The organism is Ruegeria sp. AF3, from assembly GCF_056536285.1.
In genome coordinates this window covers 340,558-566,123 of record NZ_JBQFJM010000001.1, presented here as the reverse complement: position 1 = coordinate 566,123, position 225,566 = coordinate 340,558, and the positions used below count along the sequence as shown (strand labels likewise).

Here is a 225,566-nt window from a genome sequence, read left to right as displayed (position 1 = left end):
GGGTGGTGGATTTCACATTCCACTCGATCATTTTCAGCCCCAGCGCACCGGCTACCTGTCTGGCCAACTCGGTCTTGCCGGTACCGGGTTCGCCCTTCACTAACAGGGGGCGCTCAAGCGTGACAGCAGCGTTCACGGCAATGGTCAGATCGTCGGTGGCGACATATTCGGCTGTACCTTGGAAACGTGCGGTCATGGGCCTCTCGTGCGTATATTGCGTTGGACGGGCAGGTTGTGGTTTCCGGGTTACAGAGCGGCAAGGTTTTTTACAACCCGCGTCCCTGCGTCGCCCGGCGGGAATTGTGCTGCAACTCCAAGCCCTTTTGCTTGATTCCGATGTAGACCTTTGCCGGACGTTGTACCTCTCGCCCCAAAAAAGCCTGTCAAATTTCATAGAAATACAAGGTTTTGTTGATGTTTGTCTCATAGTTAGACAAATCCGCGGGGGTGCACTGTTGCGCAACGTTTGTGTAGTGACATTCCACCGCCCGTCGGCTAAACGCTGCGCAGAAGGGAGAGCCAAATGTCAGCTGAAACAGCCTCGAACGACGTTACTGGCCATACCGAGGGAGCAAATATGAAGCAGGAAGTTTTTCTGCCGGAAGATTACCGTCCGGCCGAAGATGAGCCTTTCATGAATGATCGTCAGCTTGAGTATTTTCGTCGCAAGCTGCTGGATTGGAAGACAGAGTTACTGGCTGGTAGCCGCGACACTATCGAAGGGCTGCAAGACAACACCCGTAACATTCCGGACGTCGCGGACCGCGCCAGTGAAGAAACTGACCGTGCGCTGGAACTGCGGACCCGTGATCGTCAGCGAAAACTGGTCGCAAAGATCGACTCGGCCCTGCGCCGGATTGATGATGGCGAATACGGGTATTGCGAAATGACGGGCGATCCGATCTCGTTAAAGCGTCTGGACGCACGACCGATTGCAACCATGACACTTGAAGCACAAGAGCGCCATGAGCGTCGCGAAAAGGTCCACCGCGACGATTAATCGCCGGGTATGTGTAAGAAATCCAAACGCCGGGGCCTGTGGCTCCGGCGTTTTTGCGCTATGCGGATGCCATGAAGATAGATGGATTGAAATTCTGTGTCATTGGCGGTGGAATCGGCGGCCTGGCCTCGGCTCTGGCACTGAAACACCGTGGGGCGCATGTCACGCTTCTGGAGCAAGCCCCGGCCCTGACCGAAGTCGGTGCTGGTTTGCAGATCAGCGAGAACGGGATGCGCGTTCTTCATGCACTTGGCGTCACAGGTCTTTCCGTCGGGCAGAAGTCCCATGGAACTGTCTTGCGCGATTACCGAAAAGGGCGCGTGGTCTGTCACCTGCCGGGCCCTGCAGCTGGTCCGACTTATTACTACCACCGTGCCGACCTTCTGAACCTTCTTCATGATGCGGCTTGTGACGCAGGCGTGAATATCCGCTTGGGCGCCAGAGTTTCGCATGTGCAAAAGCATCCCAACGAGGCTGAGGTGATCTTGGCGTCAGGCGAGCGAATTCGCGCCGAGTGCGCCATTGCGGCCGATGGCGGTCGCAGCATGCTCCGCCCGGCTCTGAACGGGGCAGAGGTGCCGGAGTTCACGCATCAGGTGGCCTGGCGCGCCACCATCCCCTGGCAGCCCGGTCATGACCCGGTTTCCGCATCCCTGACGATGGGGCCTGGGCGGCATGTGGTAACCTATCCGTTGCGTGACGAAAGCATGATGAACATTGTCGCGGTTGAAGAGCGTTCGGACTGGCGGGAAGAAGGATGGCGTCAGACGGGCGACCCTGAAGAGTTGCGCAAGCGCTTTGCAGATTTCGGTGGCCCCGTGTGCGACATTCTGTCGAAAGTCACGGATGTGCATCTGTGGGCATTGTTTCTGCGGCCTGTCGCCCAAAGCTGGCAGAATGGTCGGTTGGCTCTGGTGGGGGACGCGGCCCATCCGACGTTGCCATTCATGGCACAAGGGGCATGTCTGGCGCTCGAGGACGCTTGGGTTCTGGCGCGCGCGTTTGACGAACGATCGGGTATCACCAACGCACTGGCGGCCTATGAAACAACCCGCAAACCAAGGGCGCAGCGCGTTGTCGCGGCGGCTGGGTCAAATGCGCGGAACTTTCATCTGCGCGGTCCAGCCCGTATGGCTGCGCAATGTGTGCTGAGGGTCGTCGGTGCCCGGTTGTCACAACGCTATGAATGGATCTACAGTCACGACGTCACGGCTGCCTAGGGCCTCAAAGATCCAGGTCAATCCAGACGGGAACGTGATCGGATGGCTTTTCGTGCCCCCTAACAGCCGCATCAATCTGGCAATCCCGCATGAGGTCGGCCGCTTGTGGCGTCAGCAGGAAATGATCAATTCGAATTCCGTCATTCCGGTTCCACGCGCCAGCCTGATAATCCCAGAAAGAATAGTGATCGGGGCCCTGCGTTGTGGCGCGAAAGGCCTCGGTAAAGCCAAGGTTCAGGATCTTTCGAAAGGCGGCCCGGCTTTCCGGGCGGAACAACGCGTCTTCCCGCCAGGCATCGGGGCGTTTGGCATCCTCGGCCTGTGGGATGATGTTATAGTCTCCGGCCATCAGGGCAGGCTCCTCTGATTTCATCAGGGCCTGGGCGCGGTCGTAAAGCCGTTCCATCCAGGCCAGCTTGTAATCGTATTTCGGTCCGGGTGCCGGATTCCCGTTGGGCAGATACAGCCCACAGAGCCGCAGGGCCTTTTTGCCTACGACGGTGGCCTCGATCCAGCGCGCCTGTTCATCATTGTCATCGCCGGGAAGGCCGCGAGATACATCCTCCAGCGGAAGCTTCGACAGGATCGCGACACCATTAAAGCTTTTTTGCCCATGTGTTTCCACGTTGTACCCGCGATCTTCAAACATCTCGCGGGGGAAGTTCTCGTCGACGGATTTGATTTCCTGAAGAAGAACAACGTCGGGTTGGGCGTCGTCCAGCCAGCGGGGCAGCGCCTCGGTTCGTGCCTTGATGCCATTGATGTTGAACGTGGCGATTTTCATGCGCGATCCTCCGAAACCTTGTGGCAACCTATCGCTCAGAACGGGCCCAGCGGCAAGTCGGAGATCGGATTAGCGAGGCTCTGCCTCGCGCTCCGGGATATTTTTAGCCAGATGAAGAAACGAACCCTTAACCATTTTTTCGATACTAGAAGGGGCGTTACAGGCGGGGACGCCGATGACCGCGCCAGGTGAAGCTCTCTGGTCGTTTTGGTCAGAGAGCGGATCCCTGCTTCATCTGGCTGAAAATATCCTGGGGGTGTGGGGGCAAAGCCCCCGCCGGTTACATCGAAAACGACGTGCCGCAGCCACAGGAAGAGGTGGCGTTGGGGTTGTCGATCACAAACCTTGCACCAATAAGCTCCTGAGTGAAATCGATCACCGCGTTTTCAAGAAAGGGCAGAGAGACCGGGTCGACGATGACTTTCTGCCCCTTGCCTTCAAGGATGAGGTCATCGGTGTTTGGCGTGTCCAGAGCGATTTCATATTGAAAACCGGAACATCCACCACCCTCCACTGCGACACGCAGGGCTTGCCCCTGTTCCGCGGCGCCGATCTCGGCGAGGCGGTCAAAGGCGCGTTCGGTGACTGATGGGGGCAGATTCATGCCGGTCTCCAAAGGTTTAATTCCCAAGCGTCCTACAATATATGAAACAAAAAGACAGGCGACAAGGACAAGGCCTTTGGACAGAGCGGGATTTGCTTCGGACCCAGACCGCGCAAGGGGGCGGCTGGTGCCAGAGGAAGAAAGCAGCTTCCGGTCATGCTTTCAGCGTGATCGCGACCGGATCATTCACGCCAGTGCGTTTCGGCGGCTCAAACACAAGACGCAAGTCTTTGTCGAGCATGAAGGTGACAGTTATCGAACACGGCTGACCCATTCCATCGAAGTTGCTCAGGTCGCGCGAACCATTTCAGGGGCGTTGGGCCTGAATCCTGAACTCACCGAGGCTGTAGCCCTGGCGCACGACCTGGGTCATACACCCTTTGGTCATACGGGTGAAGACGCCCTCCACGCGCTGATGGTGCCTTACGGGGGGTTTGATCACAATGCCCAGGCCATTCGGATCGTAACGAAGCTGGAGCGGCATTATGCCGGGTTTGACGGATGCAACCTGACCTGGGAATGTCTGGAGGGTATCGCCAAGCATAACGGTCCGGTTGTTGGCGATCTGCCGTGGGCGCTGGCTGAATGCAACCAGGGCTTTGATCTTGAACTTCATACCCATGCAAGTGCCGAGGCGCAGGTGGCGGCTTTGTCTGATGACATTGCTTACAACAATCACGACCTTCTGGATGGGTTGCGCGCGGGGTTGTTTGAAGATGATGATCTGCGTCACCTTCCGATCGTGGGGGGATGCTACGCGGATGTGGATGCTAAATACCCCGGTCTTGATCCGTATCGACGACGTCATGAAGCACTGCGGCGGGTATTTGGGGTCATGGTGGCAGATGTCATCACAACGTCACGAGACTTGATTGTAGCCTCGGGCGCGCAATCGGTCGAAGAGATTCGCCATCTTGGGCATCCTGTCATCCAATTCTCGACCGGGACTTGGGCGGATCTGAAACAAATCAGGGCGTTCCTGTTCACCCGGATGTATCGCGCACCCAGCGTCATGAAGGTACGGGCCAAGGTTGCAACGGTTGTCGAAGACCTGTTCCCGATCTACCTGAACGACCCGAAACAGATGCCCGCACGTTGGCACGAGGATATTGAAGCTGCGGCGGATGAGACAGCTTTGGCCCGGATCGTATCGGACTACATCGCAGGTATGACCGACCGTTTTGCCTTGCAGGATCACGCGCGGCTGACTGGCTGACTGGGCCGAAATGACACGGGTAATGGTCCATGTTTGCGACCTTTTTTGTGGGTTGATTGGTGCCTTGCGCAGGCGGGAAGCGATGATCAGAAGCCGTACGACAGACAGCCCGCAGGGTATTTGAAATCTCTGACAGTGGAAATCCGGGCGAGATTGGCAGACATTGGGCGCAAACCAAGTCCAAACATTAGGCGTCCATTGACCTTGCCGTGATGCGTGGTAAACCGCCGGGCAAGCAAAAGGACATCCGAAATGAACCTGTTTTCCGAGATCCGCGGCCTTGTACTGGACGCGCTGGCGCAGATGCAGTCCGAAGGCGCGTTGCCCGAGGGGCTGAGTTTTGACAACGTGGCGGTCGAACCGCCGCGCGACGCGGCGCATGGCGACATGGCGACAAACGCGGCGATGGTGCTGGCAAAACCGGCCAGGATGAAACCGCGTGACATTGCCGAGGTATTGGCAGGGAAGCTGGCGGCGGATGACCGGATCACCAGCGCCGACGTGGCGGGTCCCGGTTTTCTCAATTTGCGGTTGGCGCCGTCGGTCTGGCAAGGTGTGCTGGCGGCTGTGCTGGAGAAGGGCACCGATTATGGCCGCTCGACTATGGGTCATGGGCAGAAAATCAACGTGGAATATGTTTCGGCCAACCCAACCGGTCCGCTGCACGTGGGTCATACCCGGGGTGCGGTATTCGGTGACGCTCTGGCAAGCCTGCTGGCCTATTCGGGCCATGACGTGACCCGCGAGTATTACATCAACGACGGCGGTGCGCAGGTGGATGTGCTGGCGCGCTCGGCTTACGAACGCTATCGCGAGGCCAATGGTCTGAGCCCCGAGATTGCCGAAGGTCTTTATCCCGGCGACTACCTGATCCCAATTGGGGAAGCGTTGAAAGAGAAATACGGCGACAGCCTGATCGACAAGCCGGAAAGTGCCTGGCTGGAAGAGGTACGTGAGTTCTCGACCGACGCGATGATGGATCTGATCCGCGCTGACCTGAAAGCGCTGGGCGTCGAGATGGATGTGTTCTTCTCGGAAAAATCGCTCTATGGCACCGGTCGGATCGAGGCCGCATTGCAATCGCTGACTGACAAGGGTCTGATTTACGAAGGCGTGCTCGAGCCGCCGAAGGGGAAAAAGCCCGAAGATTGGGAGCCACGCGAACAGACGCTGTTCAAATCGACCGAACATGGCGATGATGTGGATCGCCCTGTCAAGAAATCAGATGGCAGCTGGACCTATTTTGCCCCGGATATTGCCTATCACTATGACAAGGTGTCCCGTGGTTTTGACGCGCTGATCGACGTGTTTGGCGCGGACCATGGCGGCTATGTCAAGCGGATGAAGGCGGCTGTTTCGGCACTGTCCGACGGTGAGGTGCCGCTAGATATCAAGCTGACGCAGCTGGTGAAGCTGTGGAAGAATGGCGAGCCGTTCAAGATGTCCAAACGGGCCGGGAACTTTGTCACCCTGCGCGATGTGGTCGATCAGGTTGGTCCTGATGTGACCCGGTTCGTGATGCTGACCCGCAAGAACGACGCGCCGTTGGACTTCGATTTCGACAAGGTGCTGGAACAGAGCCGCGAGAACCCGGTGTTCTATGTGCAATATGCCCATGCCCGCGTCATGAGCGTTCTGCGTCGCGCTGCTGAGGCTGGAATTGCGACCGATGACGCGGTGCTTGCCGGGGCCGATTTAAGCAAGAACGATCACGCTTCGGAACTGACCGTCGCCAAGAAACTGGCCGAATGGCCACGTCTTGTTGAGATTGCCGCGCGCACCAACGAGCCGCACCGCGTTGCTTTCTATCTGTATGAACTTGCAGGGGATTTCCACGCGCTTTGGAATAAGGGCAATGACGAAACCCAGTTGCGCTTTATCCAGGATGGCGATGTTGCCACAAGCCAGTCAAAAATCGCTTTGGCCCGGGCCGTTTCTGTTGTGATTTCAGCGGGCCTGGGTATTCTTGGCGTTACTCCGGCGCAGGAGATGCGGTAACAAATATCGCCCGAACCGCCGGTACGAGGTAGGCAAGAAATGACCCGCGGGCCTTATTTTCAGGCGTGAAACGGGCAGTGAGGCGGACATGGCGAGTTACGATTACTCGGGGCATCAAAGCCCCGGGCAGTTTCATTACCCGAATCAAGCGCATTCTGAAGATGTGTATGATTTTCCCGAAGACATGCAGGAAGATGACCCGCCGCGTGGCTCGTTTGGCCTGGGCAGGGCGGTGAATATCCTGGGGGCCGTTGCATCCTTGGCGCTGGTCGCCGGTGTCGGGGTCTGGGGCTATCAACTGATCATGCGCGATGTCAGTGGCGTGCCGGTTGTCCGCGCCGCCGAAGGGCCGATGCGTGTGCAACCGGAAAATCCGGGTGGAACACCCGCCGATCATCAGGGCTATGCCGTGAATGCCGTCGCCGCCGAAGGCAGTGCCGCGGCACCGGCTGACCGGTTGATCCTTGCGCCGCGCCCGGTGTCCCTTACGGAAGAAGACCTGCCCGCCGGAGAACTGAAGCCGACCCCTGCGCTGCATGTGGTCGAAGAACCGATCACCACGCAGGAAGCCGCGCGCCTGCGCCAGAACGCAGTAGATGCACTGGTTGCGGAATTGGCGGGTGCGGCAGCAGAAACGCGGCAAGAATTCGAAGACGGTGTGCAACTGGCATCGCTGACCACCCCCGACGAAGAACCCGCCATTGACCCGGCAGATTTTGCTGCGGCCTTGCCAGACCCAAGTTTCGCCGAGTTGCCGGGTGTGCGCCGATCGTTGCGCCCTGTGACGCGTCCGGCACGGTCGACCCGCAGTCAGGTCGCACCCAGCGAGAATTCCGAAGACGCCATTAATGCAGCAGTGAAAGCTGCGGTTGGGGTGGATGTTGATCCGGATACACTGGCCAAGGGGACCCGGCTGGCGCAGCTTGGGGCTTATGACAGCACGCAAGTGGCACAGGCCGAGTGGGACCGTTTGAATGGTCAGTTTGGTGAGTATATGTCGGGAAAACAGCGCGTTATTCAGAAAACCTCAAGCGGTGGGCGGACCTTCTACCGCCTGCGTGTTCTGGGGTTTGAAGATCTGAGCGACTCGCGCCAGTTCTGCGCCGCTCTGGTCGCGCAAGGCGCTGACTGTATCCCGGTGGCCGTGAGGTGAAGTTCGGAGCAGCGATCACAGATGCTGAAGGACTGCGCCTGACGCAGGAGGAAAGAGATCTGTTTCGCCAGATGAACCCGTTTGGGTTCATTCTGTTCGCCCGCAATATTGAAAGCGCCGATCAGGTGCGCGCCTTGTGTGATGATTTCCGAGAGGCTGTTGGGCGCAACTGCCCCATTACCATTGATCAGGAAGGTGGGCGCGTACAGCGTTTGCGCGCACCCTTGGCCCGCGAATGGCTGCCCCCGCTGGATCATGTGACCAGGGCGGGTGACCAAGCGGAACGCGCCATGTACCTCAGGTACCGCCTGATTGCGGATGAGCTGTTTGGTCTGGGCATCGACAGCAATTGTGCCCCTATGGTCGATGTGGTGCGGCCCGAGACACACGCGTTTCTGAAAAACCGCTGTTATGCCTTTGATCCTGAGCAGATTTCCAGGATCGGCAGGGCTGTGTCGCAGGGCCTTCTTGATGGGGGCGTTCTTCCGGTTCTCAAGCACATTCCCGGCCATGGCCGTGCCACTCTGGACAGTCACCATGACCTGCCGCATGTTGATTTGCCGCTGGAAGAGTTGGAATACAGCGATTTCGCGCCGTTCCGTGCCTTGAACGACCTGCCGATGGGGATGACCGCGCATCTGGTCTTTGATCAGATAGATCCCCGGCCGGCCACCATTTCCGCGGCCATGATGGGTCTGATCCGAGACAATATCGGCTTTGGCGGCCTGATCATGACCGACGATATCTCGATGAAGGCGCTCAGCGGGGCGTTGACGGACCTCTCCCGCCAATCTTTGCAGGCGGGCTGCGATGTAGTCCTGCATTGCAATGGCAGTTTTTCTGAACGTTCCGCTGTAATGGAAACTGCCGGAGAAATGTCGGATGTGGCACAAGCCCGCGCAGAACGGGCGCTGGCGATGCGCAAACGCCCGCGGGAACTTGACATCCAAGCCGCCGAAGCGGAACTATCTGCCCTAATGGGCGGGCAGGTATATGAACGATAATCTTTTTAGCGAAGACCCTGTCTCGGTCGCGGATCGTCTTGCGGCCGAAGCGCTGATTGTTGATGTCGACGGGTTCGAAGGCCCGTTGGACGTTCTGCTGACCCTATCACGCACGCAAAAAGTGGACCTGCGCAAGATCTCGGTTCTTGCGCTGGCGCAGCAATATCTGGCCTTTGTTGAAAAGGCGCGTGCGCTGCGCATTGAACTGGCCGCCGATTATCTGGTCATGGCGGCGTGGCTCGCCTTTCTCAAGTCCCGTCTGTTGCTTCCGCCAGATCCGGATGACGATGGGCCATCGGGTGAAGAACTGGCCGCGCATCTGGCGTTTCAACTTGAACGCCTGCAGGCGATGCGCGACGTTGCTGCGCGGCTGATGGCCCGCGACCAGCTGGGGCGTGATTTTTTCAAACGCGGGCAAGGCGAGGACGTCACCCGCATCCGCACCGTAACCTATTCCGCCACGCTGCTGGATCTGATGCAGGGATATGCCCGTATTCGCACCCGTGACGAGTTCCGCCCCTTTGTGATGGACCGCGACTCGGTGTTCACGATGGAGCAGGCACTGGAGCGGATGCGCCCGCTGATCGGTTTTGCGGGGACGTGGACCGATATGGAAACCTATCTGCCCGATGGTTGGGATACTGACCCGGTGCGCCGCAGGTCGGCGACGGCTGCGACCTTTGCGGCCTCGCTGGAACTGGTGAAAGAAGGACATATGGAGATCAGGCAGAGCGAGACATTCGCGCCGATCCATTTGCGCAAGAGGACCCAGACACGTGACTGACGCCCCAGAAGAAACCGGCACCCTGTTCGAGGCGCCACCATTGGCGGAACAGGAGCGTATGGTCGAGGCCGTTTTGTTTGCCAGCGCCGATCCGGTGACGATTGCCGACCTTGAGGCGCGGATGCCGCATGGAAGCGACGCCGCACAAGCCGTTGAGTTGCTTCAGAGACGTTACGAAGGGCGCGGCGTGCGCGTGGTGCGTGTTGGAGAGGCATGGGCGATCCGTACGGCCCCTGATCTGGGCTTTCTGATGCAAAAGGAAACGGTTGAAACTCGTAAACTCAGCCGGGCCGCGATCGAGACATTGGCCATCGTTGCCTATCACCAACCCTGCACCCGCGCCGAGATTGAGGAAATTCGCGGTGTGTCAGTCTCTCGCGGGACGATTGACCAGTTGCTTGAGATGGAGTGGATCAGGCTGGGCCGTCGTCGCATGACACCGGGTCGTCCGGTGACATTTGTGGTGACGTCCGAATTTCTGGATCATTTTGGTCTGGAGAACGCCCGCGACCTGCCGGGGCTCAAGGAACTAAGGGCTGCGGGTCTGTTGGAAAACCGGCCTCCACCGGGGGCTATCCCCTTGGGCGAGGGGTGCGAGGACGAAGTGGACGAGGACCAGTCGGAACTGTTTGATGAGTAAAAAATCCGGACAGGTCACTACAGGTCAGACGCAGAACCTACGACAGGCAACGCGGGTTATCTAGCACAAGCACCGTTGCAAGAAATTCTGAGGATTAGCCAACCGCTTTGAAGTGCTTGGACAGTTTCAGGCCTTGCCCCTGATAGTTCGATGCAATCCCGGCACCATATAGCTGCGTGGGCATCTCGGCCATTTTCTCATAGACAAGGCGCCCGACCACCTGTCCGTGCTCCAGGACGAAAGGCGCTTCGTGGCATCGCACCTCAAGCACACCACGTGACCCGGCACCGCCCGCTGCGGCATGGCCAAAGCCGGGATCGAAGAACCCGGCATAATGCACCCGGAATTCACCAACCATCGCCAGATAAGGTGCCATTTCGGCGGCACACATCGGCGGGATATGGACCGCCTCGCGGCTGACAAGGATGTAGAATGCACCGGGGTCAAGTATGATGCGACCGTCCTCGGTGCGTACTTCCTCCCAATAGTCCTGGGGGTCGTATTCGCCAATTCGGTCCAGATCGATTACCCCGGTATGGGGCTTGGCGCGATAGCCGACCAAATCGGTATCGGGCAGTTGCAGATCGACCGAAAAGCCAAGACCGTCCTGAATCACAGCAGGGCCGTCTACCAACGGCGATTCGGCGTGCAGGGCGGTCAGTTCGGCGTCAGACAAGACGGCCTGACCCTGACGGAAACGAATCTGGTTCAGACGCATACCGGGCCGGACCAGAACCGAAAACGAACGTGGACAGATCTCGGCATACAGCGGGCCCTTATAGCCCGCAGGAACGCGATCGAATTCTGTGCCACCATCGGTAATGGTACGGGTCAGAAGGTCAAGCCGCCCGGTCGAGCTTTTGGCATTGGCGACGGCGGTTATGTCGCGGGGCAGGGCAAGTGATTCCATCAGGGGCACCAGATAGACGCAGCCCTTTTCCAGAACAGCGCCGTCCGAGATGTCGATGCGGTGCATTTCGAACTCGGCCAACCGATCCGTAACGGTCCGTCCTTCGCCCGCGAGGAACGAGGCGCGTACCCGGTAGGCCACTGTTCCCAAACGCAAATCAAGGCTGGCTGGTTGAATTTGCGCTGGCAGGACATCGGGGTTGGCGGCAATCTCTCCGCGCGCGATCATTGCTTCGATTTGCTGGTTCGCGCAAACACCTGTCATCTCGATCCCCTCGTGTGCCAGAGCGGGATCTGGCCTTTGTGCCATAAACGTCGGTGTGATTTGGTCGGGCTAGCAGGACTCGAACCTGCGACCTTCCGTCCCCCAGACGGACGCGCTACCAGGCTGCGCCATAGCCCGACGTTGGGCCGTTCATAAAGATTTTCCCGGCAGGGGCAAGAGGAAAACACTGCCTTTTTTCCTAACCCGTCGCCTGTGTTTCAACACGATCCAGCCAGCGGCGCAGGTCTTTTGCAATTGGTGCAATCCGGCGCAGTAGTTCGTCGTCAAACTCGGCGCGCTTCCACGCCAGCGACGCGATCCCACCCATCAGGGGCGCAGTGTTCAGGTCTGGCTGTGGTTCTTGTTCTGACGCAGTCGCGGGAAGTGCGTCGGCCTGCACGCCTTCGTTCACCGGCTGCTCGGCCGGTTCGTCCAGATCCATAAGGATTTGTTCGGTGGCGGCAGCGGGTTTCGGTTCGAACGGCACCACTTTGCCCTGAACGGGTTCAATCAGGGCAGGGCCCGGTTCGTCTAGAGGCGGAGACAGTGCTGCGACATGTGCGACGCCTTGCTCGCGCAGGATGCGCTGCACACCTTTGATTGTGATCCCGTCCTCGTGAAGCAGTTTCTTGATGCCGCCCAGAAGACGCATGTCATTGGGGCGGTAATACCGACGCCCGCCCGCGCGTTTGACCGGTTTGACCTGAGTGAAGCGGCTTTCCCAGAAACGCAAAACATGGGCCTGAACACCAAGCCAATCCGCTACTTCACTGATCGTGCGAAACGCGTCGCGGGATTTGCTCATATCCGCGTGACCCTGGGGTTACTTGCGATTCCCGACGGCGACGCGATCTTTCATAAGATGCGACGGGCGAAAGGTCAGTACGCGGCGGGGCTGTATCGGAACCTCTTCGCCGGTTTTGGGGTTGCGTCCGACTCGCGCGGTCTTGTCGCGAACACTGAACGTACCGAAGGACGAGATCTTCACCTGCTCGCCACGCACCAGAGCGTCGGACATGTGGTTCAGAACGCTTTCGACCAGCTGCGCACTTTCGTTGCGCGAAAGCCCAACTTCGCGAAAGACGGCCTCGCTCAGATCCATTCGAGTCAGTGTATTGTCGCCCATGTCATTTCCCCTGTTGCTGTCAAAGCATATGGGTATGGCAAATTCGCTGTCAATATCAATGAATTGCAAGCAGCTGTGTAAGCTGGATTGCGCCGGTTACCAGCGCAGAACCACCGCGCCCCAGGCCAGACCGCCGCCAATTGCTTCGGTCACGATCAAGTCGCCGGGTTTGATCTGCCCGCGTTGTTTACCAACCGACAGTGCCAATGGGATGGATGCAGCCGAGGTGTTGCCGTGATCCTGAACGGTCACAACCACGTTTTCCATCGGCAGGCCCATCTTTTTGGCCGTGCCCTGAATGATGCGAATATTGGCCTGATGAGGAACAATCCAGTCGACGTCAGCACTGCTCAGCCCCGCGCGGCTCAGGGCTGTTTCAGCCGTTTTGGTAAGCTTTTCAACGGCATGTCGGAAAACCTGATTGCCCTGCATACGCAGATGCCCGGTGGATTGGGTCGAAACACCCCCATCGACATAAAGCAGGTCCTTGTAGCGCCCGTCCGAGTTCAGATCGGTTGCGAGTATGCCGCGATCCGCAGCGGTGCCTTCGCCATCCTGCGCTTCGAGTACCAAAGCGCCGGCACCATCCCCGAACAGAACACAGGTCGAGCGGTCGGTCCAGTCCATAATCCGGGAAAAGGTTTCGGCACCAATGACCAGCACGCGTTTGGCCTGACCGGACAAGATCAACGCATTTGCGTTGCTGAGAGCGAAAACGAATCCCGCGCAGACGGCCTGTACGTCGAAAGCAAACCCCTTGGTCATACCCAGCCGGGCCTGAACCATGGTCGCGGCAGAAGGAAAGGTCAGGTCCGCGGTCGAGGTCGCCACGACGATCGCGTCAATATCATCCGATGTCAGGCCCGCATCGGCCAGGGCAGCCTCGGCAGCTTTGGTGGCCAGGTCCGACGTCGTTTCGTCATCGGCAGCAAAATGGCGGCGTTCGATCCCCGACCGGGTTCTGATCCACTCATCCGTTGTGTCCAGCGTTTTCTCAAACTCGGAATTTGGAACAATACGTTCCGGCAAATAATGCCCGACACCTACTACAACTGAACGGCCTGCCATTTTTGGGGTACTGCCTTTTTTGTTATTTATCGGTCTGCGGCGCAGCTTGCGCGGCATCTTGTGCAAGCTGGGCCGTGGATGCAACCCGCGCAGCTAATTTTTCGGCAAAGCCGGACCGTGCCAGAGTAAAGGCCAGTTTGATCGCTGCCGACACTCCGGTCGCATCTGCCCCGCCATGGGATTTAATAACAGTCCCGTTCAGACCCAGAAACACGCCACCATTCACACGCCGCGGATCAATGCGCTTTTTCAGGCGCTGTAGTGACGTAATGGCCAGGACCGAAGCCAATCGCGACAACGGAGAGTATTTGAACGCCTCACGCAGAAGATCTCCGATCAGCCTGGCTGTGCCTTCGCCCGTTTTGATCGCAACATTGCCCGTAAACCCATCTGTAACAATGACATCTGCCTTGTCGCCGGGAATGTCGCTGCCTTCGACAAAGCCAACAAACTCGAAATTCGCCTGTTCGGCGTATTCCGAAATCATGGCATGCGCTTCTTTCAGTTCGGCCCGGCCCTTATGCTCTTCGGTGCCAACGTTCAGCAACCCGATCCGGGGGCGGTTCAGGGCCATGCCGTTGCGCGCATAAGAAGCGCCCATCAGGGCGAATTGCAGCAAATCCTTGGCGTCTGCGCGCACATCGGCGCCCACGTCCAGCATTACATTGAACCCCTGCGGGTTGCGCGAAGGCCACAGGATCGCGATTGCGGGGCGGTTCACGCCCGGCAATTTGCGCAGACGCATCATCGAAAGGGCCATAAGGGCACCGGTGTTCCCGCAGGACACCGCGCCATGGGCTTCACCCTGACGAACCGCTTCCAGCGCGGACCACATTGAGGTCTGCTTGCCGTTGCGCACGACCTGGCTGGGCTTGTCTTCCATCGTGACAACGTCGGGGCAATCACGAAAAACGACGCGCCCTTCAAGGACACGTCGTTTGGCAACCAGCTTGCGCAATACCTGTTCGGGCCCGTGCAGCAGGAACCCGATATTCGGGTTCTTGCCAGCCGATTTTGCCAGACCTGCAACGACGACAGCGGGACCTGCGTCCCCTCCCATTGCGTCAACCGAGATGGTGATCCGTCCGGCGTGCGTGGGCTGATCGTTCATGCCTTGGCCTGCGCTCAATCAGGCTTAGGCTGCGTCTTCGTCCAGATCGATTTCGTCGGCCTGTGCGACGACTTCGCGATCGTCATAGTGGCCGCAAGAGGCACAAACGTGGTGCGGGCGTTTCAGCTCGCCGCAGTTCGGGCATTCGTTCGGGTTTGCAGCAACCAGAGCGTCGTGTGCGCGGCGGTTGTTGCGACGCGACTTGGAAACTTTGTTCTGTTGGACGGCCATGGTCTCAACCTTTGTCTGACTGGGGGCCGCAGATTCGCTGCCGACCCGGGTTTCGTAGTTCGTTTATCGTGGTTTGACGCGCGTTTAGGCGACGGGCCCCGCAATGTCCAACCCAAAATCCGATGAGCGCGCGAAAATACTGCGATTCTCGGCATGTTCAAGCGATTTTTCTGACCGCCTGCTATGACAGGAAATCTGGCACCTGTCACTCGTCTTTTTTTAGCACATCGCGCAGTCCTGCCAATCGTGCAAAGGGTTTGGCATCGTCATCCGTCATCGCCTGTTTGCCCGGTTCTGTGTAGGCAGCTTGGCCCAGTTCCGCGCCGTCTTTACGCGGATATTGTGGCAGAGCCAGAGACAGGGCCTCGACCATGACAAGGGCCGGATCAATTTCAGGCCCCAAAGGTTCAGATTCGTCATCTTCCTGGATTTCGAACTCTGGATCATCTGGGTCTGCCCAATCCGCAAGAAAAGTCCGGTGCACTGGTATGTCGATCCTTGTCGTCACCGGTTCTAGCGTCACTACGCAAGGTTGGATGACAGTTGCACCGAGTTTCCCGTTTAGAACCCAGTCCCGTTTGCCCTGCGCCCTCAGTTCTCCCGAAAAGCTGAGTTTGCGCAGCCCCAGCAGCCCAAGGTCCTGCCTGATCTGCTCGAGCGCGGTGGTTGCGGGGCGCAGATCGAACGGTGTCGGGGCGTTCTGCGGCAGGTCAGACACCCGAAATGATGTCGTCTTGCTCATTCGTGAGCCTTTCTATGTGTTGAACCGTAGCAGCGGTTTATGTAATCGGATAGAAGCCGAAGAAGGCCAAGGCAAGAGGGTGCAGATGTTGAAGGTAGTGAACGGGTTGAAACCAGCTGCGAAATCGCTTGTGTTTGTTGCCTGTCTGGCTGCGACCGGGGCTTGTACGGCTATCTTCAAGAATCACGGCTATGTGCCACCGGCCGAAGAACTGGCGGAAATCAAAGTAGGCGTAGACACGCGGGACAGTGTGCAAGAGGCTATCGGCGCGCCGGGCGCATCCGGCGTGGTTCGGGATTCGGGCTATTACTATGTCCGCTCTCGCGTGCGTCACTACGGTCCGAAACGGCCCGAGGTGGTATCCCGCGAACTGGTTGCCATCAGTTTTGATCAGCGCGGTGTCGTCAGAAACATCGAACGCTTTGGTCTTGAAGACGGGAATGTGATTGCTCTGGAGCGCCGCGTTACCGATTCCAACGTTCAGGACAAAGGCTTCCTGCGTCAGCTGCTAGGCAATATCGGCAACTTCAACCCGGCGAACATTCCGGGCGCCAACTAATTTGCGCCTAAACCTTGCGGTGGTCACAGGGCAGTCACATGTCTTGTGCTAATGGTGTCGTACCGACGCCTGAGGGTCGGCAACCGTGGAGGGCGCGACCGTGGCAACGGCAGTTTTGTTAAGCAAGGGGCGCTATCGCGCCAGACTGGCGCAGTCGCCCGAGGATATCAGAACAGCTCAGGCATTGCGGACCTTGGCTTTTGGCACAGAGCAACCGGACTGCGACGAGTTTGATGCACGCTGTAGCCATATCCTGGTCGAGGATATGCGCTCGGCAGAACGGCTGGTCTGTTGCTTTCGGATGCTGACCATGGATAGTGGCGGCGAGATCGGGCGAAGTTATTCGGCGCAGTTCTATGACCTGACCTCGCTCGAAGGCTTCAAAGGTCGGATGGTCGAAATGGGACGATTCTGTATCCATCCTGATCACAGCGACCCCGACATCCTGCGTGTCGCCTGGGGTGCAATGACGGCCTACGTTGATCGGAACAACGTCGAGATGCTGTTTGGATGTTCCTCTTTTGCCGGTACCGAAACAGAGCAGTATCTGGATGCGTTTGCGATGCTAAAACATCGCCATCTGGGCCCGAAACGTTGGTTGCCGCGCGTGAAGGCTCCGGATGTGTTTCGTTTTGCCGCGCGTTTGCGGCGCAGACCGGATTCTAAAAAGGCAATGCTGCGGATGCCGCCTTTGTTGCGGACCTATCTGATGATGGGCGGTTGGGTCAGCGATCATGCGGTGGTGGATCGCGACATGAACACGCTGCACGTTTTCACAGGGGTGGAAATCGGTGCGATCCCCCCGGCGCGCAAACGTCTGTTGCGGGCGGTGGCCGGGTAGATTGAGTATTTTTGAAAAGGTGAAGACGGGGCGTTGACGCAATGTGTCAGCCGGTTTAGCTGGCGGACATGGCGAGAATTCCTTTGTTGCAGATGTCCGGCATTTCCCTGACTTTCGGGGGTGACCCGGTGTTTTCCGAACTGGATCTGGTGGTTCAACCCGGTGATCGTGTTGCGCTGGTGGGGCGAAACGGGTCCGGAAAGTCCACGTTGATGAAAGTGATGGCCGGTCTGGTCGAGGCGGATCGGGGCGAGATTGTCGTGCCGCCCGGGAAATCCGTTGGCTATATGGAGCAAGATCCGACGATGGAAGGCTTTGCCACGTTGGGAGATTACGCATCCTGCGGGTTGGAGCCGGGAGAACTTTACAAAGTTGAACGGGCCGGTGAAGGGTTGAAGTTCGATCCTTCACGCGCGGTTGAGACCGCTTCGGGCGGAGAGCGGCGGCGGGCGGCACTGGCCAAGCTGATGGCCGAAGCACCGGATCTGATGTTGCTGGACGAGCCGACCAACCATCTGGATATCGAAGCCATCGCGTGGCTGGAACGCGAACTTGGCGCGAGCCGAGCGGCCTTTGTGCTGATCTCGCATGACCGAGCCTTTTTGAGGGCTCTGACGCGGGCAACGTTTTGGATTGACCGGGGGGCTGTTCGGCGACAGGAGCAGGGTTTTGAAGCCTTTGAGGCCTGGCGGGACAAGGTCTGGGAGGAAGAGGACCAGCAACGCCACAAGCTGAATCGCCTGATCAAATCTGAAGCGAAATGGGCGGTTGAGGGCATTAGTGCCCGACGCAAACGCAACCAAGGCCGGGTGCGGGCCTTGCAGGCGTTGAGAACTGAAAAGGCGGGGCAGATCAAACGTCAGGGTTCGGCTGCAATGGCGCTGGAGGCAGGGCCAAAATCGGGCCGCAAGGTCATTGAGGCCAAGGCGCTGGCCAAAGGATTTGGCGACAAGCAGATCGTTCGGAACTTTGATCTGCTGGTACAGCGCGGTGACCGGGTGGCCTTTGTCGGGCCGAACGGTGTTGGAAAAACAACGTTGCTGAAGATGCTGCTGGGGCAGGTGGAGCCGGACGCGGGCTCGGTATCTCAGGGGACGAACCTTGAAATCGCGGTATTCGATCAGAACCGCGCCCAACTAGACCCTGAGATGAGCCTGTGGGACAGTCTGACCGGCGATCCGGCTATGCGGGTGTCGGGCAAGGCCGATCAGGTGATGGTGGGCGGGCAGCCCAAACATGTTGTAGGGTATCTCAAGGAATTTCTATTTGACGAACGGCAGGCCCGAGCAGCCGTCAAGTCCCTGTCCGGTGGGGAAAAAGCCCGATTGCTTCTGGCCAAGCTGATGGCGAAACCCTCGAACCTATTGGTGCTGGACGAACCGACCAACGATCTGGATGTCGAGACGCTGGACCTGCTGCAAGAGCTTTTGGACGATTACGACGGCACCGTTCTGCTGGTTAGCCATGACCGGGATTTTCTGGACCGCGTGGCGACAACCACCATCGCGATGGAGGGTAACGGACAGGCGACAGTTTATGCTGGCGGTTGGTCGGATTACATCGCACAGCGCGGTGATGTGATCGAAAAAAGTGTAGAAAAAGCAAAGCTTTCAAAGCCAAAGGTCAAGCAAGAAGAAAAGCCGAAATCCGGCTTGTCCTTCTCGGAGAAGCACCGGCTGGAGAAACTGCCTGCCGAGATCGCGCGCCTAGAGGCCGAGATTGCCAAGCTGGAAGAGTTGATGTCCGATCCCGAGCTGTTCACGCGTGAGCCGGTGAAGTTCCAAAAAGCGACCGAGGCGTTGGTTGAGCGGCAGGAGAAACTCTCGGCCGCTGAAGAGGAATGGCTGACGCTCGAAGAGAAAGCTGAAAGCGTTTAGAGGGCCAGACGTCTTGCTGGATTACCTGCCACGGTTTCTCTGGCGGGGACATCTTTGGTGACGACGCTGCCTGCGCCGATTGTGGCGTAGTCGCCTATGGTTATGCCGGGCAACAGGATCGCTCCGCCGCCAACCCAAACCTGCCTGCCGATGGTGACGGGCAGGCCGATTTCCAGCCCTTGTGCCCGATCAGCAGGGTCCTTGGCATGATGGGCGCAGTAAATCTGGATATTAGGGCCGAACATCGTGTCGTCGCCAACCCGAACGAGGGCCGTGTCCAGAACCACGCATCCGGCATTGAAAAAAACCCGGCTGCCCAGATGGGTGTTCATTCCATAGGCGCAATGAAAAGGGGCTTCGAGAAAACAGTCCTCGCCGACATGGCCCAGCAGCGCGTGCAGTTCCGGGGCCATCGCGCCGCGTGTGTCGGGCGGACAGGTGTTGTGAGCGTGTACAGCCCGTCGTGCTCGCGCGCGCAGATCGTCCAACTCAGGATCGAGACAGCAATACCACTGCCCGGACTGCATTTTCTGGCGCTCCGACATGGAGCTGTCTTACCGCATCCGCAGAGCGCCGTCGATGCGGATGACCTCGCCGTTCAGGTAGCCCATTTCAACGATGAAACCGGCCAGTCGCCCGTATTCCTTGGGGTCACCCAGGCGGGCCGGGTTCGGGACGTCTGCGGCCAGTTGTTGTTGCACGTCTTCAGGAAGGCCCGCCAGCATCGGGGTCATAAAGATACCCGGCGCAATGGTCATGACGCGAATCCCGGTTGAGGCCAGGTCGCGGGCCATCGGCAGGGTCATGCCAACCACGCCGCCTTTAGAAGCTGCATATGCCGCCTGTCCCTTTTGGCCGTCGAATGCAGCAATAGATGCAGTGTTGATGATCACACCGCGCGCCCCGTCTGGTTCGGGTTCGTTCTTTGCCATCTCGGCCGCAGCCAGCCTTGAGACGTTAAATGTGCCGACAAGATTGATGTCGATCGTGCGCTGGAACGCGTCCAGCGGGTGTGGGCCATCCTTGCCGACCGTCTTGATTCCATAAGCGATACCGGCGCAGTTCACAGTCGCGGTAATCTTGCCCATCCTGTCCATACCGTGGCGCACGGCAGCTGCGACCGAGGATTCATCTGTTACATCCGTCGGCGCAAAATACCCGCCGATTTCGGAGGCGACTTGAGCGCCACGGTCCGCGTCACGGTCTAGAATAGTAACTTGTGCGCCCTGCGCGGCAAAGTGACGGGCGGTGGCTTCGCCCAGACCGGATGCGCCGCCGGTGACAAGAGCGGCTGTGGTGGACAGGTGCATCGGAACTCCTCCCTAGGATATGAACAACTGTTCAATAACTGCTTTGCAGGGGCTGTGTCCATATCTTTGAGCCCGAACGCCCAAAGGGGCGGCGCGGAATAGCCGCTGCCGGGTCAATACGCATCTTTAAGGCATCTTAATCCGCGCTTCACGAAAACGCGCCTGTTCGTGAACGAAGTAATCACAGCCATTGCGTGTTTTTTCGTCAGGAGGTTCCGATATGGTAAATAGTAAGAAACTAACACTGGGCGCTGTTCTGGCCGCGCCTGTCTTTGGGGTTGTGGTTGCCGGCAATGCTTTTGCAGCGCCGGAAACCTGTAATTGGCAAACGGCTCGAAGTCTTGCGAATGCAGGCGACTATGCCGGGCTTTGCGAATGTGTTCAGGTGACCCCAAGCTTTCTGGACAGACTTCAGAAGAGACCGGATTTCGAGACAACGTTGAGCATTACCGGGGCGCAATGTCCGGGTCTGGCCGCTTTGCTGACAGACTTGCCAACGGCGAGCCTGTCCGGTCTGGCCGAGAATCGAGGTGAAAGCCGCGGTTCAGAACCCGGCGGGGCAGGGTTTGCGAATGCAGCTGGTCCTGACGGCCCCGGTGGTGGAGGAGAACCTGACAACGGCGGCGAAGAACCCGGCGGCGGTGGCGGAGAACCCGGTGCTGGCGGTGGAGAGCCCGGCGGTGGCGATGGAGAACCCGGCGGTGGCGGTGGGGAACCCGGCGATGGCGGTGGAGAACCCGGTGCTGGCGGTGGAGAGCCCGGCGGTGGCAAAGGCAATGCCGGCGGCGGCAAAGGTGGCGATAGGGGTAACAATGGCAGCGGCAACGGCGGCGAGGGCAGCAGTCCGGGTCGCGGAAACAACGCCAATGACGACGAGGGCGAAAGCGACCGGCCCGGTCGCGGAAAGGGACGTCAGTAGTCTCGTCCACCCCAATATAGATACGGCCACCCAATCGGGTGGCCGTTTTCTGTTTTGCTTTCCAAGGTGAAAGGGGCGTCAGCCCAGTTGCACCAATGCGTGGCGTTTCTTGCCTGCACTCAGCTTGATCGGAGACGTCAATGCGCCCGCGTCGATCATCAAACCCGCATCCGTCAGCGGAGCGTCGTCCAGTTTGGCCCCGTTTTCGGCAATCAGGCGCTTGGCCTCTTTGCCGGATTTGGCCAGGCCTGACTTGACAATGATCTGCACGATGGACATGCCGTCGCCCAGTTCATCCGCGCTGAGGGTCAGGGTGGGCAGATCGTCTCCAACCCCACCTTTTTCGAACACTTCACGGGCCGTGGCCTCGGCCGTTGCCGCAGCTTGCGCCCCGTGCAGAAGGGCTGTCACCTCATTGGCGAGGCGGATTTTGGCCTCATTGATCTCGGACCCGGCAAGCGCACCAAGACGGTCACATTCATCCACGGGCAATTCGGTATAGAGCTTCAGGAACCGCCCGACATCCGCATCGGTGGTGTTGCGCCAGAACTGCCAGAATTCATAGGGCGAGCGCATCTCGGCGTTCAGCCAGACCGCGCCATCCTGCGATTTGCCCATCTTCTTGCCGTCGCTGGTGGTCAGCAGGGGTGAGGTCAGGCCGTAGATTTCGTGATCCAGCACCCGGCGAGTCAGGTCGATACCGTTGACGATGTTGCCCCACTGGTCGCTACCGCCCATTTGCAGAACACAGCCATAGCGGCGGTTCAGCTCCAGAAAGTCATAGGCTTGCAGGATCATGTAGTTGAACTCGAGAAACGACAGCGACTGTTCGCGATCCAGCCGGGATTTCACCGATTCAAAGCTGAGCATCCGGTTGACCGAGAAATGCCGCCCGATGTCGCGCAGGAAATCGAGGTAGTTCAGATCATCCAGCCATTCGGCATTGTTCAACATCAGCGCTTTGTTTTCGGCGTCAGTGTCGTAATCGATATAGGCCGCGAACACCTTTTTGATGCCTGCGATGTTTTCGTCGATCTGTTCGGGACCCAGCAGGGGGCGCTCATCCGCGCGGAACGAGGGGTCGCCCACCTTGGTGGTGCCGCCGCCCATAAGGGTTATCGGCTGATGACCGGTCTTCTGGAACCAGCGCAGCATCATGATCTGGATCAGACTGCCCACATGTAACGACTTGGCCGTTGCATCAAAGCCGATATAAGCTGGCTTGCACCCACTGATCAGCGCGTCGTCAAGGCCCTGATAATCGGTGCAGTCGGCGAGGAAGCCGCGCTCGATCATCGTGGCGATGAAATCCGATTTGGGGTGGTAGGTCATATCGTGCCCTCGGGGTTTGTGTTGCGGGGCACTGTATAGGCGGCGCTGCGGATGAGGAAAAGCCACCTTTTCACTCTAAAACCGCGTGCCGTGATATGCGCGCGCAACTTGATGGCCGGGGTGTTGATCATGAAACGCGACGTCGGAAAAAAACCGACGCCCCCAATCAGAAGGCTTGCCAAGGCGGCATAACAAAAGCACCTTGACCAAGCTGCAACCCAGAGGTGAAGTCCAGAACCCCGGGCACGGCGGAAACATTGCCAGATCAGGAGGCAGGCGTGGGCCAAACCATCAAGAAACACGGAATGGTTCGGGCATTGGGCGCAATGTCCGGTACGTCGCTGGACGGGGTGGACGCTGCGGTGGTGGAAACCGACGGGCATTCCATCGCTGGATTCGGGAAAAGCGGCTATCGCGCCTATACCGATGCCGAACGCGAAATTCTGCGGGCGGCTTTGGGGCAATGGCACGGTCCACAGGTCGACGCGGCGGCTGAGATGGTGACCTTTGCCCATGCCGAAGCGCTGTCCGAGTTCGAAGATGTAGACCTGATTGGCTTTCACGGCCAGACTTTGGCGCATGAACCGCGCGGGCGCGGGACATTGCAGGTGGGCGATGGTCTTGGGTTGGCGCAGGCGCTGGGGCGCCCGGTGGTCTGGGACTTCCGAAGCGATGACGTGGCTATGGGGGGCGAGGGCGCTCCGTTAGCACCGTTTTTTCACTTTGCCTGCGCCAAGTGGTTTGGCGCGGACCGCCCCTTGTGCTTTTTGAACCTGGGTGGTGTTGGCAACCTGACCTATGTGGACCCAAGCTTTGATGGTCCCGAGGCGCCAGGGGCGCTGCTTGCCTTTGATACGGGGCCGGCGAACGCGCCGGTCGATGACCTCATGCAAGCCCGGTTGGGGCAGCCGATGGACCGGGATGGTGCGGTTGCGCGCAATGGCACCGTCGAAATGGGTGCGTTGGAGCTGTTTCTGGCTGAGCCTTTCTTCGCACGTATGCCGCCCAAGTCGCTAGACCGGAACGATTTCTCTGAGATGATCGAACTAGTGAAAGAACTGGGTGACGCTGACGCGGTGGCAACCCTGACCGGGATGTGCGCAGCGGGTGTGGTGCAGGGGATGGAACATTGTCCGCAGCCGCCGTCTTGCGTGCTGGTTACAGGCGGTGGACGGCGCAATCCGGTGTTGATGGAGATGCTGCGCGTATCCCTCGACTGTCCGGTCGAACCGGTCGAGGCGGTGGGGCTGGACGGCGACATGCTCGAGGCGCAGGCCTTTGCCTATCTGGCTGTGCGCGTGGCGCGGGGATTGCCAACCTCGTGCCCCGGAACAACCGGGGTGAAAGCGCTGGTGGGTGGCGGCATGGTCAGTTCAGTGAACGTTCAACCGGTGGGTTGAGGCTGCATACAGGTATCGGCTAACGTGTTATCGACACACAGGCTTGCCACTGCGACGGGCTGTGTCGAAGTGAAAATGCCCTTTGTGATACCGGTCAGCGTCAGGACCAAGAACGGTTCCGAACAGGCCACAGGCTCCGCTGTGCAACTCTTGCAACACGACGCTTTGATCGGTGTCGCTCCACCCGTCCTGAACGGTGATCTGCGTTCCGTCCTGCAACACGAAGGTCGAGATATCGATGGCCCGACCCCGCGCATGTTCGGAAATGCGCGCATAGGGCTGGTTGTTCTGCGTCTTGCAGGCATAGTGGCCAACAACCCGCATACCCTTGAGCCCACCCCCCAGATCGGCAAAGGCGGGTTTGGCGACGTTTTCGATCCACGTTTTCAGCGTGACGGCTGTCTGACAGTCCATCAGTGAGAACTGGCTGAGCGCAATGTCCGAAATTCTGTAAATCCGGACCGGGTTGGCGATGCCGCAACCCAGCGCTTTTCCAGCCAAAGACGTGCGGGTTTCGCCCAAGATGGTCCAGTCACCACAGACCGCCCCGCGGTCACGCATACGCTGACGACCCACTTCAAACTGGCGAAACTTGCAAGGGCGCAGCGCTGGGCGTTTCGAGGTCAGCACCGCAGGTTCGACAGTCCCGGCAGGTTCGATATGTTCGGTCGTGACTTCCTCCTGCAGATCGGGCAGTGCCAGTTCGGATGAAAGGCGGGATTCTGCACAGGCGGGCTCAGCGTTTGCAAGACAGGTACTTGCGAACAGAAGCAGAAGGACCAGAAAGATGCGTTTCACAATCACCCGATGCTCCGATACCTGCGGTTGCGTTGACAGAATGATAAATGGGTAACTTTCTGTAAACTCACCTTTTCAGAGCATCCCCAGATCAGCTTATCCCCGAGGGATATCAAACCCAGGTTCTGCCAGTTGGAACCCATCGAATTGAAATCCGGGAGAAACTGTACAGCTGACCAGCGTGTAATCACCGGTGCTGCGCGCGGCCTGCCAATGGCCGTTGGGAACAATCAGTTGTGGTGCGCCCCGAGACAAATCGGGCGACAGCACATGGTCAACCGCCGGACCCTTGTCTGTTGCACTCAAGGACAGGATCAGTGGCGCGCCCGCGTGGTAGAGCCAGATCTCGGTCGCGTCGACCCGGTGCCAGTGGCTGCTTTCCCCCGCTTGCAGCAGGAAGTAGATGCAGGTGCCGGTCGGGCGGCCCTTGTTCTCGGCACGCCAGGTTTCCGCGTACCAGCCGCCCTCGGGGTGAGGTTGCAGGTTCAGGCGATCGATGATCTCTTGTGCTGTCATGTGGCCCCCGTGTGTTTGGCGCAATTATGCACGGCAAGGTGTGATCCGCTATGGTATTCGTGCGCACGGGGAATATGTATGCCGCATGACACTGACCATTCCATTCGATAACTCATATACCCGCCTGCCGGACGCGTTCTTTGCGCGACAGAAACCGGCGCCTGTACGCGCGCCCAAGTTGATTGCCTTCAATGATGATCTGGCGCGGCTGTTGCAGGTCCATCCGGGTGATGTGCAAGAGATGGCGGAAGTCTTTGCAGGTAATCGCATCCCCGATGGTGCGGACCCCATCGCGCAGCTTTACTCCGGGCATCAGTTTGGCCAGTACAACCCGCAGCTTGGGGACGGGCGTGCGGTGCTGTTGGGCGAAACTGTCGGAACGGATGGCGTGCGGCGGGATGTTCAGCTGAAAGGCTCGGGCCCGACGCCGTTTTCTCGTCGAGGCGACGGCAGGGCTTGGCTGGGTCCGGTTCTGCGCGAATACGTGGTGTCCGAGGCGATGCACGCGCTGGGCATTCCCACAACACGCGCACTGGCGGCGGTAGAGACCGGTGAAACCGTGTTCCGGGAGGGTCCGATGCCCGGTGCGGTGCTAACCCGGGTTGCAACCAGCCATCTACGGGTAGGCACCTTTCAGGTCTTTGCAGCGCGGGGGCAGTTGGACAATCTGCGGCGCCTGACAGACTACGCAATCGCGCGCCACTATCCCGGGGCCGAAGGGCCAATGGACCTGTTGCGGGCCGTTCGGGATGCGCAGGCCCACCTGATCGCTCAGTGGATGAGCGTGGGTTTCATCCATGGGGTCATGAACACCGACAATTGCTCGATTACAGGTGAGACCATCGATTATGGCCCCTGTGCCTTCATGGATGTTTATCACCCCAATACGGTCTACAGTTCGATAGATCGGATGGGCCGTTATGCCTATGCCAACCAGCCAGATATTGCCGTCTGGAATCTGGCGCAGCTGGCAACCTCTCTGATTCAGCAGATGGACAACAAGGACGCCGCTGTTGAGCAGGCGACCGAGATCGTGCATGCCATGCCGGACCTGCTGCAACAGAACTGGTTGACCCGGTTCCGGGCAAAGATCGGGCTGACGACCGCTGAAGAAGGCGATCAGGCGCTGATCACCGATTTGCTAAAACGTATGGCCGAGGGGCAGGCTGATTTCACCAACACCTTCCGTGCGCTGGGCAAAGATACCGTGCGCGATCAGTTTGTCGATCCACAGGCCTTTGACAGTTGGGCAGAAGGCTGGCGTGCGCGTTTGGCGCATGAGGCGTCACCGCATGAAGTGATGACCGCGGCGAACCCGGCCTTTATCCCGCGCAATCACCGCGTCGAGCAGATGATTCGATCAGCGGTGGCGGGGGATTACCAACCGTTCCATCGGTTGATTACAATCCTAACGCGGCCATACGACGATCAGGCAGAAGCGGCGGATCTCAAACGGCCCCCGACCGATAACGAAGTTGTGCACGCCACGTTTTGCGGAACATGACGGTCAAACATCTCTGGAAATCCCTCGCTGCGGAACGTTTCGCTGGGAGGGGCGAACGGATTTGCCCGTTCCAGATCGGTGTCGGATGCGCTGAAACTGCTGTATCTCCGTCCTGCCGCACCTGGATGATATGAGGGGAAACCCGTCTGTTTCCGGCCACGCCACGTGCCGGGTTTTTAGGCGATATATTGTGCCGAGGCGACTTCCCCGGTTGCCGTTGTTGAGAAGTGAAACTGAAGGGTTGCGTCCGGCGACAGGCGTGGCACTTTGGGTCAAGCCCACTGGTCAGGTCTATATGCAGTCATCTTCCACCCTTCGCATCGCCAGCTATAACATTCAGAAATGCCTCGGGCTGGATCTCCGGCGCCAGCCGCAGCGCATTTTGCAGGTCATCGAACATATGCAGGCCAATATCGTTGTGTTGCAGGAGGCCGACAAACGTCTGCCGCCGCGGCCGGCGGCCCTGCCGCATTTCATGCTGGATGAAGCCGGTTGGCAGATCGTCGATCTGGGTGGTGCCGGCAGTCTGGGCTGGCATGGCAATGCAGTGATCTGGCGTGGCGAGGGCCTTTCGGTCCGGCGGACCGGACATCACGAATTACCCGGGCTTGAACCGCGCGGCGCGGTCCGTGTTGAATTTGATACCCATATCGGGCCGTTGCGGGTGATGGGAATGCATCTGGGGCTGTTGCCTGCATCGCGACGTCAGCAGATCTCGCATATCAGGCGGTTTGATAAAGAGCTGGAGCAGATGCCGACTGTCTGGGCGGGGGATTTCAACGAATGGTCCCGACAGCCTGTTCTGGATCACCTGGCACCGGAAATGCGTTTTCTGCCCCCCAAGCCGAGTTTTCCCGCCGCGCAGCCGCTGGGCGCGCTGGATCGGATCGCGCTGGGCGTGGGCGTCAGGGCCACTGCGCATGGTGTCCATGACGCGCGCCCGGCACATATCGCTTCGGATCATCTGCCGGTTTGGGCTGATTTGGCGTGCGTGGCTTAAGTTCACCGGAAAAGAAGAAATCCCTGTGGCGCAAATCGCACAGACATACTAAGACAGACACCCGAGCAATTCTGAGGGGCATCATGTCGGAAACGATTATTGGACGTTGTGAGGCCAAGGGTCTGCGCATGACCGGTCAAAGAAGGATCATCGCGCAGGTATTGGAACAAAGCGACGACCATCCGGATGTCGAAGAACTGTACGCGCGTGCTTCTGCCATCGACACAGGCATCTCGATTGCGACGGTGTATCGTACGGTCAAACTGTTCGAAGAAGCCGGAATTCTGGAACGTCTGGAGTTCGGCGATGGGCGGGCCCGTTACGAGGATGCCGAGCGTGATCACCACGATCACCTGATCGACATGCAGTCGGGGGAGGTAATCGAATTTGTCGACCCCGAGATCGAAGCCCTGCAGGAAAAGATCGCCGCCAAGCTTGGGTACAAGCTGAAAGGGCATCGGCTGGAACTGTATGGCGTGCCGCTCAAGCAGAAGTGATCCATCACAAATCACGAACGGCCCCAACACGTTAATTCATTGAATGTGTCGGGAATTGGCTTGCCAGATGCCGCTGGTTGCGGTTCATGTGCCCGCATACTGCACCCCAAGTACCCTTTTCCTACGGACGCGCGCATGAATAACGTAAACGGCATCCTTTTGCTGATCGGCTCGATGGCGGCCTTTTCTCTTGAGGATATGTTCATCAAGTTCCTGTCGGGCGCTGTGCCGACAGGTCAGATCATGGTGTGTCTGGGTGTGTTCTGCGGGCTTGTCTTTGCGGTGATGTCGGTGGTCACCCGCAAACGCATCTTCGATCCCGTGGCGTGGAAACTGCTGCCGATGGTACGTGCAGGGACAGAAGGATTCGGTGCCGTAACCTTTGTCACCGCGTTGTCGCTGATTGATCTGTCCACTGTCGCCGCCGTGTTTCAGGCCATGCCGCTTGCCGTGACCATGGGCGCGGCCCTGTTTCTGGGAGAGCAGGTCGGCTGGCGCCGCTGGAGCGCCATTGGTGTCGGCTTTATCGGTGTTCTGATGATCATTCGCCCCGGATTGGAAGGGTTTCAGCCAGACTCGCTGTTTGTCGTCCTGACCGTGTTTGCGATTGCGGCGCGTGATCTGATAACGCGCAAGCTGGATGCTCGGGTGGCCTCATCCGTTGTGGCGATGCAGGCGTATATCGCAGTGGCGCTGGCCGGGCTGCTGTTGATGGTCATTTCCGGAACACCCTTTGTGCCGGTGCAAAGCGGCCAGGCAGGGCCATATCTGGGCGCGATCGGTTTCGGCGTTTTGGGGTATTACGGCATCGTAACGGCCATGCGGGTTGGCGAGGCTTCGGCCATGATGCCATTCCGTTACACGCGTCTGGTGTTTTCGATCCTTGCCGGAATGTTGATGTTCGGTGAACGCCCTGACGCGCTGACAATGGCTGGGGCGAGCCTCATCATCGGATCTGGCCTGTATACCTTTATCCGCGAGCGACGTCTGGCGCGCAATCTGGTTCCGGCCTGATCCTGTTGGCGCAAACAGCAAACTGTTAGCCCTAAAGGTCGGTAAATATGCGTGTTAGCGATAACGGAACCGGTTTACTTTTGGCCGGTTGCTGCTATGACGCGTGCAACCGACTGCAGCCATAGGGACAGACCTCATGAGCACCATTATTGACATCCACGCGCGCGAAATTCTGGACAGCCGGGGCAACCCGACGGTCGAGGTCGACGTGATTCTGGAAGACGGCACCATGGGCCGCGCCGCCGTACCGTCCGGTGCGTCCACCGGCGCGCATGAAGCCGTAGAAAAACGCGACGGCGACAAATCCCGCTATATGGGCAAAGGGGTTCTGGAAGCCGTGGCCGCCGTGAATGGTGAAATCGCCGAGGAACTGGTGGGCTTTGACGCGACAGAACAAGTGGCCATCGACCAGGCGATGATCGAACTGGACGGAACCAATAACAAAGGCCGTCTGGGCGCCAACGCCATTCTGGGTGTGTCGCTGGCCACCGCAAAGGCAGCAGCCGATTTCACGACGCAGCCCCTTTATCGTTACGTCGGTGGTACCTCAGCTCGCGTGCTGCCGGTACCGATGATGAACATCATCAATGGCGGCGAACACGCCGACAACCCGATCGACATTCAGGAGTTCATGATCATGCCAACCTCGGCCGCGAATATTCGCGAGGCCGTGCGAATGGGGTCCGAAGTGTTCCATACGCTGAAGAAAGAACTGTCTTCCGCGGGGCTCGCCACGGGCGTGGGCGATGAGGGCGGTTTTGCCCCCAACATCGCCAGCACCCGCGAGGCGCTGGACTTCATCCTGAAATCCATCGAAAAGGCGGGCTACAAACCCGGCGAAGAAATCCACCTGGCCTTGGATTGCGCGGCGACCGAGTATTTCAAGGATGGTAAATACGTTCTGGCGGGCGAGGGGATCACCCTGACATCCGAAGAAAACGCAGCCTATCTGGCGGCTCTGGTCAATGACTATCCGATCATCTCGATCGAAGACGGCATGTCCGAGGATGATTGGGACGGCTGGAAAGCCCTGACCGACGCCATCGGCGACAAGGTGCAGCTGGTGGGCGACGACCTGTTCGTGACCAATCCGGCGCGCTTGGCCGAAGGGATCAAGCGCGGCTGCGCGAACTCGATGCTGGTTAAGGTGAACCAGATCGGATCGCTGACCGAAACCCTGCGCGCCGTCGATATGGCGCACCGTGCGCGTTATACCAACGTGATGTCGCACCGTTCGGGCGAGACCGAGGATGCCACTATTGCCGATCTGGCGGTGGCGACCAATTGCGGTCAGATCAAAACCGGCTCGCTGGCGCGGTCGGATCGGTTGGCCAAATACAACCAGTTGATCCGCATTGAGGAATCGCTGGGCGAGGTTGCGGAATACGCAGGCGCGTCGATCCTTCGCAAATAACGCGCTTGGTGCTAGGCTGGCCCCTGGTTTTATTCCGGGGGTCGCATTGTGCTGAACATCATCGAACCGGAAACGCCGGACCAGATTGAAGCGGTTCGGCGTTTGTGTTGGGATTACAGGGATTTCCTGCTGGCACTGGATGAAAGAACCGCCCAGATTGTGCAGGCTTTCTACCCAAGCGAAAAATACGCCCGCGTGATGGACAACATCGACGCGGAACACACACCGCCGACCGGTGGGATCAAACTGGCATTGCTGCATGGGGAACCGGTCGGCTGCGGTATGTTTCACACGTACGAACCCGGTGTAGCTGAAATCAAACGTGTATTTGTAACTGACGCAGCAAGGGGGACCGGAGCAGGCCGTGCCATCATGCTTTCGCTGATCGAAATGTGCCGAGATATTGGGTTCGACTATATTCGAATGGACACCGGCAAACCCCTGGAAGCGGCGACTCGGTTATACCTGTCTTTAGGCTTTCACCTGCGCGACGCCTATTACGAAACTCCTGAAATCGCACCCGGCCACCTGCTTTTTTTTGAGATGCCGCTATTTGAGAATGGCACCCTCAGGCCAGAGAAAAGTTAAATTTTTCAGGGACATGTTCGTTTGCGGTTGAGGTGTTTGACAATAAAAATGTAGCTTATCTATTCTTATGTGTGAACTTGTTACTTATCACGTCCACACTGAATGCCGTAGTTTGTCTTCATTGCAGAAAGGAGACTACGATGTCTGTATCCAAATTCCTTCTGATAATCGCCACAACGTCCATCACAGTATTGTCCGCCTGCGCGGGTCCGGGAACGTATCCGATAACCGGAGAAGAGGTTTCGTCGAATGACCCGGTTCAGGACATGAATCCGGCAAATATCTTCCGCGGCGAGTCGCGCTAAAGTACCTTGCTCATCAGCATATACCTGTCACGTTGTCTGAACCCGGTGCGCAGATATAGCTTTTGGGCAGTTTCATTGTTTCGGTCGACTTCCAGATGAAGAGCCATCAGGCCTGCCCCGGCAAGAGCTTTGGGCAGGTCCAAAAGAACCTCGGTGGCAATGCCGCGGCCCCGAACGGCGGGGCGTATGTAGATCTCGTCCACGAAACCGTCCATGCCGCCAAACTCGACTGACCAGCCAAAGGTCAGGATGATATATCCCAAAGGCGCGCGCCCGGGCCCAATCAGATAGACACAGCCATGAGGGATACCATCCAGCATGGGGGCGAGGGCATTGCGTGTCTTGTCGGCGTCCTGTGTCAGCCCGGCCTCGGTATGAAAGGCGGTGACCAGCGTCATCAGGCGATCCAGATCGTCGGGACGCGCTAGGCGGAGGGCAGCGCTCATAATCTGGCCAGCCTTTCTGTCAGCAAGGTGAAAAAGCCGTCGGCGTCGATTTCCCCCATGAACAACGCATTTGGTGCGCGGTTGGTGACACCCCACCAATCCGCAACGGTCATGCCCAAGGTCAGGTCGGACCCTGTTTCAATCTCGACATTCACGCGGCGGCCCGAAAACAGCGCGGGGCGGATCAGATAGGCGGTGACGCAAGGGTCGTGCAGGGGAGCGCCCGCGCTGCCGTATTTCTCTTTGTCGAAGCGTTCAAAGAAATCCGTCATCTCGGCCACGGCATGCCCAACCTTGCTGTCCAATGCGCGGAACGCGTCGTTTCGCGGTTTGGTCACCAGCGCTTTGTGCGTGATATCCAATGGCATGACAACAATCGGTATTCCGGATTTAAAAACGATATCAGCAGCTTCTGGGTCGACATAGATGTTGAATTCAGCAGTGGGGGTGATGTTGCCGACTTCGAAATACGCCCCACCCATCAAGACGATTTCCTGCACGTGGTCGATGATATCGGGGGCCTTGCGAAACGCAGTCGCGACGTTTGTCAGCGGACCCAGTGGACAAAGGGTCACGGTCCCCGGCTCTTCAGCACGCAGGGTGTCGATGATGAAATCCACAGCGTGACCTTTGGCCAGGGGCATCTGCGGATCCGGCAGGACCGGGCCATCCAGCCCGGTTTTTCCATGCACATGTTCTGCGGTGACAAGCGGACGGTTCAGCGGTTTGTCGCAGCCCGCATAAACCGGCACATCCGTACGTCCGGCCAATTCACAAACGATTCGGGCGTTCTTGGCTGTAAGGGCGAGCGGGACGTTACCCGCGACGGCCGTAATACCCATAACCTCGATCTCGTCCGGGCTGGCCAGCGCCAGCAGGATGGCGACGGCGTCGTCCTGTCCGGGATCGGTGTCGATGATGATCTTGCGAGGGGGCATAGGCGTCTCCGGGGGTCGTGAAGGTGGGACACTCGCAAGTGTCGGATCGCTTGTCTACCCGTTTCTGGTCGCGGCCAGTGTATCCACCGGCGGGAGTTTGCCATTCGCGCGATGCTCTTCCGTTTTAACCTCGTCCCACAGCGCATCCATCTCGGCCAGATCGCTTTGCGAGGGGGTCTTGCCCCGTTCGGCCAGCCGGGCTTCGACCTTTTCAAAGCGACGGGTGAACTTGGCATTGGTGCGACGCAGGGCGGCTTCGGGTTCGATGCCAAGATGACGACCCAGATTGACCATCACGAACAGCAGATCGCCGAATTCGTCTTCCAGCGCGTCAGCATCCATTTTGTCACGCGCCTCTTCCAGTTCGGCGGCTTCTTCGGTGATCTTGGCCAGAACATGGCTGGCGTCAGGCCAGTCGAACCCCACCCGAGCGGCACGTTTTTGGAGCTTATGCGCGCGCAGCAGTGCGGGCAGGTTTGCGGCCACACCGTCCAGCGCACCTTTCTGTTCCTTGCCCGCCCGCTCGGCGGCTTTGATGGCCTCCCAATCTTTGATTTGCTGGTTAGCCGACTTGTCGCGGGATTCATCGCCAAACACATGCGGATGGCGGCTGACCATCTTGTCTGACATGGTGCGTACGACGTCCTGAAAGGTGAAATGTCCTGCTTCTTCTGCCATTTGGGCGTGAAACACGGATTGAAACAGTAAATCCCCCAGTTCGCCCTTAAGCTCGTCAAAGGCTTCGCGTTCGATGGCGTCAGCGACCTCATAGGCCTCTTCGATCGTATAGGGGGCGATGGTCGCGAAATCCTGTTCGATATCCCACGGGCAGCCGGATTGCGGATCGCGCAGGCGGCGCATGATTTCCAGCAGCCGTTCGATACCTGCATCGCTGTCATGGATCAGAGGATTTTCAGCCATTGCGAACCCTTTCATTCCGGTGTCAGATGCATCCATTCCGCAGTCCCGATCAGGAGTCCACCCCAGATGCCCGTCGTCAACCGAATTGCCGATTTCTCTGCCGACATGACCAGATGGCGCCAGTATCTGCATACCATCCCAGAGTTGGAATTCGAATGCCATGAAACTGCGGCCTTTGTGGCGGAACGTCTGCGTGAGTTCGGGGTCGATGAGTTGCATGAGGGGCTCGCAAAGACCGGGATGGTCGCGATCATAAACGGGCAGGGCGACGGGCCGACGATTGGCCTGCGCGCCGATATGGATGCGTTGCCAATTACCGAAGAAACAGGCGTTGACTACGCCTCTCAGAACCCCGGAAAGATGCATGCCTGCGGTCATGACGGGCATACCACGATGTTACTGGGCGCGGCCCGTTATCTGGCCGAGACGCGAAATTTCAGCGGTCGCGTGGCGCTGATCTTTCAACCCGCCGAGGAAGATGGCGGTGGTGCTGGCGTGATGGTCGAAGAAGGCATCATGGACCGGTTCGACATCTCGCAGGTCTACGCGCTGCACAACGCGCCGGGATTTGCCGAAGGGACATTCTATACCACGCCGGGGCCGATCATGGCGGCTGTCGATACGTTCGAAGTGCATATTCAGGGTGTCGGCGGCCACGGTGCGATGCCGCATGAAACCCGTGATCCGGTTATGGCGGCCTGTGGGATTGCGCAGGCCATTCAGACCATTGTCAGTCGCAACCACTATGCGCTGGATGATCTTGTCGTTTCGGTCACGCAAATTCACACAGGCACGGTCAACAACGTGATCCCGGATACGGCCTATATCAACGGCACCGTTCGAACATTCGATCCGAACGTGCAGCAGATGGTGATGCGACGCATGGCCGAGATTGTCGAGGGGCAGGCCAAATCCTATGGGGTCGAGGCGCGTTTGGAATACAATGTCGATTACCCTGCCACCATCAATGATGCCGAAAAGGCGGGTTTTGCGACCGAAGTGGCGCGAGAAATATCCGGAGATGACCGGGTCACCGGCAATACCGGGCGCGAGATGGGGGCCGAGGATTTTTCGTACATGCTGCAAAAGCGCCCCGGTGCTTATCTGTTCCTCGGGCAGGGTGAAGGCGCGGGGCTGCATCATCCGAAATACAACTTTAACGACGAAATCGCACCGGTGGGCGCGTCGTTTTTCGCGCGGATCGTGGAAAAAGCGCAGCCGTTGAGCTGATAAAGGTTCGGGAAAGGGACTACGGAAGACATGGCACTGGAAGACGCAAGAAACCAAGTGGATGAGGCATTCACCAATCCGGACCTCAAGGGGTTGTCTTATGAAAATACGTTCGGCGGCGCGACGTCTTTTCTTCGGCGGCTTTACACCAAGAACCTGAAGGGTGTGGACATCGCCGTAACCGGCGTGCCGTTTGATCAGGCGGTTACGAACCGGCCCGGCACGCGCCTTGGCCCTAGGGCGATCCGAGAGGCCAGTGCGCTTCAGTCGCCTGATGCGCCCTATGGCTGGCCCTTTGATGCGCTGAGTGAACTGGCGATCGTGGACTATGGCGATATGGCTTATGATTATGCCAATATACCGGCCTTTCCCGACACGCTGACCGACCACATCCGGACCATTCTGACCGCTGACGTAGCGTCGGTCGCGTTGGGTGGCGACCACTATATCAGCTTTCCGATCCTCAAGGCTTATGCCGAGAAATTCGGGCCAATGTCCCTGCTGCAATTCGATGCGCATACCGACACATGGGTCGATGACGATATGTCCCGCGTGGATCACGGGACAATGTTCTACAAGGCTGTAAAGTCGGGCATTGTCGATCCGAAACGCTCGGTCCAGGTGGGTATTCGCACGACGAATGAGGATACGCTGGGCGTGAACATCATCGATGCGCGTGAGGTTTATGAATCGGGGCCTGCTGCAGTGGCGCAAAAGATCAAAGACATTCTTGGTGACAGCCCCGTTTACCTCAGCTTCGACATTGACGGTCTTGACCCGGCCTTTGCCCCTGGTACGGGCACGCCGGTCTGGGGTGGGTTAAGCTCGATTCAGGCACAGATCATCCTGCGCGACATTGCCGGGATCAATATCAAGGGCGGGGACGTGGTCGAAGTATCGCCGCCCTTTGACACCTCAGGTGCGACAGCGATTGCTGGGGCCCATGTGGCGACTCAGATCATTTGCCTGTTGGGGTGGAACAAGCTGGAAAAAGCAGAAGGGTAAACCCGCATGGGTTCACGTTAACCAACAGTTAGCCATGCTTAAGGTATGTGCTGGATCACAAGACGAACAGGGGCGGGACTATTACGCGCATGACCGAATTCAACCAACCAATTAGCGGGAATGATCTGGCTCGGTTTTCCGGGCCGAACACATTCATGCGCCTGCCGCAGGCCTCCTCGCTTGAGGGGCTGGATGTGGCGGTGCTGGGGGTGCCGATGGATATCGGCACGTCGTGGCGGTCGGGCACGCGCTTTGGCCCCAAGCAAATCCGCGGCGAAAGCGCGATGATCCGGCCCTATAACATGGCCACCAGAGCGGCCCCGTTCGACAGTTTGCAGATAGCCGATATTGGGGATCTGGCGATCAACACCTTCTCGCTGGCAGACAGCCTCAGGATCATCAAGGAAAGCTATGACGCCATATTGGCGAAAGGCGTGATCCCGGTGGCCATGGGGGGCGATCATTCGATCACCCTGCCGATCCTGCGAGCCATCAAGGCAAAACACGGGCCCGTGGCACTGGTGCATGTGGACGCCCATGCCGATGTGAATGACGAGATGTTCGGTGAGCGTGAAACCCACGGTACCGTCTTCCGCCGCGCCTATGAAGAGGGGCTGATTGTTCCCGACAAGACGTTCCAGATCGGCATTCGGGGCTCGGGTTATGCCGCCTCGGACTTCACCGAAGCCAAGGACTGGGGCTTCCGCCAGTTCCCGGCCTGGGAGCTGTGGCAGCAGAACCTGACCCAAATCGGATCGCAGGTTCGCAAGATCATCGGGGACCACCCGGTTTACATCTCGTATGACATCGACAGCCTTGATCCCGCGTTTGCTCCGGGCACCGGCACGCCGGAAATCGCAGGTCTGACGACACCGCAAGCGCTGCAACTGATCCATGCCCTGCATGGGGTAAACGTGGTGGGATGTGATCTGGTCGAGGTTTCACCCCCTTATGATCCATCGGGCAACACTGCACTGACAGCGGCCAACCTGATCTACGAGATGCTGTGTATCCTGCCGGGTGTGACGTCGCGGTAAGACGCGGTGGAATGTCTTGCCGCCGGTTTTGTTCCGCTTAGGGTTCACCAAAAAGGATAGAACGGGATGAAAAAGGTGGCTTTGGGGGCAGTGATTGCGCTTGTGGTTGGGGCGGGCGGCTATGTCCGCCTGGCACCGTCCGACCCTACGCGGTGGCACGTCGCTTTTGTTGCAACCGAAAATCAGGATTTGCCCGGTGGTGTGGTGCGCGTTGTCGAAACCGGCTCCGACGGGTTGCAGCGTCTTGACGAGATTGCCCAAGCCACGTCGCGCACCACGGTTTTGGCAGGTTCGGTCAGTGAGGGTATGATCACCTATATCACCCGCACGAAATGGATCGGCTTTCCCGACTACACCACGGTTCAGCAGGATGGTGACACCCTGCGCATTCATGGGCGCCTGCGATTTGGCCGCAAGGATTTCGGGGTTAACAGAGCGCGAGTCGATGGGTGGTTGACTGCACTTCAATAGATTGAAATCAAGGGGAAAGTTCCTAAATTGGACGTATGAATGACTATGAGCAAAAGTTCCATAATGCATTGGCTGAAATTGAGCAGGCCGGTGTTAAGCAGCACATAAGAATTGATTCTGATCTTGAACGATTGAAAGCACTTGGCTTTGAACCAAGACCCTTTCTGTATTGGGCATCGCCATTAACCAATGTTGCTGTGTTTGTCTTGCTGACCTTGATAATTGCTTCGGTTCAGGCCGGGGTAACTGTCATACTTGGTGAGAACTTTTGCCTTCCCAATATATTTGGCTTTGCAGCGTTGGCCGCCGTACCACTTACTTTGCTAACAGTCGCACTCAGACTGTTCCAACGCAGGGCATACAATTTGAGCTAGTGGGAAGACTTGTAGCGCTCAGAGAGCGTTGTCACCATCTGGCGGTGTATCCAAATTTGGCCAGTCCGAGTGTAACCCAGACGACAAACACCCCTCCTGAACCTCACGCCACATGGGAACGTTCAGGGACATCTGGCATTGCGCCGTGAACATGCGTCCGTCGACCTGAAGGCAGATCATCTCACCCAGTTCGATGCGAGACCCGGATGTGTCAGTGCAATAGCAATCCCGCGTCTTGCCATCAGGGCCGATGTAATCGGCGAATGCAGGCGTCGTTGTCAGCAGCAGAGTAATTAAAACCCGTTTCATGGCCGCAAGCTTAGCATGACGTTGCCCTTGACCAAAGCCCCCGGATGAGAGACACCGCCGGGATGATCCCCGAAGAACGTCTTGAACAGATCACCCAGCGTTTCCAGTACCTCGAGGCAGCCATGGCCGATGGCGCGTCGGGTGGTGACATAGCGGCGCTGGCCAAAGAATATTCCGACCTCAAGCCTGTCGTCGATCAGATCATGGCCTGGCGACAGCTGGTGGGAGATCTGGCCGAGGCGCAGGCGATGCTGACTGACCCGGACATGAAAGAGCTTGCCGAGGAGGAGATCCCCGAGTTGCAGGCCCGCATCCCCAAGGCGGAAAACGCGCTCCAACTGGCATTGTTGCCAAAGGACGCGGCGGATGCCCGTCCGGCGATGCTGGAAATCCGCCCCGGCACCGGCGGGGACGAGGCCGCTTTGTTCGCAAGCGACCTGTTGCGCATGTATCAGCGTTACGCCGAGGCGCGTGGCTGGAAATTCGAGATTATCGAAGAACAGGCCTCGGATCTGGGCGGCATCAAGGAAGTGGTCGCCCATATCAAAGGCGACAATGTCTTTGCGCGCCTGAAGTACGAATCCGGCGTCCATCGGGTGCAACGCGTGCCCGAAACCGAAAGCGGCGGGCGCATTCACACCTCGGCGGCGACTGTGGCGGTTCTGCCCGAGGCCGAGGATGTAGACATCCAGATCGACGCCAATGATATCCGAATCGATACGATGCGAAGCTCGGGCGCGGGCGGACAGCACGTGAACACGACCGACTCGGCGGTGCGGATCACGCATCTTCCGACGGGATTGGTGGTGACGAGTTCCGAGAAGTCCCAGCATCGCAACCGCGAGATCGCCATGCAGGTTCTGAAGACGCGCTTATATGATCTGGAACGGCAGCGGATTGACAGCGAACGGTCGGCAGATCGCGCCAGTCAGGTGGGCTCGGGGGATCGCTCGGAACGCATTCGTACTTATAACTTCCCGCAGGGGCGCATGACCGACCATCGGATCAACCTGACGCTATATAAGCTGGATCAGGTGATGCAGGGCGATCTGGACGAGGTGATTGATGCGCTGACGGCAGACGATCAGGCCCGGCTGATGGCCGAGATGGCACAATGACGGGTCTGCAAACAGCGGCACAGGCCATGGTAGCAGCGACAGCGCGCCTGCGTGCGGCCGGTGTGGACGATCCGGCGCGCGACGCGCGTCTGTTGCTGGCCCACGCTGCACGGATTGAAGCCAGCCGGGTGACACTGATTGCCCCGGAAGAATTGCAGCCCGAAATCGCCGAGCGTTATGACCAGCTGATCTCCTTGCGTGCCGTTCGGGTTCCGGTATCGCATCTGTTGGGTGAGCGGGAGTTTTACGGCCGCAGGTTTCGCGTCAGCCGGGATGTCCTTGATCCGCGCCCGGAAACAGAAACCCTGATCGAAGCGGCGTTGAGCGAACCATTTGATCATGTCCTCGACCTGGGGCTGGGCTCGGGGTGTATCCTGATAACCCTTCTGGCCGAACGCAGCAGTTCCACGGGCGTGGGTGTCGATCTGAGCGAAGCCGCCTGCCTGCAAGCCAGTGCCAATGCGGTTCAGCATCAGGTAGAGGCGCGGATTGAGATTCTTCGATCAAACTGGTTTGAAGACATTAATGGTCAATTCGACCTGATTGTTTCCAACCCTCCATATATCTCAGTGTCTGAGATGGAAGAGCTGTCGCCCGAAGTGCGCGAGCATGAGCCGCGCATGGCTCTGACGGATGAGGGGGACGGGTTGGGAGCGTATCGTCGGATCGCGGCTGCGACCCCGGATTTTCTGTTGCCGGGCGGGCGAATTCTTGTCGAAATCGGTCCGACGCAGGCGGCAAAAGTATCAGCCCTGTTCGACGCTGCCGGGTTGGTGGATGTTCGGATCATCCCTGATCTGGACGGTCGCGACCGCGTTGTCGGCGCAAGAATGCCGGGTTGAGTGGCGGGTTTGCGGCAAAAAACGCCAACCCGAACAAAAAAGCTTGTGAAAACCCGAGATTCCTCTTGTCTGCGCCGTCAGGACATGTTTACTCAGGATTAGTCGGCGAGGTTGACGCTGTTGCAGCGCACCCCTGACGCCAAGCCCAAAAAGTCGACTTCCCGTCACGGCAAACGCCTTAGAGCAGTGCAAAACACGGGTTGAGCGACAGCGCATTGATAAGGCTGACGTAAGTAAGATGAGATCTTCCAAACCCCGTTCGCGGGCCAAGAATAACCGCAATCGTCCTTCTGGCGGCAACGTGGTAAACCGGGTTTTTGACAGCTCGGGTCCCGAAGGCAAGGTTCGTGGCACGCCGCAGCAGATTATTGACAAGTACAACCAGTTGGCACGTGACGCTCAGCTGTCGAATGACCGCGTGGCGGCAGAAAACTTCCAGCAACACGCAGAACATTATCTGCGGATGCTGAGCGAGGCGCAGCGCGAAATGGATGCGCGCCGTGAAGAGCAGGAGCGCCAGAACCGCGAACGCCAGGCTGAGCGCGATCGTGAACGTGCCGAACGTCAGGAACGCGAAGCGACCCGTCAGGCTGATCCGGCCGAAGCACCGCAGCCTGATTTGATGGACCTGTCTCAGCAAGTTTCAGAGCCCGATAGCGGCTTGGTAGAAACACCGGAAAACAAAGAAACCCCGGTAGCTGAGGCACCGGAAGAGGCACCGCTCAAAGAAAAACCCGCGCGTAAACCGCGCACGCGGAAGCCCAAAGCTGCACCCGAGGCAAAAGAGGAAGCACCCGCCAACACCGGGGATGCTCCAGAGGCGGCTGAGTAAAGCTGACGCCCAATGAACCAAGCCCCGAGGTCAAACTCGGGGCTTTTTTGTTTGATCAGGTTTTCTTAACTTCGCGCGCCAAAGCGCAGAACGCTTCAAGCGGGATTTGTTCGGCACGGTCCGTGGGCTTGATACCAGCAGCCAGCAGACGGTCTTCGATATCCGGGGCAATGCCTTTGAGTGAGGCGCGCAGCATCTTGCGGCGTTGGTTGAAGGCGGCGGCCACGATACGTGACAGGGTGGCGGCATCGGCGGGAAAGCGTGGTTCGGGCAGGGCGGTCAGGTGGACCACGGCGCTTGAAACCTTGGGCGGCGGGGTGAAGGCCCCGGGGGGAAGCGACATGGCGATACGTGCCTCTGCCCGCCATTGAGCGAGGATGGCAAGGCGTCCATAAGCTTTGCTGCCAGGTTGGGCGACGATACGCTCGGCCACTTCGCGTTGGAACATCAGCGTCAGGCTCTGCCAGAATGGGGGCCATTCGGGCGGTGTCAGCCAACGCACCAGCAGCTCGGTGCCGACATTGTAGGGCAGGTTGGCTGCGACGCGGATTGGCGGTGACAGGTATTCAAGCGGGTTTATTTCCAGGGCGTCGCCGTTGATCACCTCAAGCCGACCCGGATACGCGGCCGCGATGTCGTTCAGGGCGGCAATGCACCGGGTGTCTTTTTCAACGGCCACGACCTTGCGCGCGCCTTCGGACAGCAGGCCCCGCGTCAACCCACCGGGACCGGGGCCGATTTCAAGCACATCGCATTCTGACAAATCGCCAGCCTGTCGGGCGATCTTAGCGGTCAGGTTCAGATCCAGCAGAAAGTTCTGCCCCAGCGATTTGCGCGCTGAAAGCTGGTGGGTTGCGATGACCTCGCGCAGAGGGGGAAGCGTGTCTATAGCGCTCATGATCGGAATACCTTGGCGCCTGTGAAAGGGGCTGCGCCCGAGATTTTTGTGCCTCCGGCGGGGATATTTTCAGCCAGGTGAAGGATCAAGAGCTTTTTACCATGCGCCGGGCAAGTTTCAGGGCTTCGATCAGGCTGGAGGGGTTGGCGATGCCTTTCCCCGCGATGTCCAGTGCTGTTCCGTGGTCGGGTGAGGTGCGGATGAAAGGCAAGCCAAGGGTAACATTCACGCCCCGGTCGAAATCCAGCGTCTTGATCGGGATCAGAGCCTGATCATGATACATGGCGATGGCGGCGTCATAGCGGGTGCGGGCAGCGGCGTGAAACAGAGTATCCGCAGGATGGGGGCCGGTGATGGTTGCGCCCTCTGGGTTCAGATCAGCCAGCATCGGAGCAATCCAGTCGAGTTCCTCTGTGCCCATCTTACCGCCTTCACCTGCATGTGGGTTCAGACCTGCAACTGCGATGCGGGGATGTGTGAGCCCGAACTGATCACGCAAACCGCGTACAGTGATTTCAATCGTCTCGCGCAGAAGATCAGGGGTAAGTGCCGCGGGAACCTGTGACAATGGAATGTGAATTGTCGCGGGAACGACGCGCAACCTCTCGCTGGCCAGCATCATGACAACCCGACGGGTTCCGGAAAGGGCTGCCAGAAACTCGGTATGGCCAGGAAAGGTGAAGCCTGCGCCGTCGATCAGGGCTTTCTTGTTGATCGGTGCAGTGCAAAGCACTGCGGCCTCACCGGTCTGTACCAGTTCGGCGCCGGTTTCGATGGCATCAACCACCGACGGCGCGTTGGCCGGGTTTGGCTGGCCGAATACGTTAGGGGCGGGAAAGTCCATCTGAAGAACGGGCAGGGCCCGATCACAGATTTCAGCGACCTGACTGGGATGTTCGATTTTGGCAACCGGAGTGCCTGCGGGCAGGTGGCTGGCGTCCCCGATATAGAAAAACGGGCAGGCATCGCGCAGTTCAGCCCACGCCTTGGCCGCGATTTCCGGGCCGATACCGGCCGGTTCGCCGCAGCTGAGCGCGACGGGGCGTGTCATTCCTGAGTAATGACAGCGTCAGCCCGCAGCTGTTCCACCAGACTGGCCGCAAAGGCCTGAAGACGTTGCTGCGCCAGCGCATTGGCGACATCGCCCCGAGAGGTGTCTTCGCCCAGATCCCGCGTGCGGTTGCACAGCATCAGGAACACAAGCGTCTGACCATTGTTGCGAGTCAGATTCGCCGATGCTTCGTTCCGGTCCAGCTTGGCCAATTCCACGGCAATATCACCGGGCACCTCGGAAGGCGCGGCTTCGACCCGGTCCAGAACTTCGGCGGGCTGATCCTTGGCAATGCCATAGAGATCATCACAAGTGTCGATTTCTTCTTTCAGCTTCGCGGCCCGCGAAAGGGTTTCGGCGCTGCGCCCGCCTGGCAGGTAATAGGCGGCATAATCCAACTTTGAAATGCGCGGAGCGCCGGTTGCGACTTCGCGCAAGCCACGCATCTGAAACAGGGCAACAGCGTTCGGCAAGGTGATCGGGTCGGTAATCTCACCGGTCTGAAGCCCCAGGATGACAGGTTGAAGCGCCGGGGGCAGGTTCGAGATATTCAACCAGTCCAGACGTCCACCCTGACCCCGTGTTGCGGCTGCGGAATACTGAGCCGCGGCGGCAGAAAAAGCGTCTTGCCCTTCCAGCCGCGAGATTTCTTCGGCCAACAGCTCGGTCTGGGCAACCGTTTGCGGGTTTACCGGGATGATGATTTCGGACAGCAGGACCTGCAATCCGCCACCGCCCGTCTGGCCCAGAGCGCGATCGATCTCATCCTCGGTCGGGCGGGCCTGCGACAGATAGCGCGAACTGATATAGTCGCGCCATGCCAGTTGATCGGCGACATAATCCCGGACCGTTTCCGGGTCGACGCCCGCGTCGCCGAGAAGTTTTAGGAATTGTTCGGATGACAATTGTCCGCGCGAGGCGAATTCGTCGATGCCCAGTTGAACGGCCTCGGGCGTCGCTTGCACGCCGGCATCACGCATGACCTGCCTGCGCAGTTTTTCATCAATCAAGGCATCCCTGACGTCAGCTTCGCTACCACCGGGCAGGCCCAGAACATTCAGGAATTGCAAGCGCTGTTCAAGCTCATACCAGGTGACAATGTCCTGATTGACGCGGATCGCGGGTGAGAACAGGCTTTGCGCGCCGCCCTGAAGAGGCGCGATTGCAAAAACTGCGGCAACTAGTGCCGGTGTGACCGGCTTAAGCCAACCGGAACGGAGAAACCTGGAGAAACCTGATATCAACTGCATGTTCTCTTGTATGTCTTGCCACCGCCTTCAAGGGCGTACCCTGTCAGAGAAAGGGTAAAGCCGAATTCTGTCGAAGGCTCAATAGTGGATGTTGAAGTAAAGCGCCGACTTACGGACATGTTAACCTGAACACATTCGTTCTGGTAGGTCACGCCCAGACCCAGCCGGATCGGTTCCGACTCGGCCAGATCGTAGCGCGCCAGGGCATTTGTCAGCCAGTTCTGATCGACCTGGTAACGCCCGAGCAGCAGAATTTCCGAGATTTCTTCGGTGATGTTTTCCGCCGGGTCCGGTTCCTGCCAGATATAGCTGCCAGACAGGCCGGCATATTCGGATGCCCAAGCGCCGCGCAGCTCGGCTTTGACAAAGCTGAAATCCCCGTCGATCAGACCACGCCCGGCAAGTGACCAGCCATTGGCCGTGCTGATCTGCCCGGCCACCAGCAAATCCGACGATGTGCCCTGCAATCCCGATGTCAGTGTGAAGTTTGGATCGGCGTCGGCCCGAAACACTTGGCCCACAGTCGCCTGGGCCTGCCAGCCACCCGCGCCATACCGGGCCCAGTTCAGGCCAACCACACCAGTGGCACTGTTCTCGCGCTGATCTTCAGCAGGGAACCGCGAGAGGGACAGAAGGTTGCCCTGATCGAATTCCTGAAAAGTGCTTTCATCATTCGGAACATCGGTGTCCGATACATGTGTCCATCCGAACTGCGCAATCGGTTCGAGGAACTGAACAGCCCCCGATTCCTCGCGCCGGGTCATCGGATAACGGAGTGTCAAAGCCGCGCGCGGCGTAGATCGGGTCACGTTGTCGGGATAATTGCTGTCGTGGCGAATGTTGAAAGTGTCAACCGACGCCCCCAGCGTGGTATCGACCCGCAATCCCGATGAGAAAGTCCAGCTGCGTAGCCATTCGGCATCGAAGGTGGCCCGTGCCATGTCGCGACCAACAACATCTGTGTCGCTGGTACGTTCATGCGCATGACCGATGAAAGCCAGCCGAACCTCGCCCCCCAGCGTGCTGGGAAAATAGCGTTTTTCATAGTTGAGGTCGAAGACGCGGGACGGGATTTCGTCCTGATTTTCGCTGTCCCGTAGTGTTTTGTAGTAGATCAGGCCGGTTTTGAACGCACTATCGCGCTTGATCCGCTCCAGTGCGATTTCGCTGCGCAAGCGGTCCAGATCCGGCAAGCCGTAATCGGCCAGATAGGCATCGTCGGATGTAGTTTCCAGATTGAAGGTCAGACGGAAATCGTTCTTCAGATTGAACCAGCCGGTGGCAAACAGGTAGCCGCGATCCTGATCGGGTTGCACATCATCCCGTGTATAAGCGCCTTCCACCTGAATGCGTCCGTTCACAAAGGCCTGACGATAGCGGTATCCCAGAGTTGTCGTCTTGGCTGAGATGTAAGGCGTAAGTGTCAGGTCCTTGTGATCGCCAAGTTTGAAGAAATACGGAACCTGAACGCCAGTGCCCAATTGCGAGGTGCTGCGGATCGAAGGAACCAGAAAGCCGGTTGCCCTCTCTAGCGTTGGGTCGGGCAAGCGCAAATAGGGAAAGTAGAATACCGGATAATCCAGGACCCGAAGCTGCGCGCCTTCAAAATATAGTTGCCGTTCCAGTTGATCATGCGTGACTTTGCGCGCCCTGATCTGCCACAGAGGCGGCCTGCCGTCGGTGCAGACATGACAGGATGTGGCTGAAACCTTGCTGAATTGTGTATAACGTCCTGCGGCCCGTTTCGCCTGAACCGAGGCGATCTGTACCTGCTGTTCAAACACCATGCGTGCACCGATCAGCAGTCCGTTCTGAATTCCGCTGTCCAGTTGCCCTGAATCCGCCAGCAGCGTGGTCTGACCACCCTGATCGATACGAATGGGGCCTTCCAGTATCAGCTCGCCAGTCTCGCGGTCATACGTGATACGATGGGCGGACAACTTGGTGTCGCCCTGAAAGGCTTCGACATTGCCTTCAGCCACAAGTTTGCGCTCAGGCGTGATGAATACCTTGTCGGCCACCAGCAAGGCGGGCTCTTGCTGCGCTTGTGTGCCCTGTGGTTGTGGCTGGCCTTGGGATGTCTGTGCTGCAGTTCCCGCCGGGACGGACAAAGCCAGTGCACTTGTAAGCAATACAGGAACGATATGCCGCATCAGCCGTCCTCCGCATGCAGTAGCAGACCAAGAGACAGCAGAATTGCGGCAAAGGGCGGTGCCCAGGCAGCGATATAGATGGGCAATTGTCCGTTTTCCCCGAGGATTTGCGCGAAATTGCGCACGAAATAGATGGCAAATCCAAGCAGAACGGCTGTCAGGACGGCGATCCCTGTGCCGCCGAACCGAACGTGGCGCATGGTAAACGCGGCCCCGATCAGAACCATCGAGATCAGAAAGAAAGGCCGGGCCAGCTGTACCTGCAGCCAAACCTCATATTGTTTGGTCGAAAATCCCGCCTCGCGCAGGTCGCTGATCAACTGGGGCAGGTCATAAACAGAAACCGAATCCTGTTGCCCAAACGTATCCATGATCCGCTGTCGGGTCAGCGAGGTCGGCAGCTCCAGACGCTCGTGCACAACTGAATTAGATTCGGGGTTTTGCCCATCCTGCAAGGCCCAGGTTTTTGCCTGATACAGAACCCAGTTCCCGTCTTCCAACTCGGCCCGGTTTGCAACGATCTGCTGGGTCGGTTTGCCATCCCGCCCAAAGGTGATGACGGTTACACCGTCCAGCCGCAGCTTGTCTTGGTTCGACGTTGACCGGGCGTGGATAACGGCCTGTCCGTTTTCGGCGGACTGGCGCAGCCACAGGCCCTCGCTGCTGATCGAAAGGGCCGAACTGCCGTTGTTTCGGTATGAATCCGACAGGCGGCGGAACTCTTCGGATGTGGCCGCTGCGATGGGGTTCAACAATGCAACGGCCAGCGCGCCGATGATCAGCGACAACAAGACAGGGGCGACCAAAGCGCGGATGCCCGAGCGGCCAGTTGCACGGGTCACCACAAGTTCTGATGTGCGTGCCAGCCCGACGAACAAGGCGATGGTGGACAGGATAACCAGCAGAGGCAGCATTTCGCTGATCGCGGCTGGTGTATTCAGCAGCGTAAGGTGCAGCAACTGGGCAAATGACAGGTCGAAATCGTCAAAGCGGCGAATCTGTTCGATCAGATCGATGAGAATCATCAGGGTCAGGAAAATACCTCCGATGACCATGAAGCTTTGCAGGAACCGGCGAGCGAAATAACGGTCCAGGATCATAGGCACGACCCCGCAGTGCCTGTAGTGCGAGGGTTCGGGCCGATATCGCGCCTGCGCAATGCTGTGCGCGACGGCGTATGCCTGCCCTCTCGTACCACGTCTTTCTCCCCCGAACCTGCCGGTCATTTTTTCGGGACCTTAATGCAATTGAAAGGCGGGGAAAACTGCTATCTGGTCAACGCGTGCCCTGCGGGCTAGGTCTTGGGGAACAGAATTCGAGGAGTGTACAATGAGCAGTCTGATACCGATGCGTTTTCAGGAGTTTGACCTGGAGGCTATGGCGCAGGCCGGAGGGCGCGTCGCCATCATCATTCCGGATGACGGTAAGATGGGCCCGGCAGCCCGCAAGGCGAACCGTCTGACAAAGGGCGGGTTGGCGCGGCTTGTTGAAAGCGAGAGTTTCAGAAAGTCCAAGACAGGTGATGTCATCTCGATGGCATGGCCCACAGGGATGGCGGCTGAGGCGCTGGATGTTCTGGTTCTGCCACGTCGCCCCGAGGCCGCCGAAGCCCGCAAGGCAGGTGCGGCGCTGGCTAAGCTGGCAGGCGGCAAGGAAATGCTGGTGATGGTGGGCAATCAGGCGCGGGCCGAGGATCTGGCACTGGGGATTGTTCTGCGCAGCTATGAATTCGACGCGCATAAAACCAAGGAAAGCCAGAAGGCCGGTACAGTGACAATCAGCCACGCAAAGCCTGCAGAGATCGAGGCAGATTTTGCACCTCTCTATGCAATTGCTGATGGCGTTCGGATGACGCGCGATCTGACCAATGAACCGGCAAATGTTTTGACCACTACCGAATTCGCGGACCGTCTGGTTGAGATGCAGGAGCTGGGTCTTGAGGTCGAAGTGCTGGACGAAGACAAGCTGGCCGAGTTGGGAATGCGCACATTGCTAAGCGTCGGGCAGGGCTCGGACAGCCCTTCGAAAGTGGTGGTGATGCAGTGGAATGGCGGGGCCAAGGACGACGCGCCTCTGGCTTTGGTCGGAAAAGGCGTAGTGTTCGACACGGGTGGTATCTCGCTCAAACCAGCTGCTGGCATGGAAGAGATGACCATGGACATGGGCGGAGCCGGAGTTGTTGCGGGCGCCATGCGCGCGCTGGCCAAGCGCAAGGCAAAAGCCAATGTCGTGGGGCTGGTTGGTCTGGTCGAAAATATGCCCTCGGGTAACGCCACCCGTCCGGGTGATGTGGTCAGGTCTATGAAAGGTGATACGGTCGAGATTATCAACACCGACGCCGAGGGCCGCCTGGTTCTGTGTGACGTGATGTGGTACGCGCAGGAACGGTTCAAGCCGGTCGGCATGATCGATCTGGCAACTTTGACCGGTGCGATCATTATCGGGTTGGGCCATGAGAATGCTGGTGTCTTTTCGAACAATGACACATTCTGCGATGCCTTCCTGAAATCAGCCAAGACCGAGGATGAAGGCGCCTGGCGGATGCCATTGGGCGATGCCTATGACAAGTTGCTGAAATCGCGCATTGCCGACATGAAAAACGTGGGCGGTCGTCCCGCGGGTTCAGTCACCGCCGCGCAATTCCTGCAGCGTTTCGTGAAAGAGGAAACGCCGTGGATTCACCTGGATATCGCGGGGGTCGCCTCGGTTGCCGACGAGACATCTTATGCGCCCAAAGGCGCCACCGGCTGGGGTGTGCGCGCACTGAGCCGGTTTGTGCAGGACAATTTCGAGTAAGCATATGGGCGCTGTCTATTTCTACCACCTGACCCGCCAGCCGCTGGAGCACACCTTGCCTGCGCTGCTGGACAAGGCGCAGCAAGCCGGGTGGCGGATAGCCGTGCGGGGTACTGACCCTGCACGGATGGATTGGTTGGACGAAAAACTGTGGCTGGGACCCGAGGACGGGTTCGTGCCCCATGGTCGCGCAGGCGGTCCGCATGACGCGGACCAGCCGATCCTGCTGACCACCAGCGCCGTGGCGGGAAATGGCGCGACCTGCATCATGGCCGTGGATGGAGCGCCGGTCGAGGTGGAAGAAGTCGCCGCGCTGGAACGGGTTTGTATCCTGTTCGATGGCAATGACGACATGGCTGTACAACACGCGCGCGGGCAGTGGAAAGCGCTGACGGATGCCGGATGTTCCGCACAGTACTGGTCGGAGGAGTCCGGGCGGTGGGAAAAAAAGGCCGAAGCCTGACCGGCCCGCAATTTTCAGGAGATACGACGATGCAGAAGAAGCCTTTGGGCCGTACCGGAATTATGGTGAGTGATCTGTGCCTTGGCACGATGACATTTGGCTCTCAAACATCTGAAACGGATGCGCACCGGCAGATGGATATGGCGCTGGACGCGGGGATCAACTTTGTCGACGCGGCCGAAATGTACCCGGTGAACCCTGTCGCGAAGGAAACGATCGGGCGCACCGAAGAGATTTTGGGAAACTGGAATGCCGCTAATCCTACCCGCCGGGGTGATTATGTTCTGGCGACCAAGCATTCCGGCGCGGGGCTGTCCTTTGTCCGTGATGGTGCGCCGATCACCGCCCGCACCATACCCGAAGCGATTGAGGGGTCTTTGCGACGATTGCAGACCGGGTACATCGACCTCTACCAGTTCCACTGGCCCAATCGGGGCAGCTATATGTTTCGGCAGAATTGGGATTATGCGCCGTCTGGCGAATACACAGACGAAGTGCTGAGCAACATGCAGGAATGCCTTGAGGCACTGCAGGCTCAGGTGGACAAGGGCAATATCCGTGCCTTTGGCCTGTCGAATGAAAGTGCTTGGGGAACCGCGCAATGGCTGCGGCTGGCCGACCAGATGGGGGCGCCGCGCGTGGCATCGGTGCAGAACGAGTATTCATTGCTGTGCCGCCATTTTGACACCGACCTGGGTGAGTTGAGTGTGCATGAAGATGTTGGGCTGATGGCGTTTTCCCCTTTGGCAGCAGGCTTTCTGACCGGAAAGTACCAAAATGACTGCGTTCCCGACGGATCGCGTATGTCCTTTGTGCCTGAGATGGGAGGCCGGAAATCCGGTCGTGTTTTCGAGGCGGTTGCAGCTTATCTGGACATCGCCGCACGGCATGGTCTGGATCCGGTGCATATGGCGCTGGCGTGGTGCCGGACGCGCCCTTTCATGATGTCGGCTATCTTCGGAGCCACGACCGTCGCGCAGCTGGATCATATTCTGGCGGGCGTGGATCTTGAATTATCCAAGGATGTGTTGGCCGAGATCAGCAGGGCACATCGGGCGCACCCGATGCCGTTTTAGGGGCTCTGCCCCCGTCGCCTTTGGCGACGCCCCCGGGATATTTTTGGCCAGATGAAGAAGGATCCGGTCAGTGATGGGTGGGATGCGCGCGTTCGTGTCTCAGGTCGCGGGCCGATTGACCGTGGGCGGTGCGGAAAGCGCGGGCAAAGCTGGATTGCGATGCAAAGCCGGTGGCGAGCGCCACATCCATCAGTGGCATGTCGGTGTCGGTGACCAGACGGCGGGCCTCGGCCAGGCGCAGCTGCAGATAGTGGTCCTGCGGCGTCGTGTTCAGGCGCAGTCGGAACTGTTGTTGCAGCGTCCGTGGGCTGGTGCCCAGGCGGTCTGCGATAAAGGCCAGCGGCAGAGGATCATCCAGTGACGCCTGCATCATCGAGTTGGCCTTGGCGGTCAGTGCTGTGTGGCGATGGGGTGCGCCTGTGCGGCTTTGCGGTTTTCCAGGGTCCGGAGCACCATCGTAAAGGAACAAGCCCGCAACGCGCGCGGCGAAACTTGCGCCATGACGGGCGGCGATGATGTGCAGCATCATCTCGACAGCCGGAATTGCGCCACCCGAAGTCAGTCGATTGCCCGAAACGGCGAAGCGGTCGGTGCGCACATCAACTTCGGGAAACCGCGTGGCGAAATTTTCTAGGTCTTCCCAGTGGGTTGTTGCCAGATGGCCATCCAGTAGCCCGGCCTCGGCCAGGAGCCACGGGCCGCCATCAATGCCTGCCATCGTTGCGCCTGTGCCCGCGATGCGCCGCAGACCAGCCAGCAGGCTGGGGGTGGCGTGTCGGGCCAGTTGGAACCCGGCGACCACGATCATCAGGTCGCAGGATTGCAACCGGGCCAGTGGAATACCAGGCACTTGCAACGCGCTAGTCAGCACCGCGGGTTCTGGCGATGCGGTCACATAGTCCCAGTCAAAGGCCGGGCGGTCCGCCAGACGGTTCGCGGCCCGCATCGGGTCCACCGCAGAGGCAAAGCTGAGCGTGTTGCATTCGTCCAGCACAAGCACCGCGGTTTTCAGGGCGCGGTGTTCCGGTTGCAGTATGTTTTTTGCGGATTTCATCAAGTTTGATTCGCATATTGCCAAGTGGTTTTCCCAAAGCTGCGCCAGAGTCGGGTCAGAACGCAAATCGGAATCCGGGGAAAAGCCTGGGGAAAACCCAAGGCAGAACCGGGTATAACTTGGGGAAAACACCATGCCTCTGGAAATGAACCGCGAAGTCTTTATTACCTGTGCCGTAACCGGCTCGGGCGGGACGCAGGACCGCAGCCCGCATGTGCCGCGGTCACCACAGCAGATCGCCGACAGCGCAATCGCTGCCGCCAAGGCCGGTGCGGCAGTGGTACACTGCCACGTGCGCGACCCCGAGACCGGTGTGCCAAGCCGCCGATTGGATCTGTATCGCGAGGTGACAGACCGCATCCGCGACGCTGATGTGGACGTCGTATTGAATCTGACGGCCGGCATGGGCGGCGACATCGTGTTCGGCGGTGTTGAAAACCCGTTTCCCGTGGCCGCGGGCACGGACATGGTCGGAGCATCCGAACGTGTGGCGCATATTGCCGAATGTTTGCCCGAGATATGCACCCTAGACTGCGGCACAATGAACTTTGCCGAGGCTGATTATGTTATGACGAATACGCCTGGTGCATTGCGCGCCATGGGCAAAATGATGACCGACCTGGGTGTCAAACCCGAGATCGAAGCCTTTGACACTGGCCACCTGTGGTTTGCAAAGCAACTGGTGAAGGAAGGGGTTCTGGCACCAAACGCTTTGGTCCAGCTGTGCATGGGGGTACCGTGGGGCGCGCCGGATGATCTGAATACCTTTATGGCGATGGTGAACAACGTGCCGGATGACTGGACCTTCAGCGCGTTTTCACTGGGACGGAACGAGATGCCGTTTGTCGCGGCTTCGGTTCTGGCGGGCGGCAATGTGCGCGTTGGGCTTGAGGACAACCTGTGGCTGGATAAGGGCGTAATGGCCGAGAACTGGCAACTGGTGGAACGTGCAGGATCCATCATCGAGAATATGGGCGCGCGTGTGATCGGCCCTGACGAAGTCCGTGCGAAGCTGGGGCTGACCAAGCAGGCACCTGTTGCAAAATAATGGACACGCGGGTTTTTGGGGGCCAGCCCCCAAGCCCCCGGAGTATTTTTAAAAAGATGAAACATGCGCAGCCAGTAGGTGGGGAATCATGAAAACGGCGGCAATTATTGGTGGTGGAGTTATCGGCGGCGGATGGGCTGCGCGGTTCCTGCTCAATGGCTGGGATGTGCGGGTGTTTGACCCTGATCCCGAGGCGGAACGCAAGATTGGCGAGGTGTTGGACAACGCAAGACGGTCCTTGCCGGGGCTGAGTGACGTTCCGTTGCCAGCCGAGGGTGCGCTGAGCTTTCACAGCGACATGGCCGAAGCGGTTAAGGGTGCGCGTTGGATACAGGAGAGCGTACCGGAGCGTCTGGATCTGAAACTGAAGGTTTACAAAGGCTTGCAGGAGGCTTGCGATCCGGGCGCGATCATTGGATCCTCGACCAGCGGGTTCAAGCCGTCCGAACTTCAGGACGGAGCGCTGCGCCCCGAGCAGATCGTGGTGACGCACCCCTTCAACCCGGTTTACCTGCTGCCTTTGATCGAGCTTGTACCAACGGACAAGAACCCGCCCGAGATGATCGAACAGGCCCAGGACCTGTTGAAATCGCTTGGGTTCTTCCCGTTGCATGTCCGGAAAGAGATCGATGCGCATATCGCCGACCGGTTCCTGGAAGCTGTCTGGCGCGAGGCGCTTTGGCTGGTCAAGGATGGCATCGCGACAACCGAAGAAATTGACGAGGCCATCCGTATGGGTTTCGGCATCCGCTGGGCGCAGATGGGTCTGTTCGAAACCTACCGCGTGGCCGGGGGCGAGGCGGGGATGCGGCATTTCATGGCGCAGTTCGGGCCTGCCTTGAAATGGCCTTGGACCAAGTTGATGGATGTTCCCGAGTTCACTGACGAACTGGTCGATTTGATCGCCAATCAATCTGACGCACAATCCGGGATGCATTCGATCCGAGAGCTGGAGCGCATTCGCGATAACAACCTTGTCGGTATGATGCGGGCCCTCAAGGCGCAGAATTACGGCGCGGGTGCGGTGCTGAACCAACATGATGCACGGTTGAAACCCGGAGCGCTGCCGACGCTGGATCAAGCGGATCTGAGCCAGCCCATCCTGACCCTGTCGCGGGCTGTTCCTCTGGACTGGACGGATTACAACGGCCACATGAACGAAGCGAAATATCTGGAGGCCTTTGCCGCTGCCACTGATCGGTTCATGGAAATCATCGGATGCGATGCGGATTACATCGCCTCGGGTGGCAGCTATTTCACGGCGGAGAACCACATTCGTTATGTAGATGAAGCTCATGCTGGTGCAAAAATCGACGTGCGCACGCAGATGCTGTTGGGGCAAGGCAAGAAACTGCACGTGTTCCACAGCATGTACGAGGGCGACAAGCTGCTGGCCACGGGCGAAAGTTTTCTGCTGCATGTCAGTCTGGAAACCCGTCGCCCCAGCCCGCCATCTGCTGAAATTGAGGCAGCTATGACGCGGGTTGCCGAGGCTCAGGCCGGGTTGCCTTACCCCGAAGGCGCAGGCGCGGCGATCAGGAAGCCTTCATGACGCGCCGGGTTCTGGTGACGGCTGGCGCGTCAGGCGTCGGCCGGGCCATGGCCGAGGCGTTTGATGCGGTTGGCTATGACGTCCGAGTTACTGATATCGATCAGGCGGCGTTGGATACTTTGCCCGATCATTGGACCGGGCACCGAGCCGATGTTGCGGACGAGGCTGACATGCGCGCGGTATTTAACGCCATTAGGTCGACGGGCGGGTTGGATGTGCTCTGCGCCAATGCCGGTATTGCCGGCCCGACAAATGCTATTGAGGATATTGATCTGGACGCGTGGCGTGCTTGTGTCGCGGTCAATCTGGACGGTGCTTTTCTGGCGGCAAAACATGCAGCGCCGCTGATGAAATCGGCGCGGGCGGGCAGTATCATTCTGACCTCGTCGACAGCCGGGCAGTATGGCTACCCGTTCCGTGCGCCCTATGCGTCGGCAAAATGGGCCGTCATTGGGTTGATGAAGACGCTGGCCATGGAGTTGGGGCCCTATGGCATTCGTGCCAATGCCATTTGTCCGGGCGCTGTTGAAGGCCCTCGGATGGAAGGCGTCCTGACCCGTGAAGCCGCAGCCAAGGGCATGACCCGTGACGAGGTCTATCAGGGCTATGCCTCTGGCACCTCAATGGGGCGCTTCGTCGAAGCGCAGGATGTCGCCAATATGGCAGTATTCCTTGCCTCGGATGCGGCACGTCTGGTTTCAGGTCAGGTGATCGCGGTGGATGGTCACACGGTCAACCCGGACCCGAAACTGTAACTCAGCCCTGGTTTGGACCACGGATCTGGCGGATGGTCTGACGGACCGCCTGCCAGTCCTGGGCCTCTTGCCGATTCCCGGCAGCTTCGCAGTCGCGCATTTTTTTCGCGGCTTCGGCCTCGGCTTGGTCTCCATGGGCGGCAAAAAGTGCACGTGCGTATTGAGCGGTTTGAATTGCGTCCATTCCTGTGCTCCTCCGTCTGTGTTCGGAATGCCTTATGGTTCGCGCCATAGTAAAATAGCACAGGTTGAGCGCTGCTGCATCACCCGTCGCGGGAAACCGCCGTTCTGAGGCAACGCAGGTGGTTTGGAAAATCCCGGGCGGCCACTTCGGCCTCACGTACCAGCGTGTCGAAATGGCGTGAGAATGTCTCGATCCGATCCCGGTCGCGGAAGGCCATATAATGACTTCCTGCGTAGAATACACAGAGTAGCGGGCCGAAAATCGTTACCGGTGCCGAATAAAGCCGTTTTGCGTCAAACAGATAGATGCGCATCCGCGGATAGAGCTGTTCGCACAGCGCCAACAGGTGATCGATCTGTTCCAGCCGAACCTCTGGGCTGAGATCTTGATAATACCCGGTGCCGTTTGCAAAGCTTTCGATTTCGAATAACGGCATGGCGATCTCATAGTCCGACTGGGCGCTGCGCATCCAAGTCAGACGATCCGCCGACGCGCCGATGGCTTGATCAGCGGTCCGGCCCAGATGCGGGGCGTATTCCCATTCCAGTATCGCACGCGTCTTGAGCATGTCGGGCAAGGTGGCCGGGACATAGCGGATTTTGTACCCGGCGGCCTCCTGATGCCACTCGAAGATACGTTCATCGACAAGGGCGCGGGGGGCCTCGGTAAGGGTCAGCGAGCTTGCCAGAAGCTCGGCCGCGCTTTCCGGCCTGTCGGAAAGGCTCAGCAACCAGTCGGCCGATACACCAAGCGCCGCTGCGCATCCGCCAACAATATGTGCGTTGGGCAACCGAGCGCCATGATCTGTCAGCAATTGGGAAACGGTCGAGCGGTCAACGCCAATATAGCGCGCAAGGGCACTTTGGCTGACATGGCGCTCTTCCATCGCGCGGGCTAGGCGGAGACGAAACTGGGAGGCGCGGTCGCGCTTGTCGATATTTTCCTGCATGTCGTGATTTTTATCACAGTTGTTGAATTTTGTTAATCATATTCAGAATTTCCAATACTGGGGTCCGGGTGTAACGCTTTTGAGTAAGAAAAAGGAACGGGGTTCGGAATGGAAACGCGGCGAAGATCAGTCGTGAAAGCAATCGTTTGGAATGCGATGGGGTTGGCGATCATGACAATGGTGGGCTTGTTGGCAACAGGCTCGGCCGCTGTAGGAGGGGCGCTGGCGTTGGTGAACACGGCCATCGGCCTGACGATGTACGTGATTTACGAAAGAATCTGGGCGAACATTTCGTGGGGACGAAATGGCTGATCCCACTGCACCCAAATCACCCGAATGGGGCACGTTATTCCTGATTGTCTTGTGTTATGCGGCATGGCTTGCCGGTTTGTTTTGGTTGGCGCTTGCATCCTTGTGGTTGGCAGTCCCGGCTCTGGGTGTCGTTGCGGCTCTGCATTCGTCACTGACGCATGAAGCCCTGCATGGGCACCCCTTTCGTGCCAAATGGCTGAACGAGACGTTGATGGCACTGCCGTTGACATTGGCCATTCCGTATAGCCGCTTTCGGGACCTGCATCTGGCGCATCATCAGGATGCCACCCTGACGGACCCTTATGACGACCCGGAATCGAATTATCTGGATCCGCATATCTGGTCGGGATTGCCGCGGCTGGCGAAGATGATCCTGAGCCTGAACAACACGCTGTTGGGGCGGATGGTGCTGGGTCCTGCTCTTGGTCAGGTTCTGTTTATGCGGGACGAATGGCGTGGATTTATGCGCGGGGACAGGGCGATCCTGCTAGGATGGGCTTTGCATTTGCCCGGTGCGGCGGCGGTGCTGTGGGTGGTTGCGCAATCGGCCATGCCGGTCTGGGCCTATCTGATCGCAGCCTATCTGGGGTTGTCGCTTTTGAAGATCCGAACGTTTCTTGAACATCGTGCACATGAAAAATCCCGCGCCCGCACGGTAATCATCGAAGATCGCGGACCTTTGGCTTTTCTGTTTCTAAACAATAATCTGCACGTCGTTCATCATATGAATCCGGCCGCTCCTTGGTATCGCCTGCCATCGTTGTACCGGGACGGAAAGGACAGGTACTTGGCTTGCAATGAGGCTTATGTTTACCGGTCCTATGCACAGATCTTCCGGCAGTATTTCGTTCGCGCAAAAGACCCTGTGCCACATCCTCTCTGGCCAAAGCCTTGATTTAACGACACAACGGGTGGCATGAGTCTCTGGATTCCTGTCACCATAGCCGCCGCCAGTTTTCAGACTGTGCGTTTCATGCTGCAAAAGTCCCTGGCCAGCGTGAAGCTGTCTGCTGCAGGTGCAACTTTTGCGCGGTTTGCCTATTCTATGCCGTTGGCCGTTATCGGGCTATGTGTTGCGTTGCAGATAACTGGGGCGAGCATGCCTCGGCTCAGCAGTTTGTTCTGGCTTTACGCGGTCATCGGCGGGACAGCGCAAATCCTTGCTACGATCTGCGTGGTAGCGCTGTTCAAACAACGCAATTTCGCCGTTGGGATTACCTTCAAGAAAACCGAAGTGATCCAGACCGCGATTGTTGGCTTTTTGATCCTGGGGGACAGTGTATCGCGCGGCGCATTGTTTGCGATCCTGTTGGGGTTGATGGCTGTGCTTTTGTTGTCAAAAACACCCGGAGGGGACGGACCCTGGTGGCGCCATCTGACCAATCGGGCTTCGCAATTGGGGCTTGGATCAGGTGTTTTGTTTGCGTTTTCCGCCGTCAGCTATCGTGGGGCTTCACTGCAACTGGGCGATATCGATGCGTGGTTCCGGGCGCTGGTAACACTGGCAGCGGTGGTGACATTCCAGTTTACCAGCATGGGGATATGGCTGCTGTGGCGCGACCGCGCAGAACTGCGTGCAGTCTGGCAGACGCGGAATACCGGAGTGTTCGTCGGCCTGACCAGCCTCGGTGGCTCGTTTTGCTGGTTCTGGGCCTTCACCTTGCAGAATGCGGCTTACGTCAAAGCTCTGGGGCAGGTAGAGCTGATCTTTAGCCTCATGGCTTCGATCCTATTCTTCCGAGAAACGATCACCCGGCGCGAGATCGCCGGGATGATGTTGCTTGGGTTCTCGATTTTAGCGCTTGTGCTGACAATCTAGCTGGCGCGACGTTCGTCAAAGCTAAGCGCGATGAAGCTGGGCAGGTGATCTCCCATGCCCACGACGGTCTGGCCGGTGCCTTCCTTGCGCCCACGACTGTGCCCCTTCGGCTCGCGATATTTTTTACCTTCTTTCATGCTTTCGGGGGCCTTGGCCTTTTTCTCGGGCTTCGGCTGTTCGGGCTTGGGCTCTTCCTGAACTGGGTTGTCTATGCGCGGGATGTCTTTCTGGATCAGCTTCTCGATCGCATCCAGCGCCTTTTCATCGCGTCCCGAACAGATTGTGATGGCTTTACCTTCACGGCCGGCGCGGCCGGTGCGGCCAATGCGGTGGACATAGTCCTCGGGGTGGCCGGGGACGTCGAAATTGAACACATGGCTGACGGCTGGCACATCCAGGCCGCGTGCCGCCACGTCTGAGGCGACCAGCAGGCGCAAGGACCCGTCACGGAATCCATCCAATGTTTTCATCCGCTGCGACTGGTCCAGATCGCCATGGATGGCGGCGGCGTCGTAACCGTATTTCTTCAGCGACTTGGCGCAGATATCCACATCTGTCTTGCGGTTGCAGAAGATGATCGCGTTGGTGCATTTGTCACCTTCGGCATCGATCAGCGCGCGCAGAAGGCCGCGCTTGTTGCTGGCCTCGCGGTCACGGCGCCCACCTTTGAACATGACGACGCTCTGTTCGATGGTTTCGGATGCGGTGGCCTGGCGGGCCACTTCGATCCGGGCAGGGGCCGACAGGAACGTATCGGTGATCCGCTCGATCTCGGATGCCATTGTCGCTGAGAAGAACAAGGTCTGCCGGGTGAATGGTGTCAGTGAGAAGATGCGCTCGATATCGGGGATGAACCCCATATCCAGCATCCGGTCCGCCTCATCCACCACCATGATCTGAACACCGGTCAGCAACAGTTTGCCGCGCTCGAAATGATCCAGAAGACGGCCCGGCGTGGCGATCAGAACGTCGACGCCCCGGTCGATCAGGGCATCCTGTTCCTTGAAGCTGACGCCGCCGATCAACAGTGCTTTGGTCAGTTTCAGGTGCTTGGTGTATGTGTCGAAGTTCTCCGCTACCTGCGCTGCCAGCTCACGCGTGGGGCATAAAACCAACGAACGTGGCATACGTGCACGTGCGCGACCGCGGGCCAACAGTGTGATCATCGGCAGAACAAAGCTGGCGGTTTTGCCAGTACCAGTCTGGGCAATGCCCAAAACATCGCGCCCTTCCAATGCGGGTGGAATCGCACCTGCCTGGATCGGAGTTGGGGTTTCGTATCCGGCTTCCTCAATGGCTTTGAGGACCTTCGGGTTCAGGTTCAGTTCGTTAAATTTTGTCATGTAAGTCCGGTTTAATGCGGACACTTGACCTGGCCCGCGCGTATAAGATGTGCCGGGCCCGGATGGCCATGCCCGTGATGCGGCATATCGGCTTGGACGCGGACATAACAAATACGTGGGTCGGGGTCAAATGAAGACCGCAGCATCTTGGTTCGATTGAAACAGGTTCGAGTTTTGCGCAACAATTCAGCAGCTTCCGGGAAAGTGTTTCGCCAGTTTCCCGCCCAGATTCAATGCGCGGTGGCGGATCAGCCCATTCTGCTCCAGCCGGGCGCGGACTTCTGGGTCAGCGCCGCTCATCTCGTTGAAGAACGCGCGCAGCCCATCCTCGCCGTGTTCGCTTTCAATCCAGCTGAGCAATTCATTCTTGTTCAGCCCGCCCATCTCGCGCGGGGCATTCGGAGCCATACCAGCCTGATACGAGCCGCGATCCATGCGGAACGGATAGTGTGCGATCCAGTGATCCCAGTCCGGCGCGTGGCGGTGGCATAGATCGACCTGTGCAAGCTCGTAATTGCACGGCCGCAATTTCCCGTTCTGAAACAGGTTGTGGATACGAAAACTCAGACGTTTCAATCCCGTGCGCACAAACAACTTGCCCTGTACATGGCTGAGGAACCCGCCAAGGACGAAAGCCCCATAGTTGGGATAAAGCATCTCAATCAACTCTGTACGGGCCGGGCTTTGTGGCACATGAGCCTTGTACAGGTCTTCACCGCCTGCCAGCGCCTCGATTGGGCGGACACGGGCGGCGTGAACCTTGTCCGGGATATCGCGCAACACATCCGAGATTGGGGTCGGCGACCACAGAAACTCGTCAACATCGATATGGGCCAGCCAATCTAGGTGCGTGTCGCGATAGGTGTATGTCGCGTTGACCGATTGGCGAACCTGGTGCTTTTCCGGTCGCGTGCGTTTTAGCTTTTGCCAATAGGCGTCATCGCAAACCTGTACGCAAACACCGGGATGTGCCTTCAGCGCCTCGAACGTGCGCTGGTTCGGCTCATCCAGATAGATATAGATGGTCTCGGCGCCCAGATCGAGGTGATGGGCCACGAACCGAAGGACATCTTCGGTCGGGCCCCTGACCATCGACACGACACCCCATGTGGTCATGTGCGCTGCGCGCGCACTTCGCGCATGCGTTTCAGGCGCCGAAAGATACCGCCGGGATCTCTGTTGAGCTCGGTCATCAAGTGATCGACCAGCGGCGCGATGGTGGTATCACATAGGGCCTTGGTCCAGACCGGAGCAATCAGATTGACATCCAGTCCGCCACTTCCAAGGGAAAACGCTTTCATCTGATAGGGCAGCGGGACACTTCTCAAATTCTGGTGTTGAAACGGTGTTTCCGGGGTCAGCCCCGAAAAGCGCCTTTCGAACTCATATAGCTTCATCATGCCGAACAACATGCGCAAAGCGTGACCAACCTCGCGCTGAGTTGCAGTTTGACCGTGGTCCGCAAAGGTCTGAACCGACGAGACCAGCCATCGCAAATCAAGCGTGGACAGAAGGTGGTCCGACTGTTCGTCCCAAAGGCGACAAAACAGAAGCGGGGCGTGACGCGGGAAGGACCGCTTTCGCAGGTTCGAGATCAACTGGGCATTCAGGAAGGCAAGTTCCGAGTTTCCGACAAATTCCCGCGCAATCTGAGCACGCTTGCGATCCCAACTTGTACTGGGCTTCGGCGGGGGCACAGTCGCACTTTCGGGCAATGTTCGACCGGCCAGTTCAATAAGGTCAATGTCAAGGTCAGGCAAAGAGGTGGTGCCGAACTGAAACGGGCTGCGCCGGTTTTCATACCTGTCCAGCATGTCTGGAAGACCGCCGGGGAAAGTCAGTTCATCCTTGTTCATGCGCGCAGAATTGCACAGGCTGACTCGGCTGTGCAATCAGTCAGTTGGATCACACCATCATCTCTTTGGTGGCGGTCAGATTCAGGGCGGGATAGTCCCGAACCACCCGGTCGATGTCCCATTGCAGCCGGGTCAGATAGACAATGTCGCCGTCATGGTCGTGCGCGATGTGCTGCTTGTTTGCATTCACAAACTTTTCGACCTCGGCCTTGTCACCGCTGACCCAGCGGGCCGAGGTGAACTGAGACGCCTCGAAACGCACAGGCAAGCCGTATTCCATCTCGATCCGGCTGGCGAGCACCTCGAATTGCAGCGCGCCGACGACACCCACGATAAAGCCTGACCCAATTGAAGGTTTGAACACCTTTGCCGCGCCTTCTTCGGCAAACTGCATCAGGGCCTTTTCCAGATGCTTGGCCTTCATCGGGTCACCCGCACGGACGCCTTGCAGCAGTTCCGGTGCGAAAGAGGGGATGCCGGTGACGCGCAGCGCCTCACCCTCGGTCAGCGTGTCACCGATGCGCAGCTGGCCGTGGTTGGGAATGCCGATGATATCTCCGGCCCAGGCCTCTTCAGCCAGTTCCCGGTCAGAGGCCAGAAACAGCACTGGGTTTGAAATCGCCATCGGTTTCTTCGACCGCACATGGGTCAGTTTCATGCCGCGTTTGAAATGGCCTGATGCCATGCGGACAAATGCCACCCGGTCGCGATGCTTGGGGTCCATATTGGCCTGCACTTTGAAAACAAAGCCCGCGACCTTTTTTTCATCCGGCGAGATCTGGCGGGGTTCGGCTGATTGCACCTGCGGTTGTGGGCCATATGCGCCGATGCCTTCCATCAGTTCCTTGACGCCGAACGAGTTGATGGCCGAGCCGAACCAGATCGGGGTCATATGCCCTTCAAGCACCGCCTGTGGGTTCAGCGCGGGCAGCAACTCGCGCGCCATCTCAACCTCTTCCAGCAGCTTATCCAGCAGATGCGCAGGAACATGTTCCGACAGTTTCGGGTCATCAAGCCCGTTAATTTCAATGCTCTCAGCCACCTTGTTACGGTCGGCGCGGTCCATCAGCTCCAGCCGGTCACGCAGCATGTCGTAACAGCCGATAAAATCGCGACCCACGCCAATCGGCCACGCGGCGGGGGAGACGTCGATGGCCAGCATCTCCTGAATTTCGTCGATGATCTCGAACGTATCGCGGCTTTCTCGGTCCATCTTGTTACAAAATGTCAGGATCGGCAGATCGCGCAGGCGGCAGACCTCGAACAATTTTTGCGTCTGGCTTTCGACACCCTTCGCGCCGTCGATCACCATCACGGCCGCATCCACGGCCGTCAGTGTGCGGTAGGTATCTTCCGAGAAATCGCTGTGGCCGGGCGTGTCCACCAGATTGAACCGGAAGTTCCCGTAATCGAAGGACATTGCCGAGGCCGAGACCGAGATGCCGCGATCCTTCTCCATCTGCATGAAGTCCGAGCGTGTCCGCCGTGCCTCGCCCTTGGCGCGCACCTGACCAGCCATCTGAATGGCTCCCCCGTAAAGCAGGAACTTTTCCGTCAGCGTCGTCTTGCCCGCATCCGGGTGCGAGATGATGGCGAATGTCCGGCGACGGGCAATCTCGGGCGGCAGGGTAGGTTGGTTCGAGGTATCAAGCATGACCGCGCGTATAGGCGGGGAATCCTGCCGAAGCAAGACAAAGGGGCTGGTTCGAATCATAGGCTTGTGGCAATAAGAACATATAGTGAACAAATTGTGGAGAAGACCAATGGATTTGAAAGAGATTGCCAACGAGTTGGTGGCCGGCTGCCGCGAGGACCGCGCCAAGGAAAATCTTGAGAAATTGTATGCGTCAGACGCAGTTTCTGTTGAAGCGGTCGATTACTCAGGCATGGGGCGCGAAATACAGGGGCGTGATGCGATCCGAGGCAAACATGAATGGTGGGAAGGCGCCCACGAGGTTTCGGGCGCTTCGGTCAGCGATCCGTTTGTACACGGCGAAGACCGTTTTGCGGTGATTTTCGAAGTGCAGGGCAAGGTAAAGGAAACCGGCGAAGCCTTCGATATGCGTGAAGTGGGTGTCTATCACGTCGCAGATGGCAAGATCGTGCGGGAAGAGTTCTTCTACTGATCCCAAGCCATTTCTGGTCTTCCCTGTCTGGCCGATGCTAGACATGCGGCAATGACTGACAGGGAGGATCCGATGGATCTTGGTATAAAAGGAAAGCGCGCGCTGGTCTGTGCCAGTAGCAAAGGGCTGGGTTTGGGCTGTGCCGAGGCTTTGGCTGAGGCTGGCGTAAATCTTGTGATGAATGCGCGTGGTTCGGACGCTTTGGAGAGCGAGGCGGCACGCCTCAGGTCAGAGCATGGCGTCGAGGTACAAACAGTCGCTTGTGACGTGACGACTGCGGAAGGGCAGGCGAAGGTGATCGAAGCGGCGCAGGGCGTTGATATTCTTGTGACAAATGCCGGTGGACCGCCGCCGGGGTTATGGGCGGATTGGGAGCGTGATGATTTCATCAAGGCGCTGGATGCCAATATGTTGACCCCCATTGCGTTCATGAAAGCGCTGCTTCCCGGAATGATGGACAAAGGTTGGGGGCGGGTGGTGAACGTCACCTCACAATCCGTGCGCGCGCCAATTGCGGTGCTGGGGCTTTCGAATGCAGCCCGCACGGGTTTGACCGGATATGTCGCAGGAACTTCACGCCAGGTTGCACCGCATGGCGTGACCATCAACAACCTGCTGCCCGGCATTCACGCTACGGATCGTGCGGATGCGCTGGACAGCGGCGTGGCTTCCCAGCAAGGCATCTCGATCGAAGACGCACGCGCAAACCGTTCGGCAACCATTCCCGCGCGACGCTATGGAACACGGCAGGAATTCGGGGCTGCCTGCGCGTTCCTGTGCTCTCATCATGCGGGGTTCATCGTTGGTCAGAACATTCTACTGGATGGTGGCGCAACCAATTTGACGATGTGACCATGGCACAAGGGTTTTCGTTGAAAGATCAGATGTTCAACGCTGAGAAAGTAAATTATCTCAGCGGTTTGTTTTCCGATTCTCATGCAGAATTTGATGCCCCGGCATTCCGATCTGCGGTCATGTCGCGATTGCTGGAGTTAGAGCTGAAGGATCGGATCATCTGGATCGCCACATGCCTGCAACAGGCGGTACCCGGTGATTTGCCTGCTGTTGCCCCGACGATCCTGCGTGCCTTGCCTGCACCTTTGGACCCGACGAAGACGGATGACGACTTTGGCGATTTCATCTTTGCGCCGGTCGGTGAGTGGGTGGCGACCATAGGACTTGAGCATACCGATCTGGCATTGGACGTGATGGAGGAACTGACACAGAGGTTTTCCATGGAATGGGCAATCCGACCGTTCCTTAACCACGACCCGGACCGGGTATTGCGGCGGATGCAGGACTGGTGCTCTCATGACAGTTACCATGTGCGCAGGTTGGTCAGCGAAGGCACGCGCCCCCGATTGCCATGGGGGCAGGCGGTTGGATTGGGTTTGCAGGACCCGCTGCCGTTGCTGGACAATTTGCACATAGATGCGACGCGATATGTCACCCGGTCCGTATCCAATCACCTGAATGACATCACCAAGAAAGACCCGGATCTGGTATTGGATCGTCTGAAGGCGTGGCGCAACCAGGGTCATCAGACTCAGGACGAACTGGACTGGATGACGTCACACACCCTGCGCGGGCTTGTGAAAGCGGGGCATCCCGAAGCAATGAAGATGTTAGGCTATGACCCGGACGCGGACATCGAGGTCGCGGTCAACCTTAATTCGGAAGCTCAGATTGGTGACGCTCTGGCCTTTTCCGTCGCTTTGAAAGGGGTCGGAGAGCTGCCAGTTCTGGTTGACTATATCATTCATTTTCAAAGACCTGGCGGGAAAATCTCAGCCAAGGTGCACAAGTTGAAGCAGGCGGCTTTGAAGAACGGGAAACTGACGCTGGAAAAACGCCACAAGTTGAAGGGTGATGCAACAACGTTCAAGTTGGTTCCCGGCGCGCACCGGCTGGAGGTTCAGGTAAATGGCAAAATTCGTGCAGGCGTGGACTTCGACCTGCTTGGGTAAAACCGCGCGGGACCGCTCACGCTTTCGTCAAAAACGCCTTCCCCGGATTGCGAACCCCCGGCGGCTGCATTAGCTCGTACATGACCATTTGCGAGGGAAAAGCGCGATGAAACATGAATCGGTGCAGAACTATTATGGTGAAGTCCTGCAAAGCAGTGCTGACTTGCAGACCAATGCGTGCTGCACGCCTGACGACATGCCCGACCATGTCAAAAAGATCCTTTCAAAGATTCATGACGACGTTCTGACTCGCTACTATGGCTGCGGTCTGATTGCCCCACTTGACCTTGAAGGCACGTCGATCCTAGATCTGGGGTGTGGGGCCGGGCGGGATGTATATGCCTTGTCCGTCATGGTCGGTAAGACGGGCCGGGTAGTGGGTGTCGACATGACGCCCGAACAACTGGACGTCGCCCGCGCGCATCAGGATTATCACGCCGAGGCATTTGGATATGCCCGCAGCAATGTGGAATTCCATCACGGCTATATCGAGAAACTGGATGAGCTTGATCTGGAACCCGGATCGTTCGATATCATCGTCTCGAACTGTGTCATCAACCTGGCCACAGATAAGAATGCGGTTCTGCGCGGCGCACACAGGTTGTTGAAAGAGGGCGGCGAGATGTATTTCTCGGATGTCTATGCCGACCGCCGTATTCCGCAGGCGATGGCCGAAGACGAAGTTCTTTATGGCGAGTGCCTGTCCGGCGCGCTTTATTGGAATGATTTCCTGTCAATGGCTCGAACGGCCGGTTTCGGCGACCCGCGCCGCGTGACACATCGTCCGCTGACGATCGAAAATCCCGTACTGGAAGAGCGTGTTGCGCCGTTGAAGTTCCTGTCCGCGACATACCGTCTGTTCAAACTACCTGCATTGGAACCGGCTTGTGAAGATTATGGGCAAGCCGTGATCTATAAGGGAACCGTGCCAAACGCACCGCATGAATTTGGTCTGGATGACCACCACGTTTTAGAAGCCGGCAAAGTGTTTCCGGTTTGCGGCAATACCTGGATGATGCTGAAAGATACGCGATTTGCCCGTCATTTTGACTTTATCGGCGATTTTTCGACCCATTATGGCATTTTCAAAGGCTGTGGTGGCGAAAGCCCGTTTGAAGCCATGGGTGCATCTGTCGCTTCTGGCGGGTGTTGCTGATCCCTTGCACCTGAGGGGCGGGGTTGCTATCCCCGCTCAAGCCCGATGGATTTGATCGGGAAAGGTAACGGGGTCCATCGGTGACAGGTAACGCAATTCCACCGCGTCTGGAAATTCGCAACATTATCCGTCGGTTTGAAGGCCGGGTTGTTGTGGATGATGTTTCACTGACCGTTCAGGCAGGCAAGGTGACCTGTCTGCTGGGGCCGTCGGGCTGCGGGAAATCCACCACGTTGCGCATGATCGCCGGGGTCGAAATGCAGGACTCGGGTGAGATTTATGTTGATGGCAAGCTGATCTGCGACACCGTCTTCCGGGTGCCTCCGGAACGGCGCGAGATCGGTCTGATGTTTCAAGACTTTGCGCTGTTCCCGCATCTGAGTGTGGCTAAAAATGTGGCCTTTGGTCTGAAGGGCAGCAAGGACGAAAAACGCGCCCGGGTCGAGGAGTTGTTGCAGAAGGTCGACCTGATGCGATTCATCGATGGTTTTCCGCATCAACTATCGGGTGGCGAGCAACAACGCGTGGCGTTGGCGCGTGCCCTGGCGCCGCGCCCGCGCATCATGCTGATGGACGAGCCCTTTTCGGGCCTCGATAACCGTTTACGTGATGGTATCCGTGACGAAACGCTGGCCATTCTCAAGGAAGAAGATGCCGCTGTACTGCTGGTCACGCACGAGCCGGAAGAAGCGATGCGCATGGCCGACGAGATCGCCCTGATGCGGCGTGGCAAGATCGTGCAACAGGGCGCGCCCTATAACGTCTATACGCGTCCCGCGGATAAGGCGGCGGTGGCATTTTTCAGTGATGTCAACGTTTTGCGGGCGCAAGTGAATGGCGCATTGGCGGATACGCCCTTTGGTCAGTTCCTGGCACCGGGCATTCCGAATGGTACGGATGTCGAGATCGTCTTTCGCCCTCAGCACATCAAGCTGGACTTTGACCGCAACGGCAAGGGGCCATTGCCGACACCAACAGACGGTGTTGCGGCCCGTGGTGTCGTCGAACGCGCGCGATTTCTGGGAAATGAAAGCCTGGTAGAGTTTCGCATGGACTATGATGGCTCGATCCTCAGGGCTACGGTTCCAAACGTGTTTGTGCCCAGTCCGGGCCGGGTGATGTGGCTGACCATCCGCCGCGACAAGTGCTTCGTTTTCCCCGAAACAAGGCGCTGATCCATCGATTTCCACCCGAGTGGTGCGCGAAAACCTCAGATTGCGGGGCCGCGTCGCTTGCCGCAACGCAGGCCCGGGTCTATCAAGAGCCAAACGCGGGGGTAAATCGGGCACATGCGAATTCTTCTGACCAATGACGACGGGATCAATGCCCCGGGCTTGATCACGCTTGAGGCGATTGCAGCTGAACTGGCCGGACCGGATGGAGAGGTCTGGGTGGTCGCACCCGCGTTTGAACAGTCCGGGGTCGGACATTGCATCAGCTATACCCACCCGATGATGGTCGCCAAGCTGGGCGAGCGGCGCTTTGCAGCCGAAGGTTCACCTGCGGATTGTGTTTTGGCAGGGCTTCACGACGTTATGTTGGATACCCCTCCCGATCTTGTTCTATCGGGCGTGAACAGGGGCAATAACTCGGCTGAAAACACGTTGTATTCCGGTACGATCGGCGGCGCGATGGAAGCGGCATTGCAGGGCGTCCCAGCGATTGCCCTGTCGCAATATTTTGGCCCCCGCAACCTGGGCCTTGACGACCCGTTTGAGGCAGCCGCCCGGTATGGTGCAGATCTGGTGCGCCGGATTCTGGACGCAACTCCGGCAGAACAAGATGATTACCGGCTGTTCTACAACGTGAATTTCCCACCGGTTCCGGCAGACGATGTTCTGGGCACGCGGATTGCGGCGCAGGGGTTTCGGCGCGACACGCGTTTTTCGGTCGAACCGCACAGTTCGCCTTCGGGGCGACGGTTCCTGTGGATCAAGGGTGGCTATCAACACAATCCGACCGCACCCGGAACGGATGCGGCCGTCAATCTGGAAGGCTATATCTCGGTCACGCCGATGCGCGCTGACCTGACTGCGCATGACATGCTGGAGGCATTGAAGGCGGTCGAATGAGCGGACTGGACCCTGAAACCGTAATGCAATTCCTGTTTGCCCTGCGCAAACGGGGGGTCACGGATGCGCGCGTGCTGGCTGCGATGGAGCAGGTGGACCGCGGTCGCTTTGTCACCGGCCTGTTCGCAGGGCGCGCTTACGAGGACATGCCGTTGCCGATTTCCTGCGGTCAGACGATCAGTCAACCCTCGGTCGTTGGTCTGATGACGCAGGCCCTGAACGTTGGACCACGGGACACGGTGCTCGAGATTGGGACAGGTTCAGGTTATCAGGCGGCGATCCTGTCCAAACTGGCCCGCCGGGTCTACACAGTGGAACGCCACAGGCGGTTGGTGAGCGAAACAAGCAAGCTGTTTGCCGATCTGGGCCTGATGAATATTACTTCGATGTTGTCTGACGGGTCATTTGGCCTGCCGGAACAAGCCCCTTTTGACCGGATCATTGTCACAGCCGCGGCTGAGGATCCTCCGGGCCCGCTCTTGGCGCAGCTGAAAATCGGGGGTATTATGGTTCTACCCGTGGGCCAGTCGGACGCGGTGCAGCAGTTGATCAAAGTAACGCGCACCGAAAATGGTCTGGACTATGACGAATTAACGTCGGTCCGTTTCGTGCCCCTTCTGGAAGGGCTTGGAAAGGATGAGGCGTAATAGGCTTAAAGAATTGGTCGCCGGAACTCCGGGCAACAGGGGCAGGCGTTGAGGACAGAATTATGAGAGCAGTATCCAAATCAGCAATGCGCCGCTGTGCGACCGGGGTGGCCGCTCTGGCCATTTTGGCCGGGTGCGAGGGACCTCTGGATTATGACCTTCGTGGGCAGATCGGTGGATTTTCAACCACCAATGCAGCGCAATCCGCGACGGCATCCCGCCCGACACCGGACAGCCGGGGCGTCATTACCTATCCGAATTATCAGGTGGTCGTGGCGCGCCGCGGCGATACGGTGCGGGACGTGGCCGCGCGGGTTGGCCTGCCCGAGGGCGAGCTTTCGCGCTTCAACGGCCTTCAGACAACGGACACGCTGAGAGAGGGTGAGGTTCTTGCCCTGCCACGCACTGTCGGTGCTGGAAGCAGCGTGGACATCGCGTCGGTCGCCGGGTCTGCAATTGACCAAGTGCCGGCGTCGGGTTCGGTTCAGACCACAACCCTGGAATCCGCGATACCGGCATCAACGCCTGCGCCGATTTCAACTGGGCCGGAGCCGGTCAGGCACAAGGTCAAGCGGGGTGAGACGGCCTATACAATCTCGCGCCTCTACCAGGTGCCGGTTGAATCTCTGGCGGAATGGAACGGGTTGGGATCAGATTTTACCGTGCGTGAAAGTCAATACTTGTTGATTCCGGTTAAGAATCAGCCCGCGCCCCGGCAAAATGCGGCTGGTGCCGCGCCCGTTCCCGCCACGGAGGTGACGGAACCGGGACAGGGATCACCGACGCCGACGCCACCCAGCGCGACGCAGCCCTTGCCGGACGAGAAAGTTGAGCCATTGGCCGAGGCGCCCGACGTGACCGCCGAAGCGCCAACCAATACGCGCACATCGGCGCTGTCCCTGCCGGTTGGCGGCACTATCATTCGCGGCTATGACAAGGGCAAGAATGAGGGCATCGACATCGCTGCCGCTCCGGGTACGTCGGTCACAGCTGCCGAAGCCGGTACGGTCGCGGCGATCACCGCGGACGCGGATCAGGTGCCGATCATTGTGGTCAAGCACAACAACGATCTTCTGACTGTCTATGCAAATGTCGACAAGATCACTGTCAAGAAAGGCGATAAGGTACGCCGTGGCCAGAAGCTGGCGCAATTGCGGGGCGGCGACGATGCCTATGTGCATTTCGAAGTCCGCAAAGGGTTCGAGTCCGTGGACCCGGAACCCTATCTGAAGTGAGGCAGGATGGCCCGTACCGGGCCTGCCTTCGGCGAGAGTATTTCTGAAAAGATGAAGCCTGTCAGGCGTACGGGTCATAGTCGCTCAGGCGTTTTCCGGGTTCGTCGGCGAAGATTTCCGGAAGGGGTGAAACTGCTTCGATCAGGTCGATGCGAAAAACACGAAATCCGTTGCGCAACTCGCACCAGGCGGTAAGGGTCCAGACCCGCCCCCAGTATTCCATATGGAGCGGGCGGATGGTGCGTTCGGTCAAAACGCCGTCAATGCGGCGATAGGACAGGTGAAGTTTCTGACGTGATTTGATGGCTGCACGGATCGGGGCCATATGGGCAAGGCCCCTTGCGGCATCGGCAAATGGGTAGACCGCGAATTTCCAGCTGTCCGCCTCGGCCAGGACCTGCGTTGGTAGAACAGCGTCGATCTTGTCGGCAAGCGATTGTGCGGCAGCCTTCAGGTCAGTATCCGCGGCCTCGGCCACGATGGCCATGCCAAGATTCAGCGCCTCAAGCTCGGCTGTGGTCAGGTTCAATGGGGGCAGGGTGATCTGCTCGCGCACCATGTAGCCGACACCGCGCTCGCCCTCGACCGGAACGCCCGAGGCAACAAGCGTATCCATGTCGCGATAGATGGTGCGAACCGACACCTCAAGCCGGTCCGCAATGTCCTGCGCGCGGTGCAGTTTTCCGTCGCGCAGGATCTGGATGATACCGAACAGGCGGTCAGTGCGGCGCATGACACGCCGTTCTGACCGCGTTTAGGCAGTCATGTTCCATAGTACTTTCTCGTGTCGCATCTGGATGCTATCCGGATTGATGACCGCCATCATGCCTGCTGCACATTCCTGTTGAGGAAACTGTGCGGCTGCGTCCTGTGCCGCCTTCAAATCGGTCCAGACAACATAATCGGTCCAGCGACCATCTTCGCCCTGGCTAAGCTGCCGATGGGCAAATCCCGGCGCGCTGCGCACAAAGGCCTCAGAGGCCTGACTGAGTTTCACGAACTCTTCCGGCGTGGTGCCATTGGCCAGGGTGAAGGTGACGATTTCAGCAACGTGGGTCATTTAATTCTCCATTGACCTTGTTTCGATGCCAAATCCCTAACGGATAGCAACTGACATAAACCTGTCAGTTGAGAATTGCGACCCCTTAGATTTCACGCGATTGATACAATTTTCGCCGGCAAATCGGAGCAGATCCCTTTTGAGACCAGCGATCGAGGCGTAAAGACTGAGTCAGATCATGTTCCCGGCGCGCAAACGTGCCGACGAAAAAGGAGAAAAGACATGCTCAACAATATCGGCCTTCCTGGCCTGCTGCTTATCGCCGTTGTGGTTCTGGTTCTGTTTGGACGCGGCAAGATCAGTTCGCTCATGGGTGAAGTCGGCAAAGGTATCACTGCGTTCAAGAAGGGTGTGAAGGACGGTTCGGAAGAGCTGGAAAAGGACGCTTCTGAACTGGCCAAGGACGTCACACCTGAAGCCGAGAAAGACAAGGCGTAAGCGCAGATGTTTGATCTGGGCTGGACCGAGCTTCTGGTAATCGGCATCGTTGCCCTGATCGTTGTGGGGCCAAAGGACCTGCCGGTGCTGTTCCGCAATGTCGGGCGTTTTGTCGGCAAGGCGCGCGGAATGGCGCGCGAGTTCAGCAGCGCCATGAACGAAGCCGCCGATCAGGCAGGGGTGAATGAGATCAAGAAAGGTCTCAACGCTGCCGTGAACCCTGTGGGATCGGCCATGGACGGTGTCAAGCAAGCCGCGCAGGAGATGGCGAAAAGCATCGATCCCACAAAGTTCGACCCTGAAAGCGAAACGGGTAAACTGGCGGCCGAGCGGGCCGAGCAGGCCAAAAAGGTTCAGGCGTCAGCCGCCCGTGCCACCGCCGAGCGCAAAGCCAAGGAAGCAGCCGATGCGCTGGCCAAGGCAGAAGAGGCCGAAGCCGCGCTGAATACTGAAAGCAAGACATGAGCAAAACCGACGAGATTGACGATTCTTCGGCCCCGTTGATCGAACATCTGGCCGAACTGCGCACACGGCTGATCCACAGCGTTGTGGCGTTTCTGATCGGTATGATCATCTGTTTTTCGGTGGCGACGCCGATCTTCAATTTCCTGACCAATCCCCTGTGTGACGTTCTGGCCGAGCGCGGGCAGGATTGTGGCCTGATCTTCATCTCGCCACAGGAAGGGTTTTTTGTTGCAATCAAGGTTTCCCTCTTGGGCGGGTTCATTCTGGCATTTCCCTATATCGGGATGCAGATGTGGCGCTTTGTGGCACCGGGCCTCTACAAGTCCGAGAAAAACGCGTTCCTGCCATTCATGCTTGCTTCGCCCTTTATGTTCCTTCTGGGCGCAAGCTTTGCCTTCTACGTTGTCACGCCTCTGGCCTATGACTTTTTCCTCGGGTTCCAGCAATTCGGGGCTGAGGGTGAAGCCGTGGCCGATGGGGTCAGCGCGGCACCGCTGAGTGTGGTGTTTCAAGGCTCAGCCCAGGAATATCTGAACCTGACGATCAAATTCATCGTTGCCTTTGGATTATGTTTCCAGTTGCCGGTTCTCCTGACCCTTATGGGGAAGGCAGGACTGGTCAGTGCCGAGGGGCTGGGCGCTGTTCGAAAATATGCGGTGGTCGGCATTCTGGTTCTGGCCGCAGTCGTCACACCACCGGATGTCATTACGCAGATCATTCTGTTTGTGGTGGTGTACGGTCTGTACGAGATTTCGATCTTCCTGGTCGCGCGAGTTGAAAAGAAACGCGAGGACCAGTTGCGCGCTGACGGTTACTACGATGATGAAGCGGAAGCGGATGATGACCTGATGCAGGAGTTCGAAGACGACAAGTAAGTCTGCCGACGAAAACAAAAGGGCGCGCCATCCAATGGCGCGCCTTTTCCATTGGAAACTCTTGTTGTGCCAATTGGAACGTGCTTTGAACCCCTCAAGACAAAACCGGAGGCCCACATGGATGACCAAGCCCTGAACCGTATCGCCGAGGCGTTGGAACGCATGGCACCGGCTCCTTTGGTGGCGCCTGATTTTGCCGTTGCTCCAGCATTTGTGTGGCATGTCGAACCGGAACGACTGGAACCTGTTACGCATGTCAACCGGGTCGATCTGGATCTCCTGGTCGGCATCAATCGCTCTCGCGACACGTTGATGGACAATACGCGCCGGTTTGCAGCAGGGTACAAGGCAAATAATGCGCTGCTCTGGGGGGCGCGGGGGATGGGAAAGTCGAGCCTTGTAAAGGCCGTGCACGGCTCACTGAGCGCTGATTACGCCGATCTAAAGCTGGTCGAATTGCAGCGCGAGGATATGGGAACGGTCGCACGGTTGCTGAACCATCTGCGCGCAGCACCCTACAGGTTCATACTGTTTTGCGATGACCTGTCGTTCAGCCACGATGACCAGCATTATAAATCTCTCAAGGCTGTTCTGGATGGCGGCATTGAAGGCAGGCCGGAAAATGTGGTCTTCTACGCCACTTCGAACCGCCGCCATCTGATGCCGCGGGATATGATCGAAAACGAACGGTCCAGCGCCATCAATCCTTCCGAGGCGGTCGAAGAAAAAGTCTCGCTGTCGGATCGCTTCGGCCTGTGGCTTGGGTTCCATCCCTGCGATCAGGACGAGTATCTGGCGATGATCGACCGCTATTGCGCCGCCTATGGCGTTTCCGTTGATGCACAGACCCTGCGCGCCGAGGCAATTGAGTGGCAAGCCACGCGCGGGTCGCGCTCTGGCCGTGTCGCCTGGCAATTCTTCGTCGATCTGGCCGGGCGCAACGGCGTGCATATCGCCTGATCCCGGCTTCACCTGGCTGCAAATATCCCCGCCAGAGGCATGGCCCGCCAGGGCCATTTCCTACAGCAGTGTCAGAATCCGCGCAGCTTCATCCTTGGTGCTGTTCAGAACGCTCCGGTCTTCCCCGGGATGAAACCGCGCGCGGACGGCCGTGGGCATCGGCGCGGGTTCGACAACCGAAATCCGCGGACCGGTGCGTTCAGTCTCGACGGCCCAGCTGCGGGCCAGAGCCATCTGCGCGGCCTTGGTGGCACCGTAGATGCCATAAAACTTCTCGCCAGCCTTCGGATCGTCAAAAAACACCGCATGGCCACTCTCGCCCAGAAGGGGTGAGACATAGGGAATCAGAACCGAGGTCGCGTTTGCATTTGTGTTGATCGCCTTGGCCCATTCCTTGGGGTCAACAAAATGCACCGGCGTCAGTGCTGATGTGTGGATGGCTGTGTGCATCCACAGGTCGACCTTACCCCAACGGTCATGGATGCCACGACACAGGGTCGCCATGGCGTTTGGATCGGTGATGTCCATGGGGGCCAGAGTGGCTGACCCGCCCTTCGCCTTGATACGGTCGTCCAGCTCTTCCAGCCCGCCGGTGGTCCGGGCGACGGCGACGATATGGTATTCAGGTGCCAACGCTTCGGCCAGCGCAGCGCCCAACCCGCGAGAGGCCCCGGTGATAAGGGCGATTTTTGTCTGATCGGTCATTGCTGTGGTTTGAACCCCTGCGCGAGGGGCGTCAAGTCGCGATTAGCTGCCGGGAATGGCGATCCGCTTGGTCTGGCCGCTTTGTCGCAGCATGATTCCCTGTTCATCAATTGCAACTACCATGCCCGAGGCGACACGGCTTCCGGGTTCAACCTCTTTCACGCGGCCCGATGACAGGCGTACCAAGGCGTGCAGATCGGTTTTGGGCCCGAACACTCCCAGGACAGAAACGGAGTTCTTGTTTAACGCGCCCTGCTGCGTGGCCGCGCTTTTGACATTGGTGTTTGACATGGTCCGTGGCCCGGCGTGAGTTCCGAACCCCTTATTTGTGTGAGTGGTTGCCGCCCGATAACAAAACGATCAGGTAAGCAAAAGACCCTCACAGACACAACGCTTCACGACGTAGCGACCCTTTTGTTAGCCCTTGTGATCGTGCAAGATTCACCGCCGGGTTGTGGCAGATTTCCACTCATCGGCGGAACAGTTTAGATGCGAGCCATACTTAACAGGGCTGTCCTATCTGTATGTCGAACGGTTTGATTCGTTGTTTGAACAGAATCCAGGCGTGCCATAAATGGGTGGGGTCTTTCAGCCTGAGGCGAGTTTGGCCGCATTCCAGGACCCGCCCTGAACCTGCATATCCGCGCGTTTCTGGCTGACACGGCTGCTGTTTTCCAGACTGTCCAGGTAATCCGCGCTGACGCTGCCGGTAATGTAATTGCCGTCAAAGCAGGAGCAATCAAATCCTTGGATGTCCGGGTTGCCTTCCTGGGCGGCCCAGATCAGGTCCTCCAAATGCTGATAGAACAGCGCATCGGCGCCCAGCTCTTCACGGATCTCTTCGATCTCTTTGCCATTTGCGATCAGCTCGGCCTTGGTCGGCATGTCGATGCCATACACATTGGGGTATTTGACAGGCGGCGAGGCGCTGGCCACATAAACCTTCTTTGCCCCAGCGTCGCGGCACATCTGAACGATCTTTTTGATGGTGTTGCCCCGCACGATGGAATCGTCGATCAACAGAACGCTGTGACCTTCGAATTCCAGCGGAACGGCATTCAGCTTGCGGCGCACGGATTTCTGTCGCTCGGCCTGACCCGGCATGATGAAGGTACGCCCGACATAGCGGTTCTTCACCAACCCCTCGCGATAGGGGATGCCGGTGATTTTAGCCGCTTCCAGTGCCACGGGGCGGGCGCTGTCGGGTACGGGAATGATCCGGTCGATTTCCAGGCCCGAGTCCTGAATTTGTTTCGCCAGCGTCTGTCCCATGCGCATCTGGGTTTTATAAACCGAGACTCCGTCCAGCAGTGAATCCGGACGTGCCAGATACACATACTCGAAGATACAGGGCGTCAGCTTGCCTTCGACCGCCTGAAACTCGTGCATGTTGCCTTTCAGGTCGATCAGGATGGCCTCGCCCGGGCGCAGATCGCGCAGCTTCTCAAAACTGTTGATGCCAAAGGCCACGTCTTCCGAAGCAAAGGCATAATCGTCCCCCTGACCGTCGACATTGCGCTTTGCGACCGACAGGGGCCGAATGCCATATGGGTCGCGGAACGCCAGCATGCCAACACCAGCCACCAGACAGATTACCGAGTAGGCACCTTGAACCCGCTCCATCGTCATCTTCACACCGGCAAAGATGTTTCGGATCGGATCCGAATTGCCGTTCACCTTGATGGCGTCAGCCACTTTGTCGGCCAGCACGTTCAGCAGGATTTCCGAATCCGATGTGGTGCGCAGGTGGCGACTATATTTCCCGGTCACTTTCTCGCGCTGTTCCGCTGTGTTGGTGATGTTGCCGTTGTGAACAAGATAGATACCGTAGGGTGCGTTCACGAAGAAAGGTTGCGCTTCGGTCGCGCTGAGTGATCCGGCCGTGGGATAACGAACATGACCCATGCCGATATGACCCAGAAGGGTTTCGGCATCCTGGGCGTTGAACACGTCCTTGACCAAACCATTGGCTTTCTTTTCCCGGAAGAATTCGCCGTTGTAGGTCACGATCCCGGAGGCATCCTGACCCCGGTGCTGCAACATCAGCAACCCGTCATAGATCTCAGCAAAGACATCATGTGTCCGGCTTGCGATTCCTAAAATCCCACACATTCAAGGGGCTCCAACTTCTATGACGATTTCATTCGAGGATTGACCGCAGTTCGGCACCGGACTTTCTGCATCTTCAGCGCGGAAATGTTCGCTACGCAGGAACAAGACGCCGTTAGGGCGACCATCACTGCGATCAGCGCGCATTCATACAGAAAGTACAAGATCGGTGGCTCCGATTCCGTGGCGGGTTGGCCCCCACATAATGCCTATTGGCGTGGCTGTCATCAAAGGATCACATTAGCCAAATGCCGCAGGCCAAGTTTGCGCATGTCGACTTAGAAAAACGAAGATGGTGACATGCGCAAACATATGTGCTGTCATGCATTTGATTGCATACATAACTGCTAAATCTCAGCACCTCGGGGGGACCTGAATGTGGCAACATAAACCTCCTCACAAGAACCAGGAACGGATCAGGCAGCGGTGCCATCGGTGCAGGGGATTGGGGCGCGCGTCGTGCCAGATCTGTAACGGAGCAGGCGAGGTCGCCAAAAGCAGAGATATCTTTGGAAAACCGGTTTTCAGTCGATGTGACGGATGCTTTGGCTTGAAAACAATCCGCTGCACCGTGTGCGGTGGAGAGGGGTTTGTCTGATCTGCAACAAAAAAGCCCGGCAGCGCCGGGCTTTCATGAATTGGTGAACTGCCTATCAGCCGTTGGAAGGCGCAGTTGTTGCCGGTTCAGCGTTTCCTGCCGTGCAACTGGCGACCAGCTGTTCATACTGAGTCGTAACCCAGCCCAAAGCCGCCTCGGGGTTTTGTTCCTCAATCTGGCCGCTGAACTGTTCAAACACCTTGGCCGACCGGCTTTCATCAACAATTGTGTAAGACTGGCCGGTCATGACGGTGTCGTAAACGAAGAATGCAATCGCAACCAGAAGGATGCCACGAGCGATGCCGAAGAACAGCCCCAAAGCCTGATCCAGGCCGCCAAGGGCCGAACGCTGAACCAGCGATGAAAACAGCGGTGTGAAGATACTGACCACGATCAGCGCCACCGCAAAGACCGCTGCAAACCCGGTGATCACAGACAATTCACAACTGTCACGCAAGAAATCTCCGACGACCGGGATTTCCTTGACCAGAGGTACAGCCTGCGGGGCGAAGATGAACGCCAGAACGGCCGCCGCAACCCAACCCGCGATGGCCAGAACTTCGCGCATGAAACCACGCGAGTAGGCCAGCAAGCCTGACAGCACGATGATCAGGGCAACTACCCCGTCGATTATTGTAAAACCTTCCATGGCCCTCGCCTGTTCTTTTTCTGCCCCTCAAGGCGCGACTTTAACCTGCTCCGAAGGTTTCGCCAACAAACCCCACCAAATCAGAGGGTCGGGTGAGTGTCAGACCTGCCACAGTACCGGTTTTGCCACCTGCCGGAGCTATTGCCGCTGTGAAACCAAGTTTTTGTGCTTCTTTCAACCTGTTTTCTGTCTGCGGAGCCGGTCTAAGTGCCCCTGACAGCGAGATTTCCCCGAAAACGACGGTGTCTGCGGGCAGGGCTGTGTCTTCGCGTGCGCTCAGCAATGCAGCAGCCACGGCCAGATCGGCGGCGGGTTCACTGACTTTCAACCCACCGGCCACGTTCAGATAGACGTCGAGACCCGCAAAAGGAATGCCGCAACGCGCTTCAAGAACGGCAAGGATCATCGCCAACCGCCCGCTGTCCCATCCCACCACTGTCCGGCGCGGCTGTGAATGGGGGGACGGGGCGACAAGGGCCTGCAATTCGACCAGAACGGGCCGTGTGCCCTCAATCCCGGCAAAGACGGCAGAGCCTGGGCTGGGCGTACCGCGTTCCGACAGGAACAAGGCCGAGGGGTTGGTGACCTGCGCGAGCCCTTTGCCCGTCATCTCGAACACGCCAATTTCGTCGGCGGGACCAAAGCGGTTCTTGACCGCCCGCAAAATACGAAACTGATGGCCGCGCTCGCCCTCGAAATACAGAACCGTATCGACCATGTGTTCGACAACACGGGGGCCCGCAATCTGGCCATCCTTGGTCACGTGTCCGACCATGATGATCGACACGCCGTGCCGTTTCGCAAAGGCGGTCAATTCATGAGCAGCCGCCCGGACTTGCGACACGGACCCCGGCGCGCTGTCGACATTGTCGGCCCACATGGTCTGGATCGAGTCGATGATCGCCAGACCGGGTTTTTCGGCTTCAAGCGTGGTGAGAATGTCGCGTAGGTTGGTTTCGGCTGCAAGTTGCACCGGCGCGTTCTCCAGCCCAAGGCGGCGCGCCCGCATGCGAACCTGAGCACTGGCTTCTTCGCCCGAGATATAGATCGTCTTGACGCCGGCACGGGCAAATCGGGCAGCAGCTTGCAGCAACAGGGTGGATTTACCGATGCCGGGGTCGCCGCCCACCAACAGGGCAGATGCAGGAACAAGCCCGCCACCAAGCACTCGGTCCAGCTCTTCCACTCCGCAGAGCGTGCGGGGCGGCGGGGTTTCCTCGGTCGACAGGTCGGTGAGCGTCATCGACCGCCCGCGTTTCGAGCCCAGCGATTTCTTGGCTGGGCCTGCCGACAGCGGTACGTCCTGTATGATCGAGTTCCACTCGCCGCACCCGTCGCAGCGACCCGACCAGCGGGAATGGGATGCGCCGCAGGCGGAGCAGGAGAAGGTTGGTTTTGCCATGACGCCTTGGTGCCCGAGGACGGGCGGTTCTTCAAGCCCTTGCAGGGCTTTCCTCGTCGTCAGCGGTACACCGCACTCTATCTCCGGGCGATGGTTTTGTTGTGGCGTTCAGTGAGAATGCCCAAAGCGATGGAGGCAAGGATGCAGGCGGTGAAAAGGTAAAGACCCCATGCGGTCTCAACAGTGGCGTAAGAGATGCCTTTGGCCAGCGTGATGTATAGCGCGATCAGGAATATGTCGGCCATCGCCAGCTTGCCGAGGATGTTGAGCGCAGGCTGCACACGGGCATCAAGCAGGTTCCATTGGATCAGCGCCGTGCCGATGGTTTTGATGTAGGGGGCGAAAAGGGCGAAAATGGTGACGATCAGCGCAAGGAAGACGTCAGATTTCCACAGGGACTGGAGGCCGGTGATGACGCTGATTTCGCTGAGGCCAAAGATCGGCAGAAACCCTGCGCGCATCAGCGGGGCGAACCACGCGATGGGGTAGAAAACCAAAAGTGACAGGGTTGCGAAACGCAATATCATGGCGGCCAACGCTATTATGTTTGACCGCCTGACATTACGGTGTTGGATCGTGGGTTCAAGGATGCTTGTTCAGTAGTTTATCTTGCGCGCTTCATACGAGCCATCAGATTGGTTTTGAGAATGAACTGATGGAACAAGGCGGCCAGGAAATGCAAGACAATCAGAACAAGCATTAGCGTTTTCAGGATCTCATGCACTTCGGCGGACGCTGCTATCCCACCAAACCAGGCCAGGGCACCTGAGGCGGGCACCAATACCATCAACGCATAGAGTGAGAAGTGCGTGGCATGCGCGGCGAGCTTCATCGCGGCTGTTTCTTTATCCGGAAGCGGTGGCGCGCCGCGGGTCAGGCGCAATGCAATCCGCCAAATCGCGAGTGCAAGGACAAGCAACCCTCCGAGCACATGGAGAGCAACTGGTGCTTGAATAGAGATAGGCAATCCGCGTTCGAATTGATCCCAGGCATCAGACATCGGCTCGTGAAAGAGAAACTGAATTGCGATCAGAACGAAAATGACCCAGTGAAGGGCGATTTGCGCGCGAGAATACGAAGTGGGCATGGGGAAGCTCTGACAAACTATAACGTTGCTCTGGTTTAACGCGAAACTGTCAGATTTCCGTCGATGGTTTTTTTTGATTTATTTGTCCAGCATCACTGCCATCACCGCACCGCCTCAATCGGCCCCTCGGCACTCCCGCTGATAAACTGTTCCACATAAGGATCACCCGAGGCATCCATTTGACCGACTGGTCCAGTCCACTGAATGACGCCTCCGTGCAGCATCGCCACGTTGTCGGCAATGGCGCGGACGGAACTCATGTCGTGGGTGATGGTCATCGCGGTGGCGCCCATCTCTGTCACGATTTCGCGGATCAGGTCGTTGATGACGCCGGACATAATCGGGTCGAGGCCCGTGGTGGGTTCATCAAAAAAGATGATCTCGGGCTCGGCGGCGATGGCGCGGGCAAGGCCCACGCGTTTTTGCATGCCACCTGACAGTTCTGCCGGAAAGCGGTCCGCCACGTCCGATTTCAGGCCCACGCGGCGCAGTTTTTCGATTGCGATCTCGCGCGCTTCTTCGGTGGGGCGTTTCAGGGATCCACGCAGCAGGCGGAAGGCGACGTTCTGCCAGACGGTCAGCGAGTCGAACAGCGCACCGCCCTGAAACAGCATGCCAAACCGCGCCAGAAACGCGTCGCGGTCGCCTTTGGACGCGTCTTTGCCGTCGACATAGATCATGCCGTTGTCGGGTTTGATCAGACCCAGGATACATTTCAGGGCAACAGATTTCCCGGTGCCCGAGCCGCCGATGATGACCATCGAGGTTCCTTTGGGAATCTCAAGATTCATTCCACGCAATACGTGGTTGTCACCAAAGGCTTTTTCTACGTTCTCCATCCGGATCATAGTGAGAAAAACACCCCTGTGAGAACAAAGTTTGCGGCGAGGATCAACACGGCTGCGGCCTCGACCGACCCTTTGGTTGCGCGACCGACACCCTGTGCGCCGCGGCCCGAGTTCATGCCGTAATAGCAACCCATGATAGCCGCGATCACGCCAAAGGCCGCGCCTTTGACCAGAGACGATACAATGTCGCGCATCTCAAGGAAATCGACGGTGTTTTTCAGATACGCCGCCGGGTTGAAGCCCAGGTTCTGCGTGGCGACAGTGTACCCGCCCGCAATCCCGATAACGTCACCTACGGCGACCAGCGCAGGCACGGTGATCAGCGCGGCCAGCACACGCGGAGAAGTAAGGTATTTCATCGGATGAGTGGAGAGCGTGACCAGAGCGTCAATCTGTTCGGTCACTTTCATCGTGGCGATCTCGGCCGCGATGGACGAGGTCACGCGCGCGGCGATCATCAGGCCGACCAGCACCGGGCCAAGTTCTCGCACCATGCCGATGGCGACAATCTGGGGCACGACGGCTTCGGCGTTGAACCGCGCACCGCCCGCATAGATTTGCAAGGCCAGCGCGCCGCCGGTGAAAATGGCGGTCAGGCCGACGACGGGCAGGGACAACCAGCCGATATTCAGCAGGGCCATCCCGAATTCACGCGGATAGAAAGGCGGGCGCAAGATGTGCGACACTGCATCAAGCGCGAACAGGGCCACCCGGCCAAAGGCCGCAAGCAGGCCCAGCACGGTGCGGCCCAGCCCCCCCAGCGCGCTGATTGGGTTCATTCGACGTAGCCCCGCGAATAGCGATTGCCCATTGATGTCAGGATTTCATAGCCGATCGTACCAGCGGCCTCGGCCAGATCATCAACGGTTTGATGACCGTTGAGAATGCGCAGACGCTCCGGGTCTTTCGGCAGGTCTGTGACGTCCACGGTGATCAGATCCATCGAGATACGTCCAACAACCGGGCAGGGTTGGTCGCCCGCAAATGTGTCGATGCCGCCGCCAATGGCGCGATGCAGGCCATCTGCATAGCCGGCAGCAACAGTGGCGATCCGGGATGGCCGTCGCGCCACCCAGGTGTTTCCGTAACCCACGGTCTCGCCCACGGCCAACCTACGCACCTGAATGACGGGAAGGTCAACGGTTACGACCGGTTTTGCACCGGCAAAGGGCATGCCACCGTAAAGGCCGATGCCTGGGCGACAGAAATCGAAATGAAACTCAGGCCCCAAAAGCATCCCGCCCGTCGCTGCCAGAGAGCGCGGCGCGGCGACCCCATCAGTCATCTCGCGGAAGGTTTTCAGTTGTTGCTGGTTCATCGGAAGGTCCGGCTCGTCCGAGCAGGCCAGATGAGACATGATGAGCGCCGGGTTCAAGGCTTCGGCTTTGGAGCGCAACTCTGCCCAGTCGGCAGGTTCAAGACCAAGCCGGTTCATGCCACTGTCCAGTTGGATACCAAACGGGTGGTCGGGCAGGGCCTCTGTGTGGCGTTGAAACTGTTCCGGCGAGTTGATCAGCGGTATCAGGTCGTTGCCGCGCAGCAGATCGGCATCGCCCTCCATATGTCCAGAAAAAACGAAAATCATCGAGCCGGGGCCAACTGCCCCGCGAACGGTTGTGCCTTCTTCTGCGGCAGCCACGAAAAACTTGCGAACGCCTTCTTCTGCCAACGTGTCGCTGACAGGTCCTGCGCCCAGCCCATAGGCATCCGCCTTGACAACGGCGCCGGTTTCAACCCCGGTTTTCGCGTCGAGTGCCCGCCAGTTTCTGGCGAGGGCCTGAAGATTGATCGTCAAACGTGCAGTACTCATGGGACTGTTCATGACATTGCGCCGTCCAAGGTCAAGAGGGAAAGGGCTTTTTCCGCGACAGATTGCGCCGACCAAGCGACAGATACGGCGGAAAACACCCAAAAAAGCAGACATTTTGGCGACTTACTGCTGTGTTAAGCCGTTTTCAGGATTGTCTTCACATAGGTGTTAAAGTGATCTTGTGAACAAGATCGTCCCATCGCGGCAATAAACGGTGCTGCGGCATATGCCGAGGAAATCATGGATTTTTATACCGATCAAACGCCGGACCCGTCCGAAACTGCCCGGTTTTTCGCAGAAGTTTTTTCGGCGTCGGAAAGCCCGGACGAGGGGGCTGTTATCGAAGCTTTCGTGCAAGAGTTGATCGATACCACCCCACCACAGGATCTGATGGTGTGCACCGCGCGACGCGATCAGGTGTTGCTCGGCTGTGCCATCTTTTCCCGAATGCTGTTTCCACAGGATGCGCGCCGGGTTTTTATCCTGTCGCCAATGGCTGTCAGAACAGACAAGCAAAAAGCCGGGATTGGACAGGCTTTGATCGCGTTTGGTCTGGATTGCCTGCGGACAACAGGCGTGAACGTGGCGCTCACCTACGGTGATCCCGCTTACTATCGAAAAACAGGTTTTGAACAGATTTCTGAGGCCACTGCACAACCGCCGCTGAAGCTGAGCCATCCGCATGGCTGGCTGGGGCAGTCGCTGGATGGTCAGGCGCTTGCGCCACTTAGCGGCCCGTCGCTATGCGTGTCTGCGTTGAACAATCCGACGCTTTGGTGAGTGCGGAGTTCAATCTGTCAGAAAACAGGCGGGCGGACCCATTCTCGGTTCGAGCGCTAGATCCTGAATGGCGCGAAAGGTTCAGAGAACCTTTTTTGCTTTGCCAGCAATCAAATGAAGGTCAGGAAAACCCAGGCAAGGCTGTCCTTTCGCGATCAATAACCTTCGATTTCACCACCCTGCTGCCAGGGTTTGACAAGATTGCCGAACCGGGTGAATTGCGCCTCGAATGACAACTCGACCGTGCCGATTGGACCGTGGCGCTGTTTGCCAACGATTATCTCGGCCTTGCCGTGAAGCCGTTCCATGGCCTGCTTCCATTCTTCCATCTTCTCAAGCTCGTGATCGCCGGGTTTTTCACGTTCCTTGTAGTATTCTTCGCGGAACACGAACATCACTACATCGGCGTCCTGTTCGATCGAGCCTGATTCACGCAGGTCAGACAGCTGTGGACGTTTGTCGTCGCGGTTTTCGACTTGGCGGGAAAGCTGCGACAGGGCAATCACCGGAATGTTCAGTTCTTTGGCGATTGCTTTCATGCCCATCGAAATCTCGGCAATCTCGTTAACCCGATTGTCGGACATGCCGCGGCACAGTTGCAGATAGTCGATCACCAGCAGGTCCAGCCCATGCGTACGTTTCAACCGGCGCGCGCGGGCGGCAAGCTGAGAAATCGGAAGGGCGGGCGTGTCGTCGATAAATAGCGGGCAGGCTTCAAGTTCTTTGGCCGCATCCACGAAACGGCGGAATTCGGCCTCGGTCATGTCGCCCTGACGGATTTTGTGGCTGGAGATTTCGGACGCCTCAGCCAGAACGCGCCCGGCCAGCTGTTCGGCGCTCATCTCAAGTGAGAAAAAGCCGACGACCCCGCCGTCAATTGCGCCTTCGGAACCATCCGGTTTCAGACCGCGTTTGTACGCTTTAGCCACGTTGAAGGCCACGTTGGTCGCCAACGAGGTTTTCCCCATCGACGGACGACCCGCGAGAATGATCAGGTCCGAGGGGTGAAGACCACCCAGTTGTTTGTCGAGATCGACCAGACCGGTCGAGATCCCAGCCATGCCGCCACCGCGCTGGTAGGCTTCGTTGGTAACATTGACGGCTTCTGTGACCGCCTTGAGGAAGGACTGGAACCCCTGTTCGGTCTGGCCCTGCTCGGAAAGCTGATAAAGCTGTTGCTCGGCCTCGACGATTTGTTCTTTCGGTTCGCTGGCTACATCAACCCGCGCGGCCTTGTCGGAGATGTCGCGGCCCAAGCGGATCAACTCGCGCCGGATGGCGAGGTCATAGATCATCTGGGCGTAATCATGTACCGCAAAGGCACTGATCGACGCGCCGGCCAGTTTGACAAGATAGGCGGGTCCGCCCAGTTCCTTCAGGCCCTCATCCTCGGCCATGAAGGATTTCAACGTCACAGGCGAGGCCAGCGTGTTCTTTGCAATGCGTGCAGCGGCGACCTCATAAATGCGGGCATGAACCGGGTCATAGAAATGCTCGGACCCAATGATCGAAGCGACCCGGTCGTAAAGGTCGTTGTTCGTCAGAATGGCACCCAGAAGCTGCTGTTCAGCCTCAATGGAATGCGGCATGGTTTCGGCGTTCTGAATCTTTGCCGCTGCCTGCTCGATACTGCTGATCTCGTTCATTGCTGTTCTCTTGCCCCTTGGACAGAGGCCATAACGCAGCGCCCTGAGTCGGCGCAAATTGTATGTTTTCTGGGGATAGCCTGTGCATATCTTCCCACCCCATCATATTGCAGGATGGGGCAGGGCCCCGTCAACATGTTGTGGATGGAGCGTTAGGCTTACTCGTAATGTTTCTGAATGAGAAACGGTTTGCGCAACGTCAGTCTTTGTTCGCGTCCTGCCAGCCACGCGGGTCGTTCAAAAACGCCTCGACCCCGTCAAGTGTTTCCTGATCAAAGGCTTTTTGCGCCTTAGCCTCGGCCAGAACATCCCACCACGTGCAAAGGTGATGCAGCTTCACACCATGGTCGCTCAGCGTCTTCTCGGTTTCGGGGAAGATACCGTAGTAAAAGATCACAGCCGTATGCCCGCAGGTGGCACCGGTCTCGCGGATTGCATCGACGAAGGACAGTTTCGAACCACCATCGGTGGTCAAGTCCTCGACCAGCAACACGCGTTCACCTTCGCTCATTGCGCCTTCAATACGCGCGTTGCGCCCATAACCTTTGGGCTTCTTTCGCACATAGGTCATCGGCAGCGCCATACGTTCGGCCACCATCGCGGCAAAGGGGATGCCCGCAGTTTCGCCGCCCGCAATGTTGTCAAAGGCTTCAAAACCCGCGTCCCGCATTACTGTAACGGTCAGAAAATCCATCAGCGTGGAACGAATGCGCGGGTAGGAGATCAGCTTGCGGCAATCGATATAGGTCGGGCTGGGAAGGCCGCTTGCCAGCGTGAACGGCTCGCGCGCGTTGAAGTGGACAGCCTTGATCTCCAGCAGCATCCGGGCCGTCAGGCGAGCGATTTCAGTGCTATCGGGAAAAGAACTGGGGATCATGGCAGGACCTCGGCGATGAAATGATGTTTCGGGCTGATAGCCCGACCCTTGGCCCGGAGTCGAGAGCTGTTGGAACAAAAGAAAAGCGGACCCCCTAAGGTCCGCTGTTTCCCAGGCATTCAGCTATGCGAACACCATTGTCGCTGCTTTACCCTTGCCCGAACATGTTGACCCACCTGATCAGCATTGGTGCCAGACAAATCAGCAATAGGACAGGCATCATGCACATGGCCATCACGGCAGACATCTGCACAGGCAGACGGTTTGCCTTCTCCTGGGCGCGAAGCTCTCGGTCAAGCCGCATGTCAGTGGCGAACCGGCGTAATGATGCGGATATGCTGGTTCCGTACTGGTTGGATTGCAAAAAGGCGTTCGCGAACGAATTCATCTCGTCGATACCGACCCGGTTCGCCATATCCAGAAAGGCGGCCTGACGTTCTTTGCCTGCCTGCAACTCCAGTTGAAGAACCGAAAACTCCTGCGAGATTTCCGGAGCTGCTTTGGCCATTTCATGCGAGACCCGGATCATCGCCGCGTCAAAGCCCAGCCCGGCCTCGATAGCGACTTGCAACAGGTCGAGCGCGTTTGGCAGGCTGTGTTCGATGGCCCGGCGGCGTTTCTTTATTCGACGTCGCAACCACAGTGCCGGGCCATAAAAGCCCATGACCATCAGTGCCGTCACGACCTGCATTGTGTTAACCCACGTAACACCCTGCAAAAGGTCGGCGATCCCTAACTGAACTTGCGTTTCGATTGGCAAAGCCATGGTTGCTACGAACGCGGCAGGCAACACAAACCCCAGGACGACCCGAAAGGTATAATATGTGCGAATGGCGTGCTTCTGCCGAATTCCGGCTTGTTTCAAAAGCTTGCCGATCTTGGAGCGTTCGCGTTTTGACGACGGGACAAAGGCCTTCAGCAACCCGTGCGGGTCGCTGTTGTCACCCTGGATAAGGTCAAAATCCTGCCCATGCCCTTGTGATACCGTCCCAACGCGCATGCGGCGTGCTGCCGTGTTTTCACTGGCCGCAAATCCGGAAAGGCCCATGACGACAAAAAAAACACTAAGGGCGATTCCGACCAACAGGATCAACTGCGGTGTGACGCGCGGATCGTTTAGAATGTCCTGAAGAATATCCATATCCCAATTCCCTTTAGAATCTGAATTTAACCAGTCGCTTCAGGATGAAACCCTGGGCAACTGTCAGGCCAATGATCACCTGGGCGAAATACGGAAACAGCGGATCGCTGCGTACGTCGCCGTAAAATGTTGGCGAGGAGACCTCGATCGAAAGATAAATGATGACCGGCAAAATTGTGAGGATAAGGCTGCTCAGGCGACCTTCGGCAGAGATTGCCTTGATCTTCTTTTGCATCGTGTGCCGGTCCCGGATGGTCTGGGACAGAATGCTTAGAACGCGAGACAGGTTGCCGCCGGTTCCATGCTGAATGCCGATACTTACGGCAAGGTATTTTGCATCCTCTGTTCCGACCCGTTGCGCAAAGTCGTGAAAGGCGGTCGCGACGTCATCACCATAGTTGATCTGATCTTTGATGATGCCAAACTCTGACCCGATCGGATCCGGTAGATCAGAGGCAACGTTTCCAACCGTCACCGCGACGGGGTGGCCCACTTTCAGCCCCCGGGCCATCAGGTCTAACGCGTCAGGCAGTTGTTTCGTCAGTTTCTTCGCGCGGGCGTCTTTCACGGCGACCAGCAGGATGATCGGGCTGATGAGGCCGAAAACTGCGCTCAGAATGACCGCCAGTTCCAGGGCAAGGAACCGGGAGGCCCCGAAAAAGATCATCAAAACCAGAAGGGAGACGGCGAGAACCACCCAAATCGGGTTGACCGCCACACCAGCTTGCACAAGCAGACGGCGAAACCGCGTAATCAGCCCGGCTTTTTCACCAGCAGCCAGCATCGCCGGATCGCGGAGCAGCTGCAACACCTGATCCGTCGAAGCCCCGTTCTGGATCAGTTTCATACGGCGGTTTCTGGCCTCGCCATGCGTTTCCTTGCGCGCCAGAAGCTGGTGAACGCCTTCGTAGGCGAGCAGAATTCCCAGAAAAATCGAAATATAGATCAGGATGTTCAGTGTATTGGGCTGAAAGTCAATCATGATGCCGTTGCCCCGTGAATAAACATGTTGGTGTCCACATCAACACCAGCCGCTACCAGCTGGTCGAAGCATTTTGGCCGTATTCCGGTTGGCAGGAATTCTCCCAGAACGTCGCCATTCTCAGACTTGCCACGGCGTTTGAAGACAAAGATGTCCTGCATCGTGATCGTGTCGTCTTCCATGCCCGTGATTTCGGAAATACTGACGACCCTGCGTGTCCCGTCGCTCAGACGGCTGAGTTGCAGGACGATCTGAATGGCCGAGGCGATTTGAGACCGGATGGTTCTGACGGGCAAATCCGCCCCCAGCATCGTCACCATCTGTTCGACCCGGCTGAGTGCATCGCGGGCCGAGTTCGCATGTACGGTCGTCATGGAGCCGTCATGTCCTGTATTCATGGCCTGAAGCATGTCAAAGCATTCGGCACCACGGACTTCGCCGACAATAATGCGGTCAGGCCGCATCCTGAGTGCGTTGCGCACCAGATCCCGCTGTGTAATCACCCCTTGACCTTCCGAGTTGGGGGGACGGGTTTCCAAGCGAACGACATGGCTTTGCTGTAACTGAAGTTCGGCCGCATCTTCGATTGTCACGATACGCTGCTTGCCGTCGATAAAGGATGAAACGGCGTTCAGCATTGTTGTCTTGCCGGAACCGGTACCGCCCGAAATCAGAATGTTCAGCCTGGCTTCGACCAGCGCAGCCAGTAGCTTGGCTGCCTGTTCGTTCATGCTGTCCCGCTGGACCAGCTTGTCGATGGTCAGGGGATTGCGCGAGAATTTGCGGATCGACAACGCCGGTCCATCAACTGAACACGGGCGAATAATCGCGTTGACCCGGCTTCCGTCTTCCAGACGCGCATCGACCCATGGCTGGGATTCATCGATACGACGGCCGACCCGGCTGACGATTTTGTCAATGATCCGAAGCAGATGGCGTTCGTCGCGAAAGCGCACGGACGATTGCTCGAGCAGGCCAAAGCGTTCCACGTAGACCTGATCATAAGAGTTGACGAGAATGTCGTTGATGGTCGGGTCTTCCAGAAGAGGTTCCAGAGGGCCCAGACCCATCACTTCGTGAATGAGTTCATCAACAAGGGCTGTAAATGCCTCGGACCGTAAATGAAGGCGTTCGGCCTCGATCAGCCCGGTAACCAGCGCAGCGATCTGACGTTTCAGTTCGGATCGTTCGACCTTGTCGATCACGGACAGGTTCAGACGGTCGAGAAGCTCGCTGTGCAGGCGACTTTTAAGCTCCAGATGCGCTTGCAGGTCAACGTCCACCGGTTCTGGTGTTGCCTTGGATTTTGGTACCTCGATTGGCCGTTCCAGAACCAACACATTCGACTTGGACGCGGCCCGGCGTGATTTGTACTCGTTAAACACGGCGATCTCCCATTATACAGTTTTTTGTGCGGCTGGCCGGGTGCCTTCGGACATGGACGCAGCCAGTTTCGTCAGGGCCTTGCCAAGGTCCGAATGCGGCTTCATGTCCACAATCGGTCGTCCCAGATCGACCGCGTTTCGCGCAATCTTGGGATTGTCCGGCAGCCAGTGCTTCAGTTTCGTTTCCAGCACCTTTTCAGCCTCGCGAACATGTGCAGGTTTGATCAACGTCTTCCGCTCGCGGTTCACGACAACCTCGACCGGCAGGGCCACGTTCGCCTCGCGATAGAAATCGATCAGGCGCCGGGTCTGGCGAACGCATGGAACCGTGGTGTCAGTTACCAGCGCCAGTTGGTTCGCGCGTTTGAAAATGGGTTCGACCCATTCCACAACGGCACAGGGCAGGTCGATGACAACATAGTCGTACCGGCGCTGAAGCAGGTCGAGCATCCCCTCGATCAAGCCCGGTCGTATGGATTGAAGCGGAACCAGCGGCGCGGGCGCGCACAACACATCAATGCCGAGCGTATGGTTCTGAAGGATCGACGTCAGGAAATGATCATCCGGCTCTTCCTGATTTTCGATGAGTTGGAGGCATCCCCCGTTATCTTCAAGATCCAGAAACACGTTCGCGTTTCCGAATTGCAGATCAAAATCCAGAAGCGCGACGCGGTTTTTCGCCTTTTTCCTCAGGAAGGATCCTTTCCCGCCCACCAGCGAGCAGGCAAGGTTGACTGCGACCGTTGACGCTCCGATCCCACCGCGGGATTTTGCAACCGGAATGACGGTGCCAAGGGCAGAGGGACCATTTTGAATGAATCCCTGCGGAAGTGATCGGGAGGAGATTTTTTCTGCTACCGCAGCTTTCAGCCCATCCTCATCAATGGACAGGGGCAGAACTTCGTCGATGCCGATTTTCCGCAACTCGCGGGCGACCGAGATCGAAACGTCATTCTGCGTCAGCGCGACAAACAAGGTGTCGTCTTGTCGATGGGTCAGCAGGTCTTTGACAGCCAGAACCTCGCCCGCGTCGCAGGGGTCGATTTCGAAAATAACCAGGTCATGCTTGAATGCCAGATTGCGTGCTGTTCCGTTCAAAGCTTTGAAAGAACCCGCATTCTCTGAGATTTCATTATTTTGACCGGCGGGAAAGGCATTGGCGACCACCTGAGCGACGGTTTCGCTTTCAGATACAAGCATGACAGAATGTGAATTGAGATTGGAAACGTTCTTAACCATTAACCTGACTCTCCTGATGCCAGGTCTTCGGCAGGCAGCGAAACGCTGAAATTGGAAAACCCGGCTGTTGAAGGAATTGTGCTGCTGGTCGCGCCCGCGGCGTTTGCAAGCGCGGCCAGTGGCGACACGAACTGAAAATCATTCAGGTTCAGCTCAACCGTGACCATGGGTGTGTAAGGGCCACCCAGGAAGCCCAGATTGGAATTGAAATCATAGGAAAACTGCAGGGCGTCAATCGTCGTGCCGGGGGGCAGCAACGGGTTGATGCGCCCCCAGATTTCAGATGCTGTGGTGTTGGCGGCGTCACCCGTACAAGGTGGCGTTACCGGGTCGGCACATACGCCAGCCGACGCACTGCATGGGGTGCCAAAGCGAGGGGACAACGCGGATGTTCCCCGCGTGTGGGTTTGTGGCACACCCGGACATGCCGCAGGGCGCACCACAGCGATGCGCGCCGCCAGCTGTGCCGCCTTCTGCGCGTTCACTCCGCTGTATGATAGCCGACCAAAGTCCAGCAATGCCAGGAACAGGAAGGAAAACAGGGACACCACCACGGCAAATTCAACAAGAACCCCACCATTTTGGTCGCGTAGCACCTTGTCCGCGACCTGGCGCCAGGTGGCGCGATTTTTCCGCAACCATGTCATTGGCCAAATATCCGCGATGTGTCAGCGACGTCGGTGGTTATCGATGACGCACCGCTGCCGAAAAGCTTCAGAATGCCCCCTAGCGGAAACTGAACGGTGATATTGGCGCTTACCTGACCGACAGGCGCCGGGTTCATACGATACGTACCGGACACGCAGGTCAGGCTGGGCGTTACCGAGTTGACCGTTATGCTGGGCGGAAACAGGCTGTTGCCGTGAATGTCACGCTCGACAATCCCTTTCAGAGTTGTGCTGAGCCCCGCGACTGTTCCGCCAGACGAACAGATATCCGAGGGCGTGACGCGCGACATGTATCGGCTGGCATCCCGGACCCCGGCAATGACCGACTGGTACGACCACATAAGGCGTGCGGATTCCAGGGTTACTGCCAACAGCAGCAGCATAATCGGCATGACAAGGCCAAACTCGACAAGGATCGCACCATCTTCGTTTTTGGCGAAGCGTTTGAAAGGGGATCTGAGGCGAATACACATGAACACTCTGCCCCTATCGATACAACTGTACGACGTCGCGAAAGATGCCGCCGAACCCGTTGCCGCCGCTGCCAACACCGGTCACATCGGGGAAACCGACGACCTCTCCGTGGATGTCGAAACTGGGGGGCGAGCCGCCGTCATCACCCACCGGTTCAGTCAGGAACACGGCAACAAATTTTGTGACTGGAACTCCGGTAGTCGAACCGGATACCGGGTTCTGCGCGCAATCAACACCAGCAGCCGTAACAACGCGCCGCGCCGGGTCTTCGGACATCTGGCTGGAACACATCGGGCGGCCGGTTTCAGCAAGCGAAGGGTCCAGAATGGAGTTTGCGTTCGGCGGCGCGTGTGGGTTTGTATTTCCGTAGGCTATTTCCCTCAGATACATTCCGTACCGCGTCCCGGCGAAAACGGTATCCGACCCGGACAGCGCGGGCAGATGCGTGTCGCTGCCTATGCCGTCGGCAAGCCCATCTGCCAGATCGTGGTTTCGATTAAGGTACCCGATTCGATCCCAGTTGCCGTCGCCGAAACGGTTGTTTCCGCCGCATGTGCCCGCAGTCATGCACAGGTCGCGCCCAAGGCCGGTTGTATCAGGGGTCGTCTGTTCATTTCCCTGAATGCAAGCGCCGCCACCGTTGCTTTCAATCCCCTTGATCACATTTGGTGCGGGCGCGAAATCGATGTTGTTTTTCTCACCGTTGAGAACCGAGCGGTAGATGTCAAAGCGGACGTTGAATGCCGCATTGGTAATGCCGTTTTTCTGGCCGGGTTCGGTGTTCAGACCATTGGTCAGAACACATTGAGTGATCTGGCTTTGCGCCGCGATCAGACAGGCCAGTTTATTGCCCCCTTCGTCGGCACACACACCCGAGCTGTCTTGGAAATTCGCCAGATCAATAAAGCCGAAGTTACCCGGTCCCCAGGCCGTTCCGTTGCCGCCGCTGCGCAACAGGATCTGGTCGCCCACAGTCAAAGTGGATTCCCAATTCGGGGGCAGGCAGAACATCAGGGGTGAGATATCGCACGCCGCTTTCGAGTATCCGGCCACTGCCTCGGCTGAAACACTGGCAGCAGAAAACCCAGCTCCTCCAAGCATCTTGTCCAGCGCCGAAGCCAGGCTCATCGTCAGGGATTTGGGTGTCAACACGACTTGCGCGAACCTGGCCTTCCGTGGATCAGTTGTAATATCTGCGCCAAGCGGGGTCAGATCCGATGCCGGAAGCGCCGAGTGAAACAAGAGGGTATAATCCGACGATCCTGAAAGCGTGGTTGCCCCGTTCGCGAAGGTCTGGCTGTCGCTGACAAGATTTGCTGCTGCATTTGTGGCGCGTGTAATCGCGTCTGGTTGGCCGTCCAACTCTCCCGCTGCGGCCAAAGCCACGTTGTCGGCAAATGACTGCAGCTCTGCATGTGTCGAATTCAACCGGCCAACGTCCAGCGTGATCGCAAAGAACCCGAGGAATGCGACCAAAGCTGTGCCCCACAGGATCGCGACGGTGCCGTTCTCCTCTCTGGCGAATGCGGATATGATTGCATGTGCACGCATGGCTGAACTTATTGGCCAGGTGTCTGACTGACTGTGATTGGGCGAATGCGGGGTTTGACGCGCGGCATCGCGGACGCCGGCGCAAGGTGCGCATCTTTTGGGGTATCAGGTTGCAACTCGGCGGCTGGCGCGGCTTCTGTTTCCTGTTCCGCTTCTTCCTGTTGCCGCTGGATGGTCACAACCTCGGTCTCGGTTCCCCGGCGCAGCTTTACAGTGGGTTGAATATCAACCTTTTCTGCCGGTCCTTCCTCCTGCAAAAGATCGCGCAGGCGAACCATCTCCATGGGCTCATCCTCGACGCTGTCCAGGGTGCGCAGTGTCAGACTTAGGGTTCCGGCCTTTTGAGCCAGGGCCAGACGTTGACCTTGCTGCGGGGTCACTTCCACCGTGATCGTGCGGGCGACCTCAGGCTGATCGCTTAATTCTTCCGACTGCTGGTCTACGCCAATGACGCGAATATTCTGCAAGATGGTGACCGCGCGCAGGTCCTGCTTGGCACCTTGGGTCAAGACGATATCAACGTGATCGCCCGGGGTAACAAAACCGCCCACGGCCGTTACAGCATCGACCTCGATTGCCATGGCGCGTGTGTTTTCCCCCAACTTCTGAACAAGGGTGACTTTTTCACCAAAGTTCGAAACCTTGGAAAGAAGCATTACTTCGCCGGGATAGAACCGGCCCTTGGCACGCCGCAGCTGACGGCGATTGTTTGGAACAAGTACATCAATGTCCGTGAAAACTCCGGCCGGGAGCGCCTCGCGCGGCCAGGGATGAATTGTGACGTCGTGCGCTTCGATCGTTTGACCAAAAGCGATTTCTGATCGGGCCACGTAGATCTCAACCAGATCGGCACTTGGCGAAACACCGGCAGTGCTTGTCTTAAACTGAATGTGATCTTTCGCCAGGTAAACGGAACCGGACGCTATCGCAATTCCAAACAGTGTAGAAATGATTGGCCTGATACGCATCACTCTCTCCAACAATTACGTTCTGAAATATGGAACTTCGGTCGTCTTGCTTTCGCGAAATTCCTGGCGGTGAACTCTGCGCCGCAACAGTGGCACGGCGGCACAGAGTTCAGTATTTTGGTAAGTGTGTTTGGGTCAGCAGGTCGGGCTACCCAGAGCATCGCATGCACCAAGCACGTTTGTGTTGGTGGTTCGGCCCAGGTAATCGAACGCGCCAACAGCAACCGACGCCACGACCAAAAGAGCCAGGCCATATTCGACAATTGCTGCACCGCTTTCATTCTTAACGAACTTCTTCATGAATTTAGTCATTATTTCCCCCAAATAGGTTAGACGTTTTCAGCGCTCAATATTCTTGAGCGCAAGCCAGGCGAAAATGCATTAGCTCGGGAATCAGAATAGAATCGCAGGAAATGCGTGACCTCCTTCAAAGGTAACTGAAAAACAACCAAAGATTGAAATATTTTAAAGTAATAACATCCACGGGAGATTAATTTTAACCCTGAATTAACAACCTATTAACATACGGCGAATCGCCTTTTTTCGAAACAATGAATTGAGTCGGGTCGCAATTGTGAGCAGGATGGTTGTTGATTTTTACTGAACGGTCAGGCAATCGCGGATTGGTCCCGTGCCGATTGTTGGTGATATGCCTCATAAAAACACATTAAAAACAAATAGTTAAAGTTATGTAGTAGTATTTGTTTGAAAACTTTCCGCGCAGACAAGCCAGATAATTCCGGTTGCTGTGGCTGCGTAAGGGGCACAAATTTGTTGTTGTAATCCGAACCTGTTTGTTTGGTCGGTCTGTTTGGTTGAATGGTTAATTGTTATGAGTGTGAGTTTCTTAAAGAGCGCTCAGGCGAGGGAGAGTCTGGACTTTGTAGTGGAGTGGACTCAGGCCCTGTGCGGTAATGGCTCCTTGTCTCGATCCGTAAATTGTTTAATGCGCCTGGTAAATGCTGATGCGGTTCTAATTGTCAGAACGCAGAAAAAAGGTTGGAAGGCAAAGCATATTGCGCGCTGTTGTGTCCAGCTGGGAAAAATCTGGCCTTCACAGCCGCAAACGCAGGCCGAGCTGGTTATTGGGGAGTGTATATCAGCTGCAAGAGCGGGTTCAGTCTGGAAACTATCAGACCTGGTGTTTTCCGACGCATCACCAATGTCCCATTATCGGCCTCAAAAGCCTGAAGGGCTGGTGGAGGTTATCCTGATTCCGCTGGACGTAGCCGGGGCGCAGGTCGATTACATCGAGCTTCATTACAGTATTCGCCCGCAGACCTTCGAACTTGATCTGATAAGTGCGCTGGCTCCAACACTTTCATCTGGCTGGAGTAAACGCTTACCCGGAACGGTTGCTGCCAATTCCGAAGTTCTTCGGGGTCACCGGTCCAGATACGACAGCAACAATCGCTTCGTTCCAATCCTTGATCCAAATAACCCAGCCGAACTCAGCAGATGCGAGTTTCGGGTATGTGCGATGATGAAAGAGGGAATGACAGTGAAGACAATCTCGGAGACTTTGTCCATTGGCCCGACGACGGTTCGTTCGCACTTAAGTTCCATATTTTCCAAGACAGGGGCGACGAGCCAGATCGAGCTTTTGCATCTATTGAACCGAAGCGTTGATGCTGACAGGGGTTTTGCTCAGATCGCGGGTTAGCGAACCGAATGGATTGCTACCAGGACGGTCTGAAGACCTTTCCTTGATCTTTTTTGGATCTATCCGCCGTCATGGTCTCGCCTTTTGTCGTGCCACGCCGGTCGAACAACCGCTGAACTGTGTCGCAATTTCGTCGGCTGTTTTGTAAGTTTCTTTTTTTGGCCGCAATTTTGCCCTCTATTGCCGTGTAGGGAATCTGACTCGTTCGCTTTGACGATCTGCCACTTTCGTGCGGGGAAACAACCCTACGGAGTAGGGGGAGTTCGCCTGATTTTTCTGTTCGTCCCACTTGATCGCAGATACAATAGAAGGAATTATCCTTTTTTGTTAACGGCTTAGTCTTTGTTCATGATTTCGCGACAACATTAACATAATGTGAACAATGTATTCTCTGAGTGTTCAACTGGTTCGGGGCATACTGATCGCACAGGCCGGGCAAACCACGTCCGGTTGAATGGAAGGGGAACAGCATGATCAAGACTGCTATTGAGGTTGCGCCGTATGCATGTGCGACAATGCAACCCCATAATCCCGTCATGAATGGCGAAGTTTCAAGCAATACAAATTCGAGCAGCAGTCGCTTCCCTCCTATCGAAAATGCACTGACAGAAATCGTAAATAACAAGCGACTTGAAGAGGCGAACCGGGACTTCTGAAGATCAGAACGTCCGATAGATTTCCAGATCAACATGATCAGGGAACAATAAAGCCCGCTCCGAATTGGAGCGGGCTATATTTTTTCTCAGTAACTTTTGCCAACTTGCGTAGGGCATGCGCGCAATACAACCTGGCGGTCAGGATCTTTACGAGAAAGTCGGGCCAGCCAAACGGCTGGTAATCACTTAGCTGGCCCGGTCTTTTGCCCACTTCATAAGAATGAAGGCAAAAGCTGTTAGCTATCCAGTCCGAGCATTGCCTTTACAGCAGCCTCGACCTCGTCGGTGACGGGTTTGTTCGCAGCGTCTTCCAATGCCGCGCGCTCATCGAGTGACTGCTGCTCAACGGCGTCAGTCAGGTCTTCGACGTCTTGCACGGCTTCCTCATATTCCAAGGCTGCCTGTTTTTCGGCATTCAGGCTGTCAGCGGTATCTTTGGAAGCCTGCAGATCATCGTTTGCGTCCTGAAGAGCGTCCTCGATATCAGGATCGGTGCCTCCCGCGTCTGCCAGCTGCTGTTCGAGATCATCGACGATGTCCTGCTTTTCCTGAACATCGGCCAGCGCTTCCTCAAGGTCGTCATTGATTTCGGCGCTGGAGCGATCCGGCGGGGTCATATCATCCAGAAGGTCTTGTTTTTCGGCAAGTTCAGCTCGGATGCTGTCGCCAGCCAGAACCGTATCGCGATAGGTTGCAATGCGACCGACGCGCGAATTCGGTGCAGCGTTCTGAAGGGCCTTCTCACTTGCGTTGGCTGCGTTCAGTGCACCCAGTTCTGAAGGGTGGACACCCAGTGCGGCAGCCAGTTTATTCCCCTTCTTATGGGAATCGGTCAGGTCCGTTTCCTCGACCTGAACCTTGGATTTTGTCGCGTGCGCGGCCGGTGCGGTCTTGGTCTGAGTTTTCTTGGACTTCTTACCGGTAAACAGCTCTTTCAAAGAGAACGATTTTCCCTTCGAGGATTTTGACTTCGAACCCTTTGCGCCAGAGGTTGTGCGCCCCGACTTACCGGCGGATTTTGAACCACCACTTTTGGTCGCCCCATTACCACCGCCGTTGCCTTTGCCATTTCCGGCGTTGTCGCTGTTTCCATTACCGCCGCCGTTTCCTTTACCGCCACCATTGCCTCCACCGTTGCCATTGCCGTCTTTGGCGTAGGCCACATCTGGAAGGGCAACTGCCGCCACGATAGCAGTGGAGCCCAACATTGCGATTGCGAGAGCGGAGGCCTTCAGCACGCCGGTCAAATTGGTTTTCATAGCGATCCTCGTAGGTCGAACGCGAGTTTCATTTGGGCCGGCAGAGTATTTCGCGGTCTGCACACACGAAAAACCGCTAGCCGGAATCAATATCTGACAGGTGCTATCTAAACCGATCATCATTGAACCCACGCCAAACTGGTCGTTCATCGCCAGTTCATGTTGAAATCGGTAGATTGTTAAGGTGGTTGCGCAGTAAAGAGTGCCGAAGATGAAGAAGCTCTTGACCATCTTGTTTCTTGTTGCCGTTCTCCAGCCCGGAGAAGGCGATGCAGCCGTTCGTGAGCTGAAGCAGGCGGAGCTGCGCAAAGCGACAACCACTGGCAACGCTATCCGTCTTCAGGACGTCATTAAAGGCGTCGAGCAGGTCTTTGGCGGAACGCCCATTGATGCGCGTGCTTTTCAGGCCGACAAAGTTTACTACCGCGTGCTGGTCAAAAAACCGAACGGGAAGATTGTTAGTGTTATTGTTAACGCAAAAACCGGCGTCGTCGTTTCCAACAGGTCCACGATCGGCAAACAAATCTCAGAAGCGGCGAAATCTGCGCCCGGAAACTCGGCCAATGCGAAATCTCAAGGCAAGTCTTCTGCCAACGCAAACGGGGGTCAAAGCGGCAACCGTGGGAACAGCGGTGGCGGTCACGGCAATTCTGGCGGCAATGGTGGAGGCAATTCCGGAGGTAACGGTGGCGGCAATTCCGGAGGCAACGGTGGTGGCAATTCCGGAGGCAACGGTGGTGGCAACTCTGGTGGAAATGGCGGCGGCAATTCTGGCGGAAACGGTGGTGGTAAAAAGTAATGGTTAAACTGCCATACGCACGCCTATAATTCCTAAGTATGAGAGTCTTACTGGCAGAAGACGAACCGCACCTTTGCGAGCAGATCAAGAAACTGTTGAACGCTGAAGGTCGGGTCGTAGACATTGTGAACAGCGGCCTGGAAGCTTTGCATCTGGGCGCAACAGAACCTTATGACATGATCATCCTCGATATTGGATTGCCGGAACGTGATGGCATTTCAGTTCTACGGGAATGGCGCAGTGCGGGTATCAAGACACCTGTGCTGATCCTCACGGCCCGCGATGGCTGGAGCGAAAGGGTCGACGGGTTGGACGCAGGCGCGGACGACTACATGACCAAGCCGTTCCATATGCCCGAACTGGCAGCGCGGGTCCGTGCCATCCTGCGGCGGCAGAGCGGCCAGTTGAATCCCGTCGTTGAAATGGGAAATGTTGTGCTGGATACCCGCAACGGGCGTGTGACGGCGGATGGCGTGCCCATCGACCTGACCGCCCAGGAGCTGGCTGTTCTCACCTATCTGGCCCATAATATTGGGCGTATGATCTCAAGGACCGAACTGTCAGAGCATATCTACGAATACGATGGAGACAGGGACTCGAACACCATCGCCGTCTTCATAACCCGTCTGCGCAAAAAACTTGGCCCTGATCTGATCACAACGATTAGGGGCCGCGGATATATGATCGACTCTGCCTGATGTTATCCCTGCGTCAACGGGCTCTACTGGGGGGGATCGCGTCGGGTGCCCTTTCAGTGGGTGTCGGTACGCTGGCCGTGTTCTCGTTCATTAATGCTCGCGTTTCAGACAGGTTTGATACCGCACTACTTGATCGTCACACGCAACTGGTCGTTGGGTTGAGCGTTACGACCCATGATCCGGATGCGCTGCGGGATCTGATGTTCGATCCAGCCTATGGCACACCGTATTCCGGCAGATACTGGCAAGTCAGCAACAGCGAAGGCGAGATCTTTACCTCGGCTTCCTTGTTCGACGAAGTCATTGCCGAACCCCCTGGGAACCCTGATGTAACGACGCTTTGGAACACGCCCGGTCCGGAAAGCGAAGCTTTACGAGGAGCCTTTCAGAGAATTACTTATGAGGATGGTACGGTCTGGGGGGTAAGCGTTGCCGAAAGTCAGGCCCAGCTTGTCGCGGAACGTCGCGCTGCACAACAAAACCTGCTTCCGGTTTTTGCGCTGGTCGGTCTGATCGGTGTCGTTGGATCGCTACTGCTGACGTCAATCATCCTGACGCCACTCAGAAAGCTGCGGTCGGATGTGGCGCACCGTTGGGAACGGGACGAAGACCTTAGACCAGGCGATTATCCAGAAGAGGTGTCTCCTCTGGTCGAGGATTTGAACCAGCTCTTGCGCCGAAATCGGGAAATCGTATCAGGATCACGTCGTCAGGCGGCAGATTTGGCTCATGCCCTGAAAACACCTACTGCGATCATGCGCAATGAACTGGTGCTGTTGTCCGAAGCGGGAGGTTCTACGGATACTGCTGTGGAAGCTCTCGACCGTATTGACGCGCAACTGGGCCGGTCTTTGGCCAGAATGCGGGCGCTGAACACTGCAGATTTGACCCATTCTCGTACTGATCTGTCTCATTCGATTGATCGACTGGCGCGGCTGTTCACGACCATGGCCGAGCGCGATGGAAAGTCATTGAAAATTGAGCGCGACCCGGGTCTTTGGGTGCGTATGGACGCGCAGGATATCGAAGAAGTTTTGGGCAACCTGCTGGATAACGCAGTCAAATGGTGCAAACACAAGGTCCGTTTGACGGCTAAGAGGACCCAGAACGGGATCGAAGTTGTGATTGACGATGATGGCCCGGGAATTCCTCAGGACGCTCACCGCGAGGCGCTACGTTCTGGGGGAAGGCTGGATACTTCTGTCTCGGGCAGCGGCCTTGGGCTGGCTATAGCGGTTGATCTGCTGAAGGCTTATGACTGCCGGATTGAACTGGGGGCATCCGGTTTTCTAGGCGGTTTGGAATGCCGGATCGTTATACCAAAAGGAACCAACGCGCATTCTGCATCAGGATGATTTTTTGCCCTGAAGGTTCAGGGTGGTTTGGGTGTGTCGTAAGTGGACAAGACGCGAAAACAAGAAAAGCGGACCCATGACAGGTCCGCTTTTGCCCTTGCGGGCGACAGGCAGCCAAGGTGGGCTTAGCTGCTCATGTCGTAGGCCCGTTCACCATGTACCGAGAGGTCGAGGCCATTTGTCTCGGTCTCGGCGTTTACGCGAAGTGGTGTGATCTGTGCAACCAGTTTGACCAACACAAACGTGACAACTGCCGTGAAGGCACCCACGATAACCAGCCCACCCAACTGGGCAGTCCATGTGCCAAGGCCAAACAGGGCGATCATGATGGTGCCGAAGATGCCTCCGACGCCATGTACCGCGAACACGTCCAGTGTATCGTCGATATTCAGCTTGTTGCGCACCAGACTGACGGCTTCCTGACACAGAATGCCCGCAACAGCACCGATGATGAGGGCCTGAACCGGACCCACAAAACCCGAAGCGGGCGTGATCGAGGCCAGACCTGCAATTGTTCCGGTAACAAGACCCACCATCGAGGCTTTGCCAAATCGGATGCGTTCCCAAAGCGCCCATGTCAACGAGGCAGTAGCGGCGGACAGGTGGGTAACGGTCATCGCCATCGCAGCACCTCCGTCCGCGGCCAGTTGCGAGCCGCCATTAAAGCCGAACCAGCCGACCCACAGCATCGCGGCGCCCACCATGACATAGCCGGGATTATGCGGCGGGGTCGTGCGGTTGCGGCGCGGGCCAAGGATGACGGCGATGATCAGGGCTGCCAGACCAGCGGTTTCGTGCACCACGATACCACCTGCGAAATCACGCACGCCAATGTCGCCCAAAATACCACCATCGGCCAGCATTCCACCGCCCCAGATCCAGTGAACCACCGGCGCATAGCACAGCAGCATCCACAGCGCCGAGAAGGTCAGTACAAAGCCAAAGCCTACCCGTTCGACATATGCGCCCACGATCAGGGCCGGGGTAATGATGGCAAAGGTCATCTGAAAGGCAAAGAAAAGGATTTCAGGTAGAGTGCCAGCAAGGCTGTCCACATCGACACCGTTGAGGAAAGCCTTGCCCAAACCACCCCAAAGCCCGCTTTCACCGGGCCCAAAGGCGATGGAGTACCCGGCGACCAGCCAAAGAATGCTCATCAAACAGGCAATGGCAAAGCAATGCATAAAAACGCTGAGCACGTTTCGGGCACGTACAAGCCCGCCGTAAAACAAGGCCAGACCCGGTAATGTCATGAAAAGGACCAGTGCTGTAGCAACTATGATCCAGGCTGTATCGGCTCCATTCATGGGCCGCTCTCCTTTTCCCTGCATGGTTTCCCGGGCAGGTCATCTGACAACGCCCGGGATCGAGTGAGTGTATGTGCAGAGCCTTGAAGCGGAGGGCAGGTGAGGAAAAAAGAGGCAACACCCGAATTGGTCGCCTATTTTGTCGCCTTTTGTTCAAGTGATGACAGTTTTGGCGGCTATGGGCAGATAATGCCTAAAAAAGGTGCGCGTTATGAAAGCCCGGTCAGAAGCAACGCCAGCGCATGATCCCGCGCGGCGCGGCGCACCGCATCCCGCCCTTGCGCGCCAAACTCAATCGTTTCTGTTCGGGTTTCCCGGCCTTCTCTGGCCAGTCCGAAACATACGCGCCCTTCGGGTTTGAATTCAGACCCGCCCGGCCCGGCAATGCCGGTAATCGCGACGGCAAGCTGAGCTTGTGAGTTGCGCAATGCGCCTTCGGCCATTTCGCGCGCAACCTCTTCGGACACTGCGCCGAAAACCTGCAGGGTTTCCGCCAGCACACCCAGCATGTCCTGCTTGGCCCCGTTGGTATAGGTGACAAAACCCCGATCCACGACGGCCGAGCTGCCGGGTATATCCGTCAGGGCCGCAGCGACCATACCGCCGGTGCAGCTTTCCGCTGTTGCGATCATAACGCCCTGCGCTTTGGCGCGGTTCAGCAGGTCGGGCACGTTCATAGGCCCAGAACCCCGTGCGTGATGCCAGCCAGAACTATCACGCCAACGGCTGCGAAAATACCCGCAATCACGTCGTCCAGCATCACTCCCATAGGATCGCCGCGACGGTCTGCCCAACCGACGGGGCCGGGTTTGGTGATGTCGAACAGGCGGAACAGAGCGAACCCGGCAACCCAGCCGGGCCAGAGGGCGGTAATGTCGATCCCATGCGCCCAGGACGGATATGAGATCGCCCAGAGGGCAATGAACTGGCCCGCGACCTCATCGATGACGATTTCCGACGGGTCGTGATCGTCCTGGCCGTCGGTCATCACACGCGTGGCCCACAGGCCGCCTGCGAACACCACGAGCGTCGCGATTGCCAGCAATGGGAATCCCCCCAGCGTGTGCAGGACCCAAGCCATCGGAAGCGCGGCCAGCGAACCCCAGGTGCCTGGGGCAGGGCGTATATATCCGACGCCGCCAACGGTGCCAATCAACTGCGCCGCGTTCATGATTTCACCAGACAGGCCGTCGCAAGCGATGCGATGCCTTCACTGCGACCGGTGAAGCCCAGACGCTCGGACGTGGTGGCCTTGACCGAGACCTGATCGGCACGCAAGCCCATGATTTTTGACATTTCTTCGCGCATGACAGCGGCGTGAGGGCCAATCTTCGGGTATTCACAGACCAGCGTGCAATCCACGTTCGAGATGCGATATCCCATCTGTCCGGCCAATTCGACCGCGTGACGCAGAAAGATCTCGCTGGCGGCCCCTTTCCATTGCGGATCCGAGGGCGGAAAATGCTGTCCGATATCCCCTTGCGCCAATGCGCCATAAATCGCGTCGGTTACAGCATGCATCCCGACATCCGCATCCGAATGCCCCTGCAACCCGCGATCATGGGGAACCTTCACACCGCAAAGGACCACATGATCCCCGTCGCCAAATCGGTGCACGTCATAGCCGTTGCCAAGTCTTACATCCATATCCATTCCCATGATGCGTTCCGCCCGGGCAAAATCCTCGGGGCGGGTGATCTTCAGGTTGTCCGCATCGCCCGATACGATGCAGACATCGACCCCCGCACCGCGTGCAACCTCAACATCATCGGCAGCACCGCCTGGATGCGCCGCATGGGCGGCGGTGATGGTGTCATAGTGAAAGCCTTGCGGTGTCTGCGCCGCAAACAGGTTGCTGCGGTCTTGCGTGCCCGTCACGGCCCCGTCTTGTCCTATCCACAAGGCATCGGTTACCGCCAGTCCGGGGGCGGCGGCCTGATGTGCATCCAACGCGTTCAAAACGTCCTGAATGGTGCGAGACGAAACGCAAGGTCTGGCAACGTCATGAATCAAGACGCGCTTCACGTCGAGATGTGTCAACGCCTTTAAACCGTTGCGCACAGAACCTGCACGATCTGCGCCGCCTGCGGCGAGGATCAGGTCGGTATCACGAAACTCCTTCCAGGCCAGAGTGTCTTCGTCGGATAAGACGAGAACGATGTGGGCAACCTGTCCACGGAACCGATCGATTGTCCAGTCTGCCACGCGGCGTCCTGCAAGGCTGCGCCACTGTTTTGGGACGTCGCCCCCTGCGCGTAGGCCGCGGCCCGCGGCGACTATGATGGCAGCTGTGGTCATGCCGCGCGCCCTCCATTTTGTTGCGTTTGTTTAGGCGGCGGTGATTGCAGAGGCAATCACCTATGGTCATGTGATTAAAAAATAGGCAGTTGATGGTTCTACAGGCTTGTTGCGCGTCGTTTTGTTGTTCATATGCGTAGAATTCGATATCAGAACTGCAATTGCCCAAGGATTAAGCACGTTGACTTTGCGCTTCGCTGACAAACTCGTAACACCGCCGGTTTTGCTGGCCCCGATGGCCGGAATCACCGATCGCCCATTTCGGGATCTAGTTATGCGCTTCGGCGCCGGCATGGTCGTCAGTGAAATGGTCGCCAGTCAGGAAATGGTGCAGGCCAAACCCGGAGTGCGGGAGCGCGCCGAATTGTCTGCCGATGTGGAAAATACAGCTGTGCAACTGGCAGGGCGCGAAGCGCACTGGATGGCCGAGGCGGCGCGTCAGGTTGCTGATCGTGGGGCGCGGGTGGTCGACATCAACATGGGGTGTCCCGCCAAGAAGGTTACAAATGGGTATTCCGGCTCGGCCCTGCTGAAAACACCAGACCATGCGCTGACGCTGATCGAGGCCGTAGTCAGTGCAGTTGACGTTCCGGTGACATTGAAAACCCGTCTGGGGTGGGATGACACCCTGCTGAATGCCCCTGAGGTCGCGCGCCGTGCACAAGACGCAGGCGTTCAGATGGTTACGATCCACGGACGCACGCGATGCCAGTTCTACAAGGGGCGCGCTGACTGGAGCGCGATCCGGGCCGTGAAACAAGCCGTGTCGATTCCGGTCATTGCGAACGGAGATATCACGGATACTGCCGCCGCGCGAACGTCGCTGACTCAGTCTGGTGCAGATGGGGTCATGGTCGGGCGTGGCGCGCAGGGTAAACCGTGGCTTTTGGCGCAGATCAGTCACGACCTCTACGGGGAGGATGCGCCGGATATTCCGGTCGGGAATGTCCTGATCGACATGGTGCGCGCGCATTATCAGGCGATGCTGGGATTTTACGGTGCCGATCTGGGCCTGCGTGTCGCCCGCAAGCATCTGGGATGGTACATGGATCAGGCCGCAACCCCTGCGCCGCTGCGCCGGGCAGTTTTGACGTCGCGAAGCACGGATGAAGTCCTGCGTCTGCTTGGGGACGCACTTGCCGATACGGGCGAGGTGGCGGCATGAATTCCAACGCCAACATCTGGAACTCATTGCCGGTTCCGGCCTTCATAATCGATGAAGAAGATCGCATCGCAGATGTGAATTCGGCGGGCGAGGGGTTTTTGAATGCCTCGCGCCGGTCGGTAATCGGGCATCCGGTATGGGACCAGATCGCCGTTGACGCACCGCTGGAGGAAGCATTCCTGCGCGCCCGTTCTCAAGGCACGCCACTGTTCGTAAACGATGTGGATGCTGGTTCGGGGAACCGTGCGCCGTTGCAATGTGCGTTGCAGATCGCGCCTCTGGTTGGGCATCCGGGGTCGATGATCATGATCATATCACCTCGTGAACTGGCGGGCCGGATGACCTTGGGCAACACGGTCAAGTCAGCGGCGCAGTCGGCGATTGGCATGGCCGAGATGCTGGCGCACGAAATTAAGAACCCACTGGCCGGGATTACCGGTGCAGCGCAACTGCTGAGCATGAATATTTCGCCACAGGATCTTGAACTTACAGACCTTATTGTGGCCGAAAGCCGAAGGATCGTGAAGCTTCTGGAACAGGTCGAGCAATTCGGCAACTTGCAGAAACCGGACCTCAGGCCGGTCAATATCCACGATGTACTGGACCGTGCAAGGCGGTCCGCGCTGCTGGGATTTGGCGCGGATATGACAATCATCGAGGATTACGATCCGTCATTGCCGCTGGCCTATGGCGATCCGGACCAGTTTCTTCAGGTGGTTCTGAACCTGCTGAAAAACGCATCCGAGGCCGCAGGGCCTCAGGGCGGAACAATCCGTCTGCGCACGTATTTCGAACATTCCTTCCGGCTGCGCAGAAGTGATGGGTCGGGTCACTCGCTGCCGTTGCAGATCGAGATCATCGATGACGGTCCAGGGCTGCCCGAGGATATCCGCGGTGACATTTTTGACCCGTTTGTGTCGGGCAAGGAAAACGGCACCGGTCTCGGGCTGGCGCTGGTCAGCAAGATCGTTTCCGACCATGACGGCTGGATTTCCGCCGATTCCGTGCCTGGCCGCACCGTTTTCAAACTGTCGCTGCGCCGCGCGCCGCGAGATGCAACAGAACACAAGAAGGAGAGCACCTGATGGATGGCACCGTACTGGTTGCGGATGACGACCGCACAATCCGCACCGTTCTGACTCAGGCGCTGACGCGGGCCGGATGCAAGGTGCACGCAACGTCTTCGCTAACCACCCTGATGCGTTGGGTCGGCGAAGGTAAAGGCGACGTGGTGATCTCGGACGTTGTCATGCCTGATGGCAATGGTCTGGAGATGCTGCCGAAGATCGCAAAGGATCGCCCTGGATTGCCGGTTATCGTGATTTCCGCACAAAACACGATCATGACCGCGATTCAGGCGGCTGAGGCAGACGCATATGACTATCTGCCCAAACCGTTTGACCTGCCGGATTTGATGAAACGCACGGCGCGGGCACTGGATCAGAAGCAGCGCGCACAGCCAGAACCCAAACAGGCAGGCGGTGAGCGTCCGGATGAGCTGCCTCTGGTCGGCCGCACGCCAGTCATGCAGGCCTTGTATCGGTTGGTCGCACGCGTGATGAACACCGACCTGCCGGTAATGATCTCGGGTGAAAGCGGAACGGGTAAATCGCTGATTGCCCGGGCAATTCACGACTTTTCGGATCGGCGTACATTACCCTTTGTCACAGTCACCGCAGCCGACCTAAGCGATTTGGAGGGCCCGGCCCGCGTGATGGCGCGGGTGCGTGGAGGTACGCTGCTGATAGATGAAATCGCAGATATCGGCGATGAAATTCAAGCCCGCGTGGTGCGTATGATGGATACGCCCGGCGATCATGCTCCGCGTTTCATGGCTACCAGCCAGACAAACTTGACCGATGGGATGGAAAACGGCCGTATCCGTCAGGACCTGTATTATCGTTTGTGCGGGGCGACGATCCACGTGCCATCGTTGCGCGAAAGGGTCGACGATATTCCGCTGCTGGCCGAACATTTTCTGGCCCGGGAAGAGAAGGAAAACGGAAACAAGCGGTGGCTCAGCTCTGATGCGGTGGAACTGGTGCGGCGCTATTCATGGCCGGGGAATGTGCGACAACTGGAAAACGCTGTTCGCCGTTTGGGGCTGACCAGCCGGGCAGATGAGATTTCAAAGGCCGAGGTGGAAATGGTGTTGGGCAGCCAGCCCGAAGCCGCACCGGTTCTGAGCGGTGGCGAACGTGAAAAGCTTTCAACTTCGGTCGAGCGTCATCTGCGACGGTATTTCGATCTGCACGGCAACATTTTGCCGCCACCGGGCCTTTATCAGCGGATTTTGCGTGAGGTTGAGGCTCCGCTAATCGAAATCGCACTGGATGCAACTGGTGGGAATCAGGCAAAATGTGCTGATTTACTGGGGATTAACCGAAATACGCTGCGAAAAAAGATTACTGACCTCGATATTCAGGTGACACGGCGTCGCAAACTGATGTAATATCGCCACACAAACCGTGGCATCCTGGCACCTGTCAGGAAAAGATCACGATATATGGCGGTAAGCCGCACAAGCGGCACATCAGGATGAGGGCAGACGGTGGCAACCCGAGCACAGAGCGGGATGATCCTATCGATTGGTCGATGGCGTAAATCACGGAAACTGCGCAATTTCGGCACCTTTGGGCTGGTCCTCTTGGGGCCAGTTCTGGCGCTTGCCACATATCTTGTCATTGGTCCCTTTGATCTTGGTGCGACCGCGCCGACATTGCGGCTGATTCTGCTAGCCGATCTAGTCTATGTTCTGGTCGTTGCGGCTTTGGTGCTCAGTCAGTTGGGTAGCCTGATTGCGGCCAGGCGGGCCAAGTCGGCGGGCTCGCGCCTACATTTGCGCCTCATCGGGGCGTTTACGCTGCTCGCGCTGGTTCCGACCGTTACGGTCGCCATTTTTGCCGGCCTTACCGTGAATATCGGTCTGGAAGGCTGGTTTTCGGATCGCGTACGGCAGGTTGTCGGGTCCTCCCTGACGGCGGCAGAGGCTTATGAGCAGGAACATCGCAGTGGTCTGACGCAGGACGCAACCGTTCTGGCGCGGTTCCTGAACAACGCACGTTCGGTGGAGTTTTACATTTCTGATGCCGAACTCCGCGAGGTTCTGGCGCAGGGGCAGGCCCGGATTCAGCGCGGGTTGCGCGAGGCCTATGTCATCGACGGCACGGGCGAAATCCGGTCGCGCGGGGATCGGTCCTATCTGTTCAACTATGAGGCGCCAACAGCCGAGCAAATGACGGAAGCGGCAGAAAAGGGGCTGCTGATCATTGCTGACTGGCCAAACAGTGAATTCCGCGCGCTGGTCCCGCTTACCGCCTATCTGGACCGTTACCTGTATGTCAGCCGCGAAGTGGACGGGCAGTTGTTGACGCTGCTGGATGACACCAAGGAAACGGCGCAGTTCTATCAGCAGCTGGAAAGTGAACGGGGCAGGGTGTTGTTCGAATTCGGCCTGCTCTATCTCGGCTTTGCGCTGATCCTGATCCTGGCTGCGATGTCACTGGGGATGTGGTTTGCCGAACGGCTGTCGCGCCCGGTCGGACGATTGACCACGGCAGCACAGCGGGTCGGTGCCGGAGACTTGAGCGTTCAGGTCATCGAAGAGGCCAGCGACGACGAGATCGCGATGTTGGGCCGATATTTCAACCAGATGACCCGACAACTAAAAGGACAGCGGGACACGCTGCTGGAAAACACCCAGCAAATCGAAAGAAGGCGTCGCCTGTTTGATTCCGTGCTCAGTTCGGTCACATCCGGTGTTGTCGGCGTGGACCCGGATGGATGCGTTACCTTCGTCAACCGTTCGGCCGAGCGCTTGCTGGACTGGTCACGAGGCGAAGAACACCTGGCTATCGGCATTGCAGTTCCCGAGTTTCTGCCCTTGTTTGAAAGCCTCAAGGACAGCGGGCAGGAGGCTGTTCAGGGTGAGGTTAAGGTCACACGCAAGGGGCGGCTGGAAAACCTGCTGGTTCGCATGGCCATCCGTCGCGGAGAGGATGGCGGGCTGGAAGGCTATGTGGTTGCCTTTGACGATGTAACCGATCTGGTCAGCGCACAGCGAATGGCGGCGTGGGGGGACGTGGCCCGCCGCATTGCACATGAAATCAAGAACCCATTGACGCCGATCCAGCTCAGCGCAGAGCGCATCAAGCGCAAGTTCGCCCGCAAACTGGATGAGGAAGACAGCGGCAGCCTTGAGTCGATGACCGGCGTCATCGTGCGGCAGACTAACGACCTGCGGCGTATCGTGGATGAGTTTTCCAAGTTCGCACGGATGCCCGAACCCGTTCGACGAGAGGAAGACTTGGTTGAACTGGTGCGCGAAGCCGTTCTTTTGCAGCAGGCGGGACAGCCGGACGTACAGATTGACGCCGATCTGCCGCAGCAGCCGATCATGGCGGATGTAGATGCGACCATGCTCAACCAGGCATTGACCAACCTGATTAAGAACGCTGGGGAAGCTATTGTTACCTTGCAAGAAAAGGGCGCCCCGAGCAACCTGGTGCCACAGATCAAGGTGGCGGTATTAAGCGACAGTGCGGGTACGGTCATTACCATTGCAGACAATGGAATCGGTCTGCCGGAGGACCGGGCGCGTTTGTTTGAACCTTATGTTACGACACGCGACGAAGGGACCGGGCTGGGCCTTCCGATCGTCAAGAAAATTATAGAAGAGCATGGCGGCGCGCTGACCCTTGAGGACGCGCCCGTATTTGACGGGCAGGACCATTTTGGCGCAATGGCTGTGATCCGTTTGCCTGGGGCAGGTATGTCCCCAACCGTTGCGCCGCAGAAGCAGGCAATTAGAACCAACAAACTGAAAGCAGGCCAAAGATGAGCGACATTCTGATCGTAGATGACGAGCGCGATATTCGCGAGCTGGTGTCCGACATTCTGGAGGACGAAGGCTATTCAACCCGGCTGGCAGCCAACTCGGACGAGTGCATGGCGTCGATCAATTCCGAACCGCCGGGGCTGTTGATCCTGGATATCTGGCTGAAGGACAGCCGTATGGACGGGATTGATATCCTCAAGTCGGTAAAACGCGATAACCCGGATGTGCCGGTGGTGATTATTTCGGGCCACGGCAACATCGAAATCGCTGTTGCTGCTATCAAACAGGGTGCTTACGACTTTATCGAGAAGCCCTTTAACATTGACCAGTTGATGGTGGTGATCCGCCGCGCGATGGAGACGTCTCGTCTACGGCGCGAGAACGCGTCGCTGAAGCGGAAAGAGGTCAACAACTCCGACATGATCGGCAAATCCGCGTCGTTCCGGGCGATGCAGGGGCAGTTGGACAAGGTTACCAAGTCAAACGGTCGCGTCATGCTGCGCGGGCCTGCGGGTTCTGGAAAGGAAATTGCCGCGCGCTATATCCATGCCCACTCCAACCGCGCAAACGCTCCCTTCGTGACCGTCAACTGTGCCGGGATTGAGCCTGAGCGTGTGGAAGAAGTTCTGTTTGGCCGGGAATCGGCCGAACGTGGTGTGGAATCCGGATTGCTGGAAGAAGCCCACGGCGGCGTGGTCTATTTTGATGAAGTGTCCGACATGCCTTTGGGTACACAGTCCAAAATCCTGCGTGTGCTGGTGGATCAGCAATTCCAGCGCGTGGGTGGCTCGGACAAAGTGCGCGTGGATCTTCGGGTGATCTCATCGACCAACAAAGATCTTGATGATGAAATCGCGGCCGAGCGGTTCCGGGAAGAGCTGTATCACCGTCTGAATGTGGTTCCGATCACCGTTCCATCACTCGAGGACCGGCGCGAGGATATTCCGGTTCTGGCCCAGCATTTCATCGAAATGTGCAACGAAACCCAAGGGTTGCCTATGCGGGAGCTGTCGGACGAGGCGGTCGCTTTGCTTCAGACAATGACGTGGCCGGGTAACGTGCGCCAGCTGAAAAACTTGATCGAACGTGTTTTGATTCTGGGTGACGGCACCGGCCCAATTGAGGCGCGCGAGCTGCCAAGCGAAGAAGACAAGGCCGAAGAGTCGGGCCGCGTTGTCTTGTCGGGGGCGCTGGCCACTTTGCCGCTGCGCGAGGCCCGCGAAGCGTTCGAGCGTGAGTATCTGCTGACCCAGATCAACCGCTTTGGCGGCAATATCAGCCGCACCGCCAGCTTTGTCGGGATGGAACGCAGTGCGCTGCATCGCAAGCTAAAGTCGCTGGGTGTTGTGACCTCAAACAAATCCGGTGCGCGGGTCGCGCAAATCGACGAGCCCGAACCAGCAGAATGAGTCTGGGGTCATAGTTCACGGGCAGATGGATGTGTGGAAGGGATGGCGAGAACGGTGAACTCTGATCGGTCTGGCCGGTTCGTCGAAGGCTACCCGGCTTTTGGCAGGCGGTTAAAGCGACTTCGACGGTCGATCGGATTGAAACAATCCGCGCTGGCAGAGGTTCTGGAGGTCGATCAGACCACGGTTTCCAGATGGGAAAACGGGATTCAGATTCCGACAACTGATCTGCAACACTCGGTGTTTGCTGCGCTGGCTCCTTTCAGGGCGGATGACAACGCGTTAAGACGGCTTGTCGTGAACTCGGCCGACTGCATCCATCTGGTTGAGGAGGCCAGCCATATGTGCCTGGCCTATTCCCGCCGGCGGGCGCGGGACTGGAAAACCACCCAACGGGCACTGCTTGGCGTGTCCCTCTGGCAATTTGCAACGGAAGAGATCCGGCAGGCTGAGGCCGAGCTACAGGACGAGGGGTGGTGGGATTTGCAAGCGCCCAACCCCAAGTCGTTTGTAACTTCCGAAGCGCGGCACGACCGTATCCGGATCAGCGCCGGACAGATCACCTGGGAACGGTTGTACCTGTCGGATGGAACGCCGGTTAGGCTGGTCAGTGGGGCACGGTCGGGACGCGCATAATTTATGCGTATTCCTGTGCGGTCGGGTGCAGTAGAACCGGCCTATGCCCCATCCATTACGCATCTTGTTACAGGTTTTGTTGCTTTGGCTTGCCGGGCTAGGTGCGGCGACCCAATTCGCCAAGATAGCGGTTCCTTTTGTTCAGGTCGCGGCCCTCTATCCTGCGCATGCGGATAAGATTGGCTGGCTTTTGTCAGTCATCAGCCTGATTGGAGCGATTCTTGGTGCATTGTCCGGCGCGATAGCGGGGCGGGTGGGGCCTGTCCGGTTGCTGATGTTTGGCTTGATCCTTGGCGGGGCGGTGTCCCTATTTCAGGCCAGTATCCCCGGTTTAGGCCTGATGCTGGTCAGTCGCGTTGTCGAAGGGGTCTCTCATCTGGCCATCGTTGTCGCCGCGCCGACTCTGATTGCGCAAATCACGATTGGAAAATGGCGCAACGCGGCAATGGTTTTGTGGAGCAGTTTCTTTGGTGTCGCCTTTACCCTGAACGCTTGGCTTGGGCTTCCTTTGATCGCTCAGGTCGGGCTGCCGGTTTATTTTGCTACGCATGGCGTTCTGATGTTTCTGATCGCCGTCCTGATCGTATCATTCCGTCCCAACAGTGCATCGGCTTTGGTAAACAATCCTTTTTGGAGCGTTCGAACACTGATTGACATACACGTACAGACCTATCGCTCTGCATTTGTGTCGGCTCCGGCGCTCGGATGGTTCTTTTACACGCTGACCTTTGTCTCGCTGCTGGCCATTCTTCCGGGAAGATTGCCGGAAGATGTCAGTGCGATGATCGCAGGTTTGATGCCGTTGGCCGGGATCGTGATTTCCTGGCTTACCGTCCCAGTGTTGCTGAACGTTTGTTCTGGCGTATTCGTTGTTACCCTTGGTTTCGGGCTGTCTATCCTGACGATAGGCGCCCTGTGTCTTGGTGCCCCGTTGCCCGTTGTCTGCGTTGCGCTTTTTGCGGTGCTGGGGCTTGTTCAGGGCGGCAGCTTTGCAGCGGTACCGCAGTTGAACTCGACACCCGAAAACCAGGCGCTTAGCTATGGTGCGATGGCGCAGATGGGGAATGCGGGTAACCTTTTGGGCACACCTGTTTTGCTTGCAATTCTGTGGCGGACCAGTGAAGCAGGCATGTTGATTGCCGTGGTCGGGTTCTATGCTGTTGCCATGGCGCTGCATCTGTGGCTAGCCGCGCGGCGCAAACGCGCTTCGACCGAGCTGGATTGATCAAACATGCGGAACAGTGGTTTTTCTTATCCGGATTGCCCCGGTGTGATGATCTGAAACGACCCGTCATCGAATTTCACAAAGCATGAGGCACTGTTGAGGGGCGGCAATGTCGTTGTTCGCGCCAGTGGCACCCGTGATTTCACGTTTTGCTTGCAGGGCGGTAAGCTGACCGGACGAAATCCCTTCTCGGCCATGCATTGCGCCTCGACCGTGTTTCGCAGTCCCTGGTTGACATCGACGGTATAAACCCTGCCGGGTTGCCACCAGCCTGGGGATTGATAGCAACGACCCATGCCATCACAATACGTACGCCCAGGCCAATAAGTCGGCGGGCTTTGACGGATCTGATTGGCAACCGGCACCTCTTTTACCGCCCTAAGCTGGCACTGGGTGGTCTCTTTTTGCAGACGTGACACGGTTTCACCCTCACGATAGTAAAGCGAGAGTGGCCCACACGAGGACAGCACCATCAGGGGCACGAGCATAGGAAACAGCGTTTTCATATGCTTATCTTGCCGCAGCTGATCAGCGATGACAATTCAATTGACCGCTTTGGGGGCATCTGTCATTCAATCCTTTCAGGCAGAAGGGCCAGAAACATGAAGGTCATTATTTGCGGCGCGGGTCAGGTCGGCTGGCAGATTGCGCGGCACCTTTCGGGCGAATTGAACGATGTCACCGTTGTCGACAACAATCCCGATCTGGTACGGCGGGCGACCGAAACACTGGATGTGCAGGGGATCGCCGGGTTTGCAAGTTACCCCGATGTGCTTGAAAGGGCAGGCGCGCGCGATGCGGACATGATCATCGCTGCGACCCATTCGGACGAGGTGAACATGGTCACCTGCCAGATGGCGCATTCGGTCTTTTCGATCCAGCGCAAGATCGCGCGACTGCGGTCGAAATCCTATCTTGAAGCGATCCATTCGGACCTTTACCGGCGCGATCATCTGCCGATTGATGTGGTGATCAGCCCCGAACGCGAAGTGGCCGCAGCCGCGATGCGCCGCCTGTCGGCCCCGTCCGCCTTTGACACCGAGATTTTCATGGACGGCAAGGCGCAGCTTTTGGGAATTCGCGTGGATGAGGACTGCCCGATCGTGAACACGCCCTTGCGGCAACTGACCGATTTGTTCTCGACGCTCAGTTCGATCGTAGTGGGGGTGCGTCGCGATGGAACGCTGTTTGCACCAGAATCCGAGGATCAGCTGTTTGTCGGCGACGAATGCTACGTCTTTACCAATGTAAAAGACGTGGATCGCACCATGGAGGTGTTTGGCAAGACCCAAAAGCGTCAGGATCGTGTGGTGATCGTGGGCGGGGGCAATGTCGGGCTTGAAGTGGCGCGAACTCTGGAAGAACAAAAGAGCCGCGTGCGCGCCAAAATCGTCGAGCGAGATCGCCGATGCGCCGAGATCGCCGCCGAGGCGCTGGAACGAACGATTGTGCTGCACGGTGATGGTCTTGATGCCAGTTTGTTGAGCGAGGCCGGTATCGACAGGGCGGATGCAATGCTGGCGGTTACGGATGATGACCGCACGAACATGCTGGCCGCTGTGCGGGCCAAGGCCGAGGGTTGCACGTTGGCGATTGCTTTGATCAATGATCCCAGCATGGTGGCGTTGATGGGACCTTTGGGGATCGACGCGTATATCAATCCGCGGGCAACCACCGTCAGTTCTATCCTGCGCCACATCCGTCATGGCCGGGTGCGACAGGTCTACTCGATCGGAGATGCTGAGGCCGAAGTGATCGAGGCCGAGGTTCTGTCAACCTCTCCCATGGCGGGGCAAAAGCTGCGCGATATCGATTTTCCCGAAGGCGTACTGGTTGGGGCCGTGCGCAAAGGGGATGAGGTGATGCGACCGACGGGCAGCCTCAGGATCGATGAAAAGGATGTCGTCGCGATTTTTGCCATGGCCAAGGACGTGCCTGAGGTCGAACGCCTGATGCAGGTTTCAATCGATTTCTTCTGATGGCGCATGCGGGGATACAACAGATTGGGCTATTGCGGCGGTTGCCGCTGTTTCTTCTGATCTGGGCTATTGCGTCACTGGCAATGTGGGTTCCGGCAGTTTACGCGCTGGCGCTGGATGATCACGACACATCCCGATCGTTTCTGTATTCCGGTATCATAGGGTTGTTTCTGGTCGCCAGTATCGCATTGGCCTCGTCCAATCGCGTGCCACGGCGTGGGACTTTGGGACAATTGGCGGTGATGCTCGCATGTTTCACCATTCTTCCCGTCTTTCTTGCAATTCCATTTCACGACGCGCTGGGAACGACCACATTCCTGAACGCTTACTTTGACATGGTTAGTGCCCTTACGACCACAGGGGCGGATCTGTTTCCGGATCCAGACCGCCTGACGGCCCCGCTGCACCTGTGGCGTGCCTTGGTTGGATGGATGGGCGGTTTGCTGATGTGGATTGCCGCCGCGGCAATCCTTGCGCCTTTGTCGCTAGGTGGGTTCGAGGTCACGGCACGCGGTCAGCCGGGTCGCCCGGTATCGGGTGTTGCGCAAAGCGAACGCGTTGATCCACGTGGCCGGCTGCTCCGTGTGGCAAAGGGACTGACCCCGGTCTATGCCGGGCTGACGGCAGTGATCTGGATCCTTCTTCTGATCGCTGGCGAAAATGGTCTGACGGCCGTTTGCCACGCAATGTCGGTCATGGCGACGTCGGGAATTTCTCCGGTGGGTGGTATGGAAGGCGCGCAAGCGGGATTCACGGGCGAGGCGATCCTGTTTCTGTTCCTGTTCTTCGCCCTTTCGCGCCTGACATTTTCGACCGACACGGCAACATCCGGTTATTCCCGCCTGGATACGGACCCGGAGTTTCGCATTGGCCTGATGATTGTGCTGGCCGTTGCTGCGTTACTGTTCTTTCGCGTTATTGCAGGCGTTACGGAAATCGGCGGGCAAATCGAACCTTTGCAGGTATTGCAGGTCATCTGGGGTATGCTGTTCACTGTTCTGGCCTTTCTGACAACCGCCGGGTTTGAAAGCGCAAACTGGGATGATGCGCAGCAATTGTCTGGTCTGGGAACGCCCGGATTGTTGCTGATGGGGCTGGCGCTGATCGGTGGCGGGGTCGCCACTACGGCTGGCGGTGTCAAACTGCTGCGGGTTTTTGCCCTGTACCTGAATGGTGCGCGCGAGATCGACAGGTTGATCTATCCCTCGTCAGTCAGCGGGGTTGGAGGCGGTAACCGACGCATTCAAAGGGACGGCGCGTTTATCGCCTGGATCTTTCTAATGCTCTTTGCGCTGACATTGGCAGTGTTCAACCTTTTGCTGGCCGCTATGGGGGCCGGGTTCGAACAGGCCATGGTGCTCAGCGTCGCAACGCTCAGCACGACGGGTCCGCTGATTGAACTGGCCACTGATGTTCCGATCCGGTTGATAGACCTGTCCGCAGGGGCCAAGCTGACGCTGTGCGCGGCGATGGTCATTGGCCGGCTCGAGACACTTGCGATCATCGCCCTGATCACTCCTTCGCTGTGGCGGGATTGAAGCGGTTGGGTCCGGCCGTTTTTTCTGCTTAATTTTTCGTCTGGAATATCTTTACGCGGCGCTCCATACTGAACCGGAGGGAGCGTGTTGGTCCGCAACGCGTGGCAAGAACAATGGCGAGATTATATAAATATGGCTTCGGACAGACAGAATCTTCAGGATGCCTTCCTGAACAATGTACGGAAAGCTAAGGTTCCGGTTACAATTTTCCTGATCAATGGCGTGAAATTGCAGGGTGTGATCACCTGGTTCGACAATTTCTGTGTATTGTTGCGCCGCGACGGACAGTCGCAGCTGGTGTACAAGCACGCGATTTCAACCATCATGCCATCACAGCCGATCAACCTGTATGAGGGCGAAGACGCCTCTTGATGGAACATGACCGGACGCGCACCAGGGCCTGGGTGCTGCATCCCGAAATCAAATCAGATGAACAGCGCCGCGTTCCCGAACCGGCGCTGGCCGAGGCGGTTGCGCTGGCCGCCGCTTTGCCCGATCTGGACGTGATCGGGTCTGAAATCGTACGCCTGCAACGCGCCCAGCCCGGCTATTTGTTTGGCAGTGGCAAGATCGAGGAACTGGGCGAGCGGCTTCGTGAAAACGAGGTTGAACTGGTTCTGATCGATGGGCCGGTGACCCCGGTTCAGCAGCGCAATCTGGAAAAGGCATGGAAGGTCAAGATCCTCGACCGGACCGGGCTGATCCTTGAGATTTTCAGCGACCGTGCGCGTACCCGCGAAGGGGTGTTGCAGGTGGAAATGGCTGCGCTCAGCTATCAGCGGACGCGTCTGGTGCGGGCCTGGACCCACCTTGAACGTCAGCGTGGCGGCTTGGGATTTGTCGGCGGACCTGGCGAGACCCAGATCGAAGCCGACCGTCGCGCCATTGACGAACAACTTGTGCGTCTGCGTCGCCAGTTGCAGAAAGTAGTCAAGACCCGCACGTTGCACCGTGCTGCGCGGGCCAAGGTGCCATATCCGATCGTTGCATTGGTTGGATATACCAATGCCGGGAAATCTACTCTGTTCAATCGGCTGACCGGGGCCGAAGTGTTGGCCAAGGACATGCTGTTTGCCACGCTGGATCCAACTATGCGCCGCGTGCAACTGCCCGATGGCCCGGAAGTGATCCTGTCGGATACGGTGGGTTTTATCTCGAACCTGCCGACCGAGCTTGTGGCGTCTTTTCGGGCCACGCTTGAAGAAGTATTGGGCGCTGATCTGATTGTTCACGTGCGTGATATCAGCCATGAGGAAACCGAAGCGCAGGCGCAGGATGTCGAAGCAATCCTGACCTCGCTTGGTGTCGACGAAGAACGCCCCCGGCTTGAGGTTTGGAACAAGACTGACTTACTGAGCGCCGAAGAAAAAGACGCTGCATTGGCAAGGGCGGATCGCGATCCGGCCATATTTGCCATCTCGGCAGTTACCGGCGAAGGCGTGACCCCTTTGCTTTCCGAGATTGCAGCAATCCTGCAAGGGGCCCGGCACGAGGATGTTCTGAACCTGAGCTTCGCTGAAGGTAACAAGCGGGCGTGGTTGTTCCGGCAGGATGTTGTACAATCCGAAGAGCAGACCGAAAAAGGGTTCCGTATTACTGTCCTTTGGACGGATAAACAGGCTGCTCAATTCGAAACACTATAGAAACGGCGAAGTGGCGGAACTTGTCTGACACATTGGATCAAAGAGTATTTCTGACCGGATTTATTGATGTCCCAGCGGATCGCCTTGAAGATGTGCGCGCCGCTCTGTCCACGCATATCGCCCTCACAAAGGCGGAAGTGGGTTGCCTGTCGTTCGATGTTGTCGAGGATCAGATCACACCCGGACGGTTCACTGTATCAGAGGTTTTTGTGAATCAGCGGGCATTTGATGCGCATCAGCGGCGGACGAAGGCATCCGAGTGGTTTCTGATTACGCAGGGAATACCGCGGAATTATGCGATAGAAACCGCGGGCAAAAAGACAACCTAAGTCATGTGCCGTAAAGTTGCCGCTGTATATCATCGGTGTCGAACCAGCCGACTGACGATTGTACAAGATGGTCAGGTGCAAGTTCCCATTCATCCCATCCGCGCGCGATAACATAGTTGCCGGTCTGGGCATGATGCCCTTCACGTGTCCAGACAAACAGGGCGTGAGAGCCAGCCCATCGCATCATGTCGCACCGCACTTCCAGATCCGGAAAATCGGCATAGACCTCTCGGGCCATTTCGGCAATCGCGGCACGCCCTTCGACAGGCTCACTCCGGTTGGTTGTGATCCGACCGTCCTGCGTGAAAAAACTGGCAACGGAATCGGCGTCACCTGAACTCCAGGCGATCGCGTAATCTCGGGCAAGGTTGTTCAGAGTATCCCGAATGCTGGCCATAGTTTCCCCCTGGTCCGAAACAGTTCGCCCGGTGATGGTAGGCGAAACTGCCGCGTGGCGTCCACGGTCCGGACAAAAAGGGGCGGGGACTCGCCGAAACCCCGTTGCTTAGCGTGGGATCAGATTGGTCACTCCGACAGCAGCGGCGCGGGCAAGGTCAAGGTCCAGCGACATGGGAATATATTCGCCACGCCGCCACAGCTGCGCCTGATCGTCGTAATAACGCGACAGGAAATGGCCCGATTGGCCGGTAGCGGTGATAAAGACCGAGCTGTTGGGATCGGCAAAGTCATACACACCGCGATACCCGGCCCCGTGCACATTCTGAAACGGGTCGAGCCCTTCGCCCGACGTGCGCCCGCGCAGCAAGGTGTTGTCGCCGCCACTGGTCGATTGGCGAATGTTCACAAAATACCGAAGTATAGGCACGTTCCCCAGAACCGGGTGGTCGTGGGTCGCCTGATGGGCATCACCCCAGCGCAGGGATTCCAGTGCGCTGCCGTAGCGTTCGGTGATCCAGATCAGCGCGTCATCCAGCGCAAGTCGTGCCATTTCGGTACAGGTTTCAACCGGCGCGCTTTGTCGTACATCGCACCAGACACCGGCGCCATCAATGTCACGATAGACCCGTTCGATGAACAGGGGCTCGACATGTTTGAATTCGCTGGCCAGCGGCCCAAGCTCGTCCGAAATCAGGCGGATCTGAAGCGCCCGCACCCAGGCTGCATAGATCAGCGGTTCGGGCAGGTGCTCGTTCATCTCGCCGTTCCAGTCCGCCAGCAGCGACAGCGCAATCTGGCGCTGCCGCTCGGGCGTCCCTTCAGGGGCCGAGGCACCGGTGTACCAAAGGTCAGCACCGATCAGCGGCAGCAGAGAGCGCGCGGTGAAACTGACCGTATCCAGTTGCGCCTCAATGAAACTGTCGCGGGTATGCACCTCACGCGATTGCATCAGGCGTTCCCAGCGATGTACGCGCTGAGTGTCACCCCACTCGTAGGACACATGATCCGGGAACGGGCGGTCGATGATCTTGTTGTTGGTGTTGCCCAGAACGCCACCGGCAGGGGCCACGAATTCCGGGTTGTTGGCGTAGGGCAGGCGGCCTTGCCAGCGGTTTGCTTCGATCCAGCCGGGTGTCGGAATGCGTCCGCGGCTTTGGTTTTGCAGATCACGCCGGGGCATGGCGCCAATCAGTTTCATCCCTATTGTCGTTTTGTCGACCAGTGACAGGTTTTGCGAGGGCGCAATGAATTGCCGCGCCACGGTTACGGCGTCCTGCACGTTGTCTGCGTTCATCAGGGCCATGGACGCCGTCATCGAAGTGTCTTGCGGGCTGAGCGCCGTCCAGGACAAAGACGCAACATGGCCCGGCGGTGTGATGGTTTCCAGCTTGTAATCCGTACCGGGCAACACGGGCCCGTTTTCAGTCCAGCGCAGCGTCAGTGTAACCGGAGCTTCCCCCTTGATTTCAATGATCGAAGGACGGGTCTGGAATTCCTTATAGCCATCCGGGGTCAGGTATTCTTCGGGGTTTTCCGGGTTCAGCTGCTCAATATGAATGTCCTGATCGTCAAGATAGGATGACGTCACCCCCCAACCCAACCGGTCACTGCGGCCGGTCATGATTGCGGGAATACCAGGGATCGAGGCCCCAATAACGCTTCCCTTTTCCAGACCAAGATGCGCCAGATACCACACGCCGGGTGCTGTGAAGCCGAGATGCGGGTCGTTGGCCAGTAATGTTCCACCGCTTGCCGAGCGCGAAGGCGCAGCAGTCCAGGCGTTTGATGCCCCCGCCAGCCCGCGTTTGGGAAGGGGTGACAGCAGCGTTTCAGGAAAACTCGTACCAGCGGCATAGCGTGGAAGGTTGGGAAACAGCGAAGCATATTCAGGCAACGCAGCAATGCCGGGGCCGGGAACATCGGGCAGAATATCTGCCAGCCTGTCAGGATTGCTCAGCATCAAAGACGTACGCGCCCGCAGAACCTCGTCGGTCAGGTGACCGGACAGCTGCAGCGCCATAAGCTTGATCACGGCGATACTGTCTCCCGGTTGCCAGGGCGAGACGGGTGCATTGAACAGGAACATCTCAGGCGCGCCGCGCCCCAAGGCCTCGTCGTTGATCTCGGTCAGGCGTGCGTTGACTCCGGCCGCATAAGCACGAAGGGCAGCCTTGGTATAGTCGTCCTGTACCTCGACCGAGCGATGGGCAAGGCCGTACAGATCCAGCCGGCGCAAAAGCTTGTCGACGCGAAGGGTGCGTGGTCCAAAGATTTCGGACAAGCGGCCCTGCGCGGTGCGGCGCATGACCGTCATCTGCCACAATCGATCCTGCGCGTGGGCATATCCAAGACCGAAAAACACATCTGGGTCATTTTGGCCCAGTATGTGCGGCACATTGGCGGTGTCGCGCACGATCTCAACCGGAGCGGTCAACCCGTTGACTTCGAGTTTCTGGTCATAATCCGGCAGGGATTGGCTGGCCAGAAAATAGACAAGGCCCATTGCGGCGAGGATCAGCATGATCAGACCCGACACGATGCGCACCAGCCAGCGGAAAACAAGACCCATTACTGCCCCAAATTCTAGTACATGAAGGTTGCGCGGAGATTAGTGGATGGCGGGTCCAACCGAAAGAGGAACGCGGCGAGAACCTGCGCGGAAAGGATGAAAACAAACACCCCACCGCAGCATTCCGCTGTGATGGGGTTTGTCAGAAGAAGTGGGAAGCCCGAATTATGGGATAATTCGGGTATATTTCGTGCCTTCCACGGTCGCACCGATCTGAAGCCCAGCCTGTCCGAAGATGGCAGCCAGAACGGGCGATCGCAATGTCGTTGTGTCTGTCGACACGGAATCGCCCTGATCGCTGACCACATAGCCAATATCTGCTCCGGCTGTCCAACCACTGGAACGACGGAAATCGTTCAGGGCGTCTTCGGTCATGAAAAACAGGACATGCGCATATTGCTGCGCGCCGATCTGTAGCCCGGCCGTGCCCTTGACCGCCGAGTAGAAGTCAACTGTTGCACCGCTGATGCGCAGCGCGCCGCGGCCGTAACCGCCACCGAACACGAAACCGGCTTCGGTAATCAGCGGCATGACCAGCATGCCGTTGGCCTTGTTCGCAATTTCAACCGTGTTGGGATAGCGGCTGTACATCTCGGTCAGCGTGGCGTCGACACGGGCATCGATTGTTGCTGCGTTGGAATTGCCGACGCCGTTGCCACAGGCGGCGGTCAAGCTCAGACCTGCCATGCCCAAGGCAAAGCCGCGACGATTCAGTCGGGGGGAATTGGAACTGCTCATGGTTTTTTATCTCTGTAACTGTGCCTGAAATGCCGGGTGATCCCGGTCTTGGCGGCAAGGATACGCCGATCAGGGCGATGTGTCACGGGAAAGCTGCCCGATCGGGAAATCTTATCGGCGAAATATCGCGAAACTTGCGGGCTTTATCCCTGCAGGATGCGCGCAACCTGAGGAGAGAAATAGGTCAGAATTCCATCGCATCCGGCGCGTTTGAAGGCCAGAAGGCTTTCCAGCATCACCTTCTCGCCATCGATCCAGCCGTTCTGGGCTGCAGCCTGAATCATCGCGTATTCGCCCGATACCTGATAGGCATATGTCGGCGCACCGAAATTGTCTTTCACGCGGCGGCAGATATCCAGATAAGGCATGCCCGGCTTGATCATCACCATATCGGCGCCTTCAGTCAGATCGCGTTCGATCAGGCGCAGGGCCTCGTCCGAGTTCGCGGGGTCCATCTGGTAGGTCTTTTTGTCGCCCGTCAGGGCCCCCGATGCACCGACCGCGTCGCGGAAGGGTCCGTAGAACGCACTGGCATATTTGGCGGCATAGCTGAGGATCATCACGTTGTGATGGCCCGCACGTTCCAGCGCGCGACGCATTTCCCCGATCCGGCCGTCCATCATATCCGACGGGCCGATGATATCCGCACCGGCGTCTGCCTGTGCCAGCGTCATCTTTACCAGCGCCTCGACGGTCTGGTCGTTCACGATTTCTCCGTCAACGACATATCCGTCGTGGCCGTTGATGTTATACGGGTCAAGCGCCACATCCGTCATTACGGCGACGTCTGGGGCCGCCGCCTTGATTGCCCGGATGGCCCGGTTGGACAGGTTGTCGGGGTTCCATGCCTCGGCGCAGTCTTCGGTTTTCAGCGCAGGGTCGGTGTAGGGAAAGATGCAAATTGCAGGAATCCCAAGGGCCTGGGCCTCGACCGCCGCTTTGGCAATCAGGTCAACCGATCTGCGAACCACACCAGGCATCGAGGGCACGGGCTCTTCAATACCTTCGCCATCGCGCACGAAAACCGGCCAGATCAGGTCATCCGTTGTCAGAGTGTTCTCACGCACCAGCGCACGAATTGCCTGTGATTGACGGGCTCGGCGAAAGCGGGTCATGGGAAATGGGGCAATGGTCGGTTTCATGGCGCGTTCTCCTTGAACATTCGTGCATTGGGTGGCATGAATTCACAAAGGTCTCAAGGGTATCAATGGACGCGCGCCTAGATGGAACCCCCCTGAGTAGTGCGAATAAAGGGTTGGGTTTGGACTGGTACTCTTCGATCTTTGAACTCATCGACATGCGCAGCTTTTCGAATCTGTGGTTCTGGATCGTACTGGCGGTACTCTGGTCGTCGGCCAGCCACTGGGTGATGGGCATCCCATATGATCTGGTTGTTCGTGCCCGCCGGATCGGAGGTCAGGTCGAAACCGATCTGCTCGACATCGTTCGCATCCATACAAATCGGATTCTGCTGATCGTCGACATGTCTGGCACCATCCTTTTGGCGTTTGGGTGTTTTCTGTTCACCGGGATGGCCACGCTTGGGTTTTATTATGATGTCGAATTCGCGCAGGCCCTGTTTTTGCTTTTGTTCCCACTGACCTTGGTGCTTTTGATGAATATCGTGCATGCAAGGCGTCTCCGGCGGCGGGAATTGACACTCGAAACTGTCTCGAAAACGATTTCCCGCTGCCGTCTGTATACCCAGATCATCGGCATGATCTCGATACTGGTCACTTCGTTCTGGGGCATGTATCAGAACCTTTCGATTGGCGTTCTGGGATAGAAGATTCTGAAAGGCGAGGCGATGAAGGCTCCGAACCACGTGACAGTTGGCGGCGCCCCCGAAGGGTTTGACGCGCAGCTGGTGCTGAACGAGATCGCCCGCAGCACGGGGCCGGTGGCCCATGTCGCACGCGATGACAAGCGGATGGAAGCGATGCGCGCTGCACTGGCGTTTTTTGCGCCTCAGATGCCTGTCTTTGTGTTTCCGGGTTGGGATTGCCTTCCTTATGACCGGGTCTCGCCTAATGCGGATATCTCGGCGGCGCGCGTCGCAACTCTGGCGGCGCTGGTCCACCAGATGCCCCAACAGTATGTATTACTGACCACGCTGAACGCCGCGACCCAACGCGTCCCGGCACGGGAGGTTTTGCGAGAGGCGGCGTTTACCGCCCGAGTTGGCCATCGCATAGATGATACCGCGCTGCGAAACTTTCTGGTGCGCATGGGGTTCACCCAAAGTCCAACGGTAATGGAACCCGGCGATTATGCCATCCGTGGAGGCATCATCGACATCTTCCCTCCGGGAGAGGCGGGCCCGGTACGACTGGATCTGTTCGGTGACGTTCTGGACGGTGCGCGCCGCTTTGATCCAGCGTCCCAGCGAACAACCGAAAAGCTGGACATCGTTGAACTTGCACCGGTGTCCGAAGTCATCCTGGACGAGGCCGCCATAACCCGGTTCCGTCAGAACTATCGCATCGAGTTTGGTGCCGCCGGTACGGATGACCCTTTGTATGAGGCCGTAAGCGCAGGCCGCAAACATCAGGGGATCGAACACTGGCTGCCGTTCTTCCACGAAAAACTTGAGACACTGTTCGACTACTTGCCGGATGCGGTGATCACTGTCGATGATCAGGTGACGCCCGCGCGTCTGGCGCGTTGGGATACGATTGCCGATCAGTACGAAACCCGGCGACTGGCGCTGGAAAACCGATCCCGCATGGACACGGTCTATAAACCCACACCTCCGGAGTTGTTGTATCTTGACGATACCGCCTGGGAGGCGGCTGTCGCGGATCGTCGGGTTTTGCAGTTCAGCCCGCTGCCGCAAGCCTCTGGCCCCGGTGTCATCGACGCGGGTGGACGCATCGGGCGCAACTTTGCGCCGGAACGCCAGCAGGAAAGCATCAGCCTGTTCGGCGCTTTGGCCAGTCACATCACTGCAAAGCTCGACAAAGGACCGGTACTGATCGCCTCATATTCCGATGGCGCGCGGGAACGCCTGACCGGCTTGATCGAAGACGAAGGGCTGGCCGAGGCGATACATGTGGCCAACGGCACCCGCATTGGAAAACGCGGCTTGCACCTTGCCGTCTGGGCGTTGGAGCACGGGTTCGAAACTCCTGATCTAACGGTGATTGCTGAACAGGATGTGCTGGGCGACCGGCTGATCCGTCAGCCCAAAAAGCGCCGCAAGTCCGAGAACTTTCTGACCGAAACCCAATCGCTCAGCCCCGGTGATCTGGTTGTTCACGTGGATCACGGTATAGGTCGTTACATGGGAATGGAGGTCGTCACCGCAGCCGGTGCCGCCCATGAATGCCTGTTACTGGAATATGCCGAGCAGGCAAAGCTGTACCTGCCGGTCGAAAACATAGAATTGCTGTCGAAATACGGCCACGACGAAGGTCTGCTGGACCGTCTGGGTGGCGGTGCATGGCAGGCAAAGAAGGCCAAGCTGAAAGAGCGCATCCGCGAGATGGCGGATAAGCTGATCCGCATCGCCGCTGAACGTGCATTACGTAAAGCCCCGGTCATGGATCCACCGCCCCACGCGTGGGAGGAATTCAGCGCGCGATTCCCATATCAGGAAACCGAAGACCAGTTGCGGGCGATCTCGGATGTGATGGAGGACATCCATTCCGGCGCGCCGATGGATCGTCTGATCTGCGGTGATGTCGGATTTGGAAAGACCGAGGTTGCCATGCGTGCCGCATTTGTCGCCGCCATGTCGGGCGTTCAGGTTGCGGTTGTGGCACCCACGACCCTGCTGGCCCGCCAGCATGCCGCGAGTTTCAGGGAACGCTTTCGGGGGTTCCCGCTGGAGGTCCGGCAATTGTCACGCTTTGTTTCGGCGAAAGAAGCCCAGCAAACCCGTGACGGTCTGGCCCGCGGGACAGTGGACATCGTGATCGGAACGCACGCGCTTTTGGCCAAGAACATACGGTTCAACAATTTGGGGCTTCTGATCATCGACGAGGAACAGCATTTTGGCGTGGGTCATAAGGAACGGCTGAAACAGCTGCGCTCAGACATTCACGTGCTGACCCTGACCGCGACACCGATCCCGCGAACGCTGCAACTGTCGTTGACCGGCGTGCGCGATTTGTCGATTATCGGCACGCCTCCAATCGACCGACTGGCGATCCGTACCTATGTCAGCGAGTTCGATGCCGTTACAATCCGAGAAGCGCTGCTGCGTGAACACTATCGTGGGGGGCAGAGTTTCTATGTTGTACCGCGCATCTCGGACCTGCCTGAGATCGAAGAATTTCTGAAAAATCAACTGCCTGAGCTCACTTACGTGGTTGCCCATGGCCAGATGGCAGCGGGTGAGCTCGATGATCGGATGAACGCGTTTTATGACGGGAAATTCGACGTGCTGCTGGCCACAACCATTGTCGAAAGCGGGCTGGACATCCCGACCGCAAACACGATGGTCGTGCACCGTGCGGACATGTTTGGCCTTGCCCAGCTCTATCAGATCCGGGGTCGCGTTGGGCGCTCGAAAACCCGTGCCTATGCTTACCTGACCACCAAACCGCGCCAAAAACTGACCGCTGCCGCCGAAAAACGCCTGCGTGTTCTGGGCTCGCTGGACACGTTGGGGGCCGGGTTCACTCTGGCCTCGCAGGATCTTGACATTCGTGGTGCGGGCAACCTGTTGGGTGAAGAACAATCCGGCCAGATGCGCGATGTGGGCTATGAGCTTTACCAATCCATGCTGGAAGAGGCGATTGCCAAGATCAAAGCCGGCGAGATGGAGGGGTTGTCGGATGCGGACGATCAATGGGCTCCGCAGATCAATCTGGGTGTGCCGGTTCTGATCCCTGAGAACTATGTACCAGATCTGGATGTGCGCTTGGGGCTCTATCGCCGCCTGTCGTCACTGTCGACAAAGGTCGAACTGGAGGGCTTTGCTGCGGAATTGATCGACCGTTTTGGCAAATTGCCGAAAGAGGTGAATACCTTGATGCTGGTTGTGCGGATCAAGGCCATGTGTAAACGCGCCGGGATCGCAAAGCTCGACGGTGGGCCGAAAGGTGCGACCATCCAGTTCCACAATGACAAATTCGCCTCGCCGCAGGGACTGGTTGAGTTCATTCAAAATCAACGTGGTATGGCCAAGGTCAAAGACAACAAGATCGTCGTGCGCCGGGACTGGAAAAAAGACAATGACAAGATCAAAGGGGCTTTTGCAATTGCCCGGGATCTCGCTGAAAAAGTGGTCGCGGCGCAAAAAAGGTCAAAGCAGGTTGAGATGTGAGAGGGGGCTCTGCCCCCGCTGCGCGTTCCGCGCATCTCCCCCGGGATATATATGGCCAGATGAAGAAGCGGATCCCTGCTTCATCTGGCTAAAAATATCCCCGCCGGAGGCATCGTGCGTCAGCACGATCAGGACACTTTAGCTACGCATTGCCGCCTGCGCGCAGAAGCAGGACGCAGCCACCATGCGGTCGGCACGGGCCAATGCCAGGTCAAGCCGTTGTTTGATCTGCAGGACTTCGACCTGTTCGCTGCGTGCCTTGAGGCAATCGTAAAGGCCCTTCAAACTCCAGACGTTGTCAGGATGTATCGAGGCGCGACTTAACGTACCGCCCAAGCCCAGATCTTCACGATAGGCGTCTTCAGCTACGGCCAGCCGTCCTTGTTCGTAAAGAAGCGCCCCAAGCGCGTGGCGGGTGGGCTGCATCCATCCCCAGGGTTCGTCATAGGGCAAAGTATCGTCCAGCTCGACCGAGCGGCGCAGATGGGCAAACGCGATTTCAAAGTTGCCCTTGCGGTACTCGATCTCACCGCGCAGCATTTCCCGCGCAATTTCCAGCAGGTCAATCACACGGTTGTTGTGCAGCCTACGTGTTTCCGGAACGCATTCTTTGGCGGCAAGAAACAGATTTTCTTCGGCCTCGGCATTGGCGATTTCACCGGTTGCTGCATGAGCGATGGCGCGCGCGTAGTGTGTCGTGGCCGTCAGGGTGCGGAACAGGTCTGGGTCTGAGGGCAGTTCCAGTGCCTTAGCCTCGTCCCAGCGGCCAAACCGGATCAGGATGTGAGGGCCCATGGACATGTAGCTTTCGAAGTAATCGGCCATCGGGGGGCTTTCGATGCGCAGCAATTCTTCGGGTGTTGTATCCCACAATCCCTGATTGGCACGTAGGGCCGGTTCCATCTGTCCAAGAAAAAGCGCACCGTAGATGGCAAAGTGATAATTGTGCTGGCGATAGCCTGTGTAAATGTTGAACGCGCCTTCGCGTTCGTAATATTTCAGGTCGGCTTCCGAGGCTTTTTCGTTCCAGTGCACAACGTTGTGGTAATGTCCGCAGAGCACATCGATATGTGTCGGCATATGTACCAAGTGGCCTGCATCTGGAACCAATGTGCGAAGGACATCCCCTGCTTTCAGGGCTTTTTCTGGTGTTGGAGACATCTCCATCAGATGAACATAGAGGTGCAGCAGGCCCGGGTGTGACATCGCAGCCGGATCGTTCGCCATGGCCCATTCAAGCGCATCTTGCGCTTCCTTCGTTGCCGCGCCCTGGGCGGGTTGGCCCGTTTTCAGATCCCACATCTTCCATGGCGTCAGGTTCAGCAGCGCTTCGACATAGATGGTACGCAAGTCGAGGTGGTCCGGGTGCGCCGCAAATGCCGCGCGCATCGCTTCGGCAAAACCGTGGTCCCATTGGTGCATGTCCTGAACCGGATCACGTTGCGGGTAACGCGCAAGCAGGGCCTGAATCAGGGCCTGTTCGACGGCAGTGCACCCTGCGAGCAGACCAAGGGCTTTTTGCATCGCGTCGTAAGCCTGTGCCAGCGCTTCTTCCTGACCCTTCTCATCCAGCAGGTCCCACGGGAGGTTGTAATTGGGACCGGCTGCATAGGCGACACCCCAATGGGCCATTGCGCAATTCGGATCATGCTCGGCCGCGCGTTGAAAACAGGCTACCGCCTCTTCGTGATTGTAGCCGTATGTCCAGTTCAGCCCGCGGTCGAACCACAGCTGAGCTTCGGGGCTGGAAGTGGAAACCGGGCAGGAATAGCTGCCCAGATCGTAGTAATCGTTCATCACAGTTCCTCCCCCTAAGTTCGGGGTAGGATAGCGTGTTTCACCCGAGATTCACAGGTCAGGCTGGCAGCCGTTCTTCGATGCGACCCATGTGGATCATCAGGCCAAACGACAGCACGCACATACTCAGAATGCCAATTGTCAACGGCGCGATGGATCCGTTGAACAGAAGCCCGATCGGCGCGGCGATTGCTGCAGCCATTACTGTTGAGATCGACCCGACAACTGAAGCGGCCATGCCTGCGATGTGGCCCATGGGCTCCATGGCAATGGCATTCAGATTGCCGATGGTTACACCAGCCATGAAAAAGACCATCGTCTGCCAGAAGACAAACAGGGCAAATGACATATCGGGCGAAAGGTTCGCCATGTTCAGGATGATGACGACAGACGTGATGGCTATCTGCGCGCCGAAGGCGAATGTGACCATCCGGCGCATCCCGACGCGCACTACCAAAGCCGCGTTCAAAAGGCTGGCCGAACCTGACATCAGGGCGACAAATCCGAACCAGAAGGGAAAGCTGTCGGCCCGATCATGGATCACATCATAGACCGGTTGCACCATAGTCAGCATGGTGAACAAGGTCCCCATGCACAAGGTCTGCACGAAGATAGACAAGCGCACGGTGGGATGGGCAAACATTTCGTTCACGGCCGCAATCATCAGGGGCAGGCGAAAGGGGCGGCGGTTCTCGACGGCCAGGGACTCGGGCAGTCGTGTACTCACCCAAAAAAGGACGAACAGCGCGAACAGGATAAAGGACATGAATATCCCGCGCCAGCCGAAAAGGGCGATAACACCAGCGCCCAGCATCGGGGCCGCTGCTGGTACCAAAGTGAAGATCATCATAGCGATTGAGATGATGCGCGCCATTTCCCGGCCTGAATACAGGTCACGGATGATGGCCATTGCCACCACACGTGGTCCGGCAGCGCCCAGACCCTGTACAACGCGCGCAATCAGCACCAGTTCCAGCGAAGAACTGGCCCAGGCAACAGCCGAAGCCGCAATGTACAATAGCGCGCCGCAAAAGATCACCGGCTTGCGTCCCAGCGCATCCGATAGCGGGCCAGTAAAGAATGTACCGATACCCATTCCCAGAACGAAGGACGTCAGAATCAGTTGGGCGCGATTGACATCATCGGGGCTGAGCTGCGCGCCGATTTCGGGCAGGGCAGGCAGCATTGAATCGATCGAAAACGCGATAGTGGCGAACATCATTGCGATCAGCGCAATGAATTCCGCCTTCGACATGCGGTTGGCCATGAAGCACTCCTAACCTGTTCGCGCTATCATGGTGAGTCAGGTTAGACCAGACTGGAAATTCGCACAGACCTCTGTGCTATTCTGCGGGGGAAGCCTCAAGTTGAGACATAATTTCGGCGATCACTTTCTCCCACATTTCAGGTGGTTGAGCACCCGGAACGGCATGTTGATTGGCAACAATATAGGTCGGGACCGAACTGACGCCCATTTCGCGAGAATGAGTATCACGGTTGCGAATATCCTCGCGGTCGGCGTCGGATTTCAACAGCTTCATGACCACTGCGGCGTCCATTCCGGCACTGTCTGCGATGTCGGACAGGACTTCGGGGTCGCCGATGTCTCGGGCCTGAACAAAATAGGCATCGAACAGCGCATCCACAACGGCATTCTGTTTGCCTTCGATCCCCGCCCAATGGATCAGGCGATGTGCATCCAGTGTATTAGGTGTGCGTTTCATGCCTTCAAAGTCAATCTTCAGACCGGCGCTTTCAGCATGTTCAACCACCGGCGCATAAGCACGCACGGCACCATCTTTGCCGCCGAACTTGCGTTCCAGATATTCGCGACGATCCATACCTGCGTCCGGCATATCAGGGTTCAACTGAAACGGATGCCATTCGATGACAAAAGGGTGGTCCGGCACATTGGCCAGTGCTTTGTCGAGATGCGTTTTACCGATATAGCACCACGGACAGATCGGATCGGACAGGATGTCGAGCTTGACGGTCTGGGTCATGTGGCTGGTGCCTCGAAATAGGCCGGCAACGCCCGGCGCAGGAGTTTGCCATTGCCGCCGGTTGGTAGCGCAGACAGGTGGATGAAGGCGCGTGGTTGTTTATAACGTGCCAGGTTTGCCTCGACATAGGCGCGCAAGGCCGCATCGTCCAGCTTTTCCGGGCCGGTATAGAAGGCTGCTATCACAAATGTGTCCGGTTTGACCTCGACCGCAGCTGCACCGACCTGCGTGATACCGGGAAAACGGGACAGGGCGGCTTCGACCTCGACCGGGGATACGCGGTAACCACCGGCATTCATCATGTCGTCGTCCCGGCCCAGATAACTGACCTGGCCGTCCACTGCCATTGCCCCCTGATCTCCGGTCAGGAACCATTCGCCCTGCATCCGGGTTTCAACTTCATCGGGTGCGTTGAGGTAGGTCAGCAACAATCCGGGGTCAGACCGATGAATGGCGATGGTACCTTCTTGCCCCTGCGGCACCGGGCCGTCCGGGCCCAGAATGGCCACGCGACGACCCGGTTGCGGGTGCCCCAATGCGTCGCCGAGCGCGGGGTGGGCCGGGCTTGAGGATATGAAAGTCGAGCATTCGGACATGCCGTAGGCTTCGAACAGTTCCGTACCGGTGGCGCTTAGCCATTTCTCGTGCAGAGCGCGCGAAAGCTTTTCCCCAGCGCATAAACCGTGGCGCAGGTCAGGTAAGCTGATTTGCTCATACTCTTGCACCAATTTGCGAAAGACCCCTGGTGCCGCCGCAAAGATGGTTGCACGATGCTGGTGGAGCAGAGCAGGCAGGGCGGTGATGTCCGTGCCCGGTTCCGGGATCAAGGCGGTTGCGCCGATGGTCCACGGGTCCATCAACCCGGTGCCAAGTGTATAGGTCCAGTTGAACGCTCCGGCGTGACACAGCCGATCGGACGCGCGCAGACCATACCAGCCATCGACCATCATCTGCCGCGCCCAGATTGCCCGATGCGCGTGGGCCACGGCACGCGGACTGCCCGACGTTCCCGAGGTGTAGACGACATATGCCATACGCTCGGGGTCGCCCAGTTCAAAGCTGGCAGGGGGCAAATGGTGCATAGCCTTCAGTTCATCCAACTCGATCTGTCTGGGATGAGGCGCGCATGAGACAGCGGGATCACGAAGAACCGCGGCTGGGGACAGATCGTCGATCATTCTGGCGGTTTCGGGTTCCGTCAGTTGCGACGATGTGGGCACCGGAATGATACCCACTGAAATCGCCCCCAGATAGGCAATCGGGAAATCCACCGTATTGCCGAGCCGCATCAGAACGATTTCGCCGGGTGTCAGACCTGCTTGCAGCAATCCTGCGCCAGTGCCCAGTACGGCGGATTGCAGGTCGCGATAGGTCCAGTCCAGCGCGCCGTGGGGCATTAATACCGACAAAGCCACTTTATCAGGGACCTGATCCGCGCGGCCAAGGACGTGCGCTGCCAGATTGAAGGGTGCAGGGCAGGGCGCGGGCGCCCCCTGATCGAAGACAGATAACATGGCCATTGGCTAACGCGGTGTCTGGCGCGTTGCAAGCGCGGCTGGCCAAGCCTATAGAGAATGGCATGAGCACCCAAGATCCCAAATCCCTGATCCGAATTGCCCGCGATTCCGGCGATCACACCGAAGTTGAACCGCTGGACCTTGGCGCGCGCGTGCGCGAATTGCGAAAAGCGCGGAAATGGACGCTGGAGCAGGCCGCCAGTCAGGCCGGTTTGGCCCGTTCGACGCTCAGCAAGATTGAGAACGGGCAGATGTCACCTACCTATGACGCGCTCAAAAAGCTTGCGGTTGGGTTGGAAATCTCGGTTCCTCAGCTTTTCACACCGCCGCAGCGGGACCAGGTCATCGGACGGATGGCGATTACCCGGATGGGCGAAGGGGCGGCCCACGCGACAACGACCTACGAGCATGAGTTGCTGGCCGAAACCCTGACCAAGAAACACATGCTGCCCTACCGCGCGCGGGTTCGGGCACGGTCCATGGACGAATTCGACGGCTGGGTGCGCCACGATGGCGAAGAGTTCATGTATGTTCTAACCGGTGTTGTCCGGCTCTATACCGAGTTTTATGAGCCGGTCGAAATGCGCAGGGGTGACAGCGCCTATTACGATGGCAGCATGGGCCATAACGTAATCTCCGTCAGTGACGAAGACGCGACAATCCTTTGGGTCACATCACTTGCTTAGCGACGCGCGGCAGAATTCTCTGTTCAGGCCTTCGGTGAACAGGAAGTCTTCGACCTCTTCATGAGCTTCGTTCATGGTTAACTGGTGACGCTCGGCCAGATAGGCTTCGAACCCTTTACGATCTTGTGATACGCGCATCATGTCTTGGTCACGCAAATTCGGAAAACGCCGCTTTGCACGTGCGTAGGCCGCATTCCAGTCTTGTGTCAAATCCGTCCAGTTCATCATGTATGAGCTTTCCTTATGTAGCGATTAGGACTGCTCTCCCCTCCTTAGGGTACGTAATGGGTGCCGTAAGGGAAGACATGACAAAATGTCGCAGCATGTCACTGCATTCCTTTTACAAGATTGTGCCTCTGCAATAGCTGCCGCAACAGGGCGGCGGGCTTGAAATTATTCAAAGTACCTACGGATCAGGAGACCTGTTTGTTGCGGCACCGGGAAATCCCGGCGAGCAGATTGTAAAGGCGATCTCGATCTTTGGGCTACGTCTAAATATTTCGATTCAATGTAGCTTTTAGTGTTGGCCAAAGCAGGCCGAAGGCCCGTCTCATGGGATCATCCGGCGTCCGATATGGCCTGCATGTGGTGCTGCGATTTGTCGTGGCCAAACGTATACCTGAATGTGATGGCAATGTGCTGATTTCCGCCGACAGGCGTGGTTTTCATGGGCCAATCGGGCAGGAAGAGCAAAGGAATCGTGTATTTCAAGGCGTCCGCCAACACTCCGCGGTGAACAGCCGGTGTTGTACAAAACCCGGCTGCCCTGATGTTCATGTGACTACCCGGCGACGTACCACCACACTTCCGGCATGTATTGCGGTCCATCGCCATAGATTGGCACAGTGTCGGGGAACCTGAGCTCGCGTATGTGGGCAATCCGCCCGACATCAAAACTCCAGATCGGGATGACATAGCGACCGGCCGTCAGAACCCGGTCAAGCGCGCGGGTTGCCGCGGTGAAATCTTCACGTGTTTCCGAGGCAAGCATGGCGTCAATCATCGCATCAACAGCGGGCGAGGCCACGCCCATCAGGTTGCGTGTGCCGGGTGTGTCCGCGTTCTCGCTTCCCCAATACAAACGCTGTTCATTGCCGGGAGACAGTGAAAGAGCACGCCGGAAAGGCGTAACATCAAAATCCAGTTCCCCAGTGCGCCCGACATACTGCGCGTTGTCGACCTGTTCCGTCGTAACCTGAATGCCAAGCCGTTCCAGAGCGCGGGAATAAATCTCGACCACCGACGCCATCTCGCTGTCACCCTGCTGCAGCAAGACCGTCATTTTGAACGGGTCACCATTCGTGTTGCGCAAGACTCCGTCCTGAACGGTCCAACCCGCTTCGGTCAACAGTTTGGTGGCTTTGCGAATATTTGCGCGGTTGCGGGCTGAACCGTCGCCCTTCGGCAGTTCATACCCTTCCAGCGTGCCGGGGATCAGATCCGAGGCAAAGGGTTCCAGCAGGGCTTTTACCTGCCCTTGGGCCGGTCCGGGCTGCATGGCCAGGTCCGAGCCTGAAAAGTAGGACGTGATCCTTGGCTGCGCCCCACCAGTGATCGTGTCGTTGATGAACTCGAAGTTGAAGGCCAGCGTCATGGCCTCGCGAACGCGCCAGTCGTCGAACGGGGCTTTGCGGGTATTCATCACGAACCCGGTCATGCCTGACGGTTTGCCATGCGGGATCTCGGTCTTGATGACATCGCCGCGTTGAACGGCGGGGAAGCTGTATTGCGTGTCCCATTTGTCGCCGTTGAACTCACGCACCGCTGATAGCTCGCCGGCTTTGAAGGCCTCGAACAGGACGCTGCCGTCGCCGTAGAACTCGATCCGCATTTCATCCAGATTCATGGTGCCGCGACGGAACGGGATATCCTGCCCCCAATACTCAGGGTTGCGACGAAGGTTCACATAGCGCCCCGCCTCGTAGCTTTCGATCACATAGGGGCCGGTTCCGATTGGGACATCGTGCAAGGCGGCGTCGGCAAATTTCTTGTCCTTCCACTGCGCCTTTTGGAGGACCGGACGCATCCCTGCGAGCAGGGCAAGTTCGCGATCCGGCACGTTGAAAGTAATCCGAACCGAACGCGGGCCGGTCTGTTCGATCCTGTCGATTTTGTCCCAAAAACCGCGATAGCGCAGATGCCCCTGAGTGCCGAGCGTCTCGTATGACCAGATCACGTCGTCAATCGTGACCGGGCTGCCGTCGGAAAACCGGGCCTCTTCCCGCAGGGTAAATTCAACCCATGACCGGTCGGGAGCCGTCTCAACTGATTCGGCTAACAGCCCGTAAAGTGTGAAAGGTTCGTCCCAGGATCGCCCCATCAGGCTTTCATGGGTCCAAAATGGCAATTGCCAGGGCGAGGTGCCTTTTTGCAAAAACGGGTTCAGGCTGTTATAGCCGCCAGTATTTCCGAAAACGACTTTGCCGCCTTTGGGCGCATCGGGGTTGGCATAGGGTAGGGACACAAAATCCGGTGGTAGGGCCGGGTCTCCATACATAGCTATGCCATGAGACGATTCTGCATGGGCGGACGAGATCATGAAAATGCTGGCGATTCCCGCCGCAAGTGGTCGAAACGGTCGGAGAAAATCCGGGCTCATTTTGGAAACAATCCTGCTCTGGCCTTATTTTGTTAGGATTCACCGTAGTGATGATTTTTCATATTATCAAACTTTTAGCTTGGACGAAGGCGTGGAATTGCTTATAAAGGATGCACTGCTCGATAGGTTTCTTGCCTGTATGAAACCTGCCTCAATAACTTAACGCCCGCTTCGTGCGGGCGTTTTTTTGGCTGCTTGAGAAGTGTCAGGCTGGGATTTCAGACCAGTGTGTTTCCCCGTTTTCTTTGCAGGTGCAGCATGGCATTGTGCACCAAATCATCGCATCAGGGAGAACGGTCATGAGCCTTTCCGGCAAAACAGCAATCATCACTGGGTCTAATTCTGGCATCGGTCTGGGGGTCGCGCGCGAGCTGGCGAAGGCTGGAGCAGATGTCGTCCTGAATTCCTTTACGGACCGTGACGAAGATCACGCGTTGGCTGCTGAGATTGCCAAAGAGACCGGAACCAACGCGCGTTACATCAAGGCGGACATGTCAAGAGGCGATGAGTGCCGCGCGCTGATTGAGCAGGCCGGATCTTGCGACATACTTGTGAACAACGCGGGCATTCAGTTTGTGTCCCCGATCGATCAGTTCCCGGTGGATAAATGGGATGCGATTATTGCGATCAACATGAACTCGGCCTTTCACACGACCGCGGCCGCACTGCCGATAATGCGCAAAGCGGGATGGGGTCGTATCGTGAATATCGCCTCGGCGCATGGTTTGACGGCGTCGCCGTTCAAGGCAGCCTATGTTGCCGCCAAGCACGGGGTGGTGGGGATGACCAAGACCGTTGCCTTGGAAACGGCGCAAGAACCGATCACCTGCAACGCCATTTGCCCAGGCTATGTGCTGACGCCTCTGGTCGAGGCCCAGATCCCGAACACGATGAAAGAATACAATATGAGCCGCGAGGAGGTCGTGAAAAACGTGCTTCTTGAACGGCAACCTTCCAAGGAATTCGCCACCGTTGAGCAATTGGGTGGGACAACCATTTTCCTGTGCTCGGACGCGGCGGCGCAGATCACGGGAACCACGATTTCTGTCGATGGCGGCTGGACCGCCTTGTGATTGGCCTTGGGGGCGCTGCCCCCAAACCCCCGGAGTATTTCTGAAAAGATGAAGGGTGAGGGCGGTGATACGGATCAATCTGGCTTTGCAGGGCGGCGGTGCGCATGGGGCATTCACCTGGGGTGTGCTTGACCGGCTGCTGGATGAGGAAGACATCGAGGTTGCTGCGATCACTGGAACATCCGCCGGTGCGTTGAACGGTGCGGCGTTCAAATCGGGGATGGTTCATTCAGGACGTGAGGGTGCGCGCGCGCAACTGGATGGGCTTTGGAGGCGTATGGGCGCGATTGGTGACATGCGTATCGCCAATTGGTTTCGCGGGTTGGAACCGGCCGCAATCGCGCAGGCGATGGAATATTCGGTGCCGTTTTCCTTCGGTGATGCCTGGTCGCGGATGGTGTCGCCTTATGCTTATGGTCCATTCTACAGCAATCCGCTGGAGCCGGTGGTGGACAGGTTCAATTTTGCGGAAGTTTGCGCCGATGCGGGACCCTGCCTGTTTGTGTGCGCCACCTGCGTGAGAAGCGGCAAGATCCGCGTGTTTACCGGCGAGGAGGTCTCGACAGATGCCATTTTGGCTTCGGCCTGCCTGCCGACCCTGTTCAAGGCTGTCGAGATATTTGATCCAAAGACAGACCGGATCGAGGCCTATTGGGATGGCGGTTATACTGGTAATCCGGCGCTCTATCCGCTGTTCAACAATGATCTGCCGGATGATGTGGTGATCGTGAATATCAACCCGTTGGAACGCGACGCGGTGCCGGTCACACCGCAGCAGATCCAGAACCGCATAAACGAGATCAGCTTCAATTCATCCCTGTTTCGCGAATTGCGGGCAATCAGCTTTGTTCAACGGCTTCTGAAAGAGGGCAAGCTGAAGGCCGGGGACATGAGCCGCGTTCTGGTGCATATGATTGCGGATAACGAGTTGATGAGCAGCCTGTCTGTTGCCACCAAAACCGTGCCCAACCCGGTTATTCTGCACAAGCTGAAACAGGCGGGGCGGGTAGCGGCGGATCGTTTTCTGGCCAAGCATAAGAGTGATCTGGGTCAGACCAGTACTGTCGATCTGCCAGCTATGTTCGGTTAATCACTCGGGCGGTTGCGTGGGGTCTTTTTCGTTGGGATAAACGAGCCCGGCCGAAATCACCAGTTTCGCGGCATCCTCTATTGTCATGTCCAGCATAATTACGTCTTCAACCGGGAAAAACAGCAAAAAGCCCGAGGTCGGGTTGGGTGTAGTCGGGACAAAAACGCTGAGCAGCTCTCCTCCGGTTTCCGCGCGTTTGCTGATTTCGCCTTTGGCGGTTGTCGAGACGAATCCAATGGCCCAGATCCCGCGGCGGGGATACTGGATCAGGCATGCCTTCTCAAAAGAGCGTTCGGTTTGGGCAAAAACGGTTTCCGAGATCTGTTTGATCCCGGAATAGATCGAGCGGACGACCGGCATCCGATCTACCACGCTTTCAGCGAACAGGATCAGGGACCGGCCCAGAATTCCTTTTGCGATCCACCCCACGATAACGGTAAAGATCAGGAAGATCACGACGCCCACGCCGCGCAGGTTGATACCGACGTAACGTTCCGGTTGGAATTGATGAGGAACCAGTGGCAGGACCGCACTGTCGATCCAACCGACTACCGACCAGATCAGCCAGACCGTCAGCCAGACCGGCGCAATGACAACCAGCCCCGTCAGGAACGACGCGCGCAGCCGTGCCAGCATGCCGGGGCGGCGATGAAGCGGTTCTTCGTCGAACGGTGTATTCATCTTGGATCCGAGTGGTTATCGGGATTTAGGTAGTCAATCGGTAGCCTTGGCACAATAGGCTTGCGTTATCCCTGTTCTACCAGTGCCCGTGCAATCGCCGCCGCGAGGCGCGCATTGTTGCGCACAAGGGCAATGTTGGCAGTCAGCGAACGGCCTTCGGTCTTTTCAAAGATACGTTGCAGCAGATAGGGCGTCACATCTTTTCCGGTAATCCGATGCGCATCAGCATCAGCCTGTGCCTCGGCGATGATGGGGGCCAGTATTTCGGCAGGGATCTGATCCGCGATCGGGATCGGGTTGGCCACCAGCTGCCCGCCAGGCAGGCCCAATGCACGACGGGTTGCATGGGCCTTGGCGATAGCTTCTGGAGTGTCCATGCGCAGGGGGGCAGCATAGGGTGACATTGCAGACCAGAAGGCAGGAAACGCATCCTGACCATGGGCGATGACTGGAACCCCCAGCGTTTCCAGAACCTCAAGGGTTTTGGCCAGATCAAGGATAGCCTTGGCTCCGGCTGCGACGACGGTGACCGGTGTATGGCCAAGTTCGTGCAGATCAGCCGAGATGTCGAACGTGGTTTCGGCGCCCTGATGCACGCCACCGATGCCGCCTGTAGCAAATACCTCGATCCCGGCGTAATGCGCGGCGATCATGGTGGCGGCGACGGTTGTGGCTCCGGTGCCGCCGGTCGAGATGCAGGCCGCCATATCCGCACGCGAGATTTTGGCAACGCCTTGCGCCTGACCCAGCCATTGCAACTGGTCCGGCTCGAGCCCCACATGCAATTTGCCTTCAATCACCGCCATGGTTGCCGGAACCGCCCCCGCATCGCGGATGTCCTGTTCGACCTGAGCCGCAACTTCGACGTTTTGCGGGTAGGGCATGCCGTGGGTGATGATGGTGCTTTCCAGCGCAACGATGGGATGGCCCGCGTCCTTGGCGGCGCGGACCTCGGCAGAATATTGGATGTCGATCACAGTGGGGTTTCTCCGGAAACGTAGGTTGCTGCGGCATGCAGAGCGCGGGTCAGAGCCTCGTCACTCGATGCGCCGCCGGATTCTGAGGCGATATGAGCCGCCATGAAGGTATCCCCGGCACCGGTCACACGGGTGACCAGAACGGAGGGGGGTGTTTGGGTCAGAATTTCGTCTGAACTACCGACCGTGGCCGAGCTGCCGCCATCGGTGACCAGCACGCGTAGCGCGCCACGATCCAGAAGGCCCTTTGCGGCAGATTCAGAATCGGTGAATTCGCGCTGGCACAATATTCCGGCCTCTTCGAGGTTCACATAAAGCGTGGCGCGGGCATGTTTCAGGAAGGGCAATAGGCGCTCGGCCTTACCGGGCGAGGCCGGGGCAACACGCAGATCGGCACGGGCGAAAGCAGGGCTTTGGGCGATTTCTTCCAGCAGGTTCAGGGTCAGGTTGCCGTCAAGTGCAATGGGGCCCTCAAAGGGCATGTTTGCATGACCAAGCGGGCCGTGCATCAGCGGACGCAGGATCTTTGCGCCAGCGGCTTCCAGCGAATGCGCGTCGGCAATGGCCGCGATCAACCCGTTGGCACCTTCGACGGCCATATACCGGTCGGTTGGCAGGTCCTGCGAGCGATAGATGTGATCCGTGATCATGCCGAGGCGGGAGCAGGCATGAATCAGTTCGTCGCCCTCGGGGTCACGGCCTATGGCCGTCAGCAGGGTGGGTGTCATACCAAAACGCACCAGCGTCATGGCTATGTTCATCGCAACACCACCTGGCAGGCGGGTAATCCGGCCAGGCACGTCCGAGCCATGCCGCATGGCACTGGCTGATCGTCCGATCACGTCCCACAGGACCGAGCCGATACACAGGATATTACTGTTCTGAGTCATAAAGGACGTCATGCCGCAGCGGTGATGCCCATGCAAGTCAGAACGTTACCGCAATCAGAGATTTACGATCCACAGGTCCCATATACCCTTTGGGCTTGCGATCTGCGGCCTTCGCGGGAACAATCGAAGGCAATGATTGGTGATTTGATTTTCCTGTTGGAGCTTTTCGTATGAATGGCCCTGCTTTCCGCGCCATCTTTCGACCCCTCAAAACCTGTGCCCTGAGTTTTTTTGTTTTTGCAACTTTATATCCCGGATCGGGCAGGGCGCAATCCGCCCCGCCGACCGTCGTTGATTTCTGGGTCAAGTCCGACACTCTGTTTCTCGAATTGAAATGGAATGCCGAGGCTATGTTGACCGGGAACAATCCCGCGCAGCCCGCTGCGTTTTCCGACGATCCAAACTACAAATCCTTGCGGCGAATGGTTTCGTCTGAGCTGGAACCCCAGATCAGAGAGTTCGTTCATCTCTGGAAACAAAATCTTGTGGTAGAGGCACCAGAGCGATTGAGTTTGTCTTATGAAGGTGTGCGTATTCCTGTAGTGGGGGATACGGGAAAAGTACGCATATCCAAGCTGTTGCTGACTGCACCTTTGCCCGATCAGGCGTCAAACCTGCGTCTGACCTGGCCGTCAGAAAGCGGACCAATCGTTCTGCGACAGCAAAATGTCGCGGCCCCATACACCGGATATTTGGCGGCCGGTGAAGCCAGCCCGCTGATCCCTTTGCAAGGTGGGGCGTCTCTGACAACGCAGCAAACGTTGCAGACATATTTCACAAAAGGGGCCGATCAGTTTGTCCGAAACCCGATCAAGCCGTCCATTCTTGCTTTGGTGCTTGTGTTTCTGTCTTTGAAATTGCGCCCAGTGGTATCTCAACTGGTGTTCCTGTCAGCGGGCGCTCTGATCGGGCTTGGGCTGGGATTGTATGGCGTATTGGATGCAGGAAGGGTGAACGAGGCCCCGGTTCTGGTGGCTTCGACCATCGTTCTGGCGCTGTGGAACCTGGTTGCCCGGCGATTGCAGGTCTGGCGTTTGTTGGCGGTTCTCGCCATTGGCGGTTTTCAAGGTCTGCTAATTGCCTCGAACCTGATCGGGATCGGGGTGCCACCAGATCATTTGCCCCCGGCCATCCTGGGCTTTGGCGCCGGGAGTATTCTGCCGCTTGTTGTTGTGGCCCTTGCTGGGCTTGCTCTGTCGCTTTTGTTTTCTGGCGGCTCGCACCGAACCCGAGGCCGGATATCGGTTCTGGCCTCGATGCTGATTGCAGGTGCCGGTGTCTTTTGGATTGTCGAGCCTTGGGTGCTGGGTTAAAGCAACGCCGCCAGCAGCGTTTTCAGCGCCGCCAGCGGATCGTCACTGCCCCAGATCTCATCGCCAATGCCAAAGAAATCAGTGCAGGGGGCCAGGTCGCGGATCAGTTCGGGTGTCAGCCCACCTTCGGCCACAACCGGAACCTCAATCATCTCGGACCACCATTGGAACAGGTCCTTTTCGGCGCGGGTTCCGTCCCTCAGTTTGGCCGAGCCGACAGGACCGAAGGCCACATAATCCGCTCCGTTTTCGCCAGCAGTCATACCATCATGGCTCGACGCGCCGCAAAAGCTTCCGACGATTGCATCAGCGCCCAGTTCCTTGCGCGCGGTGCGGACCGAGCGTGCAGCATCATCCAAATGCACCCCGTCCAGCCCCAGACGCTGCGCCAGCAATACATGGTTCGAGATTACGATGGCCACGTCGCGCGCGTGGGCGATTTCACGGCAAGCGTCGGCCGCGCGAGCGATGGTATCTTCGTCACTTCCGGCCAACGCGAGGCGGATACAGGCAATCTCGACCCCGTCCAGCACAGTCGCCAGCTTGTCCGTGAACGTGCTCAACTCGATAGTCGGAGGCGTGATCAGGTAAATCTGCGGCTGCTCGGGGGTGTCCATGGGCGCGTCCTTCGGCTTTCAGTCTTTGGCGCGGTTTAGCGGATTGCGGCTGGGAAGCAAACTTTTATGGTCAAGAGCCTGCAAATAACGCCCCTGCGCCTTGCCCTGCAAGTGCCTGCCAATTACAGCAGGCCAAGTTTTCTTAAGGTGAGCCATGCCCAGCGACAAACCCCAGCCTTCCTTCGTTCTTGTGCGCCCACAGATGGGTGAAAACATCGGCGCTGCTGCGCGGGCGATGTGGAACTTTGGGCTGGACCGGATGCGTATTGTAGCCCCTCGTGACGGCTGGCCGAATCCCAAAGCGGTGGCAATGTCCAGCGGTGCAGGGCGCTTGCTGGATGAGGCGCAGTTGTTTGATGATCTGGCCGGATCGCTGGCCGACAGCACGTTTGTCTTCGCCACAACAGCTCGTCAGCGGGGCTTGACCAAACCTGTCTACAGCCCCGAACACGCAATGAGGATTGCCGCCGAAAAGATCGCTGCGGGCGAGAAGGTTACAGTTCTGTTCGGCCCTGAACGCGCGGGGCTAGAGAATGAAGACATCGCCAAGGCCAACGCGATCATCTCGGTGCCGGTGAACCCGGAATATGCCTCGCTGAACCTTGGTCAATGCGTATTGCTGACCGCCTATGAGTGGATGCGCCAGACCGGGGATGTAGTGCATGAGTCGACCGACCTGGGCAAAGGCGACTGGGCCACGGGGATCGAAGTCGAAAAACTTGTCGAGCACTACGAGGACAGGCTGGAGGAGGCGGGGTTCTTCTACCCTCCCGAAAAGGCCGAAGGGATGAAGGTTAACCTGCGCAACCTGTGGTCGCGGATGCGGATGACACGGGCCGATGTGCAGATGTTGCACGGGATCATGCGGCAGATGGTCCGCTGGAAGGATAAAGGCTGAGGCTGGACCTATCTTCACCCAAGCCCTAGCTTGTGGCGAAATCAGGACATGAGGACAGCATGAGCGGTAAGCGCAGCATCTTCGAAGAGGTCACGGACACCGAAAAACAACAGGCGGTTCAACCCGGTATGATCGACCGGGGGCGCGGCGGCGCGCGCAACGCGATCCGCATCTGGCTGATGATCCTGTTTGCTCTGGTCGTTGTGATGATCGCGGTTGGCGGCCTGACGCGCCTGACTGACAGCGGCCTCTCGATCACCGAATGGCGCCCGATCACCGGAGCTTTGCCGCCGATGACCGAGGCGGACTGGCAGGCAGAGTTCGACAAGTACAAGCAGATTGACCAATGGCGCATCCAGAACCAGTGGATGGAGTTGGGTGACTTCAAATCCATCTATTGGTGGGAATGGGGCCATCGTCAGTTGGGTCGCATGATCGGTCTGGTCTGGGCCGTTGGATTTCTAATCTTCCTAACAGCCCACAAGATCCCGACAGGGTGGACCGGAAAGCTGATCGTTCCGGGTCTTCTTGGCGGTCTGCAGGGCGCTGTTGGTTGGTGGATGGTGGCTTCGGGCGTCACCCAGGGTGAAGGCATGACAGCCGTCGCAAGTTACCGTCTGGCAACACACTTGGGGCTGGCCTTTGTGATCCTGGGAGCCCTAGCCTGGTACATCTTTGAACTCGGCCGGGAAGAACGTGATCTGATGCAGGCGCGCCGGGCCAAAGAGGTCAGGCTGTTTTCATTGTCCACAGGGCTGATGCACTTCGCCTTTTTACAAATACTCATTGGCGCACTTGTCGCCGGGATCGACGCCGGGCGGTCTTACACAGACTGGCCGCTGATGGGGGGGCAGTTGCTTCCACCGGATGCGACTATGTTGGAACCGATGTGGCGAAACTTCTTTGAAAGCCCCGGTCTGGTGCAGTTCATCCATCGCTGTGCGGGGTATCTGCTGTTCATCTTTGCCGTCGTCGTCTGGCGGCGTGGCGGCAGCAGCGCGCATCCACAGACGCGTTTTGCCTTCAACGCTGCTTTCGCCGCGCTTTCGCTACAGGTCGTCGTCGGCATCGTGACCGTGGTTTACGGCGCGCCATGGCAGATCGCTATCTTCCACCAGTTTATGGCCGTTATCGTCTGGACGCTGATCCTGCGCGCGCGGTTCCTCACAGCTTATCCAATCGCAACATCTGTGCGCGGAGTTTAAAACTATGACCGCTTTCAATGAACTGATGACCTTTCAGCGGGAAACTTCGGCTTTGGGCCAGATCGCCGGTCGGCTTGGCTGGGATCAGGAAACCGTCATGCCGCGCGGCGCAGCGCCTCAGCGCGCCGAAGAAATGGCAGCCATCGAATCTGTCCTGCACGCGCGCCGTTCCGATCCTCGTGTTGCCGAATGGCTGGATCAGGCCGCACCTCAGGATGAGGTCGGCAAAGCACAGATGCGTGAAATCCGGCGCGCATATGATCGCGCGGTGAAGGTGCCTGCTGATCTGGCAACGGCGATTGCCCGTGTGACGTCCGCTGCACAGGGAAAGTGGGCGCAGGCGCGCGCAGACGAAGATGTCTCGGCCTTTCTTCCGGTTCTGGAAGAGGTCGTGTCGCTGAAACGACAGGAAGGCGAGGCGCTGGCGCAAGGGGGCGACGTATACGACGCCATGGTCGGAGATTACGAACCTTACACGACCAGCGCCCAGATCGCGGATATCTTCGACCAGATGCGCCCACGACTGGTAGCCCTGCGTGCCGCCGTGCTGGAGCGGCCCGAGCCCGCTGCCCTGAACCGCAGTTTTGATGAGCAGACCCAGATGCGTCTGACACAAAAACTGGCGGTCGCCTTTGGCTATGACCTGAACAATGGCCGCGTGGACAAGGCGGTTCACCCATTCAGTTCCGGCAGCGGTCTTGACGTCCGCATCACCACGCGAACCAGCGAAACAGACCCGTTCAACTGTTTCTATTCCACCATTCACGAGGTGGGCCACGCCGCCTATGAACAGGGGATCGACGAGAAATACCTCCTGACACCGCTCGGGTCTGGCGTGTCGATGGGCGTGCATGAAAGCCAAAGCCGGATCTACGAAAACCAGTTGGGTCGGTCGCGGGCCTTTACCGGATGGTTGTTCGAACAAATGAAAGAGGCGTTCGGCGATTTCGGCATTGCCGATCCGGACGCGTTTTATGCGACGGTCAACCGCGTCCATAACGGCTATATCCGCACCGAGGCGGATGAGGTCCAATACAATCTGCACATCATGCTGCGGTTTGATCTGGAACGCGCGCTGATGGCCGGAGACTTGCAGGTCGGCGATCTGGAGGCCGCCTGGAATGATCGGTTCAAGGCAGATTTCGGTTATGCGGTCGACAAGCCCTCGAACGGTTGTTTGCAGGATGTGCACTGGTCGGTTGGGCTGTTCGGTTACTTCCCGACCTACTCGCTGGGCAATGTCTATGCTGGGTGCCTCTATCAGGCCTTGCGCGTCTCTGAACCCGATCTTGACGCGCAACTGGCCCGAGGCGACACGTCCGGCGCGACCGGTTGGTTGCGTGAGCATGTGCAGCAGCATGGCGGCCTTTATGCGCCGCGCGAGGTGATTGCCCGTGCCAGCGGTGTTGAACCCGGACCGGACCCATTGCTAAGCTATCTTGAGGCCAAGTTCGGCGCGCTCTACGATTTGTGAGTTTCCGAATTGCCTCCCAAGCGTTAGAATCGGTGCACCGATACCATCGCCTGGGAGGCAACGATGACCGGAAAAGCCCGCAAGAAAGCCAGTGATTTTGATCCGCGTATCCTCGAGATATTCGACGGATATGTGCACGGCACGATGTCCAAGCGTGAGTTCATCTCAAAAGCCGGTAAATACACGGCTGCTGGAGTGACAGGCGCAATGATTCTGGACCAGTTGCAACCTAATTACGCCTGGGCGCAACAGGTGGCCCCGGACGATCCCGCGATCCAAACCATGGTGGTCGCATATGACAGCTCGGATGGGCATAGCGAAACCAGCGGCCTGATGGCGATGCCGGCAAATGCCGAAGGTAAACTGCCTGCGGTACTGGTCGTGCACGAGAACCGGGGTCTAAACCCTTATATCGAGGACGTTGTGCGCCGCGCGGCCAAGGCCGGTTTCCTGGCTTTTGGACCTGATGGGTTGTCCCCCCTTGGCGGCTATCCCGGTACTGATGAAGAAGGGCGCGAGATGCAGCGCTCGATGGACCGGGAAAAACTGATGGCGGATTTTTTTGCGGCTTTTGAGTTCTTACGTGATCACGAACTTTCGACAGGCAAGGTTGGCGCTGTCGGATTCTGCTATGGCGGAGGTGTTTGCAACGCCTTGGCCGTGGCCTATCCGGACCTTGCGGCCTCGGTGCCATTCTACGGTCGGCAACCACCAGCCGAAGATGTTCCGTCCATCGAAGCACCTCTTATGATTCACTATGCCGGTCTGGACGAGCGTATCAACGCTGGATGGCCTGCATATTCAGAGGCGTTGAAAGCCAATCAAAAGAAATTCAGCGTGCACTTCTATCCGGACGTCAATCACGGTTTTCACAACGATACGACGCCCAGGTATGACGAAGCCGCGGCAAATCTGGCATGGAGCCGGACCATCGCTTTTTTCAATGCCTACCTGACATGAACTGAACCCCGGGAATCGTCGAACCGGTGCCCGGGGTTACTGTCATTCTTCCTCGTCGCCCTGATCGGCGATCCACGCGACGCTGACGACTTCTTCGCCCTTGCCGGTATTGAATACCTTCACGCCACCTGCGGAACGTGAGCGGAACGAGATTCCATCGACCGGCACCCGGATAGATTGGCCTTTCGATGTGGCCAGCATGATCTGATCGTCGATCTCGACCGGGAAGGATGCAACCAAATCCCCACCGCGCATCGCTTTGTCCATCGCGGCTACGCCCATGCCGCCACGTCCGCGCACCGGGTAGTCGTGGCTTGAACTCAACTTGCCAGCACCACCGGCGGTGATGGTCAGGATCAGGTTTTCAGCCGCCGACATCTCGGCATATTTTTCCTGGCTAAAATCGCTGCTTGCTGCGGCTTCCTCCTCGTCACCAGCGTCTTCTTCGGTAAGCCCTGCAACTGCACGCCGCATCTTGAGATAGACCACACGATCTTCGGGGGTCGCCTCGAAATGACGGATCACGGACATCGACACGACGCGGTCACCGTTGGTCAGCCTGATCCCCCGGACACCTGTGGATTCGCGTGAGTTAAAGACTCGCACGTCGGTGGTCCGGAAACGGATCGCGCGGCCGGAATTGGTGACCAGCATCACGTCTTCGTCTTCTGAACAGATGCGTGCATTCACCAGTTCGACGCCGTCGGGCAGTTTCATCGCAATCTTGCCGTTGCGCCGGACATTGGTGAAGTCTGACAAGCGGTTACGACGCACGTCACCTGCGCTGGTGGCAAAGACGATCTGGAGGTTTTCCCATTCTTCGTCGGGTACATCCACGGGCATGATTGCGGCGATGGAAACACCGGTTGGGATCGGAAGAATGTTGACGATGGCCTTACCTTTGCCGGTACGCCCGGATTGGGGCAAGCGCCAGGTCTTGAGCTTGTAGACCATCCCATCTGTTGTGAAGAACAGCAGCTGAGTGTGGGTGTTTGCAACGAAGAGGTTGGTAACAACATCCTCTTCCTTGGTCTGCATCCCCGAAAGGCCCTTGCCACCGCGTTTCTGGGCGCGGAAATCTGCCAGCGGCGTTCGTTTGATATAGCCGCCCGAAGTGATGGTCACGACCATGTCTTCACGCTCGATCAGGTCTTCGTCTTCCATGTCGCCCGACCAGTCGACGATCTCAGTGCGGCGGTCGACCGCGAACTGTTCACGCACGCTGCGCAGCTCATCAGCGATGATGCTCATGATCCGTTCGCGTGAGGACAGAATATCAAGGTATTCCTTGATCTTGGCTGCCAGTTCTTCCAGTTCGTCCGTGACTTCTTTGACGCCCAATTGGGTCAGGCGCTGCAAGCGCAACTCCAGAATGGCGCGGGCCTGCACCTCGGTCAGGTTATAGGTGCCATCGTCATTCATCTTGGACAGAGGATCGTCGATCAGGCGCAGATAACTTTCGATTTCGGAGGCAGGCCAGCGGCGGGTCATCAGCTTTTCACGCGCTTGCGCCGCGTCCGCAGACGACCGGATCGTTGCGACCACTTCATCGACGTTGGACACCGCCACAGCCAGACCACACAGGATGTGGCTGCGTTCGCGCGCCTTGCGCAGGTCGTAGGCGGTGCGGCGGGCAACGACATCTTCACGGAAGTCGATGAACGAGGTCAGGAACCGGCGCAGGGTCAACTGCTCGGGGCGGCCACCATTCAGCGCCAGCATATTGCAGCCAAAGGAGGTCTGCATCGGCGAAAAGCGATAGAGCTGGTTCAGCACCACCTCGGGCGTCGCGTCACGTTTGAGCTCGACCACAACGCGCACACCGTTGCGGTCGGATTCGTCTTGTACATGGGCCACGCCTTCGATCCGCTTCTCGCGAACTGCCTCGGCGATCTTTTCAATCATCGCGGCCTTGTTCACCTGATAGGGAATCTCGTCGACAACGATGGCATAGCGGTCCTTGCGGATTTCTTCTACTCGGGTCTTGGCGCGGATGATGACGCTGCCACGGCCCTCCAGATAGGCCTTGCGCGCACCGGAACGCCCCAGCATCAGGCCACCGGTCGGAAAGTCGGGACCGGGGATGTATTCGATCAGCTGTTCTGATGTAAGGTCGGGATCGTCGATCAGCGCCAGAGTCGCATCGACCACTTCGCCGAGGTTGTGCGGCGGAATGTTCGTCGCCATCCCCACGGCGATACCACCGGCGCCATTGACCAGCATGTTCGGGAAACGGGCCGGCAGAACCGTCGGTTCCCGGTCTTTGCCGTCATAGTTGTCCTGAAAATCAACCGTTTCTTTTTCGATATCAGCCAACAGGGCAGCGGCGGGCTTGTCCATCCGCACTTCGGTGTAGCGCATAGCCGCCGGGTTATCGCCGTCCATCGAGCCAAAGTTGCCCTGACCGTCCAGCAGCGGCAGCGACATCGAGAAATCCTGCGCCATCCGCACCAGTGCGTCATAGATCGCGCTGTCACCATGCGGGTGGTACTTACCCATCACGTCGCCCACCGGACGGGCCGATTTGCGGTACGACTTGTCGTGCGTGTTCCCCGTTTCGTGCATCGCATACAGAATGCGGCGGTGCACCGGTTTCAGCCCGTCGCGCAAATCAGGGATCGCGCGGCTAACGATGACCGACATGGCATAGTCCAGATAGGACGTGCGCATTTCGGATTCGATGGAAACCGTCGGGCCGTCGTAGACTGGGCGCTCGGGCGGGGTTTCATCCATGTTTTCAGGAATTTCTGGCGTATCGCTCACGTAAACTGCCCGTGTCTTGTTCTGGGTCTATATCTTGTGGGTGTATCTTATCAGACCCGGCACATAAGGTGCAAGCAAGCAGCGCCTTTACAGGGAATTTCCGCGGTAATACTCAAGTAACATATTGTTATATAAGTATTAGAAGTTTTTCGTGGTATCTTGAATGGACCTTGTATCAAGCAGGAGGTCTGCATGAACCCAAGCGAAACCGAAATGATGCTCAAGGGGTACGGGCTGACAACGGCTGAGTTTTTCTATCATATGCCCGACTATATCCACGTCTTGAACACGTTCATCTGGCAGGATTACGACCTTGCGCCGGATCATCCGAAACTGTTCAAATTCATCGACTTCTGGCAGCGCGAAATCGAAGGCCCGCTGCATTCGGTCAAATTCACCCATCGCAAAATGATCGCACCGGGTGAGTGGCGCAACATGGTGGGCGAGTTTCGTGTGAACTGAGCGAAGGGCAAGTACAGGTTCCGTTGGTGCATGCTCTTCAATCATTGAAGCGAAGCGGTCGGCGCGTGTCTGACTATGCGTCCGAAGCGAAATCAGGATTCCCTGAATCGTTCAGCCAGAGCAACTGGCACCGCCCAGCACGCAGAATTTGGCGCAATGGGGGTGGTTCAGGTGAACGTCAGCCTCGGATTCAGCCAGAGAATGCCCCATCTCGAATTCCAGCTCATAGGGCAGCAGGGTGCAGGCCAACACGGCAGGCCGGTCAGCGCCTTTCCGTTTCACCACCATGCGGGCGCTGGCGCACATCAATGCATCGGGTGACTTGTTCAGTATTCCCCAGCAAGCCGTTGTAATCTCGGGAACTTCGACAGTTTCGTCCATTTCCGGGAACAGGACGGTCCGAGCCGGGTTATGCGGGTCAATGTCAAAGCCGTGCTCTGTAAAGAATGCGGCATAACCCGCGCGACTTTCCGTGTCAGACTCATCCCAAACGGTGCGCCCGGCAACAGCCATGTTAAAGCCGTGATCACGCAGCCACTTCATACCCGTCAGGGTTTTTTCAAAGCTCCCCTTGCCGCGTTCAAGGTCGTGCAGTTCTGCGCGGTAATGATCGACGGAAACACGCAGGGTCAGCTTGTCATTGAAAGTCTTTTGCAATGCCAGTAGCCCGTCGCGCATCTTGCGACGCATCATCGGGGCCATCGCGTTGGTCAGGATCAGAACTTCGTATCCACGCTCCACCGCGGCGCGGGTCATATCGATCATCTCGGGGTTCATAAAGGGCTCGCCGCCCGTAAAACCGATTTCACGCACAGGCCAATTGCGGGCTTCGATCTGATCCAGGTAGTCACGAACCTCGTCTGCAGTGATATAAACCAGTGCGTCATTGGTCGGGCTGCTGGCGATATAGCAGCTTACGCATTCAATATTGCACAGCGTGCCGGTGTTGAACCACAAGGTCTGAGGGTTGGTCAGGGAAACCTTTGCGCGGGTCTGGCCATCGGCCGTTACCAGTTTACGCTGAAACTTGCCGATATTGGCAAGCTGAGGGGCGTTGTCTTTCATTCCCGCATCCGGTTCGTTGAAGTCATCAAACTGATCTAGCCCTTTGTCGCGGATTTGGTAAGTCTGGTGCAGGGGTTCTGACAGAGTTTTGATCAACAAGATTTATTGAGCTTTGGTTGCGCTAACATTGGACATGCCGGAAGGGTAAGGGTAAGGACAACTCATGGTTTCACGTGTCATCCCTGTTGATCCATTTGATCTGATCATTTTCGGCGGCACCGGTGATCTGGCGCAGCGTAAGATCCTGCCTGCGCTTTTCCGTCGGTATTGTGCGGGTCAGTGGCACGAGGATGCCCGGATTATCGCAGCGGCGCGCGCCGGTCACACGGCGGACGCCTTTCGTAAGATGGTTGCTGAGTCGCTGCAACGGCACGCTTCGGAACGCGCCCGGGATTCGCAAGCCCTGACCGGGTTCCTGCAACGGGTCGACTATGTATCGCTGGATGCCTTGACGACGGAAGGTTGGGATGTACTGGGTGAAAAGCTCTCGCCCGACCGGGTTCGCGCTTTCTATTTCTCGGTCGGTCCCAGCCTGTTCGGGCCATTGGCCCAGCGGGTTAGGGCGTATGATCTGGTGACAGAAGAAACCCGCATCGTGGTCGAAAAGCCGTTTGGACATGATTTGGCAAGCGCGCGGGACTTGAATGCCACGTTGGCCGCGCATTTTAATGAAAATCAGATCTACCGGATCGACCATTATCTAGGCAAAGAAACCGTCCAGAATCTGATGGCGGTCCGCTTTGGCAATATGCTGTTCGAACCGCTGTGGAACAGCCAGTATGTCGACCATATCCAGATAACGGTTGCGGAAACTGTCGGTATCGCAGGACGCGAAGATTATTATGAGCGCGCGGGTGCGATGCGGGATATGGTGCAGAATCACCTGATGCAGCTGCTCTGCCTGATTGCGATGGAACCTCCAGCCAAGTTCGATCCTGACGCAGTTCGGGATGAAAAGCTCAAGGTGATCCGGGCGCTTAATCCGGTTGAACCGCATCACATCGTGCGGGGGCAGTTTGCGGCCGGATCGGACGGGCCGGGATACCGGGACTGCGTTGGCAACCTGCGATCAACCACCGAAAGCTATGTGGCGTTAAAGGCCCATATCAGCAATTGGCGTTGGGCAGGTACACCGTTCTACCTGCGCACCGGCAAGCGTCTGGTGGCGCGCTCGTCGGTGATCAACGTGATGTTCAAGGACGCGCCGCACTCGATTTTCGGGGAAGAAGCGGGGCGTCACGCCAACACGTTGTCGATCCGGTTGCAGCCGAATGAGGGGATCACGCTGAAGGTGACGATCAAGGAACCGGGGCAGGGCGGGATGCGTCTGATCGATGTTCCCTTGGACATGAGCTTTGCCGAAGCCCTCGGCCCCGAAAATCAGGACCCGCCAGATGCGTATGAACGCCTGGTGATGGACGTGATCCGTGGAAACCAGACCCTGTTCATGCGCGGGGATGAGGTTGAGGCCGCCTGGGCCTGGACCGATCCGATCATCGCCGGATGGTTGGCGCGCGGGGACGTGCCGAAGCCTTATGACAGCGGCAGCACGGGGCCGGGCGACGCTGAACTGCTAATGAAACGTGATGGACGCCACTGGCAAGGGATAAAGCCATGAAAATTCAGGAATATGCTGATCGCGAAATGCTTGCCATCGACGTGGCCAACGTGTTGGCGGGCGATCTTGAGGCCGCATTGCTGCACCATGATACCGTTGCAATGGCCGTCCCGGGGGGAACAACTCCGGGCCCGGTATTTGACAGCCTGTGTGCCGCCGATCTTGAGTGGGATCGTGTGCGTGTGTTGCCAACGGATGAACGCTGTGTGCCAGCGGATCATGACCGCTCTAACGAGCGTTTGATCCGCGAAAGGTTGCTGACCAGCCGGGCCTCTGTGGCGCAATATATTCCGCTTTATGTCCCTGGTGCAGAACCTGAGGCAGCGTTGCCCGAAATCGAGTCGCTGATTGCGCCGGTATTGCCATTGTCGGTGCTGGTACTGGGAATGGGTGAAGACATGCACACGGCCTCATTGTTTCCGGGGATGGAAGGGCTGGAGGAAGCTTTGCGCAGTGATGCACCTACGTTGATCGTTGCCCGGACCGAAGTGCAGCCAGAGGCACGAATTTCCCTGACCGCTCCGGTCCTAGACGGGGCGCTGTCGAAACATCTGATCATCTATGGTCAAGCAAAGCGCACCGTTCTTGAAAAAGCTATGTCGCTACCGCCGGAAGAGGCACCGATCGCCGCAGTTCTTGGTGGCATGACCGTACACTGGGCGGAGTAAGGCAATGCATCTGGATGCTTTGAAAACACTGGCTCAGTCGAAAAGTGACCGTCGTATCCTTGACCTGTTTGCGGCAGATGCAAACCGGGCTGAAGCTTTTTCAGCCTCAACCGGGGATATGGTCTTCGACTACTCAAAAACGCAGATTGATGATGCGGTGCGATCCGCGCTCGTTCAATTGTGTGAAGTGGCTGATCTGGCGTCTCGGCGTGATGCGATGTTTGCGGGCGAGAAGATCAACGAGACCGAAGGGCGCGCGGTGTTGCACACGGCCCTGCGCAACCTTGATGGCGGGCCGGTTGAGGTGGACGGTCAGGACGTTATGCCCGAGGTTCTGGACACGCTGCAAAGGATGCGCGTGTTCGCTGAAGAGGTGCGTGGCGGCGCCATCGCTGGGGCGGGGGGCAACTTTACCGATGTGGTCAATATCGGCATCGGCGGGTCAGACCTTGGCCCGGTCATGGCCACGTTGGCGCTGTCACCTTATCACGATGGGCCACGGGTGCATTACGTCTCGAACGTGGATGGGGCGCATATTGCGGACACGTTGCGGCAGCTTGATCCAACGCGCACGCTGGTCATTGTCGCCTCAAAAACCTTTACCACAATCGAAACGATGACCAATGCGCGCACCGCCCGTGCGTGGATGTCCGAAGGCGGGGGCGATCCGACGCGTCAGTTCGCTGCCGTTTCCAGCGCTTTGGACAAGACGCAGGCCTTCGGTATTCCCGAGGCGCATGTTTTTGGTTTCGCCGATTGGGTCGGTGGGCGTTATTCGGTTTGGGGGCCGGTCGGCTTGCCGGTCATGATTGCGGTTGGTTCAAAAGCTTTTGACGCGTTTTTGCGTGGCGGTCAGGCGATGGATCTGCACTTCCGCTCGGCTGACTGGGATGGAAACATGCCCGTGATGCTGGCATTGGTTGGCATCTGGCATCGACAGGTTCTGGGAAATACCAGCCGTGCGGTGCTGCCTTATGACCAGCGGTTGTTGCGTCTGCCCGCTTATTTCCAGCAGTTGGAGATGGAATCGAATGGCAAATCCGTGGCGATGGACGGGTCGTCCTTAACCATGCCTTCAGGACTTGTCGTCTGGGGTGAGCCGGGCACCAATGGACAACACGCGTTTTACCAGCTGATCCATCAGGGCACGGATGTCATTCCCTGCGAATTCATGGTTGCGGCCGAGGGGCACGAACCCGAACTGACCCATCACCACCGTCTGCTTTTGGCCAATTGTCTGGCCCAGTCCGAGGCCCTGATGCGTGGCCGTTCGTTCGAAGAAGCGCGACAACGCATGGCGCAGCAGGGGTATCTGGGTGATGAACTGGACCGGCAGGCCCGGCACCGGGTCTTCCCCGGTAATCGTCCTTCGACAACGTTGATTTACCCCAAACTCACACCGTTTGTGTTGGGTCAGATTATTGCGCTTTACGAACACCGGGTGTTTGTCGAAGGCGTGTTGCTGGGCATCAACTCTTTCGACCAATGGGGGGTTGAGCTGGGCAAGGAACTGGCCAACTCGCTTGGTCCCATCGTGGACGGTGAAGAAAGCGCCGAGGGCAAGGATGGATCGACCGCGGCCTTGGTCGCCTACGCACTGAAACACCGGGATTAGGCGGCGGGAATGTAGTCCGCTATCGGTGTGGGTTGCATTCTCTTATTGTCAGACAATTAAATGATTGGCAGGGTTCCGTCTTAGGAAACGGCTGGACTGACGTGACAGGGAACACCTCTGCCTGTCAGTGCCAGACGGAACAGGCAGGGGCCAGGCAAGGTCCCGCCCATGACGGGAGGATGTCCATGCTGGGACAGATGATGACGCAGCCTTTGCTGATTTCGTCGTTGATTGATCACGCGCAGCGCTACCACGGCCAGACCGAGATCATCTCGGTCGAAACGGATGGAACAGTGACCGAAACCAGCTGGTCCGAGATAGCCGTGAACGCCCGGCGTTTGGCGTCGGCCCTGACGCGGCTGGGTCTGGAGCCGCAGGACAGGGTCGGGACGCTGGCCTGGAACAATCGTCGCCATCTGGAGATCTATTATGCCACCTCGGGTGCGGGGTATGTCTGTCACACAGTCAATCCGAGGCTTTTTCCCGAACAACTGACTTATATCATCAACCATGCTCAGGATCGGGTGTTGTTCTTTGATGCAACCTTCATCCCGCTGGTTGCCGCCTTGCACGGTGCGCTGAGGGATGTTCGCCATTTTGTTCTGATGGGCCCCCGCAATGATGACGCCGCCGCACAGATACCCGACGTGAAATTCTATGATGAGCTGATCGAAACCGGTGACGCGGCCTTTGATTGGCCTGAACTGGATGAAAATACCGCCTCGGGGCTCTGTTACACGTCGGGCACAACTGGCCATCCCAAGGGGGTTCTTTATTCCCACAGATCGACGGTCCTGCACAGTTTCGCGTCGAATACGCGCGACGTGATCGGCTTTTCGGCGATGGATGTCGTGATGCCCGTCGTTCCTATGTTCCACGTTAATGCATGGGGGTCGCCTTATGCCTGTGCTATGTCAGGATCGCGTCTGGTTTTGCCCGGCCCGGATCTGCATGGCGAGGCGCTGGTCAATCTGATCGACACCTATGGCGTGACGCTGGCCATGGGGGTGCCAACCATCTGGCAGGGACTGTTGGCACATGCCGCCAAATGCGGGACGAGCTTGAAAAGCCTCGAACGGACCGTGATCGGAGGAGCTGCTTGCCCGCCCTCGATGATGGAAACCTTCCGGAAAAAATATGACGTTGATACGGTCCATGCGTGGGGAATGAGCGAGATGAGCCCGCTTGGTACGGCCAACTGCCCATTGGCCAAACATCTGGTGCTGCCGCTTGAAGAACAACACCTTATCCGTCTGAGTCAGGGCCGACCTCCTTTCGGGGTTGAACTGAAAATCGTGGATGATGACGGAAAAGATCTGCCACATGACGGTGAAACGCAGGGCGATCTGATGGTGCGGGGGCATTGGGTGCTGGACAGCTATTTCCTGATGCAGGATCAGGATCTGTTGCAAGACGGTTGGTTCGCCACAGGCGACGTCGCAACGCTGGACGCCGATGGATACATGACCATTCGTGACCGATCCAAGGACATCATCAAGTCCGGAGGGGAGTGGATCAGCTCGGTCGAACTTGAAAACATCGCTGTTGCGCACCCGAAACTGGCAACCGCAGCCGTAGTCGGTGTTCCGCACCCGAAATGGGACGAACGGCCGTTGCTTGTCGCTGTAAGGGCCGAGGGTGAGAATCCAAGCGAAGGGGAGCTTCTGGACTTCTTCGAAGGGAAAATCGCCAAATGGCAGATTCCGGACAAGGTTGTCTTTGTTGACGCGCTGCCGCTGAACGCAACCGGAAAGGTGCTGAAACGCAACCTGCGTGCGGATTTCAAGGATGCCCTTGGGGGGTGAGACGCGATCTGGCGGGGTGAATTGGCTCCGGCGGTAGGGATCGAACCTACGACCAATTGATTAACAGTCAACTGCTCTACCGCTGAGCTACGCCGGAACGGTCCGCGCCGTATAGCAACCGGAGTATCCGGCGTCCAGAGGGCGGTCATCATTTTTTTCAACGAAAAAGCCTCAGAATACCGATGTGGTTTCTAACCCTGAAAAAGATTGAATATTGGGAAATTTTGGCTCCGGCGGTAGGGATCGAACCTACGACCAATTGATTAACAGTCAACTGCTCTACCGCTGAGCTACGCCGGAACTGAGGGGCGTATAGCAATCCGGATTCCCGGCGTCCAGAGGTTAAGCACGCGAACTTAAATTTTTTTTCGGGCGTCAAGGATCTCTGCGAAAAGTTGCGGTGGCAGATAGTTCGCCGTGTGGTGACACTTGTTTTTTTCCAGTCAGATCAACGAGGTGGGCAAAAACGTTCCGCTCTGCGGCTGGCAGCAGGGTTGCGGGTGTGTCGGTGTAGATACGCTTGGCCAATTGCCGCGCCGTTCCGTCTGCATCCTCCAAGGCAGACAGAATCTGAACTTCGCGGTTTTGCCTGTGTCGGATCAGCCAGTCCAATCGCGCGGCAGGGTCTGAAATTGGCGCACCGTGGCCCGCATGAAAAACCGACCAGTCGCGCGCGCGCAGGCGGTGGCAGGCTGTCATGAAATCAGTCAGGTCTCCGTCCGGTGGCGATACCAGCGAACTGGCCCATCCCATCACGTGGTCGGCGGTGAAACAGGTATCCTGCCATGCCAGGGCAATGTGGTTTCCCAGATGCCCCGGAGTGTGAATAACCTCTAGCTGCCAGTCATCGCCCAAGATGACCTCACCATCCGCAACCTCGACATCCGGGCGAAACGCGGTGTCGATACCTTCGCCACCTCCAGCCAACCCACGTGCTGCAAGGGTCGTCATAACTGCGCTGCGACCGGCTTCGGGGCCACCAAACGCGTAGATCGCAGCCCCCGTTCGGGCGGCTAGGGGTGCCGCCAAGGGTGAGTGATCCAGATGGGCGTGCGTGACGACTATGTGGCTGATTCTCTGACCAGGTTGCAGTTCATTCAGGATCGCGTTCAAATGCTCTTCGCTTGCGGGGCCGGGATCAATGACGGCAATGTCGCGATCGCCTAGCAGATAGGTGTTGGTGCCGCGATAGGTCATCGGTGACGGGTTGGGGGCCAGAATGCGCCGCAGACCCGGTTGCAATTCTGTCGCAACACCAGCGGGTGGATTGAAATCGTCAGGTGCCTGCATTCTGTGCTCTTTCTCTTGTCCGGGCAGCCCGCTAGGTTTAGCGCATGTCGACGCACTGGCTCAAACCTTATATGCCACGCAGCCTATACGCCCGGGCAGCGCTGATTCTGGTTCTTCCTGTGATCGCGTTGCTGCTGGTTGTAGGAGTTTCCTTTCTTCAAAAGCATCTGGAAGATGTCACTGACCAGATGACGCGCGCAGCCTCAAGGGAAGTGATGCTGATCACCACCATGATGGACGGGGCCGAGACGCAGCACCAGGCATTGGCCGAAGTGCGCCCGGATCTTCTGGCGCTGGAAATGCAGGCCCGATTTCTGCCTCCCAACGAAACTCCCAAAACTGACCGTCCACGGTGGTACGACTTCATAGCACCTCAGGTCGAGGCAGAACTTCGTGCAAGGCTGCCAGAGCTGAGTGCTGTTGCGTTGCCAAGCAGCCGCGAGGCGCGTTTGTATCTGGATACGCATCTGGGGGTGCTGGAACTGACCTTTGACCGGCGCAGATTGTCGCCAGCGGCGCCGCATCAGTTGATCGTGACGATGCTGTTTTTCGCGATCATCATGACCTCGATTTCATTTCTGTACATGCGAAACCAGTTGCGCCCCATCACACGGCTGGCCGATGCGGCGCAGGCGTTTGGACGAGGGCGGAGCGTACCGTACTCCCCGGGCGGTGCCATCGAGGTACGCGCGGCGGGGAATGCGTTTCTGGATATGCGATCACGGATCGAACGTCAGATCGAACAACGGACGCTGATGTTGTCCGGCGTCAGCCATGATCTGCGCACACCTCTGACCCGCCTGAAGCTTGGACTGGCCATGCTGCCCGAGGACGAGGCACGACCTTTGTTACAGGACGTGGCGGAAATGCAGTCCTTGGTTGATGCATTCCTCGAATTCTCGCGCGGGGCGTCCGAAGGATCGCCTGAGGAAATCAATCCGGCTGAGTTTGTTCGACAGATTGTAGATGACGCGACACGAGCCGGGCATCCGGCCGAACTGGTCGCTGTCGAGGGGCAGGGAACGGCAATGCTGCGCCCAATGGCCGTTCGGCGGGCCGTTGAAAACCTGATCGGAAATGCCGTGCGCTACGGCAGCCGGGCTGAGGTCAGCCTGTCGCTGAATTCCAAGTCGCTGCGCATCCGTGTCGAAGATGATGGCCCCGGAATTCCCGCAGAGCAGCGCACAGAGGCCGTCAAACCCTTTACGCGGCTCGACCCTGCGCGCAACCAGAATCAGGGCAGTGGCGTGGGTTTGGGTTTGGCAATCGTGGCGGATGTTGCAAGGGCCCATGGTGGCACCCTGAGACTGGCCAAAAGTGAACGCTTGGGCGGTTTGTGCGCGGATATCATTATTGGCCGGTAAACTGACACCTTTACCGGTTCAAACCTGCGCCAATTTGATTATTTGTGCGTCTGGATTCCCGCGACAAGACTTTGGAGCATTTCAGCAAGACCTGTCACCCAAGGACGCTTTGATCGATACTGGAAATCTGCGAACTGGACCAATGCCTTTGAATTCGAACCGCGTTTGGACAGGTTGCACGGGACAGGATGAATGCTTGTTGTCAAAAACGCAAACAAAACCAGTGAGATGTGCGGGGTGTTCAAGGCAAGTGGCGGTGATTTGGTAGGCCCGGAGGGACTCGAACCCCCAACCAAAGCGTTATGAGCGCTCTGCTCTAACCAATTGAGCTACAGGCCCGCCTAGGCGCATTGCGTATCACGGTGAACAGCCGCGTCAAGCCTGACCGTTGCAACAAACGCCACAATCGAATAACCCGCCCGCAAAGCATTCAAAAGGAACTGGCCATGACAGCGGGCAAGAACGGAATCACCTATGCCGATGCAGGCGTGGATATTGACGCGGGCAATGCTCTGGTTGACCGGATCAAACCCGCAGCAAAGCGAACCAACCGCCCCGGCGTGATGAGCGGTCTGGGCGGTTTCGGCGCACTGTTCGACCTGAAAGCTGCCGGGTACCAGGATCCCATTCTGGTTGGTGCCACGGACGGGGTTGGTACAAAACTGCGAATTGCGATCGACACCGGCGTCGTGGACGGGGTTGGCATCGATCTGGTGGCCATGTGTGTCAATGACCTGATCTGTCAGGGGGCCGAGCCCTTGTTCTTTCTCGACTATTTCGCGACAGGCAAGTTGGACACAGACACGGCCGCGCGGATCATTGAAGGAATTGCCGAAGGGTGTGCGCAATCCGGCTGTGCTCTGATTGGTGGCGAAACTGCCGAGATGCCCGGCATGTACCCTGATGGCGATTTTGATCTGGCCGGGTTCTCGGTCGGGGCAATGGAACGCGGCGCTGACCTGCCTTCTGGGGTCCAGGCGGGGGATGTGCTGCTTGGTCTGGCGTCGAACGGAGTGCATTCCAACGGGTATTCACTGGTACGTAAACTCGTCGAACTGTCTGGTCTGGGCTGGGATGCACCGTGCCCCTTTGGTGAAGGTTCATTGGGCGAGGTGCTGCTTACGCCGACGCGCCTTTATGTCAAACCGGCCCTGTCCGCGATCCGCGAAGGTGGCGTTCACGCGCTGGCCCATATCACCGGTGGCGGTCTGACCGAGAACCTGCCGCGCGTATTGCCGGATGGGTTGGGGGCCCAGATTGATCTGGGCAGTTGGCAATTGCCGTCTGTTTTCAACTGGATGGCGCAGACTGGTGGTATCGCGGAAGCTGAGATGCTCAAGACCTTCAACTGTGGCATAGGTCTGATCATGGTGTGCGACCCGGATAAGGCCGATCAGCTTTCGACCTTGCTGGCCGAGGCTGGCGAGACGGTGGCGCAGATTGGTACTGTCACCGAAACGCCCGGAGTTGCCTATTCGGGCAAACTGCTGTGAGCCACAAGCGCGTCGCGATCCTGATTTCGGGCGGCGGGTCCAACATGGTGTCGCTTGTCGACAGCATGACCGGTGATCATCCGGCGCGGCCCTGTTTGGTCCTGTCCAACGATGCGCAGGCGGGCGGGCTGAAAAAAGCTGCGGACCGTGGCATTCCGACCGCAGTGGTCGATCACCGGCCATTCAAGGGCAATCGCGCAGCCTTTGAGGCTGAGTTGCTTAAACCCTTGGAAAACGCGCGGCCGGATATTGTCTGCCTGGCCGGGTTCATGCGGGTCCTGACCGCGGATTTCGTAACCCGCTTTCAGGGGCGAATGTTAAACATTCACCCTTCATTGCTGCCCAAATACAAGGGGTTACACACCCACGCCCGCGCAATTGAAACGGGCGATACGGAACATGGCTGCTCGGTCCATGAGGTGACAGCGGCGCTGGATGATGGCCCGATTCTGGGTCAGGCGCGTGTGGGTATCGAACCAGCGGATACCCCGGAAACTCTGGCTTCAAAAGTTCTGATCCGGGAACATGAACTTTATCCAGCGGTGCTGCGCCGCTTTGCCGAAGGCAACAGGTCACCCGTTCTCATGCCGTGAGGTTCCGAGGGTGATTTACACTCGCCTGAAAATCGTCCTATGGTCGTCGGTATCGCTTGGGGGCGAGGGAATTTACGGGCACTCACAAGAGCAAGAGCAAAACTAGTACGGCGCATGAAAACTCTGACGACGACGCAAGAACTGGCCGATTTCTGCAAGGCGGCCGCAAGCTATCCATATATCACAGTCGATACCGAGTTTCTGCGCGAGCGGACCTATTATTCGAAACTGTGCCTCGTGCAACTGGCGCTTCCCTCTGATGATGAAGACAGCGCGGTTCTGGTTGATCCGCTGGTTGATGGCCTGTCTCTCGAACCGCTGTATGAGCTTTTCCGAAACGAGAACGTGGTCAAGGTGTTCCACGCCGCGCGTCAGGATCTTGAGATATTCTGGGTCGAGGCCGGTGTGTTCCCCAACCCGTTGTTTGACACACAGGTCGCCGCGATGGTCTGCGGGTTTGGTGAGCAGGTCGGCTATGAGACGCTGGTGCGGAAGATCTGCAAACAGGGCGTCGACAAGACTTCGCGGTTCACCGATTGGTCCCGCCGCCCTTTGACAGAGGCGCAGAAAACATATGCACTGGCGGATGTGACGCATCTTCGCAGGATCTACGAATATCTTTCCGCGGAACTCAAGAAGACGATGCGCAGCCACTGGGTGGCTGAAGAGCTGCGTACGCTGACGCAGCCTGCCACGTATGACATTCGTCCCGAGGAGGCCTGGAAGCGGGTCAAAACGCGAACGAATTCGGCCAAGTTCCTGGCTGTTGTACGCGAGCTGGCGCAGTTCCGCGAAAGGTATGCGCAGGAACATAACGTGCCGCGCAACCGGGTGTTCAAGGATGATGCTTTGATCGAACTGGCGTCGACCAAGCCCAAGACAATCGCCGATCTCGGTGGATCACGCCTTTTGCTGCGCGAGGCGCGCAAAGGCCCGATTGCCGAAGGTATTCTTGCTGCGGTGACGAAGGGCACAAAATGTCCGCAGGAAAATCTGCCGAAGATCGACAATTCCCGGGATAACCTGAAGGTCAACCCGGCTTTGGCCGACTTGCTTCGGGTTCTGCTGAAATCCAAAACTGAAAGCTCAGGCGTTGCGGCCAAGCTGATCGCAACAAGTTCCGAATTGGACCAGATTGCCGCTGGCGAACGAGAACTGCCCGCGATGTCGGGATGGCGTTACGAGGTCTTTGGGGAAGACGCACTAAAGCTGTGCGAGGGGAAAATCGCGCTGGCGGCCAAAGGGCAGGCGGTCAAGGTCGTCTCGCTTTAGCGGCGATTACCGCCGCCGCGATTCCAAAGTATTCTGTTGCCCGACAACACGGATCAGACGAATGCCTTCAAGATCCTGGGTCGAGACATTAATGGCATCCGACACCATTCTTGTTCGTTCAGATCCTTGCGGGGTCTCTGTGCTGGGGTAATTCACGCGGAATACAAACTCCAGAATTCCCTTTTCTTTGTTTTCTTCTGAATTAACCGTAACCAAGCGTGCGTTATAGGCACCCTGCCGAAGCGCGGTGCCAGAGGAATAGATGATCGCGCCCGACGGAATTGGCTCGATCCGCAGCTCATCGATTTTGGCGATTGGAATGCTGGTATCTTCGGCGTCTGGGCGCGAAAACAGGCCTCTTCCCTCTCTTGTCTTGGGAACCAAAGCATCGGCGGCATTTGGGTCCGACGGCGTTTCAGACTTCACAGACCGGCTGGAGCCAAACCAGTTTGACGGATTCACCCGCGAGTCGCGCCAGCTGCCGCAGGCAGTCAGGGTCAGCATGGCGATGATAAGAACGGACAGAGACTTTTGCATGGACCCACTGCTTTTCACACGAATTCAGACAATGGGTTAGCGTAATTTCTTCGCGTTGAAAAGCCACAGCTGGGGCTGGACAGCAGGTGGTCGTCGGCATAGGTCACATTGTGATTTCAACGAAAGGATCACTGCGCCATGGCCACGCCTGCTTTTGAAGACATTGTCGAGGATTTCGAGTTTCTCGAAGACTGGGAAGACCGGTATCGCCATGTCATCGAACAGGGCAAGGCGATGGAGCCTTTGGATGACGCGTTGAAAGTTCCGGCGACAAAGGTTCACGGCTGTGCCAGTCAGGTCTGGCTGCATCCGATGATCGAAGCAGGTGTGTTCAAATTTGATGGCGACAGTGATGCGCTGATCGTTCGCGGGCTGATCGCCGTGCTTCGGTCCCTATACAACGGACTGCCGGTGACCGAGGTGCCGCAGGTCGATGCGGCGGCAGAACTGGCCCGACTGGGCTTGAACGATCATCTGTCAGCGCAGCGGTCCAATGGATTGCGGGCCATGATCGAACGCATCCGCCAGGTCGCGCAGGAAAACGCCTGAGGTCACTCGGGGCGGTTTGCCCAGTCTGACAAAGTGGTTTCCAGATCGCCGTAGCCGGTGAAACGACGTTCGAACGCCAATCCCATGCGGTCCGCGCATTTCCGTGCGCGTTCGGTCAGTTTCGGATCGTCGATCTGGGCCTGATAAATCAGTTTGGTGTAATTGCCGAAATACATGTCCCGCAGTTCCGGGTGGCGATCCAGGCCCAGTGGTTTCCAGACAAATGCGTCGAACTGGCGGGCCAGAAAGTCAGTCAGGTAGAAGGCAGTTGTTTCGTCCTCGCCGCGTTCTTGAAAGGCCTGATTGCCTTCGAAGAACGAATAGCAATGAGGGCCTTTTACCATCTCGACGCCCAGTTTTTCGCAGGCGGATTGCAGCAGACCTCCGGTTCCGCAATCAGCGTAAACCACATAGATTTTTTCGAACCTGTCGCGGTGTTTGGCCACGGTGTCTTCAACTGCCTGCGTGATCCGTTCCGGATGAACATGCAGGATTGCAGGCAGGCAGGTCAGAGCCATGTGATCCCAGCCGTTGCGCGTTTTGATATCCAGAATTTCGCGCGCAAGTGCCCCGCAGGCAATTAGCAGGATGCTTGCGTTTTCCACGCCGTCATAGCCTTTGGTTGTCAGGCTTGCATCATCCGGTAGCGTATCGCTTGGCATAGGTCGGCTTCCTTATGGGCTCATGGCACAAGAGAATGAAAACAGCTTGCAGGCAAGCCTTCTTCCGACATCTCGTGTCAGGCTGCCGACGTTCGTGTTTCGAACGCCGATAACAGAGGCCGCGCGGGCGGGCCGTAGGCGGCGATACCTTGCTTCGATAACTCGGGAAACAACGATAGGATCTCCTGTCGGGCTGACCGATCAAGTGCGTTCCAGCTTTGGGCGCCGGGATGAAAGCTCTCGCTCAGGCAGCCTTCTGACCAGAGCAACTCATGCTGATCAAACAGCAGATGAATATAGGTTACGACCCCGCCGGGTTTGAGGATGATGTCATGTCCATTGACTAAGTGTTTGGCGGGGGCTAGCGCTTCGAAATAGCCGGTATGCAGTTCCAAGCGCCAGTTCCGGAGCAGCATCCTGTGTTGCTGCGACACCAGAAGGTCGCGTGCGTTTCCAAATGCGCCTGCCTTGAACAGAACCGGCGCGAACGTGCCTGCGGCCTGAACCCGCCGTTGCCCGGCCCAACGCACCGTTTGAAACCCGTGGTCAAGGGTTTCAACCCGGTCGCCGGGACGCAGCGTTTCTACCGGGCGTTCTCCCTTCCTTGTTCTGATCAACGTTCCGGGCGTAAAGCACGGGACCAGATCCCAGTCCTCGCGGCTTGACACCAGTCCCGAATACCGATTACCGGCAAGACTGTTGAAGGTGATCGAGTGTATAGGCCCTGCTTCCAGAGCGGCCTGATCTGCGTTGTCCGAGAACTCTGGCACCAGATATGTGTTGCCATCCACATCCTGCGCGACAACGGCAGTAATGTTTGCACTTGTGCCGTCGAAATAAGTGACAGTGGCGTGGTAAACTGATGTGCCATCAAAGGTTTGCGGCGCGCTGCCGTCGATCGAAAACCGATCATTGGCAGACATGTTGTTCATGTCATAGGCAGAGCCGGGGTTTCCTACGGCGCTCCATGTCACGCTGTTGTGCGATAACGGCGCGTCCGTGTGACCGAAGGTTTGCCCAACAAGCGCGGAGGCGTTTTCAGCGACGTAATTGTCCTCAACATGATCGATATCGGCGAGTTTGCCCAACGAAATGGCTGTGAATGACTGCGGCACGGAACCCCCGAAACTTGGACGTTTCGGTTTTTAACCGCACTTTCGTTTACAATCGGATAATCAAGACGCCTAAGGACGGAGGCGGTGTAATAAAACGAAAAAGACCGCCCAAAATGGACGGCCTTTCAAGAAAAACCTGAGTGGTCTTAGCCAGCCAGTTGGTTGTGTTTGCGGCCCACGAAATCCTTGGCGGTTTCCACTGCAACAGCAGCGTCACGGCAGTAGGCGTCTGCACCGATGGCTTTTCCGAACTCTTCGTTCAGCGGCGCGCCACCGACCAGAACAATGTAGTCATCGCGCACGCCCTGTTCGACCAGGGTGTCGATAACGACTTTCATGTAAGGCATCGTGGTGGTCAGCAGGGCGGACATGCCCAGAATGTCGGGCTGTTCCGTTTCCAGTGCTTCCAGATAATTCTCGACCGGGTTGTTGATTCCCAGATCGACAACTTCGAAGCCTGCGCCTTCCATCATCATCGACACAAGGTTCTTGCCGATATCGTGGATGTCGCCCTTCACGGTGCCGATAACCATTTTGCCAACACGCGGAGCACCGGTTTCAGCCAGCAGCGGCTTGAGGATCGACATGCCGCCTTTCATCGCGTTGGCCGCCAGCAGAACCTCAGGTACAAACAGAATGCCGTCGCGGAAGTCATGGCCCACAATGGTCATGCCGCCAACCAGAGCTTTGGTCAGGATGTCATACGGCGTCCATCCGCGTTCCAGCAGTATATTGGTGCCTTCTTCGATCTCTTCTTTCAATCCGTCATAGAGATCGTCGAACATCTGATCGACCAGTTCGTCATCATTCAGTTCGGACAGGACGATATCTTCTTCGTCGGACATGGGGTATTCCCTGTGCTGGGCGGGCCATCGACCCGTGGTGGCATTTTTTCCGTTTTGGCCAAAACGTCGCATTCTGACTGTGACGATTGCGACGTTGGTCGTTTCGGGACCGACCTATATGCCAAAAATGGCACCGGCTCGATTGAAAAGTCTGCAATATTATCCTGTTTATTTTTCATCTGTGCGTTCCTGTTTCTTCGAAGGGTTGGCTTGCACAGGTTTTGTTTCAGGCTTATCGTACAAGAAGAACAAATAGGGAACAAATATATCGTGAGCATCGGGTATGTCGTCAAGGCAAGGGGGGTGGCGTCCAATACTGCTGGGCGGTTTGAACGGTTTGCAACGCAGGCTGTTGATGACGGGTGGGACATCGATGAAGACTTGCCGCCCCTGCGAACCGAGACGCGGGATGAGGTGGCGCGCAGTGCCATCACCTATAACCGTTCACCCGATTTGCCTTTTGACCGTTCGATCAATCCGTATAGGGGGTGCGAGCATGGTTGTGTCTATTGTTTTGCCAGACCCAGCCACGCCTTTCTGGGCTTGTCTGCAGGATTGGATTTCGAAACTCGCCTTGTTGCGCGCCCCAACATGAGCATTGTTCTGCGCAAGGAACTGTCGGCAAAGTCCTACAAGGTCGCCACGATCGCAATCGGGACAAACACTGACCCATACCAGCCCATTGAAAAAAACAGACTGATTACAAGGTCTTGCCTTGAGGTCTTGCAAGAGTTCAACCACCCGGTCGCAATCGTGACCAAAGGAACATTGATCGAGCGTGATCTGGATATTTTGGCTGACATGGCCAGCCGGGGATTGGTGCGGGTCGGTATTTCGCTTACCACGCTGGATGCGGGTCTGTCCCGGCGGATGGAGCCCCGCGCACCGTCTCCGGCCCGTCGGTTGCAGACGATCAGAGCGTTGACCGATGCGGGCGTTTCGGTTCGCGTAATGACCTCGCCTATTGTGCCTGGGCTGACAGATCATGAGTTGGAAAACCTGTTGGGCGCCGGAAAAGAGGCGGGCGCAGATGCGGCAAGCTGGATCATGTTGCGATTGCCCCGCGAAGTCTCGCAGCTTTGGCAGGACTGGCTGGCAGAGCACGAACCCGCCCGTGCAGAAAAGGTCATGTCCAAGCTGCGCGAAATGCATGGTGGGCGGGATTATGACCCGCGCTGGGGGCACAGGATGCGGGGTGAAGGGGAATATGCCGAGCTCATCGCCCTGAGGTTCGCTAAAACCTGCAAAAGACTGGGGCTTTCTATAAAATCCGCTCCGTTACGATGCGACCGGTTTGCAGTTCCGCCGCAACCCGGGGATCAAATGAGCTTGTTCTGAAACCAAATACCCAACCGTCCGCTGCTTCAGTATCGAAAGCAAAAGACCCCGGTTTAACCGGGGCCTTCTGGATTTATTGCGTGCTTTGATGGATCAGCGGTTTTCGATGTCCACGTAATCGCGCAGCGTCTCACCCAGGTACAGCTGACGCGGGCGGCCGATCTTGTTCTGTGGATCTTCAATCATTTCTTTCCACTGGCTGACCCAGCCAACAGTCCGCGAAAGTGCAAAGATTGGTGTGAACATTGAGGTCGGGAAACCCATCGCCTCGAGGATGATACCCGAATAGAAGTCAACGTTCGGGAACAGTTTTTTGTCGGCGAAATACGGGTCTTCCAGCGCTTCGCGTTCCAGCTCTTTAGCAACTTGCAGTTTAGGGTTGTCTTCAATGCCCAGCAGATCCAGAACCTCGTCGGCCGACTGCTTCATCACCTTTGCGCGTGGGTCAAAGTTTTTGTACACGCGGTGGCCAAAGCCCATCAGGCGGAACGGGTCGTTCTTGTCTTTGGCACGGGCGATGAATTCGGGAATGCGATCTACGGTGCCGATCTCTTCCAACATTTCCAGACATGCCTGGTTGGCGCCACCATGGGACGGCCCCCACAAGCAGGCAATACCAGCGGCGATGCATGCAAACGGATTTGCGCCCGATGACGACGCCAGACGCACGGTGGACGTTGACGCATTCTGCTCGTGGTCTGCGTGAAGCGTTAAGATACGGTCCATCGCGCGGCTGAGGATCGGGTTGACCTCATATTCTTCGGCAGGAACGCTGAAACACATGCGCAGGAAGTTCGACGCATAATCCAAGTCATTGCGCGGATACACGAAGGGCTGCCCCGTGTGGTATTTATAAGCCCATGCGGCGATTGTCGGCATTTTGGCGATCAGGCGATGCGAGGCGACCTCGCGCTGATGCGGGTCCGCGATATCGGTCGAATCGTGATAGAAGGCCGACATTGCGCCGACAACACCGACCATAATGGCCATGGGATGCGCGTCGCGGCGGAAACCACGGTAGAAATACTGCATCTGCTCATGCAGCATGGTGTGGCGGGTGATCGTGGTTTCGAATTTCTCCAGATCTTTTGCGACCGGCAGCTCTCCGTAGAGCAGCAGATAGCAGACCTCAAGAAAGTGCGATTTCTCTGCCAGTTGGTCGATCGGGTAGCCACGGTGCAGCAACTCGCCTTTTTCACCATCGATAAAGGTTATTGTGCTGTCACAGCTTGCGGTTGAAGTGAAACCGGGATCATAGGTGAATACCCCTGCCTGACCGTAAAGCTTCCGAATATCAATGACATCCGGACCGGCGGTCGGGGTATGAACCGGCAACTCATACTCTTTGCCGTGAACGGTCAGAGTGGCTGTTTTGTTGCTGTCTGTCATGGTTATCCCTTCTTCATTCATACGCATGCCAAAGAAACCTCGGGCAGTGCGGGCAACGACTGCGCGCTTTCGCGCAGTCCGGGTGTTAGCGGAGCAGCGTTACCCGTTTATGAAATTCGGGTTATTTCGCTGCTTCTGAAAGCCGCGCCAGGGTTTCATCCCGTCCCAGCACAAGCATCATGTCAAAAACCGAAGGCGTGACGGCCCGACCAGCCAAGGCGGCCCTGAGTGGGCCAGCCAGCTTGCCGAACGTGAGCTCCTTTGACTCGGCAAAGGAATTCAGGGTCTCCTCCAGTTCGTCTCGAGACCAGCTAGCATTTTGCAACTGCGGCGTCAATTCTTCCAGTATACCGTCGGATACAGATGCCAGCGCCTTTGCGGCTTTCTCGTCGGGAACGATTGGGCGTTCCGTCAAGGCAAAGTGAGCCTTTTCAAGGAGTTCAGGAAAAGTCCGCGCCCGATCCTTGAGGCAATACATCGCACGTTCCAAATCACTCGATTGTGAATCTGTCAGGGGTGGTAAAGCAGCTGCGGCCAGGTAGGCTCCGATTTCATGCCGCAGCGCAGCATCCTCAGAAATGGCGATGTGTTGACCACACAGGTTTTCCAGTTTTTTCAGATCAAACCGGGCAGGGCTTTTGCCGATGCCGTTCAGATCAAACCACTCCTTTGCCTGTGCATCAGTAAAGAATTCATCGTCACCATGGCTCCAGCCCAGACGGGCCAGATAGTTGCGCATCCCGGCGGCAGGATAGCCCATGGCCTGATACTCCTGCGCGCCAAGCGCGCCATGGCGTTTGGACAATTTCTTACCGTCTGGCCCGTGGATCAGCGGAATATGGGCCCAGACCGGAACATCCCAGCCCATTGCCTCATAGATCATCATCTGGCGCGCCGCGTTATTGAGGTGGTCATCGCCGCGAATGACATGGGTAACACCCATATCATGATCGTCGACCACCACTGCCAGCATGTAGACCGGTGTCCCGTCGGAACGCAGCAGAACCATGTCGTCCAGTTGGTCGTTGCGAATGGTCACGTCGCCCTGAACCTGATCGCGGATCACTGTTGTACCGTCCTGCGGAGCCTTGATGCGAATGACAAATGGCAGTTCGGGAAGAGCCGAAGGATCAGCGTCACGCCAGGGGCTGCGGAACAGGGTCGACTTGCCCTCGGCCCGCGCCTGTTCCCGAAAGGCGGCAATTTCGTCCTGCGTCGAGAAGCATTTATATGCCTTTCCCTCGGCCAGAAGCTGGTGCGCGACTTCGGCATGCCGGGCAGCTCCTTCGAACTGGCTGATTACATCGCCATCATGATCCAGTCCCAGCCATTCCATACCCTGAAGGATCGCGGTGGTTGCCTCGGGGGTCGAGCGCTCCCGGTCGGTATCTTCGATCCGCAGCAGGAACTTTCCACCACGTCCGCGGGCATAAAGCCAATTGAACAATGCGGTGCGTGCGCCACCGATGTGCAGAAAACCTGTGGGCGAGGGGGCAAAACGTGTGACGACCTGTTCGGACATGTTGAGGATTAACCTTTTGGTAACCGTATCTGGCATAGTTTGACGCCTGTCTAACGAGCCCGAAGGACGGGGGCAACCATGCGTGTTCTTGCACGGGTCGAGGCCGCGCTGCTGCACCAGACAGGGTACCTGTTTCCGTGGACGCCAGTCATGCTGGCAACGGGGATCGGTCTCTATTTCGGTGCCCGGAGCGAGCCTGGCTGGCCGGTATACGCTGGTCTTTCTTGCTTGTTCCTGGCTCTTGTCGTCCTGAGCCGCCGGCTGCCACCGGGGATGGGAGCGTTAGCGACCGGGGGGGCGCTGATTGCGGTCGGTGTCATACTGGCGGGCACTCGCGCCCATATGGTGGCAGAACCGGTTCTGTCCTGGCGGTACTATGGCCCTGTCGAGGGGAGGGTCGTCGCCATGGATCGGTCTGCCTCGGATGCGTTGCGGTTGACGCTCGATCAGGTGCGCGTAGGGGACGTACCGCAGGAGCGCAGGCCGCAACGCATCCGTCTTTCTGTTCATGGCGCAACAGACCCTTTTGCGCCTGGGCAACGGATCATGACCACAGCGCATCTTTCGCCGCCGCAGGGCCCGGTTGAACCTGGCGGGTTCGATTTTCGTCGCCATGCCTGGTTTCAGGAGCTGGGTGCGGTCGGGTATACCCGCGTTCCTGTATTGACGATTGCGCCAGTCAAGGACGGTATTGGCGGTGTTCGAATTACCGCAATCCGAATGGCCATATCGCAGCGAGTGAAACAAATCCTGCCCGGAGAAATCGGTGGGTTTGCCGCTGCCGTCACCACAGGTGATCGCAGTGGTATGGGGCAGGAGACGCTCTTGTCCCTGCGCGCGTCGAACCTGGCGCATTTGCTTGCCATTTCCGGGCTTCACATGGGGTTACTGACGGGTTTTGTTTTCGTGGCCTGCCGTATTGGTTTGTCACTGATCCCCTTCGTGGCGCTGCGGTTACCTGTCCGAAAAGTTGCGGCTGTGCTCGCGCTGATCGCGGCGACGATTTATTTGCTGTTGTCCGGCGGGAATATCGCAACCGAACGCGCCTATGTCATGGTCAGTGTCATGCTGGGGGCCGTGTTGATCGACAGGCGCGCGATCTCGTTGCGTGCGGTTTCCGTTGCTGCGCTGATCGTTCTGGTTCTTTGGCCCGAGTCGCTGCTGAGTCCGGGGTTTCAGATGTCCTTTGCGGCAACGACAGCCCTGGTTGCCGTCTTCGGCGCATTGCAACAGGTGGGTCCGTTACCCGGCCCGAATTGGTTGAAACCGATTGCTGGTGTGGTGATGTCCTCGGCGATAGCCGGGCTTGCCACGGCCCCAATTGGCGCTGCGCATTTCAATACGATGTCTCACTATGGATTGCTGGCGAACCTTCTGTCCGTACCCGTCATGGGCTTATTAGTTGTGCCTGCGGCGGTTGTCGCCGCACTGGCCGCCCCATTTGGATTGGAGGCTTTTCCGCTGACCGTTATGGGCTGGGCGCTGCATTGGATCTTGGGGGTGTCAAACTGGGTGTCGCACCTGGACGGTGCTCAGGGTTTCGTAGTTAGCCCGCCCTGGTATGTATTGCCACTTGTTGCTGTTGGTGCTTTGTGGCTGGCCTTGTGGCAAGGGCGCGCGCGTTGGTACGGTGTCGGGCCCGTCGTTCTGTCATTTCTGCTTTGGAACTCGGGCCACAGGCCAGATGTTCTGATCGCAGAAAACGGGGGGTTAGTCGGCGTGATGACCGCTCAGGGCCGGGCTTTGAGCAGAAGCAAAGGCAGCGGGTTTGTTGCCAGCGTCTGGCTTGAGAATGACGGTGACGGTGCCGATCAGATCGCGGCAGCAGGCAGATGGCCGGACAGCAGCACCGTTCAGCGGTACCCATATCAGGATATGGAAATCATCCATATCTCGGGCAAAAAGGCCGCGCACGCGTTCGACGAATGCAAGAACAACCAGATCATTGTTTCGACAGTTGCGCTGACCCTTGAGGGAGCGTGCGCCGTCTTCGATCCGGATCACCTGACCGAAACCGGCAGCCTGTCATTGTCGGACGGAAAGTTGACTTCAAGCGCGGAACTGACAGGTCACAGGCTCTGGTCCCCGAAGCCCGTCGGGGACCGTCGTTTGAATCCGGATCAATAGGTTCGGATCAGACCGACTAGGCGACCCTGAACCTTGACCTTTTCTTCAGGTAGAACGCGCGTCTCATAAGCCGGGTTGGCCGCTTCGAGAGCAATAGCGTTGCCGCGGCGGAAAAAGCGTTTCAGCGTCGCTTCCTGATCTTCTACCAGTGCAACCACGATATCTCCGTTATCAGCAGTCGCGGTTTCGCGGATGACAACCACATCACCGTCATTGATGCCCGCGTCGATCATCGAGTCACCGCGAACCTCAAGCGCATAGTGCTGGCCTTTCCCGGAAACCATGGGGCCGGGGACCGCCACGTGATGTGACACGTGACTGATCGCTTCAATAGGGACACCCGCCGCGATCCGGCCCATCACCGGCAATTCCAACGCGTCCACCGCAACCGGTTCAATATTGGCCGGGCGGGGGCCTTTGGGCCGGTCACCTTCGATCACGCGGGGTGAAAATCCGGCAGTTGGTTCACCGCCAAGGCTTTCAGGAAGTTTCACAATTTCAATCGCGCGGGCACGATGCGCGAGGCGACGGATAAAGCCGCGTTCCTCCAGCGCAGTGATCAGCCTGTGGATGCCGGATTTCGACCGCAGGTCAAGCGCGGCCTTCATTTCATCGAAACTGGGCGGAACACCGTCCGCCTGCACGCGTTTTTGGATGAATTTCAACAAATCCAATTGCTTCTTGGTCAGCATTGCTCACACCTCGTCGCTCATGCGTTTTCTTTTGTTCTACGCATGTTCACGTTTTGTGTCAATGAATTTGGGCGAAGCTCAGATCGGCAGGTATCGAACCGTTTCCCCGGCCTTGCGGGCGGGGTCGTTCGGGGGACGGACCAAAAGGGCGTTTGCCTGCGCCAGAACGCTGAGCAGAGAGCTGTCCTGATCTGCACAGGCCTGGATACCCGTTTCGCTTAGAACCGCACGCATGTAATGCTCGCGCGGGCCGTTTTGTGACAGTGGTTCGGTCAACCGGGCAGAGTGAAAGGGTGGCAGAACCATTTCCAGCCCCAGCATCCGCCGCACCATCGGGGCAAGGAACAGATAGCCACAGACCATCGCGCTGACCGGGTTCCCCGGAAGCCCGACCATCGCGGTGTCACCCATGCGACCAGCCATCAGAGGTTTTCCGGGGCGCATTCGGATCTTGTAGAAAGACCGATCCATCCCCAGCCCCTGCGAAACGTCAGACACAAGGTCGTAGTCCCCAACCGACGCACCGCCAATCGTCACGACGAGATCGGCCCCTCGTGCCAGGTGAAAAGCCGTTTCAAGTGATGAGACCGTATCCCGTGCAATCGGAAGGACACGAACCACAGCACCGAGCCCCTCAAGCAATGCCCGCAGTCCAAACGTGTTTGACGCGATAATCTGGTCCGGTCCCGGTTCTTCGCCGGGCATGACAAGTTCGTCGCCGGTCGAGATCAGGGCAATGACGGGTTTTCGAGAAACCGGGACCCGCGCGACATTCATCGCAGCCATCAGTGCAATGTCTTCGGCGCGGATCAAACGCGGTGCCGTGATGGGAGTGCCTGTCATAAAATCCACACCGGCAGGGCGGATGTTCGTTTTGGGGCCGGGGTCGTCTGTGATCGTGATCAGATCGCCACGCCGGTCGGTATCTTCCTGAATCACAACGAAATCCGCGCCCTCGGGAACCGGAGCGCCGGTAAAGATACGCACGGCCTGACCGGGGCCCACCGAGCCGTCGAAACGACGACCCGCAGCGGATTCGCCCACCACTTTGAACATGGCATGAAGCTCGACTTCGTCGGCTTTGACGGCATAGCCATCCATCGAAGATGCCGCAAATGGCGGCTGGTCGCGCGCTGCCACAACCTCGTGCGACAGAACACGTCCCGCAGACTGGGCCAGGGGAACCTGTTCCGAAGGTAGAGGGCCGACAAGATCGAACAGCAGGGCGCGCGCTTCTTCGACGGTAATCATTTCGCCTCGTAACGTCCTGATTTTCCGCCGTCTTTAAGACTTAAATGAATGCCGCCAATTTCCATCGCTTTGTCGACGGCTTTGGTCATGTCGTACACAGTCAAGGCCGCGGTGGAAACGGCGGTCAGGGCCTCCATCTCAACTCCGGTTTGACCTGACGTTTTGACCGTTGCTTCGATCTGAACTCCCGGCAGATCCGGGTCGAGGGTCAGTTCAACGGCAACCTTAGTTACTGGCAAAGGATGGCAGAGCGGGATCAGATCCGGCGTCTTTTTTGCACCCATGATGCCGGCCAGGCGGGCAACGCCCAAAACATCGCCCTTAGCGGCGCGTTGTTCTGAAATGATTTCATAGGTTTCCGGTGCCATCTTAACGTGACCCACAGCCACGGCTAAACGATCTGTGACCTCTTTGCCCGAGACGTCGACCATATGCGCCTGACCTTGAGCATCGAAATGGGTCAGCGGCATCACATCACTCCGGGGATAAGCGGATTGGACAGGATGTGGCGGGTGGCCGCTTCGACATCGTCCTGGCGCATCAGGCTTTCGCCGATCAAAAAGCACCGGGCGCCATAGCGCGCAATATCCCGCAAATCTTCTGGCGTACCCAACCCGCTTTCGCACACGATAGTACGGTCTGCCGGTACCAGTTTGGACAAGCGCCGAGTCGAATCAAGAGTGGTTTCGAAGGTCTTGAGATTGCGGTTGTTTATGCCGATCAAAGGACTTTTCAGTTGGGCTGCGCGTTCAAGCTCGGCTTGGTCGTGAACCTCAATCAGAACGTCCATCTCCCAATCGAAAGCGGTTTGTTCCAACTCGGCTGCCTGATCATCGCTGACGGATGCCATGATGATCAGAATACAGTCGGCTTCCAAAGCACGTGCCTCGACCACCTGATAAGGGTCATACATGAAATCCTTACGCAAAGCGGGCAGAGATGTCGCGTTACGCGCTTGTGTTAGATATTCCTTGGCACCCTGAAAGCTCGGCGTGTCGGTGAGCACGGACAAACACGTAGCACCGCCTTCTTCATAGGCCTTGGCCAAGGCAGGCGGATCAAAATCTGGCCGGATCAAACCCTTGGAGGGGCTGGCTTTCTTGACCTCGGCAATCAGGCCGTAACCTTGCCGGGACGCAGCTTGAAGAGCTGCGGCAAACCCGCGGGTTTCCGAAGCTGCGCGTGCTTCACTTTCTAGCGTTTCCAAGGACTTCTGAGCCTTGTCTGCTGCGATTTCTTCCAGTTTGTAGGCTTTGATCTTGTCCAGAACGGTTTCGGTCATGCGGCCTCCTGAGTCTTGGCGGCCAAGGCCGTGATTTTGTTTTTGGCTTCACCGCTGTCGATGCTGTCGGCGGCCATGGCCACGCCTTCGCGCAGATCACTTGCAGCGTCGGCGACAACCAATGCGGCGGCAGAGTTCAGCAACACGGCGTCACGATACGCTGACCGAGCGCCGTCCAGCAGCGCACGAAATGCGATGGCATTTTCTTCAGGGGTTCCGCCGAGGATGTCTTCGAAAGGGTGCACAGGCAGGCCAGCATCCTCGGGGTGCAGCTCGACCTCTTTGATCACGTCATCTTCTAAAGCGGCGACCCAGCTGATACCGGTGATCGTCAATTCGTCTGTCCCGTCTGATCCATGCACCAGCCACGCGCGATCTGACCCCAGCAAGCCGAGTGTTTCAGCCATGGGGCGGATCAACTCGCGGCTAAAGGCGCCAGTCAGTTGCCGTTTGACACCGGCAGGGTTGGTCAGTGGGCCAAGGATATTGAAAATCGTGCGCGTTCCCAGCTCCTGCCGCGAAGGCATAACATGCGCAATGGCCGGGTGATGCATCGGCGCCATCATGAATCCGATCCCGACATCTTTCAATGCGCTTTCAACGACTTGCGGGCCAACCATGACGTTGATGCCCATTTGACCCAATGCATCCGCTGCGCCTGATTTAGAACTTAGGTTGCGGTTGCCGTGTTTGGCGACTGTCACGCCAGCGCCTGCGACGACAAAGGCCGTCGCGGTCGAGATATTCAGAGTACCTTTTCCGTCCCCGCCCGTGCCAACGATGTCGATCGCCCCTTCGGGGGCCCGCACGGCATTGCACTTGGCGCGCATGACAGCCGCGGCCGCGGCATATTCATCAACCGTTTCCCCCCTCGTGCGCATGGCCATCAACAGCCCGCCAATCTGGCTTGGCGTGGCTTCGCCGTTGAACAGGATGCCAAAGGCAGTCTCGGCCTCTTTACGGGTCAGCGGACGATCGGCGGCTGCTCCGATCAACGGTTTCAGCGCGTCGCTCATGCGGGGACTTTCAGTTCTTGCAGGAAGTTCTTGAGAAGGGCGTGACCATGCTCGGAAGCAATCGATTCAGGGTGGAACTGAACACCGTGAATAGGCAGTTCCTTGTGTTGCAGCCCCATGATCGTGCCGTCTTCCAGCTCGGCTGTGATCTCAAGACAGTCGGGCAGCGTCTCACGCTCGACCACCAGCGAATGGTAGCGTGTGGCTTCAAAGGGCGATGGAAGGCCAGCAAAGACGCCTTTTCCGGTGTGGTGCATGATGCCCATTTTGCCGTGCACAATTTCGTGGCACCGAACCACCTTGCCACCGAACGCCTGTCCAATGGTCTGATGCCCAAGACAAACCCCCAAAAGGGGTGTTTTGGTCTCGGCCGCCGCTTCGGTCAGAGCCAGACAGATGCCCGCCTGATCTGGGTCGCAGGGGCCGGGACTTAGCAGGATCCCAGCCGGGTTCATGGCCATTGCTTCTTGCACATCCAGCGCATCATTGCGGCGAATGACCATTTCGGCACCAAGTTCGCCCAAATAATGTACCAAATTGTAGGTAAACGAGTCGTAGTTGTCGATCAGCAGCAGCATATGGGCACTTATCTTCGCTTGGGCATTTCGGGCTGGCGATGCAACCCCGGGCCACGGTATAATGTCCGCACATACATGCTCAGGCTTGGACGGCAGCGTCAAGAGGACATACGGTTTCTGACGCCTCCAATTGACCGAGCGCCACACCAGATGGCGCAGAGCAGGGCGAGGCAGGGAAAAGAGGCGAAAGGCAGGAAATATGGGCGGATTTTTCGGAGGAATGGTCGCAGGGGCGATCGTTGTTTTGATCTTGGGTGCGGTCGTGTCGCTCAACACGCCGATGGTCAACACACCGGTTGTTGCGACCGAAGCACCAGCGCCGACGATTTCAGAAACACCAGAGGCGCCTACTGAACTTGCCGAGGATGTTTCTGATGCCGATCTGGTGGAACTGGCCCCGCGTGCGCCAGAAGCCGCCGATAATGCCAGCGAAGATCTGGCCGATTTGTCCGGGTTGGAAGCGTCATCCGAGCCGCAGCCCGAGGTTGGCAAAGCGGCTGAGGCCCCGAACGAGCCCGCTGCATCGGTCGCGACCGAAGTGTCTGTCATGACCGAAGCCCCCGCTGCGCCGCCCGAGCCCAGCAAGGTGCCCGCAGTTCAGCAGGAACAGTCCTTGCCGGTTGTAATTGATGAAACGCCCGCACCTCCATTCGAGCCTGACACAACCGAGGTCGCGGTTCTTGAGCCCGAACCAAATCCGTTGCCACAGGTCGAGGCTGATCCACAAACAAAAGACACTACGACTGATAATTCATTTGAAAGCAGTCCGATTGCGGTGGAAGGGGATGAAGATACCTTGCCCCGTGAGCTTCCGCGTATTGCTGCGCTGCCTCAGATCGGGGGAGAACAGGAAGAAAGTGCCAGTTCGATTGTCGGAAAACGTATCCTGCCGTTGACGGAACGCGATGATGAGCCTGTTGCAGAACAGGCGATTTCCGAACAGCCATCTGTGGAAAAACCGATTGAACGTTTTGCCGCCAAGTTCGAGAACCCGGAATCTAAGCCGCTGATGTCGATCATTCTGATTGATGACGAAGGCGCGTTCGGCGCCGAAGCGTTGCAGGATTTCCCTTACCCGATCAGCTTTGCCGTGAACCCTTCTGATCCGGATGCGGCGGAAAAGATGGCACGGCACCGCGCGGCTGGGTTCGAAGTTCTGGCCCTTGCGGACCTGCCCGAAGCCGCGAGTGCGCAGGATGCCGAAGTTTCCCTGTCCGTGTGGCTGGATACATTGCCTGAAACAGTGGGTATTCTGGAAGGCGTGAACAGTGGCATTCAGGGAAACCGCAAGCTGGCCGATCAGGTCGCGGCAATTGCTGCCGGAACCGGACGCGGGTTGATCACACAGGACAATGGGCTGAATACTGTCCAGAAGTTGGCGGTTCGCAATGGCATTCCGTCCAGCGTTGTGTTCCGCGATATCGATGGGGCGCGACAGGATCCCAGAATCATGCGCCGGTTCCTGGATCAGGCCGCGTTCCGGGCAGGTCAGGAAGGAACCGTTGTCATGCTGGGGCGGGTGCGGCCCGAGACAATCTCGGCCCTGTTGCTGTGGGGTCTTGAGGATCGCGGCAGCCGGGTAGCGATGGCGCCGATCTCGGCCGTCTTGATGAAACAGGTACAGTGACAGCTTGAAACAGGGCGGTGATCAATTGATCAGCCGCCCTTGTTTTTTTAACTGTTGCCGTTTCCGGTGAACCGAGCGGCATCTTCCGCCGCGCGCCGTATGGCGTTTGACTTATGAACAGTCTCCATGAACTCGGCCTCGGGGTCGCTGTCATAGACAACACCGCCACCAGCCTGAATATAGAGTTTCTGATCCTTCACGATGGCCGTGCGCAGGGCAATGCACATGTCCATGTCACCGCCTGCGCTGAAATAGCCAACACCACCGCCATAGACGCCGCGTTTTTCCGGCTCAAGCTCGTCAATGATCTCCATCGCCCGCACTTTCGGCGCACCCGAGACGGTGCCCGCAGGCATCCCGGCAAAGAAGGCGTCCAGCGCATCTTTGTCTTCCGCCAACTCACCCACCACGTTCGACACGATGTGCATCACATGGCTGTAGCGTTCGATGATGAACTCTTCGGTCGGGCGGACCGTACCGATTTTTGACACGCGGCCGGTATCATTGCGCCCGAGGTCCAGAAGCATAAGGTGTTCGGCCAGCTCTTTCTTATCGGCCAGCAGGTCAAGCTCGTTCGCTTTGTCTTCCTCGGGGGTCGCGCCACGGGGACGTGTGCCTGCAATCGGGCGAATGGTGACTTCGCTGCCGAACACCCGCACCAAAATCTCGGGGCTGGCCCCAACGACCTGAAAACCGCCGAAGTTGAAGTAGAACATAAACGGCGAGGGGTTGGTGCGCCGCAGCGAACGATAAAGCGCGAAAGGCGGCAGCGGAAAATCCTGCGTCCAACGCTGCGCTGGAACTACCTGGAAGATATCGCCAGCACGGATGTATTCCTTGGCCTTTTCAACCGCTTCCATATAGCCGGATTTGGTGAAGTTCGACACCGGCGCCGCAATTTCGCGCGCGTCGCCCAGATCACGGGTTTCGGCGGGCATCGCACGTTCCAGATCGCGGACCGCATCCATCACACGCTCGGCCGCCTGCGCATAGGCAGCTTTGGCAGATTGACCGTCGCTGGCCCAGGCGGGTGAAACCACCGTCACCTCGCCTTTGACGCCATCCAATACTGCGACAACAGACGGGCGCAACATGATCGCATCTGGCAGTCCCAGCGGATCGGGGTTCACGCCCGGCAAGCATTCGACCAGCCGGACCATGTCATAGCCCAGATATCCAAACAGCCCGGCGGCAGCCTGAGGCAGGTCGTCTGGCAGTTCAATACGGCTTTCGGCTAGCAAGGCACGCAGATTGTCCATCGGATTGCCGTCCTGCGCGGCAAAGGCGTCGGCATCGAACCGCGCCGAACGGTTCAACTCGGACGTTTCACCGTGGCAGCGCCAGATCAGGTCCGGTTTCATGCCGATGATCGAATAGCGGCCACGCACCTCACCGCCCGTAACCGACTCCAGCATGAACGCATCTTTCTGCGCTCCCGTCAGTTTGAGCATTAGCGACACGGGTGTGTCCAGGTCGGCGGCGAGACGTGTGTAAACCACCTGGTTTTCGCCCGCTTCATAGGCGCGCGCGAAGGTATCGAAATCGGGTGTCAGGGCCATCTTGGTCTCGCTTAAAAGCTCGCCTGCACGGCGTTTAGCGCCTGCTGATCCACGACCGGGCGGGCGCGGGTCTGAGCGTCCCGTACGTATGCGTCAAAAATATTCTGCGACAGCGCCTGATCCATCTGCGTTGCCAGTGCGTCGCGCAACCGGCGCAGTTCGTCGGAATCCTCGGGGGGCAGAACCTCGTCCAGACGCACCAGCAAGGCTGCACCATTTCCTCCAATGACGCGCAACTCACCGAGTTCCATCTGGAACACTTCATTCATGAAACTGGCGGGGACGTCATCAAGAAACGCGGTACGCGTCAGTGCGTTTTCAACGCGGAAGGGCAGGCCAGTCGCAGCGAAGTCACCATCAGTGGCCAGTTGGCTCAGTGCGGCGTTTGCTTTGTCCAGCAAGGCTTTGTTGGTCTCTGCCTGTACCCAGGCAGCGGCGACACGGTCGCGTGCGCTTTCCAGCGGTTCAGGGCGGCGTGGCAGAACGTCGTTCAGGCGCAAGGCAAAGATCGATCCGTCTTCGAGAAATGCGATTTCAGGGAAATCTCCCTCTTGCACGGCTTCGGCGGCCGCGCGGAACCCGTCATAGGCCGCTATGTCCTCGGCGCTGTCGCGGGTCCAGTCAATCTGACCCAGCTCCATTTCAGTTTCATTTGCCAATTCTTCCAGAGTCGCTCCACCAGCCAGCATGTCGTTGACATCTTCGGACTGCGCCTCGATCAGGCGGCGGGCGCGTTCTGTCGCCAGTTCTTCGCGCAGGGCCGGTTCGGCCTCCTCAAAGGGAACGCTGTTTGCAGCCAGGGATCCGTTGATACGGAACAGGGCGGGGCCAAATACCGATGGCAGAGGGCCGACAACGGCGTCAAGTTCTGCCGCGAACACGGCGTCGGCGGCTTCGCCCAGATCCTCACGCGTGAGGTCGCCCAGGTCGATATCCGAAAGCTCCAGATCACGGTCCCGAACCAGTTGTTCAAAAGTCGTGCCCCCGACCTCAAGCTGCGCCTTGGCGTCGTTGGCCGCTTGTTCATCCGGGAAATTCAGGCGCTCGACCAGACGGCGTTCTGGCTGATTATACTCTGCCGACCGCTCTTCAAAAAGTTTTCGCAGAGCCTCTTCGTCAACCTCAACCGTGTCCACCAACATGGCCGGAGACAGGATCGCATACGTCAGCTGTTTCGTGCGGGGCAGGGTGAACTGTTCAGCGTTTTCGTCATAGTAGGTCTGAATCTGCGCGTCAGTCGGTTCGGCCACGGGGGTTTCCAAAGCCTCGGCCCCTGCCGTCGCAACGGTAAAGCTGCGACGGGCACCAATATAGTTGGCCATTGTGTCTGTCACGGTGGCAGGCATTTCCACACCCCCCATGATCGCACCTTGAACGATCGTACGGGCGGATTCTTTGCGCAGGTCCGACTCGAACTCGGAATCCGTCATGCCGACCTGTTCAAGCTGAAAGCGGTATGCCTCGCGGTCGAAATTGCCGTCTACGCCCTGAAAGGCCGGGACAGACACGATCTCATTTTGCAGGTTTTCATCCCCTATGGAAATCCCAAGCTGGCTCACCTCGTTGTCCAACGCCGCCAAGGCCGTCAGGCGGGCAAGCGCATTTCGATCCAGCCCCAGATCGCGCGCCTGCGACATTTGCAGGGGCTGACCCGATTGCGCCTCAACCGCGCGGATCTCGCGCTGCAACTCGCGGACAAAGTCATCGATCGAGATGCTTTCATCACCAACTTGCGCCACGGTACGGACTGTGCCGCTCAGGTTGACGGCGCCGAACCCCGCGAGCCCCAGCATCAACATGCCCATCAGAATCCAGACAAAGGTTTTCGAAAGACTTTTAGCGCCTGCGGCCATGGTGCCCTCTTGTTATTACGGCAGCGTTCTGCCCTGTCGGTTGCCGCCTTGAATACGACGCACACCGCCGGGGGGCAAGCTTAGAAGGACAGGCCCTGCAACCGTTCGAACAATTGGCCCAAACCTGTGCGGTCGAGGTTGGCGAAGGCAATGCGCACTTGCCGTTTCCCGTTCGGGTGGTGATCGGGCATGAACATGGTACCGGGCAATAACAGAACACCGGCTTCACGCACCAAACGCCTGGCAAGTTCGTCGGACGGAATGTCAAACGGGTGCTCCAGATAGGCGAAATACGCCCCAAGTCCCAAAAGGCGCCAACCTTCGGCTTCCAGCGCGGGCATACCCTCAAGGATGGCAGCGCGACGGTCGAGTATTTCGTCGCGTTCGCCTGCCAGCCATTGCGACAAGTTTTGCATACCCCAAAGCGCGGCGAACTGTCCGATCTGACCGGGGCAAATGGCAACGGTGTCAAGAAACTTTTCGACCTCAGCCAAAAGTGCAGGGCCCGTTGCAATGGCACCGACCCTGTGACCCGTCAGCCTGTATGCCTTGGAGAAGGAATACAGGTGGATCAGCGTCTGATCCCAGTCTGGTTGCTGGAACAGGTCATGTGGCGGCCCGCTGCGACTGTCGAAGTCACGATAGGTTTCGTCGACGATCAGGTAAATCCCGGTTTCGCGCGCCAGCTCAAAGAAGGCGCGGACAAGGTCTGCCGGGTATTCAACGCCGCCGGGATTGTTGGGCGTGACCAGAGCAATTGCGCTTGTTTTGTCCGTTATCAGCGCCCGCGCGCGCTCCGGACCGGGCAGCAAATCGTCGCCGGTCTTCAGGTCCACCGCCTGAACACCCGACATATCCAGCCACATTTTATGATTGAAATACCATGGGGTTGGTAGAATAACCTCATCCCCTTCACCGGTGATGGCCGATATCACTGCTGAAAACGCCTGATTGCATCCTGAGGTGATAGCAACCTGAGGTGCCTCGACCTTTGCCCCATAATGCGCGCTGATCTGCGCAGCCAGTTCCGTGCGAAGATCTTCATTTCCCAGCACAGGGCCGTATAGATGCGCATGGTCTTCGCGCACGGTAAATTCGGCCATAGCCTCGCGCAATGCCAGTGGCGGCGGGTCAACCGGCGCCGCCTGGCTTACGTTGATCAACGGGCGTTCGGGTGGGAACGAAACGCCCTCGACCCATCGGCGCGCTTCCATCACTGGCGGCGCGAATGTTGCGGCGGTACGGCTGAGCGTCATGTGCTGCCTACTGATCTGATTTCAATCGGTGCCCCGATAGGGCTCGACATATTGAAGGGCCATATCCCACGGGAAAAAGATCCACGTGTCCTGACTGACTTCGGTGATGAACGTATCCACCATTGGGCGTCCCTTGGGTTTGGCATAAACTGTCGCAAAATGCGCTTTAGGATACATCTCCCGAACCAGCTCCAGAGTTTTTCCGCTGTCTACCAGATCGTCGATGATCAGAATTCCGGTTCCGTCACCCATTAACTTGGCATCGGGTGCTTTCAGAACTTCCGCCTCACCCTGAGCTTGATGATGGTAGGATTTGACGCTGACCGTATCGACAGTACGAATATCCAGTTCCCGGCTGACGATCATCGCAGGGGCCATGCCGCCACGGGTGATCGCCACAACAGCACGCCAGCTGCCATCATCGGGGCCTTGCCCGTCCAGACGCCACGCCAATGCGCGCGAGTCGCGGTGGATCTGGTCCCAGCTGATGTGAAATCCTTTTTCGTGCGGCAGGCGGTCCTTAGCGCTCATGTTCTTAACCTTTTTCCACGTCAGGGGCGTCAACGGCCTTCATTCCGACAATATGGTAACCCGAATCCACGTGCAGATTCTCTCCGGTGACGCCGCTGCTGAGGTCCGACAGCAGGTACAGGGCCGACTTGCCGACATCGTCAATGGTCACGTTGCGGCGCAGCGGAGAGTTGTACTCGTTCCATTTCATGATGTAGCGAAAATCGCCAATGCCGCTGGCAGCCAGGGTTTTGATCGGGCCGGCCGAGATCGCGTTCACGCGAATACCGTCCTTGCCCAGGTCCTCGGCCAGGTATTTGACCGACGCTTCCAGAGCGGCCTTGGCAACACCCATCACGTTATAGTGGGGCATCACCTGCTCGGCTCCGTAATAGGTCAGTGTTATGGCACTGCCGCCTTCGGACATCATCTTTTCCGCGCGCTGCATAACCGCGGTGAACGAATAGACGGAGACATCCATTGTCAGCGTGAAGTTGGCCCGGCTGGTATCCACATAACGTCCACGCAATTCGTTCTTGTCAGAAAACCCGATGGCGTGAACGATAAAGTCCAGCTTGCCCCATTTCTCTTCCAGCGCCGAGAAAAGCCCATCAATTGAAGCCTCATCGCTCACGTCGCAGGGCAGAACGATTTCGCTGCCTAATTGCGCAGCCAGCGGGTCCACACGTTTTTTTAAAGCGTCACCCTGATAAGAAAAGGCAAGTTCAGCTCCGGCTTCGGACAAGGCGCGGGCGATTCCCCATGCGATTGATTTGTCATTGGCCAGTCCCATGATGAGGCCACGTTTGCCGGCCATCAACTGATTTGACATGTTTGGTTCTCCGCCTGTCTTCGCGTTAGATTGGCATGGTTTATGCCATTGGTAGCGCTGCATCAAGGCCGTGCGCTCTTGCTCGCAGCGGGTTCTCGCCTTAGGCTCGTCATTAATACTTTCCAGGGGATGGAAATGACCGAGCGTGATGGCATCTTTGCTGGCTCCGATCCGTTTAAAATTGCGGCCCGGTGGTTAGCTGAGGCTGAAGAAACTGAATTGAATGATCCGAATGCGATTGCGCTTGCAACCGTAGACCCGGATGGTTTGCCAAACGCGCGCATGGTTCTGCTGAAGGAAATCGAAGCGGATTCATTTGTATTCTATACAAACTACGAAAGCGTCAAAGCGAACGAGCTGGATACGTCGGAAAAAGCTGCATTTGTCATGCATTGGAAATCTTTGCGGCGTCAACTTCGCGTTCGTGGTACAATATGTCGTGAAAACGGGCCCCAGGCTGATGCGTATTATGCATCAAGGTCATTGAAAAGCCGTTTGGGTGCCTGGGCTTCAAAGCAGTCACAACCGCTTTCAAGTCGGACAGCTTTGATGGCAGAGGTCGCGAAAGTGACCGCTAAACTTGGGCCGAATCCACCTCGTCCTCCATTCTGGGGCGGGTACCGATTAACGCCGACAGAGATTGAGTTCTGGGCTGATGGAGCATTTCGCTTGCATGACCGGTTCAGATGGAAACGAATTGAGCCGGGATCGGCATGGCATGTTGAAAGGTTGAATCCATGACGTTCACGTGTCGTGAAATGCAACAGGCAGAAAGTAAACGATTTTTTCAGCTTGAATTTGCCCGCCAATCCCATAAACAACAGACCCTTAACGAACTGCTAAAATTCGCGATGGGAAAACCGTGCCAGAAGACCTGAACAACATGTATCGCGTCCGTGGACACGTGAAATGGTTCGATCCCGCCAAGGGATACGGCTTTGTTGTGTCTGACGAAGGCGGCCCGGATATTCTGTTGCATGTGAACGTATTGCGCAATTTCGGCCAAAGTTCCGTCGCGGACGGAGCGGGTATCGAGATCATGACACACCGCACGGACAGAGGTGTTCAGGCGGTTGAGGTTGTTGCAATTGACCCGCCAGCGCGCGCCGAGTCGATGATGCTGGCCGATTTCGCCGAGTTGGATCCGGACGCTATCGCAGAAGCCCCTCTGGAGGCCGCGAGGGTGAAGTGGTTCGACAAAGGCAAGGGCTTCGGGTTCGCAAATGTTTTTGGGCGCGGTGAAGACGTGTTCTTGCATATAGAAGTGCTGCGGCGCTCGGGGCTTGCTGACCTTCAGCCCGGAGAGGCGCTTGCGATGCGCGTAATTGATGGCAAGCGCGGCCGAATGGCGGCGCAGGTTCTCGCCTGGGAAGCCGCGCTGGACGGCTGACGGTTCCTTGACTCGTTTTCTGGCATTTTGGACCCTTCTGATCACGCTGTGGACAGGGGGGGCGTTTGCTGCGTGCAGCGCCGACCATGTCACACTCCGAAACGACAGCGCGACAATCCGATTTGACGTGGAAGTGGCGGTTACGCCACAGGAGCGGTCAAGGGGTTTGATGTTTCGCGAGTCGTTGCCGAATCGTTCGGGTATGTTGTTCGTGTTTGATCCACCGCAACCCGTCGCGTTCTGGATGAAGAACACACTGATTCCGCTCGACATGATATTTCTGGACCGTACGGGCACGGTGACACATGTACATGAGAGAGCGATTCCCGGCGATCTGACACCGATTGAAGGTGGTGATGCCGTTTTTGCGGTGCTGGAAATCAATGCGGGATTGTCCGCGCGCTACTCTATCGGCGTCGGCACTCAGATGCAGCACGAAATTTTTTCGCAAGGCCCTGCGATTTGGCCCTGTTAGGGCTTTTCAAATCAGATTGGCATCGTTAGGAAGGCGCACGGTCCGGGGCGTGGCGCAGTCTGGTAGCGCACCTGTTTTGGGTACAGGGGGTCGTAGGTTCGAATCCTGCCGCCCCGACCACTTCCTTCACATTCTCATGTGGGCGTTCCGCCCATCGCCCGATACAACGAGCTGATGGCCTGATCCAGCGTGTCACTTTCCAATGGTACTTCAACGGTCGAACCGCTTTTCTGCCGTACTTTGAAGTACGATCGCGCGTCGACGCGATAGCCGGAACCTGTTTTTGACGCTGTCAGGCGCATGACACTTTGGGGCAGGTCCTGCGGAAATCCGTCATAGTTCAGAATCAAATAGGCCGCCGCTTTTGGGGGCAGATACTCGCTACATTCAAAAGCCTGTGCGCCGATTTTTTTAAAGACCTTGCCGGGACCAGAACAACTGGTTTCGAATGCCTCAAATAACCTTTTGGGATGGGTTTCGAACAGCGCGCTACGTGACGGGGTCGGCGTTTCTTGTGGCGTGCAAGCCACGATGCAGGCCAATGCGGGGATAAAGCGAAGCAACTTCATTCGTTTGGCCTTTCTCAATCCGGAGTGAACCTTTGGTCGTTCAGCGTGGGTTCGACAGACCCGGCGAAGATGATTCCTTTTCAGCCTAACCAGCGCGGCGTTGGTTGATCAAATACAGATAACTATGCTGGTAAAAACGGTAATTCGATTTGAGACTTCGAGTTGTGACCGAAAATTTACCGAAGGCGAGCCTGTGGAGGAATCGGACCTTGAGTTTCACACTCCTCGTGTCTGGGTCTGGTCAACAAAAAAGATTTCAAATTTGGCTGAAAAAGGGCGTTGACCTTCTATGGCAATATACGTCAAATTGTATGAGCCGAAGAGATTGCCACAATATCTGGTGTTCAAGCCGGGACGGCAACAGGCGAGGGTCGGATAAGCACAGTCTATTAACGTGCAGCCGTTGTAACGGCTTTTTCGCTGTCCAAAACAGCGACCAGTACCTTTGCGCGCTTCTGTCGGCGTTGCGGGTGGTGCTCCGCAACTCAAAATGTAGTGCCGTGAACCGAAAATTAGGCGGAATTTAACTAGGGCTGCGGACATGAAGATTGAAAGAAAATTCACCAAACCAGATCAGGATGCCTATTCGGAACTGGATTTTGTGTCTGCGACATCTGAAATCCGAAACCCCGATGGAACCATTGTGTTCCGCCTGGAAGGGATCGAAGTTCCGTCAACCTGGTCGCAGGTGGCAAGCGACGTGATTGCCCAGAAGTACTTTCGCAAAGCTGGTGTTCCGTCCAAACTGACCAAAGTTAAGGAAAAAGACGTTCCTGAATTCCTGTGGCGGTCGGTTCCCGCTGAAGATGCTGAATTCGAGGGCGAAATTTCCTCCAAACAGGTCTTTGACCGGCTGGCCGGTGCGTGGGCATACTGGGGGTGGAAAGGTGGCTACTTTTCGACCGAAGAGGATGCGCGCGCCTATTTCGACGAGATGCGGTACATGCTGGCGACTCAGCGCGCCGCCCCAAACAGCCCGCAATGGTTCAATACTGGCCTGCACTGGGCCTATGGAATCGACGGTCCGGCGCAAGGGCACCACTATGTCGACTACAAGACCGGCAAACTGACCAAATCCAAATCCGCCTACGAACATCCGCAGCCACATGCCTGCTTCATCCAGTCCGTCGATGATGATCTGGTGAACGAAGGCGGCATCATGGATCTGTGGGTGCGCGAAGCACGGTTGTTCAAATACGGCTCGGGCACCGGAACCAATTTCAGCCATCTGCGTGCGGAAGGCGAGGCATTGTCGGGTGGTGGCAAATCCTCGGGCCTGATGGGCTTTCTCAAGATCGGCGACCGCGCCGCCGGCGCAATCAAATCAGGCGGGACAACCCGTCGGGCAGCGAAGATGGTCATTGTCGATGCGGATCACCCCGATATCGAACAATTCATCGAATGGAAGGTAATCGAAGAGCAGAAAGTGGCCTCGATCGTCGCCGGATCGAAGATGCACGAAAAGATGCTGAACGGTATTTTCGAGGCCATTCGCTCATGGGACGGTGCGGCCGATGATGCCTATGACCCCAACAAGAACGAAGCGCTGAGAAAGGCGATCCGCGAGGCGAAAAAGGTCGCAATCCCCGAGACTTACATCAAGCGTGTGCTGGATTATGCCAAGCAGGGTCACGACAGCATTGAATTCCCGACCTATGACACGGATTGGGATTCGGAAGCCTATAGCTCGGTCTCGGGGCAGAATTCGAATAACTCGATCCGCGTGACCAACGGGTTTCTGACCGCGGTGGAAAAAGACGCGGACTGGCAGCTGATCAACCGCACCGATGGCAAAGTCGCCAAGACCGTCAAGGCACGGGATCTGTGGGAAAAGGTTGGCCACGCCGCCTGGGCCTGTGCGGATCCTGGCATCCAGTTCCACGACACGGTCAACGAATGGCACACATGCCCCGAAGATGGTGAAATTCGCGGTTCGAATCCGTGTTCAGAATACATGTTTCTGGATGACACGGCCTGTAACCTGGCCTCGATGAACCTGCTGACCTTCCTCAAGGACGGTGAGTTCCAGGCCGCCGATTACATGCACGCCTCGCGCCTATGGACGCTGACGCTGGAAATCTCGGTGACCATGGCGCAATTCCCGTCAAAGGAAATCGCGCAGCTGTCGTACGACTTCCGCACGCTGGGCCTTGGTTATGCCAACATTGGCGGCCTGTTGATGAACATGGGCTACAGCTATGACTCGGACGAGGGGCGGGCGATCTGCGGTGCGCTGACCGCGATCATGACCGGTGTGGCATATGCCACTTCAGCTGAAATTGCCGGTGAGCTTGGCCCGTTCAAGGGATACAAGCGCAATGCCGAGCATATGCTGCGCGTCATCCGCAACCACCGCCGCGCGGCGCAGGGTGTGACTGAGGGGTACGAGAAACTGGCCGTCAAGCCGGTACCTCTGGACCATGGCAACTGCCCCGACAAGCGTTTGGTCGATCTGGCCATGTCCGCTTGGGATGAGGCGCTGAGCCTTGGCGAGCAGAACGGTTACCGCAATGCACAGGCCACGGTAATTGCCCCCACAGGCACCATCGGTCTGGTGATGGATTGCGATACAACGGGGATCGAGCCCGATTTTGCGCTGGTCAAGTTCAAGAAACTGGCAGGCGGCGGTTACTTCAAGATCATCAACCGCTCGGTACCATCTGCGCTGGAAAAGCTGGGCTATTCCTCGTCGCAGATCGAAGAGATCGTATCCTACGCGGTCGGTCACGGCACAATCGGCAATGCGCCGGGGATCAACCACACCTCACTGACTGGCCACGGCTTTGGTGCCAATGAACTGGCCAAGGTGGACGCCGCGCTGGAAAGCGCCTTTGACATCCGGTTCGTCTTCAACCAATGGACATTGGGCGAAGATTTCTGCACCGGCGTTCTGGGCATCCCGGCGACCAAGCTGAATGACCCGACCTTTGATCTGTTGCGTCATCTGGGGTTCACTCGCGCGGATATCGACGCGGCCAACGACCATGTCTGCGGAACCATGACTCTGGAAGGTGCACCGCATCTGAAGGAAGAACACTACGCGATCTTCGACTGCGCCAACCCGTGCGGCAAGAAAGGCAAGCGTTTCCTTGGGGTTGGCAGCCACATCACCATGATGGCGGCGGCACAAAGCTTTATCTCGGGTGCGATCAGCAAAACGATCAACATGCCGAATGATGCGACAATCGAGGATTGCCAGAAGGCCTATGAGCTTAGCTGGTCACTGGGTGTGAAGGCCAACGCGCTGTACCGCGACGGCTCGAAACTGTCTCAGCCCCTTGCGGCTGCGCTGGTCGAGGATGATGACGAGGCGGCCGAGGTGTTGGAAAGCGGCTCTGCACAGGAAAAAGCCGTCGTTCTGGCCGAAAAGGTGATCGAGAAGGTTGTGGTCAAGGAAATAATCCGCAGTCATCGCGAGAAACTGCCGCATCGCCGAAAGGGGTATACACAGAAGGCCATCGTTGGCGGCCACAAGGTTTACCTGCGCACGGGTGAGTTCGAAGACGGTCAACTGGGTGAGATTTTCATCGACATGCACAAGGAAGGCGCTGGCTTCCGGGCGATGATGAACAATTTTGCCATCGCCGTGTCAGTCGGTCTGCAATATGGCGTGCCGCTGGAGGAGTTTGTCGACGCCTTCACCTTTACCAAGTTCGAACCGGCAGGGATGGTGCAGGGCAACGACTCGATCAAGAACGCGACGTCGATCCTGGATTACATCTTCCGCGAACTGGCCGTGTCTTATCTGGACCGTACCGATCTGGCCCATGTGAAACCCGAGGGTGCTACCTTTGATGATCTGGGACGCGGTGAAGAGGAAGGCGTTTCCAACGTCTCGGAAATCAGTGAAACTGCGGCGTCCAAGTCGTTGGAAGTGTTAAAACAAATCAGTTCAACCGGGTATCTGCGCAAGCGTCTGCCGCAGGATTTGATGATGTTCAACGGCAGTTATGGCGACGTGGCCGGAATGTCGGAAACAGCAACTGTGTTCGAAGCGCCTGCCACCGAAACGGCAGTGGCAACCGGAATGGACGCCCGCACCAAAGCCAAGATGCAGGGCTATGAGGGCGACCCCTGTGGCGAATGCGGAAACTACACGCTGGTGCGTAACGGCACTTGCATGAAGTGCAACACCTGCGGCGCGACAAGCGGGTGTAGCTGACTTTAACGCCCCGGCACCCCGGGGCGTAGGGGTCGGACGCTGCCCTAAGTAACCGACCCCGACGAATACGGAGAACAGGTCTGTCACCGACTGACCATTCTCCACTCGGCCGACATGCCCGTGTTGGCCGGGAACAGGGTGGGGCGGAATATTTGCTCCTTCCCACTCTTTCACGGGGCGGGTGCGCTCGCCCCATGCGCAGTCCAGGCCGCAGGCAAAAAAACACCGGGCGGTCAACGAAATGAGCCTGGAAGGCGAAACTGACAGGGGGCTTCGGCCCCCTTTCTTTTTACCCGCCGAGTCGTCCCGGATAAGCGCCACATTGCCGGATTGAGGTGGTCCTGTCGGGCAAGAGCCGCCGATACAGGTTTTGCCGCCTTCTTCAGGCGGAGGGCCGCAAACCCGACTCGGGCAAACACGCGAAGATTGGCGTGAAATCACGAAGTTCTACCAAAGCGCGTGACGCGCCGGGGTGTCCATGTGCTTCTGGGCGCTGTCCGGACGTAAACACAAACACACCTTTCAGGAGGCACTGAAATGAAATCGCATTATTTGATCGGGCTTTCCGTGGCCGTTCTGGGCTTGCCCGGCGTTGCTTCGGCCCAATCCTCAGCCGATACCAACGGTGATGGTCTTTTGACCATCGAGGAAATTCAGGCAGTCGTACCGGAAATCAACGCTGACACTTTCTCGGCCATGGATGCCAATGGTGACGGAGCGTTGGATGCAGACGAGGTCGCGATCGCGCAGGAGGCAGGATTGCTGCCGCCCAGCGACGGGTAGGCATCGAATGAACAGGCGGCCCGATCCATTTCGGGCCGCCTTTTCCATCACCTTAGGCGGGAAGATGGATTTTGAATTTTTTCCGAATCTCGGCGTCCAGAACCGGGTCGAACCTTGCAGGGGAAGGGGTGGAAAGGATTTCCTCTTTCCGGGCTACGGCTTTTTCCACCAGATCGGGCTTGCCAAGCTCCACCCACTCTTTCGGCGAGGAGCGATCTCCGAATGTTGGATAGACGTAATCTGACTGCATCCGGCTCAGCGTTGCGTCAGTTCCCAGATAGTGGCCTGGGCCGCCCATGCATACCGCCGCCATTTGATCCAGTGCCAGCGTGTCATCCGTCACCTCGATCCCGCGTACACAGCGTTGCGCCTGTCCGATCAGATCATCGCTGAGGATTAGGCTTTCCAGGCAGAACCCCAGCAACGAGGCATGCATCCCGGCCGCCTCATACACCATGTTCAGACCGGATAGACCTGCCATGACGTTCGAACACATCTGTTCCCAGCCGGCCTGCATATCGGGCAGTTTCGAATCCGATGCGCCAGCCGCAGCTCCGCCCGGCAAGTCATAGAACCGGTGCATCTGGGCGCATCCGGCAGTCAGAAGGGCCTGTTCCCCTGAACCAATCGACATGGCACCGGTCCGCAGGTCCAGACCAAAGGGCCAGGTGCCGAAAATCGCCGGGGCACCGGGACTTACGGCATTAACATAAACCAATCCCGCCAGGCATTCCGCAGTTGCTTGCGTGATCGCACCGGCGATGGTCGACGGCGCTGTGGCACCGGCCATACCGGCAGATAGCAACAAGACAGGCATACCGGCCTTGATGCATGCTTCCATCACTTCGCAGCTTTCGGTTGCGAATTTCATTGGAGGAACAACAAAGCAGTTCGAGTTCGAAACGAAGGGGCGCTCGCGAAATTTGTTTTCACCGCCCGCAATCATATAGATCATCTCCATCGCCGGTGCGACGTGGCTTGGTTCGGTGAAGGATGTCCCGACATGTTTGAAGGACCCAGAACAACAGGCGTAAATTGTGTTGAGGTCCATTTCGAGGTTGTCCGCGATGTCACGACAGACCATTGGCCGCTGCACAAAGTGAATGTTATCAAGCTGTTGGCAGATTCGCGCGGCATCGTGCAGATCTTGCACGGTGGAATGGCGATATTCCCGACCGTGGACGTCGACCATGGACACGGCGGCCCCGGCCGTACCGTAGTGCACTTTGGTGCCCGACAATTCCAGATCGGTGTTTCCATCCCGGCTGTACAAAGTGACTGAGCGGTTCGCCTTAGCAATCGTGTCCTCGACAAGGGCACGTGGGAAACGGATACGGCCATCGTCACCCAAGGTGCAGCCCGCACCGACCAGATAGTCAATGCCACTTTGCGGGGCATCCGCCAGGCCAATGGTTTCAAGCGCGGTAAGTGCTGCTTCGTGGATGCGTTCGATCTGCGCCTGTGTCAGTACATTCAGGACGCCACCTTCCATTCCGGGGCGGACAGGTCGCAGGTGCTCAGGCAGTGCGGTTGCACGGGCAGCACGGCGCGCGGCGCGGCCGCCACTGCGCGAAGAATTGCGGGGTTGGTCGTTCATTTCAAGAATCCGGTCGTTGAGTGATGTCTTAAGGTGTCTGCAAGCACACCTTTACGGCCGTCCTCGTGCGGCACGCCCGCGATCCGCCCCAATAGTGCGGCTGATCAGGCTGATTTTCCAGTCATCGTCTGCCATTTTGCCCCTCAACATCTTGCGCGACAATTCCAAAACGCGGCGACACAATCTGTTCTATTTGCGACCTTTGATGATTATTCATATGGACAATTCTCACGGCTTATGGGGTCAGAGAACCAAACGCCGAGATTTTCGCCCGTTTTGGAAGAAATCTGTTATACTGCATTCACTTACTTCCAAGGTCTGCTGCGCGGAGTTGAATTGTGAGCAGCAGGTCACAGATTGAATTGAAGTCATACCTCTGATCGAAACCAGAGCGGTGTTGCATTGAACCCGACTATGAACCCTATTTCCGTCCTTGTTGTTGCGATATTTATCGCCGGCGCTAACCCTGTTGCGGCGGAGGATTGGACTGGCGGGTATGCCGGTTTCAGTTTTGGATTTGCAGATGCCGATGGTCCGGGTGGTGCGAATGGCGATGATACGGCCTTTGGTGCGCATCTGGGCTATGACCGGGACTTTGGGAATTTCGTTCTGGGCGGTGAGTTGGAGTATAATCGGCTGTCCCTGAACCTCGGACAGTCTCAGGGCAGTCTCGACAGCATGACCAGCTTGAAATTGCGTGGTGGATATGATTTCGGTAACGCTTTGGGGTACGTGGTCGTAGGCGCAGCGCGGGCTGATACATCGGTCGACAGTGACACAGCCGCGGTTTACGGAATCGGATTGGCCTATCCGATTGGCGAGAATTTCGTCATCAGCGGTGAAGCATTGCGGCAGAATTTCGACGATGTCACCCGGTCCAGCGGCAGTCTGGACACCAGTGTTTTCAACCTGCGTACGACGTTTCGGTTTTGAATGCGGCTATTCAGCCGCGTGTCGCTTGGCGAGCTGCGTTGAAAACATGCACAGGGTTCTCAAGGAACTGACAAACTTCTCATCATCCACGGTCATCGCAACCCGAATGTGCCCCGCTGCGGCCTTGCCAAAGCTTTCGCCCGGCATGACCGCAATCGCATGAGTGTCCAAAAGGGCGTTCGCAAACCCTTCACCCGTCAGCCCGGTCGCCCGTACATCCAGCATCAGATACATAGAACCCTGCGCCGGGACGAGCCCCACTGTGTTCTGTGCCGCTAATACGTCCATCGCCAATGAACGGCGGCGACGGAACGGCGCGGCGATCTTGTTTTCAAGTTCGTGTCCTGCGGTCAGTGCAAAGCTGGCCGCATCCTGAATGAACCCCGGTACGCCATAGGTTGTATGAGTAGCCAGATCTATCAGGTGACGGATCATGTATTCCGGACCAACGATCCACCCGCATCGGGACCCGGTCATGGCATGAGATTTGGACATTGATCCAACCACCAAGGTACGGTCGGCCATTCCGGGCAGCGCGCGGGCAGACAGGTGCTCGCCCTCCCAGATCTGGGTGTCATAGACTTCGTCTGATATCAGCCACAGGTCACGGCGTTGGCAAACATCGGCAATGGCTTCAAGTGACTGACGGGAATACACCACTCCGGTCGGGTTGTTCGGTGTGTTGATCAACAGCGAAACCGCGCCTTCCGCCGCTGCATCAATCAAATCTGCGCGCGGTTGAAATGCATCTTCTGCGGTGGTTCGAACAGCGCGGGCAATGGCCCCGGCACCGCGAATCGTTCCGGGGTAGGTGGCATAATACGGGTCCAGATACAGCCCGGTGTCGCCGGGATCGCACACCGCCATATGCGCGGCGAAAAGGGCGGACTGCCCACCGGGCGTGATCAGTACATTGTTACGCGTCGTTGGGATACCTGTGCGGGACTGAACCCGGGCAGCAACCGTATCGCGCAGCAAATCTGTTCCGGGCACCGTAGCATAACCGGTGTGACCGTTGCGGGCCGACAGGTCCATAGCGTGCCGGATCGACGGGTCGGTACGAACGTCATGCTCGCCGATTGTCAATTCTGTCACGGCATGCCCTTCATTCAGCATCCGTCGGGCCCGATTGAACACCTCCCACCCGTCGCTGCCGCCGGTGATCTGCGTGATGCGCTTGGACAATTCCATGACAAGGGCCTCGGTTACTCTGCGCTGAATGGGACAGAGCGGCAGGCGTTTGTCAATCAGCTTCGCGGCGCTATCGAGGCCTGAAGTTTTTTGGTCAATGATGCGCGGACAAGGTCATAGGACACAGTCAAACGATGGCGCATTTCGTCTGCACCGGTGTCAAACGGAAGACGCACCCAGCTGCGGTGGAAATAGGGGGCTTTTACGCCGATCCCAGTGTCTATCAGCATCTGCGCCGTTTCGATATCGGGCGTTTTTACGGAAACACCGTCATTTGCGATCCCGATACAGGCGAACATTTTGCCACCAATTTTCCAGGCGTCATGGCCACCGCCCCAGGGATCGGACAGTTCAGCGCCGGGCAGCGTTTTGCAGATGGAATTGACGAAATCTCGGTCCATGTTCGGCACTGTGCCGAACGGGTATGGCAAACTCAACACTTGGCTTGCGAATGATCCCATGCTAACCGATGTCCCATGAACCCGGTGACCTGCATCATTATTATCTGCTGCATTACCTGCTGATTTATCAAGCGGGCCGGTTTCTTTCGTTTTCATCCCTGAGACAAGTTGCTAAGCCCGCGCCAACGCGCAAGCCTTTGCTGTTTCTTAGGAGCCCGACCGATGACGACGATCAAGCTGCACAACACACGGACGCGGACGAAGGAAGACTTCGTACCGATCGATCCTGAAAACGTGCGGATGTATGTCTGTGGCCCAACGGTCTATGATCGTGCCCATTTGGGTAATGCCCGCCCGGTGGTTGTGTTCGATGTGCTCTACCGCCTGTTGCGTCACGTCTACGGCGCAGATCACGTGACCTATGTGCGCAACTTCACCGACGTGGACGACAAGATCAACGCAACGGCATTGGCGCGCAAACAGGCGGGCGCAGAAGGCACGCTTGAGCAATTGGTGCAGGAGCGGTCGGACGAGACCATCGATTGGTACTTGCACGACATGGGCGCGTTGGGAGCGTTGGAACCCAACCAGATGCCACGCGCGACCCAGTATATCGCCCAGATGATCGCGATGATCGAAGACCTGATTGCCAAGGGTCACGCCTATGCCGCCGAAGGTCATGTTCTGTTCGCGGTCGACAGCTGGAAAGATAGCTATGGCAAACTGTCTGGCCGGTCGGTCGATGACATGATTGCGGGCGCGCGGGTCGAGGTCGCGCCATACAAGAAAAACCCGATGGATTTCGTGTTGTGGAAGCCTTCGACTGATGATCTCCCGGGCTGGGACAGCCCGTGGGGCCGGGGACGTCCGGGCTGGCACATCGAATGCTCGGCCATGAGCTATGAATTGCTGGGCGAGAGCTTTGATATCCATGGTGGTGGCAATGACCTGATGTTCCCGCATCATGAAAACGAGATCGCCCAGAGCAAATGCGCTCACCCGCATGGGGAGTTCGCGCGGGTCTGGATGCACAACGAGATGTTGCAGGTTGAGGGCAAGAAGATGTCCAAATCGCTGGGCAATTTCTTTACCGTGCATGATCTGTTGGAGCAGGGTGTGCCGGGCGAGGTAATCCGCTTCGTCTTTCTGCAGACGCATTATCGCAAGCCAATGGATTGGACCGAGAAGAAGGCGCGTGAGGCCGAGGCGACGCTGCGCAAGTGGCGGGCGCTGACAGCGGGCATCGAGCCCGCAGCCAGCGCGGCACCTGAAGTCATCGCAGCACTAAGTGACGATCTGAATACGGCAGGTGCCATGAGCGAGCTTTATCGTCTGGCTTCAGACGGTGACGCCGCAGGTCTGCTGGCCAGTGCGCAACTGCTGGGTTTGCTTTTACCTGAGATGAGCGACTGGGCAGATACCGCATCTGTCGATTTGACCTCTCATGCGGACCGTTTAGCGAAGGCACGCGAAATCGCGATGCAAAGCAAGGACTTCTCAGAAGTTGATCGCTTGAAGGCAGCATATGTAGCGGCGGGGCTTGAGGTTCGAATGAGCAAGGACAGTGTCGAACTGGTGCCCGGCGCCGGTTTTGATGCTGCCAAGCTGGAGGAGGTCTGATGGCTAAGGAACGCCTCTACCTCTACGACACAACCCTGCGCGATGGGCAGCAAACGCAGGGCGTGCAGTTTTCGACCGCAGAAAAAGTGCAGATCGCGCAGGCGCTGGACACTTTGGGCGTGGATTACATCGAAGGCGGTTGGCCCGGCGCCAACCCGACCGATAGCGCGTTTTTCGAGGTGGCCCCAAAGACCGCGGCCCGGTTGACGGCGTTCGGCATGACCAAACGCGCAGGACGATCAGCCGAGAATGACGATGTGCTGGCAGCCGTGATGAATGCGGGAACGCAGGCTGTTTGTCTGGTCGGCAAGTCGCATGATTATCACGTCACCCACGCGCTTGGTATTTCACTGGAAGAGAACACGGAAAACGTGCGCGCCTCGGTCGCGCATATCGTCGCGCAGGGGCGAGAAGCGCTGTTTGATGCGGAACATTTCTTTGACGGCTACAAGGACAATCCGGAATATGCCGTGGATGTTTGTCGCGCAGCGCTTGAGGCTGGCGCGCGGTGGGTTGTCCTGTGCGACACAAATGGTGGCGCTTTGCCGTCCGAGGTCGGGCGGATTGTATCCGAGGTGATCGCAGCCGGGCTGCCCGGTGATCGGCTGGGCATTCACACCCATAACGATACCGAAAATGCCGTTGCCTGTTCTCTGGCTGCTGTTGAGGCCGGTGCACGGCAGATTCAGGGTACATTGAATGGTTTGGGCGAACGTTGCGGCAATGCGAACCTGACCGCTTTGATCCCGACGCTGTTGTTGAAGGAACCCTATGCGTCGCAGTTTGATATTGGTGTCAGCCGTGAGGCTTTGGCTGGTTTGACCCGGATCAGCCGGATGCTGGATGATGTCCTGAATCGGGTGCCCAGCAAGCAGGCGGCTTATGTCGGGGCGTCGGCTTTTGCACATAAGGCCGGACTGCACGCCAGCGCGATCCTCAAGGACCCATCGACATATGAGCATGTGGACCCCGCAAGCGTCGGGAACGCCCGCATCATTCCGATGTCGAACCAAGCTGGTCAGTCAAACCTGCGCAAGCGTTTGACCGAGGCTGGTTTGCGTGTTGAGGCAGGTGACCCCGCACTTGGCCGCATCCTTGACCAGATAAAGGCCCGCGAGGCGGATGGATATTCCTATGACACCGCTCAGGCCAGTTTTGAACTGCTGGCGCGGGAAGAGCTGGGTCAATTGCCTGAGTTCTTCGAGGTCAAGCGTTACAAAGTCACCGTTGAACGGCGTAAGAACAAATACAACAAGATGGTCAGCCTGTCCGAGGCCGTTGTTGTAGTAAGAGTGGATGGTGAAAAGAAGCTGTCTGTCAGCGAATCCATGGACGAGTCAGGCAGCGACAGGGGGCCGGTGAACGCCTTAGCCAAAGCCTTGGCCAAGGATCTGGGCCAGTATTCACAGGTGTTGTCAGATATGCGTCTGGTCGACTTCAAGGTGCGGATTACGCAAGGCGGCACCGAAGCGGTCACGCGTGTCATCATCGACAGCGAAGACGGGCAGGGGCGGCGCTGGTCCACCGTGGGCGTCAGCGCGAATATAGTCGATGCGTCTTTCGAGGCGCTTCTGGATGCGATTCAATGGAAACTGGTGCGCGATTGTGATCCGAAAAAGGCAGCAGCCGAGTGAGCTTGGTCTTTGACCAAGACGTCAAGGCCTGCGCGGAACTTGTGCAACGGGCTGATCCAGATCGTTTCCGCGCAGCGATGGCTGCACCGGTTGCAGACCGTGCGGTCCTGTTCCCAATTTACGCGCTGAACGTCGAAGTTGCCCGCGCACCCTGGGTGACGCAAGAGCCGATGATCGCCGAGATGAGGCTGCAATGGTGGCGTGACGCGCTACAGGAAATTGCTGAAGGGGCAACCGTACGGCGGCACGAGGTGGTAACACCCTTGTCACGGGTTCTTTCGCCCCATCTGGCAGGCGTTTTGGATGAATATGTGGCCGTAAGGCGTTGGGATATATACCATGACCCGTTCGAAGATCAGGAACACTTTGACGCCTATATCGATCACAGTACGGGTTCATTGTTTGTTGCATCCGCTCAGGCGCTGGGGGCAGCGGATGAACCAGCGTTGCGTGACTTTGGATATGCGGTCGGGGTGGCGAACTGGCTGAGGGCTATTCCTGAACTGGAAAGACGCGGGCGGATACCGTTGCTGGACGGCACCTCTGAAGGGGTGCGTGCCTTGGCCGGGGCCGCATTGAATCGTCTGTACAAAGCCAGATCGCATCGGGCTGATATTTCGGTTGAGGCACGGTCGGCATTATATTCCGGGTGGTTGGCCGAACGGATATTGAAGCAAGCCATAGCCCGACCCGAACGTGTTGCCTCCGGTGCTCTGGTACCGGGAGAAATACAGCAGCGATTGTCCTTGATGTGGGCTGTGGGCAGCGGGCGCTGGTGATCAGGCCCGTTCCGGGTCGGCCGGTCGCAGAACCAGCCACAACAGGGCCCCGCCTGCCAGTGTCAGCAATGGGATCATTGCAAGGTTGACTGCTGTCCACCCTTCGACCGGGGACCCACCCGAGCAGTTCATCAATCCACCCGAAGCCAGCGAGGCCATAGTCACTCCGCCAAACACCAGCAAGTCGTTAAGGCCCTGCATCCGGCCGCGTTCCGGCGGCTCATGCGATGCGGCCAGCATCGTGGTCGCGCCGATAAAGCCAAAGTTCCACCCAACACCCAGAAGAATGAGGGCAACGAAAAAGTTCCCCAATTCAACGCCCTGCAAGGCGACCAGGCCAGCAGTTGCAAGAATCGCCAGACCCAGCGCAACAATCCTTTCGATACCAAACCGGGCGATCAGGTGACCGGTGAAGAAACTGGGCACATACATGGCAAGCACGTGGCTGGTAACGATGTCCGCCGCGTCATTGGCCGAGTAACCACAACCAACCACGGCCAACGGCGTTGACGTCATCACAAGGTTCATCAGCGCGTAAGATACCATGGCACATATGATGGCCACGGCGATGCGAGGTGTTTTCAGTAATTCCAGTCGCGACCGCCCCTTGGGCTCGGAGCCGGTGGGTTTTGCAGGTGTTGGAATATCAAGGAAGAAGAACAGGGCGGACCCCAGAACATTGATCCCAATGACAGCCAGATAGGTGCCCAGAAAAGGGATGACATAGGCTTCGGATGTGAGTTTTACGATTTGCGGGCCAATGATGGCAGCCGCCAGTCCACCAGCCATGACATAGGAAATCGCTTTGGGGCGGTAATCGTCTGATGCGGTGTCTGCTGCTGCAAAGCGATAGAACCCGTGCGCGCTCATGTAGATGCCTGTTAACAGGCTGCCGATAAGGAAGACGGGGAAAGAGCCAAGAAACAGGCCATAGGCCCCGATCAACCCGCCCAACGCACCGGATGTCGCGCCAACAAAGAACCCAACGCGACGCCCCCATTTTTGCATGATGGCCGAAATTGGCGTGGCCGCCAGCATCGATCCCAGAACAATCAGTGAAATGGGCAATGTCGCCAGGCAGGGATTGGTCGCCAGCGACTGACCGGCCAGCCCTCCGACGATGAACATCATTGGCATCTGCGCGCCCAGAATGGCCTGTGCCGCCACTAAGACAGCAACGTTGCGTTTGGCCTGACGGTCATTAGGAAGTGTCGAGATCATGGTCATGGCGGAATGGGTATCGGCTAAGTGTTTGCGGCACAACCCGGTTGCATCTGCGGCACATGCGCCTAACGTGCCAGTAACAACTGAGCAGGGGGACTACATGCCCGTTGGCCGCATCATCGAAACGCCGGGTTGTGTGGCGGAAGGGGCTGAATGGCTGGCCCGGAGCTGCCCACGCATGGCCTATGCAATGGAACAGATTGGCCCATTGCCGCTACGTCGCCGTCCTGACGGGTTCGCGCAGCTGCTGAGTGCCATTGTCAGCCAACAGGTCAGCGTGGCTTCGGCCAATGCAATATGGCAACGCCTGCAAGACGCCAAACTGACAGGTCCGCGTAAGATCATGTGGGCAACGGATGACGATCTGCGGGCCGTAGGGCTAAGTCGTCAGAAGATCCGATATGCAAAGGCGTTGGCAGAAGCGCGTATAGATTACAAAGCGTTACGTGATGTTCCTGATGCGGGGGTTGTGACCACGCTGACGCAAGTGCCAGGCATCGGCGTATGGACTGCGGAAATATACGCCATGTTCTCACTTGGTCGCGCTGACGTGATCGCCCCCGGCGACCTGGCGCTGCAAGAGGCCGCGCGCATCCTCTATGACCTGCCCTATCGCCCAACGGATAGAGAACTGCGCAAGATGGCCGAGGCCTGGTCGCCCTGGCGCTCGGTTGCGGCGCGGGTGCTGTGGGCCTATTACCGGGTTGCAAAGCAAAGAGAAGGGATCAGATGACACGGGTTTTGAATGCGCTCCGGAAAGAGCCTGTTTCGGGCGACACGCGCTCGGTTGTGGTGTTCGTGCATGGCTATGGCGCAAACGGTGCCGATCTGCTGGGTTTGGCCGACCCGCTGGGTGAACATCTGCCCGACACATTGTTCGTGGCCCCGGACGCGCCCGAGCAGATCCCCGGAATGCCCAATGGCTTTCAGTGGTTTCCGATTCCCTGGATTGACGGGTCGTCTGAGGAAGAAGCGCGCAGGGGCATGGAAATGGCGGTCGAGGACTTTAATGCCTTTCTGGATGCGCTGATGGTGGATGAAGACGTTCTGCCCGAACAGGTTGTCCTGTTTGGTTTTAGCCAGGGCACAATGATGAGCTTGTATGTCGCGCCCCGCCGCGAAGACCCCGTGGCCGGAATTGTCGCTTTCTCAGGCCGTTTGCTAGAGGCGGACCTTCTGGCAGACGAAACTGTCAGCCGGATGCCGGTATTGCTGGTGCATGGCGACGCCGACGACGTCGTCCCGCCGCAATCCTTGCCCGAAGCGGCGGAGGCCCTGCAATCCGCCGGTTTCAAAGAGGTCTACGCTCATGTCATGAAGGGCACCGGGCACGGCATCGCCCCGGACGGGCTGAGTGTGGCCCTGGCCTTCATGCGCGACAAGCTGAGCCTTTAGCCGGTAAGATTAAATCAGCAGAACACTGTCGTTTCGCATCGGATTAAGACCAAAGATGCGCTTCCGCAAACTCGACTGAGTTTCCGGCCGGGTCGCGCACGTACAAAGATCGTGCGCCTCCGGGCCAGTCAAATTCTGCGTCTACGGGGACATTCCAGTCCAGAAGGTGCTTGCGCATTACCGCGATTTCATCACGGGTCAGTACAAGACACACATGCCCGGCACCACGGGCGCCATGTGGCGGAACGGGCATGTCCGGGTTGAGGGGCGGCTGTTCCGTCTGTTCCGGGTTAAAGATCAGCAGGACCGATCCGCCAATTCGGTAAAACACGTGGCGGTCGGCGACACGCTGAATGCGTTTCAGGCCCAGTACTTCGCCGTAAAACTGTTCTGCTGCGTCCAGATCATCGACATAAAGCGACGCTTCCAGAATCGCCGAAGGGGCCGGTATTCCGGGAGTTAGTTTCATGACTTAAGTTTAGCAGATCAGGGCAGGGTATGTCACCGGCGCGGTCGACGGTCGCGTTTTCGTTGCGGTGTGGTGTTCAGGGATGGCATGGGCAGGCTGTCCCACTGGCCCGGTTCCAGATCGTCCAGAGTCCAGTCTCCGATTCTATAACGGATCAGGCGCAGGGTCGGCAGGCCCACGGCGGCCGTCATTCGACGCACCTGACGGTTTTTGCCCTCGCGTATGGACAGTTCTATCCAACTGTCTGGAACTGTCTCGCGTTCGCGGATTGGTGGGGTGCGGGGCCACAGGTCGTCTGGCTCGTCGATCTGGCGCACCTTCGCCGGACGGGTCAGGCCGTCTTTCAACTCGACGCCGTTTCGCAGCGCTTTCAGGGCGGTTTCGTCCGGGATGCCTTCGACCTGAACCCAATAGGTTTTTGCCATCTTGTGCTTGGGATCCGATATCTGCGCCTGCAACTTGCCGTGGTCAGTCAGCAGCATCAAACCTTCGCTGTCACGATCCAACCGACCGGCGGGATAAACCCCGGGCAGATCGATGAAATCGGACAGTGTACTGCGCGGAGTATCCCCATTGTCGCGGTCGGTGAACTGCGGCAGCACATCATAAGGTTTGTTGAAGCGAATGAACCAGGACATGACCCGCGCATACCCCGAAGAGTGCGTCCCGCGCAAGCTGTGGATAACTGTCATGCGCTTGTTACGGATTCGCATTACCCAGTTTGCGACATATTGTGGAAAATCAGGGCTTGTCAGAGTATTAACACGATATATAGTTATACTAAGGCCGGGGCGGGTGTTCCCCGCTCTGATGTCAAAAACGGGCAGAGCAGAGCGAGGAGCGATTCTGATATGGACGGAGACTTCAGGACCGAATTTGTCAGGGAGCCTGGTGCGCTGAAGCATCATCCGGCATTGGTTTTGAACGCCGATTATCGCCCCCTGTCTTATTACCCGTTGTCCCTGTGGCCCTGGCAGGAAGCGATCAAGGCCGCCTGGCTGGATCGCGTCGACATCGTGGCCGAATACGACGAAGTGGTTCGCAGCCCAAGTACTCAGATCCGAATACCTTCGGTCGTTGTTCTGAAAGACTATGTAAAACCCAGAAAGCGCGTGGCCTTCACGCGCTTTAATTTGTTTCTGAGGGACGAGTTCCGGTGCCAGTACTGTGGCAGCCGCGGTGATTTGACCTTTGATCATGTGGTGCCACGCGCCGCCGGTGGGGTGACCAGTTGGCAGAACGTTGTGGCGGCGTGCAGCCCGTGCAACCTGCGCAAAGGGTCGAAATCGCTGCGTCAGGCAGGAATGAGCCTGCGAAAGCCGCCCCGTCAGCCTGACGCCGAAGCACTGCGCAATGTTGGTCGGAAGTTTCCGCCCAATCACTTACACGAAAGCTGGATCGATTTTCTGTATTGGGATGCTGAGCTGGACGAATTCTAGGCCTTGCTTGCCCGCCACGCCGCGAGCCAGATCAGTACCAGAACAGCCGAGGCAATGGCATTCCATCCGGCCATCGAGATGTTGAACATTTCCCACGGGATATCGTCGCAGCGAACCAAAGGCGCTGACATAATCTGGTCGAACAGGTCGTCATTCGACATCCCACTGATGCTGCCGGATGTGCAACTGGTCGGACCTTCCCACCATCCTTGTTCAACGCCGGCGTGGTAAAACCCAATACCCGAAGTGACAGCCGCTGCCATCGCGCCACATAGCGGCAGGATGCTCAGTCTTGGCAAGGCCAGCGCCAAAACGCCAATCGCGATTGCGACCCCATGCGGGTAGCGCTGCCAGATACACATTTTACAGGGGGCAAGGCCGCCCAGATATTGAAAGCCAAAAGCTGCCAGCAGAAGGGCCAGGGACCCAAGACTTGCCAGTGCGATAAGTTGTGAACGTCTCGTCATAGGTATTTCACCACCAGGAAGCCGCCAAACAGGAGGACGATGAACAAGGTGAACATCAGCCCCAAGCGTTTTTCAATAAATTCACGGATCGGCTCGCCAAAGCCCCAAAGCAGCGCCGCAACAAGGAAGAATCTGAGCGCACGTGCCAGTATCGACGTTGCGATGAATGTCCCAAGCGGCATTCCTGTCCAGCCGGACATGATGGTGATGACCTTGTACGGGAAAGGCGTCACTCCGGCGGCCAGGACCGCCCAGAACCCGAAATCGTTGAAGCGTGTGTTGAATTCTTCCATCGCATGGGCCTTGCCCATGGATTCAAGAATGGGCTGCCCCAGACTTTCATAGAAAAACGCACCAATCGCATAGCCCAGCATCCCGCCCAGAACCGAAGCCACCAGAGCAACAGTTGCAATCAGCCAGGCGCGCGACGGGCGCGCAAGGATCATCGGAATCATCAGAACGTCGGGGGGAATCGGAAAGAACGAACTTTCGACAAAGGCCACAACAGCCAGCGCCCACAGCGCATGAGGGTGTTCCGCCAGACGAATTGTCCAGTCATAAAGTGATCGCAACATTAAGCACTCAAATCCCGTTCTCGGCCCCGGAAAGCCAAACCACGCACCTGACGGCCCGTCAACCATCGCGGTCGAAACAAATGGATTATTGGATGATTTTTGCCTCTGGACCTTCCCTCGGATGGGCGCTAATCCAGTGTCCGTGGCCCAAGTGGCGGAATGGTAGACGCAGGGGATTCAAAATCCCCCGGTAGTGATACCGTGCCGGTTCGAGTCCGGCCTTGGGTACCAAAGTAAAAACAGGGGGTTAGGGGAACCTGCTTCCTGTTTTTTCTTTTTGGGCTTATTGCGTGCTCGCACACTTAACTCTCACTTTTCGATCTGGTCTCGTTCTTTTCAGTCCTCTGTTATCAGTCTCATGCTAATACAGGGGCACCGAATACGTCCTGCTGTCGAACCGACCTGAACAGAAAAGGACAGTAAAGTTCCGGAAGACTGATCTGGCGGGTTTTCCTGTGTGCCAGAGGGGAAAATTCAAAACTTACGCTCATATATGCGGAATGGAGCAAGTCAGGCTGGCGCTGGCCTTGACATTGAATGCATCTGGATGAACCCTCAAGGGGGTTGGGAGAAACTGGAAAATTCAACAGGTTGCATCTGCTGTGAAGCGGGCCGATTTTTTTTATCGGCACGGACTCATGAGCAGGGTGATTGATTTGAATTCCAACTGCCAGACAAAAAATGTGGGAGTTCTGAAATGAAAAACAGCAGCAAATTGAGCCTCGGCGCGTTTGTAACCGCAGCCATGTTGGCTCCGGCGGCCTATGCCGAAGAGTTCATTACAATTGGTACTGGCGGCGTGACCGGTGTTTACTATCCGACAGGTGGCGCGATCTGCCGTCTGGTGAACAAGGGTCGGAAAGAACACGGTGTGCGCTGCTCGGTCGAATCGACCGGTGGCTCGGTCTACAACATCAACACCATTCGCGAAGGCGAGCTGGAATTCGGTGTTGCCCAGTCCGACTGGCAGTATCACGCGTATAACGGCACCTCGAAATTTGAAGAGGCAGGTCCCTTCGAAAAGCTGCGTGCGGTGTTCTCGGTCCACCCCGAGCCCTTCACCGTTGTGGCCCGCGCGGATGCCGGTATTTCCAGCTTTGAAGACCTCAAGGGCAAGCGTGTGAACATCGGTAACCCGGGTTCTGGCCAACGTGGCACCATGGATGTGGTTCTGGAAGCGTTGGGCTGGACCGTCGATGATTTCGAATTGGCGTCCGAGCTGAAAGCAGCTGAGCAGTCGGCTGCGCTTTGTGACAACCAACTGGATGCGATGATCTACACCGTGGGTCACCCGTCGGGTTCGATTCAGGAAGCTACGACAGCCTGCGATTCTGTTCTGGTGAACGTCACCGGTGATGCGATTCAGGGTCTGATCGACAACAACTCATACTACCGCACTGCGACTATCCCGGGTGGCATGTACCGGGGTTCGGACAATGACACCACCACCTTTGGCGTGGGCGCGACCTTCGTGACTTCGGCGGATGTGTCGGACGATGCTGTCTATGCGGTTGTAAGCTCGGTCTTTGAAAACTTCGAAGACTTCAAAAAGCTGCACCCGGCATTTGCCAATCTCAAGCCCGAGGAGATGATTTCGGACGGCCTGTCCGCTCCGCTGCATCCGGGCGCCGAAAAGTACTACAAAGAAAAAGGCTGGATTCAGTAAGCCAGACTTTACACGGGGCGTCCTTTTGCGGCGCCCCGGTTCACATCCGGGATAAACCGGGGACAAGAGGGCCAAAGAATCCAAGGCCGCAGGACGGAGAGATTTCACATGAGTTCCGATACACAGGGCAATCGCCCACTCTCGGAAGAAGAGCTTCAGGACCTTGTCGCCTCATCCGATGCAGGGGCGCGAAATCCCGCTGGAAATGTGGGGCTGTTTCTGGCGATTGTTGCCGTTTTGTGGTCGGTATATCAGATCGTTCTGGCCTCTCCCTTGTCGAATTACCTGCTGCCCGGAAGCGTGGTGAATAATTCACGCCAGATCCATCTGGCCTTTGCGATCTTTCTGGCGTTTGCGGCCTATCCGGCGCTGAAATCCAGCCCGCGCAATTATGTCCCTGTTCAGGACTGGGTCATGGGCGTTTTGGGCGCGGGTATCGCGCTGTACGGCTACATCTTCTATGAGAAACTGGTCAATAATGGCCTGCTGGCCGATGACATCGACAAATGGGTGGCTTTGTTGGGGCTGCTGTTGCTGTTTGAGGCCGCGCGCCGCGCACTTGGTCCAGCAATGGCGATCATAGCCACGGTTTTCCTGGCCTATGTGTTCTTTGGATCGTCTTCCTGGGTCCCCGAAGTGATCCAGTGGAAAGGTGCGAGCCTGAAAAAGGCCATGAGCCATATGTGGATCACGTCCGAAGGCGTGTTTGGCATCGCGCTGGGTGTTTCTACGAAATTCGTATTCCTGTTCGTGCTGTTTGGCGCGCTACTCGATAAGGCTGGGGCAGGGAACTACTTCATAAAAATGGCCTTTGGCGCTCTGGGTCACCTGCGGGGCGGCCCTGCCAAGGCGGCCGTTGTGGGGTCTGCGGCAACTGGCCTGATCTCGGGTTCGTCGATTGCCAACGTTGTTACCACCGGTACGTTCACCATTCCGTTGATGAAGCGCGTTGGCTTTTCCAGCGAACAGGCGGGGTCGGTCGAAGTTGCAAGTTCCGTGAACGGTCAGATCATGCCGCCTGTAATGGGTGCTGCGGCGTTCCTGATGGTGGAATATGTGGGCATCTCATATGTCGAGGTGATCACCCACGCCTTCCTGCCAGCGGCGATTTCTTACATCGCACTGGTCTATATTGTGCATTTGGAAGCGGTGAAGCGGAACATGCCAACCTTGGGTGACCGAGACGTGCATCTGGCGCGAACCGTTGTGGGTATGCTGGCCTTCTTCCTGGTGTTTGCAGGACTTTGCTATGGCTCGCAATTCCCGGTTGATGCTGTAACAAGCTTGATTCCGTCCGCGGCGGGCCTTGTGCTGAGCCTGATCGTCTGCGCGGTTTATGTCGGATTGCTTTTTCTGGCGGCACAAGTGCCGGACCTTGAGCCTGACGATCCGAATGCAAAGGAAGTCACGCTGCCGGTTGTCGCAGATATCTACAAGGCAGGTTTGCACCACCTTTTGCCGATCGTCGTTCTGGTTTACTTCCTGATGATCGAACAGAAATCACCGGGGCTGTCGGCCTTCTGGGCAACCGCATTGCTGTTCGTAATCCTGCTGACGCAGAAACCGCTCAAGGCGCTTTTCCGGGGGCAGAGCAGTTTAATCAGTACCTTCGTCGACGGTGTCGCTGACCTGTGGCAAGGTCTGATTGACGGAGCGCGGAACATGATCGGTATCGCACTGGCAACTGCAACTGCGGGCGTGATCGTGGGTACCGTGACCTTGACGGGTGTTGGTCAGGTTATGGCTGATCTGGTCGAGTTCCTGTCGGGCGGCAATCTTATCCTGATGCTGATCATGGTTGGCCTGCTGAGCCTGATTCTGGGCATGGGCCTGCCGACCACGGCGAATTATATCGTTGTCAGCTCGTTGATGGCCGGAGTGGTCGTTGAACTGGGGGCGCAGAGCGGACTTATCGTGCCGTTGATTGCCGTGCACCTGTTCGTCTTCTACTTCGGGATCATGGCGGATGTGACGCCACCGGTGGGTCTGGCCAGTTTCGCCGCTGCCGCTGTATCAGGCGGTGATGCAATCAAAACCGGCTTCACAGCATTCTTCTACAGCCTGCGCACCGTGGCACTGCCTTTTGTGTTCATCTTCAACACTGATCTTCTTTTGATCGACGTTACATGGCTTGAGGGGATCACTGTGGCCGTTTTCGCGACCATAGCGATTCTGGTCTTTACGGCGGGTACGATGGGGTATTTCCTGACCCGCAGCCGTATCTATGAAAGTGTCGCGCTCGTTCTGGTGGCATTTGCCCTGTTCCGACCGGACTATTTCATGGATCGCATCTCGCCTCCGTTCGAATCGGTTGAACCCGCTGCATTTGAAGAGACCATTGGTCAGACACCGCCGGGAACGGATGTCCGCCTAGTGGTCGCAGGCCCCGATTACGATACGCTTGAAATGGTGGACACAACCGTTGTTGTTACTGTGGGCGACGAAGAAGGAGGGGCCGCACGGGTCGAGGCGATGGGCCTGCTGCTGGTTCCCGAGGACGGGCTGGTCAAGCTTGACGAGCCGCTGTTCGGCGCGCCGGTGGCCGACGATCTGGCCATCTTTGACTACTATGGCGATGAACCCGTACGCCTGACGTCGGTCAGCTTGCCGTCCGACCAGCTGCCCAAGCAGCTGGTGTATATCCCAGCGATGATCCTCTTGGGTCTTATCGCGTTCCTGCAACGCGGCCGTGCCGCCAGACAAGGGGTGCCCGCATGACACGTTCTGTTCTGTGTGCCATTGATATCAGCAATGGCGAGATTGATGCTCCGGTCCTGCAAAAAGCCGCTGCTTTGGCGGATCTGGAAGGGGCACAGTTGGATGTCGTGACTGTGCTGCCCGATTTCGGGGAAAGCTGGGTGTCCGGGTTTTTTGAATCAGGTTTTCACGACAAGGCGTTGGCCGAGGCGCGAGCCAAACTGACGGCGCTGTGCATTTCCGCATTGGGGGCAGAGCGCAATGAAAGCATCCGCCATGTAGTCGCGACAGGCACAGCCTATCAGGAGATCCTGAAAACCGCCGAAAGTGCCGGTTCCGACCTGATTGTGATCGGCGCGCATAGGCCGGATTTCAAAGACTATCTGCTTGGTCCGAATGCGGCGCGTGTGGTGCGGCATTCCAACGTCTCAGTTTATGTGGTTCGCTGACTGATTTTCCAGCGCGCAAAAGATCGCGTCGCCGGTCGTAGAGAAAAGTCGGGTTGGTTCAGTAACCTGTCATCTCAAGATAGCCAACGCCTTTATGGCTGCCGTTTACGGTGACAGGGCCTTCCCAGTATTCGAAACTGGTACCCATCCACGCATCAGGTGTCAGGGCTGAGACCTGAATATCTATGCCCCGATCCGCTAGGTCGACTTGCCAGTGTGTCGGGATATTGCGTCCGGCAACCTCGTCGGTACTCAGCGGCAAAAGGCCGATTGTACCGTTGGGGATGGCCTCAGTACTGCCGTCAGAATTGATCCAGGTGGCCGAGGTGAAATCGCCTCGATCCCCGCGCAGGCGAAAAGCCATCAGCTTATCGCCTCCCTCAAAACTGAGCGAGAACCAATCCCAGCCCCTTTGATCCGCCGCCAAGGGTTGTGAGGACCATTCCCGATCCAGCCACCCCTGACCGGTTACCTGCACCTCGCCATCCGGCAAATGCAGCACGCCTTCGACTGTGTAAAAGGGCTGCGAGTAATAGTAACTTGCCTGTCTATCGGCGGATTTAACCGAATAGCCCGCGTCGCCGTGAAATACCAATGGCCCTTGCGCAGTCAGTGAAAGATCATAGCCGAATTCATCACCATTGGCCGTCAGTGACAGGCTGTCCAAATCCGATCCGGCCATGCGCCATTCATCAATCCAGGCCTCAAACGGTTGTGCGGTTACACCGGCCTGGCCAATCCCCCCGCGTGACAATCGCTCGGTAAAAAAATGATCCTTGGGGGTCGTAACAGCAGCATGACCCATCCAAAGTTGCGGGCTTTGCCACCCGTCGCTGTCATAGGGTTTCAGGGCTGACCGGAACAGGGTCCATTGAATGCCATAGTCCAGGCCGTCGTCCCCTTGGAGATTGGCGGTCAGATACCACCATTCGATGCGGTAGGCCGGGTGGGGGCCGTGATCCTTTGGGAAATCAAATTCATACCCGGCTGCCGGCACTTCAAAACCTTCAGCGGTTCCGCCTAGACCTGCATAGCCCTGCGCCCAAAGCGGTATCGGGTAGAGCCACATAAGCAGGATTAGTAGGGTCCTAACGTTCATTGGCGAACACTTTCAGTAGATCGGCGGGTGGCAGGCGCAGCATCCGTAGCGCGGGCAGGGCGGCGGCAAGCAGGGCAGCAAGAAGGGTCAGTAGAAACAGCCACAGCCAATCCCAGGGGAAGACGAACATCGGCAGGCGCCAACCAAAAGCCTGAACGTTGATCACCGTCAGCAGAACCCATGCCAGAACAAGCCCAAGTGGCAACGCCAGACAGGCGGTCAATGCCGCCAGCAATAGGCTGCGCAACAGTTCCAGCCCTGCAAGTTGCGCCCTGTTCAGCCCCAGCGCCCAGACCGGTGCGATCTGTGGCAGGCGCTGGGTCCACAGGGTCAGAAGACTGGTGAGAATGGCAAATCCCGCCACGCCGAGGGTCAGCACATTCAAGGCCGAGGTCACGACAAAAGTCTTCTCAAATATCGACAGCGACTGCGCCTTCATTGCAGCTTGCTGTACGACAGCCTGACGTGGAAGGTTGAACCGTTCCCTCAAGGTTTGCGCCATTTCGGTTGCGTTTTCGGGGTTTAGACGAATGCCAAAACGGCGGGCCTCCGTACCCGGAGCGATCTGGTTCAGTTGGTCCATCGAGACGATGGCTTGCCCGGTCGGATTCCCATAATCCGAATAGACCCCGGCGATGGTCAGGATGTGGTCCGGCGATAAGGCCAAAGCACCGCCGGGCCAGAGATCGGCACGCCGGGCCAGTTGCTCGTTGATCAGAACCGCACGTCCGGCCATGACGTCATCCCATGCATTCGGGCTTGAGGTGATCACTGGCCAGTTCTGCCGATAGACCGGATCATCCACGACACCGTAAAGAAACAGAGGCCCCGTTTCGTGCGACAATTCCACATTTCGGATTGGCAGAATGGCTTCGACCTGAGGGCGCAGCCAGTCGGTAATCTCCTGCCCCTGATCGTCGTCGCTGGCAGTTAGGTAGAGTTCTGACGTCAGGCGCTGGTCAAGCCACCCGACGAATGTCAGCCGGAAGCTGGACACCATCGTGCCTACGCCGACATTCGCTGCCAAAGCCAGCAACAGGGCCATCAGGGCAAGTGACAATCCGGGCAGTTGTGCCCGCATATCCGCCCAGACCCATTGGGCAATAGGCCCCCGCGCTGTGCTGGCGCAGAATGAAAGCATTACTGACAAAAGCGCAGGCAGCATCAGCGCTGCACCGGTCAGCAAGCCAGCCAACAGGGCAAACCCGGCGATCAGCCCCCCGAAACTGACATAGGCCAAACCGCCACCCAGGATCATCACCAATCCGAATGCCGCTGCAAGATGGCGCGCACGGGGGTCGCCCCGCCACGCTTGAACGCCCGGACTTGTCAGCAGGGGCATACGCGACAGGCGCCACAATGCGTGGCCGCTGGCCAGCAATGTGCCAAAGACTGCCATGGCAATCCCAGCCAAAAACCATTCCAGTTGCAGCGTCAGTTGCCCTGTTACTGGTGCGCCGTAAAGGCCACGCAACGTGGCCGCGACATCGGGCAGAAGTGCTCCGGCCAGAAAGAAGCCCAAAAGCAACCCGACGAGCCCACCGATCAAGGCCAGAAATGTCAGCTCGGCAAGGATCAGCCAGACCAGTAATCGCATCGAAACACCCAGTGCCCGCAGCGTGCGGATAATGCCCCTGCGTTGGGCAAATGCCAGCCCGACTGTGCCGTTCACGATAAAAAGGCCGACTGCAAAGGACAGCAATCCAAAGGCTGACAGGTTCAGGTGGAAACTGTCGGTCAGCCGAGCAGTGTCGATCTTTTGTGACGGGCTGATGCGTTCCAGCTCTGGCGCGATCGTGGTCAGGGGCTGAAGCCCGCGGGGTTGATCGGGCAGAATAATGAGCCGCGAGACTGAACCGGGCTGATTCAGAAGACGTTCGGCAACGCCGATATCCGTCAGGATCACATCCGGCGGCAGCGCTGAGGTACTGAGAACCGGGGGCAGAGTATCGTGACCGCGCAACAAGTGCTCCAACTCTGTCGAAACCAGCAGGCGGCCCGGAGCAGTCAATATGTCCGCCGGGTCGGGCGGCGCACCGCTTTGCTGGGCCTCGGTAATTGCGGGCAAGGCGGGATAGGCCACCATATCCACGCCCATCAAACGCAACGTACGTCCAGCGACCCGATAAGGGCCTTCCAGTACGGCGGCCACCTGCCACCCCGCGCGACGCAGGTCGACATAACGGGACATGGCGATGAAACCGGCTGGATCGTGCAATTCGTCAAACTGCCCAAGTGCCAGTTGGGCGTTGGCACGGGAATAGCTGGCGCGGGCCTCGGCATTGATGGCCTGTACAGCGGACCACAAACCAGTTGCCAGGGCGATACCGATCAGCAGCGTTGCCAGTTGCAACCAATGCACCCGCCAATGGGACAGCAGGGCCTGGACGACGGCCAATGTCATTGGATGCGCCCGCCGCTCAGGCGTAGGTGCGTGTCCAGACGGGCCGCGATTTGCGGGGAATGCGTCACCAGCAGCAAAGCTGCACCAGTATCAGCCACAAGTGACAGCATCAGGTCCAGCACTTTGGCGCTGGCGGTTTCGTCAAGATTGCCTGTCGGCTCGTCCGCCAGCAACAGTTTCGGGCGCGCGGCCATGGCCCGTCCTATGGCCACCCGCTGCTGCTGGCCGCCCGACAAGCTTTCGGGGTAGCGGTCCAGCAGATCCGAAAGCCCAAGCCGGTCTGCCAATTGCCCGGACCATTGGGCATTTTCGGTACCTGCAAGGCGGGCATGAAAGGACAGGTTTTGCCCCACGGTCAGCGATGGGATCAGGTTGAACTGCTGGAACACAAGCGAAACCTTTCTGCGCCGCAACCCGGCCCGGCCCGCATCATCCAAAGGGGACAGGGGCGTGCCATCCAGCGTAATCTCGCCTCTGTCGAAACTGTCCAGGGCGGCGGCCAGATTCAGCAAGGTGCTCTTACCGCTGCCGCTTTCACCGGTCAGAGCAAGCGTTTGTCCCTGATCCAGTGTCAGAGACACGTCGCGCAAAACGGGCCGCCCGCCGGGATAAGTCTTTTGAACTCGGTCGATGATCAACAGCATGAAGCGCCCTTTTTGCACAGGATGTGCGCCGGACTTCCCAACTGTCCAGTGCAGACCTTTCACCGGTTCCTTTCGCCGCAGGCTACCTTATCCGGTGGCGGGGTTGTGCCTTGCGTTTTGAAAGGTCATTGTGCCCTGACAGTTCGTGGCCGAAAATCAGGGTGTAAATACATGACGTTGCTGCATCAGATCGTTTGGGGCAGTACCTTTCTGGGTATTTGCATCCTGATCGAGATTCTCTTTCTGACCTGGTGCACGATGTCCATTATCAAGATGGACAAAAAATGGGTCACACGCGGGGTGTTTGTGGCAACCGCGGGGCCGATTGCCGTTGCCTTGGGCTTCATTATCGCAACGCACACCATTCAGGTCTGGATCTGGGCTATCGTCTGGGTGTTGCTAAATGTTCTGCCGGACTGGAACTCGGCCATCTATTTCTCGTTGGTGACGTTTACGACGCTCGGATACGGCGACATCGTTTTGGGTGAAGGGCTGCGCATTTTCGGCTCGTTTGCTTCGGTCACCGGGCTGTTGGCGTTTGGATTGTCGACCGCGTATCTGGTCGCATTGATGACCCGCGTTTTTCAGGAGAAGTTCTTTTCCTAAAGGATCGGTGCAAACAACCGTGCCAGCGGCGCACCAAAGCGGATGTGGGCCGGTTGTTGACGCAACCTACGGGTCAATTCGAAACTGGTTTCGAAATCTTCTTGTAGCATCTGGTCGACGGCCTGGGCAGCCCGGGCATCAAAGAACAGCGCCATTGCTTCGAAGTTGAGGCGGAAGGATCGGTTGTCGAGGTTTGTTGTTCCAACAGCGGCCAGCGTATCGTCGACAACGAACGCCTTTTGATGCATGAACCCGCCGGTATAGCGGAATACGCGCACGCCACAGTCGCGGATTTCATCGAAATAGGCAAACGCGGCCAGCCATGGCAGGCGATGGTCGATCATGTCAGGAACAAGGATGCGCACATCCACACCGCGCATCGCGGCATGTTGCAGCGCTGTCATGACATCGATGTCGGGTACGAAGTAAGGCGACGCAATCCACAACCGTTCTTTTGCCTCGGCGATAGCTGCAAAAAACATCATGGCGCCAGTTTCGGTTTCGTCTCCGGGTCCGGTCGCGACCAGCAGGGCATTCATGTTCTGTTCGGATTCACTGCCCGCCCAGTCAAGTTCATCAATCAGGTCTTCGTTATGCGCCCAATGCCAATCTTCAGTGAAGATAAGCTGCAATTGCCGGACGACATGACCGGACATCATTATGTGAGTGTCGCGCCAATGACCGAAATGCGGATGTTTGCCCAGATATTCCTCGCCAACATTGTGGCCACCGATAAAGCCTGTCTCGCCATCGATAATGACAGTTTTACGATGGTTTCGGTAATTCAGCTGAAACCGGAAATTTGGGCCGCGTTGCTGACGCGGGTCGGCTACATCAATTCCGGCTTCACGCATGGTATCCAGATACGCGCGCGGCAATCCGTAACTGCCGACTGCATCGGTCATGAAACGGACGTGAACCCCACGTTTCGTCGCCTCGATCAGCTTGGATTGCAGTTTGCGGCCCAGTGCGTCGTCTCTGATGATGTAGAACTGAATGAGGATATAGTTCTTGGCCTTGTCGATGGCGTCGAAAATGGCGTCGAATGTGGCTTGCCCGTCAACCAGTAGCCGGGCACCGTTTCCGCTGGACACAGGAAGATGCGCCAGAAACTCGAACGGGCGCGGATTGATGGACATTGAGGAGGGATCGGGCCTTGAGTAATCGGCAAAGGTTTTGATCCCTTCAACAACCCGCTCACTTTTCTGGCGCGCGATGCGATATCCGTGAAAGCGATGGTGTCCCAGAAAAAGATACAACGGCACCGCTAGGAAAGGGGCTGAAACCAAAAAAACCACCCAACCAACGGCACCTTGCGGTGTCCGCGCGGTTTGTGCCGCTCGGATCGAAAACACAAATGCAGCCACGTACAACGTGAATACAAAGATAGATACCAGTGCTGTCCACATGGGGTCTTACATCTTTCGGGCCGTTTAGTTTGCCCCAGTGTAGATGCGTGACCAGTCTTGCGCCATATCGACAATGATCCATCCCTTGTCAGGACCCCGATCCAGCCCATCTGCCAGCTTTCCGATCGGGCTTTCGCGGTCATAAGCCCATTCGCGTTCGGCGTCCGTGTGGTGGATCAGAATTCCCAAACGCGGACCATCACCCGACGTTGTCCAATCCAGCATAGCGAAATCTCCGTCCGAGTTGCCTGCGGCCAGAATAGGGCGTCTGCCAATCGTGCGTTCGATATTGATCGGCTTGCCTTCTTTGTCATCGATGAAGGCTAGCCCCGGCGCCTTGATGATCGTCGGGTTGCCGTCGATCACCTTATAGGTGCTGTCTGCATAGCTCCCCAATATCTGTTCCGGCGGGATACCATAGGCATCCTCGGCAAAGACGCGCATGAAATGAATGCCACCGCCGGATACGATGTAGGTCTTGAAACCTTCGTCACGTAGATAACGCAGCAACTCGACCATCGGCTGATAGGTCATCTGGTCATAACGAAGGCCGGTGTTGGGGTGGCGTTCGGTTTCCAGCCACTGCGCAACAGCTGCCTGAAATTCTTCGACGCTGGTGCCAGAATGCGATGCGTTGACAACTTCGATCAGCGCCTCATGCCCGCCTTCAAGAACGGTCGCTAGATCACCCTTTGCAGCAGCTTCCAGAGCAGGAGTTGTCAGGATCGACGGGTCCCGCTTGGCCAGATCGGCCAGACGATCCATGGCGAAAAGGAACTGGAAATACACCGGCTGTTCGGCCCAAAGCGTTCCGTCATTGTCGAATACGGCGATCCGATCATCAGGCGTCAGGTAATGAGCTGAGGCAGGGTCGGTTACATCGTCAACAAACAAAACGATTTTCGCTTTGGATTCTAGATTGTTCCATGAGGGCAAGGGGTCAGCGATGGCGACCGTCGCTCCTAGCACACTGCACAATATCAAAAATAGACGCACGGATTATTCCTCAATTTTCAACCGCTAATGAGAAGGGCCGGGGCCCCGGTATCGGGACTCCGGCTTTGCTGTGTCTTGGATTAAACAGCCAGGTTCACGGTGCGCCCGGAGGTGACGTCAACTTCTCCATCACTTTGTCGAGGCTGAAGCTCGCCGCTTCCTGTCGGGGTGGGTATTCCTTGAAGGTTTCAAGGAACTGCGCGACATAGGCCTGCGCAGGTACCAGCATGTAGGCACGGTCGAGCATCCAGTCATAGTAGGTGTTCGATGTGCGGTAGCCACGCTCGTACGGGTCGCGTCGCAGGTTGGTGATCAATGGCACGCGCAGAGGGGTCAGTGGCTCCATCCAGGCGCGCAAGGTTGCCCATGCCTTCTGTTCCAGGAAGGTAATTTTCCAATCACCGAAGCGCAGTGCCGCAAGGTCACCATCGTCCGTGAAATAGAAGATTTCCCTGCGCGGACTCTTGTCTGTTTCGCCGGTCAGCAACGGCAAGATGTTGTAGCCATCCAGATGCACGCGATAGTCACGCCCGCCGCCAACTTCGGCCACGGTGACACCTTCCAGAAGCTCTTCTTTCACGGTTTCGTTGCCAGCTGCAGCCAGGAATGTCGGTAACCAATCCATATGGTGCACGATCTCGTTCGACACAGCGCCTTCGGTAATCTTGCCGGGCCACCGAACCATGGCAGGTACGCGCCATGCGCCCTCCCATTGGGTATTCTTTTCACCCCAGAACGGGGTCATCGCGGCATCTGGCCAGGTATTCATGTGCGGACCATTGTCGGTCGAGTAAAACACGATGGTTTTGTCGGCGATGCCCAGCTCATCCAGCGCAGTCAGGAAGTCGCCAATATGCATATCATGTTCGATCATGCCAGCCGTATACTCATCTACCTGCTTGCCGACGATTTCATTGGCCTTTGCCCATTTCTCTTCGGAAACATGCGTGCGGAAATGCATCCGGGTGCCTGACCACCAGACGAACCACGGCGTGCCGCTTTCCTCTTGTTTGCGGATGAATTCAATCGCAGCCGCCGCGGTTTCATCGTCGACCGTTTCCATACGCTTCTTGGTCAGCGGGCCGGTATCCTCGATCTCGCCACCCGCTGTCGACTTGATTACACCGCGCGGGCCAAAAGCTTGTCGGAAGGTTCTGCCATCGGGCAGAACAGCATCATTGGGATAGTCGATGTTTTCCGGCTCTTCCTCGGCGTTGAGATGGTAGAGGTTGCCAAAAAATTCGTCAAAACCGTGGTTTGTCGGCAGATGTTCATCCCGGTCGCCCAGGTGGTTTTTTCCGAACTGACCCGTGGCGTAGCCTTCCGCTTTCAGAAGGCCCGCAATGGTCGGGTCTTCGATCTGCATGCCTTCCTCAGCGCCCGGCAGGCCAACTTTGGACAGGCCCGTGCGGAAAACGGATTGCCCCATGATGAAAGATGATCGCCCAGCCGTGCACGACTGTTCACCGTAGTAATCCGTGAACATCATACCTTCTTCGGCGATACGGTCGATATTGGGTGTCTGATACCCCATCAACCCCCGCGTGTAGGCCGAGATGTTGGACTGACCAACATCGTCGCCCCAGATCACAAGGATATTCGGTTTCTGGTTCTGCGCCCAGGCGGGTATGGCCAGTGTCAACGTGGCGGTTACCACGGCAAGTCGGCGCAAGTTACTGCGCCAGGTGCCGGATAGCGAACGTGGAGGTAACATGGTTTGCTCCTGATCTGAGAGGATCTTGGGGACCCCAAAGGAAATGAATCACCCGGCGTTCAAATGCATGAACAACGCGGCAGCAAAGTGTTGATTCCCATATTGAAAATCTTTGGTAGCAGGAATCGAACACCATTAGCATAGGTTACTTCTTGCGTCGGAAACTCATCATATGATTATATCGCAAAGTACAAATGTGAGACAAAATGAATAATCTGAAGCTATTACGAAACACCGGATGGTTCAGTGAACGCTCGTCAGAGTTTCAGGCCGATTTGGCAGCCCTTGGCATACCGAAATCGGTAGAGGCGGGAGAGACGCTGTATCACTATGGTGATCCGGCAAATGGTATCTACGCGATTCTCAGCGGTGGTGTGCAGATAACGGCCCCAGCGGATGATGGTCAGGAGTTTGTGCTTCACCGCGACGGCGCTGGGTTCTGGATCGGCGATCTGGCTTTGTTTGCAGGTGCGCTGCGTCTGGTCAGTGTTATCACGACGCAAGCCACTCAAGCCTTGTTTTTCCCAAATTTAAGCATCTCGCGGTTGATTCAGAACAATCCTGACTACATCCGGGATTTCTATGCGTTGACGCATGAGAATATGCGGACCGCTTTGCGCATCATGGCAAATCTGGCTGTGACGGGAACGGAAAAGCGGCTGGTCTTGAGGTTGCTTCACTTGGACGAAGGGACCTCGAAAACCGATGGATGGATTGATGTTTCCCAGGACGATCTGGCGGCGATGATTGCTGTATCGCAACCGACTTTGCACAGGAACCTTCACCGGCTTGTGGATTTGGGGTTAATCGAACTGGGGTATGGCCGGGTTCGACTGCTGGATCGGGGCGCATTGATAGCCAGTTGTCAGACCTGAGGTTTCGGGTCGTGACACCGGTATGCGGTTCAACATTCGTAGACAGGCTGGCCGCTGTGTACGGCACCCGACGAACTTAAGCCTACGCCACGCCGCAGTTCAGTTATTAGCACGCGCCTGACCGTCCTCCTCGCCCAATTGGCCGTCCAGAGACATCAGGATCGCGACCGGGCGTAAAGCAGGGATGTGGCTGAACACGATCAGAATACAGACCGTCAGTGGCACGCTCAGGAAAGCGCCGATCAGGCCCCAGACAGTTGTCCAGAATGTCAGCGCCAGAATGACAAGGAATGTCGACATGTTCAGCGAGCGGCCCAGCATGGCCGGATCAAGGAAGTTACCGATCAGGAATTGAAGGGTGCCGCACCCAAATAAGATGATCAGAAACGGAACGATCGTATCAAACTGAACAAGCGCGATCATGGCCGGAAAAAACACCGCTATGATCGACCCGATCGAAGGAATGAAGTTCAAAGCAAAGGTCAAAACGGCCCAGGTTTCCGCATATTCCAAACCAAGGGCCCTGAATACAAAATAACTGATGCCCGCTGTGATCAGGCTGATCAGGGTCTTAACCCCAACATATCGTTGCAGGCTGATCGATATGGCATCAAGCATGGTCGCAAAATCAGCGCCAGTTTGGGGGTCGCCAGCCGCAAGTTGAATTTTCTTGCGAAAGGCCAGACGCTCGGCCATCAGGAACGCGACATAGAGGCTGATCAGAAAGAACTGGTTCAGCAGGGACGTAGCGCTGCCCAGCAACAGGCGTGCGACATAGGTCATGTCGATGCTGACCAGATTGTCGCGGATGAAAGTGGTGACGTCGTTGCCGACAAGACCGGTTATGCGCTCAACCGCCCCGTCGAACTGGTTTTCGTACGTGCTGACGGACCGTGCAAACTGCGTTGCCTGACTGCCCAGCACGTACATGATCATGAACAAACCCGCCAGAACGATGGTCACACCAGCGATATTTGCCAGCCAGACTGGAGCGCGGGTTAGCGCGACGACGCGGTCGCTCAGCGCAATGATCAGAACGTTGACCAGCAGTGCCATGGCAAGCGGGATCAGGAAGTTCGCTCCCGCATAAAGCCCCAGCACCATCAGCGCCGCGATAATGCAGGTGTCGCGGACAACAGACAGTTTTAGCCTGGGGCGAGCCGTGAAATCTTCCTGATCCGGGATCATTCAGTATCCTGTTTATCTGTTCTTAAGCAGGCTAGTGATCGTCCCGCTTTGCCCAATCCTGCACCTGCATTCCGGTTTTAGCAATGCAGTCAGCGGTTTGCAGACCGGCTTTTGTCACTTTGATACCGATGACGGGTTCTGTGTTTTATTTCGGCGGGTTAGGGTTGCAGGATGACAAAACCCACGATTCCCCCATTTGGCCGCCCGCTTCAGGCGTTATGGCTGGCACTTCGCCGGTTCGTCAGGAAAAACGGACCTGTCATGAGCAGCCATGTCGCCATGTCGCTGATGATGGCCCTGTTTCCCTTTGTGTTGTTCACCGTGGCGCTGGCCGGGGCATTGTCGCAGGACTATGTCACTGATGAGTTGATTGACCTGCTATTCGGGGCATGGCCCAAGGATGTTGCGGACCCGATCGTGGCCGAATTGCGTGCGGTTCTGGCCGGTGCCGGGTCGGGCGTGATTACGCTGGGTGGCCTGCTTGCGATCTACTTTGCTTCCAACGGGGTTGCCGCAGTACGCGCAGCGATGAATCAGGCCTATCACGATCAGGACAGTTGGCCTTTTTGGAAAACCCGGCTTTTGTGTCTGGTCCTGGTTATCCTTGGCGGTTCGGCAATCCTTGTTATTGCAACGGTCGAGGTGGTCTTGCCGGTCTACACGAAACTGGTGGCAGAGCATACCGAAGCTCCGGTAGCGGACTGGCTGTCCGTAGATCGCCTGCGGTGGACGTTTACCGTGGCCGTTCCGGCAGGCACTGTCCTGCTGGCACATCTAATTCTGCCAACCCGCAGGCACAGCCTGACCCAAATTCTGCCCGGCGTCATACTGACATTGGTTTTGTGGGCAGCTGGCGGATGGGCATTTTCAGTCTATATCAGCC

Annotated in this window: 218 protein-coding genes and 6 tRNA genes (2 of these 224 only partly in view); 110 read left to right on the top strand and 114 right to left on the bottom strand. The window is 57.6% G+C overall.

Going from position 1 to position 225,566, the window contains the following annotated elements:
- A protein-coding gene (locus tag ACR3FC_RS02815; protein WP_480473265.1) for an AAA family ATPase crosses the window boundary here: on the bottom strand, positions 1–196 show its 5' end (the start). Its footprint begins 650 nt before the window's first position; only the first 196 of its 846 coding nucleotides appear in the window; it begins with the start codon at positions 194–196; its stop codon lies beyond the left edge, outside the window.
- 381 nt (positions 197–577) lie between these two features.
- Here ACR3FC_RS02815 and dksA point away from each other — a divergent pair, with 381 nt between their 5' ends.
- Together dksA and ACR3FC_RS02805 are read left to right on the top strand one after the other, a co-directional pair.
- The gene (dksA, locus tag ACR3FC_RS02810; RefSeq protein ID WP_209504868.1) at positions 578–1,000 is read left to right on the top strand and encodes an RNA polymerase-binding protein DksA; all 423 of its coding nucleotides are present in this window, start codon (positions 578–580) and stop codon (positions 998–1,000) included.
- 71 nt (positions 1,001–1,071) lie between these two features.
- Positions 1,072–2,220 carry an FAD-dependent monooxygenase gene (locus ACR3FC_RS02805; RefSeq protein WP_480473263.1) on the top strand — a complete coding sequence of 383 codons (1,149 nt, stop codon included), beginning with the start codon at positions 1,072–1,074 and terminating at the stop codon, positions 2,218–2,220.
- Positions 2,221–2,224: 4 nt separating this feature from the next.
- On the opposite strand, the gene xth is transcribed toward ACR3FC_RS02805, so the two are convergent.
- Together xth and ACR3FC_RS02795 are read right to left on the bottom strand one after the other, a co-directional pair.
- A complete protein-coding gene (gene xth / locus ACR3FC_RS02800; RefSeq protein ID WP_480473261.1) occupies positions 2,225–3,004 on the bottom strand; it encodes an exodeoxyribonuclease III in 780 nt (259 codons plus the stop codon).
- Positions 3,005–3,284: 280 nt separating this feature from the next.
- The gene (locus ACR3FC_RS02795) at positions 3,285–3,608 is read right to left on the bottom strand and encodes a HesB/IscA family protein (protein WP_267363969.1); all 324 of its coding nucleotides are present in this window, start codon (positions 3,606–3,608) and stop codon (positions 3,285–3,287) included.
- Between the two features lie 76 nt (positions 3,609–3,684).
- Between ACR3FC_RS02795 and ACR3FC_RS02790 the strand changes: the two genes are divergently transcribed.
- From ACR3FC_RS02790 to scpB, 6 genes are all read left to right on the top strand, one after another.
- Entirely contained in the window at positions 3,685–4,824 is a 1,140-nt protein-coding gene (locus ACR3FC_RS02790) for a deoxyguanosinetriphosphate triphosphohydrolase (protein WP_480473259.1), read from the top strand.
- Positions 4,825–5,076: 252 nt separating this feature from the next.
- A complete protein-coding gene (gene argS, locus ACR3FC_RS02785) occupies positions 5,077–6,822 on the top strand; it encodes an arginine--tRNA ligase (RefSeq protein WP_480473257.1) in 1,746 nt (581 codons plus the stop codon).
- A gap of 88 nt (positions 6,823–6,910) precedes the next feature.
- A complete protein-coding gene (locus tag ACR3FC_RS02780) occupies positions 6,911–7,975 on the top strand; it encodes an SPOR domain-containing protein (RefSeq protein WP_480473255.1) in 1,065 nt (354 codons plus the stop codon).
- Positions 7,972–8,979, top strand: a complete 1,008-nt coding sequence (gene nagZ / locus ACR3FC_RS02775) for a beta-N-acetylhexosaminidase (protein WP_480473253.1) — start codon at positions 7,972–7,974, stop codon at positions 8,977–8,979. Before ACR3FC_RS02780 ends, nagZ begins: the two co-directional genes overlap by 4 nt.
- Complete coding sequence (locus tag ACR3FC_RS02770; protein WP_480473251.1) at positions 8,969–9,763, top strand: segregation and condensation protein A; 795 nt, start codon at positions 8,969–8,971, stop codon at positions 9,761–9,763. Before nagZ ends, ACR3FC_RS02770 begins: the two co-directional genes overlap by 11 nt.
- Entirely contained in the window at positions 9,756–10,403 is a 648-nt protein-coding gene (gene scpB, locus ACR3FC_RS02765; protein WP_480473249.1) for an SMC-Scp complex subunit ScpB, read from the top strand. The genes ACR3FC_RS02770 and scpB overlap by 8 nt, the downstream gene beginning before the upstream one ends.
- A 94-nt stretch (positions 10,404–10,497) precedes the next feature.
- Here scpB and ACR3FC_RS02760 read toward each other — a convergent pair whose 3' ends face one another.
- The 8 genes from ACR3FC_RS02760 to ACR3FC_RS02725 form a co-directional block, all read right to left on the bottom strand.
- The gene (locus tag ACR3FC_RS02760; protein ID WP_480476773.1) at positions 10,498–11,577 is read right to left on the bottom strand and encodes a 2'-deoxycytidine 5'-triphosphate deaminase; all 1,080 of its coding nucleotides are present in this window, start codon (positions 11,575–11,577) and stop codon (positions 10,498–10,500) included.
- A 61-nt stretch (positions 11,578–11,638) separates the two neighbouring features.
- A tRNA-Pro gene (locus tag ACR3FC_RS02755) sits at positions 11,639–11,715 on the bottom strand.
- Positions 11,716–11,776: 61 nt separating this feature from the next.
- Entirely contained in the window at positions 11,777–12,382 is a 606-nt protein-coding gene (locus ACR3FC_RS02750; protein ID WP_480473247.1) for a MerR family transcriptional regulator, read from the bottom strand.
- Positions 12,383–12,400: 18 nt separating this feature from the next.
- Positions 12,401–12,703, bottom strand: a complete 303-nt coding sequence (gene ihfA / locus ACR3FC_RS02745; protein WP_209503673.1) for an integration host factor subunit alpha — start codon at positions 12,701–12,703, stop codon at positions 12,401–12,403.
- A 96-nt stretch (positions 12,704–12,799) separates the two neighbouring features.
- Positions 12,800–13,771 carry a beta-ketoacyl-ACP synthase III gene (locus ACR3FC_RS02740; RefSeq protein WP_480473245.1) on the bottom strand — a complete coding sequence of 324 codons (972 nt, stop codon included), beginning with the start codon at positions 13,769–13,771 and terminating at the stop codon, positions 12,800–12,802.
- Between the two features lie 22 nt (positions 13,772–13,793).
- Positions 13,794–14,882: a phosphate acyltransferase PlsX gene (gene plsX, locus ACR3FC_RS02735; protein WP_480473243.1), complete on the bottom strand. Its 1,089-nt coding sequence runs from the start codon at positions 14,880–14,882 to the stop codon at positions 13,794–13,796.
- 24 nt (positions 14,883–14,906) lie between these two features.
- Positions 14,907–15,113 (bottom strand): 50S ribosomal protein L32, encoded by a 207-nt coding sequence (rpmF, locus tag ACR3FC_RS02730; protein ID WP_008756996.1) that lies wholly within the window; start codon positions 15,111–15,113, stop codon positions 14,907–14,909.
- Between the two features lie 205 nt (positions 15,114–15,318).
- Entirely contained in the window at positions 15,319–15,855 is a 537-nt protein-coding gene (locus ACR3FC_RS02725) for a YceD family protein (RefSeq protein ID WP_480473241.1), read from the bottom strand.
- 85 nt (positions 15,856–15,940) lie between these two features.
- Between ACR3FC_RS02725 and ACR3FC_RS02720 the strand changes: the two genes are divergently transcribed.
- The 3 genes from ACR3FC_RS02720 (at position 15,941) to ACR3FC_RS02710 (ending at position 19,132) form a co-directional block, all read left to right on the top strand.
- Positions 15,941–16,414 carry an outer membrane protein assembly factor BamE gene (locus tag ACR3FC_RS02720; RefSeq protein ID WP_480473239.1) on the top strand — a complete coding sequence of 158 codons (474 nt, stop codon included), beginning with the start codon at positions 15,941–15,943 and terminating at the stop codon, positions 16,412–16,414.
- A 100-nt stretch (positions 16,415–16,514) separates the two neighbouring features.
- Positions 16,515–17,255 carry a GNAT family N-acetyltransferase gene (locus ACR3FC_RS02715; protein WP_480473237.1) on the top strand — a complete coding sequence of 247 codons (741 nt, stop codon included), beginning with the start codon at positions 16,515–16,517 and terminating at the stop codon, positions 17,253–17,255.
- A gap of 68 nt (positions 17,256–17,323) precedes the next feature.
- Positions 17,324–19,132 (top strand): ABC-F family ATP-binding cassette domain-containing protein, encoded by a 1,809-nt coding sequence (locus ACR3FC_RS02710; protein WP_480473235.1) that lies wholly within the window; start codon positions 17,324–17,326, stop codon positions 19,130–19,132.
- Here ACR3FC_RS02710 and ACR3FC_RS02705 read toward each other — a convergent pair.
- Complete coding sequence (locus ACR3FC_RS02705; RefSeq protein ID WP_480473233.1) at positions 19,129–19,677, bottom strand: sugar O-acetyltransferase; 549 nt, start codon at positions 19,675–19,677, stop codon at positions 19,129–19,131. The genes ACR3FC_RS02710 and ACR3FC_RS02705 overlap by 4 nt on opposite strands.
- A gap of 9 nt (positions 19,678–19,686) precedes the next feature.
- Positions 19,687–20,442 (bottom strand): 3-hydroxyacyl-CoA dehydrogenase, encoded by a 756-nt coding sequence (locus ACR3FC_RS02700; protein WP_480473231.1) that lies wholly within the window; start codon positions 20,440–20,442, stop codon positions 19,687–19,689.
- Between the two features lie 220 nt (positions 20,443–20,662).
- Between ACR3FC_RS02700 and ACR3FC_RS02695 the strand changes: the two genes are divergently transcribed.
- Positions 20,663–21,361: a hypothetical protein gene (locus ACR3FC_RS02695; RefSeq protein ID WP_480473229.1), complete on the top strand. Its 699-nt coding sequence runs from the start codon at positions 20,663–20,665 to the stop codon at positions 21,359–21,361.
- 78 nt (positions 21,362–21,439) lie between these two features.
- Here ACR3FC_RS02695 and tyrS read toward each other — a convergent pair whose 3' ends face one another.
- Positions 21,440–22,693 (bottom strand): tyrosine--tRNA ligase, encoded by a 1,254-nt coding sequence (gene tyrS, locus ACR3FC_RS02690; protein WP_480473227.1) that lies wholly within the window; start codon positions 22,691–22,693, stop codon positions 21,440–21,442.
- 305 nt (positions 22,694–22,998) lie between these two features.
- Between tyrS and ACR3FC_RS02685 the strand changes: the two genes are divergently transcribed.
- Positions 22,999–24,093: an anhydro-N-acetylmuramic acid kinase gene (locus ACR3FC_RS02685; RefSeq protein WP_480476771.1), complete on the top strand. Its 1,095-nt coding sequence runs from the start codon at positions 22,999–23,001 to the stop codon at positions 24,091–24,093.
- Positions 24,094–24,120: 27 nt separating this feature from the next.
- Here the strand turns inward: ACR3FC_RS02685 and ACR3FC_RS02680 are convergent, their stop codons facing one another.
- Both ACR3FC_RS02680 and ACR3FC_RS02675 read right to left on the bottom strand, forming a co-directional pair.
- Entirely contained in the window at positions 24,121–24,897 is a 777-nt protein-coding gene (locus tag ACR3FC_RS02680) for an extensin-like domain-containing protein (protein WP_480473225.1), read from the bottom strand.
- Positions 24,898–24,987: 90 nt separating this feature from the next.
- Entirely contained in the window at positions 24,988–25,407 is a 420-nt protein-coding gene (locus tag ACR3FC_RS02675) for a cupin domain-containing protein (protein ID WP_267367608.1), read from the bottom strand.
- Positions 25,408–25,492: 85 nt separating this feature from the next.
- On the opposite strand from ACR3FC_RS02675, the gene ACR3FC_RS02670 reads away from it, so the two are divergent.
- From ACR3FC_RS02670 to ACR3FC_RS02640, 7 genes are all read left to right on the top strand, one after another.
- Positions 25,493–26,911 (top strand): protein adenylyltransferase SelO, encoded by a 1,419-nt coding sequence (locus ACR3FC_RS02670; RefSeq protein ID WP_480473223.1) that lies wholly within the window; start codon positions 25,493–25,495, stop codon positions 26,909–26,911.
- Between the two features lie 295 nt (positions 26,912–27,206).
- A complete protein-coding gene (locus ACR3FC_RS02665; protein ID WP_480476769.1) occupies positions 27,207–27,911 on the top strand; it encodes an endonuclease/exonuclease/phosphatase family protein in 705 nt (234 codons plus the stop codon).
- 83 nt (positions 27,912–27,994) lie between these two features.
- Complete coding sequence (locus tag ACR3FC_RS02660) at positions 27,995–28,408, top strand: Fur family transcriptional regulator (protein WP_480473221.1); 414 nt, start codon at positions 27,995–27,997, stop codon at positions 28,406–28,408.
- 135 nt (positions 28,409–28,543) lie between these two features.
- On the top strand, positions 28,544–29,422 hold the full coding sequence (locus ACR3FC_RS02655; protein ID WP_480473219.1) for a DMT family transporter: 879 nt from the start codon (positions 28,544–28,546) through the stop codon (positions 29,420–29,422).
- Positions 29,423–29,558: 136 nt separating this feature from the next.
- Entirely contained in the window at positions 29,559–30,836 is a 1,278-nt protein-coding gene (gene eno / locus ACR3FC_RS02650; protein WP_480473217.1) for a phosphopyruvate hydratase, read from the top strand.
- Between the two features lie 48 nt (positions 30,837–30,884).
- The gene (locus ACR3FC_RS02645; protein WP_480473215.1) at positions 30,885–31,424 is read left to right on the top strand and encodes a GNAT family N-acetyltransferase; all 540 of its coding nucleotides are present in this window, start codon (positions 30,885–30,887) and stop codon (positions 31,422–31,424) included.
- Between the two features lie 140 nt (positions 31,425–31,564).
- Positions 31,565–31,729: a hypothetical protein gene (locus ACR3FC_RS02640; RefSeq protein ID WP_480473213.1), complete on the top strand. Its 165-nt coding sequence runs from the start codon at positions 31,565–31,567 to the stop codon at positions 31,727–31,729.
- Here the strand turns inward: ACR3FC_RS02640 and ACR3FC_RS02635 are convergent.
- From ACR3FC_RS02635 to mazG, 3 genes are read right to left on the bottom strand one after another with little or no spacing between them, the layout of a single operon-like run.
- Positions 31,726–32,175 carry a GNAT family N-acetyltransferase gene (locus tag ACR3FC_RS02635; protein ID WP_480473211.1) on the bottom strand — a complete coding sequence of 150 codons (450 nt, stop codon included), beginning with the start codon at positions 32,173–32,175 and terminating at the stop codon, positions 31,726–31,728. The genes ACR3FC_RS02640 and ACR3FC_RS02635 overlap by 4 nt on opposite strands.
- Entirely contained in the window at positions 32,172–33,113 is a 942-nt protein-coding gene (locus tag ACR3FC_RS02630) for a nucleoside hydrolase (protein WP_480473209.1), read from the bottom strand. The genes ACR3FC_RS02635 and ACR3FC_RS02630 overlap by 4 nt, the downstream gene beginning before the upstream one ends.
- Positions 33,114–33,167: 54 nt before the next feature.
- Positions 33,168–34,034 carry a nucleoside triphosphate pyrophosphohydrolase gene (gene mazG / locus ACR3FC_RS02625; protein ID WP_480476767.1) on the bottom strand — a complete coding sequence of 289 codons (867 nt, stop codon included), beginning with the start codon at positions 34,032–34,034 and terminating at the stop codon, positions 33,168–33,170.
- A 66-nt stretch (positions 34,035–34,100) separates the two neighbouring features.
- Here mazG and ACR3FC_RS02620 point away from each other — a divergent pair, with 66 nt between their 5' ends.
- The 5 genes from ACR3FC_RS02620 to ACR3FC_RS02600 all read left to right on the top strand — a co-directional run bounded on the left by ACR3FC_RS02620 (position 34,101) and on the right by ACR3FC_RS02600 (position 38,151).
- The gene (locus ACR3FC_RS02620; RefSeq protein WP_480473207.1) at positions 34,101–35,264 is read left to right on the top strand and encodes a M20 aminoacylase family protein; all 1,164 of its coding nucleotides are present in this window, start codon (positions 34,101–34,103) and stop codon (positions 35,262–35,264) included.
- A gap of 30 nt (positions 35,265–35,294) precedes the next feature.
- Entirely contained in the window at positions 35,295–36,269 is a 975-nt protein-coding gene (gene speB / locus ACR3FC_RS02615; RefSeq protein ID WP_480473205.1) for an agmatinase, read from the top strand.
- Between the two features lie 89 nt (positions 36,270–36,358).
- The gene (speB, locus tag ACR3FC_RS02610) at positions 36,359–37,306 is read left to right on the top strand and encodes an agmatinase (protein WP_480473203.1); all 948 of its coding nucleotides are present in this window, start codon (positions 36,359–36,361) and stop codon (positions 37,304–37,306) included.
- Positions 37,307–37,372: 66 nt separating this feature from the next.
- Positions 37,373–37,777: a DUF1499 domain-containing protein gene (locus ACR3FC_RS02605; protein ID WP_480473201.1), complete on the top strand. Its 405-nt coding sequence runs from the start codon at positions 37,373–37,375 to the stop codon at positions 37,775–37,777.
- A 35-nt stretch (positions 37,778–37,812) separates the two neighbouring features.
- Entirely contained in the window at positions 37,813–38,151 is a 339-nt protein-coding gene (locus tag ACR3FC_RS02600; protein WP_480473199.1) for a DUF6404 family protein, read from the top strand.
- An 18-nt stretch (positions 38,152–38,169) separates the two neighbouring features.
- On the opposite strand, the gene ACR3FC_RS02595 is transcribed toward ACR3FC_RS02600, so the two are convergent.
- The gene (locus ACR3FC_RS02595; RefSeq protein ID WP_480473197.1) at positions 38,170–38,460 is read right to left on the bottom strand and encodes a hypothetical protein; all 291 of its coding nucleotides are present in this window, start codon (positions 38,458–38,460) and stop codon (positions 38,170–38,172) included.
- A gap of 62 nt (positions 38,461–38,522) precedes the next feature.
- Here ACR3FC_RS02595 and prfA point away from each other — a divergent pair, with 62 nt between their 5' ends.
- The 3 genes from prfA (at position 38,523) to ACR3FC_RS02580 (ending at position 41,252) form a co-directional block, all read left to right on the top strand.
- On the top strand, positions 38,523–39,578 hold the full coding sequence (gene prfA / locus ACR3FC_RS02590; RefSeq protein ID WP_480476765.1) for a peptide chain release factor 1: 1,056 nt from the start codon (positions 38,523–38,525) through the stop codon (positions 39,576–39,578).
- Positions 39,575–40,420: a peptide chain release factor N(5)-glutamine methyltransferase gene (prmC, locus tag ACR3FC_RS02585; RefSeq protein ID WP_480473195.1), complete on the top strand. Its 846-nt coding sequence runs from the start codon at positions 39,575–39,577 to the stop codon at positions 40,418–40,420. Before prfA ends, prmC begins: the two co-directional genes overlap by 4 nt.
- Before the next feature lie 238 nt (positions 40,421–40,658).
- Positions 40,659–41,252, top strand: coding sequence for a DUF4167 domain-containing protein (locus ACR3FC_RS02580; protein ID WP_480473192.1), 594 nt, complete (start codon positions 40,659–40,661; stop codon positions 41,250–41,252).
- A gap of 55 nt (positions 41,253–41,307) precedes the next feature.
- Here the strand turns inward: ACR3FC_RS02580 and rsmA are convergent, their stop codons facing one another.
- The 5 genes from rsmA to lptG form a co-directional block, all read right to left on the bottom strand.
- Positions 41,308–42,150 carry a 16S rRNA (adenine(1518)-N(6)/adenine(1519)-N(6))-dimethyltransferase RsmA gene (rsmA, locus tag ACR3FC_RS02575; protein ID WP_480473190.1) on the bottom strand — a complete coding sequence of 281 codons (843 nt, stop codon included), beginning with the start codon at positions 42,148–42,150 and terminating at the stop codon, positions 41,308–41,310.
- Between the two features lie 85 nt (positions 42,151–42,235).
- A complete protein-coding gene (gene pdxA / locus ACR3FC_RS02570; RefSeq protein ID WP_480473188.1) occupies positions 42,236–43,201 on the bottom strand; it encodes a 4-hydroxythreonine-4-phosphate dehydrogenase PdxA in 966 nt (321 codons plus the stop codon).
- Entirely contained in the window at positions 43,198–44,451 is a 1,254-nt protein-coding gene (locus ACR3FC_RS02565; protein ID WP_480473186.1) for a peptidylprolyl isomerase, read from the bottom strand. The genes pdxA and ACR3FC_RS02565 overlap by 4 nt, the downstream gene beginning before the upstream one ends.
- Positions 44,442–46,604: an LPS-assembly protein LptD gene (locus ACR3FC_RS02560; RefSeq protein ID WP_480473184.1), complete on the bottom strand. Its 2,163-nt coding sequence runs from the start codon at positions 46,602–46,604 to the stop codon at positions 44,442–44,444. The genes ACR3FC_RS02565 and ACR3FC_RS02560 overlap by 10 nt, the downstream gene beginning before the upstream one ends.
- Positions 46,604–47,704, bottom strand: coding sequence for an LPS export ABC transporter permease LptG (gene lptG / locus ACR3FC_RS02555; RefSeq protein WP_480473182.1), 1,101 nt, complete (start codon positions 47,702–47,704; stop codon positions 46,604–46,606). The genes ACR3FC_RS02560 and lptG overlap by 1 nt, the downstream gene beginning before the upstream one ends.
- A gap of 229 nt (positions 47,705–47,933) precedes the next feature.
- Between lptG and ACR3FC_RS02550 the strand changes: the two genes are divergently transcribed.
- The 3 genes from ACR3FC_RS02550 to ACR3FC_RS02540 are packed head-to-tail and all read left to right on the top strand — an operon-like array spanning position 47,934 to position 50,939.
- Positions 47,934–49,400, top strand: a complete 1,467-nt coding sequence (locus tag ACR3FC_RS02550; RefSeq protein WP_480473180.1) for a leucyl aminopeptidase — start codon at positions 47,934–47,936, stop codon at positions 49,398–49,400.
- A gap of 4 nt (positions 49,401–49,404) precedes the next feature.
- A complete protein-coding gene (locus ACR3FC_RS02545) occupies positions 49,405–49,863 on the top strand; it encodes a DNA polymerase III subunit chi (protein WP_480473178.1) in 459 nt (152 codons plus the stop codon).
- 29 nt (positions 49,864–49,892) lie between these two features.
- A complete protein-coding gene (locus tag ACR3FC_RS02540) occupies positions 49,893–50,939 on the top strand; it encodes an aldo/keto reductase (protein ID WP_480473176.1) in 1,047 nt (348 codons plus the stop codon).
- 67 nt (positions 50,940–51,006) lie between these two features.
- Here ACR3FC_RS02540 and ACR3FC_RS02535 read toward each other — a convergent pair whose 3' ends face one another.
- Entirely contained in the window at positions 51,007–51,993 is a 987-nt protein-coding gene (locus tag ACR3FC_RS02535) for a GlxA family transcriptional regulator (protein ID WP_480473174.1), read from the bottom strand.
- A 133-nt stretch (positions 51,994–52,126) separates the two neighbouring features.
- On the opposite strand from ACR3FC_RS02535, the gene bcoG reads away from it, so the two are divergent.
- The 3 genes from bcoG (at position 52,127) to ACR3FC_RS02520 (ending at position 55,348) form a co-directional block, all read left to right on the top strand.
- Positions 52,127–53,041, top strand: a complete 915-nt coding sequence (gene bcoG / locus ACR3FC_RS02530) for a 3-dehydrocarnitine:acetyl-CoA trimethylamine transferase BcoG (protein WP_480473172.1) — start codon at positions 52,127–52,129, stop codon at positions 53,039–53,041.
- Between the two features lie 85 nt (positions 53,042–53,126).
- Positions 53,127–54,593, top strand: coding sequence for a carnitine 3-dehydrogenase (locus tag ACR3FC_RS02525; RefSeq protein ID WP_480476763.1), 1,467 nt, complete (start codon positions 53,127–53,129; stop codon positions 54,591–54,593).
- A complete protein-coding gene (locus ACR3FC_RS02520; RefSeq protein WP_480473170.1) occupies positions 54,590–55,348 on the top strand; it encodes an SDR family oxidoreductase in 759 nt (252 codons plus the stop codon). Before ACR3FC_RS02525 ends, ACR3FC_RS02520 begins: the two co-directional genes overlap by 4 nt.
- 1 nt (position 55,349) lies before the next feature.
- Here ACR3FC_RS02520 and ACR3FC_RS02515 read toward each other — a convergent pair whose 3' ends face one another.
- Positions 55,350–55,532, bottom strand: coding sequence for a hypothetical protein (locus ACR3FC_RS02515; protein ID WP_480473168.1), 183 nt, complete (start codon positions 55,530–55,532; stop codon positions 55,350–55,352).
- A 79-nt stretch (positions 55,533–55,611) separates the two neighbouring features.
- Positions 55,612–56,481, bottom strand: coding sequence for a helix-turn-helix domain-containing protein (locus ACR3FC_RS02510; RefSeq protein ID WP_480473166.1), 870 nt, complete (start codon positions 56,479–56,481; stop codon positions 55,612–55,614).
- A gap of 108 nt (positions 56,482–56,589) precedes the next feature.
- Between ACR3FC_RS02510 and ACR3FC_RS02505 the strand changes: the two genes are divergently transcribed.
- Genes ACR3FC_RS02505 through ACR3FC_RS02495 form a run of 3 tightly spaced genes read left to right on the top strand, consistent with a single transcriptional unit; the run spans position 56,590 to position 58,612 of the window.
- Positions 56,590–56,793 (top strand): DUF2061 domain-containing protein, encoded by a 204-nt coding sequence (locus ACR3FC_RS02505; protein ID WP_267366130.1) that lies wholly within the window; start codon positions 56,590–56,592, stop codon positions 56,791–56,793.
- Positions 56,786–57,688 carry a fatty acid desaturase gene (locus ACR3FC_RS02500; RefSeq protein ID WP_480473164.1) on the top strand — a complete coding sequence of 301 codons (903 nt, stop codon included), beginning with the start codon at positions 56,786–56,788 and terminating at the stop codon, positions 57,686–57,688. The genes ACR3FC_RS02505 and ACR3FC_RS02500 overlap by 8 nt, the downstream gene beginning before the upstream one ends.
- A gap of 21 nt (positions 57,689–57,709) precedes the next feature.
- Positions 57,710–58,612 carry an EamA family transporter gene (locus ACR3FC_RS02495; RefSeq protein ID WP_480473162.1) on the top strand — a complete coding sequence of 301 codons (903 nt, stop codon included), beginning with the start codon at positions 57,710–57,712 and terminating at the stop codon, positions 58,610–58,612.
- On the opposite strand, the gene ACR3FC_RS02490 is transcribed toward ACR3FC_RS02495, so the two are convergent.
- The 4 genes from ACR3FC_RS02490 to ACR3FC_RS02475 all read right to left on the bottom strand — a co-directional run bounded on the left by ACR3FC_RS02490 (position 58,609) and on the right by ACR3FC_RS02475 (position 63,465).
- The gene (locus ACR3FC_RS02490) at positions 58,609–59,955 is read right to left on the bottom strand and encodes a DEAD/DEAH box helicase (protein WP_480473160.1); all 1,347 of its coding nucleotides are present in this window, start codon (positions 59,953–59,955) and stop codon (positions 58,609–58,611) included. The genes ACR3FC_RS02495 and ACR3FC_RS02490 overlap by 4 nt on opposite strands.
- Before the next feature lie 186 nt (positions 59,956–60,141).
- Positions 60,142–61,071 carry a glycosyltransferase family 2 protein gene (locus ACR3FC_RS02485; protein WP_480473158.1) on the bottom strand — a complete coding sequence of 310 codons (930 nt, stop codon included), beginning with the start codon at positions 61,069–61,071 and terminating at the stop codon, positions 60,142–60,144.
- Positions 61,068–61,811: a hypothetical protein gene (locus ACR3FC_RS02480; RefSeq protein WP_480473156.1), complete on the bottom strand. Its 744-nt coding sequence runs from the start codon at positions 61,809–61,811 to the stop codon at positions 61,068–61,070. Before ACR3FC_RS02480 ends, ACR3FC_RS02485 begins: the two co-directional genes overlap by 4 nt.
- Before the next feature lie 49 nt (positions 61,812–61,860).
- On the bottom strand, positions 61,861–63,465 hold the full coding sequence (locus ACR3FC_RS02475; RefSeq protein ID WP_480473154.1) for a peptide chain release factor 3: 1,605 nt from the start codon (positions 63,463–63,465) through the stop codon (positions 61,861–61,863).
- A 109-nt stretch (positions 63,466–63,574) separates the two neighbouring features.
- On the opposite strand from ACR3FC_RS02475, the gene ACR3FC_RS02470 reads away from it, so the two are divergent.
- The 8 genes from ACR3FC_RS02470 to ACR3FC_RS02435 all read left to right on the top strand — a co-directional run bounded on the left by ACR3FC_RS02470 (position 63,575) and on the right by ACR3FC_RS02435 (position 71,014).
- On the top strand, positions 63,575–63,937 hold the full coding sequence (locus ACR3FC_RS02470; RefSeq protein WP_267366520.1) for a nuclear transport factor 2 family protein: 363 nt from the start codon (positions 63,575–63,577) through the stop codon (positions 63,935–63,937).
- Positions 63,938–64,009: 72 nt separating this feature from the next.
- The gene (locus tag ACR3FC_RS02465; RefSeq protein ID WP_480476761.1) at positions 64,010–64,789 is read left to right on the top strand and encodes an SDR family oxidoreductase; all 780 of its coding nucleotides are present in this window, start codon (positions 64,010–64,012) and stop codon (positions 64,787–64,789) included.
- A 2-nt stretch (positions 64,790–64,791) separates the two neighbouring features.
- Positions 64,792–65,904 carry a hypothetical protein gene (locus ACR3FC_RS02460; RefSeq protein ID WP_480476759.1) on the top strand — a complete coding sequence of 371 codons (1,113 nt, stop codon included), beginning with the start codon at positions 64,792–64,794 and terminating at the stop codon, positions 65,902–65,904.
- Between the two features lie 106 nt (positions 65,905–66,010).
- Entirely contained in the window at positions 66,011–67,060 is a 1,050-nt protein-coding gene (locus ACR3FC_RS02455; protein ID WP_480473152.1) for a methyltransferase domain-containing protein, read from the top strand.
- Between the two features lie 107 nt (positions 67,061–67,167).
- Positions 67,168–68,235, top strand: a complete 1,068-nt coding sequence (locus tag ACR3FC_RS02450) for an ABC transporter ATP-binding protein (protein WP_480476757.1) — start codon at positions 67,168–67,170, stop codon at positions 68,233–68,235.
- Between the two features lie 114 nt (positions 68,236–68,349).
- Entirely contained in the window at positions 68,350–69,132 is a 783-nt protein-coding gene (surE, locus tag ACR3FC_RS02445; RefSeq protein WP_480473150.1) for a 5'/3'-nucleotidase SurE, read from the top strand.
- Positions 69,129–69,779, top strand: a complete 651-nt coding sequence (locus ACR3FC_RS02440) for a protein-L-isoaspartate(D-aspartate) O-methyltransferase (RefSeq protein WP_480473148.1) — start codon at positions 69,129–69,131, stop codon at positions 69,777–69,779. Before surE ends, ACR3FC_RS02440 begins: the two co-directional genes overlap by 4 nt.
- 62 nt (positions 69,780–69,841) lie before the next feature.
- On the top strand, positions 69,842–71,014 hold the full coding sequence (locus ACR3FC_RS02435; protein WP_480473146.1) for a peptidoglycan DD-metalloendopeptidase family protein: 1,173 nt from the start codon (positions 69,842–69,844) through the stop codon (positions 71,012–71,014).
- 61 nt (positions 71,015–71,075) lie between these two features.
- Here ACR3FC_RS02435 and ACR3FC_RS02430 read toward each other — a convergent pair whose 3' ends face one another.
- Positions 71,076–71,747, bottom strand: a complete 672-nt coding sequence (locus tag ACR3FC_RS02430) for a helix-turn-helix transcriptional regulator (protein ID WP_480473144.1) — start codon at positions 71,745–71,747, stop codon at positions 71,076–71,078.
- A gap of 21 nt (positions 71,748–71,768) precedes the next feature.
- Entirely contained in the window at positions 71,769–72,074 is a 306-nt protein-coding gene (locus ACR3FC_RS02425) for a hypothetical protein (protein ID WP_209503726.1), read from the bottom strand.
- Between the two features lie 222 nt (positions 72,075–72,296).
- Between ACR3FC_RS02425 and ACR3FC_RS02420 the strand changes: the two genes are divergently transcribed.
- The 4 genes from ACR3FC_RS02420 (at position 72,297) to ACR3FC_RS02405 (ending at position 74,812) form a co-directional block, all read left to right on the top strand.
- On the top strand, positions 72,297–72,512 hold the full coding sequence (locus ACR3FC_RS02420) for a twin-arginine translocase TatA/TatE family subunit (RefSeq protein ID WP_480473142.1): 216 nt from the start codon (positions 72,297–72,299) through the stop codon (positions 72,510–72,512).
- A 6-nt stretch (positions 72,513–72,518) separates the two neighbouring features.
- Positions 72,519–72,977: a Sec-independent protein translocase protein TatB gene (gene tatB / locus ACR3FC_RS02415; RefSeq protein WP_209503728.1), complete on the top strand. Its 459-nt coding sequence runs from the start codon at positions 72,519–72,521 to the stop codon at positions 72,975–72,977.
- Complete coding sequence (gene tatC / locus ACR3FC_RS02410; RefSeq protein WP_480473140.1) at positions 72,974–73,852, top strand: twin-arginine translocase subunit TatC; 879 nt, start codon at positions 72,974–72,976, stop codon at positions 73,850–73,852. The genes tatB and tatC overlap by 4 nt, the downstream gene beginning before the upstream one ends.
- 117 nt (positions 73,853–73,969) lie before the next feature.
- Positions 73,970–74,812 carry an ATP-binding protein gene (locus ACR3FC_RS02405; RefSeq protein WP_480473138.1) on the top strand — a complete coding sequence of 281 codons (843 nt, stop codon included), beginning with the start codon at positions 73,970–73,972 and terminating at the stop codon, positions 74,810–74,812.
- A 60-nt stretch (positions 74,813–74,872) separates the two neighbouring features.
- Here the strand turns inward: ACR3FC_RS02405 and ACR3FC_RS02400 are convergent, their stop codons facing one another.
- The 10 genes from ACR3FC_RS02400 to alr form a co-directional block, all read right to left on the bottom strand.
- A complete protein-coding gene (locus ACR3FC_RS02400) occupies positions 74,873–75,517 on the bottom strand; it encodes an SDR family NAD(P)-dependent oxidoreductase (RefSeq protein WP_480473136.1) in 645 nt (214 codons plus the stop codon).
- Between the two features lie 42 nt (positions 75,518–75,559).
- Positions 75,560–75,808, bottom strand: a complete 249-nt coding sequence (locus ACR3FC_RS02395) for a hypothetical protein (RefSeq protein ID WP_480473134.1) — start codon at positions 75,806–75,808, stop codon at positions 75,560–75,562.
- Positions 75,809–76,105: 297 nt separating this feature from the next.
- Positions 76,106–77,629, bottom strand: coding sequence for an amidophosphoribosyltransferase (gene purF, locus ACR3FC_RS02390; protein ID WP_480473132.1), 1,524 nt, complete (start codon positions 77,627–77,629; stop codon positions 76,106–76,108).
- A 650-nt stretch (positions 77,630–78,279) separates the two neighbouring features.
- Positions 78,280–78,873 (bottom strand): CvpA family protein, encoded by a 594-nt coding sequence (locus tag ACR3FC_RS02385; protein WP_267364181.1) that lies wholly within the window; start codon positions 78,871–78,873, stop codon positions 78,280–78,282.
- A 40-nt stretch (positions 78,874–78,913) separates the two neighbouring features.
- Entirely contained in the window at positions 78,914–80,275 is a 1,362-nt protein-coding gene (radA, locus tag ACR3FC_RS02380; RefSeq protein ID WP_480473130.1) for a DNA repair protein RadA, read from the bottom strand.
- Positions 80,276–80,352: 77 nt separating this feature from the next.
- On the bottom strand, positions 80,353–80,802 hold the full coding sequence (locus ACR3FC_RS02375) for a paraquat-inducible protein A (RefSeq protein WP_480473128.1): 450 nt from the start codon (positions 80,800–80,802) through the stop codon (positions 80,353–80,355).
- Between the two features lie 77 nt (positions 80,803–80,879).
- Positions 80,880–81,362, bottom strand: a complete 483-nt coding sequence (locus ACR3FC_RS02370) for a cytochrome b (RefSeq protein WP_480473126.1) — start codon at positions 81,360–81,362, stop codon at positions 80,880–80,882.
- A 101-nt stretch (positions 81,363–81,463) separates the two neighbouring features.
- A complete protein-coding gene (locus ACR3FC_RS02365; protein ID WP_480473124.1) occupies positions 81,464–82,210 on the bottom strand; it encodes an ABC transporter ATP-binding protein in 747 nt (248 codons plus the stop codon).
- Positions 82,207–82,989: an MlaE family ABC transporter permease gene (locus tag ACR3FC_RS02360; RefSeq protein ID WP_480473122.1), complete on the bottom strand. Its 783-nt coding sequence runs from the start codon at positions 82,987–82,989 to the stop codon at positions 82,207–82,209. The genes ACR3FC_RS02365 and ACR3FC_RS02360 overlap by 4 nt, the downstream gene beginning before the upstream one ends.
- Positions 82,986–84,020, bottom strand: a complete 1,035-nt coding sequence (gene alr, locus ACR3FC_RS02355) for an alanine racemase (RefSeq protein WP_480473120.1) — start codon at positions 84,018–84,020, stop codon at positions 82,986–82,988. The genes ACR3FC_RS02360 and alr overlap by 4 nt, the downstream gene beginning before the upstream one ends.
- Positions 84,021–84,260: 240 nt before the next feature.
- Here alr and ACR3FC_RS02350 point away from each other — a divergent pair, with 240 nt between their 5' ends.
- Positions 84,261–84,800, top strand: a complete 540-nt coding sequence (locus ACR3FC_RS02350) for a GNAT family N-acetyltransferase (RefSeq protein ID WP_480473118.1) — start codon at positions 84,261–84,263, stop codon at positions 84,798–84,800.
- Positions 84,801–84,955: 155 nt separating this feature from the next.
- On the opposite strand, the gene ACR3FC_RS02345 is transcribed toward ACR3FC_RS02350, so the two are convergent.
- The 11 genes from ACR3FC_RS02345 to ACR3FC_RS02295 all read right to left on the bottom strand — a co-directional run bounded on the left by ACR3FC_RS02345 (position 84,956) and on the right by ACR3FC_RS02295 (position 96,031).
- Positions 84,956–86,446, bottom strand: a complete 1,491-nt coding sequence (locus ACR3FC_RS02345) for a replicative DNA helicase (RefSeq protein WP_480473116.1) — start codon at positions 86,444–86,446, stop codon at positions 84,956–84,958.
- 199 nt (positions 86,447–86,645) lie between these two features.
- Positions 86,646–87,323 carry an orotate phosphoribosyltransferase gene (locus tag ACR3FC_RS02340; protein WP_480473114.1) on the bottom strand — a complete coding sequence of 226 codons (678 nt, stop codon included), beginning with the start codon at positions 87,321–87,323 and terminating at the stop codon, positions 86,646–86,648.
- Between the two features lie 148 nt (positions 87,324–87,471).
- Positions 87,472–88,464: a type II secretion system F family protein gene (locus tag ACR3FC_RS02335; RefSeq protein WP_480473112.1), complete on the bottom strand. Its 993-nt coding sequence runs from the start codon at positions 88,462–88,464 to the stop codon at positions 87,472–87,474.
- 13 nt (positions 88,465–88,477) lie between these two features.
- Entirely contained in the window at positions 88,478–89,446 is a 969-nt protein-coding gene (locus ACR3FC_RS02330) for a type II secretion system F family protein (RefSeq protein ID WP_480473110.1), read from the bottom strand.
- Positions 89,443–90,831: a TadA family conjugal transfer-associated ATPase gene (locus ACR3FC_RS02325; RefSeq protein WP_480473108.1), complete on the bottom strand. Its 1,389-nt coding sequence runs from the start codon at positions 90,829–90,831 to the stop codon at positions 89,443–89,445. The genes ACR3FC_RS02330 and ACR3FC_RS02325 overlap by 4 nt, the downstream gene beginning before the upstream one ends.
- Before the next feature lie 12 nt (positions 90,832–90,843).
- Positions 90,844–92,070, bottom strand: a complete 1,227-nt coding sequence (locus ACR3FC_RS02320; RefSeq protein ID WP_480473106.1) for a CpaE/TadZ family protein — start codon at positions 92,068–92,070, stop codon at positions 90,844–90,846.
- Complete coding sequence (locus ACR3FC_RS02315; RefSeq protein WP_480473104.1) at positions 92,070–92,717, bottom strand: TadE/TadG family type IV pilus assembly protein; 648 nt, start codon at positions 92,715–92,717, stop codon at positions 92,070–92,072. The genes ACR3FC_RS02320 and ACR3FC_RS02315 overlap by 1 nt, the downstream gene beginning before the upstream one ends.
- Entirely contained in the window at positions 92,714–93,211 is a 498-nt protein-coding gene (locus ACR3FC_RS02310) for a TadE/TadG family type IV pilus assembly protein (protein ID WP_480473102.1), read from the bottom strand. Before ACR3FC_RS02310 ends, ACR3FC_RS02315 begins: the two co-directional genes overlap by 4 nt.
- Before the next feature lie 13 nt (positions 93,212–93,224).
- Positions 93,225–94,763, bottom strand: a complete 1,539-nt coding sequence (locus ACR3FC_RS02305; RefSeq protein WP_480473100.1) for a pilus assembly protein TadG-related protein — start codon at positions 94,761–94,763, stop codon at positions 93,225–93,227.
- Positions 94,764–94,771: 8 nt separating this feature from the next.
- The gene (cpaB, locus tag ACR3FC_RS02300; RefSeq protein WP_480473098.1) at positions 94,772–95,731 is read right to left on the bottom strand and encodes a Flp pilus assembly protein CpaB; all 960 of its coding nucleotides are present in this window, start codon (positions 95,729–95,731) and stop codon (positions 94,772–94,774) included.
- A 135-nt stretch (positions 95,732–95,866) separates the two neighbouring features.
- A complete protein-coding gene (locus ACR3FC_RS02295) occupies positions 95,867–96,031 on the bottom strand; it encodes a Flp family type IVb pilin (protein ID WP_480473096.1) in 165 nt (54 codons plus the stop codon).
- Between the two features lie 532 nt (positions 96,032–96,563).
- On the opposite strand from ACR3FC_RS02295, the gene ACR3FC_RS02290 reads away from it, so the two are divergent.
- Complete coding sequence (locus ACR3FC_RS02290) at positions 96,564–97,394, top strand: helix-turn-helix transcriptional regulator (protein WP_480473094.1); 831 nt, start codon at positions 96,564–96,566, stop codon at positions 97,392–97,394.
- Positions 97,395–97,864: 470 nt separating this feature from the next.
- A complete protein-coding gene (locus ACR3FC_RS02285; RefSeq protein ID WP_480473092.1) occupies positions 97,865–98,050 on the top strand; it encodes a hypothetical protein in 186 nt (61 codons plus the stop codon).
- A gap of 236 nt (positions 98,051–98,286) precedes the next feature.
- Here ACR3FC_RS02285 and ACR3FC_RS02280 read toward each other — a convergent pair whose 3' ends face one another.
- Positions 98,287–99,540, bottom strand: coding sequence for a hypothetical protein (locus tag ACR3FC_RS02280; RefSeq protein WP_480473090.1), 1,254 nt, complete (start codon positions 99,538–99,540; stop codon positions 98,287–98,289).
- Here ACR3FC_RS02280 and ACR3FC_RS02275 point away from each other — a divergent pair.
- From ACR3FC_RS02275 to ACR3FC_RS02265, 3 genes are read left to right on the top strand one after another with little or no spacing between them, the layout of a single operon-like run.
- Positions 99,521–100,108 (top strand): PepSY domain-containing protein, encoded by a 588-nt coding sequence (locus ACR3FC_RS02275; RefSeq protein ID WP_480473088.1) that lies wholly within the window; start codon positions 99,521–99,523, stop codon positions 100,106–100,108. The two genes, ACR3FC_RS02280 and ACR3FC_RS02275, sit on opposite strands and share 20 nt — an antisense overlap.
- Before the next feature lie 38 nt (positions 100,109–100,146).
- Positions 100,147–100,806 carry a response regulator transcription factor gene (locus ACR3FC_RS02270; protein WP_480473086.1) on the top strand — a complete coding sequence of 220 codons (660 nt, stop codon included), beginning with the start codon at positions 100,147–100,149 and terminating at the stop codon, positions 100,804–100,806.
- On the top strand, positions 100,806–102,161 hold the full coding sequence (locus tag ACR3FC_RS02265; protein WP_480473084.1) for an ATP-binding protein: 1,356 nt from the start codon (positions 100,806–100,808) through the stop codon (positions 102,159–102,161). Before ACR3FC_RS02270 ends, ACR3FC_RS02265 begins: the two co-directional genes overlap by 1 nt.
- Positions 102,162–102,286: 125 nt before the next feature.
- On the opposite strand, the gene ACR3FC_RS02260 is transcribed toward ACR3FC_RS02265, so the two are convergent.
- The 4 genes from ACR3FC_RS02260 to ACR3FC_RS02245 form a co-directional block, all read right to left on the bottom strand.
- Positions 102,287–103,468 carry an ammonium transporter gene (locus ACR3FC_RS02260; RefSeq protein ID WP_480473082.1) on the bottom strand — a complete coding sequence of 394 codons (1,182 nt, stop codon included), beginning with the start codon at positions 103,466–103,468 and terminating at the stop codon, positions 102,287–102,289.
- 209 nt (positions 103,469–103,677) lie between these two features.
- Positions 103,678–104,145: a CinA family protein gene (locus ACR3FC_RS02255; RefSeq protein WP_480473080.1), complete on the bottom strand. Its 468-nt coding sequence runs from the start codon at positions 104,143–104,145 to the stop codon at positions 103,678–103,680.
- Positions 104,142–104,639 (bottom strand): phosphatidylglycerophosphatase A family protein, encoded by a 498-nt coding sequence (locus ACR3FC_RS02250; protein WP_480473078.1) that lies wholly within the window; start codon positions 104,637–104,639, stop codon positions 104,142–104,144. Before ACR3FC_RS02250 ends, ACR3FC_RS02255 begins: the two co-directional genes overlap by 4 nt.
- Complete coding sequence (locus ACR3FC_RS02245) at positions 104,636–105,766, bottom strand: bifunctional 2-C-methyl-D-erythritol 4-phosphate cytidylyltransferase/2-C-methyl-D-erythritol 2,4-cyclodiphosphate synthase (protein WP_480473076.1); 1,131 nt, start codon at positions 105,764–105,766, stop codon at positions 104,636–104,638. Before ACR3FC_RS02245 ends, ACR3FC_RS02250 begins: the two co-directional genes overlap by 4 nt.
- Before the next feature lie 160 nt (positions 105,767–105,926).
- Here ACR3FC_RS02245 and dusB point away from each other — a divergent pair, with 160 nt between their 5' ends.
- The 7 genes from dusB (at position 105,927) to ACR3FC_RS02210 (ending at position 115,038) form a co-directional block, all read left to right on the top strand.
- Positions 105,927–106,931 carry a tRNA dihydrouridine synthase DusB gene (dusB, locus tag ACR3FC_RS02240; protein ID WP_480476755.1) on the top strand — a complete coding sequence of 335 codons (1,005 nt, stop codon included), beginning with the start codon at positions 105,927–105,929 and terminating at the stop codon, positions 106,929–106,931.
- Complete coding sequence (locus ACR3FC_RS02235) at positions 106,928–108,016, top strand: two-component system sensor histidine kinase NtrB (RefSeq protein WP_480473074.1); 1,089 nt, start codon at positions 106,928–106,930, stop codon at positions 108,014–108,016. Before dusB ends, ACR3FC_RS02235 begins: the two co-directional genes overlap by 4 nt.
- The gene (locus tag ACR3FC_RS02230) at positions 108,016–109,383 is read left to right on the top strand and encodes a response regulator (RefSeq protein ID WP_480473072.1); all 1,368 of its coding nucleotides are present in this window, start codon (positions 108,016–108,018) and stop codon (positions 109,381–109,383) included. The genes ACR3FC_RS02235 and ACR3FC_RS02230 overlap by 1 nt, the downstream gene beginning before the upstream one ends.
- 123 nt (positions 109,384–109,506) lie before the next feature.
- On the top strand, positions 109,507–111,771 hold the full coding sequence (locus ACR3FC_RS02225) for a sensor histidine kinase NtrY-like (protein ID WP_480476753.1): 2,265 nt from the start codon (positions 109,507–109,509) through the stop codon (positions 111,769–111,771).
- The gene (ntrX, locus tag ACR3FC_RS02220) at positions 111,768–113,177 is read left to right on the top strand and encodes a nitrogen assimilation response regulator NtrX (protein ID WP_480473070.1); all 1,410 of its coding nucleotides are present in this window, start codon (positions 111,768–111,770) and stop codon (positions 113,175–113,177) included. The genes ACR3FC_RS02225 and ntrX overlap by 4 nt, the downstream gene beginning before the upstream one ends.
- Before the next feature lie 42 nt (positions 113,178–113,219).
- Positions 113,220–113,813, top strand: coding sequence for a helix-turn-helix transcriptional regulator (locus ACR3FC_RS02215; protein WP_480473068.1), 594 nt, complete (start codon positions 113,220–113,222; stop codon positions 113,811–113,813).
- 43 nt (positions 113,814–113,856) lie between these two features.
- The gene (locus ACR3FC_RS02210) at positions 113,857–115,038 is read left to right on the top strand and encodes an MFS transporter (RefSeq protein WP_480473066.1); all 1,182 of its coding nucleotides are present in this window, start codon (positions 113,857–113,859) and stop codon (positions 115,036–115,038) included.
- Positions 115,039–115,064: 26 nt separating this feature from the next.
- Here the strand turns inward: ACR3FC_RS02210 and ACR3FC_RS02205 are convergent, their stop codons facing one another.
- Positions 115,065–115,544 carry a hypothetical protein gene (locus ACR3FC_RS02205; RefSeq protein ID WP_480473064.1) on the bottom strand — a complete coding sequence of 160 codons (480 nt, stop codon included), beginning with the start codon at positions 115,542–115,544 and terminating at the stop codon, positions 115,065–115,067.
- A gap of 96 nt (positions 115,545–115,640) precedes the next feature.
- Between ACR3FC_RS02205 and trkA the strand changes: the two genes are divergently transcribed.
- The 5 genes from trkA (at position 115,641) to ACR3FC_RS02180 (ending at position 120,527) form a co-directional block, all read left to right on the top strand.
- Positions 115,641–117,017: a Trk system potassium transporter TrkA gene (gene trkA / locus ACR3FC_RS02200; RefSeq protein ID WP_480473062.1), complete on the top strand. Its 1,377-nt coding sequence runs from the start codon at positions 115,641–115,643 to the stop codon at positions 117,015–117,017.
- On the top strand, positions 117,017–118,555 hold the full coding sequence (locus tag ACR3FC_RS02195; RefSeq protein ID WP_480473060.1) for a TrkH family potassium uptake protein: 1,539 nt from the start codon (positions 117,017–117,019) through the stop codon (positions 118,553–118,555). The genes trkA and ACR3FC_RS02195 overlap by 1 nt, the downstream gene beginning before the upstream one ends.
- 132 nt (positions 118,556–118,687) lie before the next feature.
- Complete coding sequence (gene hfq / locus ACR3FC_RS02190; RefSeq protein ID WP_005982826.1) at positions 118,688–118,927, top strand: RNA chaperone Hfq; 240 nt, start codon at positions 118,688–118,690, stop codon at positions 118,925–118,927.
- Positions 118,927–120,198: a GTPase HflX gene (gene hflX, locus ACR3FC_RS02185; protein ID WP_480473058.1), complete on the top strand. Its 1,272-nt coding sequence runs from the start codon at positions 118,927–118,929 to the stop codon at positions 120,196–120,198. The genes hfq and hflX overlap by 1 nt, the downstream gene beginning before the upstream one ends.
- Positions 120,199–120,218: 20 nt before the next feature.
- Positions 120,219–120,527, top strand: coding sequence for a putative quinol monooxygenase (locus tag ACR3FC_RS02180; RefSeq protein WP_480473056.1), 309 nt, complete (start codon positions 120,219–120,221; stop codon positions 120,525–120,527).
- A gap of 1 nt (position 120,528) precedes the next feature.
- Here ACR3FC_RS02180 and ACR3FC_RS02175 read toward each other — a convergent pair whose 3' ends face one another.
- The 4 genes from ACR3FC_RS02175 to hemB form a co-directional block, all read right to left on the bottom strand.
- Positions 120,529–120,924, bottom strand: a complete 396-nt coding sequence (locus ACR3FC_RS02175) for a nuclear transport factor 2 family protein (protein WP_480473054.1) — start codon at positions 120,922–120,924, stop codon at positions 120,529–120,531.
- 108 nt (positions 120,925–121,032) lie between these two features.
- Positions 121,033–123,495 carry a penicillin acylase family protein gene (locus ACR3FC_RS02170; RefSeq protein ID WP_480473052.1) on the bottom strand — a complete coding sequence of 821 codons (2,463 nt, stop codon included), beginning with the start codon at positions 123,493–123,495 and terminating at the stop codon, positions 121,033–121,035.
- Between the two features lie 165 nt (positions 123,496–123,660).
- A complete protein-coding gene (locus tag ACR3FC_RS02165; RefSeq protein ID WP_480473050.1) occupies positions 123,661–124,233 on the bottom strand; it encodes a lipid-binding SYLF domain-containing protein in 573 nt (190 codons plus the stop codon).
- A 143-nt stretch (positions 124,234–124,376) separates the two neighbouring features.
- Complete coding sequence (gene hemB, locus ACR3FC_RS02160) at positions 124,377–125,375, bottom strand: porphobilinogen synthase (RefSeq protein WP_480473048.1); 999 nt, start codon at positions 125,373–125,375, stop codon at positions 124,377–124,379.
- 119 nt (positions 125,376–125,494) lie between these two features.
- Between hemB and ACR3FC_RS02155 the strand changes: the two genes are divergently transcribed.
- Positions 125,495–126,019 carry a component of SufBCD complex gene (locus ACR3FC_RS02155; protein WP_480473046.1) on the top strand — a complete coding sequence of 175 codons (525 nt, stop codon included), beginning with the start codon at positions 125,495–125,497 and terminating at the stop codon, positions 126,017–126,019.
- A gap of 21 nt (positions 126,020–126,040) precedes the next feature.
- Positions 126,041–129,505, top strand: coding sequence for a transcription-repair coupling factor (gene mfd / locus ACR3FC_RS02150; RefSeq protein WP_480473044.1), 3,465 nt, complete (start codon positions 126,041–126,043; stop codon positions 129,503–129,505).
- Between the two features lie 138 nt (positions 129,506–129,643).
- Here mfd and ACR3FC_RS02145 read toward each other — a convergent pair whose 3' ends face one another.
- From ACR3FC_RS02145 to ACR3FC_RS02130, 4 genes are all read right to left on the bottom strand, one after another.
- Positions 129,644–131,302: a tetratricopeptide repeat protein gene (locus tag ACR3FC_RS02145; RefSeq protein ID WP_480473042.1), complete on the bottom strand. Its 1,659-nt coding sequence runs from the start codon at positions 131,300–131,302 to the stop codon at positions 129,644–129,646.
- A gap of 58 nt (positions 131,303–131,360) precedes the next feature.
- Complete coding sequence (locus ACR3FC_RS02140) at positions 131,361–132,569, bottom strand: multidrug effflux MFS transporter (protein WP_480473040.1); 1,209 nt, start codon at positions 132,567–132,569, stop codon at positions 131,361–131,363.
- A gap of 76 nt (positions 132,570–132,645) precedes the next feature.
- Entirely contained in the window at positions 132,646–133,305 is a 660-nt protein-coding gene (locus tag ACR3FC_RS02135; protein WP_480473038.1) for a DsbA family oxidoreductase, read from the bottom strand.
- Positions 133,302–134,819 carry a class I adenylate-forming enzyme family protein gene (locus ACR3FC_RS02130; protein ID WP_480473036.1) on the bottom strand — a complete coding sequence of 506 codons (1,518 nt, stop codon included), beginning with the start codon at positions 134,817–134,819 and terminating at the stop codon, positions 133,302–133,304. Before ACR3FC_RS02130 ends, ACR3FC_RS02135 begins: the two co-directional genes overlap by 4 nt.
- A 65-nt stretch (positions 134,820–134,884) precedes the next feature.
- Between ACR3FC_RS02130 and ACR3FC_RS02125 the strand changes: the two genes are divergently transcribed.
- Positions 134,885–135,508 (top strand): helix-turn-helix domain-containing protein, encoded by a 624-nt coding sequence (locus tag ACR3FC_RS02125; RefSeq protein WP_209503779.1) that lies wholly within the window; start codon positions 134,885–134,887, stop codon positions 135,506–135,508.
- On the opposite strand, the gene ACR3FC_RS02120 is transcribed toward ACR3FC_RS02125, so the two are convergent.
- A complete protein-coding gene (locus ACR3FC_RS02120; protein ID WP_480473034.1) occupies positions 135,497–135,736 on the bottom strand; it encodes a hypothetical protein in 240 nt (79 codons plus the stop codon). The genes ACR3FC_RS02125 and ACR3FC_RS02120 overlap by 12 nt on opposite strands.
- A gap of 553 nt (positions 135,737–136,289) precedes the next feature.
- The gene (locus ACR3FC_RS02115; protein WP_480473032.1) at positions 136,290–138,107 is read right to left on the bottom strand and encodes an extracellular solute-binding protein; all 1,818 of its coding nucleotides are present in this window, start codon (positions 138,105–138,107) and stop codon (positions 136,290–136,292) included.
- 299 nt (positions 138,108–138,406) lie between these two features.
- On the opposite strand from ACR3FC_RS02115, the gene ACR3FC_RS02110 reads away from it, so the two are divergent.
- Together ACR3FC_RS02110 and ACR3FC_RS02105 are read left to right on the top strand one after the other, a co-directional pair.
- Positions 138,407–139,180: a 3-hydroxybutyrate dehydrogenase gene (locus tag ACR3FC_RS02110; RefSeq protein ID WP_480473030.1), complete on the top strand. Its 774-nt coding sequence runs from the start codon at positions 138,407–138,409 to the stop codon at positions 139,178–139,180.
- A gap of 64 nt (positions 139,181–139,244) precedes the next feature.
- A complete protein-coding gene (locus ACR3FC_RS02105; protein WP_480473028.1) occupies positions 139,245–140,270 on the top strand; it encodes a patatin-like phospholipase family protein in 1,026 nt (341 codons plus the stop codon).
- On the opposite strand, the gene ACR3FC_RS02100 is transcribed toward ACR3FC_RS02105, so the two are convergent.
- From ACR3FC_RS02100 to ACR3FC_RS02090, 3 genes are all read right to left on the bottom strand, one after another.
- Positions 140,271–140,951, bottom strand: a complete 681-nt coding sequence (locus ACR3FC_RS02100; protein ID WP_480473026.1) for a DUF502 domain-containing protein — start codon at positions 140,949–140,951, stop codon at positions 140,271–140,273.
- Positions 140,952–141,016: 65 nt separating this feature from the next.
- Entirely contained in the window at positions 141,017–141,928 is a 912-nt protein-coding gene (locus tag ACR3FC_RS02095) for a pseudouridine-5'-phosphate glycosidase (protein ID WP_480473024.1), read from the bottom strand.
- Positions 141,925–142,818, bottom strand: a complete 894-nt coding sequence (locus ACR3FC_RS02090; protein ID WP_480473022.1) for a PfkB family carbohydrate kinase — start codon at positions 142,816–142,818, stop codon at positions 141,925–141,927. Before ACR3FC_RS02090 ends, ACR3FC_RS02095 begins: the two co-directional genes overlap by 4 nt.
- Before the next feature lie 170 nt (positions 142,819–142,988).
- On the opposite strand from ACR3FC_RS02090, the gene ACR3FC_RS02085 reads away from it, so the two are divergent.
- Positions 142,989–144,131 (top strand): hypothetical protein, encoded by a 1,143-nt coding sequence (locus tag ACR3FC_RS02085; protein WP_480473020.1) that lies wholly within the window; start codon positions 142,989–142,991, stop codon positions 144,129–144,131.
- Here the strand turns inward: ACR3FC_RS02085 and ACR3FC_RS02080 are convergent.
- A complete protein-coding gene (locus tag ACR3FC_RS02080) occupies positions 144,128–144,748 on the bottom strand; it encodes a thiamine phosphate synthase (RefSeq protein ID WP_480473018.1) in 621 nt (206 codons plus the stop codon). The two genes, ACR3FC_RS02085 and ACR3FC_RS02080, sit on opposite strands and share 4 nt — an antisense overlap.
- Positions 144,749–144,902: 154 nt before the next feature.
- On the opposite strand from ACR3FC_RS02080, the gene ACR3FC_RS02075 reads away from it, so the two are divergent.
- The 4 genes from ACR3FC_RS02075 (at position 144,903) to yghX (ending at position 149,285) form a co-directional block, all read left to right on the top strand.
- Positions 144,903–145,646: an RNA methyltransferase gene (locus ACR3FC_RS02075; RefSeq protein WP_480473016.1), complete on the top strand. Its 744-nt coding sequence runs from the start codon at positions 144,903–144,905 to the stop codon at positions 145,644–145,646.
- 59 nt (positions 145,647–145,705) lie between these two features.
- On the top strand, positions 145,706–146,851 hold the full coding sequence (ctaA, locus tag ACR3FC_RS02070) for a heme A synthase (RefSeq protein ID WP_480473014.1): 1,146 nt from the start codon (positions 145,706–145,708) through the stop codon (positions 146,849–146,851).
- 4 nt (positions 146,852–146,855) lie between these two features.
- Positions 146,856–148,325, top strand: a complete 1,470-nt coding sequence (locus tag ACR3FC_RS02065) for a carboxypeptidase M32 (RefSeq protein WP_480473012.1) — start codon at positions 146,856–146,858, stop codon at positions 148,323–148,325.
- 63 nt (positions 148,326–148,388) lie between these two features.
- A complete protein-coding gene (yghX, locus tag ACR3FC_RS02060; RefSeq protein WP_480473010.1) occupies positions 148,389–149,285 on the top strand; it encodes a YghX family hydrolase in 897 nt (298 codons plus the stop codon).
- A 42-nt stretch (positions 149,286–149,327) separates the two neighbouring features.
- Here yghX and gyrA read toward each other — a convergent pair whose 3' ends face one another.
- Positions 149,328–152,048 carry a DNA gyrase subunit A gene (gene gyrA / locus ACR3FC_RS02055; protein WP_480473008.1) on the bottom strand — a complete coding sequence of 907 codons (2,721 nt, stop codon included), beginning with the start codon at positions 152,046–152,048 and terminating at the stop codon, positions 149,328–149,330.
- 192 nt (positions 152,049–152,240) lie between these two features.
- Here gyrA and ACR3FC_RS02050 point away from each other — a divergent pair, with 192 nt between their 5' ends.
- Positions 152,241–152,510 carry an usg protein gene (locus tag ACR3FC_RS02050; RefSeq protein WP_480473006.1) on the top strand — a complete coding sequence of 90 codons (270 nt, stop codon included), beginning with the start codon at positions 152,241–152,243 and terminating at the stop codon, positions 152,508–152,510.
- Between the two features lie 111 nt (positions 152,511–152,621).
- Here ACR3FC_RS02050 and ACR3FC_RS02045 read toward each other — a convergent pair whose 3' ends face one another.
- A complete protein-coding gene (locus ACR3FC_RS02045) occupies positions 152,622–153,575 on the bottom strand; it encodes a radical SAM protein (protein ID WP_480476751.1) in 954 nt (317 codons plus the stop codon).
- A 163-nt stretch (positions 153,576–153,738) separates the two neighbouring features.
- Here ACR3FC_RS02045 and zwf point away from each other — a divergent pair, with 163 nt between their 5' ends.
- From zwf to ACR3FC_RS02025, 4 genes are all read left to right on the top strand, one after another.
- Positions 153,739–155,193, top strand: coding sequence for a glucose-6-phosphate dehydrogenase (gene zwf / locus ACR3FC_RS02040; protein WP_480473004.1), 1,455 nt, complete (start codon positions 153,739–153,741; stop codon positions 155,191–155,193).
- Positions 155,190–155,861 (top strand): 6-phosphogluconolactonase, encoded by a 672-nt coding sequence (gene pgl, locus ACR3FC_RS02035; RefSeq protein ID WP_480473002.1) that lies wholly within the window; start codon positions 155,190–155,192, stop codon positions 155,859–155,861. Before zwf ends, pgl begins: the two co-directional genes overlap by 4 nt.
- Before the next feature lie 4 nt (positions 155,862–155,865).
- Positions 155,866–157,476 (top strand): glucose-6-phosphate isomerase, encoded by a 1,611-nt coding sequence (pgi, locus tag ACR3FC_RS02030; protein ID WP_480473000.1) that lies wholly within the window; start codon positions 155,866–155,868, stop codon positions 157,474–157,476.
- Positions 157,477–157,661: 185 nt separating this feature from the next.
- Positions 157,662–159,281: a long-chain-fatty-acid--CoA ligase gene (locus tag ACR3FC_RS02025; protein ID WP_480472998.1), complete on the top strand. Its 1,620-nt coding sequence runs from the start codon at positions 157,662–157,664 to the stop codon at positions 159,279–159,281.
- A gap of 22 nt (positions 159,282–159,303) precedes the next feature.
- Here the strand turns inward: ACR3FC_RS02025 and ACR3FC_RS02020 are convergent.
- From ACR3FC_RS02020 to ACR3FC_RS02010, 3 genes are all read right to left on the bottom strand, one after another.
- Positions 159,304–159,378, bottom strand: a tRNA-Asn gene (locus ACR3FC_RS02020).
- A 128-nt stretch (positions 159,379–159,506) separates the two neighbouring features.
- Positions 159,507–159,581 (bottom strand) — tRNA-Asn (locus tag ACR3FC_RS02015).
- Positions 159,582–159,656: 75 nt separating this feature from the next.
- Positions 159,657–160,571, bottom strand: a complete 915-nt coding sequence (locus ACR3FC_RS02010; RefSeq protein WP_480472996.1) for an MBL fold metallo-hydrolase — start codon at positions 160,569–160,571, stop codon at positions 159,657–159,659.
- A gap of 44 nt (positions 160,572–160,615) precedes the next feature.
- On the opposite strand from ACR3FC_RS02010, the gene ACR3FC_RS02005 reads away from it, so the two are divergent.
- On the top strand, positions 160,616–161,935 hold the full coding sequence (locus tag ACR3FC_RS02005) for an ATP-binding protein (protein ID WP_480472994.1): 1,320 nt from the start codon (positions 160,616–160,618) through the stop codon (positions 161,933–161,935).
- A 262-nt stretch (positions 161,936–162,197) separates the two neighbouring features.
- On the opposite strand, the gene ACR3FC_RS02000 is transcribed toward ACR3FC_RS02005, so the two are convergent.
- Positions 162,198–162,274, bottom strand: a tRNA-Ile gene (locus ACR3FC_RS02000).
- A gap of 107 nt (positions 162,275–162,381) precedes the next feature.
- On the opposite strand from ACR3FC_RS02000, the gene purM reads away from it, so the two are divergent.
- The 3 genes from purM (at position 162,382) to rnd (ending at position 165,293) form a co-directional block, all read left to right on the top strand.
- Positions 162,382–163,428: a phosphoribosylformylglycinamidine cyclo-ligase gene (purM, locus tag ACR3FC_RS01995; RefSeq protein ID WP_480472992.1), complete on the top strand. Its 1,047-nt coding sequence runs from the start codon at positions 162,382–162,384 to the stop codon at positions 163,426–163,428.
- Positions 163,425–164,021, top strand: coding sequence for a phosphoribosylglycinamide formyltransferase (gene purN / locus ACR3FC_RS01990; protein ID WP_480472990.1), 597 nt, complete (start codon positions 163,425–163,427; stop codon positions 164,019–164,021). The genes purM and purN overlap by 4 nt, the downstream gene beginning before the upstream one ends.
- A gap of 114 nt (positions 164,022–164,135) precedes the next feature.
- On the top strand, positions 164,136–165,293 hold the full coding sequence (gene rnd / locus ACR3FC_RS01985) for a ribonuclease D (protein WP_480472988.1): 1,158 nt from the start codon (positions 164,136–164,138) through the stop codon (positions 165,291–165,293).
- Between the two features lie 6 nt (positions 165,294–165,299).
- Here rnd and ACR3FC_RS01980 read toward each other — a convergent pair whose 3' ends face one another.
- A complete protein-coding gene (locus tag ACR3FC_RS01980; RefSeq protein ID WP_480472986.1) occupies positions 165,300–165,830 on the bottom strand; it encodes a hypothetical protein in 531 nt (176 codons plus the stop codon).
- 138 nt (positions 165,831–165,968) lie between these two features.
- Between ACR3FC_RS01980 and ACR3FC_RS01975 the strand changes: the two genes are divergently transcribed.
- Positions 165,969–166,379 carry a SufE family protein gene (locus ACR3FC_RS01975; RefSeq protein WP_480472984.1) on the top strand — a complete coding sequence of 137 codons (411 nt, stop codon included), beginning with the start codon at positions 165,969–165,971 and terminating at the stop codon, positions 166,377–166,379.
- Positions 166,380–166,381: 2 nt separating this feature from the next.
- On the opposite strand, the gene ACR3FC_RS01970 is transcribed toward ACR3FC_RS01975, so the two are convergent.
- From ACR3FC_RS01970 to ACR3FC_RS01960, 3 genes are all read right to left on the bottom strand, one after another.
- Complete coding sequence (locus ACR3FC_RS01970; RefSeq protein WP_480472982.1) at positions 166,382–167,041, bottom strand: DUF1638 domain-containing protein; 660 nt, start codon at positions 167,039–167,041, stop codon at positions 166,382–166,384.
- A 77-nt stretch (positions 167,042–167,118) separates the two neighbouring features.
- Positions 167,119–168,156, bottom strand: a complete 1,038-nt coding sequence (locus ACR3FC_RS01965) for a Hint domain-containing protein (protein WP_480472980.1) — start codon at positions 168,154–168,156, stop codon at positions 167,119–167,121.
- Positions 168,157–168,302: 146 nt separating this feature from the next.
- On the bottom strand, positions 168,303–169,001 hold the full coding sequence (locus ACR3FC_RS01960; protein ID WP_209503809.1) for a corrinoid protein: 699 nt from the start codon (positions 168,999–169,001) through the stop codon (positions 168,303–168,305).
- 270 nt (positions 169,002–169,271) lie between these two features.
- Between ACR3FC_RS01960 and ACR3FC_RS01955 the strand changes: the two genes are divergently transcribed.
- Entirely contained in the window at positions 169,272–170,339 is a 1,068-nt protein-coding gene (locus ACR3FC_RS01955; RefSeq protein WP_480472978.1) for a PA0069 family radical SAM protein, read from the top strand.
- Positions 170,340–170,432: 93 nt separating this feature from the next.
- Here the strand turns inward: ACR3FC_RS01955 and gltA are convergent, their stop codons facing one another.
- Both gltA and gltX read right to left on the bottom strand, forming a co-directional pair.
- Positions 170,433–171,728, bottom strand: a complete 1,296-nt coding sequence (gene gltA / locus ACR3FC_RS01950; RefSeq protein ID WP_480472976.1) for a citrate synthase — start codon at positions 171,726–171,728, stop codon at positions 170,433–170,435.
- 121 nt (positions 171,729–171,849) lie between these two features.
- Entirely contained in the window at positions 171,850–173,250 is a 1,401-nt protein-coding gene (gene gltX, locus ACR3FC_RS01945; RefSeq protein ID WP_480472974.1) for a glutamate--tRNA ligase, read from the bottom strand.
- A gap of 78 nt (positions 173,251–173,328) precedes the next feature.
- On the opposite strand from gltX, the gene ACR3FC_RS01940 reads away from it, so the two are divergent.
- Positions 173,329–175,377 (top strand): ComEC/Rec2 family competence protein, encoded by a 2,049-nt coding sequence (locus ACR3FC_RS01940; protein ID WP_480472972.1) that lies wholly within the window; start codon positions 173,329–173,331, stop codon positions 175,375–175,377.
- On the opposite strand, the gene lexA is transcribed toward ACR3FC_RS01940, so the two are convergent.
- The 6 genes from lexA to ACR3FC_RS01910 form a co-directional block, all read right to left on the bottom strand.
- On the bottom strand, positions 175,371–176,069 hold the full coding sequence (gene lexA / locus ACR3FC_RS01935) for a transcriptional repressor LexA (RefSeq protein ID WP_480472970.1): 699 nt from the start codon (positions 176,067–176,069) through the stop codon (positions 175,371–175,373). The genes ACR3FC_RS01940 and lexA overlap by 7 nt on opposite strands.
- Before the next feature lie 78 nt (positions 176,070–176,147).
- Positions 176,148–177,320 (bottom strand): molybdopterin molybdotransferase MoeA, encoded by a 1,173-nt coding sequence (locus tag ACR3FC_RS01930; RefSeq protein ID WP_480472968.1) that lies wholly within the window; start codon positions 177,318–177,320, stop codon positions 176,148–176,150.
- The gene (gene moaC, locus ACR3FC_RS01925; protein WP_480472966.1) at positions 177,317–177,790 is read right to left on the bottom strand and encodes a cyclic pyranopterin monophosphate synthase MoaC; all 474 of its coding nucleotides are present in this window, start codon (positions 177,788–177,790) and stop codon (positions 177,317–177,319) included. Before moaC ends, ACR3FC_RS01930 begins: the two co-directional genes overlap by 4 nt.
- A complete protein-coding gene (gene trpC / locus ACR3FC_RS01920; RefSeq protein ID WP_480472964.1) occupies positions 177,790–178,602 on the bottom strand; it encodes an indole-3-glycerol phosphate synthase TrpC in 813 nt (270 codons plus the stop codon). The genes moaC and trpC overlap by 1 nt, the downstream gene beginning before the upstream one ends.
- Entirely contained in the window at positions 178,599–179,618 is a 1,020-nt protein-coding gene (trpD, locus tag ACR3FC_RS01915) for an anthranilate phosphoribosyltransferase (RefSeq protein WP_480472962.1), read from the bottom strand. The genes trpC and trpD overlap by 4 nt, the downstream gene beginning before the upstream one ends.
- Complete coding sequence (locus ACR3FC_RS01910; RefSeq protein ID WP_480472961.1) at positions 179,615–180,196, bottom strand: anthranilate synthase component II; 582 nt, start codon at positions 180,194–180,196, stop codon at positions 179,615–179,617. Before ACR3FC_RS01910 ends, trpD begins: the two co-directional genes overlap by 4 nt.
- Before the next feature lie 199 nt (positions 180,197–180,395).
- On the opposite strand from ACR3FC_RS01910, the gene ACR3FC_RS01905 reads away from it, so the two are divergent.
- Positions 180,396–181,823, top strand: a complete 1,428-nt coding sequence (locus ACR3FC_RS01905) for a divergent polysaccharide deacetylase family protein (protein WP_480472959.1) — start codon at positions 180,396–180,398, stop codon at positions 181,821–181,823.
- A 47-nt stretch (positions 181,824–181,870) separates the two neighbouring features.
- Here ACR3FC_RS01905 and trpE read toward each other — a convergent pair whose 3' ends face one another.
- The 5 genes from trpE to fabI form a co-directional block, all read right to left on the bottom strand.
- Positions 181,871–183,382, bottom strand: a complete 1,512-nt coding sequence (trpE, locus tag ACR3FC_RS01900) for an anthranilate synthase component I (protein WP_480472957.1) — start codon at positions 183,380–183,382, stop codon at positions 181,871–181,873.
- A gap of 11 nt (positions 183,383–183,393) precedes the next feature.
- Positions 183,394–185,235 (bottom strand): peptidyl-prolyl cis-trans isomerase, encoded by a 1,842-nt coding sequence (locus tag ACR3FC_RS01895; protein WP_480472955.1) that lies wholly within the window; start codon positions 185,233–185,235, stop codon positions 183,394–183,396.
- Positions 185,236–185,315: 80 nt separating this feature from the next.
- Entirely contained in the window at positions 185,316–186,491 is a 1,176-nt protein-coding gene (locus ACR3FC_RS01890) for an aminotransferase (protein ID WP_480472953.1), read from the bottom strand.
- A 21-nt stretch (positions 186,492–186,512) separates the two neighbouring features.
- Entirely contained in the window at positions 186,513–187,022 is a 510-nt protein-coding gene (gpt, locus tag ACR3FC_RS01885) for a xanthine phosphoribosyltransferase (RefSeq protein ID WP_209503823.1), read from the bottom strand.
- Between the two features lie 4 nt (positions 187,023–187,026).
- The gene (fabI, locus tag ACR3FC_RS01880) at positions 187,027–187,833 is read right to left on the bottom strand and encodes an enoyl-ACP reductase FabI (RefSeq protein WP_267365343.1); all 807 of its coding nucleotides are present in this window, start codon (positions 187,831–187,833) and stop codon (positions 187,027–187,029) included.
- 135 nt (positions 187,834–187,968) lie between these two features.
- Between fabI and pdxH the strand changes: the two genes are divergently transcribed.
- The 4 genes from pdxH to ACR3FC_RS01860 all read left to right on the top strand — a co-directional run bounded on the left by pdxH (position 187,969) and on the right by ACR3FC_RS01860 (position 189,818).
- Complete coding sequence (gene pdxH, locus ACR3FC_RS01875; protein WP_480472951.1) at positions 187,969–188,574, top strand: pyridoxamine 5'-phosphate oxidase; 606 nt, start codon at positions 187,969–187,971, stop codon at positions 188,572–188,574.
- Between the two features lie 142 nt (positions 188,575–188,716).
- Positions 188,717–189,223 (top strand): cold-shock protein, encoded by a 507-nt coding sequence (locus tag ACR3FC_RS01870; RefSeq protein WP_245220458.1) that lies wholly within the window; start codon positions 188,717–188,719, stop codon positions 189,221–189,223.
- A gap of 46 nt (positions 189,224–189,269) precedes the next feature.
- Positions 189,270–189,698, top strand: coding sequence for a DUF192 domain-containing protein (locus ACR3FC_RS01865; protein WP_480476749.1), 429 nt, complete (start codon positions 189,270–189,272; stop codon positions 189,696–189,698).
- A 43-nt stretch (positions 189,699–189,741) separates the two neighbouring features.
- Positions 189,742–189,818, top strand: a tRNA-Pro gene (locus ACR3FC_RS01860).
- A 14-nt stretch (positions 189,819–189,832) separates the two neighbouring features.
- On the opposite strand, the gene ACR3FC_RS01855 is transcribed toward ACR3FC_RS01860, so the two are convergent.
- Positions 189,833–190,267 (bottom strand): hypothetical protein, encoded by a 435-nt coding sequence (locus tag ACR3FC_RS01855; protein WP_480472949.1) that lies wholly within the window; start codon positions 190,265–190,267, stop codon positions 189,833–189,835.
- A gap of 541 nt (positions 190,268–190,808) precedes the next feature.
- Between ACR3FC_RS01855 and ACR3FC_RS01850 the strand changes: the two genes are divergently transcribed.
- Both ACR3FC_RS01850 and ACR3FC_RS01845 read left to right on the top strand, forming a co-directional pair.
- The gene (locus ACR3FC_RS01850) at positions 190,809–194,429 is read left to right on the top strand and encodes a vitamin B12-dependent ribonucleotide reductase (RefSeq protein WP_480472947.1); all 3,621 of its coding nucleotides are present in this window, start codon (positions 190,809–190,811) and stop codon (positions 194,427–194,429) included.
- 537 nt (positions 194,430–194,966) lie between these two features.
- Positions 194,967–195,212 carry an EF-hand domain-containing protein gene (locus ACR3FC_RS01845; protein ID WP_480472945.1) on the top strand — a complete coding sequence of 82 codons (246 nt, stop codon included), beginning with the start codon at positions 194,967–194,969 and terminating at the stop codon, positions 195,210–195,212.
- A 52-nt stretch (positions 195,213–195,264) separates the two neighbouring features.
- Here ACR3FC_RS01845 and ACR3FC_RS01840 read toward each other — a convergent pair whose 3' ends face one another.
- Positions 195,265–196,809 (bottom strand): trimethylamine methyltransferase family protein, encoded by a 1,545-nt coding sequence (locus tag ACR3FC_RS01840; protein WP_480472943.1) that lies wholly within the window; start codon positions 196,807–196,809, stop codon positions 195,265–195,267.
- A gap of 414 nt (positions 196,810–197,223) precedes the next feature.
- Here ACR3FC_RS01840 and ACR3FC_RS01835 point away from each other — a divergent pair, with 414 nt between their 5' ends.
- Complete coding sequence (locus ACR3FC_RS01835) at positions 197,224–197,742, top strand: outer membrane protein (RefSeq protein WP_480472941.1); 519 nt, start codon at positions 197,224–197,226, stop codon at positions 197,740–197,742.
- Between the two features lie 6 nt (positions 197,743–197,748).
- Here ACR3FC_RS01835 and ACR3FC_RS01830 read toward each other — a convergent pair whose 3' ends face one another.
- Together ACR3FC_RS01830 and ACR3FC_RS01825 are read right to left on the bottom strand one after the other, a co-directional pair.
- Positions 197,749–198,933: a pyridoxal phosphate-dependent aminotransferase gene (locus ACR3FC_RS01830; protein WP_480472939.1), complete on the bottom strand. Its 1,185-nt coding sequence runs from the start codon at positions 198,931–198,933 to the stop codon at positions 197,749–197,751.
- Positions 198,934–198,989: 56 nt separating this feature from the next.
- On the bottom strand, positions 198,990–199,334 hold the full coding sequence (locus ACR3FC_RS01825; protein ID WP_480472937.1) for an MmcQ/YjbR family DNA-binding protein: 345 nt from the start codon (positions 199,332–199,334) through the stop codon (positions 198,990–198,992).
- A gap of 222 nt (positions 199,335–199,556) precedes the next feature.
- Here ACR3FC_RS01825 and cysS point away from each other — a divergent pair, with 222 nt between their 5' ends.
- From cysS to ACR3FC_RS01810, 3 genes are read left to right on the top strand one after another with little or no spacing between them, the layout of a single operon-like run.
- Entirely contained in the window at positions 199,557–200,954 is a 1,398-nt protein-coding gene (gene cysS / locus ACR3FC_RS01820; RefSeq protein ID WP_480472935.1) for a cysteine--tRNA ligase, read from the top strand.
- Entirely contained in the window at positions 200,954–202,588 is a 1,635-nt protein-coding gene (gene cimA, locus ACR3FC_RS01815) for a citramalate synthase (protein WP_480472933.1), read from the top strand. The genes cysS and cimA overlap by 1 nt, the downstream gene beginning before the upstream one ends.
- Before the next feature lie 2 nt (positions 202,589–202,590).
- Positions 202,591–203,367 (top strand): squalene/phytoene synthase family protein, encoded by a 777-nt coding sequence (locus ACR3FC_RS01810; protein WP_480476747.1) that lies wholly within the window; start codon positions 202,591–202,593, stop codon positions 203,365–203,367.
- On the opposite strand, the gene ACR3FC_RS01805 is transcribed toward ACR3FC_RS01810, so the two are convergent.
- Positions 203,368–204,594, bottom strand: a complete 1,227-nt coding sequence (locus ACR3FC_RS01805) for an MFS transporter (RefSeq protein ID WP_480472931.1) — start codon at positions 204,592–204,594, stop codon at positions 203,368–203,370.
- A 97-nt stretch (positions 204,595–204,691) separates the two neighbouring features.
- Between ACR3FC_RS01805 and ACR3FC_RS01800 the strand changes: the two genes are divergently transcribed.
- Both ACR3FC_RS01800 and ACR3FC_RS01795 read left to right on the top strand, forming a co-directional pair.
- Positions 204,692–205,324, top strand: a complete 633-nt coding sequence (locus ACR3FC_RS01800) for a DNA-3-methyladenine glycosylase family protein (protein ID WP_480472929.1) — start codon at positions 204,692–204,694, stop codon at positions 205,322–205,324.
- Positions 205,321–205,986 carry an alpha/beta hydrolase gene (locus ACR3FC_RS01795; protein ID WP_480472927.1) on the top strand — a complete coding sequence of 222 codons (666 nt, stop codon included), beginning with the start codon at positions 205,321–205,323 and terminating at the stop codon, positions 205,984–205,986. The genes ACR3FC_RS01800 and ACR3FC_RS01795 overlap by 4 nt, the downstream gene beginning before the upstream one ends.
- A gap of 43 nt (positions 205,987–206,029) precedes the next feature.
- Here the strand turns inward: ACR3FC_RS01795 and ACR3FC_RS01790 are convergent, their stop codons facing one another.
- Positions 206,030–206,455, bottom strand: a complete 426-nt coding sequence (locus ACR3FC_RS01790) for a VOC family protein (protein WP_480472925.1) — start codon at positions 206,453–206,455, stop codon at positions 206,030–206,032.
- A 32-nt stretch (positions 206,456–206,487) separates the two neighbouring features.
- Positions 206,488–207,093, bottom strand: a complete 606-nt coding sequence (locus ACR3FC_RS01785; RefSeq protein ID WP_480476745.1) for an rRNA large subunit pseudouridine synthase E — start codon at positions 207,091–207,093, stop codon at positions 206,488–206,490.
- Between the two features lie 213 nt (positions 207,094–207,306).
- Here ACR3FC_RS01785 and ACR3FC_RS01780 point away from each other — a divergent pair, with 213 nt between their 5' ends.
- Positions 207,307–207,894: an HNH endonuclease gene (locus tag ACR3FC_RS01780; RefSeq protein ID WP_209503840.1), complete on the top strand. Its 588-nt coding sequence runs from the start codon at positions 207,307–207,309 to the stop codon at positions 207,892–207,894.
- On the opposite strand, the gene ACR3FC_RS01775 is transcribed toward ACR3FC_RS01780, so the two are convergent.
- Complete coding sequence (locus tag ACR3FC_RS01775) at positions 207,891–208,361, bottom strand: disulfide bond formation protein B (protein ID WP_480472923.1); 471 nt, start codon at positions 208,359–208,361, stop codon at positions 207,891–207,893. The genes ACR3FC_RS01780 and ACR3FC_RS01775 overlap by 4 nt on opposite strands.
- Entirely contained in the window at positions 208,358–208,936 is a 579-nt protein-coding gene (locus ACR3FC_RS01770) for a YqaA family protein (RefSeq protein WP_480472921.1), read from the bottom strand. The genes ACR3FC_RS01775 and ACR3FC_RS01770 overlap by 4 nt, the downstream gene beginning before the upstream one ends.
- A 145-nt stretch (positions 208,937–209,081) precedes the next feature.
- On the opposite strand from ACR3FC_RS01770, the gene ACR3FC_RS01765 reads away from it, so the two are divergent.
- The 4 genes from ACR3FC_RS01765 (at position 209,082) to ACR3FC_RS01750 (ending at position 213,748) form a co-directional block, all read left to right on the top strand.
- Positions 209,082–209,167: transfer RNA gene (locus ACR3FC_RS01765), tRNA-Leu, on the top strand.
- A 466-nt stretch (positions 209,168–209,633) separates the two neighbouring features.
- Entirely contained in the window at positions 209,634–210,602 is a 969-nt protein-coding gene (locus ACR3FC_RS01760) for a TAXI family TRAP transporter solute-binding subunit (protein ID WP_480472919.1), read from the top strand.
- A gap of 108 nt (positions 210,603–210,710) precedes the next feature.
- Complete coding sequence (locus ACR3FC_RS01755; RefSeq protein ID WP_480472917.1) at positions 210,711–213,320, top strand: TRAP transporter permease; 2,610 nt, start codon at positions 210,711–210,713, stop codon at positions 213,318–213,320.
- Positions 213,317–213,748, top strand: a complete 432-nt coding sequence (locus ACR3FC_RS01750) for a universal stress protein (RefSeq protein WP_480472915.1) — start codon at positions 213,317–213,319, stop codon at positions 213,746–213,748. Before ACR3FC_RS01755 ends, ACR3FC_RS01750 begins: the two co-directional genes overlap by 4 nt.
- Positions 213,749–213,806: 58 nt before the next feature.
- Here the strand turns inward: ACR3FC_RS01750 and ACR3FC_RS01745 are convergent, their stop codons facing one another.
- From ACR3FC_RS01745 to ACR3FC_RS01735, 3 genes are read right to left on the bottom strand one after another with little or no spacing between them, the layout of a single operon-like run.
- Positions 213,807–214,847: a lipocalin-like domain-containing protein gene (locus tag ACR3FC_RS01745; RefSeq protein ID WP_480472913.1), complete on the bottom strand. Its 1,041-nt coding sequence runs from the start codon at positions 214,845–214,847 to the stop codon at positions 213,807–213,809.
- Positions 214,837–217,251 carry an FtsX-like permease family protein gene (locus ACR3FC_RS01740; RefSeq protein ID WP_480472911.1) on the bottom strand — a complete coding sequence of 805 codons (2,415 nt, stop codon included), beginning with the start codon at positions 217,249–217,251 and terminating at the stop codon, positions 214,837–214,839. The genes ACR3FC_RS01745 and ACR3FC_RS01740 overlap by 11 nt, the downstream gene beginning before the upstream one ends.
- A complete protein-coding gene (locus tag ACR3FC_RS01735; RefSeq protein ID WP_480472909.1) occupies positions 217,248–217,895 on the bottom strand; it encodes an ABC transporter ATP-binding protein in 648 nt (215 codons plus the stop codon). Before ACR3FC_RS01735 ends, ACR3FC_RS01740 begins: the two co-directional genes overlap by 4 nt.
- A 171-nt stretch (positions 217,896–218,066) precedes the next feature.
- On the opposite strand from ACR3FC_RS01735, the gene ACR3FC_RS01730 reads away from it, so the two are divergent.
- Positions 218,067–218,501: an ion channel gene (locus ACR3FC_RS01730; RefSeq protein WP_480472907.1), complete on the top strand. Its 435-nt coding sequence runs from the start codon at positions 218,067–218,069 to the stop codon at positions 218,499–218,501.
- On the opposite strand, the gene cls is transcribed toward ACR3FC_RS01730, so the two are convergent.
- From cls to ACR3FC_RS01715, 3 genes are all read right to left on the bottom strand, one after another.
- Positions 218,498–219,910: a cardiolipin synthase gene (cls, locus tag ACR3FC_RS01725; protein WP_480472905.1), complete on the bottom strand. Its 1,413-nt coding sequence runs from the start codon at positions 219,908–219,910 to the stop codon at positions 218,498–218,500. The two genes, ACR3FC_RS01730 and cls, sit on opposite strands and share 4 nt — an antisense overlap.
- A gap of 24 nt (positions 219,911–219,934) precedes the next feature.
- The gene (locus tag ACR3FC_RS01720) at positions 219,935–220,906 is read right to left on the bottom strand and encodes an HAD family hydrolase (protein WP_480472903.1); all 972 of its coding nucleotides are present in this window, start codon (positions 220,904–220,906) and stop codon (positions 219,935–219,937) included.
- 94 nt (positions 220,907–221,000) lie between these two features.
- On the bottom strand, positions 221,001–222,620 hold the full coding sequence (locus ACR3FC_RS01715) for an arylsulfatase (protein WP_480472901.1): 1,620 nt from the start codon (positions 222,618–222,620) through the stop codon (positions 221,001–221,003).
- A 206-nt stretch (positions 222,621–222,826) separates the two neighbouring features.
- On the opposite strand from ACR3FC_RS01715, the gene ACR3FC_RS01710 reads away from it, so the two are divergent.
- Positions 222,827–223,495: a Crp/Fnr family transcriptional regulator gene (locus ACR3FC_RS01710; RefSeq protein WP_480472899.1), complete on the top strand. Its 669-nt coding sequence runs from the start codon at positions 222,827–222,829 to the stop codon at positions 223,493–223,495.
- A gap of 99 nt (positions 223,496–223,594) precedes the next feature.
- Here the strand turns inward: ACR3FC_RS01710 and ACR3FC_RS01705 are convergent, their stop codons facing one another.
- Positions 223,595–224,683 (bottom strand): AI-2E family transporter, encoded by a 1,089-nt coding sequence (locus ACR3FC_RS01705; protein ID WP_480472897.1) that lies wholly within the window; start codon positions 224,681–224,683, stop codon positions 223,595–223,597.
- Positions 224,684–224,854: 171 nt separating this feature from the next.
- Here ACR3FC_RS01705 and ACR3FC_RS01700 point away from each other — a divergent pair, with 171 nt between their 5' ends.
- Positions 224,855–225,566, top strand: the 5' portion of a protein-coding gene (locus tag ACR3FC_RS01700) for a YihY/virulence factor BrkB family protein (protein ID WP_480472895.1). It continues 155 nt past the right edge of the window; the window shows 712 of its 867 coding nt (coding positions 1–712); the start codon lies at positions 224,855–224,857; its stop codon lies off the right edge, out of view.

Excerpts from the sequence above, each read along its gene's own strand:
- dksA (WP_209504868.1), top strand. The coding sequence starts at position 578 with ATGAAGCAGGAAGTTTTTCTGCCGGAAGATTACCGTCCGGCCGAAGAT.
- ACR3FC_RS02805 (WP_480473263.1), top strand. The coding sequence starts at position 1,072 with ATGAAGATAGATGGATTGAAATTCTGTGTCATTGGCGGTGGAATCGGC.
- xth (WP_480473261.1), bottom strand. The coding sequence starts at position 3,004 with ATGAAAATCGCCACGTTCAACATCAATGGCATCAAGGCACGAACCGAG.
- ACR3FC_RS02795 (WP_267363969.1), bottom strand. The coding sequence starts at position 3,608 with ATGAATCTGCCCCCATCAGTCACCGAACGCGCCTTTGACCGCCTCGCC.
- argS (WP_480473257.1), top strand. The coding sequence starts at position 5,077 with ATGAACCTGTTTTCCGAGATCCGCGGCCTTGTACTGGACGCGCTGGCG.
- ACR3FC_RS02780 (WP_480473255.1), top strand. The coding sequence starts at position 6,911 with ATGGCGAGTTACGATTACTCGGGGCATCAAAGCCCCGGGCAGTTTCAT.
- ACR3FC_RS02770 (WP_480473251.1), top strand. The coding sequence starts at position 8,969 with ATGAACGATAATCTTTTTAGCGAAGACCCTGTCTCGGTCGCGGATCGT.
- ACR3FC_RS02760 (WP_480476773.1), bottom strand. The coding sequence starts at position 11,577 with ATGACAGGTGTTTGCGCGAACCAGCAAATCGAAGCAATGATCGCGCGC.
- ACR3FC_RS02750 (WP_480473247.1), bottom strand. The coding sequence starts at position 12,382 with ATGAGCAAATCCCGCGACGCGTTTCGCACGATCAGTGAAGTAGCGGAT.
- ihfA (WP_209503673.1), bottom strand. The coding sequence starts at position 12,703 with ATGGGCGACAATACACTGACTCGAATGGATCTGAGCGAGGCCGTCTTT.
- ACR3FC_RS02740 (WP_480473245.1), bottom strand. The coding sequence starts at position 13,771 with ATGGCAGGCCGTTCAGTTGTAGTAGGTGTCGGGCATTATTTGCCGGAA.
- plsX (WP_480473243.1), bottom strand. The coding sequence starts at position 14,882 with ATGAACGATCAGCCCACGCACGCCGGACGGATCACCATCTCGGTTGAC.
- rpmF (WP_008756996.1), bottom strand. The coding sequence starts at position 15,113 with ATGGCCGTCCAACAGAACAAAGTTTCCAAGTCGCGTCGCAACAACCGC.
- ACR3FC_RS02725 (WP_480473241.1), bottom strand. The coding sequence starts at position 15,855 with ATGAGCAAGACGACATCATTTCGGGTGTCTGACCTGCCGCAGAACGCC.
- ACR3FC_RS02720 (WP_480473239.1), top strand. The coding sequence starts at position 15,941 with ATGTTGAAGGTAGTGAACGGGTTGAAACCAGCTGCGAAATCGCTTGTG.
- ACR3FC_RS02710 (WP_480473235.1), top strand. The coding sequence starts at position 17,324 with ATGGCGAGAATTCCTTTGTTGCAGATGTCCGGCATTTCCCTGACTTTC.
- ACR3FC_RS02705 (WP_480473233.1), bottom strand. The coding sequence starts at position 19,677 with ATGTCGGAGCGCCAGAAAATGCAGTCCGGGCAGTGGTATTGCTGTCTC.
- ACR3FC_RS02700 (WP_480473231.1), bottom strand. The coding sequence starts at position 20,442 with ATGCACCTGTCCACCACAGCCGCTCTTGTCACCGGCGGCGCATCCGGT.
- ACR3FC_RS02695 (WP_480473229.1), top strand. The coding sequence starts at position 20,663 with ATGGTAAATAGTAAGAAACTAACACTGGGCGCTGTTCTGGCCGCGCCT.
- tyrS (WP_480473227.1), bottom strand. The coding sequence starts at position 22,693 with ATGACCTACCACCCCAAATCGGATTTCATCGCCACGATGATCGAGCGC.
- ACR3FC_RS02685 (WP_480476771.1), top strand. The coding sequence starts at position 22,999 with ATGGTTCGGGCATTGGGCGCAATGTCCGGTACGTCGCTGGACGGGGTG.
- ACR3FC_RS02675 (WP_267367608.1), bottom strand. The coding sequence starts at position 25,407 with ATGACAGCACAAGAGATCATCGATCGCCTGAACCTGCAACCTCACCCC.
- ACR3FC_RS02670 (WP_480473223.1), top strand. The coding sequence starts at position 25,493 with ATGACACTGACCATTCCATTCGATAACTCATATACCCGCCTGCCGGAC.
- ACR3FC_RS02665 (WP_480476769.1), top strand. The coding sequence starts at position 27,207 with ATGCAGTCATCTTCCACCCTTCGCATCGCCAGCTATAACATTCAGAAA.
- ACR3FC_RS02660 (WP_480473221.1), top strand. The coding sequence starts at position 27,995 with ATGTCGGAAACGATTATTGGACGTTGTGAGGCCAAGGGTCTGCGCATG.
- ACR3FC_RS02655 (WP_480473219.1), top strand. The coding sequence starts at position 28,544 with ATGAATAACGTAAACGGCATCCTTTTGCTGATCGGCTCGATGGCGGCC.
- eno (WP_480473217.1), top strand. The coding sequence starts at position 29,559 with ATGAGCACCATTATTGACATCCACGCGCGCGAAATTCTGGACAGCCGG.
- ACR3FC_RS02640 (WP_480473213.1), top strand. The coding sequence starts at position 31,565 with ATGTCTGTATCCAAATTCCTTCTGATAATCGCCACAACGTCCATCACA.
- ACR3FC_RS02635 (WP_480473211.1), bottom strand. The coding sequence starts at position 32,175 with ATGAGCGCTGCCCTCCGCCTAGCGCGTCCCGACGATCTGGATCGCCTG.
- ACR3FC_RS02630 (WP_480473209.1), bottom strand. The coding sequence starts at position 33,113 with ATGCCCCCTCGCAAGATCATCATCGACACCGATCCCGGACAGGACGAC.
- mazG (WP_480476767.1), bottom strand. The coding sequence starts at position 34,034 with ATGGCTGAAAATCCTCTGATCCATGACAGCGATGCAGGTATCGAACGG.
- ACR3FC_RS02620 (WP_480473207.1), top strand. The coding sequence starts at position 34,101 with ATGCCCGTCGTCAACCGAATTGCCGATTTCTCTGCCGACATGACCAGA.
- speB (WP_480473205.1), top strand. The coding sequence starts at position 35,295 with ATGGCACTGGAAGACGCAAGAAACCAAGTGGATGAGGCATTCACCAAT.
- speB (WP_480473203.1), top strand. The coding sequence starts at position 36,359 with ATGACCGAATTCAACCAACCAATTAGCGGGAATGATCTGGCTCGGTTT.
- ACR3FC_RS02605 (WP_480473201.1), top strand. The coding sequence starts at position 37,373 with ATGAAAAAGGTGGCTTTGGGGGCAGTGATTGCGCTTGTGGTTGGGGCG.
- ACR3FC_RS02600 (WP_480473199.1), top strand. The coding sequence starts at position 37,813 with ATGAATGACTATGAGCAAAAGTTCCATAATGCATTGGCTGAAATTGAG.
- ACR3FC_RS02595 (WP_480473197.1), bottom strand. The coding sequence starts at position 38,460 with ATGAAACGGGTTTTAATTACTCTGCTGCTGACAACGACGCCTGCATTC.
- prfA (WP_480476765.1), top strand. The coding sequence starts at position 38,523 with ATGATCCCCGAAGAACGTCTTGAACAGATCACCCAGCGTTTCCAGTAC.
- prmC (WP_480473195.1), top strand. The coding sequence starts at position 39,575 with ATGACGGGTCTGCAAACAGCGGCACAGGCCATGGTAGCAGCGACAGCG.
- ACR3FC_RS02580 (WP_480473192.1), top strand. The coding sequence starts at position 40,659 with ATGAGATCTTCCAAACCCCGTTCGCGGGCCAAGAATAACCGCAATCGT.
- rsmA (WP_480473190.1), bottom strand. The coding sequence starts at position 42,150 with ATGAGCGCTATAGACACGCTTCCCCCTCTGCGCGAGGTCATCGCAACC.
- pdxA (WP_480473188.1), bottom strand. The coding sequence starts at position 43,201 with ATGACACGCCCCGTCGCGCTCAGCTGCGGCGAACCGGCCGGTATCGGC.
- ACR3FC_RS02565 (WP_480473186.1), bottom strand. The coding sequence starts at position 44,451 with ATGCAGTTGATATCAGGTTTCTCCAGGTTTCTCCGTTCCGGTTGGCTT.
- ACR3FC_RS02560 (WP_480473184.1), bottom strand. The coding sequence starts at position 46,604 with ATGCGGCATATCGTTCCTGTATTGCTTACAAGTGCACTGGCTTTGTCC.
- lptG (WP_480473182.1), bottom strand. The coding sequence starts at position 47,704 with ATGATCCTGGACCGTTATTTCGCTCGCCGGTTCCTGCAAAGCTTCATG.
- ACR3FC_RS02550 (WP_480473180.1), top strand. The coding sequence starts at position 47,934 with ATGAGCAGTCTGATACCGATGCGTTTTCAGGAGTTTGACCTGGAGGCT.
- ACR3FC_RS02545 (WP_480473178.1), top strand. The coding sequence starts at position 49,405 with ATGGGCGCTGTCTATTTCTACCACCTGACCCGCCAGCCGCTGGAGCAC.
- ACR3FC_RS02540 (WP_480473176.1), top strand. The coding sequence starts at position 49,893 with ATGCAGAAGAAGCCTTTGGGCCGTACCGGAATTATGGTGAGTGATCTG.
- ACR3FC_RS02535 (WP_480473174.1), bottom strand. The coding sequence starts at position 51,993 with ATGAAATCCGCAAAAAACATACTGCAACCGGAACACCGCGCCCTGAAA.
- bcoG (WP_480473172.1), top strand. The coding sequence starts at position 52,127 with ATGCCTCTGGAAATGAACCGCGAAGTCTTTATTACCTGTGCCGTAACC.
- ACR3FC_RS02520 (WP_480473170.1), top strand. The coding sequence starts at position 54,590 with ATGACGCGCCGGGTTCTGGTGACGGCTGGCGCGTCAGGCGTCGGCCGG.
- ACR3FC_RS02515 (WP_480473168.1), bottom strand. The coding sequence starts at position 55,532 with ATGGACGCAATTCAAACCGCTCAATACGCACGTGCACTTTTTGCCGCC.
- ACR3FC_RS02510 (WP_480473166.1), bottom strand. The coding sequence starts at position 56,481 with ATGCAGGAAAATATCGACAAGCGCGACCGCGCCTCCCAGTTTCGTCTC.
- ACR3FC_RS02505 (WP_267366130.1), top strand. The coding sequence starts at position 56,590 with ATGGAAACGCGGCGAAGATCAGTCGTGAAAGCAATCGTTTGGAATGCG.
- ACR3FC_RS02500 (WP_480473164.1), top strand. The coding sequence starts at position 56,786 with ATGGCTGATCCCACTGCACCCAAATCACCCGAATGGGGCACGTTATTC.
- ACR3FC_RS02495 (WP_480473162.1), top strand. The coding sequence starts at position 57,710 with ATGAGTCTCTGGATTCCTGTCACCATAGCCGCCGCCAGTTTTCAGACT.
- ACR3FC_RS02490 (WP_480473160.1), bottom strand. The coding sequence starts at position 59,955 with ATGACAAAATTTAACGAACTGAACCTGAACCCGAAGGTCCTCAAAGCC.
- ACR3FC_RS02485 (WP_480473158.1), bottom strand. The coding sequence starts at position 61,071 with ATGACCACATGGGGTGTCGTGTCGATGGTCAGGGGCCCGACCGAAGAT.
- ACR3FC_RS02480 (WP_480473156.1), bottom strand. The coding sequence starts at position 61,811 with ATGAACAAGGATGAACTGACTTTCCCCGGCGGTCTTCCAGACATGCTG.
- ACR3FC_RS02475 (WP_480473154.1), bottom strand. The coding sequence starts at position 63,465 with ATGCTTGATACCTCGAACCAACCTACCCTGCCGCCCGAGATTGCCCGT.
- ACR3FC_RS02470 (WP_267366520.1), top strand. The coding sequence starts at position 63,575 with ATGGATTTGAAAGAGATTGCCAACGAGTTGGTGGCCGGCTGCCGCGAG.
- ACR3FC_RS02465 (WP_480476761.1), top strand. The coding sequence starts at position 64,010 with ATGGATCTTGGTATAAAAGGAAAGCGCGCGCTGGTCTGTGCCAGTAGC.
- ACR3FC_RS02460 (WP_480476759.1), top strand. The coding sequence starts at position 64,792 with ATGGCACAAGGGTTTTCGTTGAAAGATCAGATGTTCAACGCTGAGAAA.
- ACR3FC_RS02455 (WP_480473152.1), top strand. The coding sequence starts at position 66,011 with ATGAAACATGAATCGGTGCAGAACTATTATGGTGAAGTCCTGCAAAGC.
- surE (WP_480473150.1), top strand. The coding sequence starts at position 68,350 with ATGCGAATTCTTCTGACCAATGACGACGGGATCAATGCCCCGGGCTTG.
- ACR3FC_RS02440 (WP_480473148.1), top strand. The coding sequence starts at position 69,129 with ATGAGCGGACTGGACCCTGAAACCGTAATGCAATTCCTGTTTGCCCTG.
- ACR3FC_RS02435 (WP_480473146.1), top strand. The coding sequence starts at position 69,842 with ATGAGAGCAGTATCCAAATCAGCAATGCGCCGCTGTGCGACCGGGGTG.
- ACR3FC_RS02430 (WP_480473144.1), bottom strand. The coding sequence starts at position 71,747 with ATGCGCCGCACTGACCGCCTGTTCGGTATCATCCAGATCCTGCGCGAC.
- ACR3FC_RS02425 (WP_209503726.1), bottom strand. The coding sequence starts at position 72,074 with ATGACCCACGTTGCTGAAATCGTCACCTTCACCCTGGCCAATGGCACC.
- ACR3FC_RS02420 (WP_480473142.1), top strand. The coding sequence starts at position 72,297 with ATGCTCAACAATATCGGCCTTCCTGGCCTGCTGCTTATCGCCGTTGTG.
- tatB (WP_209503728.1), top strand. The coding sequence starts at position 72,519 with ATGTTTGATCTGGGCTGGACCGAGCTTCTGGTAATCGGCATCGTTGCC.
- tatC (WP_480473140.1), top strand. The coding sequence starts at position 72,974 with ATGAGCAAAACCGACGAGATTGACGATTCTTCGGCCCCGTTGATCGAA.
- ACR3FC_RS02405 (WP_480473138.1), top strand. The coding sequence starts at position 73,970 with ATGGATGACCAAGCCCTGAACCGTATCGCCGAGGCGTTGGAACGCATG.
- ACR3FC_RS02400 (WP_480473136.1), bottom strand. The coding sequence starts at position 75,517 with ATGACCGATCAGACAAAAATCGCCCTTATCACCGGGGCCTCTCGCGGG.
- ACR3FC_RS02395 (WP_480473134.1), bottom strand. The coding sequence starts at position 75,808 with ATGTCAAACACCAATGTCAAAAGCGCGGCCACGCAGCAGGGCGCGTTA.
- purF (WP_480473132.1), bottom strand. The coding sequence starts at position 77,629 with ATGTGTGGGATTTTAGGAATCGCAAGCCGGACACATGATGTCTTTGCT.
- ACR3FC_RS02385 (WP_267364181.1), bottom strand. The coding sequence starts at position 78,873 with ATGGAAGGTTTTACAATAATCGACGGGGTAGTTGCCCTGATCATCGTG.
- radA (WP_480473130.1), bottom strand. The coding sequence starts at position 80,275 with ATGGCAAAACCAACCTTCTCCTGCTCCGCCTGCGGCGCATCCCATTCC.
- ACR3FC_RS02375 (WP_480473128.1), bottom strand. The coding sequence starts at position 80,802 with ATGATATTGCGTTTCGCAACCCTGTCACTTTTGGTTTTCTACCCCATC.
- ACR3FC_RS02370 (WP_480473126.1), bottom strand. The coding sequence starts at position 81,362 with ATGCCCACTTCGTATTCTCGCGCGCAAATCGCCCTTCACTGGGTCATT.
- ACR3FC_RS02365 (WP_480473124.1), bottom strand. The coding sequence starts at position 82,210 with ATGATCCGGATGGAGAACGTAGAAAAAGCCTTTGGTGACAACCACGTA.
- ACR3FC_RS02360 (WP_480473122.1), bottom strand. The coding sequence starts at position 82,989 with ATGAACCCAATCAGCGCGCTGGGGGGGCTGGGCCGCACCGTGCTGGGC.
- alr (WP_480473120.1), bottom strand. The coding sequence starts at position 84,020 with ATGAGTACTGCACGTTTGACGATCAATCTTCAGGCCCTCGCCAGAAAC.
- ACR3FC_RS02350 (WP_480473118.1), top strand. The coding sequence starts at position 84,261 with ATGGATTTTTATACCGATCAAACGCCGGACCCGTCCGAAACTGCCCGG.
- ACR3FC_RS02345 (WP_480473116.1), bottom strand. The coding sequence starts at position 86,446 with ATGAACGAGATCAGCAGTATCGAGCAGGCAGCGGCAAAGATTCAGAAC.
- ACR3FC_RS02340 (WP_480473114.1), bottom strand. The coding sequence starts at position 87,323 with ATGATCCCCAGTTCTTTTCCCGATAGCACTGAAATCGCTCGCCTGACG.
- ACR3FC_RS02335 (WP_480473112.1), bottom strand. The coding sequence starts at position 88,464 with ATGGATATTCTTCAGGACATTCTAAACGATCCGCGCGTCACACCGCAG.
- ACR3FC_RS02330 (WP_480473110.1), bottom strand. The coding sequence starts at position 89,446 with ATGATTGACTTTCAGCCCAATACACTGAACATCCTGATCTATATTTCG.
- ACR3FC_RS02320 (WP_480473106.1), bottom strand. The coding sequence starts at position 92,070 with ATGGTTAAGAACGTTTCCAATCTCAATTCACATTCTGTCATGCTTGTA.
- ACR3FC_RS02315 (WP_480473104.1), bottom strand. The coding sequence starts at position 92,717 with ATGACATGGTTGCGGAAAAATCGCGCCACCTGGCGCCAGGTCGCGGAC.
- ACR3FC_RS02310 (WP_480473102.1), bottom strand. The coding sequence starts at position 93,211 with ATGTGTATTCGCCTCAGATCCCCTTTCAAACGCTTCGCCAAAAACGAA.
- ACR3FC_RS02305 (WP_480473100.1), bottom strand. The coding sequence starts at position 94,763 with ATGCGTGCACATGCAATCATATCCGCATTCGCCAGAGAGGAGAACGGC.
- cpaB (WP_480473098.1), bottom strand. The coding sequence starts at position 95,731 with ATGCGTATCAGGCCAATCATTTCTACACTGTTTGGAATTGCGATAGCG.
- ACR3FC_RS02295 (WP_480473096.1), bottom strand. The coding sequence starts at position 96,031 with ATGAAGAAGTTCGTTAAGAATGAAAGCGGTGCAGCAATTGTCGAATAT.
- ACR3FC_RS02290 (WP_480473094.1), top strand. The coding sequence starts at position 96,564 with ATGAGTGTGAGTTTCTTAAAGAGCGCTCAGGCGAGGGAGAGTCTGGAC.
- ACR3FC_RS02285 (WP_480473092.1), top strand. The coding sequence starts at position 97,865 with ATGATCAAGACTGCTATTGAGGTTGCGCCGTATGCATGTGCGACAATG.
- ACR3FC_RS02275 (WP_480473088.1), top strand. The coding sequence starts at position 99,521 with ATGAAGAAGCTCTTGACCATCTTGTTTCTTGTTGCCGTTCTCCAGCCC.
- ACR3FC_RS02280 (WP_480473090.1), bottom strand. The coding sequence starts at position 99,540 with ATGGTCAAGAGCTTCTTCATCTTCGGCACTCTTTACTGCGCAACCACC.
- ACR3FC_RS02270 (WP_480473086.1), top strand. The coding sequence starts at position 100,147 with ATGAGAGTCTTACTGGCAGAAGACGAACCGCACCTTTGCGAGCAGATC.
- ACR3FC_RS02265 (WP_480473084.1), top strand. The coding sequence starts at position 100,806 with ATGTTATCCCTGCGTCAACGGGCTCTACTGGGGGGGATCGCGTCGGGT.
- ACR3FC_RS02260 (WP_480473082.1), bottom strand. The coding sequence starts at position 103,468 with ATGAATGGAGCCGATACAGCCTGGATCATAGTTGCTACAGCACTGGTC.
- ACR3FC_RS02255 (WP_480473080.1), bottom strand. The coding sequence starts at position 104,145 with ATGAACGTGCCCGACCTGCTGAACCGCGCCAAAGCGCAGGGCGTTATG.
- ACR3FC_RS02250 (WP_480473078.1), bottom strand. The coding sequence starts at position 104,639 with ATGAACGCGGCGCAGTTGATTGGCACCGTTGGCGGCGTCGGATATATA.
- ACR3FC_RS02245 (WP_480473076.1), bottom strand. The coding sequence starts at position 105,766 with ATGACCACAGCTGCCATCATAGTCGCCGCGGGCCGCGGCCTACGCGCA.
- ACR3FC_RS02235 (WP_480473074.1), top strand. The coding sequence starts at position 106,928 with ATGAATTCCAACGCCAACATCTGGAACTCATTGCCGGTTCCGGCCTTC.
- ACR3FC_RS02230 (WP_480473072.1), top strand. The coding sequence starts at position 108,016 with ATGGATGGCACCGTACTGGTTGCGGATGACGACCGCACAATCCGCACC.
- ACR3FC_RS02225 (WP_480476753.1), top strand. The coding sequence starts at position 109,507 with ATGATCCTATCGATTGGTCGATGGCGTAAATCACGGAAACTGCGCAAT.
- ntrX (WP_480473070.1), top strand. The coding sequence starts at position 111,768 with ATGAGCGACATTCTGATCGTAGATGACGAGCGCGATATTCGCGAGCTG.
- ACR3FC_RS02215 (WP_480473068.1), top strand. The coding sequence starts at position 113,220 with ATGGCGAGAACGGTGAACTCTGATCGGTCTGGCCGGTTCGTCGAAGGC.
- ACR3FC_RS02210 (WP_480473066.1), top strand. The coding sequence starts at position 113,857 with ATGCCCCATCCATTACGCATCTTGTTACAGGTTTTGTTGCTTTGGCTT.
- ACR3FC_RS02205 (WP_480473064.1), bottom strand. The coding sequence starts at position 115,544 with ATGAAAACGCTGTTTCCTATGCTCGTGCCCCTGATGGTGCTGTCCTCG.
- trkA (WP_480473062.1), top strand. The coding sequence starts at position 115,641 with ATGAAGGTCATTATTTGCGGCGCGGGTCAGGTCGGCTGGCAGATTGCG.
- ACR3FC_RS02195 (WP_480473060.1), top strand. The coding sequence starts at position 117,017 with ATGGCGCATGCGGGGATACAACAGATTGGGCTATTGCGGCGGTTGCCG.
- hfq (WP_005982826.1), top strand. The coding sequence starts at position 118,688 with ATGGCTTCGGACAGACAGAATCTTCAGGATGCCTTCCTGAACAATGTA.
- hflX (WP_480473058.1), top strand. The coding sequence starts at position 118,927 with ATGGAACATGACCGGACGCGCACCAGGGCCTGGGTGCTGCATCCCGAA.
- ACR3FC_RS02175 (WP_480473054.1), bottom strand. The coding sequence starts at position 120,924 with ATGGCCAGCATTCGGGATACTCTGAACAACCTTGCCCGAGATTACGCG.
- ACR3FC_RS02170 (WP_480473052.1), bottom strand. The coding sequence starts at position 123,495 with ATGGGTCTTGTTTTCCGCTGGCTGGTGCGCATCGTGTCGGGTCTGATC.
- ACR3FC_RS02165 (WP_480473050.1), bottom strand. The coding sequence starts at position 124,233 with ATGAGCAGTTCCAATTCCCCCCGACTGAATCGTCGCGGCTTTGCCTTG.
- hemB (WP_480473048.1), bottom strand. The coding sequence starts at position 125,375 with ATGAAACCGACCATTGCCCCATTTCCCATGACCCGCTTTCGCCGAGCC.
- mfd (WP_480473044.1), top strand. The coding sequence starts at position 126,041 with ATGAAGGCTCCGAACCACGTGACAGTTGGCGGCGCCCCCGAAGGGTTT.
- ACR3FC_RS02145 (WP_480473042.1), bottom strand. The coding sequence starts at position 131,302 with ATGAACGATTACTACGATCTGGGCAGCTATTCCTGCCCGGTTTCCACT.
- ACR3FC_RS02140 (WP_480473040.1), bottom strand. The coding sequence starts at position 132,569 with ATGGCCAACCGCATGTCGAAGGCGGAATTCATTGCGCTGATCGCAATG.
- ACR3FC_RS02135 (WP_480473038.1), bottom strand. The coding sequence starts at position 133,305 with ATGACCCAGACCGTCAAGCTCGACATCCTGTCCGATCCGATCTGTCCG.
- ACR3FC_RS02130 (WP_480473036.1), bottom strand. The coding sequence starts at position 134,819 with ATGTTATCTGTCTTCGATCAGGGGGCGCCCGCGCCCTGCCCTGCACCC.
- ACR3FC_RS02125 (WP_209503779.1), top strand. The coding sequence starts at position 134,885 with ATGAGCACCCAAGATCCCAAATCCCTGATCCGAATTGCCCGCGATTCC.
- ACR3FC_RS02120 (WP_480473034.1), bottom strand. The coding sequence starts at position 135,736 with ATGATGAACTGGACGGATTTGACACAAGACTGGAATGCGGCCTACGCA.
- ACR3FC_RS02115 (WP_480473032.1), bottom strand. The coding sequence starts at position 138,107 with ATGAGCCCGGATTTTCTCCGACCGTTTCGACCACTTGCGGCGGGAATC.
- ACR3FC_RS02110 (WP_480473030.1), top strand. The coding sequence starts at position 138,407 with ATGAGCCTTTCCGGCAAAACAGCAATCATCACTGGGTCTAATTCTGGC.
- ACR3FC_RS02100 (WP_480473026.1), bottom strand. The coding sequence starts at position 140,951 with ATGAATACACCGTTCGACGAAGAACCGCTTCATCGCCGCCCCGGCATG.
- ACR3FC_RS02090 (WP_480473022.1), bottom strand. The coding sequence starts at position 142,818 with ATGACTCAGAACAGTAATATCCTGTGTATCGGCTCGGTCCTGTGGGAC.
- ACR3FC_RS02085 (WP_480473020.1), top strand. The coding sequence starts at position 142,989 with ATGAATGGCCCTGCTTTCCGCGCCATCTTTCGACCCCTCAAAACCTGT.
- ACR3FC_RS02080 (WP_480473018.1), bottom strand. The coding sequence starts at position 144,748 with ATGGACACCCCCGAGCAGCCGCAGATTTACCTGATCACGCCTCCGACT.
- ACR3FC_RS02075 (WP_480473016.1), top strand. The coding sequence starts at position 144,903 with ATGCCCAGCGACAAACCCCAGCCTTCCTTCGTTCTTGTGCGCCCACAG.
- ctaA (WP_480473014.1), top strand. The coding sequence starts at position 145,706 with ATGAGCGGTAAGCGCAGCATCTTCGAAGAGGTCACGGACACCGAAAAA.
- ACR3FC_RS02065 (WP_480473012.1), top strand. The coding sequence starts at position 146,856 with ATGACCGCTTTCAATGAACTGATGACCTTTCAGCGGGAAACTTCGGCT.
- yghX (WP_480473010.1), top strand. The coding sequence starts at position 148,389 with ATGACCGGAAAAGCCCGCAAGAAAGCCAGTGATTTTGATCCGCGTATC.
- ACR3FC_RS02050 (WP_480473006.1), top strand. The coding sequence starts at position 152,241 with ATGAACCCAAGCGAAACCGAAATGATGCTCAAGGGGTACGGGCTGACA.
- ACR3FC_RS02045 (WP_480476751.1), bottom strand. The coding sequence starts at position 153,575 with ATGAAAGACAACGCCCCTCAGCTTGCCAATATCGGCAAGTTTCAGCGT.
- zwf (WP_480473004.1), top strand. The coding sequence starts at position 153,739 with ATGGTTTCACGTGTCATCCCTGTTGATCCATTTGATCTGATCATTTTC.
- pgl (WP_480473002.1), top strand. The coding sequence starts at position 155,190 with ATGAAAATTCAGGAATATGCTGATCGCGAAATGCTTGCCATCGACGTG.
- pgi (WP_480473000.1), top strand. The coding sequence starts at position 155,866 with ATGCATCTGGATGCTTTGAAAACACTGGCTCAGTCGAAAAGTGACCGT.
- ACR3FC_RS02025 (WP_480472998.1), top strand. The coding sequence starts at position 157,662 with ATGCTGGGACAGATGATGACGCAGCCTTTGCTGATTTCGTCGTTGATT.
- ACR3FC_RS02010 (WP_480472996.1), bottom strand. The coding sequence starts at position 160,571 with ATGCAGGCACCTGACGATTTCAATCCACCCGCTGGTGTTGCGACAGAA.
- ACR3FC_RS02005 (WP_480472994.1), top strand. The coding sequence starts at position 160,616 with ATGTCGACGCACTGGCTCAAACCTTATATGCCACGCAGCCTATACGCC.
- purM (WP_480472992.1), top strand. The coding sequence starts at position 162,382 with ATGACAGCGGGCAAGAACGGAATCACCTATGCCGATGCAGGCGTGGAT.
- rnd (WP_480472988.1), top strand. The coding sequence starts at position 164,136 with ATGAAAACTCTGACGACGACGCAAGAACTGGCCGATTTCTGCAAGGCG.
- ACR3FC_RS01980 (WP_480472986.1), bottom strand. The coding sequence starts at position 165,830 with ATGCAAAAGTCTCTGTCCGTTCTTATCATCGCCATGCTGACCCTGACT.
- ACR3FC_RS01975 (WP_480472984.1), top strand. The coding sequence starts at position 165,969 with ATGGCCACGCCTGCTTTTGAAGACATTGTCGAGGATTTCGAGTTTCTC.
- ACR3FC_RS01970 (WP_480472982.1), bottom strand. The coding sequence starts at position 167,041 with ATGCCAAGCGATACGCTACCGGATGATGCAAGCCTGACAACCAAAGGC.
- ACR3FC_RS01960 (WP_209503809.1), bottom strand. The coding sequence starts at position 169,001 with ATGTCCGACGAAGAAGATATCGTCCTGTCCGAACTGAATGATGACGAA.
- gltA (WP_480472976.1), bottom strand. The coding sequence starts at position 171,728 with ATGACAGACAGCAACAAAACAGCCACTCTGACCGTTCACGGCAAAGAG.
- gltX (WP_480472974.1), bottom strand. The coding sequence starts at position 173,250 with ATGTCCGAACAGGTCGTCACACGTTTTGCCCCCTCGCCCACAGGTTTT.
- ACR3FC_RS01940 (WP_480472972.1), top strand. The coding sequence starts at position 173,329 with ATGCGTGTTCTTGCACGGGTCGAGGCCGCGCTGCTGCACCAGACAGGG.
- lexA (WP_480472970.1), bottom strand. The coding sequence starts at position 176,069 with ATGCTGACCAAGAAGCAATTGGATTTGTTGAAATTCATCCAAAAACGC.
- ACR3FC_RS01930 (WP_480472968.1), bottom strand. The coding sequence starts at position 177,320 with ATGATTACCGTCGAAGAAGCGCGCGCCCTGCTGTTCGATCTTGTCGGC.
- moaC (WP_480472966.1), bottom strand. The coding sequence starts at position 177,790 with ATGCCGCTGACCCATTTCGATGCTCAAGGTCAGGCGCATATGGTCGAC.
- trpC (WP_480472964.1), bottom strand. The coding sequence starts at position 178,602 with ATGACCGAAACCGTTCTGGACAAGATCAAAGCCTACAAACTGGAAGAA.
- trpD (WP_480472962.1), bottom strand. The coding sequence starts at position 179,618 with ATGAGCGACGCGCTGAAACCGTTGATCGGAGCAGCCGCCGATCGTCCG.
- ACR3FC_RS01910 (WP_480472961.1), bottom strand. The coding sequence starts at position 180,196 with ATGCTGCTGCTGATCGACAACTACGACTCGTTTACCTACAATTTGGTA.
- ACR3FC_RS01905 (WP_480472959.1), top strand. The coding sequence starts at position 180,396 with ATGGGCGGATTTTTCGGAGGAATGGTCGCAGGGGCGATCGTTGTTTTG.
- trpE (WP_480472957.1), bottom strand. The coding sequence starts at position 183,382 with ATGGCCCTGACACCCGATTTCGATACCTTCGCGCGCGCCTATGAAGCG.
- ACR3FC_RS01895 (WP_480472955.1), bottom strand. The coding sequence starts at position 185,235 with ATGGCCGCAGGCGCTAAAAGTCTTTCGAAAACCTTTGTCTGGATTCTG.
- ACR3FC_RS01890 (WP_480472953.1), bottom strand. The coding sequence starts at position 186,491 with ATGACGCTCAGCCGTACCGCCGCAACATTCGCGCCGCCAGTGATGGAA.
- gpt (WP_209503823.1), bottom strand. The coding sequence starts at position 187,022 with ATGAGCGCTAAGGACCGCCTGCCGCACGAAAAAGGATTTCACATCAGC.
- fabI (WP_267365343.1), bottom strand. The coding sequence starts at position 187,833 with ATGTCAAATCAGTTGATGGCCGGCAAACGTGGCCTCATCATGGGACTG.
- pdxH (WP_480472951.1), top strand. The coding sequence starts at position 187,969 with ATGACCGAGCGTGATGGCATCTTTGCTGGCTCCGATCCGTTTAAAATT.
- ACR3FC_RS01870 (WP_245220458.1), top strand. The coding sequence starts at position 188,717 with ATGTATCGCGTCCGTGGACACGTGAAATGGTTCGATCCCGCCAAGGGA.
- ACR3FC_RS01855 (WP_480472949.1), bottom strand. The coding sequence starts at position 190,267 with ATGAAGTTGCTTCGCTTTATCCCCGCATTGGCCTGCATCGTGGCTTGC.
- ACR3FC_RS01850 (WP_480472947.1), top strand. The coding sequence starts at position 190,809 with ATGAAGATTGAAAGAAAATTCACCAAACCAGATCAGGATGCCTATTCG.
- ACR3FC_RS01845 (WP_480472945.1), top strand. The coding sequence starts at position 194,967 with ATGAAATCGCATTATTTGATCGGGCTTTCCGTGGCCGTTCTGGGCTTG.
- ACR3FC_RS01840 (WP_480472943.1), bottom strand. The coding sequence starts at position 196,809 with ATGAACGACCAACCCCGCAATTCTTCGCGCAGTGGCGGCCGCGCCGCG.
- ACR3FC_RS01835 (WP_480472941.1), top strand. The coding sequence starts at position 197,224 with ATGAACCCTATTTCCGTCCTTGTTGTTGCGATATTTATCGCCGGCGCT.
- ACR3FC_RS01830 (WP_480472939.1), bottom strand. The coding sequence starts at position 198,933 with ATGGAATTGTCCAAGCGCATCACGCAGATCACCGGCGGCAGCGACGGG.
- ACR3FC_RS01825 (WP_480472937.1), bottom strand. The coding sequence starts at position 199,334 with ATGGACCGAGATTTCGTCAATTCCATCTGCAAAACGCTGCCCGGCGCT.
- cysS (WP_480472935.1), top strand. The coding sequence starts at position 199,557 with ATGACGACGATCAAGCTGCACAACACACGGACGCGGACGAAGGAAGAC.
- cimA (WP_480472933.1), top strand. The coding sequence starts at position 200,954 with ATGGCTAAGGAACGCCTCTACCTCTACGACACAACCCTGCGCGATGGG.
- ACR3FC_RS01805 (WP_480472931.1), bottom strand. The coding sequence starts at position 204,594 with ATGACCATGATCTCGACACTTCCTAATGACCGTCAGGCCAAACGCAAC.
- ACR3FC_RS01800 (WP_480472929.1), top strand. The coding sequence starts at position 204,692 with ATGCCCGTTGGCCGCATCATCGAAACGCCGGGTTGTGTGGCGGAAGGG.
- ACR3FC_RS01795 (WP_480472927.1), top strand. The coding sequence starts at position 205,321 with ATGACACGGGTTTTGAATGCGCTCCGGAAAGAGCCTGTTTCGGGCGAC.
- ACR3FC_RS01790 (WP_480472925.1), bottom strand. The coding sequence starts at position 206,455 with ATGAAACTAACTCCCGGAATACCGGCCCCTTCGGCGATTCTGGAAGCG.
- ACR3FC_RS01785 (WP_480476745.1), bottom strand. The coding sequence starts at position 207,093 with ATGTCCTGGTTCATTCGCTTCAACAAACCTTATGATGTGCTGCCGCAG.
- ACR3FC_RS01780 (WP_209503840.1), top strand. The coding sequence starts at position 207,307 with ATGGACGGAGACTTCAGGACCGAATTTGTCAGGGAGCCTGGTGCGCTG.
- ACR3FC_RS01775 (WP_480472923.1), bottom strand. The coding sequence starts at position 208,361 with ATGACGAGACGTTCACAACTTATCGCACTGGCAAGTCTTGGGTCCCTG.
- ACR3FC_RS01770 (WP_480472921.1), bottom strand. The coding sequence starts at position 208,936 with ATGTTGCGATCACTTTATGACTGGACAATTCGTCTGGCGGAACACCCT.
- ACR3FC_RS01760 (WP_480472919.1), top strand. The coding sequence starts at position 209,634 with ATGAAAAACAGCAGCAAATTGAGCCTCGGCGCGTTTGTAACCGCAGCC.
- ACR3FC_RS01755 (WP_480472917.1), top strand. The coding sequence starts at position 210,711 with ATGAGTTCCGATACACAGGGCAATCGCCCACTCTCGGAAGAAGAGCTT.
- ACR3FC_RS01750 (WP_480472915.1), top strand. The coding sequence starts at position 213,317 with ATGACACGTTCTGTTCTGTGTGCCATTGATATCAGCAATGGCGAGATT.
- ACR3FC_RS01745 (WP_480472913.1), bottom strand. The coding sequence starts at position 214,847 with ATGAACGTTAGGACCCTACTAATCCTGCTTATGTGGCTCTACCCGATA.
- ACR3FC_RS01740 (WP_480472911.1), bottom strand. The coding sequence starts at position 217,251 with ATGACATTGGCCGTCGTCCAGGCCCTGCTGTCCCATTGGCGGGTGCAT.
- ACR3FC_RS01735 (WP_480472909.1), bottom strand. The coding sequence starts at position 217,895 with ATGCTGTTGATCATCGACCGAGTTCAAAAGACTTATCCCGGCGGGCGG.
- ACR3FC_RS01730 (WP_480472907.1), top strand. The coding sequence starts at position 218,067 with ATGACGTTGCTGCATCAGATCGTTTGGGGCAGTACCTTTCTGGGTATT.
- cls (WP_480472905.1), bottom strand. The coding sequence starts at position 219,910 with ATGTGGACAGCACTGGTATCTATCTTTGTATTCACGTTGTACGTGGCT.
- ACR3FC_RS01715 (WP_480472901.1), bottom strand. The coding sequence starts at position 222,620 with ATGTTACCTCCACGTTCGCTATCCGGCACCTGGCGCAGTAACTTGCGC.
- ACR3FC_RS01710 (WP_480472899.1), top strand. The coding sequence starts at position 222,827 with ATGAATAATCTGAAGCTATTACGAAACACCGGATGGTTCAGTGAACGC.
- ACR3FC_RS01705 (WP_480472897.1), bottom strand. The coding sequence starts at position 224,683 with ATGATCCCGGATCAGGAAGATTTCACGGCTCGCCCCAGGCTAAAACTG.